The organism is Rouxiella sp. WC2420 (assembly GCF_041200025.1).
GTDB lineage: Bacteria > Pseudomonadota > Gammaproteobacteria > Enterobacterales > Enterobacteriaceae > Rouxiella.
This window is the reverse complement of the sequence record NZ_CP165628.1, coordinates 1,378,342-1,609,027: the sequence shown is the minus strand read 5'-3', so window position 1 is coordinate 1,609,027 and position 230,686 is coordinate 1,378,342. Positions and strand designations below refer to the sequence as shown.

Genomic DNA, 230,686 nt, shown 5'->3' with positions numbered 1-230,686 from the left:
GAAAATTGCTCGCAGACCGCACTCTGCTGCGCTTTTAAGCCAAACCAGCGCAAATCTCAATCAGCTGATTTTACATTAATAGTTACATTGCCTTACATCAGTATTTCTTATTAAAAAAGCGTTAAAACATCTCGCTTTCCCTAAATCATTACGGTAATCTCGACCTCGTTGCACAGAAATGTGGCATTACTGGCTTGATTCCAATTAAAAGTGTGTTGTACCACACAATTTCCTGGCTAAGCCTTTGCCCCAGCTGATCGCGACAGGTAATCTCGCTTGGTTTTTGGCAATTTGATAACGAACTTTCGGCTTCGTTAAGGACAGCAAGGGAAAACAACATACATGGTCAAGTCTCAACCGTTTCTGAGATATGTGCTGCGGTTAATCCCCGCAATTGGCGCGGCAATTCTTCTCTCCGCGTGTAGTACTACTCATTCTTCGAACACAGAAAGCGCACAAACTGAGATGCATGCAGTTAAAGACAAAGATGGTCTTTTACTTCAATCCTCTCAGGATGAATTCGAAGCAATGGTTCGTAACGTCGATATTAAATCCAAAATCATGGATCAATATGCAGACTGGAAAGGCGTTCGTTATCGGTTAGGCGGCGACAGCAAGCGTGGTATTGATTGCTCAGCCTTCGTACAGACAACATTCCGCGAACAATTCGGCATGGACCTACCGCGTTCTACCTATGAACAGGAAGATATCGGTAAAAAAATTCAGCGTAACAAGCTGCGTCCTGGCGACTTAGTGTTATTCGGTGCAGGCTCTACGGGCCGTCACGTAGGTATTTATCTCGGCAACGATCAGTTCGTTCATGCTTCAACAAGCAATGGCGTAATGATTTCAAGCCTGAGTGAAGCTTACTGGACCAAACGTTATCGCGAAGCAAGACGTGTATTGCCAGGTGCAACGCAGAATGCGGGTAACGGGAACTTGACGACTGCCATGCTGCAATAGCGGCTAATACAGAAGTCCCTCTTGTTGTCCAGGCCAAGCGAATAAAAAAAGACTCTTTTCGAAGGGTCTTTTTTTATTGATCTTTCCCCTCTGTAAATCAAGCCTCTCCCCTCTGTTTTGCTATAGACTCATTCAGCCACTGTGCTAGAACTGCCAAAATGGTTATTTAAACATTTTCAATCTATTATTGACTCATTACCCATCAGCGACGCCCAGACAGGAGTTAACTTTCAGGATGTTTCCTCGCGCACTCACAGCTCTGTTATTGTCGCTTATTGGATTTTTCGCCCATGCCGACACGATAGAAGACGGCTATGCCTTCGCGATTCTTGGCGATCCCAAATACATTTATAATTTTACCAATTTTGACTACGTGAACCCCGCCGCGCCCAAAGGCGGCAGCATCACTTTTTCAGCCCTTGGCACCTTCGATAACTTCAACCGTTTCGCCTCGCGCGGTAATGCCGCTATCCGCAGCGATACCTTGTACGACAGCCTGTTCACCCCTTCCGCCGACGAGATAGGCAGTTATTATCCGCTGATTGCCGATTCGGCGCGCTATGACAGCGATTTCAAATGGGTTGAAGTGGAGATTAATCCCCACGCCGTTTTCCAGGATGGTAGCCCGATTACCGCCAATGACGTGGCCTTTACCTTCAAAAAGTTTATGACCGAGGGCGTGCCGCAGTTTCGCGTGGTTTACAAAGGCGTGGTAGTGAAAGCCATCTCGCGACTCACGGCACGTTTTGAATTCCCTTCGCCCAACAAAGAGCAGATGCTGGGACTTCTCGGCCTGCCGGTTTTGCCGGAAAAGTTTTGGCAGCATCGCAAACTTAACGAGCCGCTTTCGACACCGCCGCTCGGCAGCGGGCCTTATCGCATCAGCGACTATAAGCTGGGTCAATATGTGACCTACTCCCGCGTTGGCAACTATTGGGCCGCCAATCTGCCAGTGAACCGTGGACGCTATAATTTCGATACTATCCGCTATGACTATTATCTTGATGATAATGTTGCCCTCGAGGCGTTTAAATCTGGCGCGTTCGATTTCCGCAGCGAGGCTTCACCAAAAAATTGGGCCACCCAGTATCAGGGCAGCAACTTTAGTCGTGGGCTGATAATCAAGCAGGACGATGAAAACAAGGCTGCGCAGGATGCTCGCTGGCTGGCGTTTAATATTCAACGGCCAATGTTTGCCGATCGCAAAGTACGTGAAGCCCTGACGCTGGCATTTGATTTCGACTGGATGAACAAAGCACTGTATTACGGCGCTTATCAACGCACGAATAGCTATTTCCAGAATACCGAATATGCCGCCGGCAATTATCCCGACGCCGCAGAGCTGGCCTGGCTAGCACCGCTTAAAGGTAAAATCCCTGACGAAGTTTTCAGTCAGCTTTACCAGCCACCGCATTCGGACGGCAGCGGTAACGATCGCGCAAACCTGTTAAAAGCTACCGCGCTGCTGAAAGAGGCCGGTTGGACGGTGAAAAATCAGCAGCTGGTGAATGATAAAACCGGCAAGCCGTTTAACTTTGAGCTGCTATTGCCCAGCAGCAGCAACTCGCAGTACGTGCTGCCGTTCCAGCATAACTTGCAGCGTTTAGGCATCACCATGAGCATTCGTCAGGTTGATAACTCTCAGTTTGTCAGCCGCCTGCGCTCGCGCGACTATGACATGATCCCGACGCTGTACCGCGCCATGCCCTACCCCGGCACCGATTTGCAAATCATGTGGAATTCCAAATACATCAACTCGACCTACAACGCGCCAGGTGTTTCCGACCCGGCTATTGATACCCTGACCAACGAGATCGTTGCCCATCAGGGCCAGCCGGATGCACTGCTGTCTTTGGGACATGCCATCGACCGCGTATTAACATGGCACATGTATATGATCCCGATGTGGTATTCCAATCGCGACCGCTACGCCTACTGGGATAAATTCTCGATGCCGGCGATTCGCCCACCTTATTCATTGGACCTCGATACCTGGTGGTTCGATATGAATAAAGCCGCGCGGCTGTCCGCCGCCAGAAAATAAGGAGACGACATTGACCGCCTATCTGCTTCGTCGACTTCTGCTGGTGATCCCCACGCTGCTGGCAATCATTACTATCAACTTCTTTATTGTGCAGATTGCTCCGGGCGGCCCGGTAGACCAGGCGATTGCGGCGATTGAGATGGGCCAGGGCAATGGTTTACCAGGCGGCAATGCGGGCAGCGGAAATGGCCATGCGGTTGCCGGTGTCGGCCAGGTTGGTGACAGCAACTATCGTGGTTCGCGCGGGCTTGACCCAGAGGTTATCGCCGAAATCACTAAACGCTTTGGTTTTGATAAACCGCTGCATCAGCGCTATTTCGACATGCTGTGGCAGTATGCGCGTTTTGATTTCGGCGACAGCCTGTTTCAGGGCGCAACAGTGATGCAGCTGGTGAAGTCCAGCCTGCCGGTCTCTATTAGTCTGGGATTGTGGAGTACGCTGATTATTTATCTGGTGTCGATTCCGCTGGGCATCCGCAAGGCGGTAAAAAACGGCAGCGCGTTCGATACCTGGAGCAGCTCGGTGATCATCATCGGTTATGCCGTACCGTCGTTTTTATTCGCCATTTTGCTGATTGTGTTCTTTACCGGCGGCAACTATCTCGACTGGTTCCCGCTGCGCGGCCTGACCTCGGCTAATTTCGACTCGCTACCGTGGTACGGTAAAATTACCGATTATCTATGGCACATCACGCTGCCGGTGCTTGCGACGGTGATCGGCGGTTTTGCTACCCTGACCATGCTGACCAAAAACTCGTTTCTTGACGAAGTGCAGAAGCAGTACGTGGTTACCGCCCGCGCCAAAGGGCTCGACGAGAAGAAAATCCTTTATCGCCACGTTTTCAGGAACGCCATGCTGCTGGTGATCGCCGGTTTTCCGGCTACTTTTATCAGCATGTTTTTTACCGGTTCGCTGCTGATAGAGGTCATGTTCTCGCTACACGGACTCGGGCTGCTGGGTTACAACGCCACGCTACAGCGCGATTTCCCGGTGATGTTTGGCACGCTGTATATTTTCACCCTGATTGGCCTGCTACTGAATATCATCAGCGATATAACTTACACGCTGGTTGACCCGCGTATTGATTTCGAGGGCCGCGAACAGTGAAGCTCAATACTGCCAACCGTGCCCGCTGGATGCGTTTTCGACAAAATCGACGTGGATTCTGGTCGCTGTGGATCTTCGCCGTTGTTATGGTGCTGGCGCTGTTATCCAACGTGATAGCCAATGAAAAGCCGCTGCTGGTGCGCTATCAGGGCCATCTCTATCTGCCATTTATGTTTAACTATACCGAGTCGACCTTTGGCGGCGAGCTGCAAACCGCGGCTGACTATCAAGACCCGTTTGTCGTTAAACAGCTTGAAAGCCACGGCTGGGTGATTTGGGCACCTCTGCGGCAAAGCTTTAACTCAATCAATTTTTCAACTCAGCAACCTTTTCCCTCACCGCCGTCGCGACAAAATCTGTTAGGTACCGACAGCAACGGGCATGACGTATTGGCCGAAATTCTCTATGGAATGCGCATCTCGCTGTTTTTTGGGGTGTTGCTAACCCTGCTTTCGTCGCTGATTGGCATGGTCGCAGGTGCGATTCAGGGCTATTACGGCGGCCGGATTGATCTCTGGGGGCAGCGATTTATTGAAGTCTGGGCCGGCATGCCAACGCTTTTCCTGATTATTCTGTTGTCGAGCGTGGTGCAGCCGAATTTCTGGTGGCTGCTGCTGATTACCGTACTTTCGGGCTGGATGATACTGGTTGGAGTGGTACGCGCCGAATTTCTGCGTACTCGCAATTTCGATTACATCCGCGCAGCGCAGGCCATGGGCGTCGCCGACAGCACTATCATGCTGCGTCACATGCTGCCAAACGCGACGGTCGCGACCCTGACCTTTATGCCTTTCATTCTTTGTGGCTCTATCACTACGCTGGCATCGCTGGATTTTCTCGGCTTTGGTTTACCGATTGGTTCGCCTTCGCTCGGCGCGCTGCTGCTGGAGGGCAAAAATAATCTGCAAGCACCGTGGCTGGGGATCAGCGCCTTTATGGTTCTGGCTATCCTCCTGTCGCTGCTAATCTTTATCGGTGAAGCGGTGCGCGACGCTTTTGATCCCAGTCAGTCACGTTAGGATTGCCATAACATGTCTCATACGCCCCTGCTCAGCATAGAAAATCTCGATATTGCCTTTCGTCACGAGGGGCAGCTTTCGACCGTGGTCAATGACCTGTCGCTGACCCTCTCGGCCGGGGAAACGCTGGCGCTGGTTGGCGAGTCCGGTTCGGGCAAAAGCGTGACCGCGCTGTCGATTCTGCGATTGCTGCGATCGCAGTCAGTGGTTTATCCTCAGGGCGATATTCTTTATCAGGGACAAAGCCTGCTCCACGCCAGCGAACCGGCGCTGCGCAAGATCCGCGGTGACCGGATCGCGATGATTTTTCAGGAGCCGATGGTTTCGCTTAATCCGCTGCACACCATTGAGAAACAGCTGGCAGAGGTTTTGTCGCTGCACCGAGGGATGCGACGTGATGCCGCGCGTAAAGAGATTATTCAATGCCTGGACCGCGTTGGTATCGCTCAGGCAGCCTCCAGACTGAGCGACTTCCCGCACCAACTTTCCGGCGGCGAACGCCAGAGAGTGATGATTGCCATGGCTATTCTCACCCAGCCTAACCTGCTGATTGCCGATGAACCCACAACCGCGCTGGACGTGTCAGTGCAGGCGCAGATCCTCTCCCTGCTGCAAGAGCTTAAACAAGAGCTGGGGATGGCGATGCTGTTTATTACTCATAATCTGCGCATTGTCCGTTCTATTGCCGATAACGTGGCGGTGATGAGAGAGGGGCGCTGCGTGGAGTATAACGCGCGCGAGGCGCTGTTTACCGCGCCTCGACATGCTTACACACAACAGCTTTTGCAGGCCGAACCTAAAGGTAGCCCGCGTCCAGTGCCGCCAGAAAGCCCGGTTCTTCTAAAGGTTGAAAATCTCGGCGTTGGCTTCCCGGTCCGCCGTGGTCTGCTGCGCCGCACTGTGAGCACCAAGATGGCACTGCAAGGCCTTAGCTTTACTCTGCGTCGCGGTGAAAGTCTTGGCTTGGTGGGCGAGTCTGGATCGGGCAAAAGCACCACGGGCCTGGCGCTGCTGCGGTTGCTGCGCTCACAGGGCGGGATCGAATTCGACGGCCAGCCGCTGCAATCGTTAAATCGCAAAGCAATGCTGCCATTTCGCAGCCGCATTCAGGTAGTGTTTCAGGACCCGTATTCGGCGCTAAATCCGCGTCTCAACGTGATGCAGATTATCGCCGAGGGCTTACAGGTGCATAAACGGCTAAGCGAGCAGGAGCGCGAACAGCAGGTGATTGCCGCCATGCAGGAGGTAGGGCTTGATCCGCAAACGCGTCATCGTTATCCCACCGAGTTCTCAGGGGGGCAACGTCAACGTATAGCCATCGCCAGAGCGCTGATTTTGCAGCCGGAGCTGGTGATCCTCGACGAGCCAACCTCTTCGCTGGATAAGTCCGTACAGGCGCAGATTTTGCAGCTATTACATAATTTGCAGCAGCGCTACGGCCTGTCATATCTGTTTATCAGCCATGACTTACAGGTGGTGAGAAGCTTGTGCCATCAGGTGATTGTGTTACAGAGCGGGAAGGTCATTGAGCAGGGGGAGTGCGAAAAACTGTTTACTCGGCCTGAGCAGCCGTACACGCAGCAGCTGTTGGCGCTGGCGGAGGCGAATGACGGCCAGCAGCATTAGCTGATAGTCGTCAGAAAGGATAGATTGCAGACACAGAAACGGATTCGGCAATGGCTGTACCGATATTTTTCAAACGACACATCGTGGCGCTTTCATCGTCGCGCTTAACAAATAGGCAAAGCTCGCCTTCACATTCTACGATATTGCTTTCAACCTGAATTTCACGCAGGGAAAGATTTAGCCCCTGTAACACCTGACGCGCGCTATCCCCTTCAGGGCTTAACAATTTTAGGCCGATCAGATTGCTGTCTTCTTCATCGGCAGGCAGTGGGATAACTTCCACTTTAATGCCCGCAAAGCCTGACAGCCAGCGATAGCTTTGTGGTAATCGATGTACCACCGAAAAGTGATTATTGTTCACGGTGCTCCCCAAAAGCATTTATTAAAATTGTATTTCCAACGAAAGACTCATCTTTAAACAATAAATTTACAAATACGCAACGCATGAACCAAGTTATAACGCAGACCAAGCCTCTACGCTTGTAAAATAGTTAAATTTAAACCTATTTTTCACATATCATTAACTATTTAAGTACAGAAATGGCCCGTTGTGACGTTTTTTTGAACACTCTCCGTTTAAAATGGGATCCGGCTCTCACTTCGCCTCATTTGTAACCTGTTCAGAATCATTTCTCAACCAATTTCATTCATCACCGTTACTTTTTTGACGCTAAAATATCACAAATAATAAACAAAACTCAGCGACCATGATGGATTTTATTCATTAAATCAATTAATTAATAATGAAACATTTAGTTAATAAATAATGAACCATTGGGTTCGTAACGACTTGGACATTTCGGATTTTTTCGACTAGCGCCTGTTGCAATTTTGTTAAGTCAATTTCAAATGAAAACGGAATGTTATTTTTTTAGCACGATTTGTTAGCGCTTTTTTGCATTACTGGCATTATCATCCACACCGTTTTTACTGGATTACCCTATCCAAGAGGCGCCGAACCTCCGTAAAGAGGCCTCAGCTTCTGCATAAACAAAAAAATAATAATAATTCTAAGCCGACTAATGGCTCACTCACCCGATCTAAAGAGAATTGAGATGGACAAAAATCGTTCACTTTTTGACGCAGGCACTCAGGAAAATGGTACCGGTTTCAGTCGCCGCGATATGTTAAAAGGCGTTGGTTCAGCCATGGTAGCCGCTACCTTACTGGGCTTCCCCTTCCTGACTCAGGCAGAAACAGCTACCGCAACTAACTCCCCGGTCATTTTTACCCAGTTTTTTATTGTTTCTCAGGCCATTACCGAGCATCAAGATTTGAGCCCCGGAATGTCGGCACAGATTTTCAACGCCTTTTACCACGGTAACCCACAGTTTTCTGTTCAGGTTGCGAAACTGTACGCCCTGCTCCAGCCTAATATGCGTGCCAAACAGTTTCAGGATTTGGCTAAACAAAACGGTTTGGGTGACCTGCTGACCAGCATCATCACGGGCTGGTATACCGGTACAGTGAAAAATGGTACCGATACCATGCTGATCGCATATAAAGATGCGCTGATGTATCGACCGGTTAGTGATGGCCTGATCGTTCCGACTTACTGCGGCAACGGCCCGCTGTGGTTCACCGCCGCACCTCCCGCTGCACCAATGCCGGAATATATGAAAGAAGAGCGCCTTAAGGCGACGCCAGATTCAGTTAACGCGAGTAAAGCATGATGAATAAACCTACTTTTACCGCAGACGGCGATGCGTCTGCGGATGTGATCATTGTCGGATCAGGGATTGTTGGCGGTATGATTGCCGACCAAATGGTCAGTCTGGGACATTCCGTATTGGTGCTTGAAGCCGGTTTGCGTATTGAACGCGCACAGGCGGTTGAAAACTGGCGCAATATGCCGTTTGCAAACCGCGCGGGTTCTGACTTCCAGGGCCTTTATCCGCAGTCTGAACTGGCTCCTGCGCCGCTATATTTCCCAAAAAACAACTACGTGAACCTGACTGGACCTAGCGCCAGCAGCTTTCAGCAGGGTTATCTGCGTACCGTAGGCGGGACAACCTGGCACTGGGCCGCTTCATGCTGGCGTCACCTGCCAAACGATTTCAAAATGAAAACGCTGTACGGCATTGGTCGCGACTGGCCGATTTCCTATGAAGAGCTGGAACCTTACTATTGCCGTGCCGAGGAAGAAATTGGCGTGGCCGGTCCAAGCGATCCAGAGCTGCAATCCCCCTCCGAGCGCAGCAAGCCATATCCAATGGAACAAGTGCCTTACGCCTACGGCGATACCCGTTTCGCCGAAGTGGTAAATCCGCACGGTTTCAAATCAGTACCTATCCCGCAGGGCCGCAGTACCCGCCCGTGGAATGGTCGTCCAACCTGCTGCGGCAACAACAACTGCCAGCCTATTTGCCCAATCGGCGCGATGTACAACGGCATCAGTCATGTTGAACGCGCTGAGAACAAAGGTGCAGTAGTTCTCGCTGAATCAGTGGTTTATAAGATTGATACTGACGAAAACAACAACGTGACCGCTGTGCATTGGCTGGACAATAAAAAACAGTCGCACAAAGCTACCGGTAAAATCTTTGCTCTGGCCTGTAATGGCATCGAGACACCGCGCCTGCTGCTGATTGCTGCCAACGAAAAAAATCCGAACGGAATCGCCAACTCTTCAGACCACGTTGGCCGCAACATGATGGATCACTCCGGTTTCCACTGTACTTTCATCGCCTCTGAACCACTGTGGATTGGCCGCGGCCCTGCACAAAGCAGCTGTCTGGTTGGCCCTCGTGACGGCGAATTCCGTAGCAAATATTCAGCCAACAAGATGATCGTCAACAATATTAGCCAGGTCATTCCAGCCACTAACAAGGCGCTGCAAATGGGACTGGTTGGCGAAGAGCTGGATGCGGAAATCCGTCGTCGTTCAATTTACGGCGTGGACTTGTCAATCAGTCTTGAGCCGCTGCCAGATCCCAATAACCGCCTGACGTTAAGCACCACCCGTAAAGATCCGCACGGCCTGCCTTGCCCGGATATTCACTATGACGTAGGTGATTACGTGCGCAATGGTGCCGTTGCTGCGCACAAACAGTTGGAGGAAATCGGCAAACTGTTTATGGCTGAAGATTTCAACATCACTACCAGCCTGAACGCCAATAACCATATTATGGGCGGCACTATCATGGGCAACGATCCGAAAGACTCGGTGGTTAACGGCAATTGCCGTACCCATGATCATGCCAATCTGTGGTTGCCGGGCGGCGGTGCAATCCCGTCTTCCAGCGTGGTAAACAGTACATTGACCATGGCTGCACTGGCGTTGAAAGCGGCTGATGATATGGCTAAATCTCTGGCAGGTCAGGCATGAAAAAACTTCTGAGTTTAGGATTACTCGGCGCGGCGCTGACTGGTTTCGCAGCCATGGCGTCGGCACAGGACAGCCAGCTGGACCTGATTGCCAAAGGTAAACTGGTCGCCACCGCGGCTGACTGTCAGGCGTGTCATACCAATCCTGAAGGCGGTAAGCCTTTTGCTGGTGACTACGCAATTCATTCCCCGATGGGCACCATTTACACCACCAACATCACCCCGTCCAAACAGTTTGGTATCGGCAATTACACTTTGCAGCAGTTCAGCAAAGCGGTGCGTGAAGGGGTTCGCCCCGACGGTGAAAACCTTTATCCGGCAATGCCTTACACCTCTTACAGCCATATGAGCGACGAAGATATTCAGGCGATGTATGCCTACTTCCAGCTCGGCGTGAAACCGGTAGAACAGCCAACCAAACCGACCGCGCTGCCGTTCCCGTTCAATATGCGTATCGCAATGGCTGGCTGGAACATGATGTATCTGGACAGCTCCGCCTTTAAACCGGACGCCAGTAAAAGCGCAGAATGGAATCGTGGGGCTTATCTGGTTAACGGCGCGGGCCACTGCGATACCTGCCACACGCCGCGTAACCTGATGATGGGCGAAGTCACCGATAAACCGTTGGGCGGTGGCATGGTTGGCCCATGGTATGCGCCAAACATCAGCTCTGATCCGGTTAGCGGCATTGGCAATTGGACCCAGGCACAGCTGGTCGAGTACATGAAAACTGGCCGTACCGTAGGCAAAAACCAGGCCGCTGGCCCGATGGCTGAAGCCGTGCAGAACAGTTTGCAGTACCTGCCTGACTCCGACCTGAATGCCATCGCGGTTTACCTGAAAACCAGTACTCCGGTGCGTAATCCGGGCGACAAACAGGCGGCGGACAGCTTTGGCCCGAAAGGCGTTAACGTCGAAGATGGCCTGCGCGGTATGCATCCTTCCAACTCCAACCACACCATTATTGGTGGCGCGGCGTTGTTCAGCGGCTACTGTGCAAGCTGTCATCAGCCAGACGGCGGCGGCAGCAAAAATCAGGCATACCCGTCACTGTATAACAACACCGCGACCGGTATGACCAACGCGTCAAACCTGATTTCAGCTATTCTGTACGGTGTCGATCGTCAGGTCGGTGACCAGCATGTGCTGATGCCGAAATTTGGTGAAGGTTCGTATGTCGGCCAGTTGACCGACGCACAGATTGCTGACATCTCCAACTACGTGCTGACCAACTATGGTAACCCGGCGATTCAGGTTACCCCGCAAGATGTGGCGGTGCTGCGCGGCGGTGGCCCTGTGACCCTGCTCGCGAAGCTTCAGCCATATATGGCTCCGGCAATGATTGTAGGCGTGATTATTGTGCTGGCGCTGATCTTCTGGTTATTTAGAAGACGCAAAACTCGCTCACGTTAATAATGTATTAACAGTTTTTGGCGAGCAAAGTAAAAGGAGAGTGCCGGGGGGCGCTCTCCTTTTTTTATTTGCCTTTGCCAAATGAAACGTTATCCGCGGCCCACGAACGGCATCGCGGTAGCCATTACCGTCAAAGTCAGAATATTGGTACCATCTGGCTGATTAGCCATAAACGCCACGGCTTCTCCGACTTTGTCTGCCGGCATTACCGGCTCGGGTTCCAGCTCGAAATTAGCCTGTAATCTGCCGCCCAATGCCTTGTTGCCCATATCGGTGGCAGCATTTCCCACATCAATTTGCCCACAGGCAATGTTGTATTGTCGACCGTCCAGCGAGGTGCTTTTAGTCAGGCCGGTAATAGCGTGTTTGCTGGCCGTATAAGCCGCTGAATACGGGCGTGGAGTATGGGCTGAAATTGACCCGTTGTTGATGATTCTTCCGCCGATTGGCGTTTGCTGTTTCATCAATTTTACTGCCGCCTGAGTACACAAATAGGCACCGTTAAGGTTGGTATTAATCACCGCCAGCCAGTCTTCATAAGGCTGGTCTTCAATCGGCTGTTCCTTGACGTTGGTTCCGGCATTGTTAAACAACACATCTAAACGACCAAAAGTCTCCTGCACCGTTGAAAACAGCGTCGCGACCGACTTGGGATCGGTGACGTCTACCGTCAGAGCATGAACTTGCCCCGGCTCAAACAGCGCGGCAGCCTTTTGCAGTTTATCCTGATTGCGCCCAGTCAAAATAACCATAAACCCGCTGGCCACCAATGCTTTGGCAGCACTCAACCCGATGCCACTGCCGGCACCGGTAATCAACGCAATTTTCTTATCAGTTGTGATCATAAGGTATCCAAAATCTATTCAGCTTGATTGCAAAAATCAGCGATCAGACCGCCGCCATCATGCCGCCGTCGATAAACAGCAGCTGGCCGTTTACGAAATCTGACGCGCGAGAAGAAAGGTAAACCGCACCGCCGATTAGCTCCTCGGGATTACCCCAACGGGCGGCTGGCGTTCTTTTGCACAGCCAGTCGGAGAACTCTTTGTTATCCACCAGCGCCTGAGTCATATCAGTTTTGAAATAGCCGGGAGCAATACCGTTCACCTGAATATTATAGCGGGCCAGCTCGACGCACATGCCGCGGGTCAACATTTTCACCGCGCCTTTTGAAGCAGCGTAAGGGGTGATGGTGTCGCGACCCAGCTCACTTTGAATCGAGCCGATATTAATGATTTTGCCGCGCTCTCGCTTGACCATGTAACGAGCAACCGCCTGTGAAACCAGGAACACCGATTTCTGGTTTACCGCTACGATGTCGTCCCAGTCTTTTTCCGGGAATTCGGTAAACTTGTGGCGACGCTGAATCCCGGCATTGTTGACCAGCACGTCGATAGGCCCGATTTCCTTTTCGATTTTATCGATCGCCTGATTCACTGCAACACTTTGAGTAACGTCAAAAGCGACCGCATGAGCAATAAAACCTTCGGCACGCAAAGCTTCGGCAGCTTTAGCCGCTGATTCCTGCGTGGTGCTGTTGATGATGACTTCGGCACCATTTTCAGCCAGACCTTTTGCCAACAGGAAACCCAGTCCGCGCGAAGAACCGGTAACCAGAATTTTTTTGTTATCCAGGGAGAATAGATTTGTCATTGTGATTTTCCTGACGTTACAAACGAATAGAGTTCGTGAGACCCACGATCAAATGAATAAAGTGATGTTCATCAATAAAAGCGGTTTATCGGCCCACAAACTGTGATACAGATCACTTTATTGGGTGTTAAGAAACTCTGTTACCGCAAGCGTGATCGGGGTCATTCGATAAATTTCTCCTAACGCAAATTTTGCCAGTCAGAGAGAGGCGTTAAGGGCAACAAAATGTGTCATCGTCATGAAAGTAAAAGTTTTTTATGCCCTTCTATTGCGTTGTTAAGAGATAAGCTATTTGGTAACATAAACCGTATCATTTTCCCGCCACTTGATGTTACCCACAGCGGCACCAGCAGGACTTCTGGATGAGAAATCAGCGCGTCACACTGCAAGATATCGCGTTACTCGCCGACGTCACTAAAATGACCGTCAGCCGGTTTCTCCGCACGCCTGAAAAAGTCTCTCCAGAAACGCGGGAACGCATTACCAAGGTGATGCAAGAAGTTGGATTTCCGCTGGAAGAAACAGAAAAAAAGAATAAAAGCAGGAAGATAGGCATTCTTGTTCCCTCTTTTAATAATCAGATTTTCTCCGAACTGCTGGCAGGGATCGAATCGGTAACCTCAGAACAGGGTTATCAAACGCTGGTGGTGAATTACGATTACAGCAAAGAACGTGAAGAAGAACATATTATCAATTTGCTGACCTACCGCCTTGCCGGTCTAATCCTGACTGATTCAGTACACACGCTAAAAGCCGATAAATATCTCAATGCCGCTGATATTCCTATTGCTCAGGTAATGGATCTCGATGATTCCCATGGCCGTATCGCCGTCGGCTTTGATAATTTTCAGGCCGGGTTTGATATGGCGACGGCGTTAATTGCCAGCGGCAAAAAACACGTCGTTTATTTCGGTTCGATGTCCGACCCCCGTGATATGAAACGTTATGAGGGATACCGAAAAGCCATGGAAAATAACGGACTTACTCCGCAGCATATTACGCCAAATAAAGTTTCTTCGGTGTCTATCGGCGCAGGAATGCTGACCATGGCACGCCAGTTAGATCCGCTGGTTGATGCGGTTCTTTGCACCAATGATGATATTGCCGTCGGCGTGTTGCAGGAATGTCTTCGCTTAGGCATTCGAGTACCGCAGGAGATGGCGATCTCAGGCTTTCACGGCCTGGATATTGGCCTGGCGACTACGCCACTGCTGGCCAGCGTGATCACCCCGCGCTTCGAAATCGGCAAAGTCGCAGCTGAAATCATGCTGAAAAAGATTAATAAAATTCCGACAATTGAAAGAGTTGACCTGCATTATCGTATTTCCCTCGGCGGTACAATTTAACCTTCCATCTCAAAATTACACTATTCACTTCCTGGGGTAACGATCACGTTACCAGTAACATCCTTTTTTAACATGATCTAACGTGACTTGAGTCACATATTATATTGACAGAAATGCTTTTATTAAGGCATCGACGGATCAGGTTAATAAGAACATTATTCCAATGCCTTATTTCATGTACCAACCGAATTCGCGTATTAATTCATTCCCTATAGTTGGAATGCTTCTGTGAATAAACGAGGTGTACCCATGGATAAAAAAATACCCAAGGCCCGCTGGCTTCGCGTTATAACGCCAATACTCATCGCCTGCATTATTTCATTCATGGACCGAGTCAATATCAGCTTTGCAATGCCAGGCGGGATGGATAGCGCATTGGGCATCACGTCATCAATGGCCGGTCTTGCCGCGGGTATTTTCTTTATCGGTTACCTTTTTTTACAGGTTCCCGGTGGCAGCATTGCGGTCCACGGCAGCGGCAGAAAATTTATTGCCTGCTCACTGGTCGCCTGGGCAATCATCTCCGTATTGACCGGGATGGTGACTAACCAATATCAACTGCTATTCCTGCGCTTTGCGTTGGGTGTGGCCGAGGGTGGGATGCTGCCGGTGGTGCTAACCATGGTCAGCAACTGGTTCCCGGACGCTGAACGCGGCCGTGCCAATGCCTATGTACTGATGTTTGCGCCAATTGGCGGGATGATCACCGCGCCGCTGTCTGGCTATATTTTACAGGCACTCGACTGGCGCTGGCTGTTCATCATAGAGGGTATGCTTTCCGTCGTCGTAATGGTGTTCTGGTGGTTTACCATCAGTGACCGCCCTGAAGAAGCCAAATGGCTGTCCGAGCGCGAACGTAATTATCTGGTAACCGAGCTGACACGCGAACGTGACGCGCTGAAAGAGCTGGCTCCCGTTGAGAATGCCCCGTTGAAAGAGGTATTCCGCAATGCTTCAATCATTAAATTAGTGGTGATTAACTTCTTCTATCAGACCGGGATTTACGGCTATACCCTGTGGTTGCCAACAATCCTCAAGGGTTTGACCGGCGGAGACATGAGCAAAGTAGGTCTGCTGGCAATAATCCCTTATATCGGGACCATGCTGGGTATTTTGGCCTTCTCTGTGCTGTCGGATAAAACGGGCAAACGCAGACTGTATATCATCCTGCCATTGTTAGGATTTGCCGGCAGTCTGGCATTATCAGTCACTTTTAAAACCAATATTGTCGCCTCTTACTGCTTCCTGGTCTGTGCCGGATTCTTCCTGCAGGCCGCAACCAGTGGTTTCTGGACTATACCGGGCAAGGTTACCACTCCTGAGGTGGCCGGTAGCGCACGAGGTGTTATTAACGGTTTAGGTAATTTGGGTGGCTTCTGCGGCCCGTACCTGGTGGGTGTTTTGGTGAGCCTGTATGGCCAAAGCACGGCGATTTATGCTCTGGGCGGCTCATTGCTGATTGCTGCTATGGTCACTGCGCTGTTGCCGAAAGAGTGTGATATCGCGCTGGTCCCTGGTGCCAAAGCCATAGCGTTGGCGGAGCATTACGCCGTAATGCGTGCAAAATACAAACCTCAACGTATAACGGCATAACCGCCGACTTAGGGTCACGCCAATGAAAAGGCCAGTGTTAATCACTGGCCTTTTCGTATCTTGAGAACGACAGCTTGCGGCGTTATTCAGCCGCAGCGGAACTCGCCTCGGTGGCAGCAACCCTGGACGGCCTGCTGGCATACAAATACAGCGCGACGGAAGCAATGATACAGAACGCCATCGAACCGACCATCGGCCATGCGCTGTGTGCCGGGAACATCGACAAAAGCGAGCCTACCAACGCACCGGTACCAAAGCGGATCGTTCCTGCCAAAGATGCCGCCGTGCCAGCCATATGCGGGAAGTCATCCATAATCACCGCCATCGCATTGGACGTTACCATCGCGATACAGCCCACATAACCCGCTACACCCAGCACCAACGCCCAGAATCCAAGGCCGAAGGCGAGCACCACCAGCAGCCATAGCCCCATCGCCAGCTGAATCATCAGTCCAAGACGGAACATTTTTACCGCCCCCATCCGACGCACATTACGGCTGTTGATAAAGGTCAGTACTACCAGGAACACCACATTCAGTGCGAAATAGAAGCCAAAGTTCTGCGGCGACACGCCGTTAAGCTGGATATAAACAAAAGGCCCGGCGCTCAGAAACGAGAACATACCGGCAAAAGAAAAGCCGCTGGCCAGCATGTAGCTCAGCACGCGTTTATGTCGAAACAGCGAAGCAAAGTTGCCCAGACTGGTGCGCATGTGAAAACGCTGCCTGCGCTCTTTGGGCAGCGTTTCTTTTATGAATACCGCCACCAGCACCGCAGCAATCAGGGCCGCAATCGCCATCGCCCAGAAAATGGCGTGCCAGCTGAACCACAGCATCAGCGCACCGCCGAGCATAGGGGCCAGCAAAGGCGCCACGGTCATTACCAGCACCACAAAAGACATCATTCGCGAGAATTCGTCTTTGGTGAACATATCGCGCATCAGGGCGTTGATCACCACGCTGCCCGCTGCTGCTGCAAGGCCATGCAGAAAGCGCATATTGACCAACTGCTCAACGGAGTTGGACAGCGCACAGGCCGCCGCCGCGATGGCAAACACCAGCACGCCCCAGAAAATCACCGGTTTACGTCCCAGACTGTCGGCCATCGGACCATAAAAAAGCTGGCCAATAGCAAAACCCAGCACATAAGCACTTAGCGTCATTTGTACCTTGCCAGCCGGAACACCAAACTCTTGGGCAATCATCGGCATACTCGGCAGATACATGTCGATCGCCAGCGGCATCAACATCGACAACAGTCCCAATATCAGGATCAGACCTAAGTGGGATGTCCGGGGTTCTTGCACTTTTTACAGCTCCTGTTAGCTAGAAAAACCTGTGATTAAAAACTAGCGCGGTACAACTACGCTGGCGATTTCTTCTTCAGTTAATTGACGATATTCACCTGGCTCCAGGTCTTCATCCATCACTATCTCGCCAATGCGTTCGCGATGCAGCTCGACAACGCGGTTACCCACGGCGGCAAACATGCGCTTAACCTGATGATAGCGGCCTTCACTGATAGTCAAACGCACAACGTGTTCGCTCAACTGCTCAAGAACGGCAGGCTTGGTCAGTGAATCTTCATTATGCAGTTGAACGCCAGCGGTAAACTGGGCGGCGGTATCTTCAGCCAGCGGCAGCTCCAGCGTCACCAGATAGGTTTTTTCGCAATGATGCTTTGGCGAGGTGATGCGGTGTGACCACTGACCGTCGTCGGTCATAAGAACCAGTCCGGTGGTGTCGATATCCAGACGGCCCGCGGCATGGAGCTTGTAAGCAACCGGTTCTTCGAGGAAATACAGTACGGTAGGATGATCCGGGTCATCGGTTGAGCAAACGTAGCCCTGCGGTTTGTTCAACATGAAATAACGAAAACCGGTGATCTGCTCCAGCACGTTGCCGTCAAACTCAACGGACATTTCCGGGGTCAGTTTTAACGAACCACTCTTGACCACTTCGCCGTCTACGGTAACGCGCTTTGCACGCAGTTCGCGCGCCACTAGCGCACGGCTTACGCCTAACTGTTGAGATAAAAACTTGTCCAATCGCATTGAATCTACTTAGCCTTTGCTGGCGAGCGGAAGTTGCCCGCGCTTTAATAAAATACAACACCCCGCCGCTGCATAACGCTGCAACCGCAGGGTGTAAGGTATTGTTTAATGAATTCAGAGTTAGTGAATTTAGAGCGGCAGTCGGCCCGCCGTTTAGAGCCGTCATTATAGCGGGCCTTGGCAGGCATTGTCGCGTCTATCTGTAAAAGTTAGCAGACTAAATTTTCACGTTGAGTGACATCGCCCAGGTTCGCGTTAGGCGATAAATGTTGGCATACTGATAACCTGTAATTATCAACAGGTAAGTTTCGGGTTCTTCATGCAAGCACTCCCCTTTACTCTTCGCCCCTATCAGCAAGAAGCCGTCGACGCCACGTTGCGCCATTTTCGCAAATATGACGAGCCAGCGGTGATCGTACTGCCTACCGGTGCGGGGAAAAGTCTGGTTATTGCCGAGCTGGCAAGAGTGGCTCGCGGGCGCGTATTGGTGCTTGCTCACGTTAAGGAGCTGGTGGCGCAGAATCATTCAAAATATCTGTCATACGGTTTGCAGGCCGATATTTTCGCCGCCGGGCTGAACATCAAGCAAAGTGAAGGCAAGGTAGTCTTCGGCAGCGTGCAGTCGGTGGCGCCTAATCTCGACAAGTTCGATAGCGCCTTCTCGCTGCTAATCATTGATGAATGTCACCGCATCAGCGACGACGACAAAAGCCAATATCAGCAGATTATCGCCCATCTTCGCACCCAGAATCCGCGCTTACGCCTGTTGGGACTGACCGCGACGCCCTATCGTCTCGGCAAAGGCTGGATTTATCAGTACCACTATCAGGGCATGGTGCGCGGCGATGAAAAAAGCCTGTTCCGCGACTGCATCTACGAGCTGCCGCTGCGCTACATGATTAAGCATAAGTTTCTGGTGCCGCCAGAACGGCTGGATATGCCCGTGGTGCAATACGATTTCAGCCGCCTGCAACCCAATGGCAGCGGGCTGTTCGCCGAGGCGGATCTTAACGATGAGCTGCGTCGGCAGGCGCGCATTACGCCGCACATTGTTAATCAAATCATCGATTTTGCCAACGACCGCAAAGGAGTGATGATTTTCTGCTCGACGGTAGAACATGCCGGGGAAGTGTTCAAACTGCTTCCCGCTGGCGAGACGGCGCTGGTCAGTGCCCAGACTTCGGCGCAGGATCGAGATCGGCTGATAAACGCGTTTAAACAACAGCAGCTGCGCTATCTGGTTAACGTTTCGGTGCTGACCACCGGCTTCGACGCGCCACACGTTGATTTGATTGCTATTTTACGCCCTACCGAATCGGTTAGCCTGTATCAGCAGATTGTCGGGCGTGGCCTGCGACTGGCAGCAGATAAAACTGACTGCCTAATTCTCGACTACGCTGGCAACCCGCACGACCTGTTCACCCCCGAAGTGGGCAGTCACAAGCCGAATAGCGATAATAAACCGGTGCAAGTGTTTTGCCCCGCCTGCGGCTTTGCCAATATTTTCTGGGGCAAAACTACTGAAGATGGCACGGTTATTGAACATTTTGGCCGCCGCTGTCAGGGCGTTCTTGAAGACGATGATGACAATCGCGAGCAGTGTGATTTCAGATTCCGCTTCAAAAGCTGTCCGCACTGCGGTGCAGAAAACGATATCGCAGCCAGGCGCTGTCATCAGTGTCAGGAAGTTCTGGTCGATCCCGACGACATGCTCAAGGCTGCGCAAAAGTTGAAAGATGCGCTAGTGCTGCGCTGCGGTGGAATGAATCTGGAAACCGGTCAGGATGATAAAGGCGAATGGCTGAAAATCACCTATTACGATGAGGACGGAGCCAGTGCCAGCGAAAGATATCGTTTGCAAACTCCGGCCCAGCGCACTGCCTTTTTACATAGCTTCATGCGCCCGCACCAGCGTGCGCCGGGTATTGAGCTGGTGTGGAAAACTGCCGCCGATATCATCGCGCAGCAGGCCCTGCTTCGGCATCCTGATTTTGTGGTCGCTCGCATGAAGGGCCGCTTCTGGCAGATCCGCGAGAAGATCTTTGACTATCAGGGGCGTTTTCGCCGCGCTTACGAGCTACGCGGCTAACGATTTAAGGCATTCTCAGGGATTAATCATTTGCCGTACAGGCGATACTTCGGTAACATACCGCCCGCTTTCGCCATGTGCGGAGCGAAGATCTATCACCTGTTGCTGGGTCGCCTGTAACAGTAATTTTCTTTTTAAGAGAAAAATCATGACTACTATTAATGCACAAGTACGTACTGCGCAGGGTAAGGGTGCGAGCCGCCGCCTGCGCGCAGCAAACAAATTCCCAGCTATCGTTTACGGTGGCTCTGCTGAACCTGTTTCTATCGAGTTGGACCATGACTCTGTAAAGAACCAGGAACTGAAAGCGGAATTTTACAGCGATGTAATTACTCTGGTTATCGACGGTAAAGAAACCAAAGTTAAAGTTCAATCTGTACAGCGTCACCCGTTCAAGCCAAAACTGGCTCACATCGACTTCGTTCGCGTTTAATCGCAAACTGAGCAGATGCGCCTAGGGACGCCTAAGCGAGAACAATAAAAAACGCCGCATAATGCGGCGTTTTTTATTGGCTAGCGTTCAGTAAAATTCAGCTGTTGCCACTGCCTGAACGGCGCTGTAACTGATCGCGCAGGTTTGGCGGCGTACCTTTGATAGTCAATGTATCGGTAGCGGGATCCCAGAAAATTCTTTCCCCCATCAGCAGCGCGTCGAAATTAATGCTCAAGCCGCCACCGCTGCCAGCAAACTTGGTTAATTGACGCAGCGTGCTGCGATCGGCCGGGAAACTCTCTTCAAGCTCATAGCCCTGATCGGTTGAAAACTGTTTAAAGTCTTTATCGCCCAGCGGTGGAAGCTCCTGCGCTAACTCTTGCAGTTCAATCTCTTCACCCGCCTGTAATTGGTCGTTGCAATAGGTGTAAACCTGCTGACGATAGTTCTGACGCTCGTTTTTATCCAGCTGCGCTTCGGTACAGTAATCGTCAACCGCCTGCAACAGGCCACGGTTTTGCGCCTTGGTATCCAGACCTTCCGCCGCGCCCAGGAAATCCATAAAGAAATCTGCAACCTTGCGGCCGACTCTGCCTTTAAGAAAAGTCAGGTAACGCGTTGACTCAGGATTGGTTTCCCATTCGGTCAGGTCAATACGTGCGACGATATCAGCATGATTAATATCCAGATAATGGATGCTGCTGACATCGAGCTGCTCATTAACCCGCATGCTGCTGCGACTGGTCAAAACCGCCACCAGCAAATACTCTACCGCCAGAAAACGGTAATGGCAGAACAGGACCACGCCACCCTCGGCAAACGGATACTTAGCCAGTTCATCACGCAGACGGCCAGTTGCTGCACGGCTGAAGCCAAGAAAATCTTCATCGCCCTTGCGACAGCCGCGTAACGCTGTCGCCAGCTCGCTATCTTCGCTAAACAGGCCGTAAGCCTTGCTCTTGGCGCTGTAAACCCGATGCAGCTCGGCCATCATCTCTTCAACCGCCGCGTTTGGGGTTAAAAGGGTATCGCGCAACACAACATCCAGCGTTTGCTCGTCGCGTTTGTTCAACTGGTGCAGAGCAATCTGCTCGATATCCAGACTCATGTGACTTTCTCCTGTTCATTTAGGGGTTCCCCTGCGCCGCGTATTCCAACACCGAAGAGTACTCTCTGCAAGCGTTAAGCTAGCCCTTTGAAATCTCTGTTAACAAGCTCAGACAATAACCATGCGTTATTAACATTATAAAAAAGCGGAAACTCACCTCGTGATAAGTTAAGATATTGGACTTTGTAAAGCTTTGAGCACAATAATCTATGCCACAATCATCTCGTTACAGTGACGAACAAGTTGAGCAACTGCTGTCTGAGTTAGCCACCGTTCTGGAAAAACACCGCGCCCCAACCGATCTTTCTTTGATGGTTTTAGGCAACATGGTGACCAACCTGATCAATACCAGCGTTGCACCTGCTCAGCGCAAAACTCTGGGACGTTCGTTCGCCGATGCCCTGCAGGCATCTATAAGAGAAGACAAAGCCCATTAATTTAACACTCAGCAAAGCCTTCTTATGGTGACAAATAGCCAGCGCTATCGCGAAAAAGTATCCCAGATGGTTAGCTGGGGGCACTGGTTCGCCTTATTCAATATTCTGCTTAGTCTTGGACTCGGTAGCCGTTATCTATTTGTTTCTGACTGGCCCTCCTCCCTCGAAGGTAGGATTTACGCGCTGGTCAGTTTGCTGGGGCATTTCAGTTTCGTCGGCTTCGCTGTCTATCTGCTGATTATCTTCCCGCTGACTTTTGTGGTGATGTCGCAGCGATTGCTGAGGTTCCTGTCTGCTATCCTTGCCACCGCCGGATTAACCTTGCTGCTGGTGGATACCGAGGTATTTACCCGTTTCCATTTGCATATTAATCCCGTGGTGTGGGAGCTGGTGGTTAACCCCGGGCAGGCAGATTTAGCTCGCGACTGGCAGTTGATGTTCATCGCGGTGCCAATTATTTTCCTGGTCGAGATGCTTTTTGGCACCTGGGCCTGGCAGAAGTTGCGCAGTCTGAGTCGGCAAAGCTTCGCCAAGCCGCTGGTAGCAATATTTATTTGCTGCTTCATTGCGTCACATCTGATGTATATCTGGGCCGATGCCAACTTCTATCGCCCGATTACTATGCAACGTTCTAATTTACCGCTGTCATATCCAATGACTGCGCGTAAATTCCTCGAAAAACACGGGCTGCTTGATGCCCAGGCGTATCAACAACGACTTATAGAACAAGGCGATCCGGACGCAATTTCAGTGGAATATCCGCTGAACTCGATCAGCTTCCGCGATAAAGGCAGCAACCTGAACCTGCTGATGATTGTGGTGGGAGGTTTGAATGCCGATTCTGTCGCTAAAGACATGCCACAGCTAAAACAGTTTGCCAGCACCAATGTTAATTTTGCCGATCATTTGAGTTCGGGTAACAAAAATGACACCGGTTTGTTTGGCCTGTTCTATGGTATCTCGCCGACTTATCTTGAAGGAATTATTACCTCTCGTAAGCCGTCGGCATTAATGACTGCCCTCGCCCAGCAGAACTATGAATTTGGTCTGTTTGCATCCAACGGCTTTAACAGCACGTTGTATCGTCAGGCGCTATTGTCTGACTTCTCACTGCCGCCAGCTGCACGCCAAAGCGACCAGCAGACTACGCAACAATGGCAGCAGTGGCTTAATACTCGCGGCCCTCGCCCATGGTTCTCATATCTGAGTTTCGACGGCACTTCCGAGGCAACCACGATCGGTAAAGACGGCAGACAACCTTCTGCGGCGGTAATTAATCGACGTTATCAACAAGGCGCCAGCGAAGTTGACGGGCAAATTGCCGAAGTGCTGAAGAATCTGCAAGCCAAAGGCATGTTGAATAACACGGTTGTAGTCATAACTGCTTCAAAAGGTATCGATCTTAATCCAGAACAAAATCAGATGGATGAGCAGCATGTTAAAGTTCCGCTCATCATTCATTGGCCCGGTACGCCAGCGCAAAATGTGATTAAGTTAACCTCCCACGAAGACGTGATGGCGACTCTGATGCAACGGCTGCTGCACGTAAGCACGTCGCCGTCCGATTACTCACAGGGTGAAGACCTGTTTGCCGCACGCCGAAGCAATAACTGGGTAACTAGCACCAGTAATGATGGCGCGTTAGTCATTACCACCCCAACACAAACTATCAAACTGGATCACGATGGTAATTACCACGCCTATGACAGTCACGGTAATGAGCTGAAAGATCAGAAACCTGAGTTGGGATTATTGCTACAGGTATTGACCGATCAAAAACGCTTCGTCGCCAACTAACTGCTTAAAAATAAAGCACTCATTATGGTAGCGTATTGATTTCATTACCGAGATGAGTAGACTGTTTAAACAGCGTCGGCATGTAGCGCAGCCTGGTAGCGCACGGTCATGGGGTGTCCGGGGTCGGAGGTTCGAATCCTCTCATGCCGACCAAAAATTCCCATTAAAACCAACCTCTTAGGGTTGGTTTTTTTGTTTGTGGGATTGGCGTGGGGAATAACTGGGGAAAAACCCCCTCAAAAATCGACCTCAGAATCGGTTTTTGGATTCCAATTTCGAGAGGTTTTTTTGCTACTTTACGGAGCGTATTTTCCGCTTCTGTAGGTCTATGTAAACCGGCTGACCGGTCTCGATGCTATATACCGTCGTGCCGCGTAGTCTTCGACCATAAGCCATCTTCCCTACAGTCAACTTCTTAGCTCCCGGTGGTGTTAATTCGGTGCAATGCGCCGGTAAACCAATTGGGGGTCCGGCCCCTCTGACAGGGATCGCCTTTGCCAGTAATTGGCTAATAAGAAAGCTAAACCTGAATTCCCTTTCTTTCAGGATCACCAGAATGACCACAATCAAACACGGGTTGCACAAAACTAGCTGGCGTTATTTAATGGAGGGATCTTAAGTCGGGTGTCCACCGCAAGAAAATCGGCGTAATCATTCTTTCCCGAAAAGGAGAACTCACTAAGGGCAAAATTTATGACAAAGTGAACGTATTCATTACGGATAGCAATGTACGATAGCTCATCCTGTTTCGCGGGCTCATTTATTGTGAGCCAATCTATTTACCCTTACAAATCAATGTCATATTTTGCATTCGTTGCGAGTTTTTATGCAAAAAAACTGATTTCAAGATATCATTTCATTTGAGATAAAATATTATTTTTGTTCTCTTTATTCTTAAGACTTACGTTGCAAATTTGCTTATTAATACCTTTATGGAATTTAATTCCATTTTTATTTTTTATGGAATAGTATGATCCTCCTGTTTTTTATGAAATTTTGATTAGTATAAGAAGTTCTAAAGTGATAACTTATTACAAATTATGAATAATTGAAGTTTTTACACATATTCTTTATAGTCAACATTTGGGATGAGGTATAGGAATGTTATCTCTAAAAGAATGCACTGGAAGTGAAATTGGGGAATATTGCACCATCTTTGTTAATGAATATCAGATGGATCTTATTAGAAACCATCAGTTCAGCCAGTTAGAAGCGCACCAAAAAGCGAATGCTACATTCAACACCTCTTTTCCTGACAACCAACTAGCAAAAAATAATTCCCTGCTCCGTATAACTAAAATACTCAGCGATGTCCCTTGTCAAGTCGGTTACATGTGGTTGCTTTATTATCCCGAAGAACAATCGGTATTTATAATGGATTTCTACATATCCCCGGAATATCGTAATAAAAAAATTGGCCATGAGGCGATGAATAACGTGATAGCAATGCTTGAAAAAAAGCAAATGGTCACACTAAAATTACGCGTTGAGCCTGATAATCAAGCAGCTATCGGACTATATAAAAAAACAGGGTTTGATATTACAGGGATAAACATGACTCACAGGATAACTCCAAAGTAAGTGTAAAATGATATATCAAGCCGCAGAGAGCATTAATGATGGACGGGTTTTTCTCAAAATTGATGAGTTCATTAAAAACAATAGCATCTATATTAAAATAGAAAACATGAATCACACTGTGTTATTAATCAAATTTAAAAGGTCACATTCAGTAAGAGTTAGGGCCATTCGACCATATTTGATTCACTTGGATCGCCATCCAATATAACAATGTCATCCATCATCGTTGAAAGTACTTTAAGTTTCTCATGAAGGATAAACGTTAATGACTCTTTAATCGATGGATGTGTTACTTCAATAATTGCTGAAGATAATGAACAGCAATGCTCAACGGCTAATTCAACAGCCTCACGTGTTGCATCAGACATGGGGCACCGCCTGATGTATATTAGCATATTGAGATTTCAGAATAGTAAAGATGATAGACATGTAATTGGCTCCAAGGGGATTGTTTAATGGCTACCATATCAGGCGCTAATCCCGATGGTGGTAGCCCAGACAGAGTTAGCGTACCGGACCCCTTGGAAACCGGCGCTCCTTACGGAGCCCCCGCCTGAGCCACCATTGAGGTGAAACAGGTCGTACCTATAATAACCCGATGTTCTTAAATGGGCTAGGTATCAAGGGATTTCAGAACGCTAATTCCGACTGCAGATTTTGCCACAGTTCAAAGATCATACAGCAATTAATTTATAAGTAATTACGAAAACACTAAAAACACCAATTTTCAGAGTTAGTGCAGCCTGTAAGATAAATAATTCTAAATATCAGTGTTGAATGAATCTCATCTAATTATTTTTCATTAAATTCAATACTACTAGAGAGCTATGTTAGAAATATTTTAAGCTGAGATAATAAGGACGAGATAATAACAATGGTTGATTGTTGCGTTAAAAGGATATTGCGCCCATTTACCTAAATTGCCGGGGTTTAACTTGCCTATATCCCAGGGCACACAACCATTGACACCAATAGCTCCATTATCAAGTTCTTCAACATATTGATTTAATGCTGCATTATAAATATCGACTCTACCTGCAACATTACGTACAGTTCCTGCCCAGAGTGCTGCGCCAAACGTGGTTTGAGTATTATCACAAACAAGGTGACGGTGAAGAATGGCGAGTTGTCTGTAGACTTGGCCTGCTAAACCTGCGCCAGCATATTCAGGACCAACATATGCCCCTCGTATCTGTTTGCCTAAATCATCTTCATCGTCTCTGTTTTTGAAAAGAAAATTGTCATAAGCAAATCTAGCTACAATTTTCGTCAAACTATCGTCAACCATATCAAGGTTTAAAATAGTTTGGACTATAATTTCATCCTCGACGTTATCTTCTCTAAGCTCATCGATGTGATCAGATATAAAATCCGACGAATGAAATCCTAATTCTTCTATTACAGCAATATGATCGAAATCAGCGCCATCGTAAGTTGTTTCAGTAAGGCGGTAAATAATTACGTCATCAGGGGACAAAAAGTTAATAGTATTTGAAACAAAACTCCCGCCTGGGAAAGACGGGAGCATCGATAAATCTTTAGCGTAATTATCGCCAATTAAAGACGGTGACATTCCTTAAAGCTCTCCTTGCTACGAACATCGTTAGAATAGACCTGAGTAGCAAAAGTATCTTCCATAAACTTAGCAACAGAGTTCTCAATCGAAATCAATACATCATTACTCACTGACAAATCAGGGTATTGGTTCTTAGGTTGAACGGTAAAACGCAATTTCTCGCCACGAATTACAATCTCAGCAAATGGTTTAACGACCGTAGTATCGGCCGCACGATTGAGATCGCTTTTTAACGTTACAATGAAAAGCTGTGATTCTTTATGGGTACGGCTAAGCATCCTGCGAACCTCAACGGTGTCAGGAAATGAACGCGACACAAAGCTATCAATAACACTCGTGTTATCAAGAATCGTCTGGATAGAGCGTTGATTCTTAGCTTTAGCTTGGCTATATAACATGTACCCACCTTAGCCAGTACACCGTGTGTAGCCGACATTTGCCTCACCCATGTGAGACCTTTAAAAAAATTGACACCATTGTCAACTGTTCAATAAATCTACCCCTTGCATGCCTAAAGTGCAACCAGAAAGTTCTACTGTTAGTTGATTACTCCACTTAGTGAATAAGCTTAATCCCTTACCATACAAGGTGTCAGCCGTTAATAAGCACTAACTTTGTCACATTATTGATAAGTACAATGGTCCGTTCTTTTAGAGCAAGATTGAAAGGCATTTCATAACCGCACTTTCGCCGCCAACATAGCCAGCTGATCTACCCCGTTCACTCGGCGGATAAACCGCTCGGTATCTATCTCGATCAGTTCAACACCTTCAAGGGACTGCTTATAATAACTGATGGCGATATCAACCGTCACCGCGCATTCGGCCATGGACTGATTGCCTCGCGGGTCACGGGTGACCTTATGCACAAACCCTTCGATTTCTTCTATCGTTCCCAGCGCGGTGCCGTTGCTAAGATAGCCTTCATACGCCGTGAAGCGCGGTCGGCGGCCGCTGATAAATCCGAGGCTGGCCAGCATATCGGTATCGATGCCGAAGAACTTAATCTGGCAGCTCAGCGCCTCCATCCCGTCATCGTGAGGCGTCGGAGCATCCTGCGCGCCGGTGCGGATATCCTCGGTGGCACCGACGAAAATTGCAGGTTTTAAATAGGTCAATCCGAACTGCTGCCCGTCGAGCCACTGAGTGATATCAGCTGCCGTCGCGCGAATATAGATGTCTGGCTTTTATTCTGTATGACTTGAACGACCGATTACGATATAGAGAGAGGCATTTAACGAAACATTAATCTGACCTTCAGAGGTCGCGCTCGGCTGCCAGCTGTCTATGCAAAGAAAAACGGCTGGCGTAACCAGCTAGGTGGCGTTTTCAGGATAAGTGTCAGCATCCTAGACCCAAGCCAGTTTTTTAGCGAGCTTATGATCGCATAGTGATAGGCGGCCAGTTTTAAAGGGTTGGCCATGGCGATCCTTTAAGTGGATATGAATATTTATCGGGTCATTGGTGACTAACTTTGAACAAGTTAAGAAAAAGCTAACTGGCAGCTTTGAGTTAGGGGCGGACCTTCAGTGTTTAGGGGTTCTTTACGCCAAGTGGACTCTCTGTGGCTATTCAATACTGCCTTATGTTGCAAAGGATGTATCACTCAATTTCTGATGCATGTAATCAATGAGCGCTCGTGTTTTAGTGGGCAAGTAACGCCGATCTGAATAAAGTGCGAACAATTGCAATGGGGCTGCGGATTGTTCAAACTCAATCTCGATTAACCGTCCATCGTTAATGTAGGGCTGGCAGGTTTGTTTCGATAGGATGGCAAAACCGACACCTGATACCGCCGCTCGTCCTGCCATCTCTCCACTGTTTACTCGATAATACCCTTTAACCTTAATAGTCTCGAATCCTCCCTTTGTATTAACAAACTGCCAGGGTGCGCCCTTCAGTGCACTTACTGTTGTAATACAGGGTAATTCTTCAAATTGCTGGATCTGTGTAGGGGTGCCATAACGCTGAATGACGGAGGGAGCTGCAACAATGGTGCAAGGGATAGTAACCAGATGACGGGCTACGTAGTCACTGTCATCCATCTGACCACGGATAATAATGATAGCTAAATCCAGATCATCTCGCAGGGATTCGAAACCTGACAAATTTGTGACACAGCAGATCTCCAGGTCAGGGTACTGACAGGCAAAATCGGCAATAATAGAACCCAGCAATGCAGGACCTACTTCATTGGGAATACAGATACGTAGTGGTCCCTTGAATTGCATTTGCCGCAAGGTTAATTCTGTCTCAGTTTGCTCAAGGGCCTCCAGTAATGGTTTCGCTCGGATATAGAGTAGGTGCCCCGCCTGAGTGAGTTTCAAATGTCGGGTGCTCCGCTCAATGAGCTGAAGATTCAGTTTTTGTTCTAACTGAGAAATACAACGACTCACATTTGATGTCGGCATTTCAAGGGCTTTCGATGCCCCAACAAAACTTTCTCTTTCAACCACAGCGATGAACACTTTCAGAGTATTAAAATCAAGAGCCGTCCGCATCAACTATCCCATATTTGATACTAATCAGTGCCATTTTTACCATCTAATGAACACCACTGCTAGCAGTTAGACTGGGATATCTTTCATCTACAGGTTGCTTGCTATGCCATTGGTCACAAAGACGTTAAATCATAAAGTCCTTATGCGGATAGCCTTTACAATAGCTTTTATCCAGTTCACTAATGCGCTGGAATATATGATGTTCAACCCTATTTTTGCTTTTATGGCGGCAGATTTCGCCGTTCCCGTATCATTCTCAGGCTATGTATCCGGTATGTACACATCGGGCGCCGTCCTTTCGGGAATTATCGCCTTTTACTGGATTGGTCGTTTCAATAAGAAACATTTTTTAATAGCCAATATGGCACTCTTAGGCCTACTGACGCTTTTTACGACATTTATCTCCAGTTTTAGTCTTCTGCTTACACTACGATTCTGTGCAGGGTTGGTTGGCGGTACGACAATGGGTGTGGGTATCAGTATATTGATAAACAACGCACCGACTAACGTGCGCGGAAAAATGTTGGCGACGGTAATTGCGTCATTTTCGATGGTAAGCATTATAGGAATGCCCATTATATTATTTTTGTGTACGCATTATGGTTGGCATGTCGCTTTGTGGATAATAAGTATACTGTGTTTGTTAGCATTGCCACTGATTGTATCCATCATCCCCCACGAACCCATATCTTTCGACAAGCTCCACACGCAGCCCATTGATGTGGATACTTTGCTGTTCGCCTCCAGTAATGCGCTTGTACAGTTTAGTCCAATGCTGGTGATTCCTTTTCTGGTACCCTTAATGACACAGCGGTTGGGCGCTTCGCAAGACCTATTGCCTTGGTTGTTCTTCGGCGGTGGTGTCACAGGTTACCTGTCTACAAAAATGACAGGTGTGTTAACCTCGCGTTTTTCTGCTTTGATTCTGGCTATCGGGTCAACGATAGTCTTTATATTGAGTTTGCTAATACCATTATTGGGCTATCAGCATGCGGCGTTGTTCATTACTTTATTTCTCGGTGCATCTTACAGTCGTCTGGTTTCATCTTCTGCAGTATCTATTAAGTATCCTGATGATAGGCAACGAGCTGGATTTTTTTCATTACAGACATCGATAATGTATATGATTACCACCGTCGCATTTTTCCTGTCCGCTTTTCTATTACCCGATTACGGCATGGCACCACAAAATGTGAACATATTATTGGCGCTATGTGCAATTTCCGCATCAGGGTTCCCAATCATCGTTTTCATTCTGCAAAGGAAACTGGTTAAACGAAATGTCTCGCCGGATCATCTCATCATTGATTAGCATAGACTTTCATACCCTGAAATTTACACTATTTGGTGGTTCAGAAATTAGGTCGAAGAGACCAAGGAACTGTGGTACCTATGATATTGACTGTTTTATCATTTTTTAACGCAGAGTTTACACCATCAGATATTTCAAAATTTGATAACCATCTTGAGTTATTTAAATTCGATCTCTTATCTATAACAAAGCCTAATATAATGATTTTGTATTCAATGTTGGGATAATTTTTACGGAAAAAAGATAATTTATGACTAATTTCCTCTGGCTTTGATGGATCTGCTAAAGAACTTCCAACAACATGCCAGAGTGAATTCTTAGTGAATTCAACAGCAACCAAAAAGACATTCATTTCTGATGGCTCATGCACCCAGCATAAAGAAAAATCGAAGAGTCCGGTACTTTCAGTATGATTTTCTAATTGGATCTTAAGATTCTCAATGTCGTGATAATCACACGATAGATGATGAAAATTTTTTGTGCCTAAAACCTCAAACAGTTTGCGGAACTTTTCGTCTCCGCGGGATACAATGGAAACGACATTTCCACATTCAATCAATTCCTTAACTACCCCTGATAACATCCCGCTCCCACCTACAACAAGGTAATGTGAAGTCATAATGCGTCCTTCCTTTCCTGATTTAGGTTTAGATGTAATCAGTATGTAGTCCGTAATATTTTTAATCAAAAATATGCTGTGCATTTACTTCTCTGCTGACTATTCATTTACAAAAGATGGTATTGATCATATCCGTCTTGAGCTTAAGCAGACTTTATTCTACGATTGTGGAAAAGCGATAATTTAATTCTCCTCCACGTTATGTAGCTTCCTCATTCAACACTCTACAAGAGCATATTAACTGACTCCAAAATTCTTTTTCGGTTTCATTATCATGCATCGCGCTGAGCTCCCATCTGCTTGGATGAGGATTCAAGAGTGAACTGAAAGCACTTAAGCCCTGTACATTTCCCGTCAACGAGTTCAAAAACATAATAACTCGCGTTTGGTTGAGCATAGCGAGAAAAACTATTGATAATTCCTTCTTTTAGCTGTGCCAGAACACCCTGGCTAACATGCCCATGAGAAACAATATATACAATCTGATATTCTTTAGCTTCTTGCTGATTATGTAAGAAATGCATCATTCGCTGAGAAATCTGAGCCAATGTCTCTCAGGCTAGGGTCAATAATTTGCATCGCGCTCGAATAACGCATTTGTATCATCCGGATTGCAGAATGTTAAATGCAATTAAGCCTCACACAGAGATACGAGCCTTAACCCACCCTTTAAAATCAGATTCAAAGTGATGCAGGAAAATAGAGCTGACATCAGCGAAGGCGTGATCTTCAATGATATTAAGCATCGGTTCGTAGATATTGATTTCAGCTTCTTTAGTTCGGCGGGTTGCAGATCAATAACGTCTTTTTTCCGTTCCAAGTCCGGCCGAATTCCCCATGAATAAAGCTTTGAGATGACAGCAAATTCCCTTTTGGTTCAAACCCTGATTCGCTGGCTTTGCGCTGACTGCTGGTAAAGCGGCCAGTAACTGTTGAACGTTGGTCATGATGCGGTCTTACAAGGCCACGGACCCTGCCTTTGAAATCCTTAATCTTGACGGCATTCAGGCCGAACCCAATAGCGGATTTAGCACGCATCTTGTAATCCCCTGTCAGGCAAGCTAGCCTGCTAAAATCAAATGCTAAATTTTCTATTAATGACAGGTAATATCGGCAATGGCCCAGATCCCAAAAAACTACAGTCGGCTGGAAAGCGGCTACCGTGAAAAGGCATTAAAACTCTATCCGTGGGTATGTGGGCGCTGCTCGCGTGAGTTTGTTTATTCAAATCTTCGCGAATTAACAGTCCACCATATCGATCACGATCATAACAATAATCCGGAAGACGGCAGTAACTGGGAGTTATTGTGTCTCTATTGTCATGATCATGAACACTCGAAGTACACTGAAGCAGATCAATATGGCACATCAGTTGTCGCGGGAGAGGACGCGCAAAAAGATGTTGCTGCGGCAACCTATAACCCGTTTGCCGATTTAAAGTCGATGATTACTAAAAAGAAATAAGATTAGAAACATCCGCTTTCAGTACAGGGCTGCTCCAACAGCCCTGACCGGCAACACTGATATGATGAAGCCTCAGCGGGCAGAGTTGAGTGCCAGAACGCAGGCCGATTCCATTTTCACTCGTCCAGCTCGACGTCGCGCTGTACCAAATAAATCAGCACCAGAATAATAGTGACGAAGAAACGAAATGCACTAGGCACCCCGTTCCATTGTTGTGACATCCACATGCCAAACCATTCCCCGCCCACTGACATAAATCCGACTTGCCAGGTCAGAAAACCGAGTGTCAGGCCAGCCACCGCCATTTTTTTCGTTCTGTTGAAAACCGCTGCAGATTGTTTTAAACCACAAACCAGACGCAGCCCGCCAGCCCAACACAGCAGCGCAGTCATGCTTTCCAAGGTGATAATGGCAATGTAACCTGCTTGATGCAGCCAGGGAGACTGTATTGAACGGTAGGTGATTGTAGCGCCAGGAAAAATGGTATCCATCATAAAGACATGGCGCACAAAGGCATAGTTAGAGCCGTAATCCGTGATATTGCCAAAAGCTACCAGCGTGGCAAGCAGCGCAATCGCACACACCAGCAGCGCTTTGGATAAGCGAATGATCATATTAATGAGTCCTGATGAAGTTAATCTGTACACCAGAGGTGCAAGTTGCGGGCTCAGGAATAGAAGGAAAATGAGCTTGATGGATACCCGAAAGAAACAAGCATTTCTTTTTTAACTTAAACAAAAAGCTTAATCAATACGATATTTACGCACGTAGAACCGAGTATCTTACCGTTGCCGCAGAGCAACCGCCGCCGCTCGACAAATCTGCCAGGTGGTTAAAAGTTTCCAGTCACGGTCCAGCGAGTTTTGAGCTGATTTTTGAAAGCGCCAGTTTGAAAAAGATAACCTCTTTCATAAACACCTGTTGGTGCTGCCTGACAATGTTGAGCCTAATTCTACTCAAAGCCTCCGCTAAAACTTCCTCTAGAATGTCCCCTCTCTCCTTCAATTGTGAAGTAATTCACATTAATTTCCATCCGGTTATGAAAATAAAATGCTATATCTTTAAAAGTGAAACATCATTTCAATTTAATTTAAGTGTGAAACATTCAACTTTTGAAACGACTATTTTCAGGATGGATACAGATATGTGGCAAGGTAAATTACTTATTGTGGCGCTGGCAGTTGGGATTAGCGCACAGACATTGGCGGCTCCTCTATCCGACTCAGCTAACCTGATTTGGCATAGCATTACTTTCGGTCAGTCGACAGATATTAATTTTGCAACCAACGTGCTTCCTAAAAAAATTGGCACCAACGCGACACGGCTAGCAGACGGAAAAACTGTCCCGGCAGCAGGTACTCGACTCAATACACCTTTCACATTAGAAAGCCGTGGTGGAAAAATTGGTAACAGCCACGATGGTTTGACATTTTTTTATACGCGACTGCCGGCCAACGTAAACTTTGAGCTACAAGCTGACATCACGCTAAATCAATTTGGACCTGAAAATGGGGCAAAACCCGCCGGTCAGGAGGGAGCCGGATTATTGGTACGCGACATTTTGGGTAATGCGCGAGAACCCATACTCAAGCCAGGTGTTGAGGAATTACCCGCGGCATCAAATATGGTGATGAACAGTATAATGCAGACAGGAAATAATCTGCCCGAGGTGGCAATGATCGCTCGGCAAGGAGTCAAGCACCCTTGGGGAAATACCGGAATCGGGATCGTGAGGGAAGCTTATCATCCGCTGTCCACACCCCAAAATTTCTCTTTAAGGTTAATCCGGACCAACGATGGATTTGAGGCTGCTTATTCTTCGCACAATAGCGGACAGTGGGTAAGTAAAATGCTAAAAGGCGCGGATATCGTTACACAGCTGGACAAAACCGGTTATTACGTCGGATTTTTTGCTTCGCGTAATGCTAAAATTACCGTTAATCATGCGAAACTGATCCTAAGTCCAGCCGATATAAAGCCTTCGCTGCCCTATATTCCCCCTAATCTAGAACCTTATATTGAGTTAATGTCCTCGCCTGCTATCACTAAGCGCGATGGTATTTTCCAGCTGCGCAGCAATGTAAATGGAAAGATGCAAATAAAAATGGGGGATGAGAACTTGCTGGCTCCGAAAATGGTCAGAAGCGGTGAGGTCATTGCTGTGCCTGTGCATTTACAACAGCCCTCAGCGGAACTTAACGTGATATTTACTCCCGATAACGGAAAAACTCTGACAAAAAAATTCCCACTACGAATGGTGCAGATTAATAATCCAGATGTTGTTTATGCATCACCACAAGGTGAAGCCAGTAATGATGGTTCGCAACAGCATCCATTAGATTTCTCGAGTGCAGTCAATTTATTAGCCCCTGGTGGAACTTTGTGGATGGCTGAGGGTACCTATCCCGCCAGCACCATCCCGGCCACAGCAAGTGGCATTGCTGGAAAACCTAAATTGCTGCGCCCGCAGGGTAATAATGTGGTATTCAATGGGCTAAATCTCGACGCCAGCTATTGGGATATCAAAGCTATAGCCGTTACTCAAAAAAGTTTTCATATTTCTGGCAGTTATAATCAAATTGACCACGTTGTAGCACATAATGCCGACGATACCGGAATATGGGTCTCTTCACCTGACGGCATCGGCCGAGCTCTTTGGGCCAGCCATAACCTGATCAGCAATTCAGAGTCATGGGGGAATCAGGATCCAGGTCGTAAAAATGCTGATGGGTTTGCCGTGAAAATGCGAGTGGGCGAAGGGAATAAAATCGTCAATTGTTATTCTCACGATAATATCGATGATGGCTTCGATTTATTCAATAAAATCGAAGACGGCCCTGACGGAATTGTCACGATTGAAAATAGTCTATCGGTTCATAACGGCAGCAACGGTTTTAAACTCGGTGGCGAAGGGTTACCCGTGGCTCATGTAATCCATAATAATGTGGCCATTAATAATGGCATGGACGGCTTCACGGATAATTTCAATCCAGGAGCTCTGGTTGTTGAGAATAATATATCAATCAATAACAAACGTTTTAATTTCTTGTTCCGCCCCTCTCCATACACAACCACCGAACATCAGGGCATTTTCAAAGAGAATATCTCATTACGCACTGATGCAGGTAAACTTAGTGACATTGTTAGCGGAAATATTTACAGCGGAAATGATTTTATAGTAAAAAAATAAATATCATTTTATTAAAGTAAAGAATCTAAATAAAAAATAACACCCTCAATGTCTCTGGGAATCATATAATGAAAATTAACAGGCTGCTGCTCTGCGGGCTGCTGCTGTCCAGCACAAGCAGCCAGGCTTTGACCATAGATCTTCGCCATGAATGGCTTGATGACAGCAAACAGCAAAAAGATAGAATATTACTTTCGCATCGTTTTGATAATGGTATTGGTATTTCGTTTGAAGACAAATGGCGGTCAGGAGATAAAAACCCTAATCGCCCATTTGATAAGATGGTGGGTAATGGCACAGAAACGACGCTAACCTATCAATATAAAGTCACACCTGCTTTATTTTTGCAGCCCGGCTTTGCCGTTGAGTCTAATACTGGTAACAATATCTATAAACCGTCCTTAACTGCAGGATATACATTCTCTAACGGCCTTTATTTCAATACACGCTATCGCTACGAGGAAACACGTTACAGTAATGACACGAGTAGTAAGAAAACAAATCGTGGGGAAATCTGGTTGGGTTATCGGCTCAACAATTGGCGTTTGGAATATAATTATATTTATAGGCACAGCAATAAAATACTTTTTGACAATGCTCGATGGGATTATGAAGAAGATCTTAAATTGGCCTATAACCTTACCAAACACTGGACGCCTTTTGCCGAAATTGGCAACGTGTCTGTTAACTCAACATCACACGACAGACAGACCCGTTTCCGTGTGGGCATTCAATATGCATTCTAAAATCAGCAAACCTACCATTAAATAGAGATTAAACCTCAATTTAGGCCTTGATAAGAAATGATGATTATAGAACTTTGCATGGGTAACTATTTTCCCCTCTATAACCTTTTCCTATCATAGCCTCCCCCTCCATAACCAAATCTTAACTACATTTCAAACATCTCACCCTAGTTTCGTGATCAACATCGCAGTTTAAGCATTAACAAAACTTATAACAAAATTTCACATTAATCTCATTGAATGATAATGATTGTTATTTATAATCTGATTCTCAATATCATCAATGCTTATAGCCCTGAAAATCCACACAGAAAGGAGTGGTTATTGTTCTGATCCGTTAAAAAACTTAGATATTCGAGTTTCTGAGGTGTTTACCTCTCCGCAAAAGCATTAGTAACCCTGAACTATAGATTGATCGTCAGGGGTTTAACGCTGTCATTTTCAAATGGCGGCAGGGCTTTCTACGTCTTAAACAAAGGAAAAGAATATGGCCTTACGTTCGCCAACTCAGCTGGAGCCAACTCAAAGCGCTGCCGGTTCTCAGGATTATATTTTCAACGATCGCCAGCTTTCTGCGTGGGCCCGGCAAACGCAAGAAGCGTTGGCATTGATGACCAATACGATGAAAAACGTTGAAAAACCTTTCAGCGGCATTCTTCCTCATGAACTTGCACCTAAATTTAGTGAGGTAAATCTTGACCAGCCACTTGGCAGCAACGAAGCGGCACTTGATGAGCTCAAAGACCTCTACCTGCGAGACGCCGTCTGGTTTCACCATCCTAAATATGTCGCCCATTTGAATTGCCCAGTAGTGCTCCCTTCCCTGCTGGCCGAGCAAATCATGGCGGCGGTCAACAGTTCGGTAGATACCTGGGATCAGAGCGCTGGCGGCACGCTGATTGAGCAAAAGGTGATTGACTGGACCCTCGGCCGCATCGGCTTGCCCGCTTCTTCCGATGGGATTTTTACCAGCGGTGGCACGCAGTCCAACCTGATGGCTATGCTATTGGCGCGCGATAGCTGGTGCGCAGCTCATCATCCAGGACATTTGATCAAACATCGTGGACTCCCGCAGGATGCCGCAAAGTGGCGCGTTTTCACCTCTAAACTGAGCCACTTCAGCATTCAGAAATCGATGGCAATCCTGGGACTCGGCTATGACGCGGTGATCCCGGTGGACTGCGACGAGCACTATCGCATGGATGCCCGCCTGCTCGAGCAGGAGATTCAGCAATGCCTTCACGAGGGGCTTATCCCGATTGCCATCGTGGCCACCAGCGGCACTACCGATTTTGGCAGCATCGATCCGTTGCAGGATATCTCTAAACTTTGTCGGCATTACGGCCTGTGGATGCACGTCGATGCGGCTTACGGCTGCGGATTTCTGGTCTCGGAAAATCATCGCCAGCGCCTTTCCGGCATTGAAAAAGCCGATTCTGTCACCGTGGATTATCACAAATCATTTTTCCAGACTGTTAGCTGCGGTGCCTTCTTCGTGCGTGAAAAGCAGAATCTGAGCCATGTGACTCATCATGCGGATTATCTAAACCCGCTTAGCGCGCAGCAGGAAGGGACACCCAATCTGGTCAATAAAAGCATTCAGACTACCCGCCGTTTTGATGCGCTAAAAATGTGGCTAACCTTGCGTATCATGGGCCCTGCGGCGCTGGGTGATGCTTTTGACAGCATCATCGCGTTGACTCAGGCCGCCCATCAGTTGCTGAGAGGGCATCCGGCAATTGAGGTGCTGCACGCGCCTGAACTGACCACCCAGATTTTCCGTTATGTGCCGCGTCAGGGTATGAATGAAACCCTTGTCGACGACATTAATGCCAATATTCGCAAAGCGCTGTTCCGCTCGGGCAATGCAGTCATTGCTGGCACCAAGGTCAACGGTCGCCAGTATCTGAAATTCACCTTCCTGAATCCAACCACCACGGCGGCAGACATCGAAGATGTCATTGCTCTGATTGTGCATTACGGCCGTGAACTCGTGCGCGACTCTGCGCTTAACGCGGCTAACCAATGAGAACTCCGTCATGAATAACAACATCTATGATTTTATCGGTATTGGCATTGGCCCATTCAATCTGGGCCTGGCCTGCCTGAGCGAGCCGGTTGAAGGTCTGAGCGGCGTGTTTCTCGACCAAAATCCCGGCTTCGACTGGCATACCGGCATGATGCTGGAAAGCGCGCATTTGCAGACGCCATTTATGGCTGATTTAGTGACTCTCGCCGATCCAACCAGTCCCTATAGCCTGCTGAACTATATGAAGCAGAAGGGAAAACTGTACTCTTTTTACATTCGCGAAGATTTTTTCCTGATGCGTAAAGAGTATAACCAGTATTGCCAGTGGGCCTGTTCCCAACTGAGTAATCTGCGCTGGAATACCTGTGTCGAGTACGTCAATTACGACGAGAGCTTACAGTGCTATCGCGTGCGTGCCGTGGATACGGTAAACGGTAAAATACAGGAATGGCTGGGACGTCATCTGATCCTGGGCACGGGTCCGGCTGCCTGGATGCCAGCCTGTAGTCGCCCCTATCGCGATCACATGACTCACTCCAGCGAATACCTAGTCAATAAAGAAAAGCTGCAGAAGAAAAAATCAATAACCGTGTTGGGCAGCGGACAGAGTGCGGCCGAAATCTATTACGATCTGCTGTCGGATATCGACCGTTTTGGCTATCAGCTGAACTGGGTCACTCGCGCCCCGCGTTTCTACCCGCTGGAATATTCCAAGCTGACTCTGGAAATGACCTCGCCGGAGTGGGTCGATTATTTTCACAATCTGCCGCCAGCCAAACGCGATGAGCTGAATGCGCGCCATAAAAATCTTTATAAAGGCATTAATAGCAGCCTGATCAATGACATCTACGACCTGATGTATGTCAAAGAACTCGACGGCAAACTTGACGTCAACTTGTTTACTCACTCTGAGTTGACCGATATGAAATGGTTGCCAGAGGGTGAATTCGAACTGTCGCTGCATCAGCAGGAACAGGATCGCGCCTTTACCCGCCGTAGCGAAGGGTTGGTAATGGCAACCGGCTATCAGTATCGCCCACCGATGTTTATCGAAGGGATCACCCACCGCCTGCGCTGGGATGAAAAAGGCCGCTACGACGTGCAACGCAATTACAGCATCGATCATCACAACCAAGTCTTTGTGCAAAACGCCGAACTGCATACTCACGGTTTTGTTACCCCGGACTTGGGGATGGCCTGCTACCGCAACTCGGTATTGCTGCGCGAACTGACTGGCCGGGAGGTTTATCCGGTCGAGCGCCAGATTGCTTTCCAGACCTTCCCGTCACAGTCGGAGCGCTGATATGTCTGCTATTTTTCGTACCACACGCCCTGCGGGTGATTTTTCTCTCCGTCCAATGTGCGCAGATGATGCTTCGCTGATCCACAGTTGGGTCACTCGCGACTATGCCCGTTTCTGGGGGATGCAAAACGACAGTCTTGAGCAGGTTGCCGCATTTTATCAACAGCTGACGGCGAAAAATCCGCAGGCAGTGATGATTGGCTACTGCGATGAAAAGCCGGTCTTCCTGATGGAATTTTACCGGGCAAGCGAAGATGACGTCGGTAAATTCTACGCCGCACAACCTGACGATTACGGCATGCACATTCTGATTGCTCCGGCCAACAAACCGGTCAAGCAGTTCAGCTGGCAGGTCTTCACCGTGGTGATGGACTACATGTTTAGCCAGCCACAGGTGGGGCGGGTCGTCGTCGAGCCGGACGTGCGTAATAACAAAATTCATCCGCTGAACAAGCGTGCGGGTTTCCGCTATCAACAAACCATTGATATGGGGCACAAAACTGCCTGGCTGGCCTTTTGCCAGCGTGAAGATTATCAACAAGCTTTAACGAAGGAATCGCTGAATATGAATCATACAACGCCTTTACTGACCGGAACCCACCTCTCGGGTGATAACTGGGCGCAGGCCAATCGCTTGCTGATCCGCAAAGCGATTGCAGAATTCGCTCACGAGAAAATCGTTACCCCAACCCAATCCGACAACAATTTCTATTTTCTTGCCGTTCCGGGCGGGGAAGCCGTTTATCAGTTCAAGGCAAAAAGACTGGCGCTGGACCACTGGGAGATTGACGCAGGTTCGCTTATCAAACAGGAAAACGGTCATCCACTGACGCTGGATGCTTTACAGTTTATTGTTGAATTTAACCAGCAGATTGGTATTCCGCAGGCGTTATTAGCGACCTACATGGAAGAAATAAGCAGCACGCTGTGCAGTAGCGTATTCAAATTGCAGAAAAATAACCCTGACAGCCAGGCTTTGGTGAATGCAGATTTTCAAACCGTTGAATCCTCAATGACTGAAGGACATCCGTGCTTTGTGGCCAACAATGGGCGCATTGGCTTCGATGCCCGAGATTATCTGGCTTATGCCCCGGAAGCCGCGACACCGATCAATCTGGTCTGGGTCGCCGTCCACCTGCGTAATGCTCATTTCTCAAGTCTCAGCGACCTGGAATATGAGCAACTGATGCACGACGAGTTGGGGCAGCCGACGGTGGATCATTTTAATGCCCTGCTGGTCGAAAAAGGCCTGCCAATCGATGACTACATTTTTATGCCGGTTCATCCCTGGCAGTGGCAAAATAAGCTACTGACCGTATTTGCCGCAGATATCGCCAATAAAGATATTGTTTATCTCGGCACGGGCGACGATCAGTATCAGGCTCAGCAGTCGATTCGTACCTTTTTCAATCGCAGCCAGCCAAATAAACGTTATGTGAAAACGGCGCTTTCAGTGCTGAATATGGGCTTTATGCGCGGCCTTTCGCCTTACTATATGGCGACCACGCCGGCGATTAACCAATGGCTCGAAGAACTGGTAAAAAAAGATGGCTGGCTACAGCGTTGTGACTTCCGCATTCTTCGTGAAGTTGCGGCCGTGGGGTATCACAACCGTTATTACGAAAAAGCCATTCAGGGTGATTCCGCCTACAAAAAAATGTTCGCTGCGCTGTGGCGCGACAATCCTGTAGCCAGTTTGCAGCCTAATCAGCGCCTGATGACTATGGCCTCGTTCCTGCACGTGGATCATCATCAGCAACCCCTATTACCGGCGCTGATTGCCGATTCAGGTTTACCGGCGAAACAGTGGATTGAACGTTACCTGACCTGCTATCTCAGCCCGCTGCTGCACTGTTTCTATCAGCATGATTTGGTGTTTATGCCGCATGGTGAAAACCTGATCCTGCTGCTGGAGAATAATGTTCCGGTGAGCGCCTATATGAAAGATATCGGCGAAGAAATCGCGGTGATGAATCCAGATGCCGTATTGCCGGAAAAAGTACAGCGCCTGGCGGTAGACGTACCGGAAAACCTCAAACTCCTGTCAATTTTTACCGACGTATTCGACTGCATTTTCCGCTTTATCAGCGCCATTTTGCACGAGTCAGATACCCTGCCGGAAGAGCAATTCTGGCAGGCCGTAGCCAACTGTGTGAAAGAATATCAGCAGGCGCATCCACAATTTGCCGGCAAGTTTGCCCGTTACGATATGTTCGCGCCGGAGTTTACCCGCTCCTGCCTTAACCGCCTGCAATTAGCCAATAATCAGCAGATGATAAACCTGTCCGATCCGGCCGAGAATCTGAAATTCGCCGGTACGCTGGTTAACCCGATTGCTAAATGGCGTTAAAAACTTTCAACTGCTCAGCATAACCACTGAACAGGTTGGCGCGGTCGCTCTAGTGGCCGCGCTTTTTATCATTTTTTGGGGAAGGATTTGCAATGTCAGTGTTTGTTCCCGCGTCGAGCTTAACCCGTCGACAGTTGATTTTCCCGATCTCGCTGGTGCTGTTTGAGTTTGCCACCTATATCGCGCATGACATGATTCAGCCCGGCATGTTGCTGGTCACCAGCGAGTTTCACGTCGGGCCAGAGTGGGTTTCGGCCTCACTGACCGCCTACCTGATGGGCGGCATTATGCTGCAATGGCTGCTGGGCCCCCTTTCCGACAAACTTGGCCGCCGCCCGGTAATGCTCTGCGGGGTAGCATTTTTTATGCTGACCTGTTTTGCAACCCACTGGGTGCAAAGCATTGAACAATTCGTTTTGATGCGTTTTTTACAAGGCGTCAGCCTATGCTTTATCGGCGCAGTGGGCTATGCCGCGATTCAGGAAGCCTTTGAGGAGTCGCTCAGCGTGAAAATTATGGCGCTGATGGCCAACGTGTCATTGCTCGCTCCCTTGGCCGGACCGATCGCCGGAGCCGCGTTTCTCTCTTTCAGCGGCTGGCGCACCATGTTCTGGGCGTTTGGCGGCGTTACGGCTTTAGCACTGGTGGGTCTATGGCGCTATATGCCTGAAACGTCAGGAGATAAAAATGCATCAGTTTCGGTGAAATCTTTGGCAAAAGGCTATTACACCTTGCTCAAGGATCGACAAGTCATGAGCGGTTCGCTGGCAATTGGCATTGGGACGATCCCTTGCCTTGCCTGGGTTGCCCTGTCGCCAGTGATCCTTATCCATGACCAGGGGGTTAGCCAAATGGATTATGCGCTGCTTCAAATCCCGGTTTTTGTGGCCATGATCGCCGGTAACCTGACTCTGGGCCGCCTCGCCAGCCGCCTGCCCATTGAGCAACCGCTTAAACTGGGAGCGTGGCCAATTATCCTTGGTTTAGCCATAGCGGCGATCGCCACCGCAGTTAATAGCCACAGCTACCTTTGGCTGACCGCCGGACTAAGCATTTACGGCTTCGGAACCGGGCTGATTAATGCCGGGCTTTATCGGCTGACGCTATTTTCCAGCAGTGCCGGAAAAGGCAGCGTGGCGGCCATGGTGGGGATGGTCACTATTTTGGTGTTTGCACTGGGAATCGAGAGCTCGAAAGCCGCCTACTTCAGCGGCGGCAGCCTGCGTTTCAGTCTGATCAATCTTGCCTGTGGCCTGCTTTGGCTCTGGCTGGTACGCGCATTTCTCACAGAAAGAAAGCGACGTAGCCAGATTACTGTCGTGGAATAATCGTCCTGTTAAAACCAACCCACCATGGTTGGTTTTAACTGCTCCTCACACCGGCGTGATTGCACCATTTCCGGAAAAATATCCGTCAAGATTAGCCAATACGAGATCCAGCTGTGCCTGAGTGGCTTCTGGAGACCATCCGGCGAGATGCGGGGTGATGAGCAAGTTGTCGAGTTCAAGCAGCGCCTCGGGGCGCGCCGGCTCGGTTTCATAAACATCAATCCCGGCACCCGCGATGACACCATCACGTAGCGCCTCGGCAAGCAGAGTCGTTTCCACCAGACTACCGCGACCAATATTGATCAGATAACCTTTAGGACCTAGCCTGGACAGCACCGCCGAGTCAATAATATGCATGGTTTCTGCACCGCCGGGAGCAGCGCAAACCAATACATCGCACCACTCGGCCAACGCCAGCAAATGATCAAAATAGGTGTAAGTAGATTCCGGCTTTGGATTGCGATTGTGATAACCAATTTCCATGTCGAATGCTGCCGCGCGTTTGGCAATCTTCTCACCGATCATTCCTAAGCCAAAAATGCCCATTCGCTTGCCGGAAATATTGGTCGGCTGAGCAATAGCAGTGCGCCAAACGCCGTCGCGGCATAATTGATCGAGTTTACGGAAATTACGCATAGTCGCTATTACCAGACCCATGGCGTGATCGGCCGCGCAGTTATCATTGGTGCCGCGACCGTTTACGAGGGTAATTCCCAATGAACGAGCGGCCTGAACATCAATACCCTCATAACCCGCGCCCATACAGCAGATGAGCTTAAGAAAAGGCATAGATAGCATCTCTTCCCGGGTCAAACCCAGCAAGCCGATGGTCAGCACCGCAGTAAACTCAGCGCCTTTTTCTTTGATGACAGCCGCACGCGTTTCGGGGGTTGCCGCAAATGTGGTAATACAGGCCTGCGCCAGAGCCGCCTGATGTTCTTCGCTCAATGTATTAAGAACCAGCAACTTAATCTTCGAGGTCATTTATGCCCTTCCTTCATAATCATTTGTCGCCTTAAGAAAATCTATAAAAACGCGTAATACAGGCTTCATGTGTCTACGGCCATGATAATACAAATAAAATCTTCCCGGTGCAGATATACGAATGAAGAGTTAAAAATGCTAACCCTTTTAATACATCTAAAGCTTTAAATATTAACCATCCGTTGAGCGCGTAACGCTTTCCCAGATATCAATTTCGCTGGCTAAAGCTTTAAGCTTGTCACGTACCAGGCCCAATGCGTCGCTTCCCAGCAGCAAATGGGCCGGAGGCGAGTCACTCTCAATTGCCACCAGCATCGCCCGCGCCGCTTTGGCCGGATCGCCGAGCTGCTTGCCGTTTTTCTCTTCTCGCGCCTGGCGAATAGGGTCGAACAACGGATCGTAATCAGCAATCGTTCGCGGTGTCCTGACCATTGATCGCCCTGCCCAATCGGTTCGAAAGGAGCCCGGTGCTACTGCGGTGACGGCAATATTAAAAGGTTTTAGCTCTTTCCCTAAAACTTCCGAAATCCCCTCCAAAGCGAACTTGCTGCCACAGTAATAGGCGATACCTGGCATGGTGATAAATCCCCCCATCGAGGTGATATTGAGGATATGCCCATGGCGACGCTGGCGCATAAAAGGAACCACGGCCTTGGTCATTGCCACTGCGCCAAACACATTGACATCAAACTGGCGTTTCATGTCTTCCAGCGGTGACTCTTCCATCACGCCTTCGTGCCCGTATCCGGCATTATTAACCAGTACATCAATCGGCCCGATAGAGGCCTCAACGTCAGCAATAATCCCTTCAATCGCATTAAAATCAGTGATATCAAGAACACGCGCAAAGGCCCGTGCAGTATTCAGTGCTTCAAAGGCAGTTTTTGCAGCGTCGTTACGCACGGTGCCTACTACGCGATAGCCACTATTTAAGGCTTCTTGCGCCAAAGCTCGTCCAAAGCCGCTGCTGACACCAGTGATTAAAATAATTTTAGAAACAGTCATAAAAACTCCCGTTCGTTAAGAGATGTATGCATACTATTCTCTTGAGTGAGTGTTTTTTAGACCAGATATTCTCTTTTTATTGCCTAAAACTATGAGGACACTTGCCGTGGAGGACAATCGCACTGAAACAGGATGTTTTGAGGCCGTGCCGTTAAGCATGGCTGAACGTCTTTTGATACTGGCTCCAAACGAGGGTTATAACCTGACCGCCCTGCCAGACGTGCGTTTTCTGCGTTCCAATCGCCCACTGGCAAGGACTCCGGTGCTTTACGATCCCGGGATTGTCATTGTCTGTCAGGGTTCAAAACGCGGATATTTTGGCGATAAGACTTACGTTTATGATCAACAGCATTATCTGGCGGTTTCTGTTCCTGTGCCGTTTGTAATGGAAACAGATGCTTCACCCAAGAGCCCTTTACTGGCTATTTATTTACATCTGGATTTCCAGTTAGCGGCTGAATTGCTCATTGAAATGGAGCGGCACGGCGTTCCACAGCCCACTGGTTCGCCAGAAAGCATGATGTCTAGCCCGCTGGACCCTGCGTTGAGATTATCAGTACTTCATTTTCTGGAAGTGATGGGCAACCCGTTGGATGCGGCAATATTGGGGCCCGCTTTGGTGCGCGAAATGTATTACCGCATTCTGTCTGGCGCACAGGGGAACGCGATGCGCGCGGCGCTTGGAATGCAGGGCCAATTTGGCAAGATTGGCAAAGCATTACGGCGTATTCATGCAACCTACGCCACGCGACTGGATTTGGCCCAACTGGCCGAGGAAGCAGGCATGAGCGTGCCGACTTTTCATAGTCACTTCAAAGCGATAACTCAGACCTCACCGATGCAATATCTCAAGTCGACACGTTTACATCAGGCGCGGTTGATGATGGTCCGCCAAGGCATTACGGCGGCAGTCGCCAGCCAGTCGGTTGGCTATGAAAGCCCTTCGCAATTCAACCGAGAGTTCAAACGGCTGTTTGGCTTACCTCCCGCGGAAGAGACTCGCCGCATGCGGGAAAATTTTGCCGTCCCTCCGGCTCATGCAGCCTCGGCGTTCGTTTCCTCGCACTGATCCGTCTTTACGCTGACGACTCGCTCCCCGCTAGCAGTTCTTTAGCCAGACTGCCAATCAATGAGCGCAACCAGCGATGAGCCGGGTCGTGTCGGTAGCGAACATGCCAGCCCATTTCGACCGGAAAAGTACCGAGATTGACGGGAGCAGGAATAACTTTAAGCCTTGGGTCTTTGGCCAGATGTCGGCAAATTAATCCCGGCAGCGTGGCGCAATAATCGGTGACGGCGATCATTTCCGGAACGGCTAAAAAATGGGTGACCGAAACGGCGACCTGGCGTTTTAATCCCTGCTGTTCCAGAGCCTGATAAAGCCCGGCGCGCATCCGGCCGGGAGGCAGCACGTTAACATGTTTAATTCGCTCATACTGTTCAGCCGTTAAGTGATTGCCAATTTCAGGATGGTCGGCACGCACCACGCAAGCCAGTCCTTCATCAATTAAATGCTGCACCACCATATTATTCGGCGCATCAACGATTCTTCCCAGCACCATATCCGTAGTACCGGAAATCACGCCGGTTTCAATCAAGTCATTACCAAAAGGCATCAGTCGAACACGAATACCCGGCGCAGACTCACGTAGCCGCGCCACCAGTGCGGGCATCAGCACAAACTCGACATAACTGTTCGGCGCGAGAGTAAACAGCCGCGTGGTTTTCGAGGGGTCGAACTCCTGCTGACCCTGTATCACATCATCAAGGCTTGCCAGCGCAGTTGTGATCACCGGCATCAGCTCCTCGGCCATCTGTGTCGGGCGCATACCGTAACGTTCACGAATAAATAAAGGGTCGTGCAGCATATCGCGTAGACGATTTAACGCATTGGAAAGCGCGGGTTGCGTCATGCCAAGCCGTTCAGCGGCGCGAGTCACGTTGCGTTCTTCCATCAGCGCGACCAAAACTGGCAGTAAATTCAGATCGTATTTCATCTAGATATTTCCAATATGAATATCTGAAATAATATAAATAAATTTCCGAAATATGTCACTGAGGGAGATGATGCGTTTGTCCGAAACGAAGACGTTTCCCTGAGTTATACAGCTGACAGCGGGAAATCCCCTGCGCTACATAAATTCTTAAAGCAATTAAGGAATTAACAATGAAAATTCTTATGGTTCTCACCTCACATGACCAACTGGGCGACACTGGCAAGAAAACCGGCTTCTGGCTCGAGGAATTGGCTGCACCTTATTACGCTTTCAAGGACGCAGGCGCGGAGATCACTCTGGCTTCGCCAAAAGGCGGCAATCCACCGCTGGACCCGAAAAGCAACGAGCCAATGTTCCAGACTGAGCTGACCCACCGCTTTGAAGCCGATGCTGCAGCCACCGCGCAGCTCGCCACCACGGTGCGCCTGGACAGCGTTTCTCAGGATGATTTTGACAGTGTATTTTACCCTGGAGGTCACGGGCCGCTGTGGGATCTGGCAGAAGATCAGCATTCAATTACGCTGATCGAATCCTTTATCGGTGCAGGAAAACCTGTCGCTCTGGTGTGTCATGCACCGGGCGTACTGCGCCACGTCAAGGCGGCAAATGGCCAGCCTTTAGTCGCTGGCAAGAAAGTCACAGGCTTTACCAACTCTGAAGAGGAAGGAGTTCAGTTGACCAACGTGGTGCCTTTCCTGGTTGAAGATGAGCTAAAAAAACTGGGCGGGATTTATTCCAAAGCTGATGATTGGAACTCTTATGTGGTCATCGATGGCTTGCTGATTACCGGCCAGAATCCGGGATCGTCAGCCGCTACGGCAGAAGCGTTGCTGAAGCAGCTAGCTAATTAATTAATTAATTAATATAATAGTGGCGGAAATAGCTGCGCTATCAAGTCATCGCAGATGATATTTCAGCTAAAGAATGAAAATACGGTGTATGCAGCATCGTTATAACTAAATTCCGCCACGGCTTGCATGCCCATATTTTTATGGGCATTGATTGAAGGTGCATTATCATTACGAATAAATAACACTCCTTGCCGCCCTTTAATCTGTAATTTCAACTCTTCGAACATTTTCTTTGCCAAGCCTTTATTTCTGGCTTTTTCGCTAACGCAGACCGGCCCATAGAGATACGCATTATCCCCACCGCGATAAACTGAAAGCATGGCATGCACAATGGGTATATTCGCATTACGTTCCAACGTGGCTGACATCATAAAACCCACGACGTCATCCCCTTGCCGCGCCACGATAATCGGCATCTCCTGCATCATTAACTTAATGGTTTCTTCAGCGAGACCCGAGGAAAGTGTGCCATTGTTGATCGCCAGATTTTGCTCCTGTAACAGCATAATCCCGTTCAGATCACCTAAGTTTGCGATGCCAACTGCAATAGGTTTAGTAGTCATTGTCACTCCTCAGTCTATTCGCTCAAACGAATCCATCGACGCCCGGAAAGCATGGTAATGATAACTATGGTAATACCCGCGGCGAGATGCATGGCAAAATCCAGGCTGTGCAGGTGAATATCATGACACAGCGTAAGCAACGTTGATGACATGAACGCAATGCCACACCCAGCCAGCGCAAGAGTTTGCCCGGGATAGAGAGAACGGGTGCGGTAAAGGCCAACAATTGAAATAACAATCATCGGCAGGCTAGCCGACAACATAAAAAGATAGCAATGCAGCCCTTCTCCGAACTTGCCTATCCCCGCGTGATCGCTGGAAAAAGAGGTATTGAGCAGATTGACCGCCAGCCAGATCACGGCGAGCAGTGCTGCCCACTTTAATCGCATCGGCTGCCGCCCGGCGATACTCAGATTAAAGGCCGCAGCAATCGCGATAGCGCCGATAACGAAAGCCAGCAGCAGAGAAAGGAGCGCCAAAAGAGAGCCAGTTTGCGACCAGTCGGTAAATTTATTGTGTAAGCCCCAGCTAGTCAGCATGCCGCAGGGCAACACTGCGGCTATCCAGGCTGCCACCCGCCAGCTCGTCGGCCAGATGCGTTTCACCGGCTGGGCCGATGCGCTAAGTTTATCGATTAATGGGTCATGGCTTCTCATGATTATCCCTTCCGTATTTACGAAGGCTGAGCATCGCGCGATGCAATAATGATTTTACCGCCGAGACAGAAAGATTATTTTCATCGGCAACCTGCGCCAGGCTTTTTTCACGAAGGTGTACAAACTCCACCATCTCACGCTGGCGTTGCGGCAAGACTCCCAGATAACCGCTTAATTCTTCATGCAAATCCTGCTCGGCACCGCCATGTTCAACGGGATAATTAAATACGGCGTCTTCGTCCTGAACCTCTTGCCTGCGCCCGTACTGGCGTAACGCATCGATAGCTCGCGCCGAAGTAATGGCCGCGACCCATGGTAAAATCGGACGTTGGGGATCATAGGTATGACGAACGCGATGAATGGTGATCAACGTCTCCTGAATAACGTCCTCCACCAACACCTCGTCGCTGATTTTTTTGCGCACGAATACCCTGATGGCTGGCACCATCGCTTTTAGCAGTTGGTTATAGGCTTTTCTATCGCCTGCCTGCGCGCGGGCCATCAGTGCAGGCCATTGCAACGCGCGGGCATCAGTTTCCTTCATCGCCTATCCTGATAAACCTAAACAACGTTATGCACTCAATTTATAGGCAAGCAGCGTTGTAAAAGGATTTATTAATCAATCTCTTCACGTTTTTTTCTCAGGTTCAGATGCCTTGTCCAAAGCGCTGATAACAATCCCCGGAGTCAGTACTTGTGGCAATACCACCGGTTTTCCGCCGTTCGCTGGATACACCACATACAGCGGCAAACCACCCCGGCCAAAATCACTCAACGCCTGTTCGACATCAGGATTGTACTTGGTTGAATCCGCAATCATATAAATCGTGTTGGTGCGCGCCATTGCCGTTTTTACCGCCTGCGTTGACAGCGAGGTGTGTTCGTTTACCTGACAGGTAATGCACCAGGAGGCGGTAAAGTCGACGAAAATTGGCTTGCCCTGGCCTTTAATTGCGTCAACATTTTGCGGCGACCAGGCTACAGGTGCTGCGGCGACGCTGGTTTCCGCCATCTCCGGCGCACCTGCGAAGGTTTTAAGATTGACCAACGGCGGCACAATCAGTAACGCGAAAACCACGGTGGCGATGTGCAAAGCCCAATGACGTCTGCCCATCATACGGCGTTTTTGCGCCATGCCATACAGCCAGGCAGCAAAACTGAGCAGGATACAACAGGCCAGAATGGCAGCAAGGGCGATGGATCCGCCCTGACGTTCAAGCACCCAGATGAGCCAGGCGACCGCCCCCAACATTGGGAAAGCCAGCCCGTGCTTCAAGGTCACCATCCAGGCACCGGGCGCAGGTAATATCCGAGCCAATACCGGGAAAAACGAAATCAGTGTAAACGGTGCCGCGAAACCAATGGCCAGTGCAATAAAGATAACCAGACTGACAACCGGCGGTTGAGTTAATGCATAGCCTACCGCGCTTGCCATAAACGGTGCGCTACAAGGGGTAGCGACAACTATTGCCAGCGCGCCGGTCAACGCCGAACCGGTCAAACCGCCACGACCGCCGCCGACTTCGCCGACCTTTTGCACCGAAAGTCCGACTTCAAACAAGCCGAACAAATTCAGCGCCGATGCCAGCATCACGAGAATCAGCACTGCGATCACTACCGGTGACTGTAATTGGAAGCCCCAGCCGACTGCCGCCCCGCCCGACCGTGCCAGCAGCAATATGCCCGCCAGCACAAACATGGTCACCACAACACCCACCAGAAATGCCAGACCTTCGGCTCTGGCCTGTGCAGGCTTGTCGTGATGGCGAATCAGACTCAGTGCTTTGAGCGATATCACCGGAAACACGCACGGCATTAGATTAAGAATAATGCCACCCAAAAAGGCGGCTGCAATGGCAGTCAGCATATTAAACCTACTTAATCAATGGGTTAAGCCGGGTTGGCCTGACGGTATTTTTTCACGGCGTCTAATGCTTTCTGGATATGGGCATCCGGGTTTTTATCGGTATAGCTCAGCAGGATTTTGCCGTCCGGGGCAATGACATAAGAAGTACGGTCGGACAAGGTATTGCCTTTCGCCTGCATGGTATTTTTGTATTCTGCGGCAACTTTAGCGCCTGGATCAGCAGCGACAGTAAATTTATCGCGACATTCGAGCTGGGAGAATTTAGCGATTTGGTCGACGTTTCCGGCAGTAACGCCAATCACCGTTGCGCCCTGCTTGTCAAAATCTGCGGTGGCTTCGGCGAAATCGTGGGCTTCAATGGTACAACCCGCGCTAAAAGCCGCCGGGAAGAAATACAGCACAACCGGCCCTTTCTGCAACGCTTTATCTAAAGAGAAGGTGGTCGGCTTACCGGCCAGAGCGGCTTTAAGCTGGAAATCAGGGGCTTTCTCACCAACCTGCAATGCGGCAAACGCGGAAGTCACAGGCAAACTTAAACCAAGAACGGCTGCAACAGCCAACGTGCCAAGGGTGCTTTTCATACGCATTATCATTTCTCCATTGTGAGGCAGGCGATATCGCCTGATGACCTTAACCATAGGTTCGATGGCAACAAAGTAAAGGTTGCGGTCGGGAGAAAATATTTTTTAGCGCAGTAATTTCATAAAAAAACCGGCGTTGATTATTCAAAACCGGTTTTTGTGATAATTACGCTTTGAGGGAGGCCATATCAATCACAAAACGGTAGCGCACATCAGATTTCTCCATGCGTTCAAACGCCTCGTTGATTTCATCGATATTAATCACTTCACACTCTGGCAGGATATTTTTTCTGCCACAGAAATCCAGCAACTCCTGAGTTTCGGCAATTCCGCCAATCAGTGAACCGGCCAAACGACGACGGCCAAATACCATCGGCATCGTTGGCTGCTCGTCGATCGGGCCAATCTGGCCAACCATTACCATAGTACCGTCGATATCCAACAGCGGCATATACGGTGAAACGTCGTGCTGTACCGGGATAGTATCGATAATAAAATCAAAGCAGTTTTGCGCTTTTTTCATTGCTGCGGCATCGGTCGAGACCAGGTAATCATCGGCACCCAGCTCTTTGGCGTCTTTGGCTTTGGCTGCAGAACGGCCAATAACGGTAACTCTGGCGCCAAGACCTTCGGCGAGTTTAACCGCCATATGCCCCAATCCACCCAGCCCGACAACGGCCACGCGGCTTTCAGGACCAATGCCCCAGGTACGCAATGGCGAATAGGTGGTAATGCCCGCACATAACAACGGCGCAACGCGAGAATAATCCAGCGTATCCGGCACGCGGAGAATAAATTCCTCACGCGCAATCAGATGCTTAGAGTAACCGCCCTGCGTTATCTCCTGGGTTAAACGATCCTGCCCGGCATAGGTTGGCGTCATGCCCTCACGACAGTATTGCTCTTCGCCGTGCCGGCACTGATCGCACTCCTGACAGGAATCGACCATGCAGCCCACCGCCACCACATCGCCGACCTTGGTATTTTTCACACCATGACCAACGGCGGTGACTTTTCCGACAATTTCATGGCCAGGCACCATCGGGAACATCCCGACGCCCCAGTCGTTGCGCGCCTGATGCAAGTCAGAGTGGCAAACGCCACAGTAGAGAACTTCCATTGCTACGTCGTTATCGCGCAGCTCGCGACGTTCAAAAGTGAAAGGAGCAAGCTTTTCACCTGCTTTAAGTGCGGCGTAACCTTTAGTCAACATTGTTGAAATTCCTCGGTTTAATCATTTAAGGGTTTACGGCCTTCGACCGGATAGCCTGGATCAGTATAGCCGTGAGTCGAGGCGTGGCCCGGTGCAACCAGAGAGTTAACAAACTCTTCATCTTCTTTCGTCAGTGTAAAGTCCAGGCTGCGCATGTAACTGTCCCAGTGCGCTTCAGTGCGTGGGCCCACGATAGCCGAGGAAATATTCTGATTATTCAAGACCCAGGCAATAGCGAAGGCGATGGAATCAGTGCCACGTTCGGCCGAGTAGGTCGCTATCTTTCGGGCAATGGCGATCGACTCCTGGCGCCATTCAGTTTGCTGAATTCGCCTATCACCGCGTCCGGCACGGCTGTCTGCCGGAGGAGCCGTTTCAGCGTTATATTTACCGGTCAGCACGCCGCGCGCCAGCGGACTGTAAGGCACCACGCCCAGCCCGTAATGGGCGGCAGAAGGGATCTGCTCGACTTCAGATTTTCGATCCACAATGTTGTACAGCGGTTCGCTAACCACCGGACGCTCAACGCCAAGCTGGTCGGCGATACGGCACATCTCGGCAATCCGCCAGCCCGAGAAATTAGACACGCCGTAATAGCGAATTTTGCCCTGATTAATGAGTTCACCCATCGAGCGAACGCTTTCTTCCAGCGGGAGGTCCAAAAGCGCACGATGGAAATACAGGACATCAATATAATCGGTGCCAAGTCTTTTCAGACTGCCTTCCACACTTTGACGGATCCATTTTCTGGACTGCCCGACCTGGTTTGGGCCACCAGCAAAGGGAAAACCAAACTTGGTGGCGATAACCCAGTCATCGCGATGGGTTGCTACCGCTTTGCCAACCACCTCTTCGGATTTACCGGCATGATAAACGTCGGCAGTATCAATAAAGTTAACCCCTTGCTCGCCCGCTTTTGAAATAATGCGTTTGGCGGTTTCTAAATCGGTTTCACCACCAAACATCATAGCGCCCAGACAAAGTGGCGAAACTTTCAAGCCGCTACGACCCAAGTATTTATAATTCATAGTGATTCCTCTCGACGTGTAAACAAAAACCTTCTAACCGATAATGACTAAACAAGAGTGCTTATCAGTGCTGGCTAGTCGTTTGATTCATAAATAGTGGCACTCAGAGAAAGATAGATAAATAGCTAATCGTGAATAAATATATGAGGAGGATTCATTAATGGAATCTCTCCATAGTTAAAAATAAGTTTCAGCAGAAACCAAACTAATGAAAATCACTCATAAGTGTATGCAATATTCATGCATTAATATTATTAAATCCGGCAGGTATTATTGAATTATGAATTCACTACTTAGGTGCAGGCCATGAAAAATACCTCTTTAAAAAATTATTCGTCAGTTACCGAGATAACGTTGCCTTCGCTGGCAATGTATACCGAGAATACCCTGGCGAAAAATTTGTGGAACAGAAGCGGGCTTTCTCCACGAGACAGAAGCCTAATCACGCTAGCCGTGGTTATTTCCCGTAACCACAGTGTCGAACAGGCTAATCATATTCATCTGGCACTGGATAATGGGGTCAAACCGGCTGAAATCTCTGAAATAATAAGCCACCTTGCATTCTATGCCGGCTGGGGCAATGCCACTGCCGCTGCGCAATCAGTTCAGCAAGTTTTTGAGGAAAGAGACATTATCATCAGTGAGTTACCGGGCAGTGACATTGTACCTTTGCCAATCGACCAGCAGGCTGAAGACCAGCGCGCCCAACATGTGAGCAGTAATTTCGAGGCAGTTTCCCAAGGCGTGGTGCAGTTCACTACTGATGCAGTATTTAACGATCTGTGGCTGCGCCCGGATCTGGCACCTCGCGATCGCAGCCTGGTTACTGTTTGCGCTTTGGTGGCTAACGGTCAGGTCGCACAAATTACATTTCATTTAAATAAAGCAATGGACAACGGCCTTACTCAGCCTCAGGCAGGGGAAGCATTGACTCAACTCGCTTTCTACGCGGGCTGGCCAAATGTCTTTTCGGCATTACCGGTTTTCAAACAGGTTTTTGAGTCCCGCTGAAACAAACTTCTATAATCAAACTCAAAGGCCACGGCATTAGCAGTTTTAAGGAAATAAATGAAATCACGCGATAACCTGAATGACTATGTCGCATTTGTCACGGTTGCTCGGGAAAAAAGCTTCACTCGCGCCGCTGCACAGCTTGGCGTCTCACAATCGGCGCTGAGCCATACTATCCGTGGTCTTGAGTCAAGTCTGGGTGTCCGGTTGCTGACCAGAACCACCCGCAGCGTTTCCCCTACGGAAGTGGGCCAGCGGTTGCTGGATAACCTGGCTCCACGTTTTGAAGAAATCAGCAGCGAAATTGCCTCGATTGGCGATGCGCTTGACAAACCCGCAGGGAATATCAGGATTTCAGCCACCGACTACTCTATCCAGAGAGTTCTATGGCCAAAACTGTCGAACGTTCTCAAGGAATATCCAGAAATTAACGTTGAGTTGATTAACGACTACGGTTTAACCGATATTGTCGCTAATCGCTATGATGCGGGCGTCAGGCTGGGTGAACAAGTCACTAACGGCATGATTTCGTTGCGTATTGGTCCAGATATACGATTTGTCGCCGTCGCTTCTCCTGAATATTTACATACCCATGGCATCCCTGAAACACCTTACCAACTGGCCAAACACCGCTGTATTAATCTGCGGCTTCCAAGCCATGGCGGCTTTTACGTTTGGGAGTTTAAAAGAGACGGCAAAGAAGTCCGGGCCAGAGTCGACGGCCAGGTGGTATTCAACACCGTGGTGCAAGTGGTCGAAGCGGCTATTGATGGTTATGGCATAGCGCAAGTTCCCGAGGATCTGGTCGAGCATGAAATTAAACAGGGAAAATTAGTGCTGATGCTCGAGGACTGGACGCCCTATTGCGAGGGGTTACATATATTTTATTCCAGTCGACGCCAGGCATCTAAAGCGATGCGTATTGTTATTGATGCTTTACGTTATCAGCGTGAATAAAGCGGCATTAATGAACGGGGTTAATAATCCCATTCATTAATAGCTCCTAATAATAATCAAACTGCAGTGCTATATTAATTCCCCAATGACGCTTTTTTAGAATGCGTTATCAATCATTTAAATATCATGCCATTAAAACCTCCCGGTTATAAAAAGGGAAGTCGGCAAACTATTGCTTTAATAAATCATTTTATCGAAAACTATCATAAGGAATAACCATGAAAATCAATTTTGAAAATCAGGTCGCTCTGGTGACAGGAGCCGCCTCGGGTATGGGGCTTGCGGCAGCAAAAGCCTATGCCATGGCGGGAGCCAGCCAGAAGCCATGGCGGAAATGATGAAGGAAGTCCCAATGCGCCGTCTGGGTCGTGCCGAAGAAGTTGCTGATGCCGTTATTTGGCTTTGTAGCCCGGCCTCCCGTTTTATTATCGGTCACGCTTTGCCGGTAGATGGCGGATATACCGTACGATAATTAACTCGTTGCTGACACTGATGGCCCTAGTTCTCGCGGTTTTTGATTATCGGCATCGTCGTGACAATCTACTCTGCGTTTCCTGACTTTGCCGTTAAAGCATCAACATAGGAAAAATTAAAATAGTTAGGAAAGTAATAATTAAGAGTACACTCGAAAAACGAATCGCGGCATATAGCACCTTTTGCACAAAAAATCATAAGGTGGCGGTTATGATACTTGTACAAGTAACATTAGTTGTATAACTTTATATTGGCGCATTTAGGCGTTAACTATCAAATCTTGAACAAGGAAGCCCTTATGCGTCAGAGTGAATTTTCAAAATCTAAGATGGGTGATGCTCTTTTCCTGCTCAATAACGTCCCTGCTCTTTCGCAGGATGAGACCATGGGTCAGATTGTGGTCGAAATTTTACGAGCCGGTGAGAATCTTGATCGTAGAGAGATTTTGAAAAAGTTGGTAGGTCGAATTGAGCTGGCAGCCAGTGCCGAAGATGTTAAGCATTTTGAGCAGTTGATTCTTGTGGTGCTTAAAAGCGAATTGTAATCCTTCTCGAAAAGCCTCTATTTTCAAAGACACACGCAGCGGGCTGCGTGGTCAATGAAATTCCCTGATTGTTTCCAGAACCTGAATAACGCCCCCCTTTTTGAATGAAGTCACGTCCAGGCTCTGGATAAATCACATTAATTAATCTGCGCGCGCCCTGGCAAAGTCTGGCAGCTGCCGCCTTTGGAAGCCGGAGCCGTCACCGGATATTTGGCGTCAGGGGTGATATAAACCTGCGTCGTCGCCACGTAACCATCGGCGAAGGTCGCCTCAATAAATCTCGCCTGCCATCCTGCCCCACTGTAGTCCAGTGACAAATTAACCGTGTTTGCCTCGGTGGCCGTCAGCGGTTCAGAGGTGTAGCGAATACCACAGTTGTAGCGGAAATCTCTGGAATCAGTATTGACCGCTGTCCATTGCACCACTTTCACCGGCTTCTCGGAGAAAGTCACCAGCCGCTGCTGTGGATTATTTGCATCAGATTTCGCCACCGTCACGGTTGGCAGTGCAACATGGTCCTGATAACGATTGACGAAAGGCACCAGCGAGCTTTGCATGAATTTCTCAATGCCCATATGGTCGCTATTTGGCGCAACGCGCATCGATTTTTCACCAGGCAGCTGATCGTAATAATAATGCGAATCATCGGCCGGGAAGAAGTCATCGCCGCTGGCATTGACGATATATTTCGGGATAGCCAGACGTGACGCTTCGCTGCTGTCGCGATACTGTAGCGGATCCTCAATTTTCATCAGCTTGTCAAACGCCGGTTTGTCGACATCAAGATCAACTTTGTGGTCATAGTAAGGCTTGAACGCAATCGGCCAGTTGCCACCGTAAGTCTTATACATGTGCTTGATGATGTCTTTGGTATTCAAAATATCGGCAACAAACGGCACAATAGCGACCACGGACGGATCAGAAATTCCCGCCAGCCAGCTTGCCCAGCCGCGTTTTGAAGCGCCGGTCACGATAAACTTGTCCACGTGCCATGGCTTGAGTTCTAACTGAGCAAGCCTGATGGTCTGGGAAATCGCCGCAGACATCGGCACGTGCAGCGGCAGTGTTTGCCTCTGGTCCGGGTTATCCATGAATAATTCAAAACTACGCCCGATGCTGTCGTCCTCGATACGCGGCGTCTTGTCATTATCATAAATCAGGCCGACGGACGGGATATTGTCCAGTGACACCACGATAGTGTTGGTGGACTGCGCGATATCAATCATCACATCCGGGGTCATATCGATGGCAAGCACAGCCGTAGTGCCTTTTACATCCTTTGGAATGTAAATGCTGACATCGTGGGTCCATTTCTGTGGCGTGACCAGTCCGGCAGGCGACCAGGATTGTGAATTCAGTTTATAGGTGTTGACCTGAACCGGAGGTTTCGACGGATCGATGTGGTAGTGAGCAGGTAAAACACTGTTCAATAAATAGCGATACTCGCGAGGCGCCTGTTTGTTATCGACAAACCAATAGTCCAGGGGCTGCTGTGCAAGCTGCTGACGGTAACACGACAGGACTTGCGAGCCATCAGCCTGCGGTCCCTGACTGTTGCATGCCGCCGCTACGGGAAGCGTTTGTGCAAACAGACCATTTGACAATAAAGCCAGTGAAAACAAACTCAATCGTAATACTTTCATATATACCCTGGGATAGAAATTAAATGCTAAAGTTTTAGTAAGATATTTCTTTATTAATACTAGGCCTGTAACGGCTCTTAATTAACTATGTAAGCTAAGCTCCAAATTCAGCCTTCTGTCATTTTAACTGCAATGACAATAATTAAAGTTATAGTCACGTTGCTAAATGGTAAACGCACAAACATTTGCATCATGGATAATTACTTTGTTTATCATTCGCATTAAAGCAGATGCACAAGGAGCTACTCAGCAAACTCATGGTTATTTTGCTGAAGAATTTAATTTACTATCGCTGTTATTTTTCCCTTTCAAAATCCACGCATTATTTGTTAAAAAATGCTGTTTTCTTTGTGTTAGTGAAACTTACCAACACTAACGAGTTTCGCCCCCGATTCATGACGAATGGGAGCAAGAGATTCCTTTCAATAAATAACAACAGATCAGAGGGATATGTAGCCTACCTGCGGACACCCCGTTATAGCGCTGCTAAAACTATACAAATTCATCTCTGCTGTACAATAATTTTGATCAAAAAATTGACAACCCATAGATTAACCCACACCAAAACAAAGGTAACTATATGTTTTTGATCGATAAAAACCCAAATGCAGACTTTTCTTATAATTTAAAATTTTTTTGAAATTTTGCTAGCACTTAACCTAAATTAACCGTTCATCATTATTTGGCTTTTAACACAGCGTAAATTAATAACGAAATTCTCTAATTCTATTTATTTGCTATAGAGAATTTTACAAAATATTTCATAATATTTGATGTAATTACATCAAGCATTAAATTGACATTCACCCCCTTGCAAAGTTTTAGACATAAGTAAATACCGGCTTGCTATTTATTCTGTTTTTAAGTCATGAAACACACGAATTGCCACAAATAAATCAAGTTTAACCATCAATATCCACACAATAACTACAAGTTTAACATTTATTTAATTTCCCCCCGCTTGTTTCAATTTGAGGAATCAATGTGAATCGTAGAAAAGTGCTTAAAGGCGGAATGGTACTGATTGCCAGTGCCACTGTTGCATCCGTTTTCAGACCCGCAGGCGCAGCTGTAAAAGTGTTTACCGGCGGCCAACAGTGGAATTCCCCCCCTGGCCGCCTACCGCAAATAATTGATGACAGCAAATTAGTCTTCTTTACTCCGCGCGAGGCCGATCTTCTTAAAGCAGTTTATGACCGCCTGATCCCGGCCGATGAACTGTCAGTCAGTGCTTCTCAGGCAGGTTGTGTCACCTTTACTGACAATCAGTTAATTGGACCATTTGGTTCGGCACAAAACCGCTACAAGTTAGGTCCCTTGGTTCAAGGTACGCCGGAACAAGGAATACAAGACATCATTACTCCAGCAGAGATTTATCGGAAGGGTTTGGCTGCAATGGATAGTCATTGTCAGAAAACGACAGGTAAGGCCTTTTTAGATCTCAGCGACGAGGAAAAGGATAACTATCTGGAAAAAATGGAATCAGGCAGTTTTGATTATGGTGAATTTAATGGCAGTAAATTGTTCAGTTTAATGCTGACAAACGTCAAAGAAGGCTTCCTGGCTGACCCTATATATGGTGGAAATAAAAATATGGCAGGCTGGAAAATGATTGGCTTCCCTGGCGCACGTTACGATTACCGCGATTATATAAATATTAAAGGAAAAAGAGTCGAACTAGAGCCAATTAGCCTAATCATGATTTGATATTTAGTTATTTTTCTTTTTTTTTGGGGAATGTGAGCATGGAATATAAAAGACCTAAAGCAGATGTGGTTATTGTCGGACTTGGCTGGGCTGGCTCGGTAATGGCTGAAGAGTTGACGCGCGCAGGACTGAATGTGGTCGCTATTGAACGTGGAGCCTGGCGCGAAACCAGCGCCGATTTTCCCACAACTACCGATCCGGATGAATTAAGATATTCTGTACGCAAAGAGATCCTTCAACCCGCCTCGGTTGAAACTTATACCTTTCGCAATAATAGCAATCAAACGGCCCTTCCAGGGCGTGAATGGAATAACTGGACGCTAGGGATGAACGTTGGCGGCGCTGGAACTCACTGGGCGGCCGCTTCGTGGCGTTTCCTGCCTTATGATTTGGCCGTTGCAAGCCACGTTGAGCAACGTTATGGAAAAAAGCAGCTGGTAGACGGGCTTATTGTTCAAGACTTTGGCGTGACCTACGATGAGCTGGAACCTTTTTACGACCGTTTCGAGAAAATAGCAGGAACTTCCGGTACTGCAGGCGTCATCAATGGCGTCAAACAGCCCGGCGGGAATCCGTTCGAAGGCAGTCGCAGCAGCCCTTATCCCACCCCTTCATTGGTTCGTTCACGCTGGAATGATATTTTCGCTGAAAAAACCACCCAAATGGGATTCCACCCTTTTCCTGTTCCAGCAGGAACTATCGGCGCAGCCTATAAAAATGCCTTAGACATCGAGCTGGCACCTTGCACCTACTGCGGTTACTGCCAACTTTATGGTTGTGGCAACTGGTCGAAATCCTCCCCTAACGCCTGTGTAATGCCAGCTTTGATGCAGCGTAAGAATTTCACCATGCTCACCGAATGTGAAGTTTTGCGCATTGAAAAAAGCCCGGATGGTAAAACGGCTTCTGGCGCGACTTTTATTGATTCTGATGGCAACTATGGATTCCAACCTGCTGATATCGTTGTAATCACAGCATATCAACTGGATAACGTGCGATTACTGATGTTGTCGAAATTCGGGAAAATGTACGATCCTAAAACCGGTGAAGGCACTTTAGGTCGGGCATTTAATTTCCAGACACTTTCCTATGCGTTTCTGAATCTTGAAAATGAATTTTTCAATCCGTTTATGAATACCGGCGCATTGGCAACCCAGATTGACGATTTTAACGGCGACAATTTCGACCACACAGGCCTTGGTTTTATCGGTGGTGCCGGTATTCAGGCGCTTTCCAATACCGGCTTGCCAATAAGCCTTTCCGACCAAATCCCGCAAGGGCATCGTCAGTGGGGATCAAGCTGGAAAAAAGATTTTCAGGAAGGTTATCAAAACTGGGCCATGGTCCAGGGTCAGGGAACCAGCTATTCGCATCGCGATCAGTTCCTGGACCTTGACCCGACCTACAAAGACCGCCACGGCCAGCCGTTATTGCGCATGACTTACGATTACAATCTTAACGACCGACGCTCAGGCGCCTATATTCGGGATCGCTGCCGTGAAATTGCCGAGGCCGTTGGGGGCAAAAACATTCGTGCGCTGAATTTTGCTGACGATCATTATTCGCCATATCGCCCTTTTGACAGCTCGCATACGATGGGTGGCGCGGTGATGGGCCTCGATCCCAAAACTTCGGTGCTCAACCGTTATCAGCAGCATTGGGATGCACATAATCTGTTCGTTTCTGGCGCTTCCTCTTTCCCAAACAACGGCGGCTACAACCCAACCATTTCCATTGGTGCGCTAACTCTCCGTACTGCCCGAGCCATCATCGAACGTTACGTTAAAAACCCCGGTTCGCTGGTTTAAACATCTCCCCCTTATACCTTGAAGCTAAGTCACTATTTATTAACGTTAAAAGTGTATAAGGGGGATTTTTCCTTCATTAGCCGGTTTACTATTTTACATCCTGCTGTGTAATAACACGGCGATGCGAGTCCTGGAGCAACAATTTTTGTTCCGATGCAAAATATCGAGCTGCTACACAGCGAGCTTAACAATAAGCACTATGGCTATGGACGCACGGACATTGTTCAGCAAGGCTGGGGAAATGTGCTGGAAGTTTATGATCCTTTCGGCAATCGTATCCGATTTTGCCAATACTAACTTTGTTCAACGTGCCGACTTATGTCGGCACGTTATTGGCTTAATTCTGCTATTAAAGGAACCTATAAATGAATAAAAATCTGATATAAATGAATTAAAAATCACAATCAAACAAAGGTTAAAATGACAGAAAATCATGCTACCAGATCGAAACTATTGCAATTTTACGCTTTTTTAGCATTGGTGTACGTGAGTGATATCGTCGTTTTAGTTGGCATAATTTGGAATACTTATAAAATAACCGCCTCTTCGTGGTTCCTTGGCGTTGTTCTCTCTATCAGTATTATTACTCCCTATCTGCTGAGGAAGATTTTTCCAAAAGCCAACCTTTTGCATCTGAATTTGAAACAATTATTTTTATTTCGCATTTTTATCTATGCATTAATACTTTTAGTGTCAAGAACGCCATTCTCTGAGAGTTACTTAGGTATTACTCTTTTGATTATATTCTATGGGGTACTAACCCTATCAACCCAGAGTGCATTTGAAGCAAGAAATACTCAATTAGTAATTAATAAATCGATTACTTCCGGGAATGCTTCAAGGATCATGCAAACGGTAATGCAAGCTGGGGCTTTTGTCGGTTCTTTAGTAAGTGGTTTGCTTTCTGCAAAGTATCCTTTGGCGATGACCCTGCTTTTTATCAGCCTCTTTGATATCACCTTGAGCTTAATTGCGTTAACTTTACTTTGGAATCATAAAGATAAAGAAAGAGTCACTTCAGATATCAACACATTTGCACACAAATCCATTGAACAATTCAAGGCTTCCAGTGATCAGATTGCGCTATTTTTTACTAATGGTCTGATCGGTTTGCATATTGCGGCATTCAACGTCTTAACCCCCATATTCTTTCAGAGTTTAAATCATTGGAGTAGTCAACAATTTGGAATAGCTGCCGGTATTTCGGGGTTGGGGGCATTGAGTGCTGCATTGTTGAAACAGGGAAGATTTTCATTTCTCCTCTGTTCAATCCTGTTAGTTATAGGCGATACAATTTTTTGTTTAGTACAAATAAGACCCATTAGCTTAGCGGCCTGCTTCTTTATCGGCTTTTCATTAAACACAATTCGAATCGGCAATCGTGTCAAAATGATAGATTCAGTACGAGACGATAAAGACGCCCATCCTGTTGCAGCCCAGAGTGCTACTTACTTTTCAGCCTTTCAGGCCATTGGCCCCTTGGTCATGGGATTTTTGTTAACCAATACTTTTTTCGGACTGGGAGCTTCAAAGTGGATGTTACCCGTGGCTGCGCTGCTGATTTTTGCATCGATAGTCATTCAAGGCTCGCTTATCCCCAACAGAGTGACTAAGCCTGATATTTAGGCTTACATTCGGGATGATCTTTTGGCAGCTTGCTCTATTCCCCCCTGTCGTCTATACCCTCTCATAGCACAGTTCAATCACCTTCAATCTAAATGACCACTCACTTAGATAAGTGACTGCCATTGGCGGAAACAATAACGTCGCGAAACGAGTGGCATTTGTTGTATAGTATTTAAAGCGCACTCAATCTAATTGAGCACAACTTATATTGAAAAAGTTAAGGCCACGAAAAGAAGCAAAGTAATGGTTTACTACCTATCCAGCTGATAAGCGGAAAGGTTTCAACATCACTGAATGTGACCCTGACAGCCTTTGCTGTGAGAGGGCGAATAATTTGGAACCCTACATGTTGTCAACAATCATTTATCGTAGCCATCTCTGCGATAACGTTTCGGTAGAAATTTTGGCTGGTTTAGCCGCTGACGCCAATGTCAGGAATCAGCTCTTTGACGTTACAGGCATTCTGCTTTTCAACGGAAGCCACTTTTTTCAGTTGCTTGAAGGGCCTGAAGAAGCTGTTAACAAGATTTACGATAATATTTGTTCAGATAACAGGCATAACAATCTGGTCGAGCTGATGCGCGATTACGCACCCGAACGGCGTTTTGGAAACGTCGGGATGGAGCTTTTTGATCTCAGCCAATACGCCCAGGAAACAGTTCTCGAGGCGGTGCTGAAAAAAGGCACCTCCAAGTATCAGCTTACCTATGACGACCGAGCACTTCAGTTTCTCTGCACCTTCGTTGAAGCAAGAGAGCAGGAAAACTATCTCGAAATCCCGCCTGCTGACAGCTGGTCATTTGTTGCAGATGAGACTCCAGAACCGGCAATTGAGTTCAGCCAGGCGAGTATGGAAGATTACAGTTTTGCTTTTCAGCCGATTGTTGACCCACTGACTCGTGAAGTCATTTCGCTGGAAGCCAAGCTTTGCAACCTGGAAGGCAGTTCTGCGCACAATTATTTTTCTTGTCTGTCGCCTGAAAAAGTTTATCAGGCCGATTTGGACTCCAAAAAACTGGCATTCGCTCTCGCCGGCAAGTTAGGGATTGGCAGGAAAACGCTTTCTATAAAACTATTGCCGATGTCATTGGTTAGGGTACCCGAGGCCGTTGATTTCCTGATTGAGCAAATCAAAGCAAATGGCCTGGTCCCGGAACAAATAGTGGTCGCGGTCACAGAGACCGAGGTCATTACGCAGGTTGAGGAATTTGCTTCAGCCATCAGGAAACTCAAGGCATCGGGAATAAGTCTGGCCATAGACGATTTCGGGGCAGGCTCTGCGGGTTTGCTGTTGCTGGCTCAAATTCAGCCCGAAAAAATCATTATCGATCGCAACATCATTAGCGACGTGCATAAAAATGGTCCGAAACAGGCGATCGTTCAAGCAATCATCAAATGTTGTTCTTCACTCGAAATATCAGTGATTGCAGCTGGCGTTGAGAGGCCTGAAGAGTGGATGTGGCTTGAAGCCGCAGGAGTGCTTAACTTCCAGGGTGATTTGTTTGCAAAACCTCGGCTCAATGGCATTCCGGCAGTTGCCTGGCCGGAAACAGAACTATAGGTTGATTCATCGAATAACATTTAACTCTGCCTTCCTTTGAGAAGGCCTTGTTAAATATAGTAAAAGGTATTTATATGTAGAAAATCACCAAAACACTTCTGGTCATTTCATCATTCCCCGAACTCGCGGATTGCCGGCAATAAGATTTTTAGCCCCGACACTGAGCCGGGGGTTAATATCATCAGCTCATCCCAGTCGCAATGTCACTTCAACATCCCCGCCGAAAGGTACTGAAACATAGCCATTGCTGGTCGAACGAATATAGGCCAGATACTCAGGGCTGTAATCGGCATCATCAGCAACAATGATTGCTCCTGGTCTGAGCCGACTCTCCAGTAAAGCCAGAATCTCTGGATACAGGGCCTTGGCACCGTCGAGCACCAGTAAATCAATATTTTCAGGCATATCAAAAGCGAGTGTCTGCAAAGCATCCCCTGCGCGGATTTCCACCAAATCTCCTACCCCGCCCTCAATCATATGCTGGCGCGCACGCTTAACTTTAGACGGTTCAAATTCGCTGGAGATAAGACGACCGCCGCCGTTATCACGCAACGCCGCTGCCAGATGCAGGGTAGAAATTCCAAACGAAGTGCCAAATTCAACGATAGTTTGCGCCTTTAAGCTTCGCGCCAATAGATACAGCAAAGAACCGGTCTCACGAGAAACGGGCAACCACAGGTCCTTAAGCTGGCCATAAAGGTCGAGATACTCCGTTTTACTTTGCATCAATCGCAGACGTTCCTGCTCTGAAACCGAGTTAAAAACCGGGTTAGTCGCCTCTTCAGCTTGTTTAAATAAATGCTCAAGAAGAGGCACAAGTGGCGCAGTAGTTAATGTACTCATTTTTAAATCCTTATGGTCTTGGGCACCATGCAGTGCATAATTAAAATGCGATTAATTCATCGCGTTCAAATAATGCGATGAATTGCTCATATTTTCTATTCGCATTCATTCCGAGGCCTGACACCACTATGACCCAACGCCTAACCCCAAGAGTTTCCTCGAGAAAAACGCCTCAACAGGCGCGGTCTACCGAATTGGTAGCAACGATACTTGAAGCAGCCAGTCGTGTTTTAGAGAAGGAAGGCGCGGCGAAATTCACCACTGCGCGAGTAGCAGAAAGGGCCGGTGTCAGTATTGGTTCTCTTTACCAATATTTTCCCAATAAAGCGGCAATCTTGTTTCGTCTACAAAGCGATGAGTGGCAGCAAACCGCCACTATGCTGAGCAGTATTTTGCAAAACAGAAAAAAGTCGCCGCCAGAAAGGTTGCGCGAGTTGGTACAGGTTTTTATTCAGTCGGAATGTGAAGAAGCATTGATGCGTACCGCGCTCAATGATGCTGCGCCGCTTTACCGTGATGCGCCTGAAGCACTTGAGATCAAGGCCGGTGCAGAAAAGATCTTTGACGATTTTATGCGTGAGGCGCTTCCCGACGTCGGGTCAGAAAAGCGGAAATTAGCAGGAGAATTGATTTCCAAAACTTTGGGCGCTGTGGGGAAAGACTTTTCCGAAAGCTTTCGAACTGCCGAGGAAATCAACGCCTATGCCCAAGCTATGGCAGACATGTTTTGTGCCTATCTTGCGGTAACGGAAAACTCTGCCGCTTAGTTTCGCGCGGCGTGCATCTCATCGACCAGTGTTAACACTAAATCTTGTGCACTCATTTCGCGAGCCAGTTGAGCACCTTGCCCGGCCCACTGGGCTCCAAAACCATGATCTCCTTTCGCTGCTGCCGCACTGGCCAATGCTTTTCCAAGTGCATAAGTCAGAGGATAAGAAGGAATGGTATGTTTGGCAAAGTCACGCGCATAGGTGCAAAAAGCGTTTTCGATACAGCGCGCAGGTCGGCCAGATATTGCAGAAGTTAACACCGTATTGGCGGCCTGTTTACTTTTTAGAGCCTCACGATAAGCGCTATTGGCCGAGGATTCGGGGCACAGAACAAATGCGGTTCCCAACTGTGCGCCCTCCGCGCCTAGAGCTAACATCGCCGCGATCCCTGCCCCATTCATTATTCCCCCTGCGGCAATCACCGGTTTTCGACAGTGGTGCTTAATCGCCTGTACCAAGGTAAAGGTGCTGAGCATACTATCCGCCTGCATCGGGTCAAATATGCCCCGATGCCCTCCAGCTTCGATACCCTGCGCTACGATAAAATCGATACCGCTGGCTTCGATTTCTTTGGCCTCATCGATGCTCGTCGCCGTCGCCAGCGTAATAATTCCCTTTTGCTTCAGTAAATTGATTACTACAGAAGCCGGTATGCCAAAGTGAAAGCTTACCGCAGCCGGCCGAATGTTTAACAAAATGTCGAGTAGCAGACTGTTGTTATGAAAGGTGGCGTAAATCTCTTCCAGCTCGCCAGGGAGTTGAGCATCATATTGCACAAACAACTCATGAAACTGCTTTATCCACGCCTTTTCGAGCTGTTCATCGCGCTGTACTGCCTGATGGCAAAAAACGTTAACGTTAACTGGCCCAGAACTCAGTGCGAGCGTCTTTTGAATCATCAGCTCGGCCTGTTCGGGGTTGGCGGCACCGATACTGATCGATCCCAAAGCCCCCGCATTAGACACTGCGGCAGCAAGTTCGGGGGTTGAAACACCAGCCATTGGCGCTTGAATAATGGGATATTGCAGGTTGAGTAATTCGCATAAAGAGTTTTTCATTCTTATCGCTGCTTGTCATTTTATGTGCTGAAAATATACAATCTCTTATAGAGACCATAAAATCAATATCGTTTTCATTATGAGAATATAAGATGAATCACACTTCATTAAAAATCTTCGAAGTTGTAGCTGAAGAGATGAGTATCATAAAGGCCGCGAAGCGCCTCGGACGAGTCCAGTCGAATATAACCACGCGTATTCAGCAGCTTGAGCAAGAACTTGATGTGCAACTGTTTATCCGTGAAAGCAAAAAACTCAAGCTCTCACCCCAGGGAAAACAGTTTTTGGTGTATACCAAAAAGTTGCTCAGCCTGGCTGAAGAAGCCCGCCAGTCGCTACATCCGCAGCAACCCGGCGGCATATTTTCCATAGGATCGATGGAATGCACGGCGGCTAGTCGCCTTTCTGCACCATTGGCAACATTCAGTCGCACTTGCCCAGAGGTAAAACTTAACCTAACGATGATGCCAACTCGTCAATTAACCGAGCGCGTTCAGCAATCTGAGTTGGACTGTGCACTGGTCGCACTGCCGGTTATTGCTGGTAAAAGTGTACAATGTCCTGAAGATTTGCATAACTTGCCGCTATTTGTTGAAAATCTCACTCTGCTTTTACCTGCCAGCATGAGTCATGTAAACAAACTTGAAGACATTACAGTTGGCAGATTGGCTGCCTTTAAGGAAGGCTGCACCTATCGCGATTTAGCCAGGAAGCTTCTAGAAAAAGCTTCAGCGCAAGGCGGCGGCATCCAAATTCAGGATGTAGCCTCTTACCATTCAATGATGGCGTGTGTCGCATCAGGGACTTATATCTGCCTATTGCCAGAAAGCGTGGTCGATTTGCTACAACTGCCAGAAGGATTAAAAAGAATTGATGCAGGATCCGCTGTCACACATCTGATTTGGAGGAAAGATTTTGCCTCTCCGGCGCTGGAACAGCTGTGTCGAATTATGCATGAAACTTCCAATCTTGATGGCGCTCAGCAGCAGGCGCTGGGTTAAACCTTTTTCTATTTATAATAGAAATCGAACATTAACCTCTCGTTTTCAACCACCAGCCCGGTTGCAATAATTAGACTCCTGCAATCAAAGGACCCGCTGGCCAGATAATGCTTGCGAGGCGCCTCGCAATACCCACACGGTTTATGTCCATATATTGGTTGTCGATCACGCTAATAAGATGTATTTTAAATGCATCTTATCGATATATGGAGTGTGACCGTGTTAAATAATCAACAAAAAGAATTGGTTAAAGCGACAGTTCCTGTATTGCGTCAAAACGGCGTGGCTCTTACCGACTACTTTTACCACCGTATGCTCAACAACAATCCCGAGCTAAAAGAAACTTTCAATATGGGAAACCAGCGCTCTGGAGCGCAGGCAAAAGCGCTCGCAGGGGCAGTTTTAGCCTACGCCGAGAACATTGATGATCCGTCAGTGTTGGCACCAGTAATAGAATTGGTATGCAATAAACATGTGAGCTTGAATATTCAGGCTCCTGACTACGCGATTGTTGGTGAAAATCTGCTGCATTCGATCAGTGAAGTCCTCAATATTTCTATGGAAGATGAGCTGATTTCTGCCTGGTCGGCGGCTTATCAACAGCTTGCAGACCTGTTTATTGCGACTGAAAAGAACCTCTACGATCAACATCAAAAAACTCGCGGCAGCTGGCTCGGCTGGCGTCAGTTTGTGGTCGATAAAAAAGTGAAAGAGAATGATGAAATCACCTCTTTTTACCTGATTCCCAAGGATAATCAGTCACTGCCAACCTATGAAGCAGGGCAATACATCACAGTGCGGGTCACCGTACCTGAACTGGGGATAAAACAGCCGCGACAGTACAGTTTGTCTGATGCTCCGGGAGGTAAATATCTGCGTATCTCTGTCAAGCACGAGCAGGCGCGGATTGCGGGACAAGATGCGGGATATGTCTCTTCAACGCTGCATACATGGATAAAGCCGGGGGATGTTATTGAAGCCAGTGCCCCAACGGGCAACTTCTATCTGCTTAATCCTCAGTGCAATAACGTGCTGATTAGCGCAGGTATTGGCTTAACCCCGATGTTAGCAATGCTAAAGCAGCTAACTGCAGAAAATTCGAGTTGCGAAGATAAGCAAGAAATTGCACATATTTCTGATATTGATGAAGGTAATAAGTCGATCTACTTTCTTCATGCGGCACGCAGTTCAAAAGCGCAGGCGCTACGCGATGAAATATCTTTTCTTGCCAACAAAAACAAAAACTTAAAAACATTTATTGCTTTCGAAAATATTGAGCAGAATGATGTTTTAGGCAAGGATTATCATCTTGAAGGCAGGTTGAATCTAAAACAGGTTCCTGAGAGCTATCTGCCAAAGGATGCCGACTATTACCTTTGTGGCCCTCTGCCCTTTATGAGACAGCAAAATAATTCATTGTTAGAATTAGGTATTCCTCAAGAGAGGATCCATAGCGAGGCCTTTGGCACAGGCGGGGTTTCGCTATAAATCATCTTCAGCGTGCTCCAGATAGGGAGCACGCATAAGGTCTTTATGAAACTTAATCAATTTACCGATCTTGGCTTAAGAACACTTATCTATCTGACCCAACCAAATCGAGAGACGCCGTTTACCATTGGAGAAATGGCGAGCGAGTTGAATGTCTCTGCCAATCACCTGGTAAAAGTGGTGCATTTTTTGGCAAGGCAAGGTTGGGTAAACACGACTCGCGGACGAAATGGCGGGATCATATTAGCCAAAGACATGCTTGAATATCAGTTAGGTACCGTTATAAGAATTCTAGAGGAGCGGGCAGATAACTCGAATGAACTGGTTAATTGTCACAGCCCGGAATGTGTACTGATTAGACATTGTCAGTTGAAATCGCTGTTACATAGCGCGATGCTCAACTTTTTTGAGTATCTGAATCAATATACACTTGCTGACGCGGTAAATAATCCACAGTCACTGAGCGCACTTTGGCGCATTGATTCTTTGGATTTTCCAGGGCGCTCACTTTAACAAGATTTAACGAGAAACGCATTTGGTACCGCTTTAACAACTCAATGTTGCGCATTATCGATGCAAAGTTTTTTCAAGTCTTTTCTTTTAAAGTACGCGTTTTGCTCAAGGCGTACTAAGATATAACTGTGTGTCACAGGTTTTTAATGTGATTAAGATGCATTATTTTGAATGAAAATTTAGCTGGGGAGGTACAAGTGGTTATTACTGATGAAGCAAAGGGCAATGCTCTAATCGGCGAGGCGGCAATGAACCTTATCTTCAACAGGGAAGAAGTGACAGTCAGTACATTGCTAAAAAAGTTGAAAACGATGGCCGAGCATGAACTCGATGAGGGAAGACTACTGCTAATGCATGAAGTTTGCCGCTGGCTTCGAGGATTCTTAAGCCTTGGAAGCCTTTCACCCGAAAGAGCTGGCTGGCTGGAATCCGCTTTAATGGGGGATGCCGCTAATTTCCCCGAGAACGCCATTCGATTTGAGTCATTACGTGCAATTAAGGAATAACCAGCATCGATTCTGGACCTTAGCCAACACTGGCCGCTGCAGCGGTCAGTTTCAATTTGCCAATTAATATAACGTCCTGCGTTCGCCATTAATCCCTCTAAGCTTCTCCTTGCCGCAGCAATAAGTTTCCATAAAGACTAAATGTGCATTTTTAGCACTTTTTGCACAAAAATAAAGTTTTTCGAAACTAAAATAACTGTACAAGAATGATTAAGCTGTATAACTTTTAGCATTATAGCCGATCATTTTTTAATCAGGCCTAGCCTAAGGATCACTTATGCGTCAGGATGAATACGGTAACTCACAGACAAGCGATGCACAGTATTTTAATAACGTGCCTGTTTTCACGCAGGACGAGACCATGGGTCAAATCGTTGTCGAGTTATTGCGAGCCGGTAAAAATCTCAATCGTAAAGCATTGTGTTCCAAACTGCTGCGCCGCATTGAAGTTGCTGGCAGTGCAGAGGAAGAAAAGCATTATCAGGAGCTTATTCGTTTGGTGCTTGAACGTGATGCTTGAGCAATGTTGATTTTTCTAAATTTTAAACATGCATCCTCGCAAACCGTACACGTTTTATACCCTGACGTATTAAGCCAAAACGGACAGACTTTGCCCAAAGGAGTATCATCTCTGCCGGGTGCGGCCCCCGCTGATTAATTATAGGGCCTGATATCCGCCTTTTCCGGTACGCGCCGGACAGGCAACTGAATTCCGAGAAGCTGATATGAACAGAAACGACGACGAAAAATTAATCGATATCATGATGGGTAAAGCTGTCCTTGCGATGCTGCATGGCGGCGGCCCCGTATCTACTAGCGAGCTGATTACTCAGCTACAAGCTATCGCGACCGACGAAAAAAACGAATCTAGAAAGCGCGCTTGTGAACTCGCAATTGTCGAAGTGCGCAACAGCGCGACTGCAACCCGTCAACATACAACTTTCAAAGTACGGGGCAGTGACAACGTTGGTCATATTTTTTCTTCTGAAGGGCCGTCCGACAACAAGAAGAAACATTGAGATTTTTAAGTCAAATCCCTAACTTTTAACGGGCAATTTTGCCTGGAGAGGACGCAGCATATGCAGCAGCTTTCAGATGAAACTGAAATTTTCGAATACTTCGCAAGCGCAGGCGATTTGTATGCAAGCGAAACCGAATTACTGGGCGCGGTGATCCGAAATATTACTGCAGAACAGGGCTCCATCACCAAAAAGGCAATTATATTGCGACTGATTGCTTTGATGGAACACACCACTGCTGCGGTCCAGCGAGACGTTTTACGTAAAACTCTTGAACTGGTCGTGAGTCTGACTCCTGATGATCCTGATCTCTAGCATTTTAATAGCTTACTTTCAGCAAACGAGTTTTAAAGGCCGCCCGCAAGGCGGTCTTTTTATTTGGGATTTTATTAATACGAATTGGGTTTTAGCGGGGATTAATTCATTTTATCTGCGATGAGACGCACGGCACGCAAACAGTTTTTCCTCAGCGTTTTATCAGTGGCCCTCTCGGCCTGCTTCTTTAACTGAGCTGCAATTTCATGCATATGTACCGGCCTTCCTGCTTCAAGTAGCAACGATACGACAGATCCTATAACCGCGTGAATTTCATCCGAGTTTGCAGCTTTATCTTCACACAAAAGCCATCCTCCATTTTCATAAACTGGATACCTATACAGTTTACCATTTCGCTCCAAGAATGAACAAGTTTATGGCTCTGCAAAGTTAGCGATTATTGCTAAAAGAAGGACTTTATTTCGGGTGATAGATAACAACTTCCTCATTATTCCTCTTCTACTCAAGTCCTGTACTGCCCTGATTTAGAGTTATTTCAATCCTTATACCTGAAAACATAAAAGCAACGCTCAAAAAAAGTACTGGATATTAACCCAGTTGTTTGTATAATATTTCCACAGCAGGAAGGTGTTGATTCAAACTCGCTGCAGGCCGTTAATGTTAATTGCCTGAGTGATTGATAGAGCAGGTTCTGATGCTGTGAGTCAAGGCAATCAGTGACCACAAATACGGGGTGAAACCTATGATGATTTCGACAAATAATCTGCATTCATTCAACCAGCCAGTGACGATGAGCAGCCGTGAAATCGCTCAAATGACGGGCGTCACTCACGGTGAAGTGAAGCGTTTCATTAAAAACCTGGAGACGTCACAGCGACTTTCACAGCCTCTTGCTGAGGGCCTGTATGAACGAGAAGGCGAAATGCGTCAGGAATATTGTCTGAATAAACGAGATTCTCTACTCGCCGTTGCGCGTCTTTCCCCCGGCTTCACCGCAGAAGCTCTAGATCGCTGGCAAGAGCGGGAGAAACGCGCTCACTTGCCAGACTTTACCAATCCGGCAGCAGCGGCGCGTGCGTGGGCAGAGCAATTTGAACAAAGACAGGCCGCTGAACAACAGCTCGCGCTTACCGAGCCTAAGGCCAAGTTTTTTGACCGATATGTACAGGTGCAAGGCTCTCAGGGTTTTCGGCAGCTCTGCAAAATGCTCAAAGTTAAAGAGCAAGATTTCCGCCAGTTCTTGATTGAGCGAAACATAATGTACCGTGCCAACGGTGTGCTGACCCCGCATCAGCACTATAAGCATGCAGGATACTTTACCGTGCGGTCTGGCGTGGGCGAGAATCAGCATGCCTTCACACAGGCTCGCTTCACAGCCAAAGGTGTTGAATGGATAGCCAGCGTGTGGGCCAGGCAACTGGTGTCTGAAGCAAAAGGCGCAGCCGCGTAAAACTGAAACAACTAGCTCCTCCTGGTGGAGCTAGTGTCTTAATGGCTGTTTTATTGCTTGACCCAAACGCTGACGCTGCCGCCGTTGCAGGTAAAGTCTCCTGCTCCTTCGTCATTACATTCCACCGTTGCGTCCTGATTGCCCGTAATATCCTTCCAATGGCTGTGAGCAAAGGGTTCGCCAAGAATGATGTGTTTTGCTCCCTGCTCGTGGTTTGACATCACTACCACACAACCGGGCTTCTCTGCGGTGCCGCTGCGGACAAAGGCGATACAGTTTGGATCGTCGAAGTAATCTGTCTGTATGCCCCAGGCAAAATTCTGGCGCGCGGAAATCAGGCTCTCCAACTCATTCACTTTGCCCAGCTCAATCTGATGAGTATTGCCATCGTCACCGCTGTCTTCGTATTGGGCACCAAACAGGTCTGGATAAAATACCGCAGGCACGCCCTGTTCACGCAACAGTATCAAAGCATAAGCCAAAGGTTTGAACCATGGTTCAACCGGTATCTCCAGCGACTGCAACGGCTGCGTATCGTGGTTGGCGACAATCGTCACCGCATGCCACGGGTCTGCCTGAACCAGCGAACCATCAAACAAAGTGCGCAAATCAAAATCTTTACCGTTCAGCGATGCGTGATGAAAATTTAACAGCAAAGGCGCATCAAACAGCATCGTTTTGCCTTCAACCTGATGGATATACTGCTGTAGCTTTTCCGTCTCAAACGACCAATATTCCGCCACAATGTACATCGGTTGTTCTGCCGCTTCCTGAATGCTGTCGATCCACTCTTTATAAAACCAGGCAGGAATATGCTTGACGGCGTCAAGGCGAAAACCGGTGCAAGGCACCTGCTCCATCACCCATCTGGCCCAATATTTCAGCTCTTCCCTGACGGCGTTGTTGCGAAAGTCGATATTGGCGCCCATCAGATAGTCAAAATTGCCAAATTCATCATCGACCTCGGTATTCCAGCCCTCGGCGGTATAGTCGTTCACTATCTTGAATACGCCCTGTTCGTCAGGATCCTCGATATGATCAACACCACTAAAACAATGATAATCCCAGACAAATTCGGAATATTGCCCCTGCCGAGCGCCAAAAGTAAATCGAGTCCACGCGTCGGCTTCAATGACCTGTTCTTCTATCTCTTCACGGTTATCTTCAGACACTCGATTTACTTTGACACGTTCCTTCTCATCGGCACCCATTTTGTGGTTTAGGACTACGTCAAGCAGTACGCCAACGTTGTGCGATCGCAGTGCTTCAACAGCGGTGATCAACTGAGCCTTATCGCCATACTTGGTAGCAATGCTGCCTTTTTGATCGAATTCGCCGAGATCGAAAAGATCGTAAGTGTCGTAACCCACTGAATATCCGCCCGACTCCCCTTTGTTAGCCGGAGGCAGCCAAACCATCGTGATACCAATCGAGGCCAGCCACTGTGCTTTTTCAGCAACTTCAGGCCAGAGTTTGCCGCCATCAGGGTAATACCAGTGAAAAAACTGCAACAAGGTCGGGTTTTCCATTTTTACTATTCCTTGGGTGGAGGGCAATGAGTCAGGGCCGATTTTGCAGATGATAAAAATGATCGTAGAGTAATTTCGCTGTCTCATATCAGTTTCAGACCAAGTGCACAAAATTGCCAATTTATCGACCGTGCGATCTAAAAAAGCCCCTGGCGATAGCAGGGGCAAACTTGGCTTTACAGAGACAGGAAACTTCCATGTTGGAACAGAGACGAGCATCCAGTATTGAAGATCAAACAGCAGTACTGCTATTCAAAAAATATTCGTATTGAGTCAAAGCGAACTGTTTAAAGACGCGTTGACCTTACTTGTTGGCGGGTAAAAAAACCCTCTGAAAGTGAAATTCCGTAACACTTTCAGAGGCGGCGCAAAGCACCTTTCGTTACGTGTAGCTCATCGCCACACTTCAAAGTTATACAACAAAATGAGTTTTGTACAACTTTGCAGTGAAAATAATTTACTGGTCGGATGAGATGCGCTGCCGATTTGGCTTAATGAGCTTTACCCGTTTTGGCTAAAGCATAGGCCGCCGGAAGATTAAGCCGCTGCCAAAATGCCTGGTCCGGCGTTGTGCCAGACAGCGCATAACCGGCAGGAAGTGCAGTCTTGATCATCAACTGGCGGCGCTGTGCGGCCGAAAGATTTGGCAATGCGCTTTGCAGCAGCACTTCGGCTCCCGGTGGCACTACCAGCGGCGCATTTTTTGCAGACAGTTTTGGCAGGTTGTAAGTCATGGTGAATTGATAGAACTGTTTCATATCGGCTGAACGATATGGGTCGTCTTTGCCAGCCGTTTTCGCACACTCTGCAAGTGAAGTTCCGCACTCTTTTTCCAGCGCTGCACGCAGTTGTTCGCTGGCCTCTTTGAACAGCGCCTGATAACGAGGATCGTTGAGATAATTGGCTACGTTTCGCTGAGCGACCATTCTTGAGCCGATGATATCCAGGGGATAATGCACCCCCAGAACAATACGTGAATAACCGTAACGCGCACCCCGCTCGACCAAAGAGTCATAGCGCTCCGGCAGCATTTGCGCCAGCAGCACCGAATCGGTAAAGCCAGTATTGGTATGGCCGCTCGGGAACGAGCCACCGTCTGCGGAGTAAGGTTGATTATCTTTAACGACGGTGTCATCTGGCACCAAGTGAATGGTATTGCCTTTGACGAGGAACGGACGAGAATAGTTAAAGTGTTTTTTGGCAGCGCTGGTGCTGACTTCGCTGGCTTTAATTAACGCCGCAGCCTTGCTGATTTCCCCCTTGTCATAAGCTGTCAGGAAAGCTTTACCTAAACGGGGTCCGAGGGCGTCGGCAAGGAAATAAAGGTAGTTTTGCCCCTCGGCATCAGCCAAGGCTTTTTGACGGGTGCCTTGCACGGCATCGCGGTTAATATCAGTCACGCTTTGCAGGCTGGCCTGCAATATTGAAGCAGGCAAAGTACTAAAGCTGGCAAGCAGCTCAATCCCCGCTTTTTGATTAGTTTTGGTTTGAAAATCATATCCGCTGGCCTTCAACCAGGCGCGGTCCGCCAGAGCAGCGCCTTGCTTGGCCTTCTCCAGTTGCTCCCTCTTCAAGACACTCTCACTACCTTTCAGACTGGTGATTTCAGCCTGCAACTCCTGAGCCTGAAGTGCATCATAAGGCTGGCTGGTAGAGGCGAAAGAGGTACTGTTGGCAACCGCCGCGGCCTGCGGTAAAGAAACGGCCTGAGCCTGCTGTGCAAGCATGAGCGCAGCAGCAATCAGCGTTAAGCGAATTTTCATAACTTTCCCTTATAATCAGAAGATTAGTCTATTTGCGCTTAACGCTAGCACTGCGGGATGACAGTTTTATTGCAGAAATAATTATTATCCCTGGTTGGCTGCGACAGGAGTTTGATCGAACTATTTTCGATTTTTACCTAAACTAAGCATCCAGGATGAATATTTATTTTATAACTCTTTCAATACATTAAGAGTTTAGCATTACAAATGAGTGGTAGATTCTAACCATTCATGTTCGTTATGATCTTCTGTGTAAGCAGGTAGATTACTTTGCAAAGGATCGTGTTCAGAATAGGCTGGTGGACGATTCGAGTTAACAGCCTCACCATATGTCGGTAACCGAGAAGTATTCCTACCGGCGGCCTGCGCATTAGAAGACGGTACCGAACGAAATGTTCGTTGTCCGGGAGAAAGTCTTAAGTCTCTGTAAACTCTGTAAAGATGTGCACGGTGCATCTCTTGAGGTGAAGTGGTCTAGCAATATTGGACACGCGTTAAGGTTTTTTACGCTGCATGTTTTTCTTTGGCATACAGCGTCTGGCCATAATTGAAGCTATGTGGCCTGCGATAATTGTAGTAATGCGTTATGTAACTCAGGATATCTCTCTTCGCATCATCTGTATTTTCATAGCCATAATCCGGTATCCATTCTGATTTCAGGCTCCTGAAGAACCGTTCCATTGGCGCATTGTCCCAGCAGTTTCCGCGACGGCTCATGCTCCGTTTGATCCTGTACTGACACAGCTTTTGCCGATAGGACCGGCTGCTGTAATGGCTACCCTGATCTGAGTGGAACATCACACCTTTAGGGCATCCTCTTGATTCATAAGCTATCCGCAGTGCGTCTCCCGTGAGCGCACTGTCAGGGGATGACGACAAAGACCAGCCAACGACCCTTCGCGCATACAGGTCCAATACCACCGCCAGATAAATCCAGCGTTTTCCCGCCCAGATGTACGTCACATCACCGCACCAGACCCTATTTGGACGTTTAACGCTAAAGGCTCGCTCCAGATGATTGGGAGCATATTTCGCTTCGTGTTTTGCTGTGCGATAACGATGCTTGCGCCGTTGAGTGCTTTCAAGCTCAGCCTCTTTCATCATGCGGCGGGCTTAATCTCTGCCTACCTCATGACCTTCCGTTTTTAAGGCGGTCGACAGGGAGCGAGACCCAGCTGAACCGCGGCTTTCGTGGTGTAGCTCGCACAGGCGCTCTCTTTGCTCTGCTCGGGCAGGCTTTTCAGGCATGCGCCGGTAATAATAGGGGTCTGACGCTCAGTGGAACGAAAACTCACGTTAAGGAAGTAGTAAACATCCTCTGCATGGGCTGGTAGATGTAGAGTAAAATACTCCAAAATGCTGAAATGCCGTCTAAAACATGTTTCCCCAAGATTGTGCACCAATTCTCCGACAACGTCGGGGATCATTTAATAGAATGTGATTAGACATTTCTTAATTTGCGCTCACGCCAGAAAGCATAACTACAGGTTATAATAATTAATGCAGAAACCAAAGTTTGTGAGTTCCAGTACATAATTCCTATCTGATGAACAATAGTATTTTGAAAGCCTCCAGAATAGGGAGGTTCATTGCTTATTTTAAACGTAATCATCCATATTATTACTACAAGTATAAATCGACCAATCAGCCATGCAATAAAAGGCATCAATATAATATATTTTCTGCTACATTGCTGCTTGTTATTCAATAACATGAAACAAATCAGTGGTATCAGGGCTGGTAGTATACTTGCCGCCCACGTTACCATTAGTTGCCAGACAGGAACATTCCATTGAGTTAAAACATTCCACCATAAAGTAACATCGGACGGGAATGTTCTATAAAGTAATAAAAAACTGACAACCCCCCAAATTATCGCTGGTTTCAACGTGTTATTTACCAATCTGCTATCCTCCATTATTATTACTGTAGCCCTTTTGGGACCTCGTGCCACATTTACTATCCTTAAACAGGATTAATTATCATTCAATCAGGAGAATGATAAATTATAAGAAATTTTCATCCTTCAAAATTTTATAAACAGTAGAGCGGGCAATAATGAGCTGACGGGCAATTTCCGTTGCACCGGTGCCTTTCTGATGAAGCATCAGCACGACGTTTCTGTCCACGGTACGCCTCCTGCCAAATTTTATTCCTTTCAGCTTTGCTTCCTGTCTGCCCTCATTCGTGCGCTCCAGGTGGAGTGCCCACGATCCCTTAGACAGTTTCTGTCCTCACGACGATGCCTTTTCGAAGGCCTCAGGACTGATGCCGCCGAGGTGACTATGACGGCGACTACGGTTGTAGAACACTTCAATGTAATCGAAGATATCAGCCCGGGCCAGATCACGGGTTTTATATATCCGCTTCCTGATACGTTCTTTTTTCAATGAACCAAAGAACGATTCGGCCACCGCATTATCCCAGCAGTTACCACGGCGACTCATGCTTGGCGACAGATTGTTGGCGCGGCAGAACCGCTGCCAGTCATTGCTGCCATATTGACTACCTTGATCGCTATGCACGATCACGCTTGCCATCGGTTTACGCCGCCAGACTGCCATCAGTAGCGCGTCCAGCGCGAGTTCACGCGATAGAGTCGACTTCATTGACCAACCCACTACGTTACGGGCAAAGAGGTCAATGACTACAGCCAGATAGAGCCAGCCCTGCCAGGTGCGGATATAGGTGATGTCTGTTACCCAGACCTGATTGGGCTTCATAACCGTAAACTCCCGCTGCACGCGGTTGGGCGCTATCAGTGACGGTCGTCCTCGGGCTCCTCGAGGGATTTTATAACCGTGTATCGCTTGGATCTTGTTTTGCTTCATAATTTTGGCAACGCGGTTTCTACTGCATACTTCACCGATTTCACGCAGATCGCCATGAACCCTGCGATAGCCGTACACGCCGCCACTCAGTGCATAGGAATCACGGATTAAGCTCAGCAACCTCTGGTTGTCTTTTTGTCCTGCAGACACAGGACAATGAAGCCAGACGTAAAATCCGGCTCGGGCAACCTTCAGAACCCGACACATAACTACGATCGACCAGATTTCACGGTGATCGTTGATAAAGCGGTACTTCAGTCGGGCTCCCTTGCAAAGTACCGCGCTGCCTTTTTCAAGATATCTCGCTCTTCCTCAGTGCGTTTCAGCTGAGCTTTAAGTTTGAGAATTTCCGTTCTGGCATCCAGTAAATCCTGCGTCTGGTGCTCGCTCTTGTCAGGTTTTATCGCCCGAACCCATTTATAAAGGCTGTGCGCCGAGACGCCGAGGCGTTCTGAAACGTCGGTAACAGAATAGCCGCGCTCGGTGACCTGACGAACAGCTTCTTCCTTAAATTCCGGGGTAAATCGTGGTGTGCCCATAAACTCCTCCTATGCTCAAAATATAGGCCAGATTTGTCTATGGGCGCGGGGGCATTCCAATCGGATCGCCAAGACAGTAGGCGTAAGCATTGATTCCACCATTGGCAAAAGGACTCCAGCTATCTGGAGTATTAAATCGCATCAATGTGGAATTGAAGGTCCGATATCCGTTACCCAAATGCGTGCCACGGCCGAGTGGATCATGCCGTTCCCCATTAAATCCTAAAGCTGAATAAGTCATACGCCTCCCATCAAACTCGTTGATTGACAAAGCGTTACTAATTACACAGCGTGTTTCTAAAAACCATTAAAAAACAGTCACTTTAATCACATTAATAAACATGGGCGACAAGATTCTCTTCAATCTCGATTTGCCTGTCTATAATTTTAGCTCTGGGTTTTGTGATGCCTTGAACCTGCAGCGGTCATTGATAAATTTGTTCAACAAGTTGTCCAAAATCTTGCCTTATCTTTATTAAATCCCGCGAGTTAATGTTATTGCCAGACGTCAAAAACATTGTTGAATTCACTAATTGATAAATAAGGGAACCTCATGAGCACATTTAAAACACAAGATGGTACCAGCATTTATTACAAAGATTGGGGCACGGGTAAGCCGATCCTTTTCAGCCATGGCTGGCCGCTTGATGCAGATATGTGGGACAGCCAGCTGAATTTCCTGGCTGAGCGCGGCTACCGCGTGATTGCTTTTGACCGCCGAGGTTTTGGGCGTTCAGAACAACCCTGGACTGGCAATGACTATGATACTTTCGCTTCAGATATCAATGGTTTGATTGAGCATCTTGACCTGCACGATATCACCTTGGTGGGTTTTTCGATGGGTGGCGGTGACGTCGCACGCTATATCGGCAATTACGGCACCGACCGCGTCAGTGCTCTGGTGCTGCTGGGGGCGGTGACGCCAATCTTTGGCAAAACGGCGGATCATCCTGAAGGTGTCGATGAATCTGTATTTGATGGCATCAGGGATGGATTACGTAAAGATCGGGCGCAGTTTATCAGTGATTTTGCGACACCTTTCTATGGGCTAAATAAAGGACAGACGGTTTCAGAGGGTGTGCTCACACAGACATTAAATATCGCGCTGCTGGCATCGTTAAAAAGCACTATCGATTGTGTAACGGCTTTTCAGACCTCGGATTTCCGCGGCGATTTAGCCAAAGTTGATGTCCCGACTCTGATTATTCACGGCACGGCAGACCAGGTTGTTCCTTTTGAAGCCACCGGCGCTCTGTCGGCCAAAATAATTACTCATTCACAGCTCAAAACCTATGAGAATGGGCCACACGGTTTTGCCGCAACCCATCAGGATCAGTTGAACAGCGATCTACTGGCATTCATTAAAACTGTTTACTGATTAAGCAGCTAATTGATTGTAATTGAAGTAAATAACAATAAAAAGCCCCTGTACCGTGATGGTACAAGGGCTTATTTTATTATTTCTTGGTTTGAACCCAGAAACCGTGTATCAGGCCTGGGAAATAGCCGCAGATAGTCAGAATGATATTAATGATAAATGCCCATCCAAATCCTTTGCCAATTAACACACCCAGCGGTGGAATAAGAATGGTAAACAGAATTCTCCAAAATCCCATGGTGCTCTCCTTTTCTTCATTGTAGCTCTAACCTTATTCCTATTAAGTTGATGTAACAATAAGAGTTCTCTTGTTTAACGATTGCCTCTCATGGGTCAGGAGATTAGTATTCGATTAGGCAATGATGCTGGTAGTGATTGGCTCAAGAGGAAACAGAGTTCATGAAACAAGATGTCGTGATGCTTATCCTGGTGATTATTTTTATCGTCATCCTGTTTGGAACAGCGGCCAGCATCGCCGTGCGCGCGAACGGGATGAAGAAAGTCTACTGGTTGCTTTGCAGCTTTTTGCTGGGCATGGGCAGTCTTTCCTTTATCTATTTTCTGGCCTTTCCGGTGCAGCATAAACTTCCTGACGGAAGCCTCTCGGGCGAGATGCCACCGCAGCTGGGCCTTGCCGGAACAATCACTCAATTAGGAGTCTATGGAACTGTGCTGGGCTTCATGGTCATGGGTCTGTGGCGGCTGATCGAGCTTTTCAACAAACGTCACGACTCCTGATTTTATCGAAATAATCGCTTGGCCCCTCCTCCGTTTAACTGTATATTTATCCAGCCAAAACTTCATGGGCGACATTTTTAATTCTATTGATATGTCATGATTACCGATGACGTCTTAAAACGACCAAGAAAGATAGAGAGCAGGCTATGCGGGTTGAACTGAGTTACGACAAAAGAAATGTGGCGGCAATCCCTGATGCCGGTGAAAAGATTACTGTTGAGTTAACCAAACGGGTACACAGAATGTTCCCGGATGCTGAAATAAAGGTAAAACCCATGCAGGCCAACGGTCTCAGCACTCATGGCGCAAGTAAGCAGGAAAAGTCACAGCTGAATCAAATGCTTGAAGAGATGTTTGATGAAGCTGACGAATGGCTCTCCCACGAGTAATCCGTACTCATTTACTTACAAAGCGCAACTAAAATAAACATGTCACTGCGATGGCTTATTATAAGATAGCCAAAGAAGATAAAATATTTTAACGACTTTGCGAAGTAATCGATGCCAAATCCCAAGAAAAACAGCGCCCAACCTCATTTTTATTCCAAACGTTTCGCGTTGATTTGCTTGGGGATAGTCGTATGTATGCTATTACTGCTCGGACGAGTTGGCTATCTGCAGCTCCTCAACCGGCCAATGCTCGAGCGTCAGGCCGATCAACGATCGCTGCGCACCCAAATCATTCCTGCCGATCGCGGCACCATTGCCGACCGTAATGGTCATCCATTAGCATTAAGCGTGGCTTCAAAAGACGTTATCGCCGACCCTTTCCGTATCGAACAACTGCACAGTGATTTAAACAGCCCTAAATGGCAGTATCTTGCTTCGGCTCTCGACATGCCGCTTTCACAGCTGCAGCAGACGATTACCAGCGATCCTAAACGTCGTTTTGTGTTCCTGGGCAGAAAAATCGAACAGGGTATCGCCAAAGATATCGGTGAACTGCATCTTGGCGGCGTTATCCTCCAGCATGATGACAGCCGTTATTATCCGATGAGTGAAGCATCCTCTAACCTTGTTGGCGTAGTCGGTACTGATAATGAAGGGCTGACTGGCATTGAGAAAGGTTTCAACTCTCTGTTGGAAGGTAAACCTGGCATGCGCGAGTATCGCCAGGATGGTCAGGGCAATATCATTGGTATTTTGAAGGACGTGCCGCCGCAGCAGCCGCCGACGGTTAACCTGAGCATTGACAGCTATATCCAATACACCGTTTATGCCGCGCTGCGCAAAGGCGTAATGTTGAACCAGGCAGACTCCGGCGCTGCTGTCATGGTTGACGTCAATACCGGTGAAATTTTAGGAATGGCCTCCTACCCCTCTTTCAATCCAAATAATTACGCTGGCACAGACGTTAAAGACATGCGTAACGTGGCGATTAGCGACAGCTTTGAACCCGGCTCCACTGTAAAACCACTGGTGGTCATGGCAGGTCTGGCTCATAAGATTATTAGGCCCGATACCGTTCTGGATACTCGCCCCTATACCGTTAACGGACACCTCATCCGCGACGTTGGACACGAGTCCGCACTCACCATTACAGGGGTGCTGCAAAAATCCAGTGACATCGGCGTATCACATATTGCGCTGGCGATGCCTGCACAAGTACTGGTCGATCAATATCGTTCATTTGGATTGGGTAAACCGACCGATCTAGGCATTGGCGGCGAAAGCGGCGGTTATTTCCCGCTGCACCGTGAGCGCTGGGCCGATATAGAACGTGCAACTTTTGCGTTTGGCTACGGCCTGCGCGTCACGCCGCTGCAAATTGCCCGCGAGTACGCCACCATCGGCTCTTTTGGTATTTATCGCCCGCTTTCTATCACTAAAGTGACACCACCGGTACTCGGAACGCGAGTCATGGACAAAAGTGTGGTTGAAACTGTGGTACACATGATGGAAAGCGATGCCTTGCCGGGCGGATCGGGTTTGAGCGCCGCTGTGCCAGGCTATCGACTGGCGATTAAAACGGGTACGGCAGAGAAGATGGGGCCGAGCGGAAAATACGACGGCGGTTATATTAACTACACGGCGGGCGTGGCTCCGGCGAGTAATCCTCGCGTCGCTTTGGTGGTAATGGTCAACAATCCTCAGGCAGGCCGACACTTCGGTGGTTCCGTAGCTGGCCCGATTTTTGGCGACATTATGGGGCAAGTGCTGAATCATATGAACATTGCGCCCGATGCTTTGGTACCTGAAACACCGCCAACGACGGTCGTGTCTTCCAGTAAAGCTGTTAAGTTGAAAGAAAAAGGTGCTCAATAGAGGCGTTAATAACATATCAAAAGTTAACAATTTCATGCGGCAAGACTAGATTTGGCCAAATGAATTTTGTACCTTTCTGTGTTAATTTTCCTTCATAGACGCGGTCTTCCAATATGAAAAGACTCTTTATTGTTATCCTGGTTTTCCTGACAGTCTGTCTTTTAGTCATCGCCCTGAACATGCGTGGCACTAACCCCTGGGGTTAACGACACTAGGCTACAAGGTTCTTGAGAGGTTATTTTGCCCACCGGTAAACGTTTTATTTTAATGGTGATCGCAATCCTTGTTGGCATTGTGGTTCTGGACGATGTTATTGCCCGCATTATTCACTGGATACTGCTACGTTAAGCACCAGTGCTGGATTTTAAGCCATAATCGAAGATGATTTAAACTTGCTGCTCTGGATTGCGGATTCGTCGTGGCCGCTTAGGCCGCGAATTTGTGTATAATCATCTTATCGAAACTAATCACTGACAGGCTATGGCACAAGATATTCACCTCTCTGTCGTTAACGCACTCAGCAAATGGATTGAAGGCCATTTGGGCAGAGTGATCCATCTTGAGGAGCTGGCAGAATATTCTGGCTACTCACTTTGGCATATGCAAAAACTCTTTAAAGAGTCGACAGGCATTTCCCTCGGCAAGTACATTCGCGAACGTCGCCTAGCTAGCGCGGTCTATCAATTGAGCAGCAGCGATTCATCTATTTTTGATATCGCCATGGATTTTGGCTTTGGCTCGCAGTCGCACTTTACCTATATGTTCCGCAAGCGTTTTAACATCACGCCTCACGAGTTTCGCCAAAATCCCGAGATAAAACTCGATGTCGCACCACCGCTGCACATGATCCAGCAAAAATCTGCCTGATTAAAAACCTAACTCACCAAGACCCGGATGATCGTCGGGTCTACGCCCCAGCGGCCAGTTAAATTTACGATCTGATTCTTTAATCGGTAAATCGTTAATACAGGCGTGGCGCTCGTACATTAATCCCTGGTCATTGAATGCCCAGTTTTCGTTACCAAAGCTGCGAAACCAATTACCCGAGTCGTCGTGCCATTCGTAAGCAAAGCGCACAGCAATACGCTCGCCATCAAAAGCCCAAAGCTCTTTAATCAGTCGATAATCCAGCTCTTTCGCCCATTTTCGCTGCAAGAACTCCACTACATCTGATTGACCGCTGACAAACTCACTGCGGTTGCGCCAACGGGTATCAACAGAGTAAACCTGACTGACACGCTGTGGGTCACGGCTATTCCAGGCATCCTCGGCAAGGCGAACTTTTTCGGCGGCGCTTTCTCGCGTAAAGGGCGGTAGTGGTTTTTTCACCTTTGAACTGTTGTTATCGGTCATTATTTCCTCACTTTTAATAGATAATGCTTCTGCACCTCACGTAGACAACTCTGTCTACTTCTGTCACACTAGCCGATGTAGACAAAACTGTCTACATGTATTAAATATTAACCAATCGACTTGCCAACAGGATGCTTTATGGAAATGCGGCCCTCTCCTGCAACCACCACAGTCGCCGCGCGCGAGCGGATCCTGCACACTGCCCATGACCTGTTTTATCGCGACGGTATTCGCGCTACCGGTATTGATTTAATTATCAAACAGGCGGGTGTCACCAAGGTCACGTTTTACCGGCACTATCCGAGTAAATCAGCCCTGGTTCTGGCCTTTCTAGACTATCGCCACCAGCGCTGGATATGCTGGTTTAGTGAAACATTGCTTGAGAAGACATCGACAGCACTCCCTTTCCCTGCTGCATTAGCGGCAACTTTGCTGGAGTGGTTCACGCGTGGGGACTATCGCGGCTGTGCCTTTATCAATAGCAGTCTGGAATATGGCGATGCCCTTCCTGAAGTATTGAAGATTTCAGTAGCGCATAAAAAAGACATGGCCGACGTGATAGCCGGATATTTTAAGGAGTCCTCAGATAAAAATCAGATAGCCGAGAGTGTTGCGCTATTGATTGATGGAGCAATCGTGAAGGCACAAATGGAGAACGACGCTGTTAAGGCGACGCAACTTTTACAGCAAATGCTATGTTTGCTGCTCGAGCAGTGGTCTGCAACAGCCTGACGAAGCGCCCCAAAGGCAAAAAAAAACGCAACCCCAGGGCTGCGTCTTTTCTATCTGTGTCTTTGTATCTGTGTCTGTAAAAGGCAATGCTTAGAACTGGTAAATCAGGCCTACCGCTACAACGTCTTTGGTATTGATGCCCGTAGCGTCTGTGAAATCATTGGTTTTCATCAAGTTAAGTTTATAGTCGATGAAGGTAGACATGTTTTTGTTGAAGTAGTAGTAAGTGCCGATATCGATATATTTCTCGATATTCTGAGTACCATAGTTGGTACCCCCCGCAACATCACTGTTAATGCCTTTACCGCGCGATTGCAGGAACGCCAACGATGGGCGCAGGCCGCTGTCGAACTGGTACTGTGCAACCGCCTCAAAGTTAGTCGCTTTGTTGGCAAAGCCGTCGAGATCGTCTGAATCATCGCCAATGCGGGTCAAATCCTTGGTACGAGTCACCATCGCTGCCAGATAAACATTGTTGGCATCATATTTCAGACCCAGGCTACCGGCCTTGGCGCGGTTGCCATCGCCATAGTCCAGCTCGTTTTGATCGGTGGTGCGCTTGGAGCTGGTGTAAGCAGCTGCTGCACTGATGCCCATTCCCAGGTCATAAGTTGCAGACATACCGTAACCGTCGCCGTTTGCTGCCTGAGCAGAACGACCTGAGGATTCACCGCCCGGGTTGTCATTTTTACCCTGATACTGCAGAGCAATGTTTAGCCCTTTGATCAGACCAAAGAAGTCGGTAGCGCGATAGGTCAGCATACCGTTGCCGCGCTGTTCCATAAAGTTATCAGGGGTGTAAGTGTCACCCCCGAACTCTGGCAGGACGTCAGTCCATGAACCGATGTCATACAGCACGCCGTAGTTACGGCCGTAATCCAGTGAACCCCAATTGCCGAATTTCAGACCGGCGAAACCTACACGGGTATAGCTATTGGCAGTACCTTCCTCTTCGGCAGAGTTTAATGCTGCCTGATACTCCCACTGGCCATAACCAGTAAGTTGATCGCTGATCTTTGTCTGACCATCGAAGCCAAAACGCAAATAGGACTGGTCGCCATCGACACCGTCATTTTTTGAGAAATAATGCTCTGCGTCTACTTTACCGTTCAGATCTAATATATTGCCGTCTTTGTTGTAGATTTCTGCCGCACTTGACGCACCTGCGAATAATATCGCAGGGATCACAAGTGAAAGAACGCGAAGTTTCATTTATCTATCCTCATTATAGGTGTCGAGTTGCCGCCACTGGATTATAAGTTTACGAATGTGAAAAAATTGTTGTACTCGACAGACAAGCCTATTCTCAGGATTTATCTGTATTAATCCATAAAGAAAATGATACTGAATTAGTGATAGTGTTTCATATTAATAAGTAAATGTAACAAATATTGTATTTTTCCGAACTTTTGTCAGCAGTGTAAATACAAAAAATAAGGCACTTATCGCTAAAATAAATATTAAACCATTAAAATCAGCAAGATGAAGGCAATGTAAAACGCACTAAGTGATAAATCAAAATCTGGGCTTTGCTCTATAATCAATCCCGCTATCATCATTATTTGTTATTTATTACTTTCATTATCCCCTGTTTTTGGACACAACAGCCGGCCTTATGGCCGGTTTTTTTTTGCATTTAGTGCTGTAGTTTATAATCGTTAATACCCCACCCTTTACTCAACCTTCTTGAAAAATCTGAGTTCTCTAAATAGCCATTTATTTCACGGCACGAATTAAGCTCATTATTTATCAGTTTTAAAATATATTTTTGGTATAAACACCCAACCATTTATGACAATTTTTTAATAGTCAATATTTAAATCAATAATATAAAATAGCGATTTAGTTGTTTGTGGTTGATTTAACATACAGCCAGTAGGGTTTTTATTTATTGTTTAACCTTATTAATGAAATGCCTTTAACCTCCACGTTTTTTCCAAATTCTGTTGTCAGTTAACCAAGAAGGTGATTGCAGATTCCGTTACTATAAGACCAATCCCGCTGTGGCGAGCTTCGAGGGTCGCTACACTGGCACATTTCGACTATTGATCAGGTGACAAGGAATCGCATGCAACAACCGGACAAGCAAGACAACATCGCCAAGGCACAAATGCTTCTGGCAACCCGCCGTTTCCTGAAATTAGACGAGTGGCTGTTGTCACAAATGCGCGGTTGGCAGAACCAGACTGAAGCAGGCAACGCTTATGGTTTAATCATGCATCCCGACACCCTGTTCTCCAAGGACGAAAACGCCCACCAGCGGCTCGAAATTCTTAATGACTGGGTGCAACAGTGCCCGACCAGCTATCACGTCCATTGCCTGATGGGGATGTTCTGGCACGAGCAGGCGTGGGTTATCCGCCGAGGTAAAGGGCCAGAGCACGAGGTAGAAGATTCACAATGGCTTGGCGCGCAACTGTGCTGTGACTATGCAGTACTTTCTTTCCTTAATGCTATTGCCTGCCACCCGCGCCCTACCCATGCTTTCAGACACATGATGAATCTTGCTGGCGGATTTGGTGAACCTTACTGGCTGCGCGCATTGTTTGTCGGTCAATCACCCAAACCTTTGCACGAGCAGTTTAATATCAAAGACAGCCCGGTTTGGCATCAGGGTGCCGCTTATCTCTATGAATTAGGTGTTGCCCCGGCGACCCATTGGCCGCAACAGTTGCCCTCGGCGCTGCAACAAACTCGCCGTGACCAGGAAGATGCGCTGGATTATTGGCTGCGTATGGCGATGTCGGTGCGTCACAGCGATGTCGGCAGTATGGAGTCCTATCTGCTGTTCCATTCAAGCTATTGGGGCGGCGGCGAAGAGCAGCAAAATCAGATTATCGAAGGCCCGATGTGCGCAGAATTTAGCGATGACGAGCGTAATCAGTTCCGCGCCAATGCCCTGCTCGACGCGCTGGCCGGTGAAATAGCCGATCGCGAGTCCCCTCGGGCCGAAAAATTACAGCAGCAATTAACTGGACTGTTGGCTCAGCCCCTCGAGCCGGCTACACGTATCGCATTGTTAAATCTCGCCGGGACCTGTATCGCCTATTGGCAAGATGACGACAGCGCCGGGTTACAGGTTTATGCCGAGCTGTTTGCCGTTGCTCCCGACGCTATGCCGGGTAAATTTGCCGCGCTGTTTATCTCGCGCGCCGTGCTGGCGAATGAGCAGCTGCAGGGCCTATCGGTGCTGACATCACTGCTTGTCCGCGCCATCAATCGCGCCGATGATCCACTGCTGACCGCTTTTGCCGCCGCTGCTGTTAATTACGGACTTTACGGTCTGCCTTGCGATCCTGCCTTGAGCAACGGGTTAATGGATTGCGCCTGGGCTCTCATGAAGCAGCAACAGTCTACCGAGTCAGTGAGTAAAGACTTACTGGTGCTGGCCCACGACATGGCTATTAATGATGACCTCGACGCGACACATTTTCTGATGACCGAAATGGCGCGTCGTGGCAGCGCAATTCACAGCTATGAACTGTTCTTCTTTTATCGTAATGCCTGGCACCAGGATGTCCCGGAAGCTTTACATAATGACAGCAATGCCCTCGACTGTGTGTTAAGCGCAGCGCGTTCAGGTCTGGTACCGGCAATGTTCAGCTGCGCCAATGCCCTGCGCGAAGGCCTCGGCGGCGAAGTGGATTATCAGCAGGCGACGCAGTGGTATCAGCGCGCCAGCGATGCGGGTCACCCTTCGGCGGACTACTGGCGTGCAAGCTGTGCGCTGGATCTCGGGCCGGATGCAGACAAACGTCAGGCGGTGGAAATCGATTTGCCTGCAATTTTGGCTCAGACCAGCCATTCTGAGCGTTTCGAAGCGGCATATACTCTCGGCATGGCTTACATGCAGGGCATCGGCAGCAAGAAGAATAAATATATTGCCTGGCAGTTGATGAATTTCGTGCTTGAGCTAAATCCTGAATCAGACGTTGCCCGCCATGCCCTGACACAGCTGGAGGGTTCACTCCGCGCGCGCATGAGCCTGTGGCAAGACAAACGCAAAGTCGATGGCGCAGACTTTACCGCGCCTTATCGACTAAGCAAGGCACCGACTTTGCCCGATGAAGAATCCGTGACACAGCAGGCAGATTAGGACGATCGGAAATAACACTGCCCGAAGCTATCTGTTAGAATATGCGGCCAGTTTTACCCAAAACTGGCTTTTTTTATTGAAAGATAGCCGTTTATCGACAAATATTCGTTATCTCCTGCAAATGGATTTCCAAGAACAATAACAAAGGATTGACGACCAGATGCCAGCCGAATCGACGATAGCGCTAGTCAAGCCAGCAGCCAGACCGGGCCGAGCCCAACAGATGTCGACCCGTATTATCTTTTTACTTTCCGGATTCGCCATGTCGGCCTGGGCGCCGCTGGTGCCGTTCGTTAAAACGCGCCTTGATATTAGCGACGGTACGTTGGGGCTGCTATTACTGTGCCTCGGCGCGGGTTCAACCTTTTCTATGCCTTTAACCGGCATGCTGACCGGAAAACTTGGCTGCAAAGCGGTGATCATTCTGGCACTCGTGCTTATCTGCATAGACCTTCCGCTGCTGACCTTGATGGACACAACCGCCGGTATGGCACTGGCATTATTGCTGTTCGGCGTGGCGATGGGCATGGTTGACGTGGCGATGAACGTCCACGCCGTGGTTGTCGAAAAAGCCAGCGGCCGTGCAATGATGTCAGGCTTTCACGGATTCTTCAGTATCGGCTGCATTCTGGGGGCATTGGCAGTAAGCGGTCTGTTATCGTTGAGCTTTACGCCGTTTATCGCCAGCCTTGTGGTGATCGCGGTGACGCTAATTACGCTGTTCGCGGTCAGCAGGCATCTCTGGCAAGATACTCGCAGCAAGCAAGGCGATCCCATGCTGGTGCTACCGCGAGGCTGGGTAATCTTCCTCGGACTGCTGTGTTTCGTGATGTTTATGACCGAAGGCGCGATGCTTGACTGGAGCGCACTATTTTTAACCAGCGAACGCGCGGTCAGTCCACATCATGCGGGGATGGGTTATACCCTGTTTGCGGTAGCAATGACCATTGGCCGCCTTTCCGGCGATAAAGTAGTTAACTATTTCGGTCGCTTCAAAGTGCTATTTTTCGGCAGCCTTCTTGCCTGCGCAGGGCTACTGCTTTCCGTGGCCGTAGATAGTCTCTATGCTGTGGCAGTGGGTTTTGTTATGGTCGGTTTTGGCGCTTCGAATCTGGTGCCTATTATGTTCAGCGCCGCCGGAAATCAAAAAACCATGCCAGCCAATCTGGCAATTGCGTCGGTCACCACGCTGGGTTATGCCGGAATTTTAGCCGGCCCGGCTCTGGTTGGCTTTATTGCTCAAGTATTCAGTTTGTCGATTGCATTAAGTTTCGTTGCTGCGCTGATGCTGCTGGTTACCGCCAGTGCCCGCGCCGTAACGCGCTAATCAAGGAAAAGCCTCACCACCATGCCAAGTAAATATTTATCGCTGAATTCGGCCAATATTACGCGATCATTTTGGGTCTTCATTTTGCTGTTGGCAATCGGCCTGGGCCTGTATGGCTATAACTATACCAATGCCTATTTGAGCGACAGACTGCACACTGTGCAATACACTGCCGAACGCCTGCAAAAGCGCGTCGATCATTATCGTTACCTGACCTACCAGATTTACGATAATTATACAGGTCAGCCACTGGCACAAATTCCGCCGAACGTGCAGGAAGTGAAGCTGCGTCAGGACATGTTTTTCATTAATAAGCCGCACAAGAAAACCGATGCGGTAATTTATGGCACTCATGATGCGGCCACGCTTGATCTAACACTCAAGATTTCCAATTTTCTCGATGACCAGTGGGGCGCTAAAAACCAGCCCTACACCTTGTATTATCTCAATGGGCAAGACAACAGCCTGATGATGGTGACCACTCAGCCGTTGCAGCAGCAAGACTCCAGGCTAAAAGAAAACTATTTTTATGCGGGATTGCAGGCCCGTCGCGCAGAAATGCTGCAGCAGGCCAATACGCTGGACGAGCGTGAAAGTTACTCCAACCTGCGCAAGCAGCGAAATGCCAACGATTATTTCTTCTCGCTGCGTACCACCTTCAATAACCCCGGCAATCTGGCGACGGTAATCGCTTTTGATCTGCCTATGAGCGATTTAGTCCCTGGTAATCTCGCAAGGGACAATTTCCAGCTGACCAGCAACAATGACACAGTCAACGAAGGCGATGCGCCGCAAGACCCCAACGCGGGCAGCACTGTGACCCTGCACGACTGGTCGATTTACCTGACAGCACCGCTAAGCAATTCTCCGCTGAATCTGACCTATCGGATCCCGTTGATTGCTCTGATCGTCGATCTATTGCACAACAATTTCTGGTTAATTCTGGTAAACCTCATTCTGCTCGGCATGGCGATGGTCGGTATTTATCTGATCCGTCATAAATTTATTCGCCCTAGCGAAAACCTGGCACATCAGCTGCACACCCAGCAGGCATTGAATCAGGAGATTATTTCCAACCTGTCCGTTGGACTGTTGATTTACAACTTCAGCAGCCACAGCGTGGTGGTCAGCAACAAGATTGCCGAACAGCTATTGCCACATCTCAGCCTCGACAAGATTGCCAACATGGCCGAGGAGCACCACGGGGTAATTCAGGCGACGGTAAATAATGAAGTTTATGAAATCAGAATGGTGCGCAGCCAGATAGCGCCAGATACCTACCTGTTCCTGATGCACGATCAGGATAAAGAGGCGATGGTCAACAAAACGCTGCAACAGGCACGCCGCGAGCACGAAAGAAACCTTCAGGCACGCAAGCTAATGCTACATAATCTGGGCATCGAGCTGCATCAGCCGTTGATTGAATTACATGGCATAGTGGAAAAACTTCATGCTTCGGGTAGCGCCGACGACCGATATAAACTTGAACAAACGCTGCTTAATGGTTCGAAAGATACCCTGACGCTGGTGGATAACATCACTCTGCTCACTCGTCTGGAAACCCAGGACTGGCAGCCGGCGACGCAGCGTTATTCGCTTGCCACGCTGACTGACGAATTGCTGATGGATGCCTTACCAAAAATCAACCAGAAAGGCCTGGTGCTGCTGAATCATTTCGAGATGAACCCGCAGAATCATTACCTTGGCGATGCATCGGCAGTGAAAAAGATCCTTTCTCTTCTGCTTGATTACGCAATTGTTGCCACTTCTGTTGGCAAAATCACGCTGACCAGTGAACAGGACCCAGAGCATCCAGATCAGTTGATTTTCCACATTACCGACACCGGCAGTGGCATATCGAAAGAAGAGCTGAGCAATCTCAACTATCCGTTCCTGAGCCAGACGCTGGTAGACCGTTTTAACCACGGCTCGGGATTGACCTTCTATCTTTGTAATCAACTGTGCAAAAAATTGGGTGGCCAACTGGAGATCCGCAGTAAGATTGATATTGGCACCCGCTACACGGTACGTATCAAGCAAACGCAGGAAGCAGTCGATACCGAGGCCGAAGCATCCGATGAAGGTCTGCTGGAAGATGTTACCGTGCTGCTGGACATCACCGCTGATGAAGTTCGCGGAATTGTTACACGGGTGATGAGTGCCTATGGTGCGATTTGTATCGTGGCCGACGAACGACAACCGACGCGTGAATATGATGTATTATTGACCGATAATGCACAAAATAGCGATAGCTTTACGCTGCTGCTCACCAGCGATGAGTTGGGCTTCCAGAAACTGGAAAAACGTTATATTCGCGTCAATTACAATATAGGCAGCGCCCTGATTGATGCAACTTTACTGTTGATTGAACAACAATTGCTGGAAGAGGCGGAGCAGAATGTTACTTACTCCGACCCGAACAGCGTTGAAAATTCAGCTTACGGTAAAACAGGTTCCGGTACCGGCGAAGACGAGATCGACGCCTATGTTAAACAGCTGCTCGCCAGCGACTATTACCCGCTTTTCGTCGATACAGTACCGGAAGATTTAGAGAAACTGTATAATGAAAATCAACGTCGTGATTTTACATCGCTTTCCCAGACTGCCCATCGGCTCAAGGGAGTGTTCGCCATGCTTAACCTGACACCAGGTAAGCAGTTGTGTGAAAAATTAGAACAGCATCTCGCCGAAGGTGAAGTGTTGATGATCTCAGACAATATTAATCAGATTGATTCTTTTGTCTCCAGACTGCTGCAGCAAGGTAGCTAATCACATGAACAATATGAACGTAATTATTGCCGACGACCATCCTATCGTCTTATTCGGGATCCGTAAGTCCCTTGAACAAATTGAGTGGGTTAATGTAGTAGGCGAGTTTGAAGACTCGACTGCGCTTATCAACAGCCTCAGCAAGCTTGACGCACACGTGCTGATAACCGATCTCTCCATGCCTGGGGACAAGTACGGTGACGGTATAACGCTGATTAAGTACATCAAGCGCCATTACCCACAGCTGTCAATTATTGTTCTGACCATGAACAACAACCCGGCTATCTTAAGCTCGGTGCTGGACTTGGATATCGAAGGTATTGTGCTGAAACAGGGCGCGCCTACTGACCTGCCGAAAGCGCTGGCCGCATTGCAGAAGGGTAAGAAATTTACGCCTGAAAGCGTTGCCAAACTGCTGGAAAAAATCAGTGCCAATGGCTACGGTGACAAGCGCCTGTCGCCTAAAGAGAGCGAAGTACTGCGCCTGTTCGCCGAAGGCTTCCTGGTAACAGAAATTGCCCGCAAGCTGAACCGCAGTATCAAAACTATCAGCAGCCAGAAGAAATCAGCCATGATGAAACTGGGTGTCGAGAATGATATCGCTCTGCTCAACTACCTGTCTTCTGTCAGCTCGACTCCGGTAGACCGTGGCTAAGCTTGTCGGCTTCGTCGGTTAGCAACGTCATAAAGCAGAAAGGCACAACATCAGTTGTGCCTTTTTTATGCCCTACCCTTTTCTACACCTTGGCCGAGACACTGGCAGATCGTTTGCGTCGCACCTGCTGGCTGTAAAAGCCCAAGGTTTTACGCAGCTGGTCCAGCGTCACCGGTTTGGAAAGACAGTTATCCATCCCCGCCTCCAGACACAGCTGCTTCTGCTCGGCCAGCGCATTTGCCGTCACGCCGATTACCGGCAGCACATACTCCATCTCACGCAGACGCTGGGTCAACCCATAGCCGTCAAGGTTTGGCATGTTGACATCGCTGAGCACAATGTCGACAGGATGCACTTTCATGGCTTCAAGCGCGTCCAAACCGTCATTGGCAGTAACCACAATATAGCCCATTGACCCAAGTTGGTCCGCCAGCAACCGGCGGTTAATCGGATGGTCATCCACCACCAGCAGCAGAATATCGCCGTTATCCTGTGACTCGATGGTTTCAGGCAGCGCCAGACTGTTCTCAATTGCCGTTTTCAAATGATAGATACGGTTGAGCAACAGCGTAATTTCCAGCGGAGTCGAGGTGCTATGCAGCCAATAGCCTGGACTGCTTTCTCGCGGCGGCCCGATATGATCGATTGAAAACTCGATTTGAGCGCAAAGCACACCGCGATGGATTACCGGCATGTCGGTAATCAAAACGTCTTCGGCCTGACTTTCATCCTCCGGCTTCCAGCGCTGGACGTCTGCGCCGTGATGACGCAGCAGCTGCATCAAATAACTTTCGAGATAACTGTTGCGAATGTTGACCCAAAGTCGCTTGCCCGCCCAGATCGGTGACGATGGTGGTGCCGGATGTACCTCACCATAAACCGGCAGGCGCACGGTAAAGGCGCTACCCAGCCCCGGTTCCGAATCGACCGAGATATCGCCGTCCATCAGGTTGATCAGCTTTTCACAAATTGCCAAGCCAAGGCCGGTGCCCTGGAAATGACGCTGCACACCGCTGCCAACCTGGAAGAATGGGTCAAACAGGCGAGTTATCTCTTTGGTTGGGATACCCACACCGGTATCGCGGATCATAAATTCCAGATAATTTCCGCAGGTGCGCGCATGCAGCACAATGCAGCCGGTATCGGTAAACTTTATCGCGTTGTTCAGGATGTTGGAAAGCACCTGCTGCAGGCGCACCGGATCGCCGACGAAAATCTCCGGCACGTTGTGCTCGATAAAGCAGTACAGTCCAAGATGCTTTTTAACCACCAGCGGTAAATAGTTACCGGCAATATGGGTGATAACCTCGCGGCAGGAAAACTCCTGCGGCTCGATTTTAAGCTGCTCGGATTCAATTTTTGAAAAGTCGAGAATGTCGCTGATGATTTTTAGCAGCAGCGCCGAGGAATTATTCATCGCAGTGACCAGGCGATCGACCCCCTGCGGCAGACCTTGGGTTTGCAGCAGATCGAGGTTACCGATAATTCCATACAGCGGCGTGCGCAGCTCGTGGCTGACCGTGGCAAGGAACATTGATTTCGACTGGCTGGCCTGCTCGGCGGCGTTGGCCATTTCCTGCAGCGACTCTTCCATCTTCACCCGCGAACTCACGTCAATCAGCACGCAGATTGCGACATCTTCGTTACGATAGCGCGAATGTACAAAACTGAGTTGAATGTTGTTGTTATCGCGAGTAATGATATCGACGAAACGCGTTTGCTGATCGCAAATAATCCGCGTTATGCGCTGGCGATCTTCGTGAGTCAACATGCTGATGTAATTATGCGCCAGCTCGTTACTCAAAATATTAACGCCGTCGCTGATGCGCAAAATCGAGATCCCGACCGGCGCAGAGGCAACAATCTTGTGATTGAACTGCTCGTGTTCTTCCAGGCGAAAAGCGTTCTCTTCCGCAGGCAGGAACATTTTGCGCTCAAACAGCCAGGCCAGCACAAACAGCACCAGCGCCGAGAAAACGTTAAGCAGTACAGCATTGAGAATAAGGATTCTAAAACGCTCAATCACCGTTTTAAACGGCAGCGAGTAGGCTACACTTAACCCGGCAGGCGGCAAAGGTCGTTTATAGATCAGATCGTTATAACCATTCATGTATCCAAAATAGCTCTGGCTTGATGGATAACCGTCGAGGATCGAAGTGTAACGATCGCCCTCAAAGAAACTGAGTTGCGGCAAATTATCTGCGTCCAGCAGTGTCACTCCAGCATGAGCGGCGTTGCTGGCGGTTAAGTCTTCAAGACGCAGGGTTTGCTGAATGCCCATAATCGCCGCGAGCTTGTTGCCGACGTAAATCGGCGTCAGCACATACAGATTACCCTGATCTTTATTATTGCCTGGCTGAACCCAGTACTGGCTTTTTTGTTTGTCCTGACTTTTGCCGTTGCGGAATTTAACAATGCGATCGTGCAATGATTTGAGCACGCTATCACGCTGAATTGTCGGGACATTATCAACGACACCAAAGTCTACCAGGCAAAGATTATCACCGCCGATATAAAATATACGCCGCAGTGAATAGTCGTCTGAGAAGTTGTCTTTCCAGTAGTGGATCATATTGCCGAGCGAGGTCAAGGCATTGCGATTACTGTCGGTCAGCGTGGAACAGTTAGATTCTGGGAACAGCGAATGGTAGGTCGGATCGACGTTTTTAGTGCTTAGTACGCCGTTGATTATGTCCAGACCGTTCAATGAATCGCTAAGGCGTTTTTCCGCAATCGACCTGACACTACGCACAATCTCGGCGGTATTTTTTATGTAAGCCTGAGCCTGATTGTAGTTAAGGTTGTCCTCTTCGCGGATCTCGGATTCTTTATTATGGAAGATATTCAGCACGTAAAAAGTCGTCAGCAATGCGCCAAGCGACCAAAGCATAATAGCCAATACCCTGAACAGGTAGCGGGAAATTCGTAATGTTGTTCGAAACGAAGTTAAGTACTTCAAGCGGCTACCATATCAAATAAACGAAAAGGGCATAATAAGTTGCCATATTATGCCCTCCTGCCCGATATCTTTGAAGCCGCAGAAACGGCTATTGCCATTGTGCGGCTGCAAATCTTTCGGTTATGACTTATCAAAGATAATCGATGTTACTCGTCTTCAGACGGTTGTTCGTCGTCTTCGGCATCGATTTCTTCAGGTGCGTCACTTTCCTGCGCAGCTTCCAGTTCACCCTCAACTGTGGCTACACCATCAAGTTCTTCATCTTCAACCGGTTCTGCAACGCGCTGCAAACCAACAACGTGCTCGTCATCAGCGGTACGGATTAGCGTCACACCCTGGGTGTTACGGCCAACCTTGCTGACTTCGGAAACGCGTGTGCGCACCAGCGTGCCGGCATCGGTGATCATCATAATCTGGTCGGCATCGTCAACCTGAATAGCGCCGACAACCGGACCATTACGCTCGCTCACCTTGATGGAGATAACGCCCTGCGTCGCACGTGATTTAGTTGGGTATTCCGCGGACTCGGTACGTTTACCGAACCCGTTCTCGGTCACGGTAAGAATTGCACCGTCGCCGCGAGGAACAATCAAAGACACCACGCTGTCGGTTTCGCCAAGACGAATACCGCGAACACCGGTGGCTGTACGGCCCATTGAACGGACTGCCTGTTCAGAGAAACGTACAACTTTACCCGCCGCAGAGAACAGCATGACTTCATTGCTACCGTCAGTCAGGTCAACACCAATCAGCTCATCACCCTCGTTGAGGTTGATAGCGATGATGCCAGCACTGCGCGGACGGCTGAAATCGGTCAAAGCGGTTTTCTTGACGGTACCGCTGGCGGTTGCCATAAAGACGTGACGCCCTTCTTCGTATTCACGAACCGGCAGGATCGCAGTAATACGTTCATTCGGCTCCAGCGGCAGCAGGTTGATAATCGGACGCCCACGGGCACCGCGACTCGCTTCCGGCAGCTGGTAGACTTTCATCCAGTACAGACGTCCACGGCTGGAGAACATCAGGATGGTATCGTGCGTGTTGGCAACCAACAGGCGATCGATAAAGTCTTCTTCTTTAATACGTGCCGCTGACTTGCCTTTACCACCACGACGTTGCGCTTCATAGTCGGTCAAAGGCTGGTACTTGACGTAGCCTTGATGCGACAGCGTAACAACAACGTCTTCCTGGTTGATCAGGTCTTCGATGTTGATGTCGGAAGTGTTGGCCGTTATCTCGGTGCGGCGGACATCGTTATACTGATCGCGAATCGCTTCAAGCTCTTCACGGATAACTTCCATCAGGCGATCCGGGTTTTCCAGAATGAAGATCAGTTCTGCGATTTGAGTCAGCAGCTCTTTATATTCATCCAGCAGTTTTTCATGCTCGAGGCCGGTCAGTTTCTGCAAGCGCAGATCCAGAATTGCCTGAGCCTGCTGTTCAGTCAGGAAGTATTTTCCATCGTGAATACCAAACTGCTTCTCGAGCCACTCTGGACGCGCGGCATCGTCGCCGGCGCTAGCCAACATGGCCGACACATTGCCAAGATCCCATGAACGGGCGATCAGGCCAGCTTTCGCTTCGGCTGGCGTTGGTGCCGCACGAATAAGCTCGATGATAGGGTCGATGTTTGCCAGAGCAATCGCCAACGCTTCGAGGATGTGCGCACGATCACGCGCTTTACGCAGCTCAAAGATGGTACGACGGGTCACCACTTCGCGGCGGTGGCGCACGAACGCAGACAGGATCTCTTTCAGGCCCAGAATCTTTGGCTGTCCCTGATGCAGGGCAACCATGTTGATACCAAACGAAGTTTGCAGCTGAGTGAGTGAATAAAGGTTATTCAACACCACTTCGCCAACGGCATCACGTTTGATCTCGATTACGATGCGCATACCGTCTTTGTCAGACTCGTCGCGCAGGGCACTGATCCCTTCCAGACGTTTTTCTTTTACCAGCTCGGCGATCTTTTCGATCAAACGGGCCTTGTTCACCTGATACGGGATCTCGTGAACAATAATGGTTTCGCGACCGGTTTTCGCGTCAGCTTCTACTTCAGCACGCGCGCGAATGTAGATTTTACCGCGACCGGTACGATAGGCTTCTTCGATCCCACGGCGACCATTGATGATGGCGGCAGTCGGGAAATCAGGACCTGGAATGTGTTCCATCAGCCCTTCGATGCTGATGTTTTCGTCTTCGATAAAGGCCAGACAACCGTTGATAACCTCGGTAAGGTTATGTGGCGGGATGTTGGTGGCCATACCTACGGCGATACCCGATGAACCGTTAACCAGCAGGTTAGGGATACGGGTAGGCATTACCGCCGGGATCTGCTCGGTGCCGTCGTAGTTCGGCACGAAGTCGACGGTGTCTTTCTCAAGGTCTGCCAACAGTTCGTGGGCAATTTTTGACATGCGAATTTCGGTATAACGCATGGCAGCAGCGGAGTCGCCATCTACCGAACCAAAGTTGCCCTGTCCGTCTACCAGCATATAACGCAGGGAGAAAGGCTGAGCCATACGAACGATGGTGTCATAAACTGCGGTATCACCGTGCGGGTGATATTTACCGATAACGTCACCGACCACACGGGCCGATTTCTTATAGGCTTTGTTCCAGTCGTTACCCAGAACATTCATTGCGTAAAGTACGCGGCGGTGCACCGGTTTCAAACCATCGCGCACATCTGGCAGCGCACGTCCGACGATAACGGACATCGCATAATCCAAATAAGAGTTTTTAAGCTCTTCTTCGATGTTTATCGGTGTGATTTCTCTGGCAAGGTCGCTCATGGAGCTGCTATCCCTCTACTGATTATTCATGGCCGCTGCCTAGATAGGCAAAGGTGTAAAACTATACCACAAAGCTGGGATTCGTGGGAAACAACCGCACCCGGATGTGCACTATTATTCAGCCTCTTTCAATCCGTTGCGCAAGTTGCACATTTGAACGACGCCTTTTGTATGAATATTGTGCAAAGGACAAAGCACTGACTCTTGGCTGCGGGAATATGTATAATCCGTCATACAAGGCATAAGGAGTTTATCAGCCCAATGACAACCACACCGAACAGCAAACAACCAAATAACATCCCTTATAACGTTGATCACCAAAACGTGGATCAGTCTGAAATCGCCAAGTTTGAGGCCGTTGCCTCGCGCTGGTGGGATCTGGAAGGTGAATTCAAACCACTGCACCGCATCAACCCGCTGCGTCTGAACTATATTCTCGAGCGATCCAACGGGCTGTTCGACAAAGAAGTGCTCGACGTCGGCTGCGGCGGCGGCATTCTGAGCGAAAGCATGGCGGTTGCCGGTGCGAAAGTCACCGGTCTGGATATGGGCGCAGAGCCGCTGCAAGTGGCTCGCCTGCACGCACTGGAAAGCGGTGTCATGGTGAAATATGTGCAGGAAACGGTTGAAGCGCACGCCGAGGCCAATGCACAGCGTTACGACGTGGTGACCTGCATGGAAATGCTCGAGCACGTGCCTGATCCGGCTTCAGTGGTTGCAGCCTGCGCGCGTCTGGTCAAACCCGGCGGTCATGTATTCTTTTCAACCATAAACCGTAACAACAAAGCCTGGCTGATGGCGGTGTTCGGCGCAGAATATGTGCTGAAGATGGTTCCCAAGGGCACTCACGACATCAAGAAGTTCATCAAACCTTCCGAGCTGTTGTCATGGATTGACCGCACGCCGCTGTTTGAACGCAATATTATCGGCCTCCACTACAACCCGATTAGCGATCACTTCAAACTGGGTCGCAACGTTGACGTTAACTATATGCTGCACACACAATCACAGGAAACTGCTGAAAGTTAAGCGTTAGTCAACCCCCAATGCCCCTCATGACCGCGTAAACCCCCACTTAAGTCCATTTACGCGGTCATGAGTTACGATAAAAGCTTAGTTTTTAGCGCGTTGAGTGGGCAACCCCTTTAACATGATTTTTTAGAATAGTTTTCTCGCGCAATATAGCGTTTTTTTCTAACGTTTAATAAAACGGCAGTCGATCACCTTTTCGAAAAATATAAGAAAATCGTATCTCAGATATTGACAGTTCTTTAAGCCCAGCAGCTACGGGCACTGTGGAGATGACCACGGATTTTCTCCCCAACTTATCCACAAAACAGGCCGGTTTCATCCCTTGCAAAAGTGTGGGTTGAACACTATCTTGTCGTCATTAAATATCAAATCCACAATATGTAGTGTTTATATCCTGAGCAGCACACTAGGTTTGTCCCAGAGCTATTTTGCTCGGCAGAGCCTTTTTCGCGTTGTCGTCAGTTACTTTATAAACCTTAAAGGTATAATCCCGAATGAATCAGAGCCTACTTGTTACTAAACGTGACGGCCGTAAAGAACGCATCGATCTTGATAAAATCCACCGAGTCATCGACTGGGCAGCGGAAGGTCTCCAAAACGTATCAGTTTCCCAAGTAGAATTGCGTTCCCATATTCAGTTTTACGATGGGATCAAAACCGCCGATATTCATGAAACGATCATTAAAGCGGCTGCCGACCTGATTTCCAAAGATGCACCGGATTACCAATATCTGGCTGCGCGTCTGGCAATTTTCCACCTGCGCAAAAAGGCTTACGACCAGTTCGAGCCCCCTGCACTGTTCGACCACGTAAGCAAAATGGTCGAGATGGGCAAATACGACAAACATCTGCTGGAAGACTACACGGTTGAAGAGTTCGAGCAGATGAACAGTTTTATCGATCACTGGCGCGACATGAGCTTCTCTTACGCAGCGGTCAAGCAGCTCGAAGGCAAATATCTGGTGCAGAACCGCGTTAGCGGCCAAATCTACGAAAGCGCCCAGTTCCTGTACATCCTGGTTGCAGCCTGCCTGTTCTCGGGTTACCCGCGCGAGACGCGTCTTGATTACATCAAGCGCTTCTACGACGCCGTATCCACCTTCAAGATTTCTTTGCCTACGCCAATCATGGCCGGCGTGCGCACACCGACTCGCCAGTTCAGTTCTTGCGTACTGATCGAGTGCGGCGACAGCCTGGACTCCATCAACGCGACCTCCAGCGCCATTGTTAAATACGTGTCACAGCGCGCCGGTATTGGCATCAACGCTGGCCGCATCCGTGCGCTGGGTAGCCCAATTCGCGGCGGTGAAGCTTTTCACACTGGCTGTATTCCTTTCTATAAGCACTTCCAGACCGCGGTTAAATCCTGCTCTCAGGGCGGCGTTCGCGGCGGTGCAGCGACACTGTTCTATCCAATGTGGCATCTGGAAGTTGAAAGCCTGCTGGTTCTGAAAAACAACCGTGGCGTTGAAGGTAACCGCGTTCGCCATATGGACTACGGCGTACAGATCAACAAGCTGATGTACCAGCGTCTGGTTAAAGGCGGCGACATTACCCTGTTTAGCCCTTCTGACGTGCCTGGCCTGTACGATGCATTCTTTGCCAATCAGGACGAGTTCGAACGCCTGTACACCCAGTACGAGCAGGACGACAGCATCCGCAAGCAAAAAGTCAAAGCGGTTGAACTGTTCTCCCTGATGATGCAGGAACGCGCCTCTACCGGTCGTATCTACATTCAACACGTTGACCATTGCAACACCCATAGCCCGTTTGACCCGGCTATCGCCCCGGTGCGCCAGTCGAATTTGTGTCTGGAAATCGCCTTGCCAACCAAGCCGTTGAACGATGTTAACGACGAAGAAGGCGAGATTGCGCTGTGTACGCTGTCTGCCTTTAACCTTGGCGCAATCGACAGCCTGGACGACCTGGAAGAGCTGGCCACCCTTGCCGTGCGCGCGCTCGACGCCCTGCTCGACTATCAGGATTACCCGATTCTGGCCGCCAAACGCGGTGCTATGGGCCGTCGTACACTGGGTATCGGCGTTATCAACTATGCTTATTATCTGGCGAAGAACGGCGTGCGCTACAGTGATGGCAGCGCCAACGGCCTGACTCACCGCGCGTTTGAAGCCATTCAGTACTACTTGCTGAAAGCTTCCAACGAACTGGCGATCGAGCAAGGTGCCTGTCCGTGGTTCAAAGAAACCACTTATTCTCAGGGTATCCTGCCGATTGATACCTATAAAAAGGATCTCGATGCGCTGTGCGACGAGCCGCTGCACTACGACTGGGAAGCGCTGCGTGTCAGTATTCAGGAGCACGGTCTGCGTAACTCCACGCTTTCTGCGCTGATGCCGTCTGAAACCTCTTCACAGATTTCAAACGCCACCAACGGGATTGAACCACCGCGCGGCCACGTTAGCATCAAGGCCTCAAAGGACGGCATTCTGCGCCAGGTTGTGCCAGAGTATGAGCGCCTGAAAGACCAGTACGAATTGCTGTGGGACATGCCGAACAACGACGGTTACCTGCACCTGGTTGGCCTGATGCAGAAGTTCATCGACCAGGCGATTTCGTCGAACACCAATTATGATCCATCGCGCTTTGCCAACAGCAAAGTGCCGATGAAACAGCTGCTGAAAGACTTGCTGACTGCCTATAAGTACGGGGTGAAAACTTTGTACTATCAGAACACCCGCGACGGCGCGGACGATGTTCAGGAAGATATGAAGGCTGAAGTAGACGACTGCGAAAGCGGTGCCTGCAAGATTTAATTGCTTTACCTGTCGCCGATAAACTCAGGTCGTAGCTCCGCAAATGCGGCTACGGCTTGAACTTTTGGCGCATCGGTTTCTAGAGGACGTTATGGCATATACCACTTTTTCACAAAATAAAAACAACCAGCTGCTGGAACCGATGTTTTTCGGCCAGTCGGTTAACGTTGCGCGTTTCGACCAGCAGAAATATGAAATCTTTGAAAAGCTGATCGAAAAGCAGTTGTCTTTCTTCTGGCGTCCTGAAGAGATTGACGTAGCCCGCGACCGTATCGATTTTCAGGGTCTGCCCGAGCACGAGAAGCACATCTTCCTCAGCAACCTGAAATATCAGACACTGCTGGACTCGATTCAGGGGCGTAGCCCAAACGTGGCTCTGCTGCCGCTGATCTCCATCCCTGAGCTCGAGACCTGGGTTGAAACCTGGGCGTTTTCGGAAACTATCCACTCCCGTTCCTACACGCATATTATCCGTAATATCGTGAACGATCCGGGTCTGGTTTTCGATGACATCGTGACCAATGAAGAGATCCTCAAGCGCGCGAAAGACATCTCCGGCTATTATGATTCGCTGATCGAAATGACCAGCTACTATCACCTGTTGGGTGAAGGCACGCATCAGGTTAACGGCAATACCGTGGTCGTTGACCTGCACGAGCTAAAGAAAAAGCTTTATATTTGCCTGATGAGCGTTAACGCGTTGGAAGCCGTGCGTTTCTACGTTAGCTTTGCCTGTTCCTTTGCTTTCGCCGAACGCGAATTGATGGAAGGCAACGCAAAGATTATCAAGATGATCGCCCGTGACGAAGCCCTGCACCTGACTGGCACCCAGCACGCGCTGAACCTGCTGCGCAGCGGCGTTGATGATCCGGAAATGGCCGAGATTGCCAAAGAGTGCGAGAAAGAGTGTTACGATCTCTTCGTGCTGGCTGCCGAGCAGGAAAAAGACTGGGCAGAATATCTGTTCCGCGATGGCTCGATGATCGGCCTGAACAAAGACATTCTTTGCCAGTATATTGAATACATCACCAATATCCGCATGCAGGCCGTTGGCCTGACTGCACCGTTCAAGACTCGTACCAACCCGATCCCATGGATCAACGCCTGGTTAGTGTCTGATAACGTGCAAGTTGCGCCACAGGAAGTTGAAGTAAGCTCTTATCTGGTCGGTCAGATCGATTCAGAAATGAATGCCGATGATTTGAGTGATTTTGAGTTCTAATTAATGAGCAACACAACCATCAAACTGCACGATCACGGCAAAACGCTCGTCTGCGAGGGCGAGCACAATAATTTGCTGGAACTGTTTGAGCAGCATAAGTTGGTGGTCGAATACCAGTGCCGCGAGGGTTATTGCGGCTCTTGTCGTATGCGTCTGGTGAAAGGTGAAGTGGCTTATAATCAAAAGCCACTGGCCTTTATCCATGACGGTGACATCCTGCCATGCTGCTGCCTGCCGGTGGGGGATATAGAGCTGGTGCTCTAAGACTGCTTATTAGATCAAAATCTTTTGATTCAACGTCTTTTGGGTCAACAGCTTTAAATTCAAAAGCATTCGCTTCGCTCAATGGGTGACGAACATGCAGGCGACACCAGAGGGCTCGCCCTGGAGACCTCTTGCCCGGTTCCGGCACTGCCGGTTATATGCCCATTGAATTTAGCGAACCGGAAAAACTTCTCCGAGTCTATTGACCCTAAGAAGTTGAACTTATATTGCCTGTAGATTCAAAATCTAAACCAACCCTTAAAGCGTACAGGGCCGCTTTGCCCGAAAGATCTATACTTTTTCCACCACCGATAGCCACGGATAATCCGCAACCACCGGCCATTCGTTCAGATAACGGCGCAGCATATCCATTGCCACCATCGCGATGGTTTCCTGACGCAGTTGCTGCCCGTGACGACCAGCAGTGTATTGGATCGTCATCCCGCTGGTGCCGCCCGGCGTGTGCAGCGCCAGACTCAGGCGATCTTCTACCACGTTGCCCACTGCCAGTGCCAACTGCGCGCCGCTGCTTTGTGCCAGATTCTGCGCACGCGCCAACAGCGCAGACAGCGATTCATCCGCGCAACTGCCCGGCAATAATTCACCGCGCGTCAACGGCACGGCGGCATTCTGCATCCGCCAGTTGAGTAATCCGCCAGTAAAGCCCTCACTGATTGCCAACCGTAGATTCTGCTCGAGCAGGCGTTCGGCCAGTCGCGCTGGCAGGCTGGTGAACCCTTCAAAGATGGTGCTCTCACCCGCGACCTCACGCACCCGCTCCCAGACTTCACGCATGGCCGCTTCCTGGCTGCGCGGTCCGGTGAGTTTAAGTTCGATGATAGGTGATGAAGAACGATAACCGATGGTCACGCCTTCCGGCAGAGGTAACACGTCCAACTCGCTGGCAAGATCGCTTTCACCGCGCCCGAAAGTGGTCAATCGCAGGCACAGTGGCGCTTCTAATGCAGGATGATCGCGATGCAGACGAGGAACAATCTGCTGCTCGACCATCACTTTAAATTCTGAAGGCACTCCCGGCGTAAAGAACAGCCGGCAGCGATTAAGTTTGAGGGTAAAGCCACAGGCGGTGCCAATCGGGTTGTCGATAACCTCGGCATTGGCTGGGATCTGCGCCTGTTTACGGTTGGATTCAGCCATCGGCCTGCCACGCTCGGCAAAAAACGCTTCCATATTGGCTAACCACTCGGCATCTTCGATCAGCTCAACGCCGCAGGCCTTTGCCGCCGCCTCGGAGCTGAGATCGTCGCTGGTTGGCCCAAGCCCGCCGTTGACGATCAGCACATCGGCGATGTGGCTGCGTTCAAGCATCACGGAAACCAGCTCGTCAAAGCTGTCGCCAACGGTTTCACGGCTGGTCATCGGCAATCCCTGATCAAACAGGTAAGTTGCCAGCCAGGCAGCGTTTGAATCGACGATCTGACCATGCAGAACTTCTTCGCCGGTGCTAAGCATCTCAACCCTAAGCATTACCCTCTCCTTAATTACATTACTTAAAAGTTCACCGAACCACCAACAAACAGGCCGTCGGCAATTTTCTGGTTAGGATGGTAGTTTTTACCTTCCATTTCTTCATAACGATAGCCTACGTCAACGCTTAGCAGACTGATAGGGGTGAAACGCACGCCAGCGCTGGCTTCTTTGTAGTTCTTGATGTGGCTGGAGCTGACGTTGGGCGCGTAATAGCCTTCGCCGTACAGGCTAACGTATTGGTTAACCGGGAACTGTAAACCACCGCCAACCGGAACTGCATAGCCTTCTTTGCTGTGGTTTGGATTGGTGTACAACAGCTTGCCGCCAACGGTTGCAAGAACTGGACCCAGTCCAATGTTGTAGCCCAGACCAACACCGGCTACGTCGCCGCGATGATTGCGCTGTGACCACTGGCCGCTCAATGCCAGACCTGGAGTAGAAGTCCCCAAACCGACGCCAAGGTTAGTGTAATGTTCACCAACTTGCGCATTAACGTCAATCGCGTGAGCAGAAACAGTGGTCATCAGCATAGCGGCTGCGGACAAGGCTACGAATGTCTTTTTCATCTTTTATCCTGAATTATCAAAAACTATGGGTATGTTGCTCAGGGCAGTCTAAAGCAATTCGCTAGCAGAGTAATTAATCCAAATGCTTAAAAATGTTTTCGTTTTAAGAAATATTTTGCAATGGCAAATCAGCGAACCTATTGCGAAAAATACGCATAAAAAAGCCCCGCCTTGTGATTTCTTGCCAAGGTGGGGCTAGATCTACCTTATCAAACAGTAGTTTTGACCATACTCTGCTGATAGGCGCGCTGGCGGGTGATCAGCGGCAGTACAATCAACGCCAGCAGACCACACGCCGCGGAGATAGCCAGCCACACGCCCGGCATAGCTTTGTTTCCCGTGACGTGGATCATGTAGCTCGAAATTGCCGGTGTAAAACCGCCAAAAATCGCGGTCGCCAGGCTGTAGGCCATAGAGAAACCGGTGGCACGCACTTCCGGTGGCATCAGCTCGGTCAAAGCCACCACCATCGCCGAGTTGTAGCTAGCGTACATAAATGACAACCACAGCTCGACCTCAAGCAGCCGCGCAAAACTTGGTGAGCCTACCAGCCAGTTCAACGCAGGATAAGAGGTGAGTAAAATCAGCGCGCTAAAGGTCAATAGCAGCGGGCGGCGGCCGATTTTATCCGAGAATGCCCCCATTATTGGCAGCCAAATCAGGTTAGATACTCCAACACACAGCGTGACGAGGAAACTCTCCTGCTCGGTAAGTTGCAGCACGTTTTTACCGTAAGTCGGCGTAAAGGCAGTGATCATGTAGAACGATACGGTGGTAGTGACCACCATCAGCATCCCCACCAGCACAATCTGCCAGTTAGCGGCCACGGAACGGGCAATCTCGCCCATTGAAGGATGATGCTTGCGCTGCTGGAAAGCATCGGTCTCTTCCATCATGCGGCGGATCCAGAACAAGAAAGGGACAATCAGGCAGCCGATGGCAAACGGGATGCGCCAGCCCCATTCGTTCATCACGCCATTGCCCAGCAGATGGTTAAGCGTCACGCCGAGCAGTGCGGCAAAGACCACCGCAACCTGCTGGCTGGCCGACTGCCAGCTGACATAGAAACCTTTTTTACCTTGCGGAGCAATCTCGGACAAATAAACCGATACGCCACCCAGTTCGACTCCCGCCGAGAAGCCCTGCAGCAGGCGACCAAGCAGGATAAGGATCGGCGCAGCGACGCCAATGCTGTGATAGCCCGGTACGCAGGCAATGGTGAGTGTCCCAAAGGCCATTAACCCAAGGGTGATCAACAACCCTTTGCGACGCCCGTGATGGTCGATGTAAGCACCTAACACCATCGCCCCCAAAGGGCGCATCAGGAAACCGGCACCGAAGGTCATCAGCGTCAGCATTAAAGAGGCAAAGGGGTTTGAGTCGGGGAAAAAGGTATGGGCGATGGCAGTGGCGTAATAGCCAAAGACCATAAAATCATACATTTCCAGGAAGTTACCGCTGGCGACGCGGAAGATATTTTTTGCTGTGCCTTGTCGGCTGCCGCCTGACGCGACGTTAAGTGAAGACTTGGGGTTAATGGACGACATGTGTTAACTCCTGATTTTATTTCTCTCCAGTTAACATGTCTTTATCATTACTCAATGTGATGGCTCTCACACTTTTCTTAGCCTGCTAGCTTATTTTCCGTAACATGATATTAACAATAAAAAACCGAGCCAGCGTGAGCCGTCTCGGTTTTTAACTGCGAGGTGAAAACCGGGTGATTATCGACGCAGAAGCAGACCGATAACCAGACCCACGGCAGCTCCAACGCCTACACCATGCCACGGTTTGTCATGAACGTAGTTGTCAGCCTGACGCACGGCAGTTTTTGCCTTGGCGCAATAAGAATCTGTTGCCGAACTGAGGCGTGACTGCACGTCATTCAGCGCCTGTTCGGCTCTGGTCTTTATTTCGATGTATTTCTCGTCGGCTTTATCACCAGAAGATTTAAGCACCTCTTCCAGCGTTTCACTGAGCATTCTGAGATCGTCGTCGAGACTGGTTTGCTGTGGTTCGAATTGGTTAGCCATTCTATTCTCCTTGTGATGTTGTTCTAATAACCCTAGCCTATTTTCTGCCACTTGCCGAAATGAATAAGGAGGATTGCGCTAACTAATTGGCTTTTAAGAACCTTCCGACCAGGTTGTCAGGAAGGTGGCAAATTGCAGACAAAAAAAACCGCACACCTTGGATGCGCGGTTTTCAACAGTTCAGGCCTTGCTACAGCAGCGGCTGAGCCAGCTGAACCAGCGAAATGAGCGGCTGTGGATAAATACCCAGCGCCAGCACCAGAATCGCGGAAATCAGCACTACCACACCACCGGCAGTAAATGCCCAATTATTCGGCGTGTCGCGAACCAGCTTATCTGGCGCATTGAGGTACAAACTGACCGTCACGCGCAGATAATAGTAAAGGCCAATCGCACTGCCCACGACCACCGCACCGGTCAACCACCACAGGTGCGCAGTCACGCCGGTTGCAATCACGTAGAACTTGCCGATAAAGCCCAGCGTCATCGGGATACCGGCCAGCGACAGCATCATCACCGTCATTACTGCTGACAGGATTGGCTTATGCCAGAACAGCCCGCGATAGGAGAACAGCGATTCTGCATCCGGGCCGCTGTAAGGGCTGGACATCAGGCTAACCACGCCAAACGCGCCGAGGCTGCTGAACAGGTAACCGGCCAGATAAACGCCGACGGTTTCCATCGACAGCTGATGCGTTTGCACCGCGATCAGCGCGACCAGCAGGTAACCCAGATGCGCGATGGACGAGTAACCCAGCAGGCGTTTGATGTTGCTCTGGCTAATAGCCATTATGTTACCAAACAGAATCGAGCAGAAGGCGATAATGCCCAGCACGACGCGGATGGCTTCACTGTTGGCAACCGGTGCGTAGAGGAACAGGCGCATTACCACGGCGAAGATGGCAATCTTGCTGGCGGTGGCCAGGAAGGTTGATACCGGAGCAGGCGCGCCCTGATAAACGTCTGGTGTCCACAGATGGAAAGGCACCAGCGACAGCTTGAAGCCCAGACCAACAATCATCAGACCCAGACCGGCCAGCAGCAGCGGCTGGTGAATCGCCGCATCGCCGAGGTTTTTACCGAGCGCAGCAAAGGTCAGGTCACCGGATTCCGCGTATAGCAACGCCATACCAAACAGCAGGAATGACGAGGCAGCGGCAGACAGCAGCATGTACTTGATACTGGCTTCCAGCGAACGTTTCTGACGATACGCGTAACCAACCAGACCAAACAATGGCAGCGAAATCAACTCGATTCCCAGGAACATTGAAGCCAGGTGGTTGGCGCAGGCCAGCAGGATGCCGCCCATTGCCGCGATAAGAACCAACAGGTAGAACTCTTCGCGGTTGTCGGGATAGCCTTCGAGCCACGGATAGGCAAAAGTGCTGGTCGCCAGACTGGCCAGCAGCACCAGCCCGATGTAGAACATCGAATAACCATCGACACGCAGCAGCGGAGTCACATCCTGCGCCCCCGCATGGCCGACGAAATACAGCGACAACAGCGCCAGGTTCAAACCAATAACAGTCAGTGTGGCATTAACAAAATGGTCGCGTCGCCACGCTATGGACAGCATCACCACGACCACCGTCAATCCGACGATCAACAGTGGTAACAGTGCGATCAGATTTTGAGGAGTAAATGTCATGGCGAATTACGGCCTTGTCGTTGAAATTGATGAAACTGATGACCCGAACCAGTGCTGAATATTACTCATCGCTGCGTTAGAGGTATCGAGGATAGGCTGCGGATAAACCCCGAGCAGCACCAGCAATACGACCAGCAGCAGGATGATTGACAGCTCGCGTGCCGTCATACCTTGCAGAGGTTGGTCCGACTTAGGCGCGCCGTAGTACGCACGCTGCATCATAACCAGCGAATAAACCGAGGCAAAGACCAGCCCGAAGGTCGAAATCACAGTGATCGCCGGCACAATCGGGAAGCTGCCGAACAGGATCATGAATTCGCCGACGAAGTTACCGGTTCCCGGCATACCCAGCGTCGCCACCGCGAAGAACAACGACAGCGCAGGCAGGTATTTGATACGCCCCCACAGGCCACCCATCAGACGCATATCGCGGGTGTGCAGTCGTTCGTAAATCTGACCACAGATGATGAACATCCCGGCCGCAGAAAGACCGTGGGCGATCATCTGAATCACCGCGCCCTGATACGCCAACTGGCTGCCGGTATAGATGGCAATCAGTACGAAGCCCATGTGTGACACGCTGGTGTAGGCAATCAGACGTTTGATGTCTGTTTGCGAGAACGCCATCCAGGCACCGTAGAAGATACCGATAACGCCCAGCCACATGGCGATTGATGCAAACTCGTGGGAGGCCTGCGGGAACAGCGGCAGACAGAAACGCAGCATCCCGTAGGCTGCCGTTTTCAGCAAGATACCCGCCAGGTCAACGGAACCCGCCGTTGGCGCCTGACTGTGCGCATCCGGCAACCAGCCGTGCAGCGGAACCACTGGCATTTTCACCGCGAAGGCGATGAAGAAGCCGAGCATCAGCAAGTATTCCACGTTGTGCGACATTGGCGTCTTCAGCAGCTGTTCGTAGCTGAAGGTCCAAACGCCGGTAGCGTTATAGTGCACAAACACCAGCCCCAGAATCGCAATCAGCATCACCAGACCACTGGACTGGGTATAGATGAAGAATTTGGTTGCAGCACTGATACGCGTTTTACCGTCAGACGCTTTGTGACCCCAAAGCGCAATCAGGAAGTACATCGGCACCAACATCATTTCCCAGAAGAAGAAGAACAGGAACATGTCGATCGACAGGAACACGCCGATTACGCCGCCAAGGATCCACAGCAGGTTCAGGTGGAAAAACCCTTGATACTTCTGAATTTCACGCCACGAACAGAGGATAGCCAGCAGGCCAAGCAGCCCGGTGAGCACCACCATCAGCAGCGAAAGACCATCCAGTGCCAGATGGAAACTAATGCCAAAGCGCGGGATCCACGGCACCGAAAACTCGGATTGCCACTGCGGAATGCCTTTAGGCGCTGTTAATGAATACCCACCCTGCAACCACAGTTGCAGGGAAAGTGCCAAGGTCAACCCCATTGCGATCAGAGCTATCCAGCGCGGTACTTTGCTTCCGAAGCGCTCAGTCTGCCAACACAGCAGTCCGCCAATAAAGGGGATAAAAATTAGCCAAGGTAATAGCATGGCGTATAGGTCCCTATGTTTTTACAATGTTTCAAATCGCCAGCAACAGCGCTAAAACGACGACTGCACCCAATCCCATTGACGCAACGTACCAACGCGTCTGTCCGTTTTCACTCAGCGTCAGCCCACGATTGCCCAGACGAGAGAGCAATGCAGGAATATTCATCAATGAGTTCAGCGGATCGCGTTGCAGGAGTTTCGCGATAGCCAGATAAGGTTTCACGAAAATCATGTCGTACAGCCAGTCAAAGCCCCAGGCGTGGAACCACCAGGTAGTGAAGAAGCGTCCCGGTGCGCTTTTCGCAATGCTGTTAACCAGCGTGCGCTTGCCGAGATACAACGCAGCCGCCAGCAAGATGCCGACAATGGCCACAACACCAGAGGTGATTTCAAGCTTCAATACCGTACCGTGAGGCAGTTCAATGGTGCCTGGCAATACGCCCTGTAGTGGCGGAACAATCATCGCGCCAATAAAGGTAGACAGGACCAGCAGAACCAGCAGGGGTAAGTGGTGAGTAATCCCCTTGCCGGCATGAGCTTTGATTTTTTCTTCGCCATGGAAGACGATAAAGATCATGCGGAAAGTGTAAAGCGAGGTCATAAACGCCCCCACCAGGCCAGCAATCAACAGATTGTAATTACCGTTTGCCAACGCGCCGGAAAGGATTTCATCCTTACTGAAGAACCCGGCCGTGATGATTGGCAAGGCTGACAGCGCCGCACCGCCCACCAGGAAGCAGACATAAACCAGTGGAATCGATTTACGCAGACCGCCCATTTTGAAGATGTTTTGCTCGTGGTGGCAGGCGAGGATCACCGAACCGGACGACAGGAACAGCAGCGCTTTGAAGAACGCATGGGTCATCAGGTGGAAGATGGCCGCGTCCCAGGCGTGAACGCCCAAAGCCAGGAACATATAGCCTATCTGACTCATGGTCGAGTAAGCCAACACGCGTTTGATGTCGGTTTGCACCATGGCTGCAAAACCTGCCAGCACCAGCGTTACCGCACCGATAATCCCCACCAGATGCAGAATTTCAGGTGCCATCAGGAACAACCCGTGGGTACGAGCAATCAGATATACACCGGCGGTGACCATGGTAGCAGCGTGGATCAGCGCGGAAACAGGCGTTGGACCAGCCATCGCGTCAGCAAGCCAGGTTTGCAACGGCAGCTGCGCCGATTTACCCACCGCGCCGCCGAGCAGCATTAACGTCGCCCAAGTAATAGCGGTGTCGCCGACTGCCAGCTTCTGCGGTGCCAGGATCATCAGTTCACGAATGTTTAGCGTGCCCAACTGGTGGTAGAGGATAAACAGCGCAAAAGCCAGGAACACGTCACCTACACGGGTCACGATAAAGGCTTTCATCGCCGCAGCGCCGTTTTCCGGATGGGTATAGTAGAAACCAATCAGCAGATAACTGCACAGCCCTACCCCTTCCCAACCCAGATACATCAGCAACAGGTTGTCTGCCAGTACCAGAATCACCATGCTGGCGATAAACAGGTTGGTATAGGCGAAGAAGCGTGAATAACCCTCTTCACCGCGCATGTACCAGGAGGCAAACATGTGGATGAGGAAACCAACGCCGGTGACCACAGACAGCATGGTCATCGACAGGCCGTCGAGTGACAGGGTGGCAGAGATGTTGAAATCGCCCACCTGCATCCAGTTCCACAGCTCTTGATTAAAGACCGGAACCCCTGCAGCACGCTGGCTCAGGAAGTTGATCCCGACATAAAGAGTGACTAATGCTGCCAGTCCGATTGAACCTACGCCGACCGTGGCTGACGTATTTTCTGACCAGCGTCCGCGAGAAAAGGCCAATAACAGAAAGCCAATTAGCGGAAACACAACTGTTAAATATAATAGGTTCATCCGCGCATCTCACTGACAGTGTCGATATTCAGGGTATGACGACGACGATAGAGTTGCAGCAGTAAGGCTAAACCGATACTGGCTTCCGCTGCCGCCAGGCTGATTGCCAGGATATACATCACCTGCCCGTCTGCCTGTCCCCAATAGCTGCCGGCCACAATAAAGGCCAGCGCCGCCGCGTTGATCATCACTTCAAGGCTTATCAACATAAACAACAGGTTACGTCTTACCAGTAACCCGGTCAGTCCCAACACGAACAGGATTGCGGCCAGGATCAGGCCATGCTGTAGAGGGATCATGCTCTCTCCTCCGATTTTCTTTTTGCCATCTCTTTGGCCGGCGCAGCGGATGCATTGCCGAGCACTTCGCCCGGCTTGTGCTCACGTCCGATGTGGAAGGCCACGACCAGACCGGCGAGCAGCAGCATTGACGCCAGCTCCACCGCCAGTACATAAGGACCAAACAGCGCGATGCCCACCGCTTTCGCGTCTACCATCGTGCCTTTGATGTTCTGATCGTGCAGCCCCGTAATAGAAGCAATCATCACCCCCAGTAACACCACCGACAGAATTGAAGGTCCAATCCAGGTCGAGGGCTTCAGCCAGGCCTTTTCCTGCTCCTGAACGCTACCCAGGTTGAGCATCATCACGACGAACACGAACAGCACCATAATGGCACCGGCGTAAACGATTATCTCCAGCGCGGCGGCGAAGTAAGCCCCCAGCGAGAAGAACACTGCGGCAATCGCCAACAGCGAGATGATCAGATACAGCAGTGCGTGAACCGGGTTGGTGTGCGTAATTGTTCGCAACGTCGCCAACACCGCCACTACGCCTGCAATGTAAAATGCAAATTCCATGCTTGCGGCTCCTTAGGGCATGAGACCTTTGACGTTGATCGGCTTGGCTTCGTTTTCGGCTTCGCCTTTCGCTTTGCCGTCCACGGCCATACCGGCCATCCGGTAAAAGTTATATTCCGGATACTTACCGGGTCCAGATATCAACAGATCTTCTTTCTCATACACCAGATCCTGGCGTTTGAATTCACCCAACTCAAAGTCCGGCGTCAGCTGGATAGCCGTAGTCGGACAGGCTTCCTCGCACAGTCCGCAGAAGATGCAACGAGAGAAGTTGATACGGAAAAACTCCGGATACCAACGACCGTCTTTGGTCTCGGCTTTCTGCAACGAGATACAGCCTACCGGACAGGCTACCGCGCACAGGTTACAGGCCACGCAGCGCTCATCACCGTCTGGATCACGCGTCAAAACAATGCGACCACGATAGCGCGGCGGCAGATAAACGGGTTCTTCCGGGTACATCAAGGTTTCACGTTTGGCGAAGGCGTGCATGCCTATCAGCCACAAACTGCGAACCTGGGTGCCGAAACCAACCACCAGTTCTTTCAATGTCATGGTTCAATCACCCCTATATTAATGTGCGTTGTACAGAATGACCGCAGCGGTTGCCAACAGATTAAGCAAGGTCAGCGGCAGGCAAATACGCCAGCCAAATGACATCACCTGATCGTAACGAGGACGAGGCAAAGCAGCACGGAGCAAAATGAACATCACCATGAAGAACGCGGTTTTCAACGCAAACCAGATAAACGGCGGCAAGAACGGACCCTGCCAGCCCCCGAAGAACAGCGTGACGATCAGCGCAGATACCGTCACGATACCGATGTACTCACCAACGAAGAACAAACCGAATTTCATACCGGAATATTCAATGTGGTAACCATCGGCAAGTTCCTGCTCGGCTTCTGGCTGGTCAAACGGGTGACGGTGACAAACCGCAATCCCGGCAATCGCAAAAGTCAGGAAGCCAAAGAATTGCGGGATGATGTTCCACAGATGTTCTTGTGAACGAACAATATCTTGCAGGTTGAACGACCCTGCCTGCGCAACAACGCCCATCAGCGAAAGGCCGAGGAACACTTCATAGCTCAGGGTCTGGGCCGAGGCGCGCATGGCACCCAACAGCGAGTATTTGTTGTTACTGGACCAGCCAGCAAACAGCACGGCGTAAACCGTCAAACCCGCCATCATCAGGAAGAACAGGATGCCGATATTAAGGTTGGCGGCATACCAGGTCGGTGAAACCGGCACAATCGCAAACGCCATTAACATCGAGCTGAAAGCAATCATCGGCGCCAGGGTAAAGATCGCGCGGTCCGAGAACTTGGGTGCCCAGTCTTCTTTAAAGAACATCTTGATCATGTCGGCAGCCAGCTGCAGCGAGCCGCCCCAGCCGACACGGTTAGGTCCGTATCGGTTCTGGAACAGACCCAGCAGGCGGCGTTCCGCGAAGCTCATAAATGCCCCAACGGTGACCACCACCAACAGGATCACCACCGCTTTAACCACGGCGATAATGGTGTCGATAACTTCTGGTGTAAACCAACTCATCGGGTTGCCTCCCGCAGATTCTCAACCGTTGCGCCCACCAGCGCCGGAGAAATTCCCGGCAAGCCCAGCGGCAGACCAACTTGTCCTTTTTCCAGCGTCTCGCTGAGGCGAACCGGCAGCGTCAGAGTTTGGCCATTACAGGTAAATTCAACCTGCGTGCCCTGATTGACGCCAAGCGCGGCGGCATCGGCGGTGCTAACCATCACGTAAGGTGCTGGCATACGCTGCTGGATTACGCTCGAACGCTGAGACATCTCTTCACTACCGAACAGGTGATAGTAAGGGGCAACGCGCCAGTGGTTTTCCACGGCGACAAAAGCAGCCGGGATCTCGCTGAAGTAGTCGAGACTGCCCTCTCCTGCTTCAATCAGACGCACGCCCGGATCGCCATGACGCAGTTTGCCACCCACTTCGGCCTGGAATTTGTTCCACGCCTGCGGTGAGTTCCAGCCCGGCGCCCAGGCAAACGGCACCTGCTGACGGTTAGCATACGGGCTGTTGTTCCCTTCCATCGAGAAGGCAAACATGGTGTCTTTATCCTGAGGCTGACGCGGTTCATGCACGCTGATGTTGGCGCGCATGGCGGTGCGTCCGCTGGAACGAATAGGAGAACGTGCCAGTTTCTGACCACGAATGCGGAAAGAGGCATCTGGCGCAGCTTCAACAATGCCGTTGAGCTGAGGCAGTGCCGCGACGCAGGCCTCGATCACGTGATCGAGCTGGGTCCAGTCCACACGGCGGCTGTTGATGGTGGAATGCAGCGAGTGCATCCAGCGCCAACTTTCCAGCATCACCACGGTGTTGTCGTAATAAGCAGGGTCATAAACCTGGAAGAAGCGCTGGGCGCGGCCTTCCTGATTGACCAGCGTACCGTCGCTTTCGGCAAAACTCGCCGCAGGCAGGATCAAACTGGCCTTATCCATAATGCGTGATCGCTGGTGATCGACGACCAACAGGTTCTGCACTTTAGACAATGCCGCATCGACCACCGCTTCCGGTGCCTGACGGTAAAGATCATTTTCCATGACGATTGCGCTGTCGGCACCGCCGTCGTTCAGCAGGCTCAGCGCGTCATCGAGACTGCCGCCGCCGATCAGTGACAAACCGATGCTGTTGGCAGCGGAGGCGACGAAGGTAATGCCAACGTCACTGCCGCGTGCTTTCAAGGCTTTCGCCACGTTGGCCGCTGCGGCAATAATTGCGTCGCTGCCTGCGTTGGTGCCGGTAATAATCAGCGGTTTTCTCGCGCCGGTTAAAGCCTGCACGATCATGTCGATTTTCTTGTCGAGCCCTTCAGGTAAATCACTGACGGCCGGTGCGGTTTCGTCAATCGCATGGGCGATGGCAAAGCCGAAGCGTGCCTGTGAGTCAACGGGAGCGCGGTAATTCCAGGCCGCGATATCATCCAGACGGGTGTTATCGACATTCGTTACAAATAGCGGATGCTTGGCGTGCTGACCGATGGTCTGAATCGCGGCAATCTGCCAGTCGGCAACGCGCTGTGCGGCTGCCATGGCGCGAGCTTTACCTTTCACCGCCTGACGAACGGACAGCGCAATGCGCGCGCCGGTTTGCGTCAGGTCTTCACCCAGCACCAGAACCGCATCGTAGGATTCAATGTCGTGCAGCGCAGGAGTCGTCACACCGCTGTTTTTCAGGATGTTAAGGATCATCGCCAAACGATTTTGCTCGGCAGCGCTGATACCGGTGTAGAAGTTTTCTGCCCCGACCAGTTCGCGCAACGCGAAGTTACTTTCCAGACTGGCGCGCGGTGAACCGATACCGATGGTTTTACTCGACTGCCGAATAATATCCGCTGCGCCCTGCATTGCCTGCTCGGCGTTCAGCGCTATCCAATCGTTGCCGCGCTGCTGCATAGGATGTTTAGGACGATCTTTGGCGTTAACGTAGCCGTAGCCAAAACGACCGCGATCGCAGAGGAAATAGCGGTTCACGGTGCCGTTGTAGCGGTTCTCGATACGACGAAGTTCGCCGTAGCGCTCGCCTGGGCTGGTGTTACAGCCGACGCTGCACTGCTGGCAAACGCTTGGCGCAAACTGCATGTCCCATTTACGGTTATAGCGTTCGGAGTGCGTTTTATCGGTAAATACGCCAGTCGGACAGACTTCAACCAGGTTGCCGGAGAATTCGCTTTCCAGCGGACCGTCTTCCGGGCGACCGAAGTAGACGTTGTCGTGTGCGCCATACACGCCGAGATCGGTGCCGTCTGCATAATCTTTGTAGTAGCGAACGCAGCGATAGCAGGCGATACAGCGGTTCATCTCGTGAGAAATGAACGGACCGAGATCCTGATTCTGGTGGGTACGTTTAGTGAAACGATAGCGACGCGTGGCGTGGCCGGTCATCACCGTCATATCTTGCAGGTGACAGTTACCGCCCTCTTCACACACCGGACAGTCGTGTGGGTGGTTGGTCATCAACCATTCCACAACGCTCTCACGGAACTGCTTGGCTTCTCCGTCATCGATGGAAATAAAGGTTCCATCTGACGCAGGCGTCATACATGACATAACCAAACGGCCGCGCGTATCTTCCGCGTTTTGGTATTGCTTAACCGCACATTGGCGGCAAGCGCCGACGCTTCCCAGCGCCGGATGCCAGCAAAAATAAGGAATATCGAGGCCTAGAGAGAGGCAAGCCTGAAGTAGGTTGTCCGCTCCGTTAACATCGTATTCTTTGCCGTCTACATGAATCGTAGCCATAGTCAGCATGCTTCCACAAGGCCCGGGTTTAAACGGGCGTTAATCCAAAATTCTGGCCCTTTTCCTTCATTATCCGACACGCAGGGATGTTGGCTTCCTTCTCTCACCCCAGTCACTGACTTCATGTAAGCTCAGGGGATTCGCTTCGTTACCGCCTACCTGCCTATCGAATACTTTTGGAAAAGACTTTTAAGAAATAATCTTTAAGCTCGACTTACCATCGCTCTTTCAGCAGGTTGTTTGGCTGTATGCCGCCAATTGCCCGCGCATTGTTGTAGTGCTGCTTGGCGATGCCTGCTTCAAACTCTTCACGGAAATATTTGATTGCGCTCTGCAATGGCTCTACGGCACCCGGCGCGTGCGCGCAGAATGTTTTGCCCGGGCCAAGCTGACGGCAAAGCTGTTCGAGAGTTTCGATATCCCCCGGCTGACCTTCGCCACGCTCCAGAGCACGCAGGATCTTGACACTCCACGGCAGACCATCACGACACGGAGTACACCAACCGCAAGACTCGCGCGAGAAGAATTCTTCAAGATTACGCACCAGAGGAACCATGCCGATTTCGTGATCGACGGCCATCGCCAGCGCAGTACCCAGACGGCTGCCGGCTTTACCAATGCTGGCAAATTCCATCGGCAGGTCGAGATGCTGTTCGGTCAGGAAATCGGTTCCTGCGCCGCCCGGCTGCCAGGCCTTGAATTTCAGTCCATCGCGCATACCACCAGCATATTCTTCGAGAATTTCACGCGCGGTGGTGCCAAACGGTAGCTCCCACACGCCCGGATTTTTCACGCGGCCGGAGAAGCCCATCATCTTGGTGCCGGTGTCTTCACTGGTCGAAATACCTTTGTACCACTCAACGCCGTTGGCCAGTATTGCCGGAACGTTGGACAGCGTTTCAACATTGTTGACACAGGTCGGCTTGCCCCATGCGCCAACGGATGCCGGGAATGGCGGCTTGGAACGCGGGTTGGCACGACGGCCTTCGAGCGAGTTAATCAGCGCCGTCTCTTCACCACAAATGTAGCGGCCTGCACCGGTATGCACGATCAGCTCGAAATCAAATCCGGTGCCAAGAATGTTTTTACCGATAAAACCGGCAGCGCGAGCCTCTTCAATGGCGCGGCGCAGGTTGACGGCGGCTTCGATATATTCTCCGCGCAGGAAGATATAGCCGCGATAGGCTTTCAGCGCGAAAGCACTGATTAGCATGCCCTCTACCAGCTGGTGCGGCATCTGCTCCATCAACAGGCGGTCTTTATAGGTGCCCGGTTCCATTTCATCGGCGTTACACAGCAGGTAACGGATGTTCATGGATTCGTCTTTCGGCATCAGGCTCCACTTCAGGCCGGTAGAGAAGCCTGCGCCGCCGCGTCCCTTCAGACCTGAGTCTTTGACCAGCGCGACTATCTCGTCTTGCGACAGAGTATTCAGCGCTTTTTCGGCACCGGCATAGCCATTTTTACTGCGGTATTCATCAATCCATACCGGCTGCTGGTCTTCGCGCATGCGCCAGGTCAGTGGATGCATCTCCGGCGTGCGGATAATTTCTCTTGGCGTATATCCGTAGAAATTCATGAGTAACGCTCCAGTAACTGACCGATTTCTTCAGGTTTCAGGTAGCTGTGCGTGTCATCATCGATCATCATCGTCGGGCTCTTGTCGCAGTTGCCCAGACAACAGGTCGGCAACAGAGTAAAGCGCCCGTCCGGCGTGGTTTCGCCTGGCTTGATGTTGAGCTTTTCTTCAATCGCGGCCTGAATGCCTTGATAGCCGGTAATGTGGCAGACCACGCTGTCGCAATAACGAATTACGTGACGTCCAACCTGCTGGCGGAAGATTTGGCTATAGAATGTTGCCACTCCTTCGACGTCGCTGGCTGGAATGGCCAGAACCTCTGCGATAGCGTAGATTGCGCCATCTGGCACCCAGCCACGCTCTTTCTGCACAATTTTTAGCGCTTCAATCGACACGGCACGGGCATCTTCGTAATGATGTTTTTCGTGCTCAATCGCTTCACGTTCAGTCGCGCTCAATTCAAAGCCGTGCTTGCCGTGCGCGGAATCAAAAGCACCGGCCGCAGAGACATTGATATACTGAACCTCTGAGTTTTTATTAAGATCTGTCATCGTTAGCGGTCCACATCAGACATTACAAAATCGATACTGCCCAGATAGACGATGAGGTCCGATACCAGGCTGCCACGGATAACCGACGGAATTTGCTGCAAGTGCGGGAAGCTCGGCGTGCGCACGCGAGTGCGGTAGCTCATGGTGCTGCCATCGCTCGTCAGGTAGTAGCTGTTAATCCCTTTCGTTGCCTCGATCATCTGGAAGGATTCGTTGGCAGGCATGACCGGCCCCCAGGAAACTTGCAGGAAGTGGGTGATCAAGGTTTCGATATGCTGCAACGTGCGCTCTTTCGGCGGCGGAGTTGTCAGAGGATGATCGGCCTTGAACGGACCTTCAGGCATGTGATCGACACACTGCTGTAAAATACGCAGACTTTGGCGCATCTCTTCCATTTTCAGCATCACGCGAGAATAGGAATCGCTGATACCGTCGCCAACCGGAACTTCAAAATCGAAGTTTTCATAGCCAGAGTACGGACGCCATTTGCGCACGTCGAACTCAACGCCGGTAGCACGCAGGCCAGCACCGGTAGTGCCCCACGCCAACGCATCTTCCGAGTTGTAAGCGGCAACGCCTTTCGAACGAGCGACCAGAATGCTGTTTTTCAGCGCCGTCTTCATGTAGGAATCAAGGCGTTTTGGCATCCATTCAAGGAATTCACGCATCAGGCGTTCCCAGCCTTTCGGCAGGTCATGAGCCACACCGCCGATACGGAACCATGCCGGATGCATACGGAAACCGGTAATCGCTTCGACCACGTCATAGATTTTCTGACGGTCGGTAAAGGCGAAGAATACCGGCGTCATTGCGCCAACGTCCTGAATGAAAGTCGAGATGTAAAGCAGGTGGCTGTTGATGCGGAACAGCTCGGACAGCATCACGCGAATGGTGTTGACACGATCGCCTACGGTAATTCCGGCCAGTTTTTCAACCGCCAGCACGTAAGGCATTTCGTTAACGCAGCCGCCAAGATATTCGATACGGTCGGTGTAGGGAATGTAGCTATGCCATGACTGGCGTTCACCCATTTTCTCGGCACCGCGGTGGTGATAACCAATGTCCGGAACGCAGTCGACAATCTCTTCACCGTCGAGCTGCATCACGATACGAAAAGCACCGTGCGCGGACGGGTGGTTAGGACCGAGGTTCAGGAACATAAAATCTTCGTTTTCCGTACCGCGCTTCATGCCCCAGTCTTCAGGCTTGAAGGTCAGCGCTTCCATTTCCAGATCTTCACTCTGCCTGGTCAGTTCAAACGGGTCGAACTCGGTGGCACGCGCCGGATAGTCTTTACGCAGCGGATGCCCTTCCCAGGTCTTCGGCATCATTATGCGCGTCAGATGGGGATGACCGTCAAAAGTAATGCCGAACATTTCCCAGGTTTCACGCTCATACCAGTTGGCATTCGGGTAAACCTTGGTCAGGGTTGGCAAATGAAGATCGTTCTCGGCCAGCGCAACTTTGATCATGATGTCGCTGTTGCGTTCGATCGAAAGCAGATGGTAGAAAACGGAAAAATCCGCAGCCGGTAAACCGTCGCGGTGGGTACGTAAACGTTCATCAACGCCATGCAGGTCATACAGCATAACGTAAGGTTTTGGCTGTTTGCGCAAGAAGGTAATTACTTCCAGTATCTGCTCGCGCTTAACCCAGATAACCGGAATACCGGTACGGGTTGGCTGCACAGAAAAGGCCTCTGGCCCAAAACGGTTACGCAGCTCGCCAATTACCGGATCATCAAGGTGATCGCGGGTTTGCCATGCTGGCTGAGCGAGGTCTTGCGTCGTCAAATCTGTCATATTTTCTCACCACACAAAATGGTCATTTATGCCCAAGGGGAAGAATCACCTGGCTTCCAACCGTTATTTTTAGAGATTAATTTCAACGGTTTCGCCCCTCAGGGTTGACGGACAGTGTTAAATCTCGTCAGGGGTTCGCAAATTGGTCACGGCAATACGCTCGGCGCGTTTACGCTCTTTTTCAGACTGCATATTGGCGCGGTAAACACCCTGATCGCCCACTACCCACGACAGCGGGCGGCGTTCTTTTCCGATGGATTCCTGCAGCAGCAGCAGCGCCTGCATATACGCTTCCGGGCGCGGCGGGCAGCCAGGAATGTAAACGTCTACCGGCAAGAACTTATCGACACCCTGCACCACCGAGTAAATGTCATACATGCCGCCGGAGTTTGCGCAGGCACCCATCGAGATAACCCATTTAGGTTCAAGCATTTGGTCATAAAGGCGCTGAATAACCGGTGCCATTTTGGTAAAACAGGTTCCGGCAACCACCATAAAGTCGGCCTGACGAGGCGAGGCACGGATAACTTCCGAGCCGAATCGTGCCACGTCGTGCACCGCAGTAAACGACGTGGTCATTTCTACGTAGCAGCATGAGAGACCAAAGTTGAATGGCCAAAGCGAGTTTTTACGACCCCAGTTCACCACGTCATGTAAAGCATGCTCGAGTTTCCCCATGTACACGCTCTGGTTAACTTGCTGCTCGAGAGGATCGGCGACCGTCTCTTGTTTCTGCAGTGGGTAACGGTCGTTCTCACCGTTCGGGTCTAAGCGCGTGAGCGTATAGTCCATCTTGATGCCTCACTTTATTGTTGGCGATTGCCATGCGGGTGATTGCTGGTCTTAATGACTGGGCTCGGGATAACCGGGCTGGCTTTGACAGGACCTTTGGAACGGGTTGGAGTCCAGTCAAGCGCACCGATACGAACCAGATAAAACAGGCCGGCTAAAAGTACGAAAATGAAAATGGCGGCTTCGGCAAATCCGGTCCATCCGCTTTCACGAATAGACGTTGACCATGCGTACAGATACAGGGCTTCAACATCGAAAATGACGAAGAACATGGCGACCAGGTAGAATTTTGCCGAAAGGCGCATATGAGTGGAGCCCACCGCGGCAATCCCCGACTCGAATGGCGTTTCCGTGTTACGACCGCGAACCTTCCCTCCCAGGAAAGCTGCGCCCAGCAACATCAGGCAACACAGGCCGACTGCGATAATAAGAAAAACTGCGAGCGCCCAGTTATGAGCGATGACATCTGTGGCTGTTGACATACTCTATGCTTACTCATCAAAAGTGGCGTCATGCATTTGCTCTTGCTCGGCAATTTGCCTGCCACATCGATTCAAGGGAAGGATTAATAACCACCAGTCTTCACGGGTCCCCTGTTTAGAAATCACCCTATTTTAGCGGTAACCTCATAGAGTTCGGGGTTTAAAAAGCGATTATCCAGTGAATTACTGTGGGCTTTTTACCCTTTTCTATAACCTTTTGTCAACTTTGACAAAAGTATCTCCACGTTAATTTACATCCTTATCATTTTATTAACATATGGTGCGGGAGCTACCAGCTAAATCGAGTCAGTCAAAAAGTTAAAAAAAAGGATGGTTGTTAACGGGAGTCAATGATTTAGCTTCTACCCTTACTATTGTCGCAGGTATGTTCCATTCTTCCACTCTGGAAACAGGGTTATTTATTGATCCAGGACACGTTTTAGGCAAGATTGCTAAAAAATAAGACAATTTTTGAATAGTTTTTGATTAATGATTTCAAATAAAAATGTATTTCATCAAAAATTTGTAGAAATCATTGAGCAAAAGGTGTTTAAAAACTCAACTAATTGGTACGAATGACACTTCGGCAAGAGGATAATGAAATCGAGAGAATGCGTGAAGTAAAGCGTGGAAAAAGAAGGTTTGGTAAAGAAAAACTGATGAGTTGGTTATTAATTAACCTTTGGACCCCCTATCCCCAGCCCTGACGAAATATTCGCAGGGTGGGGGGAGGAAAATCCGTGCCTGGTAAGAATTAAGGGGCTTCCTGGAACTCGTCGTCAATGTCAGCACGCTGAGTATAACTATGCAGAGAATAAGGATCGTTGCCCTGTTCAACGGCATTGAAAATCGCCATGGCGAGATCATTGTCGCAGCTCTGATTTTTATATAACGCATATTGAGTATCTGGCAGACGCGGCAAACCGTCCTGCTCACCCAATACTCTCAGCTCTGGACTCATCATCTCGATAGGTCTAACCGTTACACCCAGTCCGGCACGTACAGCAGCGCGGATAGCCGACAGAGTCGAGGCCACATAGGCAATACGCAATGGTATCCCGGCCTTGTTGAGATGATCAATGGCCATCGAGCGATAAGAGCTCGGCTCATCAAGCAGCACTAACGGCACACTGTCCCCTGAAGGATAAGAGAAATCGGCAGAGCAATACCACAGCGTCGGCGACGTTCTCAATACAATGTGAGGATGATCGGTGGTGGTCATCGTGGTGATCGCCAGATCAACTTCATCACTCTCAAGCATTGGCAGCATAAACGGACTGCGCTTAACGCGAACGTCGATTGAGAGTTTGGGGTAAATCGAGGTCACGCGACTGAGCAGATACGGCAGAATGGTGTCAGCCGTGTCGTCAGAAGCACCGATGGTTACCCCACCCTGAACATCGCTATACATTAGTGAAGTACAGGCTTCGTCATTAAAACGCAATATTTTACGTGCATAACCTAGTAATTGAATACCGTGTTCCGTCAACAACTTATTGCGTCCATGCCTTGCGAACAGTTCTTTTCCGACAAGCTGCTCTAGGCGCTGCATTTGTTGACTCACTGCCGATTGTGTACGACATACTGCTGCTGCGGCGGCGGCAAAAGTATTTAAATCGGCGACGGCAACAAAAGTCCTTAGCAGGTCAAGATCTAGATTAAGAATTGGACGATTTGCATTTGTCATAGTTTTTCTTCACTTTTAAAATCTAATAACAAGCTACCCTGGATAGAGCGGAAAATTTCCCGCAAAATGCAGAATACCAGATCTGAAAGACACTCGCTCATTAGATAATGAAGAAATGAGAAATATTTCTGTCCGACAACTAATTTTCAAATGATTATCATTAAGATACTTTTTCAAATAGCTATTAAATTCAAAGAAATATAATTCCCTATCGAACAAGTATCAAAATTCATTCATTAACCTGGCTGTACGGTAAGGCCACAGAAGCTCATTTCAACGGCTATCCATGCAGGCACAGCGCCGCGCTAGCAATGTGACTAATATCAAAATTCAAACATTAATATCGCTAAAATCTATTTTTATCTGCTGAAAACTTGTGTCTGGTGATTCGCAAGCTAAGAATATTGCCCACGTTTTAATAAGAAAATTCTCATTAAAATAGGCAAATGTATTAACCTGCATTAATAACTACATTCAGATATTTAATTATTAATGACGCAAGAAATCATCAGGTTTATTTAACTAATTACCCACGTTATTAGTTGACTGTCATGTAAAAGGCTTTTAAGTGCGATTTACTTTTTCAGCTTCATTTATACACTATTAAAAAACACAAAAGGCAGGTCGGCCCACAGTTTAAGATAAAGCCTAGCGAGTTTATAATTGCTAGCATTGTGCTAGTTTTCAATTAAATAGACTGTTCATCTCTCTATCCTGATGAATAAATTGCAGTATCCTCTGTACATTGACAAATACACCATTAACATTCTCAGCATCTATTTTCACAGACATATAATCCAAAATAATCAAAATATTTAGATTTTAATAATGCTTTATTCTCAATGATAGGTGGCTAATGTCGCCAGTTACGTCGGAGGTACTGTTTTAAGCCAAAGCCTGACTTTGCTCTTCAAAATCGAGCCCGGTGAGAGTAAATTGTCGGCTTCGCTATGTTCTAAAGCACCTCCTACCCAGGGAAGAACGAGCTTTACCGCAAAAGGTTCACACAGACTATGTCCCCCATTGAAAAATCCCGCAAACTGGATAACGTTTGCTACGACATCCGCGGCCCGGTGCTTAAAGAAGCAAAGCGTCTGGAAGAAGAAGGTAATAAAGTTCTTAAACTAAATATCGGTAACCCCGCCCCCTTCGGATTCGATGCGCCTGATGAAATTTTAGTCGACGTTATTCGTAATTTGCCGACAGCCCAGGGATACTGTGACTCAAAAGGCCTTTTCTCTGCGCGTAAGGCGATTATGCAGCACTATCAGGCCCGTGATATGCGCGACATGACCGTTGAAGATGTCTATATCGGCAACGGTGTTTCCGAATTAATCGTGCAGTCCATGCAGGCTCTGCTCAACACTGGCGATGAAATGCTGGTCCCGGCTCCCGATTACCCGCTGTGGACTGCAGCCGTGTCACTTTCCGGCGGCAATGCGGTGCATTATCTTTGCGATGAAGGCGCTGAATGGTTCCCGGATCTCGACGATATTCGTGCGAAAATCACTCCACGCACCCGCGGAATCGTGATAATTAACCCCAACAATCCGACCGGTGCCGTATATAGCAAAGAATTGTTGCTGGAGATTGTCGAGATTGCGCGCGAACACAATCTGATCATCTTCTCTGACGAGATTTACGACAAGATTCTTTATGATGAGGCGCAGCACATCTCCATTGCTTCGCTGGCTCCAGATCTGCTGACCGTAACCTTCAATGGCCTGTCCAAGACCTATCGCGTTGCCGGTTTCCGTCAGGGCTGGATGGTGCTGAACGGTCCCAAAAAGCATGCGAAAGGTTACATTGAAGGCCTGGAAATGCTGGCTTCAATGCGTTTGTGTGCCAACGTACCTATGCAGCACGCGATTCAAACCGCGCTTGGCGGCTATCAGAGCATCAGCGAATTCATCCAGCCTGGCGGACGCCTTTACGAACAACGCAATGCGGCCTGGGAAATGATTAACCAGATCCCCGGCGTTTCTTGCGTGAAGCCAAAAGGCGCGCTGTATATGTTCCCTAAAATCGACGCCAAACGTTTCAATATTCACGACGACCAGAAAATGGTGCTCGATTTGCTGTTACAGCAAAAAGTGCTGTTGGTGCAAGGTTCAGCGTTTAACTGGCCATATCCGGACCACGTGCGTATCGTTACCCTGCCGCGCGTTGACGAGCTGGAAATGGCCGTCGGCAAACTGGGCCGTTTCCTGGAAACCTACCGCCAATAATGCCTGCCACCTTCGAGATGTAGATGCGTCGACTGTCCGCATTCCCCTTAATCACTGACGGGTGTCAGCTAATGGGGATGCGCCTTGCCGCCGTCTTCCTGCATCTCGAAACCTTTTGGGCATTGGAATTAGTATGCAAGAATGGGGCTCTTTAAATTTATCCAAGTCTAGAGAGTAAGAGAGTCCCATGAGCCAAAGTCATTTTTTTGCCCACCTTTCCCGCCTTAAGCTTATTGGTCGCTGGCCTCTCATGCGCAATGTGCGCACAGAAAATGTCTCGGAACACAGCCTGCAAGTGGCATTTGTCGCCCACGCCCTGGCGCTAATCAAAAATCGAAAATTTGGTGGCACCCTCAACGCCGAACGTGTTGCGTTGCTGGCGATGTATCACGATGCCAGCGAAGTGTTGACCGGCGACATGCCGACGCCAATCAAGTATTACAACCCGCAAATTGCCCACGAATACAAGAAGATCGAAAAGATCGCCCAGCAGAAGCTGATTGAAATGCTGCCCGAAGAATTTCAGGATGATTATCGCTCGTTGATTGACGAACATCATTTTAGTGACGACGAGAAAAAAACCGTCAAACAGGCAGATGCTCTTTGCGCCTATTTGAAATGTCTGGAGGAGTTGTCAGCAGGAAACACCGAGTTTGCGATGGCGAAAACGCGTCTTGAGAAAACGCTGGCTGAAAGGAATAGCCCGGAGATGGACTACTTTATGGCGGTATTTATTCCCAGCTTTAGTCTTTCACTGGATGAGATAAGCCAGGATTCGCCGCTATAAACGCCTGCCCTTTCTCCTGCGCGGGAGAAAGGGTGCGACAAATTGCTGTCAGAGGTCGTCGAGGAAGGTTTTATCGAGCTGCTTGAAGGCACGTTTCAGCACTTCAGCCAATGACTGATAGGTTGGAGCCCCTTCGATAGGTGCCAATGCCAGCCCAGACTCCATTAATTTGTGCCTGACTTCATGGAACCAGCCCAGCAATGTTGGCGGTAAAGGCGTGATTGAACGACGCCCCAACCACCACAGCCCCTGCATTGGCAGGCTACAGGCGAAGATTGAGGTCGCGACCGCAGGGCCGAGCTGACCGCCCATTGCAATCTGCCATGCCAGTGTAAACACCGCAAGCGGTGGCATGATACGCACTCCAAAGCGCGTTGCCGTAGAGATACGATTCTCAGGGAAAACAGGGGCAAGACGCTTGTCTGACGGCCACGTCTTCATGTATTGCTGCCCACGCTGGAACACCTGAAACCAACCGACTGAACCCGATGGCTTGCTGGTCATGTTGCACCTCAACATCTTAAATTAAAAAATAGTTGTAAAACTAAAAATATATTTTATCACATGCAAATATATTTTGTTTTTATCAAAACCTATCGGTATTCTAGCCCGGCCTTTAGGCCACTAGGGATAAATAAACAACCTTACTAATACAGCTGGCTTTGCTGCATTTTACTCTAACAGTCGGCGTCTGGAAAACAGAGTTGGGCTATTGAACGAATCGGCAAGAACTTACTCAAACAAGTCACCGGAAACGATCAATTTCCCTCACCTGCATCCTGTGCCAACGCGGGTAATTCGTGCCAGAAATTATTTTGGCATGATGTTAATCATAATTACCGCTTCCATAATGCGCTACGCTTATGTGATTCTGAAAATTAGTTAACCATGTGTATTGTTACTTAACGGCACCAACACAATAAATAGGTACTTCCATGTCAAGTAAGTTAGTTCTGGTTCTTAACTGTGGCAGCTCTTCGCTGAAGTTTGCCATCATCGACGCCGCGAATGGCGAAGAACATATTTCAGGTCTGGCCGAATGCTTCCATCTTCCAGAAGCCCGTATTAAATGGAAACTGGATGGCGCTAAACATGAAGCTGCATTAGGCGCCGGTGCTGCCCACAGCGAAGCATTGAAGTACATCGTTAATACTATTTTTGCAGAAAAGCCAGAGTTATCTGCCAACCTGATTGCTATTGGTCACCGTATTGTTCACGGCGGTGAGAAGCTCACCAAGTCAGCAATCATCGATGACGCCGTTTTGCAGGGTATCAAAGATTCTATCCCATTTGCACCGCTGCATAACCCTGCACACCTGATTGGTATCGCTGAAGCGTTGAAATCCTTCCCGAAACTGGCGAAAAAAAATGTTGCGGTCTTCGACACCGCCTTCCATCAAACCATGCCGGAAGAGTCTTACCTCTACGCTTTACCGTACAAATTATACCGTGACCACCATATCCGCCGTTACGGCGCACACGGCACCAGCCACTTTTACGTGACTCAGGAAGCTGCTAAAACCCTGGGTAAACCGGTTGAGGAAGTTAACCTGATCACCTGCCATTTGGGTAACGGCGGCTCGGTAAGCGCAATCCGCAATGGTAAATGTGTTGATACTTCAATGGGTCTGACCCCGCTTGAAGGCTTGGTAATGGGCACGCGCTCTGGTGATATCGACCCCGCCATCGTGTTCCACTTGCATGACGCATTAGGTATGAGCGTTGCGCAAATCAACAAAATGCTGACTAAAGAATCTGGCCTGCTGGGCCTGACCGAAGTGACCAGCGACTGCCGTTATGTTGAAGACAACTACGAAAAAGAAGCCAACGCCAAACGCGCGATGGACGTATTCTGCCACCGTCTGGCGAAATACATCGGCGGCTACACGTCCCTGATGGAAGGCCGGCTCGACGCGGTAGTATTTACCGGCGGTATTGGTGAAAACTCTTCTCAGGTTCGCGAGCTGACCTTAAACAAGCTGAGCCTGCTGGGCTTTGAAGTAGACCACCAACGCAATCTGGCGGCACGTTTTGGCAAAGCCGGTGAAATCAATAAAGAAGGCACTCGCAAAGCACTGGTTATCCCAACCAATGAAGAGCTGGTTATCGCCCAGGACGCAGCGCGTCTGACAGCGTAACAACATTATCATCCCCACTGCCAGCGCCTGCTGGCAGTGTTATTTTCACCGCAGGCGGGTTTTGCCTCTCAATTTGGCCAACCACTGCCTGGAAATTGTCGAAGAGGTTTGCCGTGTCTCGTACAATTATGTTGGTTCCCATTGGCCAAAGCGTCGGTCTGACCAGCGTCAGCCTTGGCGTTATCCGCGCTATCGAACAGAAAGGCGTAAGCCTGAGCGTGTTCAAGCCAGTTTCTCAGCCTCGTGCAGGCAGCGATGCGCCTGATCAAACCACTACCATTATTCGCGCTAACTCTAATATCACCGCGGCCGAACCGCTGAAGATGAAACACGTGCAAAGCCTGTTGAGTTCAAATCAGCAGGATGTGTTAATGGAAGAGATCGTCGCCAACTATCACGCCAATACCAAAAACGCCGAAGTCGTGCTGGTTGAAGGACTGGTCTCGACCCGCACCCATCAGTTTGCCAGCGCGCTGAACTACGAAATTGCCAAAACCCTGAACGCCGAGATAGTGTTTGTTATCGGCCAGGGGAGTGATACAGCGGTGCAGCTTAAAGACCGTATCGAACTGGCTCGCAGCGTGTTTGGCGGCAGCAAAAATAAAAATATCACTGGTGTGATTATCAACAAGGTCAATGCACCGGTTGACGATCAGGGTCGCACCCGTCCCGATCTTTCAGAAATTTTTGACGACTCTGACAAAGCGACCTTCGCTCAGGTTGATATCGAGCAGTTGATAGCCGTCAGCCCGATGCCGGTGCTGGGTTGCATCCCGTGGAGCTTTGAGATGATAGCCGTGCGCGCTACCGACATGGCTCAGCATCTGGGCGCGCGCATTATTAACGAAGGTGAAATCCACTCTCGTCGCATCAAATCAGTCACCTTCTGCGCACGCAGTATTCCCAATATGCTGTCGCTGTTCCGCGCGGGTTCGCTGCTGGTTACCTCGGCAGATCGTCCTGACGTATTGGTCGCAGCCTGCCTTGCGGCCATGAACGGTATCGAACTGGGCGCGATTTTGCTGACCGGCGGTTACCCGGTTGATGAACGCATTCAGCAGCTTTGTGCTCGCGCCTTTGAGACCGGCCTGCCGGTATTTATGGTCGACAGCAATACCTGGCAGACCTCACTGAATCTGCAAAGCTTTAGTCTGGAAGTTCCTGCTGATGACCACGAGCGGGTCGAGAAGCTGCAAACTTATGTTTCTTCACATATTAACGCTGACTGGATCAACTCGCTGAGCGCCCACTCAGAGCGTTCTCATCGACTCTCGCCTCCTGCCTTCCGCTATCAGCTGACCGAGCTGGCGCGCAAAGCTGGCAAACGAATCGTCTTGCCAGAAGGCGATGAGCCACGCACGGTCAAGGCGGCATCTTTGTGTGCCGAACGTGGCATTGCGGAATGCGTGTTGCTGGGTAATCCAGACGAAATTAAACGCGTGGCCGCGGCTCAGGGTATCGTGTTGGGTAAAGGTATAGAAATTGTCGATCCGGTTGTAGCGCGCGAAAAGTATGTCGATCGTTTGGTTGAATTGCGCAAAAGTAAAGGCATGACCGAGGTTGTTGCTCGCGAGCAGCTAGAAGACAACGTAGTGCTTGGCACGCTGATGCTGGAGCAAGGCGAGGTTGATGGCCTGGTTTCAGGCGCGGTTCACACCACTGCCAACACGATTCGACCCCCGTTGCAGTTGATTAAAACCGCACCTGGCAGCTCTCTGGTGTCGTCGGTATTCTTCATGCTTCTGCCGGATCAAGTGTTGGTTTACGGCGACTGCGCGATCAACCCCGATCCCGATGCCGAACAGCTATCCGAGATTGCTATCCAGTCGGCCGATTCTGCGGCTGCCTTTGGTATCGAACCTCGCGTGGCGATGATTTCCTACTCTACCGGGACTTCCGGTGCCGGTAGCGACGTCGAGAAAGTGCGCGAAGCGACACGTCTGGCGCAGCAAAAACGTCCTGATCTAATCATCGACGGCCCATTGCAATACGATGCGGCGATCATGGCCGATGTGGCGAAATCCAAAGCGCCTAACTCACCGGTTGCTGGTCAGGCAACGGTATTTATCTTCCCTGACCTCAACACCGGAAACACCACTTACAAAGCGGTGCAGCGTTCAGCAGACCTGGTCTCCATCGGCCCTATGCTGCAAGGGATGCGCAAGCCGGTAAACGACCTGTCGCGCGGTGCGCTGGTTGACGATATCGTCTACACCGTGGCCCTGACAGCAATTCAGTCAGCGCAGGCAGATGAAGCCTTTGCGGCAGGGGCAAAATAGCGCCACCACCGTTTTGAAAACGCAAAGCCGGTCTTGATGACCGGCTTTTTTGTGCGCGATGTCAGTGGAAGAAGTTCAGGATATGACCGTACACTAACCCAACACTGATGATATCGGCATCGCTAAAAGTGACGTTTTGCAGGCCGTAGCTGCCCAGCAGCGGTAACAACAGCGCGGGCAATAGAGTGATTAGAAATCCGTGGAAAATGCCGCCAATAATGGCTCCGCGACGCCCTCCCACCGCATTGGCAAACACCCCGGCCGTGCCACCCGCGAAGAAGTTGGTCAACATGCCCGGCAATATCATCGCTAGCCCAACACTTGGGAATATAAACATCCCGAGAATCGATCCAACTGTAGTCGACAGAAAACCCACAATCACCGCATTCGGCGCATAGGGGAACAGGACCGGGCAATCCAGAGCCGGAATCGCATTAGGCACGATGCGCAGCGCAATGCCGCGAAACGCCGGAACAATTTCTGCCAAAAGTAACCGCACGCCTGCCAGCAGCACGTAAACACCCACCACAAACTGCACCGATTGCAGGAAAGCGAAGATTAAATAGCTGACGCCGTGAGAATACTGGGCTACCACCTCAGGACCTGCTGCAATAGTCGGGATCAGATAGATAGGGATCATCACCACCATCATCGACAGATAGGTATCTTGCAGAAAAGAGAAAGACTCAGGCAGCTCGATGTCTTCGGTACTCTTGCTGACGTCACCCGTGACTTTGGCGACTCCCGCCTGAATTAGATATCCAATTGTGCAAAAATGCCCCAGAGCGATGTCATCGGAGCCGGTTATCTTGCGCACGATAGGCTGCGCCAGCGCGGGCATGCCTACGGACATCAGCCCGGCGATAATGCCACCAATCAGGATCAGTTCAGTACCGCGCAGGCCGCCCATATATCCCACGACCGAACACACGGTTGCCATCCATAAGGATGCCTGACCGGTAAGAAAGATGTATTTAAAACGGCTAAAACGCGCTATCAGGATATTAATGATAAATGCCAACACCATGATAAGCGCCGTCTCTCGGCCCAGCATTTGTTGGGCAATGCCGGCAATCGAACCCACGTCGGTGACGACGCCGCGCATGTGAAAACCTTTCTGAAACACTTCGCCCAAAAAGTTAAGCGCGCCGACAATGATGTTGGCACCCGCTAGCAATACCAAAAATCCGAGCAACGTTTTTAAGGTGCCGGTGATAATCTGCCCGACACTTTTCTTTAATGCTATTAGCCCTACCATGGCGATGAGGGCAATTAATATTGAAGCCTGGCCTAAAACATCGTTAACAATAAAATATAGGAAAGACATGACCTGCCCCTCGTGTTTGCAGGATGAATAAGATTAATTTTTATTTTTTTCGTGATTGATTATGTCTATTTTTGGCTGGATTTAATTCAGATAACCCAGCTCTTTTAATACTGGAGTGAGCTTTTCACTAATCTCTTTTTTATCGACCAAACGCTTAAGATAAATAATATTTGAGTTGATGGTGTAATGATCAAATTGCGATTTGAAATTTGAACCAGTCATAATGATATCGGCTCTCGTCGATGCGGCACTTGATATATCGCAGTGAGACAAGTTGGCTTTAATGCCTAAGTCTTTTAATACAGCCTCAATACTCATCTCACAGGCGAAGCTACTGCCCAGACCTGCACCACAAACTGCTAAAATCGTTAAAGATTTCATCTTTACCTCATGGATTTATATGCAAAGCGAGTACAAATGAGTATGCGGGCAAATCAGGAAATATCTGTGATGAAGCCCACAAAGATAGCGCTATCATCAAGTGCATAGCCTTTTTGTGATAGCGCTATCAAAAATTTCCGAAGGTTCTACGTTATTTGTCTTAAAGCGCGCTATGATATGCTTACACCAAGTTTAAAAAAATATTCAAGCTATAACGGGTCCATTCCAAAGCGGAAGATTTTTGCCGTATAGAAATTAACTTATAAAAATCATCTTAAATAAATTCATCTATTAATGCGGTCGTTATTTATTAACAAAATTTTATAAAACAGCGCAGTTCGCACTAAACCTGGTATTCATGAAGAAAGGTCAGGAGTCATAATATGGAGGGAAGGAGACGGCGAGGAACGGGACGAATCACGCTGGCCGACGTGGCAAAACTGGCGGGTGTCGGCACGATGACCGTGTCGCGAGCCTTGCGACAACCGGAGATGGTCTCTGACAAACTCAGAGAAAAGATTGAATCTGCAGTTAGCGAACTCGGCTATATTCCCAATTATTCTGCTAGCGCGCTGGCCTCTTCCACCTCGAATGTGGTGGCGGTTATCTGCTCCTCGCTGGCGGAATTTGGTCATGCGGAAATGATCGCCGGGCTACAGGAGGTGCTGATTCCGGCCGGATTCCAGCTAATGCTGGCAGAGTCGCAGAATCAGGAAGACCGCGAGCAAAAACTGCTCGAAACCTTTTTATCCTACAACCTTGCCGCCGTAGTCCTGTTTGATGCCCGACATACCGCCGCCACCTATGACATGCTTGAAAATGCCCAGTTACCCACCGCTGAACTGGGTGCCAGAGTCGAAAATCCGCTTGATATCAACATCGGCATTGATAACGCCTCTGCGGTTTATAAGCTAACTGAATATCTGATTTCTCTTGGCTACAGCAAGATAGGCCTGATGTGCGCCGCGCAAAAACAGTGGGTATCGCAGCAAAGACTGCGCGGCTGGCATCGTGCCCTGCTCGACAATAATCTTTCCCCCACGCGGATGCTTAGTACTCACGCCGCTTCAAGTTTTAGTACGGGTGCCGCGTTGCTGACCGAACTGGTGCTCAACTGGCCAGATATGGACGCGCTGATTTGCAGCAGTGATGCACTGGCCTGCGGAGCAATGTTTGAATGCCAACGCCGAAAAATACGCGTGCCGAAAGATTTGGCGATTGCAGGGTTTGGCAACAGTGACATCAGCAAAGTCTGCCAGCCGCCGCTGACTACCGTGGCCGTGCCGCATCGGGAAATAGGGACTCAGGCAGGAATGGCGCTACTGGCCAGAATTCAGGAAAACGAGTGGGATAAACAAAAGGCCGTAATTTCGGCCCTTTGCAAACGGGAAAGCTGTTAGACAGTCCCGTCATTTGAAACGATTATTCTTCAACGCTAAGCGGTTTGCCGTGATCTTTCTCATTGTTACGGCTTAGCCACAGTGACAACGCCTTAAGAGAATCCGGGGTGAACTCGTCACAACGGGCGGTGATCTCTTCCGGTTTCATCCAGCTAACTTCGTCAACTTCTTCTTCCTGCAACGCAAAAGGTCCATGGGATACGCAGCTAAACAGTGCCCCCCAGACGCGACAGTTGTCCTGTTCAAAGTAAAAAGAGCCGTGCTCGGCAAACGGCACACCGGCAATTCCCAACTCTTCTTCGCCTTCACGACGCGCCGACTCGAGGATATTCTCACCGCTCTGCACTACACCACCCGCGGTTGCATCCAGCCAGCCAGGATAGAAATCTTTTGTTTCGGTTCGACGCTGAACCAGAATATTTCCCATGCCATCATGGACCACAATGTAGCTGGCGCGATGACGGAGATTTTGAGCGCGCATCTGTTGGCGACTTGACTGGGCAATCACTTCGTTTTCTTCATTAACGATATCAACCCACTCAGTACTGCCGGTGTTTTGCTCTTGATTCGTCATCCTGTGAAACCTTCTTTATAGCGCGGGAGATGCGCAGTGATTTTCAATGAGTTCGGTGATTCTATCTGGCTCATGGGGATCGCTTCAATAGCAACAGATGCGTTATTGATATGTAAAACCTATGTCAAAGGTCGCGATAAAGCATCAGACTAGTCTCACATAGCCTGCTATCATTAGCAGCTATATTAGCCACAAGGCTATTTGTTAATATTTAGTTGATAAAATCAGGCACAATTTATACGCAGTAGAATTCGCATCCAGCCCATCGGTTGACATCAAATACTCAGATGGACCATAAAATAATTACGCAGGAGGCAATCATGATCGATCTTTATTATGCACCAACACCAAATGGACACAAAATCACCCTTTTCCTGGAAGAGACTGGCCTTCCCTATCGACTTCATCGTGTCGATACCAAAGCAGGAGACCAATTCCAACCCGCATTTCTCGCCATTTCCCCCAATAATAAAATCCCTGCGATTGTCGATACCCAACCGGTTGACGGCGGCGCACCGCTGAGCCTGTTTGAATCTGGCGCTATCTTGCAGTATCTGGCAGAAAAAAGCGGCAAATTATTGAGTAAAGAGCTACGCGAAAGAACCAGCACCCTGCAGTGGCTGTTCTGGCAAATGGCGGGATTCGGCCCAATGTTAGGTCAAAACCATCATTTTACTCATTTCGCCCCACAACCCGTCCCTTATGCCATTGAACGTTTCCAACAAGAAACTAGGCGCTTGTACGGCGTTTTGAATACTCAACTTGAGAAAAATGTTTATATTTCAGGCGAGTACTACAGTATCGCAGATATTGCGACCTATCCTTGGGTCGTCGCTCATGAACGCCAGCGCATAGATTTGGCTGATTATCCTGCCGTGCGCAACTGGTTCGAAAGAATCAAAAATCGCCCGGCAACCGCCAGGGCCTACGCACTGGCTGAAGCAAAATAATCCGCTCGCCCTCTGCTCAAGGGGGCGTTAAATCCCCCTTCCTTACCACTTCTGCTTATCATCTCATCTCACTTAACAATAAATAACTTCAGGATGTGCTCTGCATCGCGCGTTGCGACGCCGACATAAACTATGCTCAATTCAGGGTACAGATAAGTATCAGCACGTTATTAGGAGGCAGATCATGAAGATTTTAATTACCGGTGCCAGCGGACTGATTGGACGTCGTCTCACTGAAACGCTTCTGAGTCAGTCTCACCAGATTACCGTTTTAACCCGCGCGCCGGAGCGAGCGGCCAAAATTCTTGGCTCCAAAGTCGATCTCTGGCCTTCTTTAAAAGATAAAACCTCATTAGATGGCTTTGACGCGGTGATTAATCTGGCCGGTGAGCCGATTGCCGACAAACGCTGGACCAAGGAGCAAAAACAGAAGCTTTGCGACAGCCGCTGGCAGATGACAGAGAAACTGGCACAACTGATCAACGCTAGCCAGCAGCCCCCTGCAGTATTTATTTCTGGTTCGGCGGTGGGTTATTACGGCGATCAGGGACAGGCGGTTGTCGCCGAGGACGAACCGCCGAATAAGCAGTTTACCTGGCAGCTTTGTGCCCGCTGGGAAGCATTGGCGCTAGCGGCAGAAAGCGATAAAACTCGAGTTTGCCTGCTGCGTACCGGCGTCGTGCTGGCTGAAAAAGGCGGCGCACTGGCCAAAATGGTGCTGCCGTTCAGAGCTGGACTCGGCGGACCTCTGGGTGAGGGTCAGCAATACATGCCGTGGATCCATATCGACGACATGGTGAATGGGATCATTTTCCTGCTTAATCATGAAACGCTCAATGGCCCCTTCAACATGGTTGCACCCTATCCGATCCGCAACGATCAGTTCAGCGCGCTGTTGGGCGAACTGCTGCACCGACCTTCATTTATGCGCGTTCCGGCTGGCGTGGTCAGGCTGCTAATGGGCGAATCGGCGGTTTTGGTGCTGGGAGGGCAACGGGCGATCCCGCAGCGGCTGGAAGATGCCGGCTTCGAATTCAAATACAGTGAATTGAAACCGGCGCTGGAAGATGTGTTGGATAAATAAATCCCACTAATTTCGCTGTATAAAAGGGTGAAGGGTTTTTGGCACCTTCACCCGCGCACTCTTATTTCACTGATGTTTGATAGAAAATATGTTTACCAAACGGGTCGATTTCATAGCCTGACACTTCCTTGCGCACAGGTTCAAAGATCGTTGAATGTGCAATCATGATAGCCGGAGCCTGATCGTGCATGATCTGCTGCGCCTGCTGGTACAACGCCACGCGCTTTTCATGATCGGTAGTCATGCGGGCTTCGTTGATAATCTTGTCAAACTGCGGATCACACCATTTCGCCGAGTTGGAACCCCCCTGCGCTGCCTTGCAGGTAAACAGCGGGCCAAAGAAGTTATCCGGATCGCCGTTTGCCGTAGTCCAGCCCATTAACGCCGCTTGATGTTCGCCGTTGCGAATACGCGTTTGATATTCCGCCCATTCATAGCTGACGATATGCGCCTTAACGCCAATCTTGGCCCAGTCGGCCTGGATCATTTCGGCCATGCGTCTGGCGTTCGGATTGTAAGGACGCTGAACCGGCATCGCCCACAGGTCAATATCAAAACCGTTGGGATACCCCGCCTCGGCCAGCAGTGCTTTGGCTTTTTCCGGCGAATAATCGTAATCTTTCATGGTCTTATCTTCACTGCTCCACACCGCTGGCGGCAGCAGGCTTCGCGCCACTGTGCCAGTCCCCTGGAACACTGCTTCAATAATCGAGGCTTTGTTGACTGCCATTGTCAGCGCCTGCCGTACCTTGACGTTATCCAGTGGTTTCTTCTGGGTATTAAACGCCAGGAATCCGGTATTCAGGCCAGACTTGCTCAGCAGAGTAATATCTTTGTTTTCACTCAGGCGTTTGAGGTCTGCTGGATTAGGGAACGGCATCACCTGACACTCATTTTTCTCAAGCTTGGCCATTCTGATTGAAGCATCAGGAGTGATGCTGAAAATCAGACGGTCAATTTTGGACTTACCTTGCCAATAATCCGGAAAAGCTTTGTAAAGGATACGGGTGTCTTTTTGATATTGAACCAGCTCAAACGGACCGGTGCCGATGGGATCAAGATCCACTTTCTCTGGCGTTCCGGCTTTCAGCATTTTATCTGCGTATTCAGACGAAAGAATTGAGGCGAAGTACCAGCCCAGGTCAGCAATAAATGGTGCTTCGGGACGCGAAAGATTAAAGCGCACTGTGTAATCATCCACCCGATCAATACTTGAAATCAGGTTGCTCATATCTAGGCTGTCAAAGTTCAGATAGGTGCCATTGGAAACTTTGTGGTAAGGATTGTTAGGATCTTTCTGGCGCATAAAAGAAAAAATGACGTCGTCGGCGTTAAAATCGCGCGTCGGAGTAAATAGCTTGTTGCTCTGGAACTTAACCCCTTTGCGCAGGTGGAAAGTATAGGTTTTGCCATCGGGGCTAACATCCCAACTTTCGGCCAGGCTCGGGATCAGTTCGGTCGTGCCGGTCTTAAAATCTACCAGACGGTTGTAAATTGGCACTGCGCTGGCATCGACGTTGGTACCGGAAGTGTAAAGCTGAGGATTGAAAATGTCCGGTGAGCCTTCGGAGCAATAGACTAATGTTTGCGCCGAGGCCCCGGCCACCATGGCCATGGCCAATAATCCCGTGGTTAATTTTACTATTTTTCGTTTCATGCGTTTCCCTGTAATTATGCTGGAAGGCTAATAATTTCTTTAGTAAGCAATTCAAAAACAGACTACCATTCAGGACAAACTTAGTAATACTCTGTTATATATGAAAATCTTATAGATAAACAACTCAGAGGTTAGGATGTCGACTCAAATTGCCAAGCAGCTCACTGAACGTTTCTTCCGTTACCTGTCTGTTACCAGCCAAAGCGATGCCAAAGCGACCACTCTGCCAAGCACCCCGGGGCAACAAGAACTAGCCAATCTGCTGGCCGTAGAGTTGAAAACGCTGGGCCTGGAGAATATCCAGATTGACCAGCATGCCACAGTGACCGCGGTAAAACCGGGTACTAAACAAGGCGGTCCGCGCATTGGTTTTATCACACACATTGATACCGTCGATGTCGGCTTAAGTCCGGATATCCATCCACAGACCCTGGTATTCGACGGCGGCGACATTTGTCTAAATACAGAAAAAGATATTTGGTTGCGTACGCAAGAGCATCCTGAGATTCTGCCTTATAAAGGCGAAGAGATTATCTTTAGCGACGGAACCAGCGTGCTGGGTGCGGACAACAAGTCGGCGGTAACCGTTGTGATGACCCTGCTGGAGAATCTAACGGCGCAAGATCAGTTCGGAGATATTGTTGTCGCGTTCGTGCCAGACGAAGAGATTGGCCTGCGCGGTGCCAAGGCATTGGATCTGAAACGTTTTGACGTCGATTTTGCCTACACTATCGACTGCTGCGAGCTGGGTGAAGTCGTTTATGAAAACTTTAACGCCGCAGCTGCCGAGATTACTTTTACTGGCGTGACCGCTCATCCTATGTCGGCCATCGGCGTGCTGGTTAACCCTATCCTGATGGCCCATGACTTCATCAGCCATTTTGATCGTCAGGAAACGCCAGAGAAAACCCAAGACCGTGAAGGTTACATCTGGTTTAACGACATCAGTGCAAGTCAGCAGTCTGCGACCCTAAAAGCCTCAATCCGCGACTTTGACAGCGCCAGCTTTGCCGCACGCAAGGTCAAGATTGAGCACGTGGCAAAAATAATTGGCGAGCAATATCCTACGGCAAAAGTATCGGTCACTATCTCTGACACTTACAGCAATATTAGTAGCGCGATCGGCGAAGATCGACAGGCAATTGACCTGATCTTTGCTGCTTTGGAGGAAATACAGGTCGAGCCAAAAGTTACCCCGATGCGCGGCGGCACCGACGGCGCGGCATTATCGGCGAAAGGTCTGTTGACGCCCAACTACTTTACCGGTGCCCACAACTTCCATTCTAAATTTGAATACCTGCCGGTAAGCTCATTTGTGAAATCCTATGAATTGACCAAAGCTATCTGCCTATTGGCGGCAAAAGGTTAGACTTCGCAAGCTAAGCCTGACAAATAAGCAAACCTTGCCCAAAGCACGCCTGCGGGCAAGGTTTTATTTTGCTGTTACCACGACAAATGTTATAGCAACAAATGTTATAGCGATAATTTAGTTCAAGAGGCCACTTCCTCAACGCTAACAGCCTGCGGGCCAAACTGTTTCTGGGTAAACTGAATATACAGCGTTAGCACAAACCCCAAGATATACAGTGCGCTATAGGCATAAACCACCCCGACCACACCGTAGAACGGTAACAGCGCAGTAGCTATTGCCGGAGCAAAAAAATTGCTTAAGCCAGCAGAAAGATTGCACACCGAGATTGCCGCGCCTTTGTGTTTCGGTTCCAGCGCCGGGAATAGCGCGGTCATTGGCACGAAAGCCGCGGTTGATGCACCTAATAGTGTCGCCCCAAGTGCGGCTATCCAGAAATTATCGCCAAAATAGATCGGCAGGTAATAAAACAGCAGGCTAAACACTGCACAACCGATGCAGCCATACCAGCGGATCAGCCGCAACATGCCCCACTTCTGCGACATAATCCCCCAGAAGACGTTGAACACAATAGTCGAGAAGAAGAATATCGCCCAGATTTGCAGCCAGTCAGGCATGGAAAACCCAAGCTCGCCTACAAATAACAGCGGCATAATAATTGCAAACCCGTACAGCGACAGGGTATTAATAATTCTGACAATACTCGCCAAAGTGATATTTTTATTGGTCATCAGCAGCGTGACCGCCCGACTCATTTCACTCAATTTTTCTTTGGTATTTAAATTCAGCATATGAGTAGATGTTTTAATATTTTTCAATGCGACCATTGCAAGTAAGCCACCGGCACAGACCCATATTAGTGAGAACCATAAAACATTCAGCTCACCTATTTGAGTAATAATCAAACTGGGTAAATAGCTGCCAATTACGCCGATACCTAATGAATAAGCCGCCCAGAACCAACCGCAGGCTGAACCGACCAATTCCTCTCTGACATTGTGAACAATAACCACGATGAATGAATAAAGAAATAACGGGTATGCCAAGCCGCGTATCCCATAAAATAGCAGAATATAATAATAGTTTTTTTGCGTAAGCCCAAAAACCATAAATAAGACATGAAATACTACCCACATTATAAATCCAATCTTCATCGCTTTTTGCGGAGTAATGACCTCGGCAATAACCCCCGAACCCCACGCAGCCAAAGCTGCACACAGGCCGTATACGGTGAAAGCAAAGGTTGCCTGAGCGGGTGTAAACCCTATCTCTACCATGTACTTGGAGAGAAATGCCAGCTCAAACCCGTCGCCGGTCATAAATAAAAATATTGCGACATAGCCCCAAAATAAATTTTTTGGCAGTCCTAGCCAGTGGTCTTTTTTAGTATCCATTTAATTCCCTTAATTGTTTAATCGCTTAAATTAAAAGTTAAACCTTCCTGACTCCGTAACTAATCTGTGATTATCTCTCTTCAGTCAACATGATATTTTCATTATCAAAGCGTGAGTCGCAAAAATAACCAAATTAACATCTCTTCAGGACTATTAACCTAAAGGGAATTTAAATAAACATTCTTATTTTAAATAATTAAACTAAATTAATTTAAGTGATGGCGATCTAAAATAACAAGATTCGTGTTGACGAGGTTATTTTAAAAAACTAGGGTGAAAATTAAGAAACAGCGCATAGGTGAATTAATCAAAGAGCGCCTTCGTCACCTCTCGATTATTCATTATTTAATTGAACAATTTTTTTAAAGATAAACACCACATTTTGCAGCTTCACTTCAGCTGTGCCTACTACGACCAATTTTTAAATAATTATATAAGGATTATAAAATGAACCACACTGTACCCTCCATGAATACATCCCTTACTGGCAAAGTCGCTGCTATCACTGGCGCGGCGTCGGGGATCGGTCTTGCGTGTGCAAAAACGTTATTGAGCGCGGGTGCAAAAGTTGTTCTGGTTGACCGGGAAGGCGAGAAGTTAAAGAAAATCGTTGCGGAGCTGGGTGATAACGCGTTTGCATTAAAGATAGATTTGATGAGACCGGAAGAGGTCGACAATATGCTCTCCGGCATTCTCGAACTGACTGGCCGCCTGGATATTTTCCACGCCAATGCGGGCGCGTATATTGGCGGCCTCGTTGAGGAAGGAGATCCCGATGTCTGGGACCGTGTACTTCACCTGAACATCAACGCTGCATTCCGCTGTGTCCGTGCAGTACTGCCGCACATGATCGCACAAAAATCGGGAGACGTTATCTTTACCAGCTCCATTGCGGGGGTGGTGCCGGTTGTTTGGGAACCTATCTACACAGCCTCGAAGTTTGCCGTTCAGGCCTTTGTTCATAGCACACGTCGTCAAGTCGCAAAGCACGGCGTCCGTGTCGGAGCCGTCCTGCCAGGGCCGGTCGTTACGGCTCTGCTCAACGATTGGCCAAAGGCCAAACTGGATGAAGCGCTGGCTAATGGCAGTCTGATGCAGCCCGAAGAGGTGGCTGAATCCGTTCTGTTCATGTTGACCCGCGCCAGGAACGTTACTGTTCGCGATTTGGTTATACTTCCCAACAGTATCGATCTCTGACTATCCAACATTCGGCTTCTAAAGCTGAAAGGAGCAGATATGAATAATAAACCTACCCCGGTAGTCATTGGCGTTGACGTCGGTTCGGGGAGCGTTAGGGCAGGCGTGTTTGACACCTCAGGGACAATGCTGGCCCGCGCTACGCAGCCAATAACCCTCTATAAAGGTCCTGAACATTACGTCGAGCAATCAAGTAGCGAAATATGGGATGCAGTTTGTCAAACCGTCAGGCAGGCGTTGGCCGCGTCAAAGGTTTCCCCGGAGCGCGTTGCCGGTATCGGCTTTGATGCCACATGCTCTCTAGTCGTGGTCGGCGACGGCGGTGTGCCCCTTGCTGTCGGGCCGTCAGAAGACCCGCAGAGAAACGTTATCGTCTGGATGGATCATCGCGCTACTGCGCAGGCCGAAATGATCAATGCTACCGGGCATCCCGTTCTTCAGTATGTCGGCGGGAAAATATCGCCGGAAATGGAGACTCCCAAGCTGCTCTGGCTCAAGGAGAACCTGCCGGACGTTTACCATAACGCGTGGCAGTTCTTTGACCTGGCCGATTTCCTGACCTGGAAGGCAACCGGAGACCTCGCTCGGTCGGTGTGCACCGTTACCTGTAAGTGGACTTATCTGGCCCACGAGAAACGATGGGACCCCGACTACTTTCGGCGTATTGGGCTGGAAGAGCTGGCGGATGAGGACTTCCGCCGTATCGGTATCAACATCGTTGAACCAGGCGTGCCCTGCGGACAGGGACTCACGGCAGAGGCGGCGGATCGGATGGGGCTGCCTTCGGGTACGCCTGTGGGCACCGGTATAATTGATGCACACGCCGGTGGTATTGGTACTCTGGGCGTCGGTGGCGGTGCGGTCCGTAATCTGGCCTACGTTTTTGGCACTTCATCCTGCACCATGACCAGCACGCAGGAGCCAGCATTCATTCCCGGTGTCTGGGGGCCTTATTACTCGGCAATGGTTCCTGCCTTGTGGCTGAACGAAGGCGGACAAAGCGCCGCCGGCGCTGCTATTGCTCAACTTGTGTCCTTACATCCCGCCGCGCCCGAGGCCACTATCAAAGCTACAGAAGCGGGCGTCTCGCTGCCTACCTATCTCGCCGATCTGGCCCGGAAAAAAGGGTTGTCAGCCGCTGATGCGGTTCAGTTAACGCGTAATATACACGTAGTGCCTGAATTTTTGGGAAACCGCTCACCGCAAGCGGATCCTCACGCACGGGCGGTGATTGTGGGGCTAGGGATGGAAAGTGATATCGATAGCCTGATCTGCTTGTACATCGCTGGCCTCTGCGGCATTGGCTACGGGCTACGGCAGATAATTGACGCGCAGGCCCGTATGGGAGTAACCGTTGATAACGTGGTACTCAGCGGAGGGGCAGGACGGCACCCGCTGGTACGCCAACTGATAGCCGACGCCTGCGGGTATCCGGTAATAACAACAAAAGCCGAAGAGCCAGTCATGCTGGGAGCAGCCATCCTTGGCGCAGTAGCAGGTGGACTCTCACCGTCAGTCAGTCATGCAATGGAACAATTTTGTGTTCTTGACGGTCAGTATTTACCTGAGGCTAGCGTGAGCGAACTGCATACCCTTCGCTATCAGGCCTTTGTTCGCCTGCAGAATGAAGCGAGGCTTATCCGCGAAACACTGCAGTAACTTTGGAATAGGCCCTGGGAAGGGCCTATTTGCGGAGTTGTGGTGCTAATTACGACGGGTTATTTTAAAGCACCCGAGAGGAACTGCTGCAACCGCGCACTCTTCGGACTACCAAACACATCGGCCGGATTGCCCTGCTCTTCGATTACCCCCTGATGGAGGAAAATCACGTGATTGGAAACGTGGCGAGCAAACTCCATCTCGTGGGTAACCACCACCATGGTTTTTCCCTCCTCCGCCAGCTTTTGCATAATGCGCAAAACTTCGCCCACCAGCTCCGGATCCAGCGCCGAGGTTGGTTCGTCAAATAAAAGCACTTCCGGTTCCATCGCCAACGCCCGCGCAATCGAGACACGCTGTTGCTGACCGCCGGAAAGGTTGACCGGATATTTGCCACGCGCTCGCTCGTCGATACCCACCTTATCAAGATAACGAATAGCGCGATCTTTGGCTTCCGCCTTGCTCAGTCCCAGCACCTGAATGGGGGCTTCCATGACATTTTCCAGAACCGTCATGTGACTCCACAGGTTGAAGTGTTGAAACACCATCGTCAGCTTGGTGCGCAGCAGCTGTAACTGTTTTTTGTCGAATACTTTCAGCTGGCCGTCGGTATCACGCACCATGCGAATATCGACATTGTTTACGCTGATTGAACCTTCACTCGGTTTTTCCAGGAAGTTGATACAGCGTAAAAAGGTACTTTTCCCCGATCCAGAAGATCCAATAATGCTGATAACGTCACCCGCGTTTGCAGACATCGAAACGCCTTTCAGCACCTCGTGCTCGCCATAACGTTTATGCAGATCGATTACGGCTAATTTATTTTCTGACATGATTTTTCCCGCACAGGTTTAACGTTTTCGCTGTGAATACATTCATTTTTAGTGAGAAGACTGAGGCCTGACGTGCGCCAACCAGCGCTTTTCCGCCATACGGAACAAGTTAATCAACACAAACGATACGCAAAGGTAGATAACCGCCGCGATGCCAAAGGCATAAAAAGGCTGGTAGGTCGCTGAGTTAATATCGCGAGCAATCTTGAGCACGTCCGGCACGGTGGCAGTGAACGCCAGCGCGGTGGAGTGCAGCATCAGAATCACCTCGTTGCTGTATGCCGGTAAAGCAGTACGCAGCGCAGAAGGGAGAATAATGCAGGTGTAGAGCTTGAAGCGCGAAAAACCATAGGCATGAGCTGCTTCAATTTCACCGTGCGGAACGGCGCGAATAGCCCCGGCGAAAATCTCGGTGGTATAGGCACAGGTGTTCAGCGTCAACGACAAAATGGTGCAGTTAAGGCCGCTGCGGAAGAAAGCGTTGAGGAAGTCTGTCCCACGCACAATCTCCAGGCTGTACATTCCCGAGTAAAATACCAGCAGTTGCACATACAGCGGAGTGCCGCGAAAAATATAGGTAAACAGCCAGATTGGCGAGCTTATCCAGCGATTGCTTGAAACGCGACCCACGGCAAGCAGCACCGCCAGCAGTCCGCCCATCACCACAGAACTGATTAACAGCCATAGGGTAATCGCCAGGCCGGTAAATCGGTAGCCGTCGCTGTACAGCAGCGACATACCGTATTGATGCAAGATATCAATCATAGCTCGGCCCTCTTCACACCCAGCGAATAGCGGCGGTTGAGCCACAGCAGCACGCCATTGGATAACGTGGTAAATATCAAATAAATCACACCCGCCACGATGGCGAAATAAAACGGTTGATAAGTGCCCTTACCCGCCAGCTGCGTGGCTTTAACCACATCATTCAGGCCAAGCAGTGAAACCAGCGCCGTCGCCTTGAGAATAACTTGCCAGTTGTTGGCAATCCCCGGCAGAGCAAAACGCATCATGGCCGGAAACAGAATACGACGGAATATTTGTGAACCACTGAAGCCAAAAGCGATAGCCGCTTCAATTTGCCCGCGCGGCACAGCCATAAAGGCTCCGCGGAAGGTTTCGGTGAAATAGGCACCATAAATGAAACCGAGGGTGATAATACCGGCGCTAAGCGGGTCAATATCAATCTGGTCCATGCCCACGGCTTCTGTCAAACTGTTCAAAGCTATCTGCAAGCCATAGAAAATCAACAGCATTAATACCAGATCGGGAACACCGCGAATCAAGGTGGTATAAGCACCGAAAATGCTGGAAATGACACGATTTTTTGACAACTTGCCGCCAGCACCAATCAAACCGATGATGAGGGCCAGCAGCACTGAAGAAAGTGCCAGTTCTAGCGTGACCAACGTGCCCTGGATTATTACGTGGGAATACCCATATAACATGAAAATATCCTGCCTTAGACGGAAATCAGACTGCGTTTCGCAGGTTTTAAAATTCTTTTTTAGTAGCGGCTTGCCGCAATGTGCAAACCGCTGATTCGGAAACGACTACTGTTTTCCTACTGTCTTCAGTTAATGCCTAGCCGCCGTAAACGTCGAAATCGAAATATTTCTTCGCCAGCTTGTCGTAGGTGCCATCTTTACGCATGGAATCAAACGCTTTGTTCAAGGCAGACTTCAGGTCATCTTCGTTTTTGCGCAGACCCATACCGGTACCCACGCCAAAGAATTTGTCGTCTTTCACGGAAGGACCGGCAAAGGCGTAACCTTTACCCGCAGCCTGTTTCAGGAAGCCTTCGCTACCCGCAACTTCGTCCTGGAATGCTGCATCAAGGCGGCCAGAAGCCAAGTCAGCGTAAATCAAATCCTGATTCTGGTAAGCCACCACGTTGATGCCTTTTGGCTGCCAGTTGGCGTTGGCGTAGGCTTCTTGAGTAGACCCCTGCAGCACGCCGACATTTTTACCTTTCAGACCGTCAAGCGTTGGCAGAACTTTAGAACCGGCAGGAGCAATCAAACGAGCGTTTGCGGCGTAGAGTTTCTCGGTAAAATCAATTTCCTGCTCACGTTTTTCGGTGATGGACAGTGAAGAGATGATGGCGTCGATTTTTTTCGCTTTCAAAGAGGGGATTAATGCATCGAAATCGCTTTCAACGAAAGTACATTTGATATGCGCACGTTTACACATTTCATTTGCCAGGTCGATATCGAAGCCGACCAGCTTACCGCTGGAATCTTTAGACTCAAAAGGAGCGTAGGTAGGATCTGTGCCGATGTTAATTGCTTTTGGCACCGCAGCAAAAGCGCTGCTTGCGCTGGCCAATACTAATACCAGAGGCAGAACCTTGAACAACTTTTTCATACATTACCCTCAGCCATTAATCGTGTGTGTGGTGGTTTGTTGTGTCTGGTTGCCGTAACAACCGTTTTATTGTTTTAGTTACCGGTCTATGTCGGTAACATTTTTTACTGCTTTCACTGCTTTAATCACAATTTTCAGACTGCTGGCAGGCGAATTATGACTGCCACCAAAAATATGCATTAATTATGCAATAGTTATGCAGCAATCGTGCCGACTTTGCAAAACAGTCTCTTTAGTGAACAAGGAGGCTGAAATTACATCCAGATTAGTCTGCAAAATCGCCGCATGAAGACGCGTTGCCAGAAGATTGAAACAGAAATGCACCAAAATAAAACATAAAGAGTTCAATTTTGGTGCATCGTTATCATTCTGTGCAAAATTAGGGCAGAAAGGGTTGCAAAAACTTAATGGCTGCCCTGCCAGCGAACAAACAGGTCTTCGGGAAGTTCAATATCAAACTGGTCGATGACTCGATTAACGGTCTGATCAACGATATCTTCCACGCTGGTAGGGCGATGATAAAACGCGGGCACTGGCGGCATGATGATGGCACCGAGTTCGGCAGCTGAAGTCATCAGGCGCAAATGGCCAAGATGCAAAGGCGTTTCACGCACGCACAGCACCAGACGGCGGCTTTCTTTAAGCACGACGTCGGCGGCGCGGGTCAAAAGCCCGTCGGTATAGCTGTTGACGATGCCTGAAAGCGTTTTAATCGAGCACGGTAATATTGCCATACCTGCGGTCTTGAAAGAGCCTGAGGATATGTTGGCGGCGATATCTCGCGAATCGTGAACCACGTCCGCCAGAGCCTGGACATCGCGTAAACTTAAATCGGTCTCGAGGGCCAGAGTCTGCCGTGCCGCGTTACTCATCACCAGATGGGTTTCGACGTCGGGGACTTCGCGCAGAACCTGTAACAGGCGCACGCCATAGATTGCGCCACTGGCGCCGGAGATGCCGACTATGAGTCGTTTCATGAATACTGCCTCGGGGAGAACGAACTAAAACATTAGCACGTATGAATCGTCTGATGACTTTGCCGGATTGAAAAGCGAATGGCAAGTCACAGCGAAAAGCGGCAGAAATATCAGAAGAGTACCGCCTGCCCCGCCCCGCATAGCAGGTCAAGACAGGCGGTAAGAAGGTCAATTAACCTTCGTTATGCATTTCGAGGTTTTCCGCTTCCTGCTGGCCGCGCAATGCCTGAGCATCGTCGTTACGCAGAGCGTCGAGGTATTCAAGGTAGTTCTGGTCAACGTCTTTGGTGACATAGATACCGTCGAAAACAGAGCATTCAAACTGCTCGATATCCGGGTTCTCTTCTCTCACCGCGTCAATCAGGTCGCTCAAATCCTGGAAGATCAGCGCGTCTGCACCAATCATCTGATTGATTTCGCTCACTTCACGACCGTGGGCGATCAACTCGTTGGCGGTTGGCATGTCGATACCGTAAACGTTCGGGAAGCGCACTTCCGGCGCAGCCGAAGCCAGGTAAACATTTTTTGCGCCTGCATCACGGGCCATCTCGACGATCTGCTGCGAGGTAGTGCCGCGTACAATGGAGTCATCAATCAGCAGCACGTTTTTATCACGGAACTCGGCGCGGTTGGCGTTGAGCTTGCGGCGAACCGACTTAACGCGCTCCTGCTGGCCCGGCATGATAAAGGTACGGCCAACGTAGCGGTTTTTCACAAAACCCTGACGGTATGGCTTGTTCAGGATACGGGCGATTTCCAGGGCGATGTCGTTAGACGTCTCCGGAATTGGGATCACCGCATCAATTTCCAGATCTTCCCATTCGCGAGCAATTTTTGCGCCCAGTTTCTGGCCCATACGGCGGCGCGCGCTGTAAACCGAAATCTTGTCGATGAAAGAATCAGGACGAGCGAAGTAGACATACTCGAACAGGCATGGATTGTACTGAGGATTCTCGGCACACATGCGCGTAAACAGTTGGCCCTTCTCGGTGACATAAACGGCCTCACCCGGCGCTACGTCACGCAGGAACTCGAAGCCCAGCGTATCCAAAGCTACACTCTCGGACGCCACCATATATTCACAACGACCGTCTTCCAGGTCGCGCTTGCCGATCACCAGCGGGCGAATGCCGTGTGGGTCGCGGAAAGCCAGCATACCGTGGCCGATGATCATTGCCACGCAGGCATAAGCACCGCGAATTTTAGTGTTCATCGCCGCTACAGCAGCAAAAATGTTGTCAGCTTCCAGCGGATAATGCTGGAAACGGTCCAACTCGCTGGCAAGAATGTTCAGCAAAATTTCAGAGTCAGAAGTCGTGTTGACGTGGCGACGTGCGCCTTCAAACAGCGTGCTTCTTAATTCGTGTGCATTCGTCAGGTTACCGTTGTGGGCAAGCGTAATGCCGAACGGAGAGTTGACGTAAAAAGGTTGAGCCTCTGAAGCGCTGGAACTGCCAGCCGTAGGGTAACGAACGTGACCAAGGCCCATGTTGCCCTGCAAACGTTGCATATGCCGTGCTTCGAATACATCCTTCACCAGGCCATTCGCCTTACGCAGGCGGAAGTTGTTGTTGCCATCAATGGTGACGATGCCTGCGGCATCCTGCCCACGGTGTTGTAACACCGTTAACGCGTCATAAATCGACTGGTTTACCGGCATGAAACCGGCGATACCGACAATACCGCACATGTTGTCTTTTCCTCATCAGCGCTGCCAAAGTTAAATATGCTTTGGCAAGAAACTCGACGTGCTCTGCAGGTAGTCAAAGAACCACCTGATGATATAACTAAACTGCGGGATCAACTGTGACTGCTTCCAGTCTTCACTCTGCGAAAAGCTGGTAAAGGTGTCGAGAAAGAACAGCCCTGCGGAAACGATTAACACGCCGCGCAGTGCGCCAAAACAGACGCCTAATACCCGGTCGGTACCTGATAGCCCGGTACGCTCGACCAATGAACTGATCACATAGTTGACAATGGCACCTACGATCAACGTCGCGATGAACAAGATACCGATTGCGATCCCGTTTCGGACGACTTCATCTCCGAAACGTGTGAAATAGACGGCGAGGTAAGGATAATAGTGGCTGGCAACAAAGAAAGCGCAACCCCAGGTTACCAATGATAAGGCTTCGCGAACAAAACCCCGAATCAGGCTAACTAAAGCAGAAAACCCGATAACCGCAATAATGACGTAATCAATCCAGACCATCACTTTATCTGTCTCTCATCCAGGATAAGACCCTCTATCTTTCTCGCAAAAGCGACAATGATTTTGGGAACAACTCGCCCGGCATCCATTTCGCGGCGAATTCTAACAGAAAAAGAAAACGTTTGCGTAGGGGAAATCTGCCGGTCAGCCAAATTAATCACAACGGTGAAAAAAACATCAATCACCGCAAAAAGATAACAAAACTTGCGAAAACTTTATTAAATAATAAAGGCACATAACGCTTACTGTATCCCACCTTAAATCGCGTGAGATACCTGTTACTGCCTATGCCCCGGCCACGCAGATAACTCGCAGACCAGGGCATAGAGGGTGAAGCATTAACTGAATGAAAGCCGTTTAGTGCGCAGCGTAGGAACGCACGACTCCGCTTAATCCGCTGACGCTTTTCAGCTGCGGCAATGAAGCCTCAAGATTTTGCTTATTTGCCTCAGGACCGACAAACACTCGAGTTATCTGTCCTTGTACCGGCGAGGACGGAACCGTGTAGGCGCGATAACCCGAAAGACGCAGTTTAGCGACGATTTCATTCACCTTGTCTGCGTTTTTCAACGCTCCCAGCTGAACAACATAAGACTGACCAACCGGCGCTTTTTCCGGCGTTTGCGGTTTGGTTTCAGTCCTGGTTGTTTCTACTGGCTTAGGTTCTGCTTTTTTCGGCTCGGCTTTTTTCGGTTCGACCGGTTTCGACTGCGCCGTTCTGCTCTGCTGTTGCTGGCGAGACTCGGTCATTGTCGGCGGCGTCAGCGTTTTTGGCTGACTGACCATTTTGGGCTGAGAGGTCGATTTTGGCGGCAGTGTGGTCTGTGGCGCGCTGCCCCCCTGATCATCTTCACCCTGTGCCTGAGCCGCGGCGTGTGCTGCCTCGGCGGCTCCGGCATTGACCGCTTCGCCCGCGCCTTCCGGCGGCTGGGCTGGCAACGACTGGGTCACTGGACCGGCACTGCCCTGCACTTCTGTATCACCCGCTTTTGGCACCAGAGGAATAGAGGCAAACTCATCCTCATAGTGCTTCTTTTTTCCATCAAGCAGCCCGGGAAGAATAATCACTCCCAACGCGACCAGAATTACGGTGCCAACCAGACGATTTTGAAACTTACTTGCCACTGGTATTCCCCGTATCCAACGCAGCCATCACATGCGCTACGGTATGAAATGATCCACAGACTATAACAATATCCTGACTTTCAGCATCCTGCATCGCCTGTTTCCATGCGCTCACCACGTCAGTGAACGAAAACGCACCGGGAAGATGCTCTGTCAACGCAGCAACGCCGGCACCGCGCGGGCCTTCCAGCGGCGCACAGTACCAGACATCAACCTGCGGCTTAAGGCAGTCCAACGTCCCGGCTATGTCTTTATCCAACAACATGCCGATAACTGCACGTACTTTTCCACCCTGCCTTGGCAAATCAGAAAGTTTACCGGCCAGATAACCGGCAGCGTGCGGATTATGCGCTACGTCGAGGATCAGGCGCGGCGCTTCGCTGACCAGCTGGAAACGGCCTGGCAGAGAAGCCTGTTGCAAGCCGTGGCGAATTGCATCAATGGAAACGTTTAGCTCGCAATAATGTAGCGCGGCCAGCGCAGTTGCGGCATTAGCCAGCGGCACGTTAGGCAGCGGCAGGTCCTCCAATGCAACGCCGTCGGCGTCACAGCGCCAGCTCCAACTATTTTGCTCCACCTGATAGTGCCAGTCATGGCCCACGCGATGAAGCTCAGCGCCTTTCTCGCGCGCAACCTCTGCAATAGTGGCTGGCATATCAAGCTCACCAACCACCGCTGGTCGCTGACCACGGAACACACCGGCTTTTTCGCGACCAATACTTTCGCGATCCGGGCCCAGCCAGTCAGTATGGTCTAGCGCAATACTGGTAACGACGGCGACGTTGGCATCAACAATGTTGGTCGCATCTAAACGACCGCCCAGTCCGACTTCCAGAATTACCACATCCAGCGCCGCCTGTTTGAACAGCTGTAGCGCCGACAGAGTGCCGTATTCAAAATAGGTTAATGACACCTCGCCGCGTCCCGCCTCAAGCAGGGCGAAAGACTGGCAATGTTCGGCTTCGGTAAGCTCCTGGCCCTGAATGCGCACGCGCTCGGTGTAACGCACCAGATGCGGCGAGCTGTAAACACCGACGCGATAACCGGCTGCCATCAGCACGGCTTCAAGCGTGCGGCAAGTAGTGCCTTTGCCGTTGGTTCCTGCCACGGTGAAAACCTGAGGCGCGGGGGTTAACAGATCCATGCGGGTGGCGACCGTTTTAACGCGATCGAGACCCAGTTCAATGGCCTGAGAATGGAGATTTTCGAGATAACAAAGCCACGTGACCAAAGGCGACGTGGCTTGAGGAATAAGAGTGTTTTGCATAAGTCCCGCCTAACTTAATCTGTTCAGATTCATAACGATTCTGAAGGACATGCATTACCGGACTTTACGACAGGCAATGCCCCTTTGTCAGTACTTTGCGCACGACGCTGGATAACAGCCCATACAACTTACACCCGCCGTACTTTTACTTGTTACATCCCGGGTATAACAAAGGCGGCAAAGAGATTTGCCGCCTTATTTAAACCGCAAAGGCTAGGTTTCCAGCCAGTTATGCACCCTGATCGTTGTCAGATTTTACATCAGCAGCGGCAACTACCGGCGCTTCAACAACTTTAGGCTCAGGACGGCCGGTCAGTTTGGCCAATACGCTGCCCAGCTTGTTACGCAAATCGGCACGGCGAACAATCATATCAATCGCGCCTTTCTCGATCAGGAACTCACTACGCTGGAAGCCAGGCGGCAGTTTTTCACGCACGGTCTGCTCGATAACGCGAGGACCGGCAAAACCGATCAACGCTTTAGGCTCAGCCACGTTGATATCACCAAGCATTGCCAGACTCGCAGAAACGCCACCCATGGTTGGGTCAGTCAGCACAGAGATGTACGGCAAACCGCGCTCTTGCAGTTTCGCCAAAGCAGCACTGGTTTTTGCCATTTGCATCAATGACATCAACGCTTCTTGCATACGCGCGCCGCCACTGGCCGAGAAACACACCAACGGGCAGTTGTCTTCAATGGCCTGCTCGACAGCGCGGACGAAACGAGCACCCACAACCGATGCCATTGAACCGCCCATGAAAGCAAATTCAAACGCAGCTACAACGATTGGCATACCGTACAGCGTGCCCTTCATCACCACCATCGCGTCTTTTTCATCTGTCTCTTTTTGAGCTGCAAGCAGACGATCTTTATATTTTTTGGAGTCTTTAAACTTGAGAATGTCTTTTGGCTCAAGTTCACTACCCAATTCGACCTCGCTCCCTTCATCCATAAAGGTGAACAGACGCATGCGCGCTGACATGCGCATGTGGTGATCACACTTAGGACAAACCATCAGATTGCGCTCTAATTCAGCGCGGTATAACACCTGACCACAGCTATCGCATTTGGTCCAGACACCCTCTGGAATGCTTGCCTTACGGGTTTGCGAGATGTTGCTTTTATTAAGAATTCGTTCAATCCAGCTCATCGATGACCTTTCTGTTTGAACCTGGCAAATGCCAGTTCGCTGTTCATGCTGTAACAAGTCCCCTGCTTTAAAACATATAACCACCCCAGATTCCCCGGAGATTCTATGCAGCAGACGCCACAATAAAATATCCGCCAGAGAGGGTTGTTTGCAGGAACAGACCACAAATGTCGCTCATTAAACCATAACAGTCGAAGACTGTAGATAAAAAACTGGTCTTACCCTTTGGTTTAATGCCTTTAATTTTAATAATTCGCCCTGATTACAAGGATTCCCCTGCCTGTCAGTTTGGTCGCTCTCCAGCTTTGCCAGCGGTTTTACGGTGACGGATCACCTCAATAATTGCTGGCAAAACAGAGACAACGATAATTGCGACAATCACGAATTTCAAATTGTTCTGCACAAATGGCACGTTGCCAAAAAGGTAGCCAGCGTAAGTCAATAACAGCACCCAAAATAGCGCGCCGATCACGTTATAGGTAGCAAACTGTCGATAAGACATACGCCCCATGCCGGCAACAAACGGTGCAAAAGTACGAACAATTGGGACAAAGCGCGCAAGAATAATGGTTTTGCCGCCGTGTTTCTCGTAAAACTTGTGCGTTTGTTCTAAATAACTCCTGCGAAAAATCTTAGAGTTTGGATTTGCGAACAGTTTTGCACCAAACAAACGCCCGACTGTGTAGTTAACCGCATCACCCGCTACCGCAGCAACCACCATCAAGAATGCCATCAAATGAACATCCAGACTGTTGGAAGGCAGTGCTGCCAGCGCACCGGCAACAAACAGCAAAGAATCACCCGGCAGGAACGGCGTAACCACCAATCCGGTTTCGCAAAATAGTATCAAGAACAAAATGGCATAAACCCAGACGCCATAATTAGCGACCAGTTCGGTGAGATGCACATCAATATGCAGGATAAAATCAACGATATAATGGATGAATTCCATGGTGTTACCTCAAATGTCCTTTAATCGGCAAGAAACAGCGGGCCCAGAGTTACTTTAGGTAAAGCAAACTTCTCTGGATAATCAACGCCAACAAGATATAAACCTTCCGCCTTTGCGGTAGCAGCGGCAAGATTACGATTTTTTACCGCCAACAGTTCTGCCATCCAGCTTTCTGGCTGGTTACCAGCGCCAACTTCAACCAGACTGCCAACAATATTTCGCACCATATGGTGAACAAAGGCATTGGCCTTGATATCAACCACCACATAATGTCCAAAACGACTCACGTTCAGATGGATCATAAAACGCCAGGGCGTTCTCGACTGACATTGAACGGCGCGAAATGAAGTAAAGTCATTTTCGCCCAGCAAACATTGCCCTGCGCGCTGCATTTTTTCAACATCCAAAGGCATATGGACGTGAGTTATTCCATGACTGAGGATGCCGGGGCGGTAGCGGTGATTGTAAATTACATAGCGATAACGACGCGCCGTGGCGGTAAAACGCGCGTGAAAATCGTCGGCAACGTGACTGACCCAGCGCACCGCAATGTCTTTTGGCAGATGCGTATTCACGCCCATAGTCCACGCAGCATCTTTACGAACAACCGGCGTGTCGAAATGTACAACTTGCCCGGTGGCACTCACGCCCGCGTCGGTTCGACCCGCACACTGCACGGTGATAGGCGTATCGGCCACGCGGCTTAGTGCTTTTTCCAGACATTCTTGAACGCTGCTTACATTTTGCTGACGCTGCCAACCATAATATTGACTGCCGTCATACTCGATTCCCAAAGCAATGCGCTCGGCAATTACTGGCGGGCGCTGCTCGGAGAGTTCCTGCTCAGACATTAGTACCAATACTCCTGGATCAGTTTTTCAGCCGTTTCAACGGCCATCAGCGCGCCACCAAAACGCACGTTATCGGCCACCGACCAGAACTGAATCAGCTCGGGAATACCGTAATCGTTGCGGATACAACCGATGCTCAATGAGGCATTACCGGAAGCATCACTGACCTGAGTCGGGAAATCGTCTTCCTCGCTGACATTGATATCGTCGGCCTGTTCCAGCTCGGTGCGGGCTTCTTCGGCAGACAGTGGACGCAGGCCTTCAAGGTGGACAACCTGCGCATGGCCGTAAAATACCGGCGACTGTACGCAACTGACGGAGATTGGCAAACCGTCGTCCTGTACCACTTTACGCACCTGATCCACAAGGCGCCGCTCTTCAAGCACGCTGCCTTCGCTGTCGTTAAGCAGCGGTAGCAGATTAAAGGCCAGCTGTTTGCTGAAAATACCTTCTTCGGCCGGAATGCCGTTGAGCAGGCGCGCACTTTGCCCGGCCAGATCGTCAACTGCCGCTTTCCCCAGCGCGGATACCGACAACAGAGAGGTAACGTGCAAACGCGACAACCCGGCCAGCTCAGTCAGCGGTTTGATGGCGGTGAGCAGCTGGCTGGTCAGGCTGTCGGCTACGGCAACAATATTGCGGTTTCGATAATGTGCGAGCACGTCAGGATTCACCCCCGGCACCACCAGCGGAATATCGTTTTCCATGGCGAACAGACCGCTGCTGTCGATCACCAGACAACCTTGATTAGCCGCTTCTTCGGCATATTTCTCCGAGGCTTCTTTACCGGCAACAAAGAACGCCAGCTGCACTTGAGACCAGTCGAAATCGGCCACATCGCGAACCAGAATGCTTTTGCCGTTGTAACGAATAGTTTGTCCGGCGGTGCGCTCACTCGCCAGCGGGAAAAGCTCACCAACCGGGAACTGACGTTCAGACAGCAGCTCCAGCAGCGCGTCACCTACAGCACCAGTGGCGCCAAGCAGCGCAATATTCCAGCCATCAGACATGTTGGTATTCTCCAGAAATTTCAGACTACAGACTAAAAGGGGCGGGGATTAACCCGCCCTCAAATTTTATACGACAGTATAACGAACAATAATTATGAGAAACTTAGGCTACGTCGCTATTAAAGCCGAGTTTTTTCAGCAGGTCTGCCGTGCCCTGATTATCACAGTGCACCAGCAGCGAAGACCACTCGCGGCGCTCTTCATAAAACTTGCGCAGGCGGTCAAACTCACCGCTTTTACCCGCCACTCTTCTCAGCGGCGCATCATCGCGGCGCACATCATACACTAAGTGCGCCAGTCGAAGCAGTTTCGCTTCGGTCAACTCACCGGCCAGAGAAACCTCGGCAAACTCTGGCGCAGGAAGCAGGCTGGCCAAAGGCACTTGCTGCGGCTGGCCGATAAACTGGCTGTAGGCTTCGAACACCTGCGTGGTGCCGCGCGCCTTGCCTTCAAGGCTGTAACCGGCAATGTGTGCAGTGCCGATAGCCACCTTGTCCAGCAGCGCCAGATTGAGATCCGGCTCCGGCTCCCACACGTCGAGCACGGCGGTAAGTTTCTTCTCGCCGTTAAGCGCGTTCAGCAACGCTGCGTTATCTACAACCTCGCCACGGCAAGCGTTGATTAGGATTGCGCCCGGCTTTAAAGCTTCGAGCATCGCCGCATCAACCAGATGAAGAGTTTTATCCGGGCCAGACGGGTTCAACGGGGTGTGGAAAGTCAGAATATCGGCTTCAGCCACTATCTTATCAATTGAGCAGAAGGTTTCGCTGGTATCACGGGCCGCGCGTGGAGGATCGCACAGCAGCGTGCGGATACCCAGAGCAGTCAGGCGAGCATTAAGACGAGAGCCAACATTACCCACGCCGACAATACCAATGGTTTTATCGCGCAGAGAGAAACCGTCGCGCTGGGCCAAAATCAATAGCGAAGAGAAGACGTATTCCACCACGGCAATAGCATTACAGCCAGGCGCTGCAGAGAAACCAATACCGGCCTGTTGCAGCCAGCCATCATCAACGTGATCGGTGCCAGCCGTTGCGGTACCGACAAACTTGACCGGCGTATCGCTGAGCAAACTTTCATTAACCTTTGTAACCGAGCGCACCATCAGCGCATCTGCAGATGCCAGTGCTTCTTTAGGGATCGGACGACCGGGAACGGCCTGAACTTCACCCAATCGGCTGAACAGCTCGACCGCATAAGGCATATTTTCATCAACCAGGATTTTCACGCTTGTCTCCGCTTGCCATGCTAAAAATAGAAAAATATCGGCGGCCATTTTGCCATAGCTCGCGGGCTAGTTATACCCAATAGCTGCTCAGCGATTTACAAAGGCTTTGGTGAATCAAACTATTCTTTATTCCCTTATTGTTCAGTGCGAAAACGCTGCGGCGTAGTACCAGCAATTTGCACAAACATGGCAATAAACGCGGATGACGAGCTGTAGCCGACATCCAGCGCGACCTCGCCGACGCTTTTACCCTGCTCAAGCAGTGAAATCGCGTGAAGAAAACGCAATCTTTGCCGCCATTCGCTGAACGCCATGCCCAGTTGTTGCTGACAGCGGCGCGATAAAGTGCGTTCAGAGGTATAAACCTGCTTCGCCCATTCGGCCAACGACTGATTATTCGCCGGGTCCTTTTCCAGCGCCGACAATACCGGGGCCAGCAATTTGTCCTGCGATCCTGGCAGATAGGTACTCAGGCGCGGGCAAATAGCGATTTGATCCAGCAATACCTGGCACAAACGCATGTCGGCCGCGGTTTGGGGCACCGACAAATTGCGCGAGAAACAGTCTTCGGCAATGGCATTAAAGACTGGCGTAAGATTCAGCAGGCAGGCAGTTTTCGGCAAATCTTTATCAAAACTGTTCGCAATATCAATGGCGTAAAAGCGAGTGGTTTTACGATTGTAGCTCGAGTGTTCCGTACCGGCGGGCAGCCAAAAAGCGAATTCTGGCGGTGCCAGATAACGCTGGCCCGACACCTCCATCGTCAACACGCCTGATTTTACGCAGATAATCTGGCTCCAAGGGTGCGAATGAGTAGCATACTCAGTATTGGCGCTGACGGTTTCACCCCGAAAGAGCAGGGTTTCAGGTATCAGTGTCGAAAGTGGAAAAGTATTGGGTGTTGTGCGTCCGCGCCGTAAAGAGGTCATATTTTTTCCGGTAATTCTGCCTTTCCACAATGCCTAATTAAACAATGCAGCAGGTTGGCTGATTAATGCGTAAAGATGTCGGATTATCGGTATATATAACAAATCAGACAGCACTACACTAGCCGGACAATTTATTCTGGATGGAACTCATGAATCTCCTTTTCCCTCTCTTCGCGGTGTTGATCTGGTCATTAAATGCCGTGGTCAGTAAGGCCGCGGCCGGTGCTATTGATCCCGCCGCCATTTCTTTTTATCGCTGGCTGCTGGCGCTGGTCACCCTGACGCCGTTTATTTTGCCGGGCGTTTGGCGTAATCGGGTCGAAATCAAGAAATATTGGTGGAAGTTTATGATCCTCGGACTGCTGGGCATGGTGCTTTACCAAAGCTTGGCTTACTACGCAGCCCACAGCGTCAGCGCGCTGTTTATGGGGATCATCGCCTCTTTAATTCCGCTGCTTACCGTGTTGATAAGCCTGGTGGTCCTTTCCGTGGTGCCGACTGTCGGCATTGCCTTAGGTAGTTTGATTTCCTTGGGTGGACTGATTTGGCTGGTCAGTTCCGGCCATCCGGGGCTGCTGTTGCAACAAGGCATTGGCACCGGGGAAGTGATGATGTTTGCCGCTTCGTCGTCCTATGCTCTCTACGGTGTGCTGACCAAGCGCTGGGCGATTCCGGTTCCAAACTGGCAATCGCTTTATATCCAGATTATTTTTGGCGTTGTGATGCTAGTGCCTAATTTCCTGATGGCCAGTAATGTAGAATTAACTGCGCACAACATCCCTCTGGTGCTGTTTGCCGGGATACCGGCATCGATCATCGCGCCATTTTTGTGGATCAAAGGCGTTCAGCATCTCGGCGCGAACCTGGCCACTATTTTTATGAACCTGACGCCGATTTTCACCGCTATCGTCGCAGTGATTTTCCTGCATGAGCAACTGCAAAATTACCACCTGATAGGCGGCGGAATTACCCTGTTTGGCGTGGTTCTGGCGCAGAGGCTACGCACACCACTGTATGGACGCCGCCGACCTGCCACTCTGGTCGAGAATAAGCAGGAAAATTAACGGAAAGAATCTCTGCTATAGAGGCAATCACGGTGTCGATTACCGGGTTTTATCTGTATGATGTCGGCCTTGTGCGTTTGACGCCGTGATTAACACTCCTATCTGCCCGCCAATTTCATCGGTGGGAGATAAAACCTCTTAGCAAGGACTGGTAATATGCAACCTTTGAGTGGCCGCTCACCCGATGACAACAATCGGGAACAGACTGATGGCCAAACAGTCCCTGCCGGAGCAGGTGAAAATCACCCTCTTACTCCTGCTCAGCGCACCACTCTGGAAAAGCTGATTGTTAAACTCATGGTATTGACTGCCATGAAATCCGCTGAGATTTGGGCCAACTTGCGGCACGATCTTGCCTTACCTCACGATGCAGAAATCAGCGCCAGCCAATATAGTCAGGCTGAAACTTTACTGTTGGCCAAACTACATCAGGCTCAGAACAGCCATGCGACGCGCCAATTGATGCAACAGCTGACCGAGCTTTTGCCGCAGGGTAACAATCGGCAGGCGGTAAGCGATTTTATTCGTCAAAACTTTGGCCACACCGTGCTTAGCCAACTGAGCCACGAGCAGCTTGAGAAAGTGTTGTTGCTGATTCAGTCGCGTGAAATGACTATCCCTCAGCCACAGCAAACTGCCGTGATGGACCGACCTTTGCTGCCCGCCGAACACAATAGCCTGCAACAGTCAGTGACCAAACTCAGCGCGGCAACCGGTGAAGCGCCGACAAAAATCTGGCACGACCTGTTTGTTATGGTCGGCGTTAAAGTGGGAGACCCCATTCCAGCGAAACATTTCCAGCTGCTAACGCAGTTTGCGCAGGTGAGAATTACCATCAGCCAGCAAACTACGCCCACGCTCGCCTCATTGCTGGGCGTGCTAAAACAGCCTGCGAGCGAGCTGGAACTGCACCGCCTGAAAGATTATGTTGCCACTAATTTCCATGCAACGCCGGACACTCCACTGTTACCGGGGCAAGTCAACACTCTGATCAGCGTACTCTTCAACCAGCGCGTTGACCGCCCCACTCGCAATTATCGCGTCGAAGAAAAATCGACCCGAATCTCGCGCAGTGAATCTCGCGGCAACCCGTTTGTGGCAATGCTACCTGCTGCAATGCAGCCAAAAAGCGGCGTGTGGATCACCGTTATCCTGCTCGTTCTTCTGGCTCTCGTGTTGTGGTTAGTGGTTTAAGTCTTTACTCGCAGCCGCAGTCCTGTGAATGCCAAGCGGCCGGATAAACCCCGGCCTCATCGCCTTTAGCCAATGGATGCCCATCGCGTATCCAGAAATCCAATCCGCCAATCAGCTCCTTGACCCGGAATCCCAATCTGGCCAACTTATACGCGCCCTGCGTTGAGCCGTTGCAGCCGATTCCGTCACAATAAGTGACATAGACCTTGTCACGATCCAGCGCGGCAGTGCTCGCTTCATCCATCAAGCGATGGGGAAAACTCACGGCACCCGGAATGTGTCCAGCCTGATACAGCGACTCTGCACGGGTATCGATGACCACAATCTCGCTAACCTGCAAGCGAAGATCCTCGGCCACGTCCCAGGCATCGGTATAAAAACTCAATTTTGCGTGCAGGTACTGCTCGCTAACGTTTGGCGACGGCGGTGGAAAAGCCAGAACTCTTGACTGTGGCTGCATCGGTTTCTCCTAATCGATTGTAATTCAATGCTGTTGTAAGCCCTGTTGATTAAATTATTCAAGGCTTCGCGTATTTATTCTCAACCTGAACAGATCAATTTCTGCGGTGGAGATGCATATCTTGCCGCTTTTTGGTCTTATAATTGATACCAATTTAATTAAAACTATAAGACCCATTTTGAGCGAAAAAAATTTGGTTGCGGCTAAAAAACAATACGGTGCGCTTATTCAGCTGTTTGAACAGTCTGAAGCACCGTTGTTTTCACTGCGCGACAGACTCTGCGCTGCGCTTAGGCTAGCTATTGGACAAGGTGCGCTGGCACCACTGCAACGCCTGCCCTCTTCACGCCTGTTGGCGGCCGACCTTGGCATCTCGCGCATCACCGTTGAGGCGGCTTATGGCCAAATTGAGGCCGAGGGTTATATCACTCGCCATGTGGGTAAAGGAACATTTGTCAGTGTCGGTGCAGCCATAGCGGCAATGCCCAAAGTCTCGAGCAAAGCAAAAACGCTTAATAACCACGCTCGCTACAGCGAGGCTAATCCGCCGGTGGTGCTATCCGCGCGAGGTGCCGCTATTATTGCCACCGGAGGATGCAAAGAGCCGCTTACTCCGCTGCCGTTTGCTGCAGGTTCTCCCGATCTACGCGTTTTCCCGCTCAAACTTTGGCGCCAACTGACCAACAAAAGCTTAAGGCTTAAGGGCGAAAAGCTGCTCGGCTACGGCGATCCACAGGGGTATCTTCCACTGCGCGAGGCTATCGCCGGATATTTGCAGCAGTCACGTGGAGTTGCCTGCCATGCGGCGCAAATCGTCGTCACCACCAGCTCGCAGCAATCTTTACAGCTGCTTGCCACGCTGCTGATTGATAATGGCGACCCATTGTGGCTTGAGGAGCCGGGTTATCTCGGGGCGCGAAACGCGTTTACCAGCGCCGGAGCCACCATTCACGCCGTGCCGGTTGACCCGCAAGGAATGAACCTTGATGCCAACCTGCCCATTCCGCGACTGATTTATCTGACTCCCTCGCACCAATATCCGACCGGTGTCAGCATGAGCTTGTCGCGACGTATTGCCATGCTTGAGTACGCCAGATTCAATCAAAGCTGGATCATTGAAGATGACTACGACAGCGAATTACATTACGACGGCCGCCCGCTGCCTGCCATGCAAGGGCTTGATCACCACCAGCGAGTCATTTACGTCGGCACCTTTTCCAAGGTGTTGTTTCCTTCTTTACGACTGGCATATATGGTGCTGCCACCAAGCCTGGTTGAACCCATAATTCAGCTGCGCACAGTATATGACGGGCATTCTGCCCAGCTAATGCAGGCAGTCACCGCCGAGTTTATCCAGCAAGGACATTTCGCCGCTCACCTGCGCTATATGCGACAGCTTTATCAACGCCGCCGCGATCATCTGCTTGAACAAATAAACGACAAGCTGGGTAGCTGGGTTGATCCTCTGCCAACAGCGGGGGGCTTGCAGTTGGCGGTGAAGTTGCCCAGCGGGCAAGAGGCCGAATTAACCCGGCAGGCGCATCGATTTGGAGTAATCACTCCGCCGCTGTCACCGCTTTACCTGTCGGCTCAAGATATTACCGACACACCACGCGACGGTTGGTTGCTCGGATTTTCGGCCCTGACTCCGCCAGAAATCACAGCCGCCGTTGACCGTTTGGCATTGATGCAACAGCATTTAGGCCATGATAAATAATCATCTTTTCAAGATTCGTTAAAGCAGCTTTAGCAACACCCAGCCTGTCCCACCGCTAAAAATTAAAAACGGGAACGAGTAGTAGTGAAAGGTCAGCCAGATCCCCTTATCCCCAGACATGCGCAGTGCGATGAGATTAGCCAGTGAGCCGATTGCCAATCCAAAGCCTCCGGCATTAACGGCATAGGCCAACAGCGTATTGGCCGGAACATAGTTAACCAACAAAATAGTGGCTGGAACGTTGCTAATTACCTGAGAAAGCCCCAATCCCAGCAGGTAATGCCCGTATTCCGGCAGACCTGCGATACTGGCAAAAGCCTGCTGCAACGGCCCAAGACTGACAATCAGCCGAACATCCACAAACATGGCGATAAAAACCAGGATTAGCGGCCAGTCAATGCGCAGTAATACCTGTCGTGAAAGTAATAGAAAACCAATAAACACTGCCGCCAAACCATACATCGCCAGTCCAAAATCAACGCAGACAATAAACAGCAAGTAGAGCACCACGCAGGCAACCAGCAGCCGTTTACTAAAGCCGCTACTTTGCTGCTGCTCCTTTTTTTGCAGCGTCAAAGATGGAAAGCTTATCCAGGTGACGACTAACAACGCCAACATGGTGACCAACGCCAGCGGTGTCATCTGTGCAATAAAATGGATAAACGATTGCCCCGAACGATTCCACAGCAGAATATTTTGCGGATTGCCCACGGGTGTCAGCAAAGAACCTGCGTTAACCGCCAACGCCTCAAAAATGATCAGTCGATTCACAGGTAAAGCCGTGAGTTTCTTCAGCGTAATGGTGAGCGGGACCACAATAAACAGCGCCACATCGTTGGTCATAAAAGTCGAAAGCACTGCTGCCGCCGTGACCAGAAACAGTGCCAGCCAGCGCTCATTGTCGAGCGCGTTAATCATCTTGCGGCCGACAAAATCAAAATAACCACTAATTTCAACGCCCTTGGTCAGCATCAATAGACCTAACAGGGTAACGATAGTGTTCCAATCCACGAAATCGACAAACTGAGTCACCTTGCCGGGCTGAAACAGGCTCAGCCCAATACAAAGCAGCAAAAGAATATGTAAAAATCGGTCATGCAAAAAAGGACGAAACAGCACACCCAGCGTTTTAGTCATAAGAAAAATACCGCAAATTCAAGGACCGATAAATGATTTGCCGACGTTACCCTACAGCCATGCTTTTCGCCAGAGCAGGCGCTCAACTCTCCGCGATATCTCGCAGAAAAGAGAAAAAAAGGCGCAACCATTGCGCCTTTTCAGCGCAGTTTTTACGACTGCCCTGCCGAGGTTATCGTCTGTGATTTAGTTGCTCTGGCCTGCAAAAGCCAGCGCAACTGGTCCACGGTCAAAAACAGCAATAAACTCACGCCCATTACCGGCAGGCTGAAAGCCAGCGCCACTACCAAGGCCAGAAAAAGCCAGCGCAGTAACATTGGCAACGCACGCCAGGTTTGAACAAGCGTGGTTGAAGGGCTGCGCGAAGCGGGCATTTTTGGCCGGCGTTGCCACCACAGCACGTATCCCCAGGCAATTAGCGCGCAGGTACCGAGCCCAAAGAAGACTAAAGCGACCTGATTCCATACGCCAAACAGCACGCCCATGTGGGCGTCAACGCCCCAACGCGTCAGCTTGGCAAGCAAGGGAAATTTAGCGAAATAAACGTGATCGACAATGCTGAAACTGTGCGGATCCACCGACACTGCATCTACCTGCGTTGGCCAGCTGCGATCAATTTCACTGACGGTCCATGCCTTATCTGGGCGATAAGCAGGGCGAATCTCGATTTTGGTCGCGTCAATACCAGCCTGACGCGCCGCAGCAACGACACCATCAAAAGTTACGGAGTTAACGTCCACCGAGGTCGCGGAGTGTTTGTTTAGCGGCATATCGCTGCTCATTTCGGGCATGTCCGGCATCGCCATTTTCATCGCGCCCATTCCCATCATGGAAGACCCACGATGTTCGGCATGCTCGTCGACCGGCTGCGCGGGTTTTTCCTGGCTTAGCTGCGTGTTGACCGAGGGGGTAAGCCAGCCCATTTCGGTGCGCAAAACGCCAATATTATTCCCTGCCCACTGCGACCAGGTTAGGCCAGTGGCAGAGAAAAACAGCAGCCCGCCCAGTAAAATCAGCCCCAGCGAGGTATGCCATAAACGCCCGCGTCGCAGGCGCGCGCCCTGCTTAGTCACTTTGCGCACCGGCTTGTTGGCAGAGGGAGTCAAGGCCCACAGCAATATACCGCCAAGCGTAGCAATCCACAGCCATGAGGCAGCTAACTCACTGTAATTTCGACCTATATCGCCAAGCAATAAGCCCCGATGCAAGTCATCCAGCCAGGTTCGAAACGGCAAAACACCGCTGGTGCCGTACACCACCAGACTGCCCTTCACGTCGAGTGTCACCGGATCGACAAAAATTGCCCGGCTTTTTGAAGCCCCTAATCCCGGCTCGGCAAACTGCACTCGGGTGGTTTCACCCTTGGTGGGAGCCGGGCGGATGGCGTAGATCTCCGCCTTTTCCCCGACCACGGCTCTGGCCGAATCTATCTGTCGAGAAAGGGGCTGTGCATCGCCAATAGATGAGGTAAACAGCTGATCGGCATAAATTTTATTCTCAATCTGCGGCGTTGTGACATACAGCACGCCAGTTAATGCAGCAATAAAGATAAAAGGTCCAACGAATAAACCAATGTAAAAATGGATGCGCTTGAGTAAAGCCAATGCCGCGGCTTTGCTGGCGGGTTCACCACGGGAATACTCGCGGCTTGCAGAATAACTCATAGAAAAAGTCCTGAACTTATCAGCATAAAAATCAATAGCTTCGCGGTCGGACGAATTAAATCTCGCCGACAGCAGCTTATGTTGTAGAAAGCAGATTTTTTATGACTTCAGTGTGGATTACGCTTTGAAAGGTAAAACCACTGAGGCAAGGACAGGCGGTGCGCGAGGCTGAGAATCTTTAAAGATTAGCGCCGAGGCTGGGCAGGCAATGGCCCGCGGTGGCGAAGGTCGAACAACAATGGCCCGCGACCACAGCATTGGCAGCATCAGCATCGCCAGCAGCGGCAGGTGCATCAACAGCACACAGTAGCCACAGGCGGCGTCCATCATGTCGCTGGCTGACATGGTTGCAGGCGAGGATGAGTCCGCAGTTGTCGATTTATCATGCCTAACGTGATCAGACTCAGCCAAGGCTGACATATTCATTGATGACATATCGTCAGTCGATAGCATATTTATCGATGATGTATTTATTGATGGCGACCCCATCTCAGACATATCCATACCGGCCATCATCGGCATTGGCACGCCCTGCGCCACCAGCGTTTTCGACACAATCGGCGCAACAAATAGCATCAGGATCGCGAAAATGCCCAACCAGGCAGGAAAGCGAAGACGTGAATGAGCTATCTGATTAAGTGAAGCCGTCATGTTTGAAATCATTAAACGATTGGGATGCTGGACGCGTGAGATTGTATATGAAATGTTGATGAATTGCAGAGGAAAAAGGGATGGATATTATACACTTCAGGCTACAGCGATTTACGGATAAAACAAAGCCCGCAGCGAGGCGGGCTTGGAGAAGTTTTAACTTACGTTATGTCAGCGATGACAATTAACGGTCGTTAGGCATCTTACGCATCACCAGAGTAGCGTTGGTGCCACCAAAACCGAAGCTGTTTGACATGACAGTAGTCAGCTCACGCTTGGTTGGTTCGGTAATAATGTTTGCGCCAACAACGTCTTCATCGAGGTTTTCGATGTTAATGCTCGGAGCAATAAAGTTGTTTTCAGCCATCAGCAGCGTGTAAATCGCTTCCTGAACGCCTGCGGCACCCAGTGAGTGACCGGTCATGGCTTTGGTAGAAGAGATGGCCGGAGTATTTTCACCGAAGACTTCGCGAACTGCACCGATCTCTTTCTTGTCGCCGATTGGCGTAGAAGTACCGTGTACGTTCAGGTAGTCGATTGGGGTGTCAACGCCCTGCATCGCCATCTTCATGCAACGTACCGCGCCTTCACCAGAAGGAGCGACCATGTCAGCGCCGTCTGAGGTGGCACCATAGCCGATGATTTCAGCGTAGATGTGCGCGCCGCGAGCCAATGCATGCTCCAGCTCTTCAACGACAACCATACCGCCGCCGCCTGCGATAACGAAACCGTCACGCTCGGTGTCATAGGTACGGGAAGCTTTTGAAGGATTGTCATTGTACTTGCGTGACATCGCGCCCATGGCGTCGAATTCGCAAGCCATTTCCCACGAAAGCTCTTCACCGCCGCCAGCAAAGACTACGTCCTGCTTGCCGAGCTGAATCATTTCGTAAGCGTTTCCAATGCAGTGTGCAGAAGTTGCGCAAGCGGAGCTGATGGAGTAGTTAACGCCACGGATTTTGAACGGAGTCGCCAGACAGGCAGACACGCCAGAAGCCATCGCTTTAGTTACCATAAACGGACCAACACCTTTCAGGCCGGTCGCGCGCATCGCGTCAGAACCAGCAACCTGATTGCGTGGAGAACCGCCGCCAGAACCGGCGATCAGGCCGGTACGATCGTTAGAGACCATTTCAGGAGTCAGACCTGAGTCTGCAATTGCCTGTTCCATCGCAAGGTAAGCGTAAATAGAAGCATCACTCATGAAACGCACAATTTTGCGATCGATAAGACCGGCTGTGTCCAGTTTCACATTACCCCAGACGTTGCATTTCATCCCGGCATCTTCAAATTCTTTAGAAAAAGTTATGCCTGAGCGCCCTGTTTGCAGAGACTCAAGAACTTCTTCTTTGGTGTTACCGATGCTCGAGATAATGCCCAGGCCAGTAATCACAGCACGTTTCATTTAATACCTCTTTTACTATTAACTATTCGGGATTTCGTAAAGCACTTTAGCGTACAGTTGTACGCCGAACAAGTCCGATCAGCAATTCGTTGTGTAAAGAATTGAAATTTGCGCACAGACTAGCAGACAGTTAAACTTCGCGCACAGCCTAGAATCAAGAGAGTTTTACGTGGATCACATCGCTATCCAACCCGCCGAATTAAGCTGGAACGAACAGGGTACACCTGTTTCCCGACAGTTCGATGACATCTACTTTTCGGAACAGGGTGGCCTGGATGAAACCCGCCACGTGTTTCTTAATGGCAATCATTTTCCACAACGTTTTAGCAGCCATTCCCGCCCGCTTTTGATTATTGCCGAGACCGGGTTTGGTACCGGCTTAAACTTTCTGACTCTTTGGCAATCCTTTAAAGAGTTTCAACTCTCGACGGCAGCGGAATCGCAACAGCAGCTTCATCAGACAACGGTTAAGCGATTACATTTCATCAGTTACGAAAAATTTCCACTTTCGGTCGATGATTTGGAAAAGGCCCATTGCCATTGGCCAGAATTAGCGGTTTATGCTGAAGAACTTAGGCAACAATGGCCTTTACCTTTTGCTGGCTGTCATCGACTGTTGCTTGATGACGGGAGAATTACCCTGGATTTATGGTTTGGCGATGTCACTCACCTGCTGCCTTCCAGCGATCCAAGCCTTTATCAGCAGGTTGATGCCTGGTTCCTCGACGGCTTTGCCCCTTCGAAGAATCCAGAGATGTGGAGCGACCCACTGTTTGCCGCAATGGCCAGACTGACTCGCCCACAAGGCACTTTTGCCACATTTACCGCTGCCGGATTCGTAAGGCGTGGATTGCAGGCTGCCGGATTTAACGTCAGCAAGGTTAAAGGTCATGGCAAAAAGCGCGAGATGCTCAGCGGTTGGCGAGAAATCGCTGAAAAAGCGCCGCATGCTATGCCCTGGTACCAGCGCCCGGCGGCGGATAATCCGCAGGATGTGGCAATTGTCGGCGGCGGCGTGGCCAGCGCCCTGCTCTCGCTGGCGCTGCTGCGTCGCGGTTATCGGGTCACACTGTATTGCGAAGACCCTCAGCCTGCACAGGGCGCTTCGGGCAATCGTCAAGGCGCAGTTTATCCGCTGCTCAACGGCGGACACGACGCCATCGAGCAGTTTTTTGCCCACGCTTTTACCTTTGCCCGCCGTCAATACTCTCTTTTCTCTGCACAAGGCCTCGCATTCGATAACGATTGGTGTGGCGTGGCACAATTGGCCTATGACGACAAGAGTCAGAGCAAAATCGACAAAATGCTGGCGGGAGATTGGCCGCATAGTCTGGCAACAGCGCTTGATGCGGCACAGTTTGGCGAAGCGGTTGGGCTAGATACCGGCCATGGCGGCGTGGGTTATCCGCTGGGGGGCTGGTTATGCCCTGCTGAACTAACGGCGCAGGCTATCGAGTATGCACAATCGTTGGGTTTAGAGGTGCATTATCAGCATCAAGTGACCCGCATTGGCGCTATCGCCGGTACTGAAATCGATAACGTCGAAAACGAGAGTCTCGAAACCGATAACACTGGCTGGAAGCTAAATTTCGCCGCGGGCAACGGGGCTATACATGCAACATTAGTGCTGGCAAATGGCGCGGCAATCAACGGGTTTGAACAAACCTCGAAACTGCCGGTTTACGCGGTCAGTGGTCAGGTTTCACATATTCCAACCACCCCGCAGCTGAGCAGGCTCAAACAAGTATTATGCTACGACGGCTATCTGACGCCGGTTAATCCCGCTAACCAGCAACACTGTATTGGCGCCAGCTATCACCGCGCCGAGCAACGTCCGCTTTACCGTGAGGAAGACCAGCAGCAGAATCGCCAACGTCTCATCGATTGCCTGCCCCAAGAAAAGTGGCCGCAGGGGGTGGACGTCAGCGAGAGAAAGGCGCGTAACGGTGTGCGCTGCGCCACGCGCGATCACCTGCCGATGATTGGTAGCATTCCAGATTATGATGCTCTGCTTGCTACCTATGCTGATTTGCCGCAGCAGATGCAGCAGCAACAGGCCGTTGTGCCCTCGCCGGTTTACCGCAACTTATTTATGCTCGGCGCTTTAGGTTCGCGTGGCTTAAGCTCGGCACCGCTGGCCGCTGAGATACTGGCCGCACAAATTGCGGGAGAGCCGCTGCCCGCAGAATCCTCGACACTGGCGGCGCTAAATCCTAACCGCATGTGGGTCAGAAAACTGCTCAAAGGTCGCCCGGTCACTCATCTCGATTGAGTCTGAAATCACGAGCTACGGGCGTAAAAAAGGGCCGTAATGGCCCTTTTCTGTATTTGCAGTGAATGCAAAAATTAACGCTCGGTTTCTGGCAATGCTTTTTGATAAAGGTTTTCCCACATCCCGAGAACCAGAATCTGGTCACGCGGAGAAAGCTCTCCCGCCTGAATCGCCTTGTCCAGACTCGACTGCACTCGCGCCTTGAGCTGCTCGGAAGTGTTCTCGCCGTGGGCTTCAGCCTCGGCGACAGAAACGGTCAAATGGCCTTGCAGATAACCGCTGGCAAACAGCTCATCATCGGTGGCGCTTTCAACCATGTCTTCAATTAGCGCGAAAATACGCCCTTCAAATTCAGCAATCATCCTCTTCCTCTTCCTTAAACGACTCTGCGCTCAGCGGCGCGGTGTGGTAATACGCTTGTAACGCATTGATAAAGCGCGCCGGGCGTTCAGGTATCCCCTTTTCAAGCGTCCTCAGCACCTCTTCGCGAACTTTACGTTGAAAACCAAGGCGGTCAGGTTCGCAATCGCCGCTCAGATTGTCACAGCTCACATTAAAGTTAAAGCCCGCAGCGGCACAGAACATCCATTCATATGACTGAGGTTTTATTTCGACCTTTTCAAATTCGCCTTGCGTCTGTGCATCGCGGCCATCCGGACAGTACCAGTAACCGAAATCCACTAGCTTGCGCCTTTCTGCTCCGGCCACGCACCAGTGGGAGATCTCGTGTAGCGCGCTGGCATAGTAACCGTGTGCGAAAACGATGCGGTTGTAGTCTTCCTGCTCATCTGCCGGAAGATAAATCGGTTCGTCATCGCCGCGGATTAAACGCGTGTTGAAATCCTCGCTGAAACAGCGGTCAAAAATATCAATAACTTCCTGATAATGATGCTTTTCAATTAACTCTGACATAGTGACTGACTAACTCAAAATAAAGCGATAAATACAAAATTCTGATTACAGCTGACCGGCATGGTGATCGAGCAATGACTGACAGATAGCCGGCAACGGTGGCGGCTCGCGCTTGACGGGAACACCGCTGCCCGGTTTCGGCGGCAGGAACCAGCTTTGCAGCTCGGCACCGCAGCCGTCACCTGGAGGAGGCGGTGGCTGGTTTTCGCAGTTGTGGTCGCCGACAGGGCAACGTAGGCGAACGTGCATGTGTGCGCGATGACCAAACCACGGTCTGACCTTGTGCAACCACTCGCGGGAACTACCCGCATCGGCGCAAAGCTGCTGTTTAATCGCAGGATTTACAAAAATGCGCACCACGTCGGTATCCTGCGCCGCCAGTTTAATCAGCGTTTCGATTTGCGGCTGCCACTGGTTTTTAACAATGCTTTTGCCATCACGGCTGACTAAATCGATCGGCTGCGGCTTTAACAGCTGTTGTTCGGTCCAGCGTTTGCGCGGCATTTGCAGCCAGATATCCACATCCAGACCAGACTGATGACTGGCGTGACCGCTGCTGAAACGCCCGCCCGCAGGCATCGCCATATCACCAATCAGCACGGTGCCTAGCCCTTCGCGATTGGCCTCGGACGACAGGCGTTTGATAAATGTCAGCAGATCCGGCTGACCGAAGAAACGGTGCTGATCCGTGCGCATCACCTGATAATCTGGTGAGTTGAGCGCAAGCGGTTTCGCACCAATCTGGCAGCCATTCGCATAGCTGCCCACGGCCTGAGGTGCTCCGGCGATAGGCTGGGTAATTCGCTGCCACGGCGTCACGGCTAACGCAGGAAGCGCGGCGGCCAAAGCCAATAACCCTATCAAAACATTGTTAATTCGCATTGTTTACAAGCACCCCTGCGCTAACCGGTTTTTACTCGAGTCGTTACCAACGAGGAACGCTGGAATTGACATCTCCGCACTGTGCTCGCTGGCGCAGCAGGTGATCCATCAACACGATAGCCATCATCGCTTCGGCAATCGGCACGGCGCGAATTCCAACGCAAGGATCATGACGCCCCTTGGTGATCATCTCGACCTGCTCGCCTTCGCGATTAATGGTGCGACCCGGCACGGTAATGCTCGATGTTGGTTTCAACGCCAGGTGTGCCACAATCGGCTGACCGCTGCTGATACCGCCAAGAATGCCGCCTGCGTGGTTGCTTTCAAAGCCCTGCGGCGTGATTTCGTCGCGGTTTTCGCTACCGCGTTTGTTCACTACGGCAAACCCATCACCAATTTCGACGCCTTTCACCGCATTGATGCTCATTAGCGCGTGGGCGATGTCGGCATCCAGACGGTCAAACACTGGCTCGCCCAGCCCCGTTGGCACGTTTTCAGCCACCACGGTTATTTTGGCACCGATAGAATCACCGGCCTTTTTCAGCTCGCGCATCAGTTCGTCGAGCGCGACCAGCTTAGATTCATCCGGGCAAAAGAACGGATTGGTTTCGACCAAGTCCCAGTCTATTAGCTCACAGTTGATATCACCCATCTGCGACATGTATCCGCGCACCTGCACGCCAAACTTCTGCGCCAGATATTTTTTTGCCACCGCACCGGCCGCGACGCGCATCGCGGTTTCGCGAGCAGAAGAACGACCGCCACCGCGATAGTCGCGAGTGCCGTACTTTTGCTCATAGGTATAATCGGCATGACCAGGGCGGAATACGTCTTTGATTGCGCTGTAATCCTGTGAACGCTGGTCGGTATTTTCGATCATCAGACCAATGCTGGTGCCAGTCGTCACGCCTTCGAATACGCCGGACAAAATTTTCACTTCATCGGCTTCGCGACGCTGGGTGGTGTAACGTGACGTGCCGGGACGGCGGCGATCGAGGTCATGCTGAATATCTGCCTCGGTCAGTGGAATGCCCGGAGGCACGCCGTCAATTATACATCCCAGCGCAATACCGTGGGATTCACCAAAAGTAGTGACGCGGAAAAACTGCCCAATACTGTTCCCTGCCATCACGGCTCCTTAACGATTAGTTAAACTGTTTAAAATCAATAGAATTCTGACGACTGCTACTTGCGGAACATGCTGAAATTTTCGGCACAGTCGATTAGCTGCTGTTTGGTCAGCATAAATACGCCTTCGCCGCCGTTTTCGAACTCCAGCCAAGTGAACGGGACATCTGGATATTGATCCATCAGATGTATCATGCTGTTGCCCACTTCACAAATCAGCACGCCGTCATCGGTCAGGTAATCCGGGGCACAGGCCAAAATACGGCGAGTCAGCTTGAGGCCATCGGAACCCGATGCCAGACCCAGCTCAGGCTCGTGACGATATTCGTCAGGTAAATCGGCCATGTCATCTTCATCGACGTATGGCGGATTGGTGACAATCAGGTCGTATTGCAGCTGTGGCAAATCGCGGAACAAATCGGAACGGATAGGCGTGACCCACTGCTCGATACAGTGAGTATCAATATTTCGCTCAGCCACCGCCAACGCATCGGCAGAGATATCAACTGCATCGACTTCGGTTTCAGGGAATGCGTAGGCACAGGCGATTGCGATACAGCCGCTGCCGGTACACATATCCAAAATATGAGCAGGCTGATGCTGCAAAATGCCCGCGAAACGGTTATTGATCAACTCGCCGATGGGCGAACGCGGCACCAACACGCGCTCGTCAACGTAGAATTCCATGCCGCAGAACCAGGCTTTGTTAGTCAGGTAGGCCACCGGTACACGCTCGTTAACGCGGCGGATCACGCGTTCAACGATACGGTGGCGCTCGCTGGAGGTCAGGCGCGCGGTGTGCATGTCTTCAGGGATGTCGAGCGGTAAAAACACGCTTGGCAGCACGAGTTGTACGGCTTCGTCCCAGGGATTGTCCGTTCCGTGGCCGTAATAAACGTTAGCGGCATTCAGGCGGCTGACGGTCCAGCGCAGCATATCCTGAATGGTATGCAGCTCACTGACGGCTTCGTCGACGAATATTTTGTCCAATTTTCTCTCCTGGGGTACGGCGGGTGGCCTTGTGTTGCAGCCATAAAATTTCCGCATAGTTTGCCACGAAGGCGGCAACAAATCAGTAATAATCCCGCCAAATCGATACCCAAAGCAATTGGCATTATTGCAAGGCGGCAAGTGCGTGAATCCTGGGGACTTACTAAAGCAAGCGACTGAGATGAGTAAACGTAGCCAGCATGGCCACAGCTTCAATTACCCAAGGTATAAGAGTTTTATTTAGAAAGGAGGACGCGAGCAGGTACACTACAAAAATGTGCGACGAATGATGACATTACGATGAAGAAAAAATATTCACTGAACAAGGAAGATCTGGCCTTGTTTCGTGAGGCTGTGCCGGGCACCAAGCGGTTGAAAAACGACACAATTACACACAAGCCGGTAAAAAAACCTCAGGTTATCTCTTCTCCAAAGCGTTTGCTTCAGGAGCAGGTTGATGCCACCTATTATTTCTCTGACGAATTCCAGCCGATGCTGGATAACGAAGGGCCGGTGCGCTATGTCAGGCAAGACGTCAGCTATTTTGAACTTAAAAAACTGCGTCGCGGAGATTACTCCCCCGAGCTGTTTTTAGATTTGCATGGTTTAACCCAGCTTGAGGCGAAAAAAGAATTGGGGGCGCTGGTTGCCGCCTGCCGTCGCGAACACGTGCACTGTGCCTGTGTAATGCACGGGCACGGTAAACATATTCTAAAGCAGCAAACACCGCTGTGGTTGGCGCAACATCCTGATGTTGAGGCTTTTCATCAGGCACCTCGGGAATTCGGCGGCAATGCGGCGCTGCTGGTACTTGTTGAGCTTGACGATAAAACCCCTCAAGATTTATAGCCAGAAAATATTCCCCAGTCTGCTCTGACATTTGGCTGAAATATTTCATCGGCACAATAGCAAAAGGCACAGCAAGCTGTGCCTTTGAGCGGTGGGCCAGACTGAAATCATCAGCAGGCTTTGGCAATTACCTGAGAAGGGCTGTACTGCCAATCAAAACTGCCCTGCCCGGTATCGGCGTTGATTTCAACGCTGGCCATTGCAGAGGTAGCAAACATTGGAGGGCAGTGCCCTGGGCACAGTTCAGCCACCAGGTAACCTACCAGGGGTAAGTGAGACACCACGAGTACGGAGCTTACCCCCTCTTTTGCCAAGGCTTGAAGCTCTTCTGCAACCTGAGCAGGATCGCCGCTCGGCGTCAGTTCGGACAACACATCAACCTTTTCGGGAAGCGTGATCGCCTGACGGACTTTTTCCAACGTTTGCTGCGCCCTGAGATAAGGACTCACCAGCACGCGCTGAATTTTTACCGAACGCCCATTAAGCCAGGACGCCATACATACTGTTTCGTCACATCCACAATCGGTAAGAGGTCTTACTGAATCGCTGGCCGCATCAAGAGCAGCCTCACCGTGACGCATAATTACAACTTGCATATTGCACCGCTTTTGTTAACAAAAATAGCGCTATACAGAAACGCTTCGCGTGCTGTATTACCCTTCTGCCCACATCCTAGCAGGGCACTACACCAACACCAACATCTTCAAAATGAGCGGTCTGTATTGCGGCCGGGCATTTTGCCTGAAAGTCTTTGCAAATAAAACGCTGTTTTTTACACCAACTATTAAAAGATGTAAATAGGCTCTTTCATTTCACAGCCTAGCTGCCGAGTCGTTAATCGATGCTGCTTTTAGTGGCGAACTATCGCTCAACAATTACCAGAATCGATGAATTAAGCCGTGATACAGATCACACTAACATTCTAAAATTTAGGTGGCGGACTGCGACAAAGACTGACTATTTTACGCTCAATTGATCAGCTATACAATTTTTGTCCATTTTCAGCCCTGGAGACTAATCCTTGGCAGGGGGCAAAACGCTCACCAAACTGCTGCTGCAAAGCCTGCAAGTTTTTCAACAGGCGGTCTGCTCCCAGGCTGTCGATATAACGCATTGGGCCGCCCAAAAATGGCGGGAAGCCGATGCCGAAAACGGCACCAATATCGGCGTCACGCGGGCTATGTATTGTGCCATCGTCAAGGCAACGCAGCGCTTCGTTTAGCATCAGCGCGACGCAGCGATCGGCGATTTGTTGAGAAGTTTGTTTATTTTTAGGCGTGACATTTAAAAGCCCATAAATAGAAGGGTCAGGCTGCTTAATACTCTCTTTTCGCCTCTTCGAGTTGTAAAGGTAAAAGCCCCGACTGTTTTTGCGGCCTTTCCTGTCATCTCTGATAATGGCATCAAGTTCTTTTGGCGCAGCAAAACGCTCCCCGAAAGCGGCTGCAAGAATTGGAATGATTTTAGTGCCGACATCAATCCCGACCTCATCCAGCAGCTGTAACGGGCCAACAGGGAAACCAAAATCCATCAGCGACTTATCGATGTGTTCGATAGTTTCCCCTTCAATCAAGCAGCGTGTCGCCTCATTAATATAGGGAGCCAAAATACGATTGACGTAAAACCCGGCGCTGTCACCTACCACGATGGCCGTTTTGCCCTGCTTTCTTGCAAAGGCCACGGTGGTAGCGATAGTTTGGGCACTGGTTTTAGCGTGAGGAATAATCTCCACCAGCGGCATTTTATCGACTGGACTGAAATAATGCAGACCAATGACCTGCTCGGGCCTTGCGGCACTGCTGGCAATCTCATGAATAGGTAAAGAAGAGGTGTTTGAGGCAAAAATAGTATGCTGGGCAGCATTTTCCTCAACCTCGCGGATCATCCTTTGCTTGAGTTCTAAATCTTCAAATACCGCCTCAATGACGAGATCAGTCTGGTTAAAGCCACTATAATCGGTTGCACCTGAAAGCAGCATCATCTGGCGTTGCAATTCGGTGCGTTTCAAATAGCCACGCCTGGCTTTTTTCTGCAATAAATCCCAGCTATATTTCAGAGAATTGCTAATGCCTTGCTGATTAATATCTTTGATTCTCACCGGCAAGCCAGCCTTGGTTATCGTTACGCCAGCAATCCCCCCGCCCATCAATCCGCCCCCTAAAACCGCCACTTTATTGATGGTTAATGGCTCAGCCTCGGCACCAAAATCTTTTTTCAAGGCGGTAGTCGCGAAAAATATGCTGCGCAAAGCGGCAGATTCAGGCGTCATTACCAGTTCGCCAAAAGCCTTCGCTTCAGCGGCATATCCGTTACCACTGCCCTGAGTTAGCCCGATGTGGACGACATCAATGATCTTTTCTGTCGCTGGATAATGCCCTTTTGACTTGGCCCGCGTTTGTTTGCGCACCAGATGGAACAGCACAGCTCTGCCCAAAGGCCCCTGCATAATGCTGTCTTTATAAGACAACGCTCTTTCGGCCTGATGCCCTTTTCGGACCAGCTCAACTGCCGTTTGCAGCAAAATGGATTGCGGCACCGCGTCATCGACCAACCCCATTCGGCGTGCCTGTTTTGCACGCAGACTTCGCCCGGTTAACATCAAATCCAGGGCTTTGGCTGCACCAATTAATCGCGGCAACCGCTGAGTCCCGCCGGAACCAGGCAGCAGTCCAAGTTGAACCTCAGGCAAACCGAGCTGAGTTTTATCATCCAGCGAACAGATGCGGCTATGGCAGGCCAGCGCCAGCTCAAGGCCGCCACCCAGACACGCGCCGTGGATCGCAGCCACCACTGGCAGTTTAAAGCTGGCAATTTGCGCCATCACCTGTTGCCCTTTTTTCGCCAGCGCTTCGGCTTCACTGGCCTGCTGACAGCGGGCAATCATGCTGATATCAGCACCGGCAATAAATGAATCTTTTTTACCGGAGACAAAAATCAGCCCTTTGAGATTGGCGTGCTGCTGGGCGCTGTGCAAGATGCCGTGGATTTGCTCGGCAAACTCCGCCTTTAGGGTATTCACTTTTTCATCAGGCACATCAATAGTAATGATGCCAATATCATCGGCAGTGAAATATAAGGTAAAGGCTGAAGATGGCGCACTGTCGGTGAGTTCAGCCGGAGAAATCAGCATTTTTTGAGTCATTCTTCCACCTCCAGAATCATCGCCGCACCTAATCCTCCCGCCGCGCAGGCGGTGGTTAAACCAAGTTTTCCGCCCCGGCGACGCAGTTCGTGCAGAGTTTGCGTAATCATGCGTGCGCCAGTGGCGGCAAACGGATGACCATAGGCCAGCGAACCGCCCAGTACGTTGAATTTTTCCCAATCAATTTCGCCGATTGCCTGCTCTCGCCCCAGCTTTTCCCTGGCAAACTGCTGACTGGCAAACATCTTGATATTGGCCAACGTCTGCGCGGCAAATGCCTCATGCATTTCAATTAAATCCATATCATTCAGAGCCAACCCTGCGCGCTCTAGCGCCAAAGGCGTAGCGTAAGCAGGTCCCAATAGCATGTCTTCCCAAACGTCGATGGCTGCAAAGGCAAAACTGCGCAAATAACCCAGCGGTTTTAGCCCCAGCGTTTTAGCTTTCGATTCGCTCATCAGCAAAATCGCCGCCGCTCCATCAGTCAGCGGTGTGCTGGTTGCTGCGGTTACCGTGCCGTGTTTTCTGTCAAACGCCGGACGCAGCCGGGCATATTGTTCAATGCTTGAATCAAAACGAATATTGTTATCCCGCTCCAGCACCTCTTTATAAGGCGGAACGTGCGCACTCATCACCTGTGAATCGAGCCATCCCTCCTCCCAGGCTTTGGCCGCCAGCTGATGTGAACGATGAGCCAACTCATCTTGCTGTTGACGGGTAATGCCGTGCGATTTTGCCATCTGTTCAGCCGTATCCCCCATTTTTAAGCCGGTGGAATACTCGGCGACCGCCGGAGGAACCGGTAACAAATCGCGGAATCTGAGTTTGGAAAATAGCGCCAGGCGTTGCGAGAGCGTTCGGGCTTTATTGACATCAACCAGCGTGCGCGCCAGGGATTTACTCACCCCGATAGGCAGCACCGACGACGAATCTGCGCCACCGGCAATCCCGACGCTGATGGTGCCAGCCATGATACTTTCCGCCACGTTGGCTACCGCCTGAAAACTGGTTGCACAGGCTCGAGAGACGCTATAGGCATCCGTTGATACGCGCATACCGGTACCCAACACAATCTCGCGCGCGATATTCGGTGCTTCCGGCATTTGCACAACCTGCCCAAATACCAGCTGATCAATCTCGGCAGGGTCGATTCCACTTTTTGCCAGCAGTTCACTGACCACCATTTTGCCTAAATCAACCGCCGGAATACCGTGAAACGCCGTCGCCTGCTTGGCAAAAGGCGTACGCAGGCCATCAATAATGGCAATGCGGCTGCCTTCTCGCGTAACCAATGGAATTGCCTTATTCATGATGACTCCTGATTAAATCGACGCGTCAACAGGTCTGACCTGATGATGTAGTGTTAACCATAGCAGAGACGTTGGCAAAGTCTAAGACGTTGAATTGAGAGCAACAGCAAATTTTGAGGATAGTGATAAAGCGAGGAAATCCGCAGCCTTTCAAGACTACGGATCAAATGGAGCAGTCACTAACGCAGACCAAGCTGGAAGTTGATGGATTCAATCTGGCAGCAAAAAGTAAAGTTGACCTTCAGTTCGACGCCATTTTCCACATCTTTAAACTCGCTGTGGATATCGCAAGCTTCAGATTCAACTCGACGCGCCCGCTGGATTAAATCCTCTACCGCAGATTCGGCGTCAGCACGGCTGGCAAAGACGTTTTGATAAGATGCCGTGCAATCGGTGTTGTCGATAATCGTGCCGACATCAACACAGCAGCAGGCTGCGGTTTCCTGCGCGCTGCACAATGAGCTGGCAGAATTAGGCGATTTGGAGGTGGGTAAATCCGTTTCGGTGTTGAAAATTGACATATTTTCTCCTTTCGGCGCATTGATGCACCTATTAACAGCGCTAATCAATCATAAAAAAGTCGTGATTTAACTTGCCGCCATCTTACTCCTACCCTTAACAGGACGATAGACCATACTTTTAATATGGTTTTTAAGTGACTCAAATCACAGGATTAAAAAGCTGATTTATTTTTCTGATCAATAGTTCAATCGCCATCATAGGTTTTATGAATCTTATTTGTAGTCTTTTTGTTAAGCGGATCTAATTTTTAAAATCTAAATACCAATAAGTGTGAAACAACGTTGCAACATGTGTACAGGTCGGACCTATACTTCGCTCACTGGTCTGATTAGTTGGCCCATTCCGGCCCCACAATCTGCCGCGCACGTCCTTCATAAACACTCCTGCCAGTCAGGATGTTCTATAAAACATAAAATGAGGTTTTGGTCATGAACCAGAAAAACCTGTTTACAAGATCGGCTGTGGCAGCCGCAATGGCACTGGTTTCCACCCAAGTTTATGCGGCAGGATTTCAGTTAAACGAGTATACGGCAGCCGGATTGGGCCGCGCATTTTCCGGTGAAGGCGCAATCGCCGACACCGCCGCTTCGGGCAGTCGTAACCCGGCGACCATGACAATGTTCGACCGCCCTTCATTTTCCGGCGGCGCTATATTTGTCGATCCAAATGTTAAACTGCGCGGTAATTCTCCAGTAACCGGGCAAAGCACAGACGCCGATAACATTGCTCCTACGCAGTGGATACCAAACCTGCATTTCATCATGCCGCTGAATGAAAGTTGGGCAGTAGGGGCGTCTGCGACCTCCAACTATGGCTTGTCTACCGAATTTGATAAAGGATATGCTGCCGGTCCGTTGGCGGGTAAAACCGACCTGCTTACCGAAAATCTTAACCTCAGTGCAGCCTATCGCCTTAACCAGCATTTCAGCTTTGGTCTCGGATTTGATGCGGTCTATGCCAAGGCGAAAATCGAACGCGATGCCGGTGAACTGGTGGCGTTGCAGAGTCGCGGGACCATTCCTGCCGACACTACCGCCGCGCGACTTAACGGTAACCAGTGGGGCTTTGGCTGGAACGCCGGTATTCTCTATGAAATAGATGAAAATAACCGCTACGGTTTGACTTATCGCTCAAAAGTTAACGTCGATTTTAACGGCAATTACCGCAGCGATTTACCGGTTCTAGCCGGTGGCACGGGCGGCAGTACTGAATCAGGTCATTTGAAACTAAATCTGCCAGAGGTTTGGGAAGCATCGGGTTATAACCGCGTCGCGCCGAAATGGGCCGTGCATTATAGCTTGACCTACACCAGCTGGAGCCAATTCCAGCAGCTGAAAGCCACTGGCAATGATGGCAGCACCCTGTTCCAGAAAGAGGAAGGCTATCACGATGTCTACCGTATCGCGTTGGGTACCACTTATTATTACAACGATCAGTGGACATTCCGTACCGGCGTAGCCTTTGATGACAGCCCTGTTCCCGCCGATAACCGCACTATTTCGATTCCCGATCAGGACCGCGTATGGGTCAGCGCCGGTGCAACCTATGCGTTTAACAAAGACGCCTCGGTCGATCTTGGTGTTTCATATATGCACGGTAAGTCGGTACACATCAGCGAAAAAGTCGCCAATGGCGTACCTAATTACGAGTTTGACGCCAAAGGCACCGCGATGCTGTATGGGATGAACTTTAATTACGCATTCTAATTGTTATTTTTTAATAACAGTTTGGTATTTAAATATCCTCAGTACCCATTTTTAAATAATGTCGATATATCACACATTAGATAATTTTGGGTACTCAATAAGCTATAGAATTTTTTGTGTGCGTTTAACCCAATAAATAATGCGCCGTTATAGATCATGAAATTGTCGATATTACTATCCTGGTATATTAATAGGTATGAAGAATCGCTCAATGCTGATGCAGCTCGGTAGTTTAATGCTAGATCTGGCGACTCAAGCATTGCTTTAACTTTCATTGTTAAATCTTGAAATAGAGTGAATTTGTTCAAGCCATAATTAGGATCATAAAGATATAAGTTGGAATGAGCAGAGCCAGTTTCGCGTGAAACACCTATCATTAATTCATGCTCAATACCTTTATCATCAGCAGTGCTTGGTCGCGACTGAATACCCTATAATTTCGCTTTCCTGGGTCTAACGTTGAACTCAGCTTGCTTAACCATTTGCAAAATTTCATCGATTGACTTCATTCCAATCGCTGAAGATACCGACTTAAAATTGATTCTACTGCCTTGTCTTAACCCATTCATCAACCAGTCAACACTGCTATCACGTTCAGCAGCTGAGAGTTAATTTTTAATGAACTGGTTAGGTCAGTAATTTTAAAGATAGACCTAAGGAGGGTTTTAAACAGGCGGAAATGTTCAGCTGAATTTTACAAACGGGTAGATAAATAAGGGGGTAATTTAATAGATTATGCTTAAAAAAAACAAAAAAATAGCGCTGGCGTTTACTGCGTCAGCGCTATTAATTTAGGTAATTTTATCAGTTAGCTGAATCGATACTGTCGAGATCGCCCTGAATCGCTGCTGCGTTCGGGTTGACGACTGGAGTCAGCTTGCCGCCGGACGCCAGGAAGTCATGATGCTGGAAGTACGCGGCGCGAACAAACTCATACGGGTCGGAAGAGTTTTTCAGCAGGCCGTCTGAATCTAGCAACTGAGCACGGGTTTCGATGCCCTGCAACGCCCATTTACCGGCCGTCATCCACCATGTAAGGTAGTTAAGTGGGAAGTAAAGGTCGTCAACAATGCCACCGACGTCTTCACGAGGTGTCGCGCTGCCATAACCTGGCAACACAGCGTAAGGACCGTAGCCCACACCGTAGTGACCCAATGTGCTACCAAAGCGCACAGGATCCTCTTTAGAAAGCTCTGGGTTCGCCATTGACGCAACGTCGATCAGGCCGCCAACGCCCAGGATGGTGTTAATGAAGAAGCGGGTAAAATGCTTGGCGCCGTCATTAATATTCCCTTCCAGGAAACTGTTGACCATCGAGGATGGCTCACTCAGGTTGTCGAAGAAATTGCTCAGTCCGTTGCGCGCGGGCTGTGGCAGGTAATCACGCCATGCCACTGCCACCGGGCGGAGAACGTAAGGATCCAGCACGTTCATGTTGAAGTTGAACATTGAACGGTTAAAACCTTGCAACGGATCCGATCGGCCACCGAGCTGCGGATCAACCGCTTCTGGAGCCGGTGGATGCGCTGCATCTGCTGCCGTTGGCGCTACGCCGAGTGTAGTCGCTTTAGCATTGGGCGCTGATATTGAAGCCGAAGTCGTTGGCGGCGTAGAAGGCGTAACCAGTGATTTTGGTTTATCCGCACAGCCGACCAATAATAATGTGGCAACCGCCAGCCCAGTCAGGCGAAAGTCCATCTTGTTCTCCCTGTTTATGCTTCGGCTCCATTTTTTATGGAACCTGCTGATTAATCTCTATATTGACTTGTCCAGTGCCCGAGAAATCGGTCAGTGGGCTGTCGCCGTACCAGTCGCCTGATGCTGGCGTCGCCAAGCCAGTCTGTGAAATACGCACTCGTACTTTTAATTGGTGTAATGAAGACAGTAAGCGTTCAGGCATCATGGCATTGGTATCATCCACGGTAACGGACAGCGGGAAACGGCTCAGAGGCAGCTTTTTAACTGCAACCGGCACCGGGCTGCTACCATCCGTCACTGAAATAAATACCGTACCCTGCTGCGGTAGCTGATGCTGCGCACGCGGCGACAGCGTTACGGCAACGCCTAGTTTAACCTTATCCATTCCCGATTTGGCTTTAGCCTGCTCAATGCTCGCTTTAACCATTTCAGTACGCTTGTCACCGGCCGGCAAGATCTTCAACATCACCTGCCACGCCCCTATCGCCTGCGGATAGTGACCCTGTTCATATTCATTATAAGCCAGCAAACTCAATACTTGCAGATTACCTTGATTATGCTCAAGCATATCACGCAACATATTGCCACCGTTGATATTATCCTGCGGATCGGTGGAGCGGGTTAGCACGTCAGCATAACCCAGTTTAATATCCATATCATTTGGAGAAAGTGCGTAAGCGCGTGCAAAAGCCTGGGTCGCGGTGCTGGCGTTATTTAATGCCATACCTACGCGGCCCAACATCAGCCAATCTTTAGCGTTATCCGGGTTATCCTGCAAATCAGTGCGCAGGCCCAAACCAAGATCCTGAATATCCAACATATTAAGCGGTTTGGCATTAACGTCGGCTACGCGGGCGCGTAAATCGGGCATTCTGTTCATTACCTGATGCCAGGCGCTAACCTGTCCGAAACCACCGGCATAGAAATAAAAACCAAATGTCACGACTACCAGCATCACCACGCCAGGCGCCAGCGTCCAGCGCGGAATAGGTTTACCCGCCTTGCTGGCCTGCCCCGGAATATCGCTGAGCAGGTTTTCCTGCAATTCCTGAACGAAGATAGGACGCTCGGGCGCAGACACCACGCCCTGCTGCTCGTCTTCTTCCAATTCGGTCAAACGATGATGGTAGAAAGCTTTGTTCAGATCGTCACGCGTGTTTGCGAGATCGTCACGATCGCCGCGAATAACAGGAACGATAAACAGCGCGATACCTACCAGCACCAGCGCAATAATCACCAGCCAAAAAACAATCATGATTCTTTCCTGTCATTTTCGCCGATCAACCGCGCCAGTCGCTGTTGCTCTTGCGAAGACATCTGCTCGCCTGTCTGACGACGACGGGCGCGTAAAATAATGACCAATGCACCTACGATCACAAACAGCGCAGGGCCAACCCACAGGATCAGGGTTGACGGTGTCACTGGCGGTTCGTAGGTCACGAAGTTGCCGTAGCGCGCGACCATGTACTCGACGATCTGCTTGCTAGACTGACCTTCGTTCAGCAATTCGAGAGTCTTTTTGCGCATATCCGCAGCAATGATCGAATCTGAAGCGGCAATATTGGTGTTCTGACATTTCGGGCAACGCAGTTGCTCGGTCAGTTGGCGATATTGCTGCTCCTGCTGCGGAGACTTGAACTGATAAGCATCTATGGCGGCAAATACGCTGAAACTTAACATCAGTCCGAAGATTAACGACAGAATTCTCATGCGTTGCCTCCGTACTTGTTGTACAGCGGGCGAACTTCTTTCTGCCAAACCTGCTCGTTAAGATCTCCGGCATGGCGATAACGCACAATACCGTTGCCGTCGATCAGGAAAGTCTCTGGCGCGCCATACACGCCGAGATCCAGTCCCAGCATGCCGTCACCGTCGTAAAGACTCAGTGCATAAGGGTTACCCAGCGTGTTTAGCCAATTAACCGCTTTGTTGCGATCGTCTTTATAGTTCATGCCGATCACATGCACGCCTTTTGCGGCCAGCGTGTTGAGATAATCATGCTCGGCGCGGCAGGTCGGACACCAGGTCGCCCAGACGTTCAGTAAAATCGGCTTACCGGTGTGGAAAATCGTCTGATCGTAAGTCTTGCCCGGTTCAAACAGCGATTCCAGCTTAAACACTGGCACCGGTTTGCCCACCAGCGCAGACTCGAGCAGCGTCGGGTCATCGCCGTGCGCATTTCGAGTCAGCTGTACCAGGAAAGCCGCCGCGAGCGCCAGAAACAGAAACAGCGGAATAAATAGGATTTTACGGTTCATACTTCCTCCGCCGCCTCTTTGCCCTGACGTTTCAACTTCTTGGTCATGCGATAGCGTGGGTCAAGAATACACAGGATGCCGCCGACGGCCATAAAGATGCCACCCAGCCAGATCCAGCGAACAAACGGTTTGTAATACAGGCGCACGGCCCATGAACCGTCGTCCAGTTCTTCGCCCAGCGCAGCGTAAAGATCGCGCGCCAGATTCCCGTCAATAGCCGCTTCGGTCATCATGCTGTGCGCCACGCTGTAGTAACGTTTTTCGGCATGCAGCACGGTAACGAATTTGCCATTGCGGGTGACGTCGATATTGGCTTCGCCGCCGGTGTAGTTTGGCCCGGTAATGTCGGTAAGATCGCGGAACTCGAAGTGATAACCCTGAATATCCACGGTATCGCCCGCTTTCATGCGCACGTCACGCTCGACGCTGTAGTTCTGACTAAATGAGATACCGATAACGGTCACTGCCACGCCAAGATGCCCGAGGACCATGCCCCAATGGCTGCGAGACAGATGCGTCAGTCCGCGCAAGAAGGTGTGACGATGGGTCGCGCGCTCGTGCAACTCCATCAGCGTGAGCAGAATAACCCACACCGACATCAGCATTCCGACAACCGTCATGCCGACAATTTTGTCCTGCAACAGCCACGGTAAGAGAATCGACAGCAGCAGCGTAACTACCAGCGCGATACCCAGGCGACGCCACAGTTTGCTCGGCTCGTCACGACGCCAGCGCACCAGAGGACCGATTCCCAGCAGCAGCGCCAGCGGAGCCATCAACCAGGTGAACATGGTGTTAAAGAACGGTTCGCCGATAGAAATACTGCCGAGGCCCAGCTGTTTGTGTACCAGCGGCAACAGTGTACCGAGCAGCACCACCAGCATGGCGGCAACCAGTAATACGTTGTTGCCGAGCAGGAAACTTTCACGCGAGTAAGGTTCGTGGCGGCTTGGCGCACGCACCGAATTTCCTTTAATTGCGTAGAGCAGCAGCGAACTGCCAATCACAATCACCAGATAGGCGAGAATAAACATGCCACGCGCCGGGTCTGAGGCAAAGGAGTGTACGGAAACCAGCACGCCAGAACGCACAAGGAAAGTACCCAGCAGGCAGAGTGAGAAGCAAGTGATCGCCAGCAGCACGGTCCAGGCTTTGAAAGTGCCGCGTTTTTCGGTCACTGCCAATGAGTGGATCAGCGCAGTACCGGCAAGCCACGGCATAAACGAGGCATTTTCTACCGGATCCCAGAACCACCAGCCGCCCCAGCCTAATTCGTAATACGCCCAGGCAGAGCCAAGCACGATACCTACAGTCAGAAATACCCAGGCGGCCTGCGTCCAGGGACGCGACCAGCGCGCCCAGGCTGTATCCAGACGACCAGCCATCAGTGAAGCAATGGCGAAGGCAAACGCAACAGAGAAACCCACGTAGCCCATATAAAGGATAGGTGGATGGAAAATCAGGCCAATATCCTGCAATACAGGGTTCAGGTCGCTGCCGTCAATCGGGAAGTTTGGCAGCGTGCGCAGGAACGGGTTGGAAGTCAGCAAAATAAACAGCAGGAAGCCAGTGGTGATAAGCCCCATTACTGCCAATACGCGCGCAACGGCATCGTTTGGCATACGGCGGCTGAACAGCGCCACTGCCGTAGTCCAGCAGCTCAGCAACAGCACCCACAGCAACAGAGAGCCTTCGTGCGCGCCCCAGGTTGCCGCCATACGGTAGTAAACCGGCAAATGAGTGTTGGAGTTGTTGGCCACGTAGGCCACAGAGAAATCATTGACCACAAATGCGTGGACCAGAATGATAAACGCCAGCAGGATGCAGCCGAACATGCCGTAAGACAGCGGACGAGCCATCGCCATCATTCGCTCATCCTGACGCGTAGCGCCCCACTGCGGGTAAATGCTCAGTAATGTCGACAGACCCAATGCCAGACAGAGCGCAAAAGTACCAATTTCAGGGATCATGACTGGCCGTTTCCTTTGGCGGGAGCAACATATGCCGAGGCAGGCCCGGTATGATTATCTTTCATTGCGTCTTCAACTTCTGGTGGCACGTATTTCTCGTCATGCTTGGCAAGAACCTGCTTCGCCATGACGACGTTGTCAGATTCCATCACGCCTTGCGCCACCACGCCCTGCCCTTCACGGAACAGGTCTGGCAAGATGCCGTAATAAGTCACGGCAATAGCGCCACGGGCATCATAGATTTTAAAATGGACTTCAAGGGTTTTGTCGTCGCGTTTTACGGAACCGGGCATCACCATGCCACCGATACGCAAACGCTGGCCAACAAACGGCAATTCATGGTCTTTGCCTTTGCCCTGCAAAATTTCACTTGGTGTATAAAATAAATCAATATTGGAACGTAACGCATACATCACCAATGCAGTTGCCAGCCCCAAACCCACCAGGACCATCAACGCAAGGTACATGCGATTTTTACGACGAGGATTCACGATAACTTCTCCCGGGAGGAGTCCGGCGACCTTACTGCGGCAGTTTTAGCTGCTGCGCTGGCCTGTTTTTTAGATTGACGGATCCGCTGTTCGCGGGACTGACGGCGGCGAATGTCAGCTAACAGCTGACGGCGATACCAGAGGGTATGAATAACAATGCCAAATAAAGAAATCAGGGTAACGATGACCGAGAGCCAGACATAAAACGCGTAGCCACCCATCTCGAAGAAGGCTTGCCAGGTTGGGAATGCAGCGTTCATTATCCGCGCTCCTTATTAACCAGCGACGACACCCAGGGGCGTGTGCGCTCCTGATTGATGATCAGATTGCGTAAACGCATCAGGGTCAGGGTAATAAAGAAGAACAGATAGCCGAATACCGCCCAGAACAGCGGATAGCGCATGCTTGGATCGATAGTCTTGCCAAAGTCGCTTGAACCCTGATGAAGCGTATTCCACCATTGAACCGAGTAATGGATGATTGGAATATTCACCACGCCGACCAGCACCAGAATTCCGGCAGCACGTCCGGCGGTACGTTTGTCTTCAAAAGAGTTATAGAGAGCAATCACGCCAAGATACAGGAACAGTAACACCAGCTCGGAGGTGAGACGCGCGTCCCAGACCCACCAGGTGCCCCACATCGGTTTGCCCCAGGCCGAGCCGGTGACCAACGCGATAAAGGTAAATACTGCACCGACCGGCGCCATCGCTGCCATCGCCAGTTCCGACATTTTCATCTGCCAGACCAGGCCGATAAACGCAGCAATGGCCATTGAGCTATAAATGCCCATGGACCAGATAGCGGCAGGAACGTGGATGTACATGATCCGGTAGCTGTTGCCTTGCTGATAATCAGGAGGTGCGTAGCCAAAGCCCCAGATCCAACCGACCAAAAGGCAAACAATACCCGCGATGGCCAGCCAGGGAATAAAACGGCCGCAGACGTGGTAAAGCCGCTCAGGCCTTGCGAGTTGATGTAACCATTTCCACATTATTTGTCATTGCTCACGTTAAAATTACACTATATTAAATGCCGTAAACCTTTAAATGGGTCACATTGGCGGTCAGGTCCATTGCAGGTGCCTTCCACTCTTTTAGGCATTGCCCCTATTGTTCCCTATAGAGAAGTGTGATGTTAGTCAAAGGTTGCGTTTTTTCAGGCGTATTGTAACCACAAGTAAATTCATTACTCTATTTATGGTTATTAATCACCAAGCGTACACAGATGTAAATCTCAGGCTGCTAGTGAACACTCACCCTAAGCGCCGCCGAGGTGGCAAAAGGAGCCAAAGTAATGCTTCCCGCCAGCATCGCGCCCAAGATCGCCAGATAACCGCCGATCGGCATCCCCATCGAGGCCGCATCAATCGCACCGGTTGAAAAAATCAGCACCGGAATGTAGAGCGGCAACACCAGCAAACTCAATAATACTCCGCCCTTGCGCAGCCCAACTGTGAGCGCAACCCCGATCGCCCCGATAAAACTCAGCGTCGGCGTTCCAAGCAGCAACGTTAACGCCACTGCTTCCCAGGTTTTAAAATCCAGTGACAACAACAGCGCCATCAGTGGAGAAATAATTAACAACGGCAGCCCGGTCACTATCCAGTGAGCACACACTTTGCCGATAACCGTTAGGGTCAGCGGTGCGGGCAACAGCATAAGTTGCTCAAGCGACCCATCAAGATAGTCATCACGAAACAATCGTTCTAGAGAAAGCAGTGACGATAACAGCGCCGCCACCCAGACAATCCCCGGCGCAATGCGAGCCAGCAGCTTGGGTTCAGGACCAATACCCAGTGGGAACAGCGTGATAACAATCAGGAAAAACCACAGCGGGTTAATAATCTCGGCGCTTTTTCGGAAAGCGATTTTCAGCTCACGGCGTAAAACTTTAATAAACATTAGGCCAACTCTGCACTGGTCAGACGAATTTTACGCACCGCGCGAGTGACGCCCGGTAAATCCTGATGAGTGGTTAACAGCACCATGCCGCCGTTCCGGGCATGACGTTCAAATAGTTCGATCAGCGTGCTGACGCCCTGTTTATCAATTGCAGTCAGCGGCTCGTCCAAAATCCACAGCGGCGCCTGGCTTATCCATAATCGAGCTAATGCCACCCGACGCTGTTGACCGGCGGAAAGCTGAGCCACCACGACGTCTTCATAACCTAACAGACCGACCTGTTCCAGCGCATCGTAAATAGCCGCTTGCGCCTCTCGACCACCAGCAGTTTGATAAAAAGCCAGGTTTTCGTAGGCGGTGAGCACGGATTTAATCCCCGGATAATGCCCGAGAAACAGCAAATGCTGATGGAATATCTCGCGCTGACGACGGGTATTTTGCCCCTGCCACTGAACTTCGCCCTCGTCCGGTGAAGAAAGACCGGCTAAAATCCGCATTAAACTGGTTTTGCCTGCGCCGTTTTGACCCTCAATCTGGACAATTTCGCCCGGTTGGATGGTGAAACTTAAGCCGCTAAACAGGGCTCGCTCATCGCGAACACAACTGAGGTTAAGCGCTTCTAACATGGGCGAGTCTCTTATCTTTCAGGAAAAGGCATAATATCATAAGCCTTACTAACCATGTAGGCTCTGGCTGCGCAGTTTACCTCTATATAACTTCTAATTTACAGAAAAAATACAGCCTTTAGCACCTAACAACAAAGTGTTAATAAGTTGTTATTTTTCTCATTTCGTTCTCAAAGCGCGCGAAAAGCCCAAAAACTCACCTATGCTTGTAAATAATACAAAATGTAAATGCGGCTCAAAGTATCGAATTCCGCGTTAAATACGATGTGATTTTGCCGGGGATGAAAAATGAACAGTGTTGACCATGAGACAGAAAAAAATAAAAGCAGCGGTCTGCAAGTCGACAGTGAGGAAGGTGAGGATGGCAGCGAAATTGAGGTCGATGAAGGGCATCTGCCCTCTCGAGCCGCCGCTGTGCACGAACAGATTCGTCAGGAGGGTGAAAAGGAGCTGGAGCGTGACGGGCTGGCGCTGATGTGGTCAGCGATTGCTGCGGGCCTGTCTATCAGCGCATCCCTGGTGACTAAAGGGATTTTACACGAGCAGCTTGAAGATACTCCTGCGAGATTTTTTTTGGAAAATCTCGGTTATACCGTCGGCTTTATTATTGTCATTATGGCGCGCCAACAGCTATTTACTGAAAATACTGTTACCGCTGTGTTACCAGTAATGCACAAACCAACGCTGAAAAACGTCGGCATTCTTTTTCGACTTTGGGGCGTAGTTTTGGCCGGTAATATCGTGGGCGCGGCGCTTGCTTCATTAGCCTTTATATACCTGCCGCTGTTCGAGCCTTCGGTGATGCAGGCGTTCAAGACTATCAGCATGGAAGTCATGGCAAAAGATCCGGCGCAGATGTTTGTCGGCGGCGTGGTTTCCGGCTGGCTGATTGCCACTATGGTGTGGATGCTGCCAAGCGCCGGTGCGGCTAAAATCTGGGTAATACTGCTGATGACCTACCTGGTATCAATTGGCAACCTGACTCACATCGTCGTCGGCTCGGTGGAAGTGCTGTATCTGGTGCTCTCTGGCGCTATCCCGTGGTATCAATTCCTCTGGCCTTTCGCTTTGCCGACGCTGGCGGGCAACATTATTGGCGGTACCTTTATCTTCGCGCTGATAAGCCACGCGCAAATCAGGAATGATTTAAGCAGTGAACGCCGCAAAGCCCGTAACGCCGGCAATAAACCGCCGAAGACCGATAAGTGACAAAGGAATCAAGTATGGGTGCGTGATTGCTGGTTTCGGGCGCGATTGGCGCTCAAAGAGACGTGTTGCGGTAATGCGCGAGGTCTGGTGATCGTCCAGCTGCAAGCTCTTTTAACCATGCTCGGCCCTGAGGCCAGTCACCAAGCCCGCTGGCTGCGTTGATATGCCCTCGATCACCGATATTGACCAAACTACTGCCCCAGGCATCGGCACGGCGCTGGCTGTAATCAATATCGGCATAAGGGTCATTGGAACTGGCAATTATCATGCTCGGAAAGGCGAAAGGCTTTTCACTCCGGGGAAAACCAAACCCCTTCGCCTGTTCGGGAAATACCTCGCGGGCGGGATCGGGCACCGCGACCAGCAAAGCGCCTCTCACAACCGTGCGGCTATAATGTGCCCAGTTCGCAACCTGCAGGCAGCCAAGGCTGTGGGCGACCAAAATGACGTCTGGCCCGGTTTTTCTCACGGCAGTTTCTAAATTTTCGACCCACTCCTCGCAAATCGGATGATCCCAGTCTTGTCCCGAAATTAGCGCCATTGACGCGTTGGCCTGTGCCCATAGCGTTTGCCAGTGTCCAGCGCCCGAGTTGCCAATTCCCGGCAGAAGTAATATTGAAGATGTCATGTCTTGATTCCCAAAGAGGTGTTCACATAATGTAGGCGAATAACACATCGTTCCTGAATGGCAAATCATCGAAAGAGAGCCCGATTAACCGATGATTCATCTACGTTTTACGCAAAGGACTCGCATGGAACTTGACAGTAAAGATCGGCAAATTTTAGAAGCACTTCAAACCAACGCCCGTCAGAGTCTGGCCTCTTTGGGCAAACGCATTGGACTTTCGCAGCCAGCAATGAGCGAGCGGGTCAAAAAACTCGAAAGCGCAGGCGTCATTGAAGGATACGGCGCACGTGTCAATTTGCGAGAAGTAGGGTTGGGATTACAGGCGATCCTGCGAGTACGCACAACTCACCAATACATCCAGCGATATCTGGCATTGTTTAAAGATATCCCCGAGGTGATAGAAGCTGACAGGATAACAGGAGAGGACTGCTTTATAGTACGCTGCGTGTTTTCTCAACCGACTGATTTAGAGGCTATTGTCGATGCTCTGGCGGTTCATGGTTCAGTAACTACATCGTTAGTTCTGTCTAATGCAGTGCGCAAACAAGTGCCCGTGCGTGCGAGGTGACCGGAACACGTTGACAGACCCGTTGAATGTCTCACCGCGTGAAGCGGCGTCAACCTCACACGGATATAATCAATTTTTCGGAAACTCTTTAAAGATGAATGGTTAGGATTGCAGAAACACCTTGTTTTAAAGTGCCGCAAGAATTGCAGCTTCCATTTTCTCGGGGGTAGAGATCGGTGCAAAACGCTTGAGCGGTTTGCCGTCGCGTCCGATCAAAAACTTGGTGAAGTTCCATTTGATCCGCCCGCCCAGCACGCCGGGCAATTCATCCTTCAGGTAACCAAACACCGGGTGCGTTGCAGCGCCGTTTACCTCTACTTTATCGAACATCGGGAAACTCACACCGTAATTGATGTGACAGGTCTGCGCAATTTCGTCGGCACCGCCGGGTTCCTGTTTACCAAACTGGTTGCAGGGGAAGCCCAGTATCATCAGACCCTCGGCGGCGTACTTCCTGTAGAGCGCTTCAAGGCCTGCGTATTGTGGCGTGAATCCACAATGGCTGGCGGTATTAACCACCAGAACCAGCTTGCCAGCATAATCAGCCATAGAAATAGTTTGGCCACGCAGGCTTGTAGCACTCAGTTGATAAAAGGTAGTCATGTCGGGATCCTCGGAGCCTAGTGCTTATGCTGTTTTTTGTATGATTAAATCGTGTGCTATATGTGTTTAAAGAGTCTAACAAAAAAGACAACAAACCGGCGACTTTTGCCCTGCTCCTCATTGATTAACATACCATAATGTTAAGATGTTACGTTTTGGCACGAAACTTACAATTTCCGCAACATTATCTAAACAGGTATGAACATGAGCATTTCAGCGATACAAGAATGGCGTGAGAATAACTTTCTGGTGAGCACCGACAGAGAAAAGCTGGATGTACCCGCTATATATCAGTATTTGACGCGGTCTACATGGGCTAAAGGAATCGATCTCGACATCGTCTCTGCCTCAATTGATAACAGCCTTAGTTTTGGCGTTTATCAAAATGAATCTCAGATCGGCTTTGCACGTCTGATAACGGACTATTCTACCTTCGCTTACCTGTGCGATGTCTACATACTTGAGGAATATCAGGGCGAGGGACTGGGAAGATGGCTTATAGAATGCATTCATAACCATCCAGTTTTTGTGAAACTTCGTAGGATAATGTTGTTCACAACAACGGCTCCCTGGCTTTATGAAAAACTCGGCTATGCCCCCGTCAATAAAGAAAATGGTGCATGGGCGATTACACGACCGGATATATACCTCAAGTGAGCCCGTGGTTGAGAAGCTGGGTAAGATGCCCGAGAGTCATCATCCGTCAGCAGAATCAGTCGGTTACTGTGGTCGCTGTACTGTACCAGAATGTTAATTCCATTCCTGGCAACTGGTTTCAGCTAGCTCCCCCAGTTCTCTCGGACGTAACAGAGGTAATTTTAGCCCCGGGTTTCGCCTTGAAGCTGCCCAACTCCTACAGCATTACACCGCTGCCACCGCTGCTACTGTTATGGAAAAATTCTCAAGCCGTGGCCACTTTTTTGACCACTACACTTCAGCCGGACCGCTGTAAAACTTAACATTGATGCTTCTCCGTTTGATATCGTTCAGTGCCATGCTAAGTATCCTGCACACATTATTTGAATTAATTCAGTTTTCAATGTGTATGCATCTGCAATTAGACGAACCTTTTTGAAAACCAATGAAGAAACATTCAAAAAGAAGAAAAAAAACGTAAGGCTTGTAAAAACATGAGCATTTACGCTAGGATACAGCCCCAACGCGAACTAGCCAGGCTAGCGCTAGGTAAAGTCTCCTTAGTTAAACGGATATAACAAGCCCCTCCTAAGGGCTAGTTACAGGTTCGATTCCTGTAGGGGACACCAATAACTCATTACCTACTGCTACCCAACCAAACCAAAACCCTTGCAGCACAATCCTTTCTTAGCAAAACCCCTTTAAATCAGCACCGCCGTTAAGAAACAGTTCGCCACAGTTCTTACTGGTTTGTTGACAGCCCCCCTTTGCTGGGTAAAAACTGGGTAAATAGTTTTACCCAGTTTTTACCCATGTTGACCGTAAAGCAGGTCGAAGCTGCAAAGCCTCAGAAAAAACCCTACCGCCTTTTAGATGGCAATGGCCTCTATCTATACATCCCAGTTTCCGGCAAAAAAGTTTGGCAGTTGAGATTTTTTTTGGCAGGTAAAGAAAAGGTAATGACAGTGGGTAAATACCCATTCATTTCATTGCAGGAAGCAAGGGAAAAATCCTTCCTTGCTCGCAAGGAAAGATCCGAAGGGATAGATCCAACCAAAAAGAAGAATAAAGTCGATTCTGACGATAGCTTCTCTTTCATATTCCGTGAGTGGTTCGACCATAAGAAACAAGTCTGGTCGCTGGTCTATGCAAATGAATCAGAAAGGATGTTTATGGAGGACGTTTTGCCCATTATAGGCTCAATGAAAATAACGGAAATCGAGCCAGTAATGTTGTGGCTTCAGAATTCATGCTATAAGTTATATTTAACATTCTAGGCACTTTATTCCGCTACCCAGATCTAAAATAGTTCGCCAACTGTTCTTTCTCAACCATAACTGATGGAGAATAATAGCCTATGTCAAGCACTGATCCTTACGAGTTGGAAACCAAGATAATGGCAGGTCTGAAAGGATTTTTTGGCCCTGGAGATGTCTCGCCAACAACACATTCTAGCCCCCCGAAGAGTAAATCAGTTCGATCACTCCTTATCCACTTTGCCAACTACACGAGCTTAAATCTCGCAATTAGTAACGTAGAAGGCCCATTCGGGCGTTACGCTCCTAATACCAGCAAACTCTTCGAATATAGCGGAAAAGGGGGTTATGTTCAGTGGCTAGCTGAAATCGACCACGACGATACTTTAATCATCTCTATGGACTTTTTTCTCCAGGCAACTCCCTATTCGCCTCATGTTGATGAGACAACAATTCCATTTAACCTGAATGCTTGGGTTGAAGGTAGGAAAGCAGAAGCAGACTTGTCATGGCTCGACGGTAATACTTTTGAGCAAGTCATAGATGGCAAAGAAATAAGGCTGAGCCACACCATTATTTATCCAGATTCTAATGGATGCGCTATCCTTAATGCCAAGATAGAGCAAGTAGGATATGACGGATAACGCGGCTCAATAACAAGCAGATATTTAGTAAAACATTAGCATCTACCAACCTCGCAAATGCGGGGTTTTCATTGCAAAAGCAAGATTTAATAATGTTCTGTTCATAACCCTATTACAGAAATAATAGGTCAGACTTATAGCACTCATAAACCCAATTTTTTTGGAGTTCCCCTGTAATTCATGTTTTCAGCTATTATTATATTTAATAATAAAAAATTTTTCTTGATGAAAAATAAATACTGATCACTCAACACCTTTTCTATTAAAGAGAATATTTGGCTCTACAATTCCTTATTTTTAAAGATATGATGACTCTTTTCAGTAATTGAGAAGTAGAGATCAATAATATTTATCAGCCTTGCATTAATTGGTATCTAGTGTATTAACGAATAACTTATATAATGAAGTAACATATTTTTATAACTGAAAAATGGGATCTTAAATGAAGAAAATAACGACTTTGCTGATATTAACGCTAACCTTAGCTTTTGCCTCCAGCGCTATAGCCTGCCCAAGGGGAACTCATCCACATGGTGCTTCGGGATCCCATCATAAATGTGGAACCTGCTATTAATTAATTTAGCCCGCAAATGTGGGCTTTCACTTATCAGTGGCATTTTATAGTTTAAAATAAATTTTATGTTAGTAACCAAGGTTACTATTAAATAAATTTCACCATTGGTTAATTAATATTTTAAACATAGACATTCTCTTCATTTAAGGAGATTCTGAGATAAGTCAAATTTCTCAGTAAATAAATCACGTATTACCGTTGACGACGACTACTCTCATTTTCACTTACTAGCCTGTTGTTAGGCTTTATTTTTCTAAACATGTCGTTTTCAGGGAAGTATAATGATTATTTCACTGGTTGTTCCTGTATATAATGAACAAGACGCAATCCCAATATTTTATAAATCGGTGCGGGAAGAGTTAGCAGAATTTACCATTGAGATAGTGTTTATTAATGATGGGAGCAGTGACGCTACTGAATCTATAATAAATAAGTTAGCCGCCGATGACTATTTAGTTAAAGCCCTTAATTTTGTTCGTAATTTTGGTAAAGAAGCTGCTTTAATAGCCGGTCTGGAATCCTCAACCGGCGATGCAATCATCCCGATTGATGTTGATTTGCAAGATCCTCTTCACGTCATTCCGTTACTAATTGAAGAATGGAAAAAAGGTTTCGATGTTGTTTTGGCAAAAAGAATTGATCGAACATCAGATGGTAGGATGAAAAGAGTTTCAGCTGAACTGTTCTATAAACTGCACAATATGATTAGCAAACCCCGAATAGTTGAAAACGTAGGTGATTTTAGACTAATGTCGCGCGAAATAGTCGAGAGAATCAAACTTCTGCCTGAAAGAAACGTTTTTATGAAAGGGATATTAAGCTGGGTGGAGGGGGAAGAATCAATAGTTGAATACACACGCATGGCTCGCATCAGTGGAGTTTCTAAATTCAATAGCTGGCGGTTATGGAATCTGGCACTTGAGGGCATTACCAGCTTTTCTACGGTTCCCTTACGGATTTGGACCTATGTCGGCGTCTTTGTTGCCTTTTGCTCGTTAATATATGGGACGTTAATGCTAGTCAAAGAGATCCTTTGGGGAAATGTCGTACCCGGCTACCCTTCTCTAATCGTTTCCATTCTCTTTCTGGGAGGCATACAGTTGATAGGGATTGGGGTATTGGGCGAGTACATTGGCCGTATTTATGTTGAAGTAAAACACCGGCCACGCTTCATACTTAAGAAAACCAAAAAGCCCTGAGTTCTCACCGCAACTGCCGTTAACAAGGATGAGTCATGAAAGAGAGTAATACTGGAACTGCCGAACCATCATTAAAAAAAGTAAAATTTGACCATCTTCGTTTTCATCGCAAGCATCATAAATTATTACCGACTTTTGGCGAGAGCTGGTTTGCTCTCAAGGCTGAAGCTTTCGCTCGTTTTTTTGGTACACCGCTTTTTTTAGGTGGGCAGACTGCAATAGTCATTTTATGGGTGGCGGTTAATGAATTGGGATGGGTTAAATTTGATATCTATCCGTTCATTTTGCTTAATTTGGCATTCAGTTTACAGTCGGCTTATGCCGCGCCGCTGATCCTACTGGCGCAAACTCGCCAGGCAGAAAGGGATAAAGCCAATGCTGAAGCGGATGCTTTGCACCGAGAAGATCTTGCTCATCTTAACGATCAACGTTTGGAAACGGCTGCCAGGCAGAACGAGCAAATGCTTCATTTACTGCAACAAAACACTGAATTAACTACGTTGACTAAACAGCTTACAGAACGTGTAGAGCACTTGACGATAGAGCTACATAAAAAGTTGATGGAAACAAAAGAGACCTGATTCAGAAATCAGGCCTTTTGGGAGTGCTTAAAATTTTAGCGACGCTTAACGCCAGCCCATTGCCGGAGCGATATGCGTAAGAATCGACTGCAGAACGTGAACGTTGTAATCGACACCCAGCTGGTTAGGCACGGTTAACACTAGAGTATCAGCCTCGGCAATGGCTTCGTCCTGTTTAAGCTGTGCAATCAGCTTCTCTGGTTCAGCGGCGTAGCTGCGGCCAAAAATAGAACGGTTATTTTCTTCCAGGAAACCAACCTTATCGCCTTCCTGCCCGCTGCGTCCAAAGTACGCGCGGTCCATATCGTTGATCAGCGCGAAAATACTGCGGCTTACCGACACGCGAGGTGTTCGTGTGTGCCCACTTTCCTTCCATGCCTGGCGATAAGCGCGAATTTGCCTGGCCTGCTGGATGTGGAACGGTTCGCCAGTCTCATCATCCTTCAAGGTTGAACTTTGCAGATTCATGCCCTGTTTTGCCGCCCATATCGCCGTGGCATTTGAACCGGCACCCCACCAGATTCGTTCACGCAATCCCTCAGAATAAGGCTCGAGGCGCAACAATCCCGGAGGGTTCTGGAACATCGGCTGAGGGTTTGGCTCAGCGAAACCTTCCCCTTTCAACACCTCTAGCAGCGCCAAAGTGTGACGACGCGCCATGTCAGACTCGGTCTCGCCTTCAGCAGGTTGATAACCGAAATAGCGCCATCCGTCGATGACCTGCTCTGGTGATCCACGGCTCAGTCCGAGCTGCAAACGACCACCTGAAATCAAGTCGGCCACGCCGGCATCTTCCGCCATATACAGCGGATTTTCATAGCGCATATCGATAACGCCGGTTCCGATTTCGATGCGGCTGGTTTTCGCGCCTACCGCCGACAACAACGGGAATGGCGAACTTAGCTGGCGAGCAAAATGGTGAACGCGGAAATAGGCGCCATCGATGCCCAGCTCTTCGGCCGCAACGGCGAGATCGATAGACTGCAACAGGGCATCAGCCGCAGAACGGGTGCCAGATTGCGGTGAAGGAGTCCAGTGACCAAAAGACAGAAATCCGATCTTTTTCATGAGACATTTGTCCTGTTATGACGAAAATATATTAGAGCCATCATATAACAATGAGTGACGAGAAATAGTGGCAAGACATGGCAAAATTATTGAAGATTTCTGATGGTTTAGTTCCAATATACTGAACGATAGAAACAAGAAGAGCGCAATTAAGCGCTCTTTAATAAAATAATTGGAGTTAAAAATTTCGTTAGCGGTTCAGTAATTCGCGTTCAATGCGTTCTCGAGTGGCGACGGCCTGCTGAGGCATTTTTTCCGGATAACCAAATAATGATGTGGCAATAATCGACTCACCACCGACTTTAAATTTCCGATTAGCAAAATCCATCTGGCGCAGGCTTTCAAACAGCGCCTCAAAATTCACTTCCCCTTCCCCTATCCCGACGTGCTGATGAACAACCGCGTCAACGCCCGGCGGATTAACAATATAGCGGCAATGTTTAGTATGATTCATGGTATCGGCAATCAGCACGTGCGACAGGTCGTCACCGGCATATTGCAGCATGCTGGCTACATCGCCCTTGCCTTTGTCGTAAAAGAAGGTGTGCGGTACGCTGTAAAGATATTTAACGTGGTCGCTTCGCAGCGATTTTACAATGTCAGCCGTTTCGTTATTTTCTTCGCAGAAATCCCACGGATGTGACTGAATCTCGACGCGAATACCCTCACGTTCGATGATTGGCAACAGTTCTTCCATCGACTGGTACCAGCGTTCCTCACAGATTTCTGGCTGATTAGGATCGCCAGAAAGCTCGGTATTAATAACCTCTACGCCCATATCTACGGCGATCTCAATCATTCGTTTCCAGTTACGCACTGCGGCAACACGGCGATCTTCATCCGGTCCAGACCAGCGATATACCACGATAAAGGACGAAATCTCCACGCCATAGTTCGTCAGCGCACGTTTATATTCATTCATCACATCCAAACCTGCTTTCGGATGTTTATAGAAAGGATTAATGCGCGGATGGGGGGATTGTTCAATGTATTTATAGCCCCATTCGGACACTTGGCGCACCATTTCGGTGATGCTTCGATCCCTGATTACGTCAACGTCAAAAGCAATTTTCATATCCTGCTCCGATCTTATGTTCAGAATTAAAGACGGTTTTACGGGATGCAATAAAACTGGCATCCCGTAAACGCGATTAGTATTCGCGCGCCTTATCAATATTTTCGCGCAGCATCTGCGCCACTTTATCGACTGATTCGCTCTCAGAAACCATCGCCCCGCCCACGCGCCACCAGCTGAAATACTTGTGGATCATCGTCTTAGGCAATACTTTGATATCGATAAGCGTCGAGATAGTTTGACGTTTGGCGTCTTCAAGTGCTTCATGCAGCTGTTCAAGCGTGGTGACCGAGTAAGTTTTGCAGCCGTAACCTTCAGCAATTTTGGCGAAGTTAACCGGTACAAAACCGCCGTCGAGCTTAGACGTTGAATCTGTTCTAAAACGGAATTCGGTGTTGAAACTGTCCATGCCGTGCTCCATTTGCAAATTATTGATGCAGCCATTGGTCATGTTATCGAGCAGGATCACGTTGATTTTCAAATGTTCCTGTATCGACGTTACCAGTTCTGAATGCAGCATCATAAATGAACCATCTCCTACCAGCGCATAGACTTCACGCTCTGGCTCGGCCATCTTCACACCCAGCGCCGCATTGACCTCATAGCCCATACAGGAGTAGCCGTATTCAACGTGATAACCGTTGGTATCGGTGGTGCGCCAGATACGCTGCAGATCGCCAGGCAAGCTTCCCGCCGCCGCAACAATCACAGCATCTTTGTCGATCGAGCTATTTAAAGTGCCCAGTACGCGGCTTTGGGTGAGTATCGATCCGGTAATCGCTTCGAACTCGGCATAAACCTTTTTACGATCCAGGTGATCGTTAATTTCCGGAATAAAATCTTCACCGCTGTAATCCACCTGATATACGCGTTTTGTTTCGGCAATCAGTTCTTCGCGCACGTCAGCAATCTTATGACCCCAGCCAGCACGGAAATCGCTGCCTTGCAGAGCCTGATTCAGGGCTTCCAGCCCCAAACGAGCATCTGCAATCACCTGCACGGCATCAAGCTTGAAGGCGTCAAAGCGGTTAACATTGATGTTAATGAAAGAAACTTCAGGATTTTGGAATATCCATTTCGACGAGCTTGTGAAATCGGTGTATCGCGTGCCTACGCCGATAATCAGATCGGCTTCTTTGGCTAGCTGATTGGCTGCCAACGTGCCGGTTTCACCGATACCGCCGAGATTGAACGGATGTTCAGAGGTCAGCGTGCCTTTACCAGCTTGCGTTTCAGCAAACGGTATCCCGTAAGTTTCGGCAAACTGTTGCAACGCAATACCGGCCTGTGAATATTTTGCCCCACCGCCACAAACGATTAACGGTTTACGTTTACCTTTGAGCAGCGTTAAGGCATCGGCCAGCGCGCCTTCGGTAACCGGCAGACGATCAATGCGATGAACGCGTTTCTGGAAGAAATATTCCGGATAATCGTAAGCTTCACCTTGCACATCCTGCGGCAGAGAAAGTGTCACTGCACCGGTTTCAGCGGGATCGGTCAGCACACGCATGGCGCTGATACAGGCGGTCATCAGTTGTTCAGGACGCACGATCCGGTCCCAATACTTGCTAACAGTGCGGAACGCGTCGTTGGTGCTGATGCTGAGATCGTGACTTTGTTCTATTTGCTGCAATACCGGATCGGGTTGACGCGAGGCGAAAACATCACCCGGTAACAGTAATAGCGGAATTCGGTTGGCTGTTGCCGTCGCGGCAGCGGTCAGCATATTGGCAGCACCGGGACCGACGGACGAGGTACAGGCGTAAATCTGCTGACGTAATTTCTGCTTGGCGTAACCGGTAGCAGCATGCGCCATCCCCTGCTCGTTACGTCCCTGATGAACAATCAGTTTGCCGCTGTCCTGTTCAAGCGCCTGACCCAGCCCGAGCACATTACCGTGTCCGAAGATGGCAAAAATGCCGGTCACAAATTTAATTTCTTCGCCGTCTACACTCACGTATTGCTGATCCAGAAAACGGACCAACGCCTGTGCCATGGTTAATCTGATCTTTTTCATCTTCCATTCCTTGCGGTTAACGCCGATACCGTGGTGATGTTTTTATCTAAAATGATATGAAAAGATTATAAAGATTTTATTGCGCAGCGAAATGAAAAAACCGAACCAATTTTTCATTTTGAGACTGATATCATAAAAATAAAACAAAAATATCGTAGATAGGCATGGTTGAGTGTTGATGTGAATGAGGTAAGTGCAGCAATATAAACTAATTTACCCTTTGTTTTTTATCGTTTTATTTTTAAAATTCGTTAATTTCAAGCTGAAAAATCAAAATGAATTAAAATTTTCATTTTTATTTATTTTGAAATTAAAGGATTTTAGTTCTGAGATACCTGTTCCCCCACGCGTGATGGAGGGGGTAAAATTGTGATTCATTGGTTCGCCCCTCCACATTGAAGGTGAAGGGAGCAAGAGCTGGCCCCTCGCCTTTTGGTCGAGGGGAAAAATCGTGATTCAGAGGCGGTTAACCATGTGCTGGCTGCGGTTTACTTTTAAAGCCTACGCTGCAAAGAATAATTGCTCCGGCCATGAGTACCATATCGGCAACATTAAACACCCCAGTGTGCAAGCTGCCCGCGCTGATATTCATAAAATCAACCACATAACCGCCGTAGACGATCCGGTCAAGCAGGTTGCTGATACCGCCCGCGAACACCATGGTCAGGGAAACCACGGTCATAGCATTGGCACGCTTGTTGATTAGCGTATAGATCAACAGAGCTAACAAGAAAGCCCCTAATCCGATAATCATTAAACCGTAGCGGACATTTTCGGGAAGCGTTCCACCTAATCCCAGAAAGGTACCGGTATTATGGGTCAGTAAAAGTTTGATACTTCCGCCCAGATATTCACGAACATAATCCATCGACAGCGTATTTTTGGCTATCGCTTTGGTGATTTGGTCGATTCCAACGCATAGCGCGAATACGAGAGTAATCAGGCTAAGCCGTTTGCTGAATTTCATTGTTTACACCATTAATAAAAGAGATAGCAGCAGTATAGCCAGCCTCTTCGGCAGCATCCAGGTATCTAAGGCGGAGGGCGTTATTCATTAAGCTTCTTTACAAAAACAGAAGCACGGCGCGATGGCGCCTGCAGACTCGCTTAATCGAAAGCGAAATAATATAACCGTCTGCAAACTCACCTTAGGCGTCTGGAAAGCAGTGAGCATTAATCGAGATTTTGTGCTCTATGTCATAAATTCAAATATTCCAAATAAATTTAATTTGAAATATTAATTTCGAATGTTTATATTGATTTCCACGGCATGACTTCTCTCCCATGAAGAGAGACAGTTAAACGTGATTTACAGAAGCAAGTCAGGGAAGGCGAAGAGATTCATGCATATCTGGAAAGGCTAACGTTCATCGTCTCGGTTGCGGCAGTGCTCCCTGCACGTCCCGAGGTTACACCGAAGAACGTAACCCCTTTCAGCGTATGGCCATTTACGACAAGGATGTCGTAAAGCTGGCTGTTATTTTGCTGCTATCTTGCTGGCGCTACTCAATGCCAGCGACATCATCAGCGTTTGTGCCAAACACATCGAGGCAATCTGCGAGCGGAAACCGTCGACCTGTGCTTCGCGCACGATAAAGCAGACTTCACTAAATGCGGTGAGCGGGCTGACGAGACTGTCGGTAATTGCAATTTGCTTTGCACCCTGTGCGGCACCCATCGCAACCAGATCGACCACCTCTTGTGCGTACGGTGAATTACTGATTGAAATCACCACATCGGTAGGCCTTACCATGTTCAGCTGTTCGTTGAACATTCCCCCGAGTCCATCAATCAAAAATGTGCGTCGCTCCAGATGGCGAAAAGCGTAGGTCAAATAGGCTGCGATACTGAACGAACGGCGAAAACCGATGACATAAATATTCTCGGCTTCGTCGAGCAATTTTACCGCGCGTTCAAGATCTTCTGCCTTAATTTGCCCGCTGAGCTGCTGTAATGCCTGCTCGTTAACCATGCTGAAAACCTTGAGAATTTCAGCGGGCGTTTCTGGCGCACCGGGATCGTCGCTGGCCGTTTGCCGCGACAGGCTGGCCCGTTCGGCATAATTTACCGTTCCTTCCATCAAATGCTGACGGAATACCTGTTTCATCTCGTTAAAACCATCGAAGCCATAGTTATTGGCAAAACGGATCAAAGTAGAGGGAGGTACATCGGCTTTTTCAGCGATTGAAGCGATAGTTTCAAAAGGGATCGTGTTGCCGTTATCAAGAATATAACGCGCCACCTGCTTAAGCCTTTTGCTTAGAGAATCATAGCTGGTACGGATCTGATCTTGCAGCTGCGCGAGTTGTGAAGGAGTAGCCATAATGATTATCAACACCTTAAGTCAAACTATCTTGGCAGCAAGGGGCTCCCTCTCTGCTCCATACTCATAACTTTCATGAGTTTATCTTAACAACTCACCCCGTTACTGAGAAAGTAGTTTACCCGTTTCAGACGGAGACAAACAGGACGCGGATCAGAATTTAGTAAAACTGTGCTGGTTTAACAATCAGTTAAGCTTTCAGGCCGCGCATTACTTGCCCGGCATCATCCTCTTCAAGGTGTCATCCTTGATAAAATAGTGATGGAACAACGCGGCTATCGCGTGCAACCCGACCAGATAATATCCGATGGTAGCCACCAGCTCGTGAGTATTTCTTAACCCCGAACGCCACTCAGGGTGCGGAGTGATGAACTGTGGTATCTCCCAACCCAACAGATAGATGCTGCGCCCGGCAAACATTACTGTCAGGAATCCCAGCGTCGGCAACGATAAAAACAGCAAATATAGAAGCCAATGCGTTAGCGTAGCAACGTGAGCCTGCCAGCGCGGTAACGGCGGCGTGATCGGTGGAGTACGATAACGATGGCGAATAACAATGCGGATAAGGACCAACAGCCAAACGCTTAAGCCAAAGTTGTAATGCAGTTGGCGTACCAGTTGCCGATAATCATCAGGAAAATAGTCGCGGCCTAGCATCATGGTATAAGCAAGAATGATCATCAGTAATGTCAGCCAGTGAAGGCTGATTTGCAGCAATGAATAGCGATTCTTCATCAAATATCCCCAAAGATGCCAAGAGTGACTAAGTACGTCAGGTTATTAATAAATAATAGACTTAAATTGGGGAGGGTTTGTGAAGTGGAGGATCGGATGAAAGCAAACACGTCTAAAATTAAAGACCGGGCGTCGTGGCCCGGCCTTTTCAGATAAAAACCTAGCGAAAATCAGACTTCGTCGCTGAGCGTTTTCTTTTCATGAGAGCCGGCATCAGCGGTGGTTTTCTTTTGCGGCATTAAGCCGTCGGCACGGAACATGGCTTTGATACCACGCACTGCCTGTCGAATACGGTCCTGATTTTCGATCAGCGCAAAGCGCACGTGAGTGTCGCCGTAATCACCAAAACCAACGCCGGGAGAAACGCAAACCTTGGCTTCGGACAGCAAACGTTTGGCAAACTCCAGTGATCCTAAATGCGCATAGGCATCAGGTATTTTCGCCCAGACATACATTGAAGCCTTAGGATTTTCTACCATCCATCCAGCTTCATGCAGACCGCGAACCAAGACGTTGCGACGCTGGCGGTACTGCTCGGCAATATCTTTCACGCACTGCTGCGGGCCTTCCAGCGCGGCAATAGCCGCCACTTGCAGCGGCGTAAAGGTGCCATAATCGTGATAACTTTTGATGCGCGCCAGTGCGTTCACCAACTCTTCGTTGCCGACCATGAAACCAATTCGCCAGCCCGCCATATTGTAGCTTTTCGACAGTGTGAAGAACTCTACCGCGATGTCTTTCGCCCCCGGCACCTGCATGATAGACGGCGCTTTCCAGCCGTCGTATACAATATCGGCATAAGCCAGATCGTGAATAACCATCACGTTGTACTGTTTCGCCAGCGCCACTACGCGCTCGAAGAAGTCCAGCTCCACGCACTGGGCCGTGGGATTGGACGGGAAACCGAGAATCATCATTTTGGGACGAGGAATACTTTCTTTAATCGCGCGTTCAAGCTCGCCAAAGAAATCCACCCCCTCGACCAGCGGCACGGAGCGTACTTGCGCACCGGCAATTACCGCGCCGTAAATATGAATAGGATAACTTGGATTGGGCACCAGCACGGTATCACCATGATCCAGCGTTGCCAGCATTAGGTGAGCCAGGCCCTCTTTCGAACCGATAGTCACAATCGCTTCACTTTCGGGATCGATTTCCACCTGATAACGATCGGCATACCAGCGAGAAATAGCGCGACGCAGACGTGGAATACCGCGTGAAGTTGAATAGCCGTGAGTATCATCTCGCTGGGCAACGGTCACCAGTTTTTCGACAATGTGAGGAGGCGTTGGGCCGTCAGGATTCCCCATACTGAAATCGATAATATCTTCGCCGCGACGTCGCGCAGCCATTTTCAATTCAGCAGTGATGTTGAAAACATAAGGGGGAAGACGATCAATGCGGGTAAAACGGCGTTTAGGACTGGATTCAGTCATGATTTCCTCGATTAACGTAAGCGCCCGGACCATCCGAGCGACGCTGGTTTATTTCCTTTGCCGTGGGGGCCAGAAAACAAACCGATAAATCAACATATCGCAGTGAGGAAAAACTGTCGATAGATTAGGCAAATATTTTTACTCAAACTCAGGTCGTAGCAATATCGCTGCGCAGTAATCCTAAAAGCCAGTCATTATGCCACTCTCCGCCGATGCGGTAGCTTTCTCGCAGTGTACCCTCAAGACGAAAACCGCATCTTTCCAATAAACGTCGCGAGGGAAGATTACCTTCAAGCACGTTGGCCTGTAGCCGATGAAAACCACATATCTTAAAGGCGTAATTCACCACTTCATGCAGTGATTCCTGGCCGTAGCCTTTGCCCTGATACTCTGGCAGCAGCATAAATCCCACTTCGGCCTGCTGATAAGGCCGCCAGTCGGGGAAAAAGCCGGTCAGGCCGATAGCCTCGCCGGTAGCTCGCTCGCGGATCACCAAACATAACCAGAAATCGGAATATTTGTCCCATTTCCCCAGGCGCTGATCGAAGCGATAGCGGATCTGGGCCGGTGTTTCTATGTCGCCAATGAATTTCATTACGTTATCGTTTTGATATAACTTCAAAAATAGCGGCCATTCTTCTCGTTCGATTGGTCTCATTTCCAGCCGGGGTGTGGTCAATACAATCATGGCAACAGGCTCTTTTTATAGATCAAATGTGCATCCGGGTACGCTTTAAATATACGCATTTGCGGCAGCTTCTTGACAGTAATTTCATCGATTTTTGTTTAACCCTGCTGCTTATAGCGACCGGGGGCACAATTCCCTATAATCACGCCATTCCCTATAAGCGCGATGCCCAGGCATCCTACCGAGAGTCTGCTGTGCAACACATCTTCGATATGACGCTTGCGGTGTTTGACCGCGCGGCGTTAATGCTGATTTGCCTGTTTTTTCTGACCCGTACCCGCCTGTTCCGCAGACTGCTACAAAAAGAAAATGATGCGCACACGCCGCTGGAACTGGCCGCCGTCACGGCAATATTCTCGCTGTTTGCCATTTTCGGTACACTTTCGGGTATTAACGTTGAAGGCTCGCTGATTAACGTTCGTACCATCGCGATTGTCGCAGGCGGTATTCTTTTCGGGCCTTGGGTCGGCATCATTACCGGCCTGATTTCAGGTACTCACCGATTTTTGATTGATATTCACGGCGTGACCTCGGTGCCGTGCCTGATCACCAGCGTGATTGCCGGTTTCCTTTCGGGCTTTATTAATCTGAAAGTTAAAAAAAAGCATCATTGGAAGGTGGGTATAGCCGCAGGCATGCTGTGCGAATCGTTGACTATGGTACTGATTTTACTGCTATCTCGGCCATTTTCACTGGGCCTGGATATTGTGATGAGTATTTCTGCCCCACTGATCCTCGGTGCGATTTCCATCGGCCCTATCGTGCTGCTGGTGCAAAGCGTCGCCGACGAAAAAGAGGCTATCGCCGCGCGTCAGGCTCGTCTGGCACTGGATATTGCCAACAAAACTCTGCCCTATTTTCGAAATATCAATGCTGAGTCGATGGCTACGGTCTGCAATATCATTCGTGAAGATATCAATGCCGACGCGGTTGCAATTACCGATACCAAAAATATTCTTGCCTACGTCGGCACAGGCGCAGATCAGTACAATATTGGCCACGAAATTATCAGCGAAAACACCAAAGAGGTGATCAGCAGTGGCAGGATCACGATTAAAAACAATGATGAAATGGACCGCACCCCGCAGATTCACTCGCAGATGATCATCCCGCTGTGGGAAAAAGGGGTGATCACCGGATCGCTGAAAATTTACTATTGTCACGCGCACCGCATCACTTATTCGCTAAAAGTCATGGCCGTCGGGCTATCGCAGATTATCTCGACTCAAATGGAAGTTTCCCGCACCGAGCAGCTGCGGGAAATGGCCAATAAAGCTGAAATGCGGGCGCTGCAAAGTAAAATTAATCCCCATTTTCTGTTTAACGCGCTCAATGCAATCTCCTCGTCAATCCGTATTAATCCAGACACCTCGCGGCAGTTGATCATCAATCTGTCGCGCTATTTACGTTACAATCTTGAGCTCAATGACGAAATGATCGACCTGCGAAAAGAGCTGCATCAGGTGCAGGATTATATCGCTATCGAGCAGGCCCGGTTTGGCAGCAAACTCACGGTGATTTACGATATTGACGATGATATTTCCGTTTCAATTCCTAGCCTGTTAATTCAGCCGCTGGTCGAAAACGCTATCGTGCACGGTATTCAGCCACGAAGCGGCAAAGGCGTAGTGGTGATTGCCGTTAAACATGCAGGCGATAAGATTAAAGTGTCGGTGAAAGACACCGGGCAAGGTATTCTGCAATCGGTGATCGAGCGAGTCGCTAAAAACGAAATGCCGGGCAATAAAATCGGCCTGCTTAATGTCCATCACCGCGTAAGCCTGCTGTACGGACAGGGATTACAGATCCGCCGACTCGAACCGGGTACAGAAATCTCATTTATGATCCATAAAGGGTAAACGGTTGAAAGCAATCATTGTCGAGGACGAATTTCTGGCTCAGGAAGAGCTTGGTTACCTGATTAGCACCCACAGCAGCATCAGTATCGTCGAGAAATTTGACGATGGATTGGCAGTGCTGAAATATTTGCAAAATCATCAAGTTGACGCCATTTTTCTGGACATTAATATTCCCTCGCTCGACGGCGTTCTGCTGGCGCAAAACATCAGCAAGTTTGCCCATAAGCCCTACATTATTTTTATCACCGCGTACAAAGAACATGCTGCAGAAGCTTTTGAAATTGAAGCATTTGACTACATCCTCAAGCCTTATCATGAGTCGCGCATCGTCACAATGCTGCAAAAGCTCGAGATGCATTTCAAACGCGATAAACAGGCCGAAGTTCCGGCGTCGAGCGGCAGTAATCGGGTCAGCCACAGCATTAATTTAATCAAGGACGAGCGGATTATCGTTACCGATATTAACGATATTTATTACGCCGCCGCGCAGGAAAAAGTGACGCAGGTTTATACCCGCCGTGAGCAATACACTATGCCGATGAATATCTCCGAGCTGTGTAACCGGCTGCCGGAAGAACATTTCTTTCGCTGCCATCGTTCCTATTGCGTCAATCTATCGAAAATACGCGAAATCGTGCCGTGGTTTAACAACACCTATATTTTGCGATTAAGCGATCTTGATTTTGAAGTTCCAGTCAGCCGCAGCAAGGTGAAAGCTTTCCGCCAATTGATGGGGCTTTAAAAATTTCATGGACATAAAAAACTTCGCCTCCTCAGGAACCGGTCCTGAGAAGGCGAAGTTAAATCTACTGCAACCTAAAAACTAGGCTACCAGCGTAAAGCCGATTGACTGACGCAAGTAAGCGCCCGCACCCAGCAGGCCTGGCTGATCGTGGGTAATCAGATAAACCGGAATATCAATGAGATAGTCTTTGAAACGTCCCTTGTCTTCGAACGCGGCACGGAAACCGGATGCCTTGAAGAACTCGAGGAAGCGCGGCACGATGCCACCCGCAATGTAAACACCGCCAAAAGTGCCCATAGTCAACGCCAGGTTGCCACCGAAACGGCCCATGATGACACAGAACAATGACAGTGCGCGACGGCAGTCAAGACAGTCTTCCAACGCCAGTTTGGTGACATCTTTCGGCGCGTAGTCTTCTGGTTCGCGTTTATCTGCCTTGACAATTGCACGATAAAGATTAACCAGACCAGGGCCGGACAAGATACGTTCAGCGGAAACGTGCCCCATTTCAATACGTAACTGCTCGAGGATGATGTCTTCTTCTTCACTGTTAGGTGCGAAGTCAACGTGTCCACCTTCGCCCGGCAAGCTCAACCAGCGATTTTCCACGTGAATAATGTGCGCCACGCCCAAACCCGTACCCGCGCCGTAGATCACTGCCGGTTTACCATCCTGCGGTTTTTTACCGCCGAACTGCAACAGGTCGCTTTCTTTCAGCATCGGGATTGCCATCGACACGGCGGTAAAATCATTGATGACTTCAAGATGTTCGAGGCCCAGGTTTTTCTTCATCTCGGCGATGGAGAATTTCCAGGTATGGTTCGTCATCGCAACCCAATCGCCCACAATAGGACAGGCGATAGCAATACAGGCATCGACAACTTCTTCATGCTGCTGCAATTGCAGATAGTGGCGGACTGCCGCTTCAAGACTGTCGTAATCCAAGCCGGAAAAAGTCTGGGCCTGAGAAATCTCACCGCTGTCGAGAGCGCAAAGCGCCAGGCGGCAATTAGTGCCTCCGACATCGCCAACCAGGGCGTACTTGGTCATTTTTATCTCCGCAAAAATTAAATTGCTCGCCCTGCTTCGGCTCGCATCGAGTGATAATAATCAGCCTTTTATGACACACCCAATTGTGGGCTGGAAAATCCAGGCTAGCAGGACTATAAGTGCTAAGTGCTTACATATTCGTGAGGGCAAAATAGCGGTAATTGCCCTATGCTGCAACGCCGATTTAACCTATCGATGATATAAGCAGCTGCATACCGCAAAATAAAGCGGTAGAAATCTAAAATCCGACGATCTTCTATACACTGGACTCAGCAGAAAAATAAGGGAATTCTTGCATGTTGCATCCTCGTGCAAAAACCATGCTGACCTTCGGGGTCCCGGCATTGGTTATTGGATCCGCGTCCAGCATCATTCTGGTCGCCGTAATGCGTTTTGCCAACGCGCTGCAAACGCTGCTGTGGCTAAAAATCCCCGATGCCCTAAACATTAACACGCAATCAGCGGGTTGGGTGCTGTTTATGCTCACCCTAACGGGGGTCGGCGTCGGCGCGCTAATTCGCTACATGCCCGGTCACGCAGGCCCCGACCCGGCCACCGAATCGCTAATCGGCATGCCAGTGGCGTTAAATGCCATCCCCGGACTACTGCTTGCGCTGGTTATTGGGCTAGCCGGTGGAATAAGTCTCGGCCCTGAAAACCCGATAATTGCCATTAATATTGCTGTCGCCGTTGCCGCAGGCTCCGTTTTATTTCCACGAGTCCCCGGCACCGACTGGATTATTCTCGCCGCAGCGGGCACTCTCGGTGCGCTATTTGGTACCCCGGTCGCCGCCGCGCTTATCTTCTCACAAACTCTTAATGGAGGAAAAGACGCTCCTCTGTGGGATCGACTATTTCCTCCTCTGCTTGCTGCCGGGGCAGGTGCTTTTACGGGGAATTTGTTCTTCGAACCTGACTTTACGCTAAGCCTTGCGCCCTACGTTGAGACGCATTTAGTCGATGTGCTGAGCGGCTCAGTGGTGACGCTGACCGCGATTGCGCTGGGGATGCTGGCGGTGTGGTGTTTCCCTCACATTCATAGGCTGTTCCACTCTATTCCCAATCCAATGATTATGCTGGGAATTGGCGGTTTTGTGCTCGGCCTGCTGGCGCTGATTGGCGGGCAAATCACTCTGTTTCGCGGTTACGATGAAATGAAATTGCTGGCCCTAAGCAGCGATAGTCTGTCGTTGGGGCAACTGCTGGCGATCACTCTGAGCAAGCTGGCGGCGTTGGTTATTGCGGCGGCCTGCGGTTTTCGCGGTGGTCGAATTTTTCCGGCGGTGTTTGTCGGCGTTTCGTTAGGAATTATGCTGCATAATCACGTGGATTCGGTACCAGCGGCAATTACGGTATCTTGCGCGGTCATGGGATTGATGCTGGTAGTCACGCGCGACGGCTGGCTGAGTCTGTTTATGGCACTGGCGGTGGTACCGGACCTAAAATTGCTGCCGGTGTTATGCATTGTGATGCTGCCGGCCTGGTTACTGCTGGCCGGAAAACCGATGATGCTGGCTGTCCGGCGCGAAAAAGGGCTAGATAAAGAGTCTGATTAGTCGTTTACTGATTTAATGAAAAAGCAGCGGCAGCATGGGCATGGATAGCCGTGGTGTCGAACACTGGCACGCTGGCATCCTGCTGGCCAATCAATAGCGTGATTTCGGTGCAGCCTAAAATAATGCCTTGCGCGCCCTGCTGTTCCAGCGACTGAATAATTCGCCGATACTCTTCCCGCGAGCCGTCGAGAATTTTTCCCAAACATAGCTCTTCATAAATGATGCGGTGAATAATCTCCCTGTCGGCTTCATTGGGAGTCAAAACGTCAATTCCCTGCGCCTCTAAGCGCCCACGATAGAATGTCTGTTCCATGGTAAAACGAGTTCCCAGCAGGCCAATGCGACCGATATTTTGTTGCTGGATAGCCTTGCCGGTAGCATCGGCAATATGTAACAGAGGCAGGCCGCCAATGCGCTCGATAGCATCGGCGACTTTATGCATAGTGTTGGTACAAACGACAATAATCTCTGCCCCGGCTTTTCTTAATGATTGTGCGGCTTCACCCAGGATTTGCCCGGCCTGCTCCCAATCCCCCCGCGCCTGCAACTGTTCAATTTCATAGAAATCAACGCTGTAAATCACCATTTTTGCCGAATGCAAACCGCCCAGAGTTTGCTTGATTTGCTCGTTGATGGTGCGGTAATACGGCACGGTCGATTCCCAACTCATGCCGCCGATAAGTCCCAGGGTTTTCATTTTTTTATCCTTTATCGTTAGTCTATAGAACAAAATAACGGGCCCAATGAGTCCTCACAAGCTCGATTAATGCCTTATCGGCAACTGGTTTGCGTCTTATGGGCAGCGCAACGACGACGTGCAATTAAACGTTGGCGCAGCGTATCGTAGATCCAGTTGTAGGCGATAGTGTAGGGCAAAAAGAATAAGAAAAAGCCAATCTCCAGCAGGAAAGCATCGAGCAAACCAATCTGCAACCAAGTTGCTGCAATGGGCAGCCCAAAGAGGATGAACCCGCCTTCAAACCCCAGCGCGTGGGCGATACGAACAGCAAAGGTTCGCTTTACCCGGCTCTGCGGCCAAAAATAATCGAAACCGCTGTTATAGACCACGTTCCATACCATCGCCGTGGTGGATAACAAAATCGCCAGCACGCCCATTTCAAAAATGGGTTTGTTCATCAGCCAGGCTGCCGTCGGTGCACAGATGACCAGAGCGAGCGCTTCGAATCCTACCGCGTGGAAAATGCGCTCAGTGAGACTTTTTTTAGCTTTCATTGAGGCGTTTAACGATGACATTTTTAACCTACCTTGAGTAATTAATTCCTTGAGAGATCGAATGTAAATATTGACCTTTCCGTGTCGCTGGGCAGGATTATCATCGGTATTAAAGATAGAATAAAGATAGATAGTATCGATAAAAACGATGATTATCGTTATCGCCTTTCATTTTGAGGAACGTTTTATGCGCTATTCGCCTGAAGCACTGCTGGCTTTTGTCGCCACCGCCGACAGCGGTTCTTTCTCTGCTGCGGCCAGAAAGCTGAATAAAAGCCAGTCAACCGTGAGTACAGCAGTGGCGAATCTTGAGATTGATCTCGGAATTACGCTGTTTAATCGCGAAGGCCGCCAACCGCGGCTAACGCCTGAGGGTCAGCGGGTATTGACTCACGTGCAGGCGATTTTGTCGGCCAGCGAACAGCTCGATCACTTGGCAGTGCGCTTGACTAAGCAGGCCGAACCGCGTCTGACTTTTGTTTTATCAGATACTTACCAGCCAACGCATTACGAGATGCTGCTTGGCCGTTTTGAGCAGCGCTACCCGGATATCGAATTCGAGTGCCTGATTGCCGAGGATCAAGACGTCATCGACCTGCTGCATAGCGGGCGTGCGCACGTTGGTATGCTTGAGGTGCAGGAAAATTATCCGCCAGATATTGGCTATTCCCGATTACCTGACCAGACTGAAATGGCGCTGTTTGTGTTTAAAAATCATCCACTAGCGGCAATAAAAACGCTGCGCCGCGAAGATTTATCCACTTATCGCCAGCTGTGCCTGCAAACCTACGGTCGGCAGGAAAAACCCAAGGCGCTGGGGCAAACCTGGTCGGCACCGAGTTATCTCATGCTGCTTGAAATGGCGGAACAGGGATTTGGATGGTCTATTCTACCGCGCTGGCTGGTGGCACAGTTTGGTCACCACAAACTGATTGAGCTGGAGTTGCGCGGCTGGCCTAAACTCATCTCGATTGATGCAGTGTGGTGCAAAACTAATCAACCCGGTCCGGCGGGAAGGTGGTTTATTGATAGCCTGCTCGATCCTTTGCGTCTTGCCGGACAATAATTAGGCGTTAAATGCGAACAAAATAACCGACCGGGAGAAAATGCTCTTTTATTGATTAAACAGATTAAGAGTTTTCCTTTGATAAAAAAAATAGTGGCAGCTGTGATCAATGCAGCCGAAACTATAAATGAAAACGCATACACTAAAACGCTATTTTATTCCTGTAAGCTTTTTAAAAGGACCCCTATGTCTTATCAAGCCTCCCCCTCTCGTTATGAAAATATGCTCTATCGTCGCTGCGGAATCAGTGGCCTTAAACTTCCAGCCGTTTCATTAGGCCTGTGGCACAATTTTGGCGATGCCACACGTTTTGAAAACAGCCGCGAATTGATTCATCACGCTTTTGATCACGGGATTACTCATTTCGATTTAGCTAATAACTACGGCCCGCCTCCCGGCTCGGCCGAAGAGAACTTTGGGCGCATTTTGCGAGAAGATTTGTTGCCGTGGCGCGATGAGTTAATCATCTCCTCCAAAGCGGGTTATACCATGTGGGACGGGCCTTACGGCGATTGGGGTTCGAAGAAATATTTGGTTGCCAGCTTGAACCAGAGCCTGAAAAGACTGGGGCTTGATTACGTCGATATTTTCTATCATCACCGCCCTGATCCAAATACTCCGCTGGAAGAAACCATGGCAGCGCTGGATTTAATCGTCCGTCAAGGCAAGGCGCTTTATATTGGTTTGTCTAACTACCCGGCGGATTTGGCGCAACAGGCCTTTGATATCCTTGATAAGTTGGGAACTCCTTGCCTCATCCACCAGCCAAAATATTCAATGTTTGAACGTTGGGTAGAAGATGGCCTGCTCGATACTTTGCAGCAAAATGGCGTTGGCTCGATTGCCTTCTCCCCCCTGGCGGGCGGCGTGTTAACCGATCGCTATCTTAAAGGAATTCCACAAGATTCTCGCGCGGCCAGCGGCAGTCAGTTCCTGAAGCCTGATCAACTCACCGAAGCGAAGCTCGAAAAAGTCCGTAAACTCAATGAGATTGCTCTGGCTCGTGGTCAAAAACTGTCGCAAATGGCGCTGGCCTGGGTATTACGCGGCGATAAGGTCACCTCGGTGCTGATTGGTGCGAGTAAGACCAGCCAAATCGATGATGCGGTCAATACGCTGAACAACCTGCAATTAAGCGAGCAGGAAATTAGTGATATAGAAAAGATATTGGTGTAACCGTTTACTAGAAACAGGAAAAGTTTGTTAACAATGCTGTCAGGGACTTACTGTAAGTAAATCGTTAAACTGGGTAAAATAATCAAAACAGGATTGCGGGCAATAGATTACCCGTGGTCCAGGCCTTATAACTGTGTGCATCGAAAACGTTATCTAACGAATTAATACAGACCCAATAATTTCACACGCAGTTATCTGCATGCTGAAAAGGCGGGAATAAGGTTGAATGGAGAAGCAAAATGAAAACATTACCCGTTAAGATTGCTCTGGGTGCCCTGTTGTTCGGCCTGTTGCCAGCCACTATGCCGGCGCACGCTGACGGCATTAGTATCAGCGTTCCTGGTTTAAACGTCAGTATCGGCCAACGCGATCACCGCGGCTATTACTGGGATGGTTATGACTGGCGCTCCCCGTACTGGTGGCAGCACCGCAATGAATATTATGGTCACCGCAATAACCGTGGTGATTACTGGGATGGCGGTCGCTGGCGTGACGGCGGCTGGTGGAACCAGAACGGTCGCGGACACGGTGGTCCTGATCACGGACACGGTGGCCCTGATCGCGGACACGGCGGTCCTGATCATGGACACGGCGGTCCTGGCCCTGGTGGTCCTGATCACGGCGGCGATCACGGTGGAGGCCCTCGTCCTCCGATGGGTGGACCTGGCGGTCATCCGTAATAATCTGCGAAGTTATAATACCAGGGCACTGAAAAGTGCCCTTTTTTATTGACTGTGATCCTTGCTAAACAGCTAACGAAGTTTATTTCAACATGCCTATTAACAGGTAAAGGTTCAGACTCACCACCACGAGAACAATAACTCGCCCCGCCCACTGCATTGACCGTGAGTTAACCATATCGCCCATCAGTTCGCGGTTGCCGGTGAAAGCCAGCAGAGGCAGCAAGGCCAATGCAATCCCGAAACTTAACAGCACCTGACTCATCACCAGAATTTTGGTCGCATCCATACCGGCAAGTATCACGATAAACGATGGTGCCATTGTCACCGCGCGGCGCACCCACAAAGGAATATAAAATTTAACGAAGCCCTGCATGACCACCTGACCTGCCAGCGTGCCGACTACGGTCGAAGAAAGTCCCGCAGCAACCAGACTCAGCCCGAAGATCGTCGCCGCCGCATGCCCTAATAATGGTGACAGGGTGAGATAGGCTTCCTCAAGTTCGCTAATACCTTTATGACCGCTGAAATGGAACGCCGCCGCCGCGGTTGCCATCATGGCCAAATTAACGAATCCGGCTATGGTCATCGCCACGCCGACGTCCAGCTTGGTTGAGGAGTAGCGCTGCTCTTTGGAGATTTTGCTAGAGCGCTGGGTTAATGAAGAGTGTAGGTAAATCACGTGCGGCATTATCGTTGCGCCAAGAACGCCCGCAGCCAGATATACGGAATTCGCATCCGGCAGGCTTGGCGTCAACATCCCCTTACCCAGCTCAATCATTTTAGGCTGCGAGAAAAACAGCTCGACGATGTAGGCCATCGCGACAAACAGCAGCAGGCCGCCAATTACCAGCTCAAGAGGTTTTTGCCCGCGCTTTTGCAGCCCCAGGATAATAAAGGTGGCAATGCCGGTGAGCACCGCGCCTTGCAATAGAGAAACGCCCAGCAACAGTTTGAAGCCAATGGCAGCGCCGATAAACTCGGCCAGATCGGTCGCCATGGCGATAATTTCAGCCTGCACCCAATAAGCCCAAACGGCGGGACGTGGGAAACGGTCGCGAATATGTTCGGCCAGATTTTTACCGGTTGCGATACCTAATTTTGCAGACATCAGTTGAATCAGCATCGCCATGATATTGGCCCAAACCACCACCCACAGCAGCTGATAGCCGTAAGACGCGCCAGCCTGAATATTGGTAGCGAAATTACCGGGATCGATGTAGCCGATGGCGGCAATAAAAGCAGGCCCCATCAATGACAGCTTGATCTTCCGGGAGGTGCGGCTGGAGGACTCAGCTCGGCTATTCAGCATTTCATTTAACCCTTACAGTTTTTGCGCGTATAGACATAATACTTAACTGAGAATGATTATCAAGCGCATTTAGAAAGAAATTGATTATTTCTGTGATAGGGAGTGAGTGGCTAAAATGAAATTGAGTACTTTTCGGGATTAGAAGCCAAAAGAGTTAATCATGACTCGCTTTCCTAATGCAGACTTTTTAGAATACGGCTGCCTGAACACACAAAGTGTAGGGTGTAATACGGCTTTTGATAAAGTTAGCATAATAAATCAAATGATGGGTAATTTTCTTCGCATCTTCACAATTCGTGTTATGTGGCTGGAAATCTTGCTTTTTTTAAACCAAATTCATATATTTGCAATAGATATCACATTTTTTATGTACGCGTTACATAAAATGTCCGTCGAAATATCGCCTGCCTCATAATTTGGAGCAAACATGTCCCGAATACTGCACTTTGTTTTAGCCTTGGCTGTTGTGGCAGTACTGGCCTTACTGGTAAGCCGTGACCGAAAAAACATTCGTTTACGTTTTATTGCCCAGCTATTGGTCATTGAAGTCTTGTTAGCCTATTTCTTCCTCAATTCAGAAATTGGATTAGGTTTCGTAAAAGGTTTCTCAGACTTGTTTGAAACGCTTCTGAAATTTGCAGCACAAGGAACTGGTTTTGTATTTGGAGGCATGAACGAAAAGGGATTAGCGTTCTTCTTCCTCAATGTATTGTGTCCAATCGTGTTCATTTCGGCACTGATTGGTATTTTGCAGCACGTGCGTATCCTTCCGGTGGTCATTCGTATCATCGGTACTGTTCTCTCAAAAATCAACGGCATGGGGAAGCTGGAATCCTTTAACGCCGTCAGCTCGCTGATCCTTGGTCAGTCTGAAAACTTCATCGCATACAAAGATATTTTGGGAAAAATGTCTGAAAAACGTATGTACACCATGGCAGCAACGGCGATGTCGACAGTTTCTATGTCGATCGTTGGTGCTTACATGACTATGTTGGAGCCTAAGTATGTGGTTGCCGCGCTGATTCTGAACATGTTCAGTACCTTCATCGTGCTTTCTTTGATCAACCCTTATAAGGTTGATAGTGAAGAAGATTTGCAGTTGACCAACACCCACGCGGGCCAGAGCTTCTTTGAAATGCTGGGTGAATATATTCTGGCCGGTTTCAAGGTGGCGATTATCGTTGCAGCAATGTTGATCGGCTTCATCGCTCTGATCTCTTGCCTGAATGCGTTGTTTAACAGCGTGTTCGGCATCAGCTTCCAGGGTGTGCTGGGCTATGTCTTCTACCCATTTGCCTGGGTGATGGGCGTGCCAAGCCATGAAGCGTTACAGGTTGGCAGCATTATGGCCACCAAGCTGGTTTCCAACGAGTTTGTTGCGATGCTGGATCTGCAAAAAGTGGCTCACGACCTGTCTCCACGCGGCGTAGGTATTCTGTCCGTGTTCCTGGTGTCATTTGCCAACTTCTCGTCAATCGGGATTGTCGCGGGCGCTATCAAGGGCCTGAACGAACAGCAGGGTAACGTGGTTTCACGCTTCGGCCTGAAACTGCTGTACGGCTCAACGCTGGTTAGCGTGCTTTCTGCCTCTATCGCAGGACTGGTATTGGCATAAGATTGCGGTAAGTGATTAAAAAGGCGCTACGGCGCCTTTTTTTATGGGCGCAGTTGAGCAACAGCGCAGTGTTTACAGAATGCAGAAAAGCAAAAACCCGCCGAAGCGGGTTCTTAAAATTTGGTGGAGATAAGCGGGATCGAACCGCTGACCTCTTGCATGCCATGCAAGCGCTCTCCCAGCTGAGCTATACCCCCACGGGTGTTCGGATTTACTGTCTTCTGCTGACACCTTGGGAAGATGTTAGCGACCAACCTGCTCTGAGAAGAAGATTGGTGGAGATAAGCGGGATCGAACCGCTGACCTCTTGCATGCCATGCAAGCGCTCTCCCAGCTGAGCTATACCCCCGTTCCAGACACATTAAATCTTGTGAACGGGGCGCATAATATGAAACCCCACCAAGGCTGTCAACGGCTAAATTGCATAATGCAATCAAGCGCTGAAAAAGACGCCAAATAGCGGTCACAACAGCGATTTTCCTTTAAATGTGAACAAAAAATGCGCAGTTACTCTACTCGGCGTATTTAAACATCCCGAGTAAATTATCCGCACTTATCTGATCCTGCTGATGATTTTTGGCAACAATTTTTCAATTAAATTAACGAACCGTTAACGAGCATAAAATAGCATCTTGTGATCAGACAATTCTCATAATAGACTTCAATCGCAGCATCAATGTCGTTTATCACTTATTAAAACAATTCATCACATTCGAGCCAAATCATGTCCCTGTATTCACCCAAAGAAATCGCTTCACTCGCCGTTGCGGCCGGAGTGAGCAAAAGTCGTGCCTCTGTTGCCAATTTATTGATCCTGGGTTTTCTGGCCGGTGCCTTTATTGCTATAGGCTTCCTGCTAGATCTGCATGTAGTAGGGACACTGCCTGCTTCCTGGGGCTCGTTTGGCGGTCTGCTGGGTGCAGCTGTATTCCCGGTAGGTCTGATCCTTACCGTATTAGCCGGCGGCGAGTTGCTGACTGGTAACATGATGACTCTGCCGATGGCATGGTTTGCTCGTCAAATCAGTCTATTGGCTGTAGTGCGTAACTGGTTTTGGGTCACTATCGCCAATCTGATTGGCAGCATCGCCGTGGCTTACTTCTTTGGCCACGTATTAGGCATGACCGAAGGCGTATTCCTGGCTAAATCAGTAGCAACCGCGCAAGCTAAAGTCAGTGCCGACTTTATGCACTCCTTTATTTCAGGCGTGGGCTGTAACTGGCTGGTATGTCTGGCGGTGTGGCTGGCTTATGCCAGCAAAGAGATGGGCGGCAAAGTTATCGGTATGTGGTTCCCGGTGATGGCGTTCGTAGCAATCGGCTTCCAGCACGTGGTGGCCAACATGTTCATCATCCCTGCGGCAATTTTTGCCGGTGCCCTGACCTGGTCACAATACTTCCCGAACTTCGTTGCCGTTTTCCTGGGTAATGCCTTGGGCGGTGCCGGATTCGTAGGCCTGATGTACTTCATGGCTTACCGTCCAACCAAAGAGAGCGCGGAATCGACCTCACAGTTGCGTTAATTTCCTTCTCTTTTGTGCAATAAAGTCATGCACAATAAAAAGGCCAGTCGGATCGCTCCGCTGGCCTTTTTAGTTTTCTAAAAAACTTACTGCTGAGTTTCGCGCTCGGTGATATAAGCCAATGCTTTGTCGATGCGAGTCAGTGTACGGCTCTGACCGATGGCGTGAACGGTAACGTCCATACCCGGCGACATGCCAGCACCGGTCACGGCAACGCGCAATGGCATACCCACTTTACCCATGCCTACGCCAAGCTCATCCGCAGTGCCCTGAATCGCGTTATGCACATTCTCGGGAGTCCAGTCGGTAATGGCTGCCAAATTGGCACGCACGGCTTCCAGTGGCTGACGCGCAACCGGGCGCAGGTGCTTTTTGGCCGCTGCTTCGTCAAATTCGCTGAAATCTTCGTAGAAATAATGACAAGATTCAGCCATTTCTTTCAACGTCTTGCAGCGTTCGCCCAGCAGTTTAACCAGCGCAGCGAGCTCTGGGCCGTTACGGGTATCAATGTTCTGCTGCTCAATGTGCCATTGCAGATGCGTCGCCACATATTCTGGCGCCAGCGAATTGATGTAATGGTGATTCAGCCATTGCAGCTTTTCAGTGTTGAAAGCACTGGCAGATTTGCTGACGTTATCGAGGCTGAACATGGACTTCATTTCGTCAACGGTGAAGATCTCCTGATCGCCATGGGACCAGCCCAGACGCACCAGATAGTTAAGCAATGCTTCGGGCAGGTAGCCATCATCGCGATATTGCATTACGCCAACCGCGCCGTGACGTTTTGACAGCTTTTTGCCGTCATCGCCCAGAATCATTGAAACGTGAGCATATACAGGCACCGGTGCACCCAATGCTTTAAGGATGTTGATCTGGCGCGGTGTGTTGTTGATATGGTCTTCGCCACGAATAACGTGGGTGATTTCCATGTCCCAGTCATCGACAACCACGCAGAAGTTGTAGGTTGGCGCACCGTCGGTACGACGAATGATCAGGTCGTCCAGCTCAAGGTTGCTAAATTCGATCGGCCCACGAATTTGGTCATCAAAAATAACCGAGCCTTCCTGCGGATTGCGAAAACGCACAACGCAAGGCTCGTCAGCAGCATGATGCTCATGGCTGTCGCGGCAACGACCGTCATAACGAGGCTTCTCGTTGTTAGCCATTTGCTCTTCACGCAGCGCTTCCAGACGTTCTTTAGAGCAGTAACATTTATAGGCAGTGCCGTTTTCCAGCATTTCGTCGATTACCGCATTGTAGCGATCAAAACGTTTAGTCTGGAAATATGGGCCTTCGTCCCAGTCCAGATTCAGCCAGTTCATCCCATCCATGATCGCATCGATTGCCGCCTGGGTTGAGCGCTCCAGGTCGGTATCTTCTATACGTAGCACGAACTCACCGCCCAGATTGCGGGCATAAAGCCAGGAGTAAAGTGCAGTACGAGCGCCGCCAACGTGCAAATAGCCAGTTGGGCTGGGAGCAAAACGGGTTTTGATTTTCATCTGGAAAGCAGCCTTAACTATGTTTCAAATAGATGTCGCGATTTAACGAGACTCTCATTAATACAATACCCAACGTCATGGTTTAGGTAACTATGGATATAAAAGTGGGGATCATTCTATCACTCTGCCTCGAATCCTCAACGTTGAACCCGGCAATTGAGCGGCTAATTGACAGGATAGCGAAAACAAAATGCGCTCTGTGCTGCTTATTGATTGAAAAGATCGAGTCAGCCAATGCATTTTTTCCAAAAAAAGGGGCTGATACACGGCAAAAGTCATTGGTTGAAGATAAAAAGCCCTAGGCCGCTGGCAGGAAAAACGCTTTTTTTAGCTCATTGATGCATAAGAATTAGTCTGAATTGCATACTTTTTTGGCGGCTTGTCTAGTTTTACGCCGAACAGTCATTTTTGTTTTTAAAAACCGTTGACTCAATTCGAACTATCCCTATAATGCGACTCCATCACGACGGGGCGATTAGCTCAGTTGGTAGAGCATCTCCTTTACACGGAGGGGGTCGGCGGTTCGAACCCGTCATCGCCCACCACTCTTTTGAGAGTGAGCGCGTTGTGATAAAGCCATCTTATGATGGGCGATTAGCTCAGTTGGTAGAGCATCTCCTTTACACGGAGGGGGTCGGCGGTTCGAACCCGTCATCGCCCACCACTCTTAATGAGTGATGGTGCAGTAAGAAGAAATGAGAAATGGGCGATTAGCTCAGTTGGTAGAGCATCTCCTTTACACGGAGGGGGTCGGCGGTTCGAACCCGTCATCGCCCACCATTTCTCAGCAAGCTTCTTACGAAAAGGTATTCAGAAGTGGGCGATTAGCTCAGTTGGTAGAGCATCTCCTTTACACGGAGGGGGTCGGCGGTTCGAACCCGTCATCGCCCACCACTTCTGAACACAAGCAGTAAAAGCCACTAAACAGTGGGCCGTTAGCTCAGTTGGTAGAGCAGTTGACTTTTAATCAATTGGTCGCAGGTTCGAATCCCGCACGGCCCACCACTTAGTAAGAAAAAAGCGCCTAAAGGGCGTTTTTTGCGTTTCAGCGGCACTCAAAATTTTAGCATTTCAAAAGCTGCAGATTCCCCTGGCCGTGTGGGTGAGAAGCTGCGCACAGGTTCGAGCGAAGCGAGACGACAACGCGCAAGCGTTGCCCGCAGGGTGAGGCCGAAGGCCGAATCAATCCCGCACGGCCCACCACTTAGTAAGAAAAAAGCGCCTAAAGGGCGTTTTTTGCGTTTCAGCGGCACTCAAAATTTTAGCATTTCAAAAGCTGCAGATTCCCTTGGCCGTGTGGGTGAGAAGCTGCGCACAGGTTCGAGCCGAGCGAAGCGAGACGACAACGCGCAAGCGTTGCCCGCAGGGTGAGGCCGAAGGCCGAATCAATCCCGCACGGCCCACCACTTAATAAGAAAAAAGCGCCTAAAGGGCGTTTTTTGCGTTTCAGCGGCACTCAAAATTTTAGCATTTCAAAAGCTGCAGATTCCGTCATACCCTTCTATTTTTAATTTTAAATTTCATTTTACTTCAACGGCATGCGCTTCGCTTACTGGGCTGCGGCCCAGACCGCCTCAAGGGTGGCCCTTGGGCCGCCACCCTTAAGAATCCCGGGCCCTTGTCCCCGTTGAATAAAACGGTTCT

General features: G+C 49.6%; 201 protein-coding genes, 9 tRNA genes, 2 other RNA genes and 5 pseudogenes. 97 read left to right on the top strand and 120 right to left on the bottom strand.

Features of this window, described 5'->3' with window-relative positions:
* The first annotated feature begins 342 nt into the window (after window positions 1–342).
* From mepS to yejF, 5 genes are all read left to right on the top strand, one after another.
* Complete coding sequence (gene mepS / locus AB3G37_RS07535) at window positions 343–963, top strand: bifunctional murein DD-endopeptidase/murein LD-carboxypeptidase (protein ID WP_050956190.1); 621 nt, start codon at window positions 343–345, stop codon at window positions 961–963.
* A 235-nt stretch (window positions 964–1,198) separates the two neighbouring features.
* Window positions 1,199–3,007: an extracellular solute-binding protein gene (locus AB3G37_RS07530; RefSeq protein WP_369790202.1), complete on the top strand. Its 1,809-nt coding sequence runs from the start codon at window positions 1,199–1,201 to the stop codon at window positions 3,005–3,007.
* 10 nt (window positions 3,008–3,017) lie between these two features.
* The gene (locus AB3G37_RS07525; protein ID WP_009638563.1) at window positions 3,018–4,115 is read left to right on the top strand and encodes a microcin C ABC transporter permease YejB; all 1,098 of its coding nucleotides are present in this window, start codon (window positions 3,018–3,020) and stop codon (window positions 4,113–4,115) included.
* 29 nt (window positions 4,116–4,144) lie between these two features.
* On the top strand, window positions 4,145–5,134 hold the full coding sequence (locus tag AB3G37_RS07520) for an ABC transporter permease (RefSeq protein WP_369790912.1): 990 nt from the start codon (window positions 4,145–4,147) through the stop codon (window positions 5,132–5,134).
* A gap of 12 nt (window positions 5,135–5,146) precedes the next feature.
* Window positions 5,147–6,760 carry a microcin C ABC transporter ATP-binding protein YejF gene (gene yejF, locus AB3G37_RS07515; RefSeq protein WP_369790201.1) on the top strand — a complete coding sequence of 538 codons (1,614 nt, stop codon included), beginning with the start codon at window positions 5,147–5,149 and terminating at the stop codon, window positions 6,758–6,760.
* 10 nt (window positions 6,761–6,770) lie between these two features.
* On the opposite strand, the gene AB3G37_RS07510 is transcribed toward yejF, so the two are convergent.
* The gene (locus AB3G37_RS07510) at window positions 6,771–7,121 is read right to left on the bottom strand and encodes a YejG family protein (RefSeq protein ID WP_369790200.1); all 351 of its coding nucleotides are present in this window, start codon (window positions 7,119–7,121) and stop codon (window positions 6,771–6,773) included.
* A 694-nt stretch (window positions 7,122–7,815) separates the two neighbouring features.
* On the opposite strand from AB3G37_RS07510, the gene AB3G37_RS07505 reads away from it, so the two are divergent.
* From AB3G37_RS07505 to AB3G37_RS07495, 3 genes are read left to right on the top strand one after another with little or no spacing between them, the layout of a single operon-like run.
* On the top strand, window positions 7,816–8,433 hold the full coding sequence (locus tag AB3G37_RS07505) for a sorbitol dehydrogenase family protein (RefSeq protein WP_369790199.1): 618 nt from the start codon (window positions 7,816–7,818) through the stop codon (window positions 8,431–8,433).
* On the top strand, window positions 8,433–10,088 hold the full coding sequence (locus AB3G37_RS07500; protein WP_009638568.1) for a GMC family oxidoreductase: 1,656 nt from the start codon (window positions 8,433–8,435) through the stop codon (window positions 10,086–10,088). Before AB3G37_RS07505 ends, AB3G37_RS07500 begins: the two co-directional genes overlap by 1 nt.
* Window positions 10,085–11,500 carry a c-type cytochrome gene (locus tag AB3G37_RS07495; RefSeq protein ID WP_369790198.1) on the top strand — a complete coding sequence of 472 codons (1,416 nt, stop codon included), beginning with the start codon at window positions 10,085–10,087 and terminating at the stop codon, window positions 11,498–11,500. Before AB3G37_RS07500 ends, AB3G37_RS07495 begins: the two co-directional genes overlap by 4 nt.
* Window positions 11,501–11,589: 89 nt before the next feature.
* Here AB3G37_RS07495 and AB3G37_RS07490 read toward each other — a convergent pair whose 3' ends face one another.
* Both AB3G37_RS07490 and idnO read right to left on the bottom strand, forming a co-directional pair.
* A complete protein-coding gene (locus tag AB3G37_RS07490) occupies window positions 11,590–12,345 on the bottom strand; it encodes an SDR family oxidoreductase (RefSeq protein ID WP_369790197.1) in 756 nt (251 codons plus the stop codon).
* Between the two features lie 43 nt (window positions 12,346–12,388).
* Complete coding sequence (gene idnO / locus AB3G37_RS07485; RefSeq protein ID WP_009638571.1) at window positions 12,389–13,153, bottom strand: gluconate 5-dehydrogenase; 765 nt, start codon at window positions 13,151–13,153, stop codon at window positions 12,389–12,391.
* Between the two features lie 362 nt (window positions 13,154–13,515).
* Here idnO and AB3G37_RS07480 point away from each other — a divergent pair, with 362 nt between their 5' ends.
* Window positions 13,516–14,499, top strand: a complete 984-nt coding sequence (locus tag AB3G37_RS07480) for a LacI family DNA-binding transcriptional regulator (RefSeq protein WP_369790196.1) — start codon at window positions 13,516–13,518, stop codon at window positions 14,497–14,499.
* A gap of 249 nt (window positions 14,500–14,748) precedes the next feature.
* On the top strand, window positions 14,749–16,092 hold the full coding sequence (locus AB3G37_RS07475) for an MFS transporter (protein WP_009638573.1): 1,344 nt from the start codon (window positions 14,749–14,751) through the stop codon (window positions 16,090–16,092).
* Window positions 16,093–16,174: 82 nt separating this feature from the next.
* Here the strand turns inward: AB3G37_RS07475 and AB3G37_RS07470 are convergent, their stop codons facing one another.
* Together AB3G37_RS07470 and rsuA are read right to left on the bottom strand one after the other, a co-directional pair.
* Entirely contained in the window at window positions 16,175–17,398 is a 1,224-nt protein-coding gene (locus AB3G37_RS07470) for a Bcr/CflA family multidrug efflux MFS transporter (protein ID WP_369790195.1), read from the bottom strand.
* Window positions 17,399–17,440: 42 nt separating this feature from the next.
* Window positions 17,441–18,145: a 16S rRNA pseudouridine(516) synthase RsuA gene (gene rsuA, locus AB3G37_RS07465; RefSeq protein ID WP_009638575.1), complete on the bottom strand. Its 705-nt coding sequence runs from the start codon at window positions 18,143–18,145 to the stop codon at window positions 17,441–17,443.
* 319 nt (window positions 18,146–18,464) lie between these two features.
* Between rsuA and AB3G37_RS07460 the strand changes: the two genes are divergently transcribed.
* Complete coding sequence (locus AB3G37_RS07460; RefSeq protein WP_369790194.1) at window positions 18,465–20,234, top strand: DEAD/DEAH box helicase; 1,770 nt, start codon at window positions 18,465–18,467, stop codon at window positions 20,232–20,234.
* A 148-nt stretch (window positions 20,235–20,382) separates the two neighbouring features.
* Window positions 20,383–20,667 (top strand): 50S ribosomal protein L25, encoded by a 285-nt coding sequence (gene rplY / locus AB3G37_RS07455; RefSeq protein WP_009638577.1) that lies wholly within the window; start codon window positions 20,383–20,385, stop codon window positions 20,665–20,667.
* A 97-nt stretch (window positions 20,668–20,764) separates the two neighbouring features.
* On the opposite strand, the gene yejK is transcribed toward rplY, so the two are convergent.
* Window positions 20,765–21,775: a nucleoid-associated protein YejK gene (gene yejK / locus AB3G37_RS07450; RefSeq protein WP_369790193.1), complete on the bottom strand. Its 1,011-nt coding sequence runs from the start codon at window positions 21,773–21,775 to the stop codon at window positions 20,765–20,767.
* 209 nt (window positions 21,776–21,984) lie between these two features.
* On the opposite strand from yejK, the gene AB3G37_RS07445 reads away from it, so the two are divergent.
* The 4 genes from AB3G37_RS07445 (at window position 21,985) to AB3G37_RS07430 (ending at window position 25,590) form a co-directional block, all read left to right on the top strand.
* Complete coding sequence (locus AB3G37_RS07445) at window positions 21,985–22,212, top strand: YejL family protein (protein ID WP_009639385.1); 228 nt, start codon at window positions 21,985–21,987, stop codon at window positions 22,210–22,212.
* A gap of 24 nt (window positions 22,213–22,236) precedes the next feature.
* Window positions 22,237–24,009, top strand: coding sequence for an LPS biosynthesis-modulating metalloenzyme YejM (yejM, locus tag AB3G37_RS07440; RefSeq protein ID WP_369790192.1), 1,773 nt, complete (start codon window positions 22,237–22,239; stop codon window positions 24,007–24,009).
* A gap of 76 nt (window positions 24,010–24,085) precedes the next feature.
* A tRNA-Pro gene (locus tag AB3G37_RS07435) sits at window positions 24,086–24,162 on the top strand.
* Between the two features lie 948 nt (window positions 24,163–25,110).
* The gene (locus AB3G37_RS07430) at window positions 25,111–25,590 is read left to right on the top strand and encodes a GNAT family N-acetyltransferase (protein ID WP_369790191.1); all 480 of its coding nucleotides are present in this window, start codon (window positions 25,111–25,113) and stop codon (window positions 25,588–25,590) included.
* Between the two features lie 158 nt (window positions 25,591–25,748).
* Here the strand turns inward: AB3G37_RS07430 and AB3G37_RS07425 are convergent, their stop codons facing one another.
* The 5 genes from AB3G37_RS07425 to AB3G37_RS07405 all read right to left on the bottom strand — a co-directional run bounded on the left by AB3G37_RS07425 (window position 25,749) and on the right by AB3G37_RS07405 (window position 29,666).
* The gene (locus AB3G37_RS07425; RefSeq protein ID WP_369790190.1) at window positions 25,749–25,958 is read right to left on the bottom strand and encodes a hypothetical protein; all 210 of its coding nucleotides are present in this window, start codon (window positions 25,956–25,958) and stop codon (window positions 25,749–25,751) included.
* Between the two features lie 473 nt (window positions 25,959–26,431).
* Window positions 26,432–27,163: a hypothetical protein gene (locus tag AB3G37_RS07420; protein WP_369790189.1), complete on the bottom strand. Its 732-nt coding sequence runs from the start codon at window positions 27,161–27,163 to the stop codon at window positions 26,432–26,434.
* Window positions 27,148–27,564, bottom strand: coding sequence for a hypothetical protein (locus AB3G37_RS07415; RefSeq protein WP_369790188.1), 417 nt, complete (start codon window positions 27,562–27,564; stop codon window positions 27,148–27,150). The genes AB3G37_RS07420 and AB3G37_RS07415 overlap by 16 nt, the downstream gene beginning before the upstream one ends.
* A 275-nt stretch (window positions 27,565–27,839) precedes the next feature.
* Entirely contained in the window at window positions 27,840–28,283 is a 444-nt protein-coding gene (locus AB3G37_RS07410) for a phage major tail tube protein (protein WP_369790187.1), read from the bottom strand.
* Window positions 28,284–28,748: 465 nt separating this feature from the next.
* On the bottom strand, window positions 28,749–29,666 hold the full coding sequence (locus AB3G37_RS07405; protein WP_369790186.1) for a LysR family transcriptional regulator: 918 nt from the start codon (window positions 29,664–29,666) through the stop codon (window positions 28,749–28,751).
* A 103-nt stretch (window positions 29,667–29,769) separates the two neighbouring features.
* Between AB3G37_RS07405 and AB3G37_RS07400 the strand changes: the two genes are divergently transcribed.
* On the top strand, window positions 29,770–30,978 hold the full coding sequence (locus tag AB3G37_RS07400; RefSeq protein WP_369790185.1) for an MFS transporter: 1,209 nt from the start codon (window positions 29,770–29,772) through the stop codon (window positions 30,976–30,978).
* 40 nt (window positions 30,979–31,018) lie between these two features.
* On the opposite strand, the gene AB3G37_RS07395 is transcribed toward AB3G37_RS07400, so the two are convergent.
* From AB3G37_RS07395 to AB3G37_RS07385, 3 genes are all read right to left on the bottom strand, one after another.
* The gene (locus AB3G37_RS07395; protein ID WP_369790184.1) at window positions 31,019–31,597 is read right to left on the bottom strand and encodes a hypothetical protein; all 579 of its coding nucleotides are present in this window, start codon (window positions 31,595–31,597) and stop codon (window positions 31,019–31,021) included.
* 272 nt (window positions 31,598–31,869) lie between these two features.
* Complete coding sequence (locus AB3G37_RS07390) at window positions 31,870–32,145, bottom strand: histidine phosphatase family protein (protein WP_369790183.1); 276 nt, start codon at window positions 32,143–32,145, stop codon at window positions 31,870–31,872.
* Window positions 32,146–32,371: 226 nt separating this feature from the next.
* On the bottom strand, window positions 32,372–32,635 hold the full coding sequence (locus AB3G37_RS07385; protein ID WP_369790182.1) for a hypothetical protein: 264 nt from the start codon (window positions 32,633–32,635) through the stop codon (window positions 32,372–32,374).
* A gap of 78 nt (window positions 32,636–32,713) precedes the next feature.
* Here AB3G37_RS07385 and yajD point away from each other — a divergent pair, with 78 nt between their 5' ends.
* Entirely contained in the window at window positions 32,714–33,061 is a 348-nt protein-coding gene (gene yajD / locus AB3G37_RS07380) for an HNH nuclease YajD (RefSeq protein WP_009636535.1), read from the top strand.
* 116 nt (window positions 33,062–33,177) lie between these two features.
* Here yajD and AB3G37_RS07375 read toward each other — a convergent pair whose 3' ends face one another.
* Window positions 33,178–33,675 carry a DUF2165 family protein gene (locus AB3G37_RS07375; RefSeq protein ID WP_369790181.1) on the bottom strand — a complete coding sequence of 166 codons (498 nt, stop codon included), beginning with the start codon at window positions 33,673–33,675 and terminating at the stop codon, window positions 33,178–33,180.
* Window positions 33,676–33,998: 323 nt separating this feature from the next.
* Here AB3G37_RS07375 and AB3G37_RS07370 point away from each other — a divergent pair, with 323 nt between their 5' ends.
* The 6 genes from AB3G37_RS07370 to AB3G37_RS07345 all read left to right on the top strand — a co-directional run bounded on the left by AB3G37_RS07370 (window position 33,999) and on the right by AB3G37_RS07345 (window position 44,007).
* Complete coding sequence (locus AB3G37_RS07370) at window positions 33,999–36,251, top strand: right-handed parallel beta-helix repeat-containing protein (protein WP_369790180.1); 2,253 nt, start codon at window positions 33,999–34,001, stop codon at window positions 36,249–36,251.
* 68 nt (window positions 36,252–36,319) lie between these two features.
* Entirely contained in the window at window positions 36,320–36,997 is a 678-nt protein-coding gene (locus tag AB3G37_RS07365; protein WP_369790179.1) for an oligogalacturonate-specific porin KdgM family protein, read from the top strand.
* Between the two features lie 487 nt (window positions 36,998–37,484).
* Complete coding sequence (locus AB3G37_RS07360) at window positions 37,485–39,026, top strand: aspartate aminotransferase family protein (protein WP_369790178.1); 1,542 nt, start codon at window positions 37,485–37,487, stop codon at window positions 39,024–39,026.
* A gap of 10 nt (window positions 39,027–39,036) precedes the next feature.
* On the top strand, window positions 39,037–40,329 hold the full coding sequence (locus AB3G37_RS07355) for a lysine N(6)-hydroxylase/L-ornithine N(5)-oxygenase family protein (RefSeq protein ID WP_369790177.1): 1,293 nt from the start codon (window positions 39,037–39,039) through the stop codon (window positions 40,327–40,329).
* Between the two features lies 1 nt (window position 40,330).
* The gene (locus AB3G37_RS07350) at window positions 40,331–42,679 is read left to right on the top strand and encodes a GNAT family N-acetyltransferase (protein WP_369790176.1); all 2,349 of its coding nucleotides are present in this window, start codon (window positions 40,331–40,333) and stop codon (window positions 42,677–42,679) included.
* A gap of 92 nt (window positions 42,680–42,771) precedes the next feature.
* On the top strand, window positions 42,772–44,007 hold the full coding sequence (locus AB3G37_RS07345; protein WP_369790175.1) for an MFS transporter: 1,236 nt from the start codon (window positions 42,772–42,774) through the stop codon (window positions 44,005–44,007).
* 45 nt (window positions 44,008–44,052) lie between these two features.
* Here AB3G37_RS07345 and AB3G37_RS07340 read toward each other — a convergent pair whose 3' ends face one another.
* Window positions 44,053–44,991, bottom strand: coding sequence for a 2-hydroxyacid dehydrogenase (locus tag AB3G37_RS07340; protein ID WP_369790174.1), 939 nt, complete (start codon window positions 44,989–44,991; stop codon window positions 44,053–44,055).
* Window positions 44,992–45,162: 171 nt separating this feature from the next.
* Window positions 45,163–45,996, bottom strand: coding sequence for an oxidoreductase (locus AB3G37_RS07335; protein ID WP_369790173.1), 834 nt, complete (start codon window positions 45,994–45,996; stop codon window positions 45,163–45,165).
* Window positions 45,997–46,153: 157 nt separating this feature from the next.
* Between AB3G37_RS07335 and AB3G37_RS07330 the strand changes: the two genes are divergently transcribed.
* A complete protein-coding gene (locus AB3G37_RS07330) occupies window positions 46,154–47,065 on the top strand; it encodes an AraC family transcriptional regulator N-terminal domain-containing protein (protein ID WP_369790911.1) in 912 nt (303 codons plus the stop codon).
* A gap of 7 nt (window positions 47,066–47,072) precedes the next feature.
* Here AB3G37_RS07330 and AB3G37_RS07325 read toward each other — a convergent pair whose 3' ends face one another.
* Window positions 47,073–47,993 (bottom strand): LysR substrate-binding domain-containing protein, encoded by a 921-nt coding sequence (locus tag AB3G37_RS07325; RefSeq protein ID WP_009636524.1) that lies wholly within the window; start codon window positions 47,991–47,993, stop codon window positions 47,073–47,075.
* 170 nt (window positions 47,994–48,163) lie between these two features.
* Here AB3G37_RS07325 and AB3G37_RS07320 point away from each other — a divergent pair, with 170 nt between their 5' ends.
* Window positions 48,164–48,844 (top strand): type 1 glutamine amidotransferase domain-containing protein, encoded by a 681-nt coding sequence (locus AB3G37_RS07320; RefSeq protein WP_369790172.1) that lies wholly within the window; start codon window positions 48,164–48,166, stop codon window positions 48,842–48,844.
* 62 nt (window positions 48,845–48,906) lie between these two features.
* Here AB3G37_RS07320 and AB3G37_RS07315 read toward each other — a convergent pair whose 3' ends face one another.
* From AB3G37_RS07315 to AB3G37_RS07285, 7 genes are all read right to left on the bottom strand, one after another.
* Window positions 48,907–49,407, bottom strand: coding sequence for an N-acetyltransferase family protein (locus tag AB3G37_RS07315; RefSeq protein WP_369790171.1), 501 nt, complete (start codon window positions 49,405–49,407; stop codon window positions 48,907–48,909).
* Between the two features lie 14 nt (window positions 49,408–49,421).
* A complete protein-coding gene (locus tag AB3G37_RS07310) occupies window positions 49,422–50,063 on the bottom strand; it encodes a DUF1109 domain-containing protein (protein WP_369790170.1) in 642 nt (213 codons plus the stop codon).
* Entirely contained in the window at window positions 50,050–50,607 is a 558-nt protein-coding gene (locus tag AB3G37_RS07305) for a sigma-70 family RNA polymerase sigma factor (RefSeq protein WP_009636520.1), read from the bottom strand. Before AB3G37_RS07305 ends, AB3G37_RS07310 begins: the two co-directional genes overlap by 14 nt.
* Window positions 50,608–50,691: 84 nt before the next feature.
* The gene (locus tag AB3G37_RS07300) at window positions 50,692–51,930 is read right to left on the bottom strand and encodes a protein-disulfide reductase DsbD (RefSeq protein WP_009636519.1); all 1,239 of its coding nucleotides are present in this window, start codon (window positions 51,928–51,930) and stop codon (window positions 50,692–50,694) included.
* 23 nt (window positions 51,931–51,953) lie between these two features.
* Entirely contained in the window at window positions 51,954–52,517 is a 564-nt protein-coding gene (locus AB3G37_RS07295; protein ID WP_009636518.1) for a peroxiredoxin, read from the bottom strand.
* 160 nt (window positions 52,518–52,677) lie between these two features.
* The gene (locus tag AB3G37_RS07290; RefSeq protein ID WP_369790169.1) at window positions 52,678–53,724 is read right to left on the bottom strand and encodes an NAD(P)-dependent alcohol dehydrogenase; all 1,047 of its coding nucleotides are present in this window, start codon (window positions 53,722–53,724) and stop codon (window positions 52,678–52,680) included.
* A gap of 17 nt (window positions 53,725–53,741) precedes the next feature.
* On the bottom strand, window positions 53,742–54,752 hold the full coding sequence (locus AB3G37_RS07285) for an aldo/keto reductase (RefSeq protein ID WP_369790168.1): 1,011 nt from the start codon (window positions 54,750–54,752) through the stop codon (window positions 53,742–53,744).
* A 306-nt stretch (window positions 54,753–55,058) separates the two neighbouring features.
* Between AB3G37_RS07285 and AB3G37_RS07280 the strand changes: the two genes are divergently transcribed.
* The 4 genes from AB3G37_RS07280 (at window position 55,059) to AB3G37_RS07265 (ending at window position 57,738) form a co-directional block, all read left to right on the top strand.
* Complete coding sequence (locus AB3G37_RS07280; RefSeq protein WP_369790167.1) at window positions 55,059–55,763, top strand: carboxymuconolactone decarboxylase family protein; 705 nt, start codon at window positions 55,059–55,061, stop codon at window positions 55,761–55,763.
* 57 nt (window positions 55,764–55,820) lie between these two features.
* The gene (locus tag AB3G37_RS07275; RefSeq protein ID WP_369790166.1) at window positions 55,821–56,720 is read left to right on the top strand and encodes a LysR family transcriptional regulator; all 900 of its coding nucleotides are present in this window, start codon (window positions 55,821–55,823) and stop codon (window positions 56,718–56,720) included.
* 334 nt (window positions 56,721–57,054) lie between these two features.
* Window positions 57,055–57,192 carry an SDR family oxidoreductase gene (locus AB3G37_RS07270; RefSeq protein WP_369790165.1) on the top strand — a complete coding sequence of 46 codons (138 nt, stop codon included), beginning with the start codon at window positions 57,055–57,057 and terminating at the stop codon, window positions 57,190–57,192.
* Between the two features lie 300 nt (window positions 57,193–57,492).
* A complete protein-coding gene (locus AB3G37_RS07265) occupies window positions 57,493–57,738 on the top strand; it encodes a hypothetical protein (protein WP_369790164.1) in 246 nt (81 codons plus the stop codon).
* 137 nt (window positions 57,739–57,875) lie between these two features.
* Here AB3G37_RS07265 and AB3G37_RS07260 read toward each other — a convergent pair whose 3' ends face one another.
* Window positions 57,876–59,381: a PhoPQ-activated protein PqaA family protein gene (locus AB3G37_RS07260; RefSeq protein WP_369790163.1), complete on the bottom strand. Its 1,506-nt coding sequence runs from the start codon at window positions 59,379–59,381 to the stop codon at window positions 57,876–57,878.
* Between the two features lie 984 nt (window positions 59,382–60,365).
* Here AB3G37_RS07260 and AB3G37_RS07255 point away from each other — a divergent pair.
* The 5 genes from AB3G37_RS07255 (at window position 60,366) to AB3G37_RS07235 (ending at window position 66,083) form a co-directional block, all read left to right on the top strand.
* Window positions 60,366–61,088: a gluconate 2-dehydrogenase subunit 3 family protein gene (locus AB3G37_RS07255; RefSeq protein ID WP_369790162.1), complete on the top strand. Its 723-nt coding sequence runs from the start codon at window positions 60,366–60,368 to the stop codon at window positions 61,086–61,088.
* A 38-nt stretch (window positions 61,089–61,126) separates the two neighbouring features.
* Window positions 61,127–62,896 carry a GMC family oxidoreductase gene (locus AB3G37_RS07250; RefSeq protein WP_009636509.1) on the top strand — a complete coding sequence of 590 codons (1,770 nt, stop codon included), beginning with the start codon at window positions 61,127–61,129 and terminating at the stop codon, window positions 62,894–62,896.
* 153 nt (window positions 62,897–63,049) lie between these two features.
* Entirely contained in the window at window positions 63,050–63,193 is a 144-nt protein-coding gene (locus AB3G37_RS07245) for a glyoxalase superfamily protein (protein WP_369790161.1), read from the top strand.
* Between the two features lie 123 nt (window positions 63,194–63,316).
* Complete coding sequence (locus AB3G37_RS07240) at window positions 63,317–64,522, top strand: MFS transporter (protein ID WP_369790160.1); 1,206 nt, start codon at window positions 63,317–63,319, stop codon at window positions 64,520–64,522.
* Between the two features lie 346 nt (window positions 64,523–64,868).
* Entirely contained in the window at window positions 64,869–66,083 is a 1,215-nt protein-coding gene (locus tag AB3G37_RS07235) for a diguanylate phosphodiesterase (RefSeq protein ID WP_369790159.1), read from the top strand.
* Between the two features lie 186 nt (window positions 66,084–66,269).
* On the opposite strand, the gene AB3G37_RS07230 is transcribed toward AB3G37_RS07235, so the two are convergent.
* Window positions 66,270–66,926 (bottom strand): O-methyltransferase, encoded by a 657-nt coding sequence (locus AB3G37_RS07230; RefSeq protein ID WP_369790158.1) that lies wholly within the window; start codon window positions 66,924–66,926, stop codon window positions 66,270–66,272.
* Window positions 66,927–67,054: 128 nt separating this feature from the next.
* Here AB3G37_RS07230 and AB3G37_RS07225 point away from each other — a divergent pair, with 128 nt between their 5' ends.
* Entirely contained in the window at window positions 67,055–67,693 is a 639-nt protein-coding gene (locus AB3G37_RS07225; RefSeq protein WP_369790157.1) for a TetR family transcriptional regulator, read from the top strand.
* Here AB3G37_RS07225 and AB3G37_RS07220 read toward each other — a convergent pair.
* The gene (locus AB3G37_RS07220; RefSeq protein ID WP_369790156.1) at window positions 67,690–68,754 is read right to left on the bottom strand and encodes an NAD(P)H-dependent flavin oxidoreductase; all 1,065 of its coding nucleotides are present in this window, start codon (window positions 68,752–68,754) and stop codon (window positions 67,690–67,692) included. The two genes, AB3G37_RS07225 and AB3G37_RS07220, sit on opposite strands and share 4 nt — an antisense overlap.
* Before the next feature lie 92 nt (window positions 68,755–68,846).
* Between AB3G37_RS07220 and AB3G37_RS07215 the strand changes: the two genes are divergently transcribed.
* The 8 genes from AB3G37_RS07215 (at window position 68,847) to AB3G37_RS07180 (ending at window position 75,007) form a co-directional block, all read left to right on the top strand.
* Entirely contained in the window at window positions 68,847–69,755 is a 909-nt protein-coding gene (locus AB3G37_RS07215) for a LysR family transcriptional regulator (RefSeq protein ID WP_369790155.1), read from the top strand.
* A 219-nt stretch (window positions 69,756–69,974) separates the two neighbouring features.
* A complete protein-coding gene (gene hmpA, locus AB3G37_RS07210; RefSeq protein ID WP_369790154.1) occupies window positions 69,975–71,243 on the top strand; it encodes an NO-inducible flavohemoprotein in 1,269 nt (422 codons plus the stop codon).
* Window positions 71,244–71,288: 45 nt separating this feature from the next.
* Window positions 71,289–71,756, top strand: a complete 468-nt coding sequence (locus AB3G37_RS07205; RefSeq protein WP_369790153.1) for an Rrf2 family transcriptional regulator — start codon at window positions 71,289–71,291, stop codon at window positions 71,754–71,756.
* 197 nt (window positions 71,757–71,953) lie between these two features.
* On the top strand, window positions 71,954–72,262 hold the full coding sequence (locus AB3G37_RS07200) for a hypothetical protein (RefSeq protein WP_369790152.1): 309 nt from the start codon (window positions 71,954–71,956) through the stop codon (window positions 72,260–72,262).
* 277 nt (window positions 72,263–72,539) lie between these two features.
* Entirely contained in the window at window positions 72,540–72,782 is a 243-nt protein-coding gene (ycgZ, locus tag AB3G37_RS07195; protein ID WP_369790151.1) for a regulatory protein YcgZ, read from the top strand.
* Window positions 72,783–72,987: 205 nt separating this feature from the next.
* Window positions 72,988–73,281: a hypothetical protein gene (locus AB3G37_RS07190; RefSeq protein WP_009636497.1), complete on the top strand. Its 294-nt coding sequence runs from the start codon at window positions 72,988–72,990 to the stop codon at window positions 73,279–73,281.
* A gap of 60 nt (window positions 73,282–73,341) precedes the next feature.
* Window positions 73,342–73,596 (top strand): biofilm development regulator YmgB/AriR family protein, encoded by a 255-nt coding sequence (locus AB3G37_RS07185; protein WP_369790150.1) that lies wholly within the window; start codon window positions 73,342–73,344, stop codon window positions 73,594–73,596.
* Window positions 73,597–74,299: 703 nt separating this feature from the next.
* Entirely contained in the window at window positions 74,300–75,007 is a 708-nt protein-coding gene (locus tag AB3G37_RS07180) for a phage antirepressor KilAC domain-containing protein (RefSeq protein WP_369790149.1), read from the top strand.
* 50 nt (window positions 75,008–75,057) lie between these two features.
* Here the strand turns inward: AB3G37_RS07180 and amyA are convergent, their stop codons facing one another.
* From amyA to AB3G37_RS07150, 6 genes and pseudogenes are all read right to left on the bottom strand, one after another.
* Window positions 75,058–76,536 carry an alpha-amylase gene (gene amyA / locus AB3G37_RS07175; protein WP_009636494.1) on the bottom strand — a complete coding sequence of 493 codons (1,479 nt, stop codon included), beginning with the start codon at window positions 76,534–76,536 and terminating at the stop codon, window positions 75,058–75,060.
* 491 nt (window positions 76,537–77,027) lie between these two features.
* A complete protein-coding gene (locus AB3G37_RS07170; RefSeq protein WP_369790148.1) occupies window positions 77,028–78,299 on the bottom strand; it encodes a phosphatase PAP2 family protein in 1,272 nt (423 codons plus the stop codon).
* A 540-nt stretch (window positions 78,300–78,839) separates the two neighbouring features.
* Window positions 78,840–79,559, bottom strand: a pseudogene (locus AB3G37_RS07165) (IS3 family transposase); the annotation flags it as partial.
* Window positions 79,560–80,305: 746 nt separating this feature from the next.
* Window positions 80,306–80,497: pseudogene (locus AB3G37_RS07160) on the bottom strand (helix-turn-helix domain-containing protein); the annotation flags it as partial.
* A 36-nt stretch (window positions 80,498–80,533) separates the two neighbouring features.
* Window positions 80,534–81,669 (bottom strand): IS3 family transposase gene (locus tag AB3G37_RS07155; protein ID WP_369789465.1). Its coding sequence is split into 2 segments (ribosomal slippage): window positions 80,534–81,423 and window positions 81,423–81,669, totalling 1,137 coding nucleotides; the frame shifts between segments, so codons are not numbered across the junction.
* Window positions 81,670–81,706: 37 nt separating this feature from the next.
* Complete coding sequence (locus tag AB3G37_RS07150) at window positions 81,707–81,910, bottom strand: RHS repeat-associated core domain-containing protein (RefSeq protein ID WP_369790147.1); 204 nt, start codon at window positions 81,908–81,910, stop codon at window positions 81,707–81,709.
* A gap of 312 nt (window positions 81,911–82,222) precedes the next feature.
* Between AB3G37_RS07150 and AB3G37_RS07145 the strand changes: the two genes are divergently transcribed.
* Window positions 82,223–83,047, top strand: coding sequence for an alpha/beta fold hydrolase (locus AB3G37_RS07145; protein WP_369790146.1), 825 nt, complete (start codon window positions 82,223–82,225; stop codon window positions 83,045–83,047).
* A 79-nt stretch (window positions 83,048–83,126) separates the two neighbouring features.
* Here the strand turns inward: AB3G37_RS07145 and AB3G37_RS07140 are convergent, their stop codons facing one another.
* Window positions 83,127–83,285 carry a YqaE/Pmp3 family membrane protein gene (locus AB3G37_RS07140; protein WP_009636490.1) on the bottom strand — a complete coding sequence of 53 codons (159 nt, stop codon included), beginning with the start codon at window positions 83,283–83,285 and terminating at the stop codon, window positions 83,127–83,129.
* A gap of 161 nt (window positions 83,286–83,446) precedes the next feature.
* Here AB3G37_RS07140 and AB3G37_RS07135 point away from each other — a divergent pair, with 161 nt between their 5' ends.
* The 4 genes from AB3G37_RS07135 (at window position 83,447) to AB3G37_RS07120 (ending at window position 86,916) form a co-directional block, all read left to right on the top strand.
* Window positions 83,447–83,785 (top strand): hypothetical protein, encoded by a 339-nt coding sequence (locus AB3G37_RS07135; protein ID WP_009636489.1) that lies wholly within the window; start codon window positions 83,447–83,449, stop codon window positions 83,783–83,785.
* A gap of 146 nt (window positions 83,786–83,931) precedes the next feature.
* Window positions 83,932–84,174 carry a DinI family protein gene (locus tag AB3G37_RS07130; protein ID WP_369790145.1) on the top strand — a complete coding sequence of 81 codons (243 nt, stop codon included), beginning with the start codon at window positions 83,932–83,934 and terminating at the stop codon, window positions 84,172–84,174.
* A gap of 111 nt (window positions 84,175–84,285) precedes the next feature.
* Complete coding sequence (locus AB3G37_RS07125) at window positions 84,286–86,049, top strand: penicillin-binding transpeptidase domain-containing protein (protein WP_050956152.1); 1,764 nt, start codon at window positions 84,286–84,288, stop codon at window positions 86,047–86,049.
* A 480-nt stretch (window positions 86,050–86,529) separates the two neighbouring features.
* Window positions 86,530–86,916: a helix-turn-helix domain-containing protein gene (locus AB3G37_RS07120; protein WP_009636486.1), complete on the top strand. Its 387-nt coding sequence runs from the start codon at window positions 86,530–86,532 to the stop codon at window positions 86,914–86,916.
* On the opposite strand, the gene AB3G37_RS07115 is transcribed toward AB3G37_RS07120, so the two are convergent.
* On the bottom strand, window positions 86,917–87,402 hold the full coding sequence (locus AB3G37_RS07115) for a DUF1348 family protein (RefSeq protein WP_369790144.1): 486 nt from the start codon (window positions 87,400–87,402) through the stop codon (window positions 86,917–86,919).
* A gap of 138 nt (window positions 87,403–87,540) precedes the next feature.
* On the opposite strand from AB3G37_RS07115, the gene AB3G37_RS07110 reads away from it, so the two are divergent.
* Window positions 87,541–88,134, top strand: coding sequence for a TetR/AcrR family transcriptional regulator (locus AB3G37_RS07110; protein ID WP_369790143.1), 594 nt, complete (start codon window positions 87,541–87,543; stop codon window positions 88,132–88,134).
* A 90-nt stretch (window positions 88,135–88,224) separates the two neighbouring features.
* On the opposite strand, the gene ompC is transcribed toward AB3G37_RS07110, so the two are convergent.
* A complete protein-coding gene (gene ompC, locus AB3G37_RS07105; protein WP_009636483.1) occupies window positions 88,225–89,346 on the bottom strand; it encodes a porin OmpC in 1,122 nt (373 codons plus the stop codon).
* A gap of 856 nt (window positions 89,347–90,202) precedes the next feature.
* On the opposite strand from ompC, the gene AB3G37_RS07100 reads away from it, so the two are divergent.
* The 4 genes from AB3G37_RS07100 (at window position 90,203) to rcsB (ending at window position 96,981) form a co-directional block, all read left to right on the top strand.
* A complete protein-coding gene (locus AB3G37_RS07100; protein ID WP_369790142.1) occupies window positions 90,203–92,230 on the top strand; it encodes a DUF4034 domain-containing protein in 2,028 nt (675 codons plus the stop codon).
* A gap of 160 nt (window positions 92,231–92,390) precedes the next feature.
* Window positions 92,391–93,557, top strand: a complete 1,167-nt coding sequence (locus AB3G37_RS07095; RefSeq protein WP_369790141.1) for an MFS transporter — start codon at window positions 92,391–92,393, stop codon at window positions 93,555–93,557.
* 21 nt (window positions 93,558–93,578) lie between these two features.
* The gene (gene rcsD, locus AB3G37_RS07090; protein WP_369790140.1) at window positions 93,579–96,326 is read left to right on the top strand and encodes a phosphotransferase RcsD; all 2,748 of its coding nucleotides are present in this window, start codon (window positions 93,579–93,581) and stop codon (window positions 96,324–96,326) included.
* 4 nt (window positions 96,327–96,330) lie between these two features.
* A complete protein-coding gene (gene rcsB / locus AB3G37_RS07085) occupies window positions 96,331–96,981 on the top strand; it encodes a response regulator transcription factor RcsB (protein ID WP_369790139.1) in 651 nt (216 codons plus the stop codon).
* Between the two features lie 82 nt (window positions 96,982–97,063).
* On the opposite strand, the gene rcsC is transcribed toward rcsB, so the two are convergent.
* Together rcsC and gyrA are read right to left on the bottom strand one after the other, a co-directional pair.
* Window positions 97,064–99,940: a two-component system sensor histidine kinase RcsC gene (rcsC, locus tag AB3G37_RS07080; protein ID WP_369790138.1), complete on the bottom strand. Its 2,877-nt coding sequence runs from the start codon at window positions 99,938–99,940 to the stop codon at window positions 97,064–97,066.
* A gap of 146 nt (window positions 99,941–100,086) precedes the next feature.
* Complete coding sequence (gene gyrA / locus AB3G37_RS07075; RefSeq protein ID WP_369790137.1) at window positions 100,087–102,735, bottom strand: DNA topoisomerase (ATP-hydrolyzing) subunit A; 2,649 nt, start codon at window positions 102,733–102,735, stop codon at window positions 100,087–100,089.
* A 261-nt stretch (window positions 102,736–102,996) separates the two neighbouring features.
* Here gyrA and ubiG point away from each other — a divergent pair, with 261 nt between their 5' ends.
* From ubiG to yfaE, 4 genes are all read left to right on the top strand, one after another.
* Window positions 102,997–103,764, top strand: a complete 768-nt coding sequence (gene ubiG / locus AB3G37_RS07070; protein ID WP_009636475.1) for a bifunctional 2-polyprenyl-6-hydroxyphenol methylase/3-demethylubiquinol 3-O-methyltransferase UbiG — start codon at window positions 102,997–102,999, stop codon at window positions 103,762–103,764.
* A gap of 497 nt (window positions 103,765–104,261) precedes the next feature.
* Window positions 104,262–106,541 carry a class 1a ribonucleoside-diphosphate reductase subunit alpha gene (gene nrdA, locus AB3G37_RS07065; protein ID WP_369790136.1) on the top strand — a complete coding sequence of 760 codons (2,280 nt, stop codon included), beginning with the start codon at window positions 104,262–104,264 and terminating at the stop codon, window positions 106,539–106,541.
* A gap of 91 nt (window positions 106,542–106,632) precedes the next feature.
* The gene (gene nrdB, locus AB3G37_RS07060; protein WP_009636473.1) at window positions 106,633–107,763 is read left to right on the top strand and encodes a class Ia ribonucleoside-diphosphate reductase subunit beta; all 1,131 of its coding nucleotides are present in this window, start codon (window positions 106,633–106,635) and stop codon (window positions 107,761–107,763) included.
* A 3-nt stretch (window positions 107,764–107,766) separates the two neighbouring features.
* A complete protein-coding gene (gene yfaE, locus AB3G37_RS07055) occupies window positions 107,767–108,027 on the top strand; it encodes a class I ribonucleotide reductase maintenance protein YfaE (protein WP_009636472.1) in 261 nt (86 codons plus the stop codon).
* 291 nt (window positions 108,028–108,318) lie between these two features.
* Here yfaE and AB3G37_RS07050 read toward each other — a convergent pair whose 3' ends face one another.
* From AB3G37_RS07050 to lrhA, 18 genes are all read right to left on the bottom strand, one after another.
* Entirely contained in the window at window positions 108,319–109,515 is a 1,197-nt protein-coding gene (locus AB3G37_RS07050) for a nicotinamide mononucleotide deamidase-related protein YfaY (protein ID WP_369790135.1), read from the bottom strand.
* Between the two features lie 23 nt (window positions 109,516–109,538).
* A complete protein-coding gene (locus tag AB3G37_RS07045; protein ID WP_009636470.1) occupies window positions 109,539–110,084 on the bottom strand; it encodes a YfaZ family outer membrane protein in 546 nt (181 codons plus the stop codon).
* A gap of 209 nt (window positions 110,085–110,293) precedes the next feature.
* Window positions 110,294–111,631, bottom strand: a complete 1,338-nt coding sequence (locus AB3G37_RS07040) for an MFS transporter (protein WP_369790134.1) — start codon at window positions 111,629–111,631, stop codon at window positions 110,294–110,296.
* Between the two features lie 177 nt (window positions 111,632–111,808).
* Window positions 111,809–112,117: a stress response protein ElaB gene (gene elaB, locus AB3G37_RS07035; protein WP_369790133.1), complete on the bottom strand. Its 309-nt coding sequence runs from the start codon at window positions 112,115–112,117 to the stop codon at window positions 111,809–111,811.
* 190 nt (window positions 112,118–112,307) lie between these two features.
* Window positions 112,308–113,765: an NADH-quinone oxidoreductase subunit NuoN gene (nuoN, locus tag AB3G37_RS07030; protein ID WP_009636467.1), complete on the bottom strand. Its 1,458-nt coding sequence runs from the start codon at window positions 113,763–113,765 to the stop codon at window positions 112,308–112,310.
* Window positions 113,766–113,771: 6 nt separating this feature from the next.
* Window positions 113,772–115,301, bottom strand: a complete 1,530-nt coding sequence (gene nuoM / locus AB3G37_RS07025; protein WP_369790132.1) for an NADH-quinone oxidoreductase subunit M — start codon at window positions 115,299–115,301, stop codon at window positions 113,772–113,774.
* Between the two features lie 31 nt (window positions 115,302–115,332).
* Window positions 115,333–117,180 carry an NADH-quinone oxidoreductase subunit L gene (nuoL, locus tag AB3G37_RS07020; RefSeq protein WP_369790131.1) on the bottom strand — a complete coding sequence of 616 codons (1,848 nt, stop codon included), beginning with the start codon at window positions 117,178–117,180 and terminating at the stop codon, window positions 115,333–115,335.
* Entirely contained in the window at window positions 117,177–117,479 is a 303-nt protein-coding gene (gene nuoK, locus AB3G37_RS07015; protein WP_004936014.1) for an NADH-quinone oxidoreductase subunit NuoK, read from the bottom strand. The genes nuoL and nuoK overlap by 4 nt, the downstream gene beginning before the upstream one ends.
* A complete protein-coding gene (gene nuoJ, locus AB3G37_RS07010) occupies window positions 117,476–118,039 on the bottom strand; it encodes an NADH-quinone oxidoreductase subunit J (protein WP_009636464.1) in 564 nt (187 codons plus the stop codon). Before nuoJ ends, nuoK begins: the two co-directional genes overlap by 4 nt.
* Window positions 118,040–118,051: 12 nt before the next feature.
* A complete protein-coding gene (gene nuoI / locus AB3G37_RS07005) occupies window positions 118,052–118,594 on the bottom strand; it encodes an NADH-quinone oxidoreductase subunit NuoI (RefSeq protein ID WP_009636463.1) in 543 nt (180 codons plus the stop codon).
* 18 nt (window positions 118,595–118,612) lie between these two features.
* On the bottom strand, window positions 118,613–119,590 hold the full coding sequence (gene nuoH / locus AB3G37_RS07000) for an NADH-quinone oxidoreductase subunit NuoH (RefSeq protein WP_009636462.1): 978 nt from the start codon (window positions 119,588–119,590) through the stop codon (window positions 118,613–118,615).
* Window positions 119,587–122,313 (bottom strand): NADH-quinone oxidoreductase subunit NuoG, encoded by a 2,727-nt coding sequence (gene nuoG, locus AB3G37_RS06995; RefSeq protein ID WP_369790130.1) that lies wholly within the window; start codon window positions 122,311–122,313, stop codon window positions 119,587–119,589. Before nuoG ends, nuoH begins: the two co-directional genes overlap by 4 nt.
* A gap of 214 nt (window positions 122,314–122,527) precedes the next feature.
* Window positions 122,528–123,892 carry an NADH-quinone oxidoreductase subunit NuoF gene (nuoF, locus tag AB3G37_RS06990; protein ID WP_009636460.1) on the bottom strand — a complete coding sequence of 455 codons (1,365 nt, stop codon included), beginning with the start codon at window positions 123,890–123,892 and terminating at the stop codon, window positions 122,528–122,530.
* A complete protein-coding gene (gene nuoE / locus AB3G37_RS06985; RefSeq protein ID WP_369790129.1) occupies window positions 123,889–124,443 on the bottom strand; it encodes an NADH-quinone oxidoreductase subunit NuoE in 555 nt (184 codons plus the stop codon). Before nuoE ends, nuoF begins: the two co-directional genes overlap by 4 nt.
* Window positions 124,444–124,445: 2 nt before the next feature.
* Window positions 124,446–126,245 (bottom strand): NADH-quinone oxidoreductase subunit C/D, encoded by a 1,800-nt coding sequence (gene nuoC / locus AB3G37_RS06980; RefSeq protein WP_009636458.1) that lies wholly within the window; start codon window positions 126,243–126,245, stop codon window positions 124,446–124,448.
* 117 nt (window positions 126,246–126,362) lie between these two features.
* Window positions 126,363–127,037: an NADH-quinone oxidoreductase subunit B family protein gene (locus AB3G37_RS06975; protein WP_009636457.1), complete on the bottom strand. Its 675-nt coding sequence runs from the start codon at window positions 127,035–127,037 to the stop codon at window positions 126,363–126,365.
* Between the two features lie 14 nt (window positions 127,038–127,051).
* Window positions 127,052–127,519, bottom strand: a complete 468-nt coding sequence (locus AB3G37_RS06970; RefSeq protein ID WP_009636456.1) for an NADH-quinone oxidoreductase subunit A — start codon at window positions 127,517–127,519, stop codon at window positions 127,052–127,054.
* Window positions 127,520–128,273: 754 nt separating this feature from the next.
* Window positions 128,274–129,206, bottom strand: a complete 933-nt coding sequence (gene lrhA / locus AB3G37_RS06965) for a transcriptional regulator LrhA (protein WP_369790128.1) — start codon at window positions 129,204–129,206, stop codon at window positions 128,274–128,276.
* A 1,013-nt stretch (window positions 129,207–130,219) separates the two neighbouring features.
* On the opposite strand from lrhA, the gene AB3G37_RS06960 reads away from it, so the two are divergent.
* On the top strand, window positions 130,220–131,434 hold the full coding sequence (locus AB3G37_RS06960) for a pyridoxal phosphate-dependent aminotransferase (RefSeq protein ID WP_009636454.1): 1,215 nt from the start codon (window positions 130,220–130,222) through the stop codon (window positions 131,432–131,434).
* A 187-nt stretch (window positions 131,435–131,621) separates the two neighbouring features.
* The gene (yfbR, locus tag AB3G37_RS06955; protein WP_009636453.1) at window positions 131,622–132,221 is read left to right on the top strand and encodes a 5'-deoxynucleotidase; all 600 of its coding nucleotides are present in this window, start codon (window positions 131,622–131,624) and stop codon (window positions 132,219–132,221) included.
* Window positions 132,222–132,269: 48 nt separating this feature from the next.
* Here yfbR and yfbV read toward each other — a convergent pair whose 3' ends face one another.
* Entirely contained in the window at window positions 132,270–132,725 is a 456-nt protein-coding gene (yfbV, locus tag AB3G37_RS06950; protein ID WP_009636452.1) for a terminus macrodomain insulation protein YfbV, read from the bottom strand.
* A 431-nt stretch (window positions 132,726–133,156) separates the two neighbouring features.
* Here yfbV and ackA point away from each other — a divergent pair, with 431 nt between their 5' ends.
* Window positions 133,157–134,359, top strand: a complete 1,203-nt coding sequence (gene ackA / locus AB3G37_RS06945) for an acetate kinase (protein WP_369790127.1) — start codon at window positions 133,157–133,159, stop codon at window positions 134,357–134,359.
* 128 nt (window positions 134,360–134,487) lie between these two features.
* Window positions 134,488–136,638 (top strand): phosphate acetyltransferase, encoded by a 2,151-nt coding sequence (pta, locus tag AB3G37_RS06940; RefSeq protein WP_369790910.1) that lies wholly within the window; start codon window positions 134,488–134,490, stop codon window positions 136,636–136,638.
* An 82-nt stretch (window positions 136,639–136,720) separates the two neighbouring features.
* Here the strand turns inward: pta and AB3G37_RS06935 are convergent.
* A pseudogene (locus AB3G37_RS06935) lies at window positions 136,721–137,965 on the bottom strand (PTS sugar transporter subunit IIC); the annotation flags it as partial.
* An 81-nt stretch (window positions 137,966–138,046) separates the two neighbouring features.
* Complete coding sequence (locus AB3G37_RS06930) at window positions 138,047–138,346, bottom strand: PTS sugar transporter subunit IIB (protein WP_009636448.1); 300 nt, start codon at window positions 138,344–138,346, stop codon at window positions 138,047–138,049.
* A gap of 383 nt (window positions 138,347–138,729) precedes the next feature.
* Between AB3G37_RS06930 and AB3G37_RS06925 the strand changes: the two genes are divergently transcribed.
* The gene (locus AB3G37_RS06925; protein WP_369790126.1) at window positions 138,730–139,746 is read left to right on the top strand and encodes a LacI family DNA-binding transcriptional regulator; all 1,017 of its coding nucleotides are present in this window, start codon (window positions 138,730–138,732) and stop codon (window positions 139,744–139,746) included.
* Window positions 139,747–139,768: 22 nt separating this feature from the next.
* Here the strand turns inward: AB3G37_RS06925 and yfcD are convergent, their stop codons facing one another.
* Entirely contained in the window at window positions 139,769–140,320 is a 552-nt protein-coding gene (gene yfcD, locus AB3G37_RS06920) for an NUDIX hydrolase YfcD (protein WP_009636446.1), read from the bottom strand.
* A 320-nt stretch (window positions 140,321–140,640) separates the two neighbouring features.
* Here yfcD and yfcG point away from each other — a divergent pair, with 320 nt between their 5' ends.
* Together yfcG and AB3G37_RS06910 are read left to right on the top strand one after the other, a co-directional pair.
* A complete protein-coding gene (gene yfcG, locus AB3G37_RS06915) occupies window positions 140,641–141,270 on the top strand; it encodes a GSH-dependent disulfide bond oxidoreductase (RefSeq protein WP_369790125.1) in 630 nt (209 codons plus the stop codon).
* 184 nt (window positions 141,271–141,454) lie between these two features.
* A complete protein-coding gene (locus AB3G37_RS06910; protein ID WP_369790124.1) occupies window positions 141,455–142,354 on the top strand; it encodes a TIGR01777 family oxidoreductase in 900 nt (299 codons plus the stop codon).
* A gap of 61 nt (window positions 142,355–142,415) precedes the next feature.
* Here the strand turns inward: AB3G37_RS06910 and AB3G37_RS06905 are convergent, their stop codons facing one another.
* Window positions 142,416–143,969 carry an ABC transporter substrate-binding protein gene (locus AB3G37_RS06905; RefSeq protein WP_369790909.1) on the bottom strand — a complete coding sequence of 518 codons (1,554 nt, stop codon included), beginning with the start codon at window positions 143,967–143,969 and terminating at the stop codon, window positions 142,416–142,418.
* A 178-nt stretch (window positions 143,970–144,147) separates the two neighbouring features.
* Here AB3G37_RS06905 and pepT point away from each other — a divergent pair, with 178 nt between their 5' ends.
* Window positions 144,148–145,380, top strand: coding sequence for a peptidase T (gene pepT / locus AB3G37_RS06900; RefSeq protein ID WP_369790123.1), 1,233 nt, complete (start codon window positions 144,148–144,150; stop codon window positions 145,378–145,380).
* 122 nt (window positions 145,381–145,502) lie between these two features.
* Here the strand turns inward: pepT and AB3G37_RS06895 are convergent, their stop codons facing one another.
* Window positions 145,503–146,774, bottom strand: a complete 1,272-nt coding sequence (locus AB3G37_RS06895; protein ID WP_369790122.1) for an MFS transporter — start codon at window positions 146,772–146,774, stop codon at window positions 145,503–145,505.
* Window positions 146,775–147,221: 447 nt separating this feature from the next.
* Between AB3G37_RS06895 and AB3G37_RS06890 the strand changes: the two genes are divergently transcribed.
* The gene (locus AB3G37_RS06890; RefSeq protein ID WP_369790121.1) at window positions 147,222–147,971 is read left to right on the top strand and encodes an SDR family oxidoreductase; all 750 of its coding nucleotides are present in this window, start codon (window positions 147,222–147,224) and stop codon (window positions 147,969–147,971) included.
* A gap of 39 nt (window positions 147,972–148,010) precedes the next feature.
* Window positions 148,011–149,630: an FGGY-family carbohydrate kinase gene (locus tag AB3G37_RS06885; RefSeq protein ID WP_369790120.1), complete on the top strand. Its 1,620-nt coding sequence runs from the start codon at window positions 148,011–148,013 to the stop codon at window positions 149,628–149,630.
* A gap of 59 nt (window positions 149,631–149,689) precedes the next feature.
* Here AB3G37_RS06885 and hisP read toward each other — a convergent pair whose 3' ends face one another.
* From hisP to AB3G37_RS06810, 15 genes are all read right to left on the bottom strand, one after another.
* Window positions 149,690–150,463, bottom strand: coding sequence for a histidine ABC transporter ATP-binding protein HisP (gene hisP / locus AB3G37_RS06880; RefSeq protein ID WP_009636438.1), 774 nt, complete (start codon window positions 150,461–150,463; stop codon window positions 149,690–149,692).
* A 48-nt stretch (window positions 150,464–150,511) separates the two neighbouring features.
* Entirely contained in the window at window positions 150,512–151,228 is a 717-nt protein-coding gene (locus AB3G37_RS06875; RefSeq protein ID WP_009636437.1) for an ABC transporter permease, read from the bottom strand.
* A complete protein-coding gene (gene hisQ, locus AB3G37_RS06870) occupies window positions 151,225–151,911 on the bottom strand; it encodes a histidine ABC transporter permease HisQ (RefSeq protein ID WP_009636436.1) in 687 nt (228 codons plus the stop codon). Before hisQ ends, AB3G37_RS06875 begins: the two co-directional genes overlap by 4 nt.
* A 136-nt stretch (window positions 151,912–152,047) precedes the next feature.
* Window positions 152,048–152,830: a lysine/arginine/ornithine ABC transporter substrate-binding protein gene (locus AB3G37_RS06865; RefSeq protein ID WP_009636435.1), complete on the bottom strand. Its 783-nt coding sequence runs from the start codon at window positions 152,828–152,830 to the stop codon at window positions 152,048–152,050.
* 404 nt (window positions 152,831–153,234) lie between these two features.
* On the bottom strand, window positions 153,235–153,807 hold the full coding sequence (locus tag AB3G37_RS06860; RefSeq protein WP_009636434.1) for a UbiX family flavin prenyltransferase: 573 nt from the start codon (window positions 153,805–153,807) through the stop codon (window positions 153,235–153,237).
* A 172-nt stretch (window positions 153,808–153,979) separates the two neighbouring features.
* Entirely contained in the window at window positions 153,980–155,497 is a 1,518-nt protein-coding gene (gene purF / locus AB3G37_RS06855) for an amidophosphoribosyltransferase (RefSeq protein ID WP_009636433.1), read from the bottom strand.
* 30 nt (window positions 155,498–155,527) lie between these two features.
* Window positions 155,528–156,019: a colicin V production protein gene (gene cvpA / locus AB3G37_RS06850; protein ID WP_009636432.1), complete on the bottom strand. Its 492-nt coding sequence runs from the start codon at window positions 156,017–156,019 to the stop codon at window positions 155,528–155,530.
* Between the two features lie 357 nt (window positions 156,020–156,376).
* Entirely contained in the window at window positions 156,377–157,144 is a 768-nt protein-coding gene (gene dedD / locus AB3G37_RS06845) for a cell division protein DedD (protein ID WP_369790119.1), read from the bottom strand.
* On the bottom strand, window positions 157,134–158,411 hold the full coding sequence (gene folC, locus AB3G37_RS06840; RefSeq protein WP_369790118.1) for a bifunctional tetrahydrofolate synthase/dihydrofolate synthase: 1,278 nt from the start codon (window positions 158,409–158,411) through the stop codon (window positions 157,134–157,136). Before folC ends, dedD begins: the two co-directional genes overlap by 11 nt.
* Window positions 158,412–158,640: 229 nt before the next feature.
* Window positions 158,641–159,561, bottom strand: coding sequence for an acetyl-CoA carboxylase, carboxyltransferase subunit beta (gene accD / locus AB3G37_RS06835; RefSeq protein ID WP_369790117.1), 921 nt, complete (start codon window positions 159,559–159,561; stop codon window positions 158,641–158,643).
* Between the two features lie 283 nt (window positions 159,562–159,844).
* Window positions 159,845–160,513: a DedA family protein gene (locus AB3G37_RS06830; RefSeq protein ID WP_009636427.1), complete on the bottom strand. Its 669-nt coding sequence runs from the start codon at window positions 160,511–160,513 to the stop codon at window positions 159,845–159,847.
* Window positions 160,514–160,533: 20 nt separating this feature from the next.
* Window positions 160,534–161,364 carry a tRNA pseudouridine(38-40) synthase TruA gene (gene truA, locus AB3G37_RS06825; protein WP_369790116.1) on the bottom strand — a complete coding sequence of 277 codons (831 nt, stop codon included), beginning with the start codon at window positions 161,362–161,364 and terminating at the stop codon, window positions 160,534–160,536.
* Entirely contained in the window at window positions 161,364–162,374 is a 1,011-nt protein-coding gene (locus AB3G37_RS06820; RefSeq protein ID WP_369790115.1) for an aspartate-semialdehyde dehydrogenase, read from the bottom strand. Before AB3G37_RS06820 ends, truA begins: the two co-directional genes overlap by 1 nt.
* Before the next feature lie 103 nt (window positions 162,375–162,477).
* Window positions 162,478–163,605 carry a 4-phosphoerythronate dehydrogenase PdxB gene (gene pdxB, locus AB3G37_RS06815; RefSeq protein WP_369790114.1) on the bottom strand — a complete coding sequence of 376 codons (1,128 nt, stop codon included), beginning with the start codon at window positions 163,603–163,605 and terminating at the stop codon, window positions 162,478–162,480.
* A 134-nt stretch (window positions 163,606–163,739) separates the two neighbouring features.
* Entirely contained in the window at window positions 163,740–164,534 is a 795-nt protein-coding gene (locus AB3G37_RS06810) for a helix-turn-helix domain-containing protein (protein WP_009636422.1), read from the bottom strand.
* A 149-nt stretch (window positions 164,535–164,683) separates the two neighbouring features.
* Here AB3G37_RS06810 and AB3G37_RS06805 point away from each other — a divergent pair, with 149 nt between their 5' ends.
* Window positions 164,684–165,598, top strand: coding sequence for a DMT family transporter (locus AB3G37_RS06805; RefSeq protein WP_009636421.1), 915 nt, complete (start codon window positions 164,684–164,686; stop codon window positions 165,596–165,598).
* A gap of 156 nt (window positions 165,599–165,754) precedes the next feature.
* Window positions 165,755–166,792: a flagella biosynthesis regulator Flk gene (gene flk / locus AB3G37_RS06800; RefSeq protein WP_369790113.1), complete on the top strand. Its 1,038-nt coding sequence runs from the start codon at window positions 165,755–165,757 to the stop codon at window positions 166,790–166,792.
* 4 nt (window positions 166,793–166,796) lie between these two features.
* On the opposite strand, the gene AB3G37_RS06795 is transcribed toward flk, so the two are convergent.
* The gene (locus tag AB3G37_RS06795) at window positions 166,797–167,252 is read right to left on the bottom strand and encodes a rhodanese-like domain-containing protein (protein ID WP_369790112.1); all 456 of its coding nucleotides are present in this window, start codon (window positions 167,250–167,252) and stop codon (window positions 166,797–166,799) included.
* A gap of 112 nt (window positions 167,253–167,364) precedes the next feature.
* Here AB3G37_RS06795 and AB3G37_RS06790 point away from each other — a divergent pair, with 112 nt between their 5' ends.
* Window positions 167,365–168,969, top strand: coding sequence for a PLP-dependent aminotransferase family protein (locus AB3G37_RS06790; protein WP_369790111.1), 1,605 nt, complete (start codon window positions 167,365–167,367; stop codon window positions 168,967–168,969).
* An 18-nt stretch (window positions 168,970–168,987) separates the two neighbouring features.
* Here AB3G37_RS06790 and AB3G37_RS06785 read toward each other — a convergent pair whose 3' ends face one another.
* The 4 genes from AB3G37_RS06785 to fabB form a co-directional block, all read right to left on the bottom strand.
* Entirely contained in the window at window positions 168,988–170,106 is a 1,119-nt protein-coding gene (locus AB3G37_RS06785; RefSeq protein ID WP_369790110.1) for an SLC13 family permease, read from the bottom strand.
* 152 nt (window positions 170,107–170,258) lie between these two features.
* Window positions 170,259–171,770 (bottom strand): PepSY-associated TM helix domain-containing protein, encoded by a 1,512-nt coding sequence (locus AB3G37_RS06780; protein ID WP_369790109.1) that lies wholly within the window; start codon window positions 171,768–171,770, stop codon window positions 170,259–170,261.
* Window positions 171,771–171,887: 117 nt separating this feature from the next.
* The gene (locus AB3G37_RS06775) at window positions 171,888–172,421 is read right to left on the bottom strand and encodes a DUF2946 domain-containing protein (protein WP_369790108.1); all 534 of its coding nucleotides are present in this window, start codon (window positions 172,419–172,421) and stop codon (window positions 171,888–171,890) included.
* Window positions 172,422–172,605: 184 nt separating this feature from the next.
* Window positions 172,606–173,826 (bottom strand): beta-ketoacyl-ACP synthase I, encoded by a 1,221-nt coding sequence (gene fabB, locus AB3G37_RS06770; RefSeq protein ID WP_009636414.1) that lies wholly within the window; start codon window positions 173,824–173,826, stop codon window positions 172,606–172,608.
* Between the two features lie 169 nt (window positions 173,827–173,995).
* On the opposite strand from fabB, the gene mnmC reads away from it, so the two are divergent.
* Window positions 173,996–176,098: a bifunctional tRNA (5-methylaminomethyl-2-thiouridine)(34)-methyltransferase MnmD/FAD-dependent 5-carboxymethylaminomethyl-2-thiouridine(34) oxidoreductase MnmC gene (gene mnmC, locus AB3G37_RS06765; protein ID WP_369790107.1), complete on the top strand. Its 2,103-nt coding sequence runs from the start codon at window positions 173,996–173,998 to the stop codon at window positions 176,096–176,098.
* A gap of 74 nt (window positions 176,099–176,172) precedes the next feature.
* Here the strand turns inward: mnmC and AB3G37_RS06760 are convergent, their stop codons facing one another.
* Genes AB3G37_RS06760 through prmB form a run of 5 tightly spaced genes read right to left on the bottom strand, consistent with a single transcriptional unit; the run spans window position 176,173 to window position 180,010 of the window.
* Complete coding sequence (locus AB3G37_RS06760) at window positions 176,173–176,460, bottom strand: YfcL family protein (protein WP_009636411.1); 288 nt, start codon at window positions 176,458–176,460, stop codon at window positions 176,173–176,175.
* A complete protein-coding gene (locus AB3G37_RS06755; protein WP_369790106.1) occupies window positions 176,450–177,010 on the bottom strand; it encodes an elongation factor P hydroxylase in 561 nt (186 codons plus the stop codon). The genes AB3G37_RS06760 and AB3G37_RS06755 overlap by 11 nt, the downstream gene beginning before the upstream one ends.
* Window positions 177,011–177,055: 45 nt before the next feature.
* Window positions 177,056–177,892 (bottom strand): penicillin-insensitive murein endopeptidase, encoded by an 837-nt coding sequence (gene mepA, locus AB3G37_RS06750; RefSeq protein WP_009636409.1) that lies wholly within the window; start codon window positions 177,890–177,892, stop codon window positions 177,056–177,058.
* Window positions 177,893–177,935: 43 nt separating this feature from the next.
* Window positions 177,936–179,021 carry a chorismate synthase gene (aroC, locus tag AB3G37_RS06745; RefSeq protein ID WP_369790105.1) on the bottom strand — a complete coding sequence of 362 codons (1,086 nt, stop codon included), beginning with the start codon at window positions 179,019–179,021 and terminating at the stop codon, window positions 177,936–177,938.
* A 56-nt stretch (window positions 179,022–179,077) separates the two neighbouring features.
* Entirely contained in the window at window positions 179,078–180,010 is a 933-nt protein-coding gene (prmB, locus tag AB3G37_RS06740) for a 50S ribosomal protein L3 N(5)-glutamine methyltransferase (RefSeq protein WP_369790104.1), read from the bottom strand.
* Between the two features lie 300 nt (window positions 180,011–180,310).
* Between prmB and smrB the strand changes: the two genes are divergently transcribed.
* Entirely contained in the window at window positions 180,311–180,859 is a 549-nt protein-coding gene (gene smrB / locus AB3G37_RS06735; RefSeq protein WP_369790103.1) for an endonuclease SmrB, read from the top strand.
* Between the two features lie 110 nt (window positions 180,860–180,969).
* On the opposite strand, the gene sixA is transcribed toward smrB, so the two are convergent.
* The 4 genes from sixA to AB3G37_RS06715 form a co-directional block, all read right to left on the bottom strand.
* Window positions 180,970–181,455: a phosphohistidine phosphatase SixA gene (gene sixA, locus AB3G37_RS06730; protein ID WP_009636405.1), complete on the bottom strand. Its 486-nt coding sequence runs from the start codon at window positions 181,453–181,455 to the stop codon at window positions 180,970–180,972.
* 380 nt (window positions 181,456–181,835) lie between these two features.
* Window positions 181,836–184,001 (bottom strand): fatty acid oxidation complex subunit alpha FadJ, encoded by a 2,166-nt coding sequence (fadJ, locus tag AB3G37_RS06725; protein ID WP_369790102.1) that lies wholly within the window; start codon window positions 183,999–184,001, stop codon window positions 181,836–181,838.
* The gene (fadI, locus tag AB3G37_RS06720) at window positions 183,998–185,311 is read right to left on the bottom strand and encodes an acetyl-CoA C-acyltransferase FadI (RefSeq protein WP_369790101.1); all 1,314 of its coding nucleotides are present in this window, start codon (window positions 185,309–185,311) and stop codon (window positions 183,998–184,000) included. The genes fadJ and fadI overlap by 4 nt, the downstream gene beginning before the upstream one ends.
* A 179-nt stretch (window positions 185,312–185,490) precedes the next feature.
* The gene (locus AB3G37_RS06715; protein ID WP_369790100.1) at window positions 185,491–185,832 is read right to left on the bottom strand and encodes a YfcZ/YiiS family protein; all 342 of its coding nucleotides are present in this window, start codon (window positions 185,830–185,832) and stop codon (window positions 185,491–185,493) included.
* A 429-nt stretch (window positions 185,833–186,261) separates the two neighbouring features.
* Here AB3G37_RS06715 and fadL point away from each other — a divergent pair, with 429 nt between their 5' ends.
* The gene (gene fadL, locus AB3G37_RS06710; RefSeq protein WP_009636401.1) at window positions 186,262–187,539 is read left to right on the top strand and encodes a long-chain fatty acid transporter FadL; all 1,278 of its coding nucleotides are present in this window, start codon (window positions 186,262–186,264) and stop codon (window positions 187,537–187,539) included.
* Window positions 187,540–188,343: 804 nt separating this feature from the next.
* Here fadL and mlaA read toward each other — a convergent pair.
* From mlaA to ccmA, 10 genes are all read right to left on the bottom strand, one after another.
* Window positions 188,344–189,237 (bottom strand): phospholipid-binding lipoprotein MlaA, encoded by an 894-nt coding sequence (gene mlaA, locus AB3G37_RS06705; protein ID WP_009636399.1) that lies wholly within the window; start codon window positions 189,235–189,237, stop codon window positions 188,344–188,346.
* Window positions 189,238–189,271: 34 nt separating this feature from the next.
* Window positions 189,272–190,492, bottom strand: coding sequence for a c-type cytochrome biogenesis protein CcmI (gene ccmI, locus AB3G37_RS06700; protein ID WP_369790099.1), 1,221 nt, complete (start codon window positions 190,490–190,492; stop codon window positions 189,272–189,274).
* On the bottom strand, window positions 190,489–190,947 hold the full coding sequence (locus AB3G37_RS06695; protein ID WP_369790098.1) for a cytochrome c-type biogenesis protein: 459 nt from the start codon (window positions 190,945–190,947) through the stop codon (window positions 190,489–190,491). Before AB3G37_RS06695 ends, ccmI begins: the two co-directional genes overlap by 4 nt.
* Entirely contained in the window at window positions 190,944–191,495 is a 552-nt protein-coding gene (locus AB3G37_RS06690; RefSeq protein WP_009636396.1) for a DsbE family thiol:disulfide interchange protein, read from the bottom strand. Before AB3G37_RS06690 ends, AB3G37_RS06695 begins: the two co-directional genes overlap by 4 nt.
* Entirely contained in the window at window positions 191,492–193,465 is a 1,974-nt protein-coding gene (locus AB3G37_RS06685; protein ID WP_369790097.1) for a heme lyase CcmF/NrfE family subunit, read from the bottom strand. Before AB3G37_RS06685 ends, AB3G37_RS06690 begins: the two co-directional genes overlap by 4 nt.
* Window positions 193,462–193,956: a cytochrome c maturation protein CcmE gene (gene ccmE, locus AB3G37_RS06680; protein ID WP_009636394.1), complete on the bottom strand. Its 495-nt coding sequence runs from the start codon at window positions 193,954–193,956 to the stop codon at window positions 193,462–193,464. The genes AB3G37_RS06685 and ccmE overlap by 4 nt, the downstream gene beginning before the upstream one ends.
* Window positions 193,953–194,216: a heme exporter protein CcmD gene (gene ccmD, locus AB3G37_RS06675; protein WP_009636393.1), complete on the bottom strand. Its 264-nt coding sequence runs from the start codon at window positions 194,214–194,216 to the stop codon at window positions 193,953–193,955. The genes ccmE and ccmD overlap by 4 nt, the downstream gene beginning before the upstream one ends.
* Window positions 194,216–194,950 carry a heme ABC transporter permease gene (locus tag AB3G37_RS06670; protein WP_009636392.1) on the bottom strand — a complete coding sequence of 245 codons (735 nt, stop codon included), beginning with the start codon at window positions 194,948–194,950 and terminating at the stop codon, window positions 194,216–194,218. The genes ccmD and AB3G37_RS06670 overlap by 1 nt, the downstream gene beginning before the upstream one ends.
* 250 nt (window positions 194,951–195,200) lie before the next feature.
* Window positions 195,201–195,860 (bottom strand): heme exporter protein CcmB, encoded by a 660-nt coding sequence (gene ccmB / locus AB3G37_RS06665; RefSeq protein WP_369790096.1) that lies wholly within the window; start codon window positions 195,858–195,860, stop codon window positions 195,201–195,203.
* On the bottom strand, window positions 195,860–196,486 hold the full coding sequence (gene ccmA / locus AB3G37_RS06660) for a cytochrome c biogenesis heme-transporting ATPase CcmA (RefSeq protein WP_369790095.1): 627 nt from the start codon (window positions 196,484–196,486) through the stop codon (window positions 195,860–195,862). Before ccmA ends, ccmB begins: the two co-directional genes overlap by 1 nt.
* Before the next feature lie 288 nt (window positions 196,487–196,774).
* On the opposite strand from ccmA, the gene AB3G37_RS06655 reads away from it, so the two are divergent.
* A complete protein-coding gene (locus AB3G37_RS06655; RefSeq protein WP_369790094.1) occupies window positions 196,775–197,695 on the top strand; it encodes a formate/nitrite transporter family protein in 921 nt (306 codons plus the stop codon).
* A gap of 52 nt (window positions 197,696–197,747) precedes the next feature.
* Here the strand turns inward: AB3G37_RS06655 and AB3G37_RS06650 are convergent, their stop codons facing one another.
* Window positions 197,748–198,323: an RBBP9/YdeN family alpha/beta hydrolase gene (locus AB3G37_RS06650; RefSeq protein WP_369790093.1), complete on the bottom strand. Its 576-nt coding sequence runs from the start codon at window positions 198,321–198,323 to the stop codon at window positions 197,748–197,750.
* Between the two features lie 124 nt (window positions 198,324–198,447).
* On the opposite strand from AB3G37_RS06650, the gene AB3G37_RS06645 reads away from it, so the two are divergent.
* Window positions 198,448–198,891, top strand: coding sequence for an Lrp/AsnC family transcriptional regulator (locus tag AB3G37_RS06645; RefSeq protein WP_369790092.1), 444 nt, complete (start codon window positions 198,448–198,450; stop codon window positions 198,889–198,891).
* A 126-nt stretch (window positions 198,892–199,017) separates the two neighbouring features.
* On the opposite strand, the gene AB3G37_RS06640 is transcribed toward AB3G37_RS06645, so the two are convergent.
* The gene (locus tag AB3G37_RS06640; RefSeq protein ID WP_369790091.1) at window positions 199,018–199,494 is read right to left on the bottom strand and encodes a glutathione peroxidase; all 477 of its coding nucleotides are present in this window, start codon (window positions 199,492–199,494) and stop codon (window positions 199,018–199,020) included.
* Between the two features lie 204 nt (window positions 199,495–199,698).
* On the opposite strand from AB3G37_RS06640, the gene AB3G37_RS06635 reads away from it, so the two are divergent.
* Window positions 199,699–200,151, top strand: a complete 453-nt coding sequence (locus tag AB3G37_RS06635; protein ID WP_369790090.1) for a GNAT family N-acetyltransferase — start codon at window positions 199,699–199,701, stop codon at window positions 200,149–200,151.
* Here AB3G37_RS06635 and AB3G37_RS06630 read toward each other — a convergent pair.
* Window positions 200,085–200,313, bottom strand: a pseudogene (locus AB3G37_RS06630) (hypothetical protein); the annotation flags it as partial. The gene AB3G37_RS06635 and the pseudogene AB3G37_RS06630 overlap by 67 nt on opposite strands.
* Window positions 200,314–200,684: 371 nt before the next feature.
* Between AB3G37_RS06630 and AB3G37_RS06625 the strand changes: the two are divergent.
* From AB3G37_RS06625 to AB3G37_RS06605, 5 genes and pseudogenes are all read left to right on the top strand, one after another.
* A tRNA-Arg gene (locus AB3G37_RS06625) sits at window positions 200,685–200,759 on the top strand.
* A 183-nt stretch (window positions 200,760–200,942) separates the two neighbouring features.
* Window positions 200,943–201,365, top strand: a pseudogene (locus AB3G37_RS06620) (tyrosine-type recombinase/integrase); the annotation flags it as partial.
* 122 nt (window positions 201,366–201,487) lie between these two features.
* Entirely contained in the window at window positions 201,488–202,030 is a 543-nt protein-coding gene (locus tag AB3G37_RS06615; protein WP_369790089.1) for a hypothetical protein, read from the top strand.
* 855 nt (window positions 202,031–202,885) lie between these two features.
* The gene (locus AB3G37_RS06610; protein WP_369790088.1) at window positions 202,886–203,803 is read left to right on the top strand and encodes a glycosyltransferase family 2 protein; all 918 of its coding nucleotides are present in this window, start codon (window positions 202,886–202,888) and stop codon (window positions 203,801–203,803) included.
* Window positions 203,804–203,838: 35 nt separating this feature from the next.
* Window positions 203,839–204,384, top strand: coding sequence for a DUF1003 domain-containing protein (locus tag AB3G37_RS06605; protein WP_009637430.1), 546 nt, complete (start codon window positions 203,839–203,841; stop codon window positions 204,382–204,384).
* A gap of 45 nt (window positions 204,385–204,429) precedes the next feature.
* Here the strand turns inward: AB3G37_RS06605 and AB3G37_RS06600 are convergent, their stop codons facing one another.
* The 8 genes from AB3G37_RS06600 to AB3G37_RS06565 form a co-directional block, all read right to left on the bottom strand.
* Entirely contained in the window at window positions 204,430–205,452 is a 1,023-nt protein-coding gene (locus AB3G37_RS06600; protein ID WP_009637431.1) for an LLM class flavin-dependent oxidoreductase, read from the bottom strand.
* Between the two features lie 190 nt (window positions 205,453–205,642).
* Window positions 205,643–206,527, bottom strand: coding sequence for a sugar phosphate isomerase/epimerase family protein (locus AB3G37_RS06595; protein ID WP_009637432.1), 885 nt, complete (start codon window positions 206,525–206,527; stop codon window positions 205,643–205,645).
* A 76-nt stretch (window positions 206,528–206,603) separates the two neighbouring features.
* Window positions 206,604–208,544 carry a 3D-(3,5/4)-trihydroxycyclohexane-1,2-dione acylhydrolase (decyclizing) gene (iolD, locus tag AB3G37_RS06590; RefSeq protein ID WP_369790087.1) on the bottom strand — a complete coding sequence of 647 codons (1,941 nt, stop codon included), beginning with the start codon at window positions 208,542–208,544 and terminating at the stop codon, window positions 206,604–206,606.
* Window positions 208,545–209,010: 466 nt separating this feature from the next.
* Complete coding sequence (locus AB3G37_RS06585) at window positions 209,011–209,511, bottom strand: signal peptidase II (protein WP_369790086.1); 501 nt, start codon at window positions 209,509–209,511, stop codon at window positions 209,011–209,013.
* A gap of 510 nt (window positions 209,512–210,021) precedes the next feature.
* Window positions 210,022–210,867, bottom strand: coding sequence for a MurR/RpiR family transcriptional regulator (locus tag AB3G37_RS06580; RefSeq protein WP_009637435.1), 846 nt, complete (start codon window positions 210,865–210,867; stop codon window positions 210,022–210,024).
* 210 nt (window positions 210,868–211,077) lie between these two features.
* Window positions 211,078–211,602 (bottom strand): cytochrome b, encoded by a 525-nt coding sequence (locus AB3G37_RS06575; protein ID WP_369790085.1) that lies wholly within the window; start codon window positions 211,600–211,602, stop codon window positions 211,078–211,080.
* Window positions 211,603–211,772: 170 nt separating this feature from the next.
* Window positions 211,773–213,038 (bottom strand): alanine transaminase, encoded by a 1,266-nt coding sequence (alaC, locus tag AB3G37_RS06570; protein ID WP_369790084.1) that lies wholly within the window; start codon window positions 213,036–213,038, stop codon window positions 211,773–211,775.
* Between the two features lie 148 nt (window positions 213,039–213,186).
* A complete protein-coding gene (locus AB3G37_RS06565; RefSeq protein WP_369790083.1) occupies window positions 213,187–213,726 on the bottom strand; it encodes a GNAT family N-acetyltransferase in 540 nt (179 codons plus the stop codon).
* A 194-nt stretch (window positions 213,727–213,920) separates the two neighbouring features.
* On the opposite strand from AB3G37_RS06565, the gene AB3G37_RS06560 reads away from it, so the two are divergent.
* Together AB3G37_RS06560 and AB3G37_RS06555 are read left to right on the top strand one after the other, a co-directional pair.
* On the top strand, window positions 213,921–215,585 hold the full coding sequence (locus tag AB3G37_RS06560; RefSeq protein ID WP_369790082.1) for a LytS/YhcK type 5TM receptor domain-containing protein: 1,665 nt from the start codon (window positions 213,921–213,923) through the stop codon (window positions 215,583–215,585).
* A gap of 4 nt (window positions 215,586–215,589) precedes the next feature.
* Window positions 215,590–216,327, top strand: coding sequence for a LytR/AlgR family response regulator transcription factor (locus AB3G37_RS06555; RefSeq protein ID WP_369790081.1), 738 nt, complete (start codon window positions 215,590–215,592; stop codon window positions 216,325–216,327).
* An 81-nt stretch (window positions 216,328–216,408) separates the two neighbouring features.
* On the opposite strand, the gene glk is transcribed toward AB3G37_RS06555, so the two are convergent.
* Window positions 216,409–217,380 (bottom strand): glucokinase, encoded by a 972-nt coding sequence (gene glk, locus AB3G37_RS06550; RefSeq protein WP_009637441.1) that lies wholly within the window; start codon window positions 217,378–217,380, stop codon window positions 216,409–216,411.
* 296 nt (window positions 217,381–217,676) lie between these two features.
* Between glk and AB3G37_RS06545 the strand changes: the two genes are divergently transcribed.
* Entirely contained in the window at window positions 217,677–218,936 is a 1,260-nt protein-coding gene (locus AB3G37_RS06545) for an ion channel protein (protein WP_369790080.1), read from the top strand.
* A gap of 4 nt (window positions 218,937–218,940) precedes the next feature.
* Here the strand turns inward: AB3G37_RS06545 and AB3G37_RS06540 are convergent, their stop codons facing one another.
* Window positions 218,941–219,633, bottom strand: a complete 693-nt coding sequence (locus tag AB3G37_RS06540) for an aspartate/glutamate racemase family protein (RefSeq protein ID WP_369790079.1) — start codon at window positions 219,631–219,633, stop codon at window positions 218,941–218,943.
* 74 nt (window positions 219,634–219,707) lie between these two features.
* Window positions 219,708–220,190, bottom strand: a complete 483-nt coding sequence (locus tag AB3G37_RS06535) for a multidrug/biocide efflux PACE transporter (RefSeq protein ID WP_369790078.1) — start codon at window positions 220,188–220,190, stop codon at window positions 219,708–219,710.
* 166 nt (window positions 220,191–220,356) lie between these two features.
* Between AB3G37_RS06535 and AB3G37_RS06530 the strand changes: the two genes are divergently transcribed.
* The 3 genes from AB3G37_RS06530 (at window position 220,357) to AB3G37_RS06520 (ending at window position 223,091) form a co-directional block, all read left to right on the top strand.
* Window positions 220,357–221,235 (top strand): LysR family transcriptional regulator, encoded by an 879-nt coding sequence (locus AB3G37_RS06530; RefSeq protein ID WP_369790077.1) that lies wholly within the window; start codon window positions 220,357–220,359, stop codon window positions 221,233–221,235.
* A gap of 186 nt (window positions 221,236–221,421) precedes the next feature.
* Window positions 221,422–222,411 carry an L-glyceraldehyde 3-phosphate reductase gene (mgrA, locus tag AB3G37_RS06525; RefSeq protein ID WP_369790076.1) on the top strand — a complete coding sequence of 330 codons (990 nt, stop codon included), beginning with the start codon at window positions 221,422–221,424 and terminating at the stop codon, window positions 222,409–222,411.
* Window positions 222,412–222,650: 239 nt separating this feature from the next.
* A complete protein-coding gene (locus tag AB3G37_RS06520) occupies window positions 222,651–223,091 on the top strand; it encodes a DUF2502 domain-containing protein (RefSeq protein ID WP_369790075.1) in 441 nt (146 codons plus the stop codon).
* 82 nt (window positions 223,092–223,173) lie between these two features.
* Here the strand turns inward: AB3G37_RS06520 and AB3G37_RS06515 are convergent, their stop codons facing one another.
* Window positions 223,174–224,403: an Nramp family divalent metal transporter gene (locus tag AB3G37_RS06515; RefSeq protein ID WP_009637448.1), complete on the bottom strand. Its 1,230-nt coding sequence runs from the start codon at window positions 224,401–224,403 to the stop codon at window positions 223,174–223,176.
* A 427-nt stretch (window positions 224,404–224,830) separates the two neighbouring features.
* Between AB3G37_RS06515 and AB3G37_RS06510 the strand changes: the two genes are divergently transcribed.
* The gene (locus AB3G37_RS06510) at window positions 224,831–226,018 is read left to right on the top strand and encodes a NupC/NupG family nucleoside CNT transporter (protein WP_009637450.1); all 1,188 of its coding nucleotides are present in this window, start codon (window positions 224,831–224,833) and stop codon (window positions 226,016–226,018) included.
* Window positions 226,019–226,139: 121 nt separating this feature from the next.
* Here AB3G37_RS06510 and AB3G37_RS06505 read toward each other — a convergent pair.
* Window positions 226,140–226,215, bottom strand: a tRNA-Ala gene (locus AB3G37_RS06505).
* A 76-nt stretch (window positions 226,216–226,291) separates the two neighbouring features.
* Window positions 226,292–226,367, bottom strand: a tRNA-Ala gene (locus tag AB3G37_RS06500).
* Between the two features lie 375 nt (window positions 226,368–226,742).
* Here AB3G37_RS06500 and AB3G37_RS06495 point away from each other — a divergent pair.
* Complete coding sequence (locus tag AB3G37_RS06495; RefSeq protein ID WP_009637451.1) at window positions 226,743–227,540, top strand: formate/nitrite transporter family protein; 798 nt, start codon at window positions 226,743–226,745, stop codon at window positions 227,538–227,540.
* A gap of 86 nt (window positions 227,541–227,626) precedes the next feature.
* Here the strand turns inward: AB3G37_RS06495 and gltX are convergent, their stop codons facing one another.
* A complete protein-coding gene (gene gltX, locus AB3G37_RS06490; RefSeq protein WP_369790074.1) occupies window positions 227,627–229,042 on the bottom strand; it encodes a glutamate--tRNA ligase in 1,416 nt (471 codons plus the stop codon).
* Between the two features lie 469 nt (window positions 229,043–229,511).
* Between gltX and AB3G37_RS06485 the strand changes: the two genes are divergently transcribed.
* The 7 genes from AB3G37_RS06485 to AB3G37_RS06455 all read left to right on the top strand — a co-directional run bounded on the left by AB3G37_RS06485 (window position 229,512) and on the right by AB3G37_RS06455 (window position 230,448).
* A tRNA-Val gene (locus AB3G37_RS06485) sits at window positions 229,512–229,587 on the top strand.
* 43 nt (window positions 229,588–229,630) lie between these two features.
* Window positions 229,631–229,706 (top strand) — tRNA-Val (locus tag AB3G37_RS06480).
* 40 nt (window positions 229,707–229,746) lie between these two features.
* Window positions 229,747–229,822: transfer RNA gene (locus AB3G37_RS06475), tRNA-Val, on the top strand.
* A 38-nt stretch (window positions 229,823–229,860) separates the two neighbouring features.
* Window positions 229,861–229,936 (top strand) — tRNA-Val (locus AB3G37_RS06470).
* Between the two features lie 35 nt (window positions 229,937–229,971).
* Window positions 229,972–230,047: transfer RNA gene (locus tag AB3G37_RS06465), tRNA-Lys, on the top strand.
* Between the two features lie 77 nt (window positions 230,048–230,124).
* Window positions 230,125–230,245: non-coding RNA, RtT sRNA (locus tag AB3G37_RS06460), on the top strand.
* 77 nt (window positions 230,246–230,322) lie between these two features.
* Window positions 230,323–230,448: non-coding RNA, RtT sRNA (locus tag AB3G37_RS06455), on the top strand.
* Window positions 230,449–230,686 lie beyond the last annotated feature (238 nt).

Coding starts and splice junctions, on each gene's coding strand:
- AB3G37_RS06645 (WP_369790092.1), top strand. CDS start 198,448: ATGGAACTTGACAGTAAAGATCGGCAAATTTTAGAAGCACTTCAAACC.
- AB3G37_RS06820 (WP_369790115.1), bottom strand. CDS start 162,374: ATGTCTGATGGCTGGAATATTGCGCTGCTTGGCGCCACTGGTGCTGTA.
- AB3G37_RS06760 (WP_009636411.1), bottom strand. CDS start 176,460: ATGATTGCTGAATTTGAAGGGCGTATTTTCGCGCTAATTGAAGACATG.
- aroC (WP_369790105.1), bottom strand. CDS start 179,021: ATGGCAGGGAACAGTATTGGGCAGTTTTTCCGCGTCACTACTTTTGGT.
- nuoC (WP_009636458.1), bottom strand. CDS start 126,245: ATGACAGATTTGACGACGCAAGACCTCGCTCAGCCAGCATGGCAAACC.
- alaC (WP_369790084.1), bottom strand. CDS start 213,038: ATGACTGAATCCAGTCCTAAACGCCGTTTTACCCGCATTGATCGTCTT.
- gltX (WP_369790074.1), bottom strand. CDS start 229,042: ATGAAAATCAAAACCCGTTTTGCTCCCAGCCCAACTGGCTATTTGCAC.
- AB3G37_RS07430 (WP_369790191.1), top strand. CDS start 25,111: ATGTTATCTCTAAAAGAATGCACTGGAAGTGAAATTGGGGAATATTGC.
- amyA (WP_009636494.1), bottom strand. CDS start 76,536: ATGGAAAACCCGACCTTGTTGCAGTTTTTTCACTGGTATTACCCTGAT.
- AB3G37_RS07355 (WP_369790177.1), top strand. CDS start 39,037: ATGAATAACAACATCTATGATTTTATCGGTATTGGCATTGGCCCATTC.
- AB3G37_RS06895 (WP_369790122.1), bottom strand. CDS start 146,774: ATGGATACTAAAAAAGACCACTGGCTAGGACTGCCAAAAAATTTATTT.
- mepS (WP_050956190.1), top strand. CDS start 343: ATGGTCAAGTCTCAACCGTTTCTGAGATATGTGCTGCGGTTAATCCCC.
- AB3G37_RS07100 (WP_369790142.1), top strand. CDS start 90,203: ATGCAACAACCGGACAAGCAAGACAACATCGCCAAGGCACAAATGCTT.
- nuoI (WP_009636463.1), bottom strand. CDS start 118,594: ATGACATTGAAAGAACTGGTGGTTGGTTTCGGCACCCAGGTTCGCAGT.
- AB3G37_RS07405 (WP_369790186.1), bottom strand. CDS start 29,666: ATGCGGACGGCTCTTGATTTTAATACTCTGAAAGTGTTCATCGCTGTG.
- hisP (WP_009636438.1), bottom strand. CDS start 150,463: ATGTCAGAAAATAAATTAGCCGTAATCGATCTGCATAAACGTTATGGC.
- rplY (WP_009638577.1), top strand. CDS start 20,383: ATGACTACTATTAATGCACAAGTACGTACTGCGCAGGGTAAGGGTGCG.
- smrB (WP_369790103.1), top strand. CDS start 180,311: ATGAAGAAAAAATATTCACTGAACAAGGAAGATCTGGCCTTGTTTCGT.
- AB3G37_RS07320 (WP_369790172.1), top strand. CDS start 48,164: ATGAAAATTCTTATGGTTCTCACCTCACATGACCAACTGGGCGACACT.
- mgrA (WP_369790076.1), top strand. CDS start 221,422: ATGTCTTATCAAGCCTCCCCCTCTCGTTATGAAAATATGCTCTATCGT.
- nuoJ (WP_009636464.1), bottom strand. CDS start 118,039: ATGGAATTTGCATTTTACATTGCAGGCGTAGTGGCGGTGTTGGCGACG.
- AB3G37_RS06650 (WP_369790093.1), bottom strand. CDS start 198,323: ATGACATCTTCAATATTACTTCTGCCGGGAATTGGCAACTCGGGCGCT.
- AB3G37_RS07415 (WP_369790188.1), bottom strand. CDS start 27,564: ATGTTATATAGCCAAGCTAAAGCTAAGAATCAACGCTCTATCCAGACG.
- AB3G37_RS07275 (WP_369790166.1), top strand. CDS start 55,821: ATGAAATCACGCGATAACCTGAATGACTATGTCGCATTTGTCACGGTT.
- AB3G37_RS06890 (WP_369790121.1), top strand. CDS start 147,222: ATGAACCACACTGTACCCTCCATGAATACATCCCTTACTGGCAAAGTC.
- AB3G37_RS06860 (WP_009636434.1), bottom strand. CDS start 153,807: ATGAAACGACTCATAGTCGGCATCTCCGGCGCCAGTGGCGCAATCTAT.
- AB3G37_RS07125 (WP_050956152.1), top strand. CDS start 84,286: ATGCCAAATCCCAAGAAAAACAGCGCCCAACCTCATTTTTATTCCAAA.
- sixA (WP_009636405.1), bottom strand. CDS start 181,455: ATGCAAGTTGTAATTATGCGTCACGGTGAGGCTGCTCTTGATGCGGCC.
- AB3G37_RS06960 (WP_009636454.1), top strand. CDS start 130,220: ATGTCCCCCATTGAAAAATCCCGCAAACTGGATAACGTTTGCTACGAC.
- AB3G37_RS07040 (WP_369790134.1), bottom strand. CDS start 111,631: ATGTCGTCCATTAACCCCAAGTCTTCACTTAACGTCGCGTCAGGCGGC.
- nrdB (WP_009636473.1), top strand. CDS start 106,633: ATGGCATATACCACTTTTTCACAAAATAAAAACAACCAGCTGCTGGAA.
- AB3G37_RS07375 (WP_369790181.1), bottom strand. CDS start 33,675: ATGATCATTCGCTTATCCAAAGCGCTGCTGGTGTGTGCGATTGCGCTG.
- AB3G37_RS07460 (WP_369790194.1), top strand. CDS start 18,465: ATGCAAGCACTCCCCTTTACTCTTCGCCCCTATCAGCAAGAAGCCGTC.
- AB3G37_RS07270 (WP_369790165.1), top strand. CDS start 57,055: ATGATGAAGGAAGTCCCAATGCGCCGTCTGGGTCGTGCCGAAGAAGTT.
- nuoG (WP_369790130.1), bottom strand. CDS start 122,313: ATGGCTACGATTCATGTAGACGGCAAAGAATACGATGTTAACGGAGCG.
- AB3G37_RS07490 (WP_369790197.1), bottom strand. CDS start 12,345: ATGATCACAACTGATAAGAAAATTGCGTTGATTACCGGTGCCGGCAGT.
- nuoM (WP_369790132.1), bottom strand. CDS start 115,301: ATGCTATTACCTTGGCTAATTTTTATCCCCTTTATTGGCGGACTGCTG.
- AB3G37_RS06805 (WP_009636421.1), top strand. CDS start 164,684: ATGAATCTCCTTTTCCCTCTCTTCGCGGTGTTGATCTGGTCATTAAAT.
- AB3G37_RS07150 (WP_369790147.1), bottom strand. CDS start 81,910: ATGACTTATTCAGCTTTAGGATTTAATGGGGAACGGCATGATCCACTC.
- AB3G37_RS06975 (WP_009636457.1), bottom strand. CDS start 127,037: ATGGACTATACGCTCACGCGCTTAGACCCGAACGGTGAGAACGACCGT.
- ccmD (WP_009636393.1), bottom strand. CDS start 194,216: ATGAACGCTGCATTCCCAACCTGGCAAGCCTTCTTCGAGATGGGTGGC.
- fadL (WP_009636401.1), top strand. CDS start 186,262: ATGAACCAGAAAAACCTGTTTACAAGATCGGCTGTGGCAGCCGCAATG.
- AB3G37_RS07115 (WP_369790144.1), bottom strand. CDS start 87,402: ATGACCGATAACAACAGTTCAAAGGTGAAAAAACCACTACCGCCCTTT.
- AB3G37_RS07335 (WP_369790173.1), bottom strand. CDS start 45,996: ATGACTGTTTCTAAAATTATTTTAATCACTGGTGTCAGCAGCGGCTTT.
- ccmI (WP_369790099.1), bottom strand. CDS start 190,492: ATGATTGTTTTTTGGCTGGTGATTATTGCGCTGGTGCTGGTAGGTATC.
- truA (WP_369790116.1), bottom strand. CDS start 161,364: ATGTCTGAGCAGGAACTCTCCGAGCAGCGCCCGCCAGTAATTGCCGAG.
- AB3G37_RS06545 (WP_369790080.1), top strand. CDS start 217,677: ATGTTGCATCCTCGTGCAAAAACCATGCTGACCTTCGGGGTCCCGGCA.
- rcsD (WP_369790140.1), top strand. CDS start 93,579: ATGCCAAGTAAATATTTATCGCTGAATTCGGCCAATATTACGCGATCA.
- AB3G37_RS07180 (WP_369790149.1), top strand. CDS start 74,300: ATGATGATTTCGACAAATAATCTGCATTCATTCAACCAGCCAGTGACG.
- AB3G37_RS06600 (WP_009637431.1), bottom strand. CDS start 205,452: ATGAAAAAGATCGGATTTCTGTCTTTTGGTCACTGGACTCCTTCACCG.
- AB3G37_RS06495 (WP_009637451.1), top strand. CDS start 226,743: ATGTCCCTGTATTCACCCAAAGAAATCGCTTCACTCGCCGTTGCGGCC.
- cvpA (WP_009636432.1), bottom strand. CDS start 156,019: ATGGTCTGGATTGATTACGTCATTATTGCGGTTATCGGGTTTTCTGCT.
- AB3G37_RS07245 (WP_369790161.1), top strand. CDS start 63,050: ATGCAAAATATCGAGCTGCTACACAGCGAGCTTAACAATAAGCACTAT.
- AB3G37_RS06535 (WP_369790078.1), bottom strand. CDS start 220,190: ATGTCATCGTTAAACGCCTCAATGAAAGCTAAAAAAAGTCTCACTGAG.
- AB3G37_RS07095 (WP_369790141.1), top strand. CDS start 92,391: ATGCCAGCCGAATCGACGATAGCGCTAGTCAAGCCAGCAGCCAGACCG.
- AB3G37_RS07425 (WP_369790190.1), bottom strand. CDS start 25,958: ATGTCTGATGCAACACGTGAGGCTGTTGAATTAGCCGTTGAGCATTGC.
- nuoE (WP_369790129.1), bottom strand. CDS start 124,443: ATGACAGATCTTAATAAAAACTCAGAGGTTCAGTATATCAATGTCTCT.
- AB3G37_RS06785 (WP_369790110.1), bottom strand. CDS start 170,106: ATGACTAAAACGCTGGGTGTGCTGTTTCGTCCTTTTTTGCATGACCGA.
- AB3G37_RS07240 (WP_369790160.1), top strand. CDS start 63,317: ATGACAGAAAATCATGCTACCAGATCGAAACTATTGCAATTTTACGCT.
- AB3G37_RS06775 (WP_369790108.1), bottom strand. CDS start 172,421: ATGACGGCTTCACTTAATCAGATAGCTCATTCACGTCTTCGCTTTCCT.
- iolD (WP_369790087.1), bottom strand. CDS start 208,544: ATGAAAAAGATCAGATTAACCATGGCACAGGCGTTGGTCCGTTTTCTG.
- AB3G37_RS07420 (WP_369790189.1), bottom strand. CDS start 27,163: ATGTCACCGTCTTTAATTGGCGATAATTACGCTAAAGATTTATCGATG.
- AB3G37_RS06615 (WP_369790089.1), top strand. CDS start 201,488: ATGTCAAGCACTGATCCTTACGAGTTGGAAACCAAGATAATGGCAGGT.
- AB3G37_RS07385 (WP_369790182.1), bottom strand. CDS start 32,635: ATGCGTGCTAAATCCGCTATTGGGTTCGGCCTGAATGCCGTCAAGATT.
- ubiG (WP_009636475.1), top strand. CDS start 102,997: ATGACAACCACACCGAACAGCAAACAACCAAATAACATCCCTTATAAC.
- AB3G37_RS07400 (WP_369790185.1), top strand. CDS start 29,770: ATGCCATTGGTCACAAAGACGTTAAATCATAAAGTCCTTATGCGGATA.
- AB3G37_RS07495 (WP_369790198.1), top strand. CDS start 10,085: ATGAAAAAACTTCTGAGTTTAGGATTACTCGGCGCGGCGCTGACTGGT.
- AB3G37_RS07140 (WP_009636490.1), bottom strand. CDS start 83,285: ATGGGATTTTGGAGAATTCTGTTTACCATTCTTATTCCACCGCTGGGT.
- yfcG (WP_369790125.1), top strand. CDS start 140,641: ATGATCGATCTTTATTATGCACCAACACCAAATGGACACAAAATCACC.
- AB3G37_RS07230 (WP_369790158.1), bottom strand. CDS start 66,926: ATGAGTACATTAACTACTGCGCCACTTGTGCCTCTTCTTGAGCATTTA.
- AB3G37_RS07310 (WP_369790170.1), bottom strand. CDS start 50,063: ATGAGAAGCCATGACCCATTAATCGATAAACTTAGCGCATCGGCCCAG.
- idnO (WP_009638571.1), bottom strand. CDS start 13,153: ATGACAAATCTATTCTCCCTGGATAACAAAAAAATTCTGGTTACCGGT.
- AB3G37_RS07110 (WP_369790143.1), top strand. CDS start 87,541: ATGGAAATGCGGCCCTCTCCTGCAACCACCACAGTCGCCGCGCGCGAG.
- AB3G37_RS07475 (WP_009638573.1), top strand. CDS start 14,749: ATGGATAAAAAAATACCCAAGGCCCGCTGGCTTCGCGTTATAACGCCA.
- flk (WP_369790113.1), top strand. CDS start 165,755: ATGCAACCTTTGAGTGGCCGCTCACCCGATGACAACAATCGGGAACAG.
- AB3G37_RS06575 (WP_369790085.1), bottom strand. CDS start 211,602: ATGAAGAATCGCTATTCATTGCTGCAAATCAGCCTTCACTGGCTGACA.
- rcsB (WP_369790139.1), top strand. CDS start 96,331: ATGAACAATATGAACGTAATTATTGCCGACGACCATCCTATCGTCTTA.
- yejF (WP_369790201.1), top strand. CDS start 5,147: ATGTCTCATACGCCCCTGCTCAGCATAGAAAATCTCGATATTGCCTTT.
- pta (WP_369790910.1), top strand. CDS start 134,488: ATGTTGGTTCCCATTGGCCAAAGCGTCGGTCTGACCAGCGTCAGCCTT.
- rsuA (WP_009638575.1), bottom strand. CDS start 18,145: ATGCGATTGGACAAGTTTTTATCTCAACAGTTAGGCGTAAGCCGTGCG.
- yfcD (WP_009636446.1), bottom strand. CDS start 140,320: ATGACGAATCAAGAGCAAAACACCGGCAGTACTGAGTGGGTTGATATC.
- AB3G37_RS07340 (WP_369790174.1), bottom strand. CDS start 44,991: ATGACCTCGAAGATTAAGTTGCTGGTTCTTAATACATTGAGCGAAGAA.
- ompC (WP_009636483.1), bottom strand. CDS start 89,346: ATGAAACTTCGCGTTCTTTCACTTGTGATCCCTGCGATATTATTCGCA.
- AB3G37_RS07260 (WP_369790163.1), bottom strand. CDS start 59,381: ATGAAAGTATTACGATTGAGTTTGTTTTCACTGGCTTTATTGTCAAAT.
- AB3G37_RS06830 (WP_009636427.1), bottom strand. CDS start 160,513: ATGGAATTCATCCATTATATCGTTGATTTTATCCTGCATATTGATGTG.
- mepA (WP_009636409.1), bottom strand. CDS start 177,892: ATGCGAATTAACAATGTTTTGATAGGGTTATTGGCTTTGGCCGCCGCG.
- AB3G37_RS06885 (WP_369790120.1), top strand. CDS start 148,011: ATGAATAATAAACCTACCCCGGTAGTCATTGGCGTTGACGTCGGTTCG.
- AB3G37_RS06905 (WP_369790909.1), bottom strand. CDS start 143,969: ATGGCCATGGTGGCCGGGGCCTCGGCGCAAACATTAGTCTATTGCTCC.
- elaB (WP_369790133.1), bottom strand. CDS start 112,117: ATGGCTAACCAATTCGAACCACAGCAAACCAGTCTCGACGACGATCTC.
- AB3G37_RS06795 (WP_369790112.1), bottom strand. CDS start 167,252: ATGCAGCCACAGTCAAGAGTTCTGGCTTTTCCACCGCCGTCGCCAAAC.
- AB3G37_RS07445 (WP_009639385.1), top strand. CDS start 21,985: ATGCCACAATCATCTCGTTACAGTGACGAACAAGTTGAGCAACTGCTG.
- nuoL (WP_369790131.1), bottom strand. CDS start 117,180: ATGAACCTATTATATTTAACAGTTGTGTTTCCGCTAATTGGCTTTCTG.
- ccmB (WP_369790096.1), bottom strand. CDS start 195,860: ATGTTTATTAAAGTTTTACGCCGTGAGCTGAAAATCGCTTTCCGAAAA.
- AB3G37_RS07500 (WP_009638568.1), top strand. CDS start 8,433: ATGAATAAACCTACTTTTACCGCAGACGGCGATGCGTCTGCGGATGTG.
- yejK (WP_369790193.1), bottom strand. CDS start 21,775: ATGAGTCTGGATATCGAGCAGATTGCTCTGCACCAGTTGAACAAACGC.
- AB3G37_RS06970 (WP_009636456.1), bottom strand. CDS start 127,519: ATGTCAACAGCCACAGATGTCATCGCTCATAACTGGGCGCTCGCAGTT.
- AB3G37_RS07395 (WP_369790184.1), bottom strand. CDS start 31,597: ATGACTTCACATTACCTTGTTGTAGGTGGGAGCGGGATGTTATCAGGG.
- mlaA (WP_009636399.1), bottom strand. CDS start 189,237: ATGGACTTTCGCCTGACTGGGCTGGCGGTTGCCACATTATTATTGGTC.
- AB3G37_RS07205 (WP_369790153.1), top strand. CDS start 71,289: ATGAAACTTAATCAATTTACCGATCTTGGCTTAAGAACACTTATCTAT.
- AB3G37_RS07215 (WP_369790155.1), top strand. CDS start 68,847: ATGAATCACACTTCATTAAAAATCTTCGAAGTTGTAGCTGAAGAGATG.
- fadJ (WP_369790102.1), bottom strand. CDS start 184,001: ATGACTCAAAAAATGCTGATTTCTCCGGCTGAACTCACCGACAGTGCG.
- AB3G37_RS06635 (WP_369790090.1), top strand. CDS start 199,699: ATGAGCATTTCAGCGATACAAGAATGGCGTGAGAATAACTTTCTGGTG.
- AB3G37_RS07265 (WP_369790164.1), top strand. CDS start 57,493: ATGCGTCAGAGTGAATTTTCAAAATCTAAGATGGGTGATGCTCTTTTC.
- AB3G37_RS06640 (WP_369790091.1), bottom strand. CDS start 199,494: ATGACTACCTTTTATCAACTGAGTGCTACAAGCCTGCGTGGCCAAACT.
- AB3G37_RS07295 (WP_009636518.1), bottom strand. CDS start 52,517: ATGCGTATGAAAAGCACCCTTGGCACGTTGGCTGTTGCAGCCGTTCTT.
- nuoF (WP_009636460.1), bottom strand. CDS start 123,892: ATGAATTTCTACGGATATACGCCAAGAGAAATTATCCGCACGCCGGAG.
- nrdA (WP_369790136.1), top strand. CDS start 104,262: ATGAATCAGAGCCTACTTGTTACTAAACGTGACGGCCGTAAAGAACGC.
- AB3G37_RS06755 (WP_369790106.1), bottom strand. CDS start 177,010: ATGTCAGAGTTAATTGAAAAGCATCATTATCAGGAAGTTATTGATATT.
- lrhA (WP_369790128.1), bottom strand. CDS start 129,206: ATGACAAATGCAAATCGTCCAATTCTTAATCTAGATCTTGACCTGCTA.
- ycgZ (WP_369790151.1), top strand. CDS start 72,540: ATGCGTCAGGATGAATACGGTAACTCACAGACAAGCGATGCACAGTAT.
- yfbV (WP_009636452.1), bottom strand. CDS start 132,725: ATGACCAGCAAGCCATCGGGTTCAGTCGGTTGGTTTCAGGTGTTCCAG.
- AB3G37_RS06605 (WP_009637430.1), top strand. CDS start 203,839: ATGAAAGAGAGTAATACTGGAACTGCCGAACCATCATTAAAAAAAGTA.
- AB3G37_RS06790 (WP_369790111.1), top strand. CDS start 167,365: ATGCATATCTTGCCGCTTTTTGGTCTTATAATTGATACCAATTTAATT.
- AB3G37_RS07250 (WP_009636509.1), top strand. CDS start 61,127: ATGGAATATAAAAGACCTAAAGCAGATGTGGTTATTGTCGGACTTGGC.
- AB3G37_RS07345 (WP_369790175.1), top strand. CDS start 42,772: ATGTCAGTGTTTGTTCCCGCGTCGAGCTTAACCCGTCGACAGTTGATT.
- AB3G37_RS06520 (WP_369790075.1), top strand. CDS start 222,651: ATGAAAACATTACCCGTTAAGATTGCTCTGGGTGCCCTGTTGTTCGGC.
- ccmA (WP_369790095.1), bottom strand. CDS start 196,486: ATGTTAGAAGCGCTTAACCTCAGTTGTGTTCGCGATGAGCGAGCCCTG.
- AB3G37_RS07170 (WP_369790148.1), bottom strand. CDS start 78,299: ATGAAAATTCGCTTAACGCTGATTGCTGCTGCGCTCATGCTTGCACAG.
- AB3G37_RS06875 (WP_009636437.1), bottom strand. CDS start 151,228: ATGATTGATATCTTGCATCAATACGGTATGTCGCTGCTGTACAGCGAC.
- AB3G37_RS07530 (WP_369790202.1), top strand. CDS start 1,199: ATGTTTCCTCGCGCACTCACAGCTCTGTTATTGTCGCTTATTGGATTT.
- AB3G37_RS06530 (WP_369790077.1), top strand. CDS start 220,357: ATGCGCTATTCGCCTGAAGCACTGCTGGCTTTTGTCGCCACCGCCGAC.
- AB3G37_RS06930 (WP_009636448.1), bottom strand. CDS start 138,346: ATGAAATCTTTAACGATTTTAGCAGTTTGTGGTGCAGGTCTGGGCAGT.
- nuoH (WP_009636462.1), bottom strand. CDS start 119,590: ATGAGTTGGTTTACACCAGAAGTTATCGACACCATTATCGCCGTGGTT.
- AB3G37_RS06810 (WP_009636422.1), bottom strand. CDS start 164,534: ATGACCTCTTTACGGCGCGGACGCACAACACCCAATACTTTTCCACTT.
- AB3G37_RS06670 (WP_009636392.1), bottom strand. CDS start 194,950: ATGTGGAAATGGTTACATCAACTCGCAAGGCCTGAGCGGCTTTACCAC.
- AB3G37_RS06780 (WP_369790109.1), bottom strand. CDS start 171,770: ATGAGTTATTCTGCAAGCCGCGAGTATTCCCGTGGTGAACCCGCCAGC.
- AB3G37_RS07220 (WP_369790156.1), bottom strand. CDS start 68,754: ATGAAAAACTCTTTATGCGAATTACTCAACCTGCAATATCCCATTATT.
- AB3G37_RS06595 (WP_009637432.1), bottom strand. CDS start 206,527: ATGAAAATTGCTTTTGACGTTGACGTAATCAGGGATCGAAGCATCACC.
- AB3G37_RS06515 (WP_009637448.1), bottom strand. CDS start 224,403: ATGCTGAATAGCCGAGCTGAGTCCTCCAGCCGCACCTCCCGGAAGATC.
- AB3G37_RS07520 (WP_369790912.1), top strand. CDS start 4,145: ATGCGTTTTCGACAAAATCGACGTGGATTCTGGTCGCTGTGGATCTTC.
- AB3G37_RS07480 (WP_369790196.1), top strand. CDS start 13,516: ATGAGAAATCAGCGCGTCACACTGCAAGATATCGCGTTACTCGCCGAC.
- AB3G37_RS07050 (WP_369790135.1), bottom strand. CDS start 109,515: ATGCTTAGGGTTGAGATGCTTAGCACCGGCGAAGAAGTTCTGCATGGT.
- AB3G37_RS07225 (WP_369790157.1), top strand. CDS start 67,055: ATGACCCAACGCCTAACCCCAAGAGTTTCCTCGAGAAAAACGCCTCAA.
- AB3G37_RS07135 (WP_009636489.1), top strand. CDS start 83,447: ATGAAACAAGATGTCGTGATGCTTATCCTGGTGATTATTTTTATCGTC.
- AB3G37_RS06910 (WP_369790124.1), top strand. CDS start 141,455: ATGAAGATTTTAATTACCGGTGCCAGCGGACTGATTGGACGTCGTCTC.
- AB3G37_RS06925 (WP_369790126.1), top strand. CDS start 138,730: ATGGAGGGAAGGAGACGGCGAGGAACGGGACGAATCACGCTGGCCGAC.
- AB3G37_RS07360 (WP_369790178.1), top strand. CDS start 37,485: ATGGCCTTACGTTCGCCAACTCAGCTGGAGCCAACTCAAAGCGCTGCC.
- pepT (WP_369790123.1), top strand. CDS start 144,148: ATGTCGACTCAAATTGCCAAGCAGCTCACTGAACGTTTCTTCCGTTAC.
- AB3G37_RS07290 (WP_369790169.1), bottom strand. CDS start 53,724: ATGTTGACTAAAGGTTACGCCGCACTTAAAGCAGGTGAAAAGCTTGCT.
- AB3G37_RS07130 (WP_369790145.1), top strand. CDS start 83,932: ATGCGGGTTGAACTGAGTTACGACAAAAGAAATGTGGCGGCAATCCCT.
- AB3G37_RS07185 (WP_369790150.1), top strand. CDS start 73,342: ATGCAGCAGCTTTCAGATGAAACTGAAATTTTCGAATACTTCGCAAGC.
- AB3G37_RS07190 (WP_009636497.1), top strand. CDS start 72,988: ATGAACAGAAACGACGACGAAAAATTAATCGATATCATGATGGGTAAA.
- AB3G37_RS06715 (WP_369790100.1), bottom strand. CDS start 185,832: ATGTCAATTTTCAACACCGAAACGGATTTACCCACCTCCAAATCGCCT.
- AB3G37_RS06540 (WP_369790079.1), bottom strand. CDS start 219,633: ATGAAAACCCTGGGACTTATCGGCGGCATGAGTTGGGAATCGACCGTG.
- AB3G37_RS06580 (WP_009637435.1), bottom strand. CDS start 210,867: ATGGCTACTCCTTCACAACTCGCGCAGCTGCAAGATCAGATCCGTACC.
- AB3G37_RS07285 (WP_369790168.1), bottom strand. CDS start 54,752: ATGAATTATAAATACTTGGGTCGTAGCGGCTTGAAAGTTTCGCCACTT.
- AB3G37_RS07315 (WP_369790171.1), bottom strand. CDS start 49,407: ATGACTACTAAACCTATTGCAGTTGGCATCGCAAACTTAGGTGATCTG.
- gyrA (WP_369790137.1), bottom strand. CDS start 102,735: ATGAGCGACCTTGCCAGAGAAATCACACCGATAAACATCGAAGAAGAG.
- AB3G37_RS07350 (WP_369790176.1), top strand. CDS start 40,331: ATGTCTGCTATTTTTCGTACCACACGCCCTGCGGGTGATTTTTCTCTC.
- AB3G37_RS06610 (WP_369790088.1), top strand. CDS start 202,886: ATGATTATTTCACTGGTTGTTCCTGTATATAATGAACAAGACGCAATC.
- AB3G37_RS06510 (WP_009637450.1), top strand. CDS start 224,831: ATGTCCCGAATACTGCACTTTGTTTTAGCCTTGGCTGTTGTGGCAGTA.
- AB3G37_RS06865 (WP_009636435.1), bottom strand. CDS start 152,830: ATGAAAAAGTTGTTCAAGGTTCTGCCTCTGGTATTAGTATTGGCCAGC.
- AB3G37_RS06565 (WP_369790083.1), bottom strand. CDS start 213,726: ATGATTGTATTGACCACACCCCGGCTGGAAATGAGACCAATCGAACGA.
- yejM (WP_369790192.1), top strand. CDS start 22,237: ATGGTGACAAATAGCCAGCGCTATCGCGAAAAAGTATCCCAGATGGTT.
- yfbR (WP_009636453.1), top strand. CDS start 131,622: ATGAGCCAAAGTCATTTTTTTGCCCACCTTTCCCGCCTTAAGCTTATT.
- fabB (WP_009636414.1), bottom strand. CDS start 173,826: ATGAAACGTGCTGTGATTACTGGCCTGGGCATTATCTCGAGCATCGGT.
- AB3G37_RS07300 (WP_009636519.1), bottom strand. CDS start 51,930: ATGCTGACTGCCATTGCAGCCGCCTTTTTGGGTGGCATTATTCTTAAT.
- AB3G37_RS06690 (WP_009636396.1), bottom strand. CDS start 191,495: ATGAACCGTAAAATCCTATTTATTCCGCTGTTTCTGTTTCTGGCGCTC.
- AB3G37_RS07505 (WP_369790199.1), top strand. CDS start 7,816: ATGGACAAAAATCGTTCACTTTTTGACGCAGGCACTCAGGAAAATGGT.
- hisQ (WP_009636436.1), bottom strand. CDS start 151,911: ATGTTATATGGGTATTCCCACGTAATAATCCAGGGCACGTTGGTCACG.
- glk (WP_009637441.1), bottom strand. CDS start 217,380: ATGACCAAGTACGCCCTGGTTGGCGATGTCGGAGGCACTAATTGCCGC.
- AB3G37_RS06695 (WP_369790098.1), bottom strand. CDS start 190,947: ATGAGAATTCTGTCGTTAATCTTCGGACTGATGTTAAGTTTCAGCGTA.
- nuoN (WP_009636467.1), bottom strand. CDS start 113,765: ATGACATTTACTCCTCAAAATCTGATCGCACTGTTACCACTGTTGATC.
- AB3G37_RS07280 (WP_369790167.1), top strand. CDS start 55,059: ATGAAAAATACCTCTTTAAAAAATTATTCGTCAGTTACCGAGATAACG.
- ackA (WP_369790127.1), top strand. CDS start 133,157: ATGTCAAGTAAGTTAGTTCTGGTTCTTAACTGTGGCAGCTCTTCGCTG.
- AB3G37_RS07145 (WP_369790146.1), top strand. CDS start 82,223: ATGAGCACATTTAAAACACAAGATGGTACCAGCATTTATTACAAAGAT.
- AB3G37_RS07370 (WP_369790180.1), top strand. CDS start 33,999: ATGTTGAGCCTAATTCTACTCAAAGCCTCCGCTAAAACTTCCTCTAGA.
- AB3G37_RS07330 (WP_369790911.1), top strand. CDS start 46,154: ATGGCTGAACGTCTTTTGATACTGGCTCCAAACGAGGGTTATAACCTG.
- AB3G37_RS07235 (WP_369790159.1), top strand. CDS start 64,869: ATGTTGTCAACAATCATTTATCGTAGCCATCTCTGCGATAACGTTTCG.
- AB3G37_RS06685 (WP_369790097.1), bottom strand. CDS start 193,465: ATGATCCCTGAAATTGGTACTTTTGCGCTCTGTCTGGCATTGGGTCTG.
- AB3G37_RS06655 (WP_369790094.1), top strand. CDS start 196,775: ATGAACAGTGTTGACCATGAGACAGAAAAAAATAAAAGCAGCGGTCTG.
- AB3G37_RS07325 (WP_009636524.1), bottom strand. CDS start 47,993: ATGAAATACGATCTGAATTTACTGCCAGTTTTGGTCGCGCTGATGGAA.
- AB3G37_RS06585 (WP_369790086.1), bottom strand. CDS start 209,511: ATGAAATTCAGCAAACGGCTTAGCCTGATTACTCTCGTATTCGCGCTA.
- nuoK (WP_004936014.1), bottom strand. CDS start 117,479: ATGATCCCTCTACAGCATGGCCTGATCCTGGCCGCAATCCTGTTCGTG.
- yajD (WP_009636535.1), top strand. CDS start 32,714: ATGGCCCAGATCCCAAAAAACTACAGTCGGCTGGAAAGCGGCTACCGT.
- folC (WP_369790118.1), bottom strand. CDS start 158,411: ATGCAAAACACTCTTATTCCTCAAGCCACGTCGCCTTTGGTCACGTGG.
- AB3G37_RS07045 (WP_009636470.1), bottom strand. CDS start 110,084: ATGAAAAAGACATTCGTAGCCTTGTCCGCAGCCGCTATGCTGATGACC.
- AB3G37_RS07120 (WP_009636486.1), top strand. CDS start 86,530: ATGGCACAAGATATTCACCTCTCTGTCGTTAACGCACTCAGCAAATGG.
- fadI (WP_369790101.1), bottom strand. CDS start 185,311: ATGAATAAGGCAATTCCATTGGTTACGCGAGAAGGCAGCCGCATTGCC.
- AB3G37_RS07365 (WP_369790179.1), top strand. CDS start 36,320: ATGAAAATTAACAGGCTGCTGCTCTGCGGGCTGCTGCTGTCCAGCACA.
- AB3G37_RS07305 (WP_009636520.1), bottom strand. CDS start 50,607: ATGAAGGAAACTGATGCCCGCGCGTTGCAATGGCCTGCACTGATGGCC.
- accD (WP_369790117.1), bottom strand. CDS start 159,561: ATGAGCTGGATTGAACGAATTCTTAATAAAAGCAACATCTCGCAAACC.
- yfaE (WP_009636472.1), top strand. CDS start 107,767: ATGAGCAACACAACCATCAAACTGCACGATCACGGCAAAACGCTCGTC.
- purF (WP_009636433.1), bottom strand. CDS start 155,497: ATGTGCGGTATTGTCGGTATCGCCGGTTTCATGCCGGTAAACCAGTCG.